This is a genomic window from Acidovorax sp. DW039, assembly GCF_037101375.1.
Taxonomy (GTDB): Bacteria; Pseudomonadota; Gammaproteobacteria; order Burkholderiales; family Burkholderiaceae_C; genus Acidovorax.
The window spans coordinates 2356480-2585477 of the sequence record NZ_AP029019.1 but is presented as its reverse complement, the minus strand read 5'-3'; the positions used below and the strand labels follow the sequence as shown (position 1 = coordinate 2585477).

The 228998-nt window shown below is 61.9% G+C and carries 207 protein-coding genes and 2 tRNA genes (2 of these 209 only partly in view); 116 read left to right on the top strand and 93 right to left on the bottom strand.

Translation table 11 applies throughout. The annotated features are described in order from the left end of the window. The 25 genes from AACH87_RS11500 to AACH87_RS11380 all read left to right on the top strand — a co-directional run. Window positions 1-159, top strand: partial view of a hypothetical protein gene (locus tag AACH87_RS11500; protein WP_338794569.1) — the 3' portion only. Its footprint begins 54 nt before the window's first position; only the last 159 of its 213 coding nucleotides appear in the window; the start codon falls outside the window, past its left edge; it ends in the stop codon at window positions 157-159. A gap of 9 nt (window positions 160-168) precedes the next feature. Beyond that, the gene (locus tag AACH87_RS11495) at window positions 169-420 is read left to right on the top strand and encodes a hypothetical protein (RefSeq protein WP_338794568.1); all 252 of its coding nucleotides are present in this window, start codon (window positions 169-171) and stop codon (window positions 418-420) included. Between the two features lie 10 nt (window positions 421-430). After that, complete coding sequence (locus tag AACH87_RS11490; RefSeq protein ID WP_338794567.1) at window positions 431-958, top strand: host-nuclease inhibitor Gam family protein; 528 nt, start codon at window positions 431-433, stop codon at window positions 956-958. A gap of 2 nt (window positions 959-960) precedes the next feature. Next, entirely contained in the window at window positions 961-1179 is a 219-nt protein-coding gene (locus tag AACH87_RS11485) for a hypothetical protein (protein ID WP_338794566.1), read from the top strand. A 324-nt stretch (window positions 1180-1503) separates the two neighbouring features. Beyond that, the gene (locus AACH87_RS11480) at window positions 1504-1749 is read left to right on the top strand and encodes a hypothetical protein (RefSeq protein ID WP_338794564.1); all 246 of its coding nucleotides are present in this window, start codon (window positions 1504-1506) and stop codon (window positions 1747-1749) included. 3 nt (window positions 1750-1752) lie between these two features. Continuing rightward, window positions 1753-2193 (top strand): regulatory protein GemA, encoded by a 441-nt coding sequence (locus AACH87_RS11475; RefSeq protein ID WP_338794563.1) that lies wholly within the window; start codon window positions 1753-1755, stop codon window positions 2191-2193. Beyond that, complete coding sequence (locus AACH87_RS11470; RefSeq protein ID WP_338794562.1) at window positions 2186-2581, top strand: Mor transcription activator family protein; 396 nt, start codon at window positions 2186-2188, stop codon at window positions 2579-2581. The genes AACH87_RS11475 and AACH87_RS11470 overlap by 8 nt, the downstream gene beginning before the upstream one ends. Before the next feature lie 88 nt (window positions 2582-2669). Then, the gene (locus AACH87_RS11465) at window positions 2670-3851 is read left to right on the top strand and encodes a peptidase (RefSeq protein ID WP_338794561.1); all 1182 of its coding nucleotides are present in this window, start codon (window positions 2670-2672) and stop codon (window positions 3849-3851) included. A 31-nt stretch (window positions 3852-3882) separates the two neighbouring features. Continuing rightward, window positions 3883-4818 (top strand): hypothetical protein, encoded by a 936-nt coding sequence (locus AACH87_RS11460; protein WP_338794560.1) that lies wholly within the window; start codon window positions 3883-3885, stop codon window positions 4816-4818. A gap of 2 nt (window positions 4819-4820) precedes the next feature. After that, complete coding sequence (locus AACH87_RS11455; RefSeq protein ID WP_338794559.1) at window positions 4821-5264, top strand: hypothetical protein; 444 nt, start codon at window positions 4821-4823, stop codon at window positions 5262-5264. A 6-nt stretch (window positions 5265-5270) separates the two neighbouring features. After that, entirely contained in the window at window positions 5271-5597 is a 327-nt protein-coding gene (locus AACH87_RS11450) for a capsid cement protein (RefSeq protein ID WP_338794558.1), read from the top strand. A gap of 10 nt (window positions 5598-5607) precedes the next feature. Then, window positions 5608-6114, top strand: coding sequence for a phage protein Gp36 family protein (locus AACH87_RS11445; RefSeq protein WP_338794556.1), 507 nt, complete (start codon window positions 5608-5610; stop codon window positions 6112-6114). Further along, entirely contained in the window at window positions 6114-6581 is a 468-nt protein-coding gene (locus tag AACH87_RS11440; RefSeq protein WP_338794555.1) for a hypothetical protein, read from the top strand. The genes AACH87_RS11445 and AACH87_RS11440 overlap by 1 nt, the downstream gene beginning before the upstream one ends. Before the next feature lie 9 nt (window positions 6582-6590). After that, complete coding sequence (locus AACH87_RS11435) at window positions 6591-7355, top strand: hypothetical protein (RefSeq protein ID WP_338794554.1); 765 nt, start codon at window positions 6591-6593, stop codon at window positions 7353-7355. An 83-nt stretch (window positions 7356-7438) separates the two neighbouring features. Continuing rightward, window positions 7439-10846 (top strand): tape measure protein, encoded by a 3408-nt coding sequence (locus tag AACH87_RS11430; RefSeq protein WP_338794553.1) that lies wholly within the window; start codon window positions 7439-7441, stop codon window positions 10844-10846. After that, window positions 10843-11241: a hypothetical protein gene (locus AACH87_RS11425; RefSeq protein WP_338794552.1), complete on the top strand. Its 399-nt coding sequence runs from the start codon at window positions 10843-10845 to the stop codon at window positions 11239-11241. The genes AACH87_RS11430 and AACH87_RS11425 overlap by 4 nt, the downstream gene beginning before the upstream one ends. 2 nt (window positions 11242-11243) lie before the next feature. Beyond that, window positions 11244-12893 (top strand): hypothetical protein, encoded by a 1650-nt coding sequence (locus AACH87_RS11420; protein ID WP_338794551.1) that lies wholly within the window; start codon window positions 11244-11246, stop codon window positions 12891-12893. 9 nt (window positions 12894-12902) lie between these two features. Continuing rightward, window positions 12903-14810, top strand: coding sequence for a hypothetical protein (locus AACH87_RS11415; protein WP_338794550.1), 1908 nt, complete (start codon window positions 12903-12905; stop codon window positions 14808-14810). 13 nt (window positions 14811-14823) lie between these two features. Further along, window positions 14824-15984 (top strand): hypothetical protein, encoded by a 1161-nt coding sequence (locus tag AACH87_RS11410; RefSeq protein ID WP_338794549.1) that lies wholly within the window; start codon window positions 14824-14826, stop codon window positions 15982-15984. Then, window positions 15984-16979: a LamG-like jellyroll fold domain-containing protein gene (locus tag AACH87_RS11405; protein ID WP_338794548.1), complete on the top strand. Its 996-nt coding sequence runs from the start codon at window positions 15984-15986 to the stop codon at window positions 16977-16979. The genes AACH87_RS11410 and AACH87_RS11405 overlap by 1 nt, the downstream gene beginning before the upstream one ends. Further along, window positions 16976-17407 carry a hypothetical protein gene (locus AACH87_RS11400; RefSeq protein WP_338794547.1) on the top strand — a complete coding sequence of 144 codons (432 nt, stop codon included), beginning with the start codon at window positions 16976-16978 and terminating at the stop codon, window positions 17405-17407. Before AACH87_RS11405 ends, AACH87_RS11400 begins: the two co-directional genes overlap by 4 nt. Beyond that, entirely contained in the window at window positions 17404-19290 is a 1887-nt protein-coding gene (locus tag AACH87_RS11395; RefSeq protein WP_338794546.1) for a hypothetical protein, read from the top strand. The genes AACH87_RS11400 and AACH87_RS11395 overlap by 4 nt, the downstream gene beginning before the upstream one ends. Beyond that, window positions 19283-19504: a hypothetical protein gene (locus AACH87_RS11390; RefSeq protein WP_338794545.1), complete on the top strand. Its 222-nt coding sequence runs from the start codon at window positions 19283-19285 to the stop codon at window positions 19502-19504. The genes AACH87_RS11395 and AACH87_RS11390 overlap by 8 nt, the downstream gene beginning before the upstream one ends. A gap of 146 nt (window positions 19505-19650) precedes the next feature. Next, the gene (locus tag AACH87_RS11385) at window positions 19651-19842 is read left to right on the top strand and encodes a Com family DNA-binding transcriptional regulator (RefSeq protein WP_338794544.1); all 192 of its coding nucleotides are present in this window, start codon (window positions 19651-19653) and stop codon (window positions 19840-19842) included. Next, complete coding sequence (locus tag AACH87_RS11380; protein ID WP_338794543.1) at window positions 19811-20599, top strand: DNA adenine methylase; 789 nt, start codon at window positions 19811-19813, stop codon at window positions 20597-20599. The genes AACH87_RS11385 and AACH87_RS11380 overlap by 32 nt, the downstream gene beginning before the upstream one ends. Before the next feature lie 280 nt (window positions 20600-20879). Here the strand turns inward: AACH87_RS11380 and chrA are convergent, their stop codons facing one another. After that, window positions 20880-22166: a chromate efflux transporter gene (chrA, locus tag AACH87_RS11375; protein ID WP_338794542.1), complete on the bottom strand. Its 1287-nt coding sequence runs from the start codon at window positions 22164-22166 to the stop codon at window positions 20880-20882. Between the two features lie 217 nt (window positions 22167-22383). Here chrA and AACH87_RS11370 point away from each other — a divergent pair, with 217 nt between their 5' ends. Both AACH87_RS11370 and AACH87_RS11365 read left to right on the top strand, forming a co-directional pair. After that, window positions 22384-23370, top strand: coding sequence for a tripartite tricarboxylate transporter substrate binding protein (locus AACH87_RS11370; RefSeq protein WP_338794541.1), 987 nt, complete (start codon window positions 22384-22386; stop codon window positions 23368-23370). Window positions 23371-23570: 200 nt separating this feature from the next. Continuing rightward, on the top strand, window positions 23571-23864 hold the full coding sequence (locus AACH87_RS11365) for a helix-turn-helix transcriptional regulator (RefSeq protein WP_338794540.1): 294 nt from the start codon (window positions 23571-23573) through the stop codon (window positions 23862-23864). A 64-nt stretch (window positions 23865-23928) separates the two neighbouring features. Here the strand turns inward: AACH87_RS11365 and AACH87_RS11360 are convergent, their stop codons facing one another. The 3 genes from AACH87_RS11360 to AACH87_RS11350 all read right to left on the bottom strand — a co-directional run bounded on the left by AACH87_RS11360 (window position 23929) and on the right by AACH87_RS11350 (window position 28489). Continuing rightward, entirely contained in the window at window positions 23929-25920 is a 1992-nt protein-coding gene (locus AACH87_RS11360) for a tetratricopeptide repeat protein (protein WP_338794539.1), read from the bottom strand. 264 nt (window positions 25921-26184) lie between these two features. After that, window positions 26185-27483 carry a M20/M25/M40 family metallo-hydrolase gene (locus tag AACH87_RS11355; RefSeq protein ID WP_338794538.1) on the bottom strand — a complete coding sequence of 433 codons (1299 nt, stop codon included), beginning with the start codon at window positions 27481-27483 and terminating at the stop codon, window positions 26185-26187. 85 nt (window positions 27484-27568) lie between these two features. Further along, the gene (locus AACH87_RS11350) at window positions 27569-28489 is read right to left on the bottom strand and encodes a LysR family transcriptional regulator (RefSeq protein ID WP_338794537.1); all 921 of its coding nucleotides are present in this window, start codon (window positions 28487-28489) and stop codon (window positions 27569-27571) included. Window positions 28490-28587: 98 nt separating this feature from the next. Between AACH87_RS11350 and AACH87_RS11345 the strand changes: the two genes are divergently transcribed. The 12 genes from AACH87_RS11345 (at window position 28588) to AACH87_RS11290 (ending at window position 40021) form a co-directional block, all read left to right on the top strand. Further along, a complete protein-coding gene (locus tag AACH87_RS11345) occupies window positions 28588-28995 on the top strand; it encodes a nuclear transport factor 2 family protein (RefSeq protein ID WP_338794536.1) in 408 nt (135 codons plus the stop codon). A 163-nt stretch (window positions 28996-29158) separates the two neighbouring features. After that, window positions 29159-29695 (top strand): MarR family winged helix-turn-helix transcriptional regulator, encoded by a 537-nt coding sequence (locus AACH87_RS11340; RefSeq protein WP_338794535.1) that lies wholly within the window; start codon window positions 29159-29161, stop codon window positions 29693-29695. Between the two features lie 38 nt (window positions 29696-29733). Continuing rightward, complete coding sequence (locus tag AACH87_RS11335; protein ID WP_338794534.1) at window positions 29734-31275, top strand: efflux transporter outer membrane subunit; 1542 nt, start codon at window positions 29734-29736, stop codon at window positions 31273-31275. Between the two features lie 51 nt (window positions 31276-31326). Next, a complete protein-coding gene (locus AACH87_RS11330; RefSeq protein ID WP_338794532.1) occupies window positions 31327-32655 on the top strand; it encodes an HlyD family efflux transporter periplasmic adaptor subunit in 1329 nt (442 codons plus the stop codon). Between the two features lie 12 nt (window positions 32656-32667). Next, window positions 32668-34332 carry a DHA2 family efflux MFS transporter permease subunit gene (locus AACH87_RS11325; protein WP_338794531.1) on the top strand — a complete coding sequence of 555 codons (1665 nt, stop codon included), beginning with the start codon at window positions 32668-32670 and terminating at the stop codon, window positions 34330-34332. Window positions 34333-34529: 197 nt separating this feature from the next. After that, the gene (locus AACH87_RS11320) at window positions 34530-34895 is read left to right on the top strand and encodes a DUF2946 family protein (protein WP_338794530.1); all 366 of its coding nucleotides are present in this window, start codon (window positions 34530-34532) and stop codon (window positions 34893-34895) included. Between the two features lie 132 nt (window positions 34896-35027). Next, complete coding sequence (locus AACH87_RS11315; protein ID WP_338794529.1) at window positions 35028-35393, top strand: hypothetical protein; 366 nt, start codon at window positions 35028-35030, stop codon at window positions 35391-35393. 10 nt (window positions 35394-35403) lie between these two features. Beyond that, on the top strand, window positions 35404-35823 hold the full coding sequence (locus AACH87_RS11310; protein WP_338794528.1) for a DUF2946 family protein: 420 nt from the start codon (window positions 35404-35406) through the stop codon (window positions 35821-35823). A 165-nt stretch (window positions 35824-35988) separates the two neighbouring features. Further along, window positions 35989-36942, top strand: a complete 954-nt coding sequence (locus AACH87_RS11305; RefSeq protein WP_338794527.1) for an MbnP family copper-binding protein — start codon at window positions 35989-35991, stop codon at window positions 36940-36942. Window positions 36943-36944: 2 nt separating this feature from the next. Beyond that, window positions 36945-38153, top strand: a complete 1209-nt coding sequence (locus AACH87_RS11300) for an MbnH family di-heme enzyme (protein ID WP_338794526.1) — start codon at window positions 36945-36947, stop codon at window positions 38151-38153. Continuing rightward, complete coding sequence (locus tag AACH87_RS11295) at window positions 38154-39434, top strand: hypothetical protein (RefSeq protein ID WP_338794525.1); 1281 nt, start codon at window positions 38154-38156, stop codon at window positions 39432-39434. Further along, window positions 39434-40021, top strand: a complete 588-nt coding sequence (locus tag AACH87_RS11290; RefSeq protein ID WP_338794524.1) for a copper chaperone PCu(A)C — start codon at window positions 39434-39436, stop codon at window positions 40019-40021. The genes AACH87_RS11295 and AACH87_RS11290 overlap by 1 nt, the downstream gene beginning before the upstream one ends. A 299-nt stretch (window positions 40022-40320) precedes the next feature. On the opposite strand, the gene AACH87_RS11285 is transcribed toward AACH87_RS11290, so the two are convergent. Both AACH87_RS11285 and map read right to left on the bottom strand, forming a co-directional pair. Next, window positions 40321-40878, bottom strand: coding sequence for an EF-hand domain-containing protein (locus AACH87_RS11285; protein WP_338794522.1), 558 nt, complete (start codon window positions 40876-40878; stop codon window positions 40321-40323). A 191-nt stretch (window positions 40879-41069) separates the two neighbouring features. Further along, on the bottom strand, window positions 41070-41837 hold the full coding sequence (gene map / locus AACH87_RS11280; RefSeq protein ID WP_338794521.1) for a type I methionyl aminopeptidase: 768 nt from the start codon (window positions 41835-41837) through the stop codon (window positions 41070-41072). A 237-nt stretch (window positions 41838-42074) separates the two neighbouring features. Between map and AACH87_RS11275 the strand changes: the two genes are divergently transcribed. After that, window positions 42075-42233: a DUF3309 domain-containing protein gene (locus AACH87_RS11275; RefSeq protein WP_338794520.1), complete on the top strand. Its 159-nt coding sequence runs from the start codon at window positions 42075-42077 to the stop codon at window positions 42231-42233. A 49-nt stretch (window positions 42234-42282) separates the two neighbouring features. Here the strand turns inward: AACH87_RS11275 and AACH87_RS11270 are convergent, their stop codons facing one another. Next, window positions 42283-43182: a LysR family transcriptional regulator gene (locus AACH87_RS11270; RefSeq protein WP_338794519.1), complete on the bottom strand. Its 900-nt coding sequence runs from the start codon at window positions 43180-43182 to the stop codon at window positions 42283-42285. A gap of 1741 nt (window positions 43183-44923) precedes the next feature. Here AACH87_RS11270 and AACH87_RS11265 point away from each other — a divergent pair. The 16 genes from AACH87_RS11265 to AACH87_RS11190 all read left to right on the top strand — a co-directional run bounded on the left by AACH87_RS11265 (window position 44924) and on the right by AACH87_RS11190 (window position 66117). Continuing rightward, complete coding sequence (locus AACH87_RS11265; protein WP_338794518.1) at window positions 44924-45781, top strand: aspartyl/asparaginyl beta-hydroxylase domain-containing protein; 858 nt, start codon at window positions 44924-44926, stop codon at window positions 45779-45781. Next, window positions 45769-46803: a sulfotransferase family protein gene (locus tag AACH87_RS11260; protein WP_338794517.1), complete on the top strand. Its 1035-nt coding sequence runs from the start codon at window positions 45769-45771 to the stop codon at window positions 46801-46803. Before AACH87_RS11265 ends, AACH87_RS11260 begins: the two co-directional genes overlap by 13 nt. Beyond that, a complete protein-coding gene (locus tag AACH87_RS11255) occupies window positions 46800-47993 on the top strand; it encodes a hypothetical protein (protein WP_338794516.1) in 1194 nt (397 codons plus the stop codon). The genes AACH87_RS11260 and AACH87_RS11255 overlap by 4 nt, the downstream gene beginning before the upstream one ends. 12 nt (window positions 47994-48005) lie before the next feature. Next, window positions 48006-48551, top strand: coding sequence for a tail fiber protein (locus tag AACH87_RS11250; protein ID WP_338794515.1), 546 nt, complete (start codon window positions 48006-48008; stop codon window positions 48549-48551). A 216-nt stretch (window positions 48552-48767) separates the two neighbouring features. Further along, window positions 48768-50291: a CoA-acylating methylmalonate-semialdehyde dehydrogenase gene (locus AACH87_RS11245; RefSeq protein ID WP_338794514.1), complete on the top strand. Its 1524-nt coding sequence runs from the start codon at window positions 48768-48770 to the stop codon at window positions 50289-50291. Window positions 50292-50488: 197 nt separating this feature from the next. Next, entirely contained in the window at window positions 50489-50866 is a 378-nt protein-coding gene (locus AACH87_RS11240) for a lysozyme inhibitor LprI family protein (protein ID WP_338794512.1), read from the top strand. 53 nt (window positions 50867-50919) lie between these two features. Then, window positions 50920-52086 carry an acyl-CoA dehydrogenase family protein gene (locus AACH87_RS11235; RefSeq protein ID WP_338794511.1) on the top strand — a complete coding sequence of 389 codons (1167 nt, stop codon included), beginning with the start codon at window positions 50920-50922 and terminating at the stop codon, window positions 52084-52086. 315 nt (window positions 52087-52401) lie between these two features. After that, a complete protein-coding gene (locus tag AACH87_RS11230) occupies window positions 52402-52890 on the top strand; it encodes a TfoX/Sxy family protein (protein WP_338794509.1) in 489 nt (162 codons plus the stop codon). A 91-nt stretch (window positions 52891-52981) separates the two neighbouring features. Then, window positions 52982-53887 carry a 3-hydroxyisobutyrate dehydrogenase gene (gene mmsB, locus AACH87_RS11225; RefSeq protein ID WP_338798932.1) on the top strand — a complete coding sequence of 302 codons (906 nt, stop codon included), beginning with the start codon at window positions 52982-52984 and terminating at the stop codon, window positions 53885-53887. Between the two features lie 333 nt (window positions 53888-54220). Further along, window positions 54221-58081 carry an IPTL-CTERM sorting domain-containing protein gene (locus AACH87_RS11220; protein WP_338794508.1) on the top strand — a complete coding sequence of 1287 codons (3861 nt, stop codon included), beginning with the start codon at window positions 54221-54223 and terminating at the stop codon, window positions 58079-58081. A gap of 125 nt (window positions 58082-58206) precedes the next feature. Beyond that, entirely contained in the window at window positions 58207-58614 is a 408-nt protein-coding gene (locus AACH87_RS11215; protein WP_338794507.1) for a DUF2946 family protein, read from the top strand. 194 nt (window positions 58615-58808) lie between these two features. Beyond that, the gene (locus tag AACH87_RS11210; RefSeq protein ID WP_338794506.1) at window positions 58809-60992 is read left to right on the top strand and encodes a TonB-dependent receptor; all 2184 of its coding nucleotides are present in this window, start codon (window positions 58809-58811) and stop codon (window positions 60990-60992) included. Between the two features lie 217 nt (window positions 60993-61209). Continuing rightward, complete coding sequence (locus AACH87_RS11205; RefSeq protein ID WP_338794505.1) at window positions 61210-62814, top strand: ABC transporter substrate-binding protein; 1605 nt, start codon at window positions 61210-61212, stop codon at window positions 62812-62814. Then, window positions 62811-63779 carry an ABC transporter permease gene (locus AACH87_RS11200; RefSeq protein WP_338794504.1) on the top strand — a complete coding sequence of 323 codons (969 nt, stop codon included), beginning with the start codon at window positions 62811-62813 and terminating at the stop codon, window positions 63777-63779. The genes AACH87_RS11205 and AACH87_RS11200 overlap by 4 nt, the downstream gene beginning before the upstream one ends. Continuing rightward, on the top strand, window positions 63776-64675 hold the full coding sequence (locus AACH87_RS11195) for an ABC transporter permease (RefSeq protein WP_338794503.1): 900 nt from the start codon (window positions 63776-63778) through the stop codon (window positions 64673-64675). The genes AACH87_RS11200 and AACH87_RS11195 overlap by 4 nt, the downstream gene beginning before the upstream one ends. Further along, window positions 64672-66117, top strand: a complete 1446-nt coding sequence (locus AACH87_RS11190; RefSeq protein WP_338794502.1) for an ATP-binding cassette domain-containing protein — start codon at window positions 64672-64674, stop codon at window positions 66115-66117. The genes AACH87_RS11195 and AACH87_RS11190 overlap by 4 nt, the downstream gene beginning before the upstream one ends. A gap of 152 nt (window positions 66118-66269) precedes the next feature. On the opposite strand, the gene icd is transcribed toward AACH87_RS11190, so the two are convergent. After that, window positions 66270-67529, bottom strand: coding sequence for an NADP-dependent isocitrate dehydrogenase (icd, locus tag AACH87_RS11185; protein ID WP_338794500.1), 1260 nt, complete (start codon window positions 67527-67529; stop codon window positions 66270-66272). A 305-nt stretch (window positions 67530-67834) separates the two neighbouring features. Here icd and AACH87_RS11180 point away from each other — a divergent pair, with 305 nt between their 5' ends. Continuing rightward, window positions 67835-68311, top strand: coding sequence for a DUF192 domain-containing protein (locus AACH87_RS11180; protein WP_338794499.1), 477 nt, complete (start codon window positions 67835-67837; stop codon window positions 68309-68311). Window positions 68312-68399: 88 nt separating this feature from the next. Here the strand turns inward: AACH87_RS11180 and AACH87_RS11175 are convergent, their stop codons facing one another. Then, window positions 68400-68981 (bottom strand): Fe-Mn family superoxide dismutase, encoded by a 582-nt coding sequence (locus AACH87_RS11175; RefSeq protein ID WP_338794498.1) that lies wholly within the window; start codon window positions 68979-68981, stop codon window positions 68400-68402. A gap of 184 nt (window positions 68982-69165) precedes the next feature. Continuing rightward, window positions 69166-70506, bottom strand: a complete 1341-nt coding sequence (gene xseA / locus AACH87_RS11170) for an exodeoxyribonuclease VII large subunit (protein ID WP_338794497.1) — start codon at window positions 70504-70506, stop codon at window positions 69166-69168. 352 nt (window positions 70507-70858) lie between these two features. Here xseA and AACH87_RS11165 point away from each other — a divergent pair, with 352 nt between their 5' ends. The 6 genes from AACH87_RS11165 (at window position 70859) to adk (ending at window position 74890) form a co-directional block, all read left to right on the top strand. After that, entirely contained in the window at window positions 70859-71491 is a 633-nt protein-coding gene (locus AACH87_RS11165) for a MotA/TolQ/ExbB proton channel family protein (protein WP_338794496.1), read from the top strand. A gap of 21 nt (window positions 71492-71512) precedes the next feature. Beyond that, a complete protein-coding gene (locus tag AACH87_RS11160) occupies window positions 71513-71947 on the top strand; it encodes a biopolymer transporter ExbD (protein ID WP_338794495.1) in 435 nt (144 codons plus the stop codon). A 5-nt stretch (window positions 71948-71952) separates the two neighbouring features. Continuing rightward, on the top strand, window positions 71953-73056 hold the full coding sequence (gene lpxK, locus AACH87_RS11155) for a tetraacyldisaccharide 4'-kinase (RefSeq protein WP_338794493.1): 1104 nt from the start codon (window positions 71953-71955) through the stop codon (window positions 73054-73056). Window positions 73057-73062: 6 nt separating this feature from the next. Next, window positions 73063-73245: a Trm112 family protein gene (locus AACH87_RS11150; RefSeq protein ID WP_338794492.1), complete on the top strand. Its 183-nt coding sequence runs from the start codon at window positions 73063-73065 to the stop codon at window positions 73243-73245. A 23-nt stretch (window positions 73246-73268) separates the two neighbouring features. After that, entirely contained in the window at window positions 73269-74078 is an 810-nt protein-coding gene (gene kdsB / locus AACH87_RS11145) for a 3-deoxy-manno-octulosonate cytidylyltransferase (RefSeq protein WP_338798931.1), read from the top strand. Between the two features lie 155 nt (window positions 74079-74233). Beyond that, entirely contained in the window at window positions 74234-74890 is a 657-nt protein-coding gene (gene adk, locus AACH87_RS11140; RefSeq protein WP_338794491.1) for an adenylate kinase, read from the top strand. Between the two features lie 141 nt (window positions 74891-75031). Here adk and AACH87_RS11135 read toward each other — a convergent pair whose 3' ends face one another. Continuing rightward, the gene (locus AACH87_RS11135) at window positions 75032-75988 is read right to left on the bottom strand and encodes an asparaginase (protein WP_338794490.1); all 957 of its coding nucleotides are present in this window, start codon (window positions 75986-75988) and stop codon (window positions 75032-75034) included. 88 nt (window positions 75989-76076) lie between these two features. Here AACH87_RS11135 and lexA point away from each other — a divergent pair, with 88 nt between their 5' ends. Both lexA and AACH87_RS11125 read left to right on the top strand, forming a co-directional pair. Continuing rightward, window positions 76077-76751, top strand: a complete 675-nt coding sequence (gene lexA / locus AACH87_RS11130) for a transcriptional repressor LexA (RefSeq protein WP_338798930.1) — start codon at window positions 76077-76079, stop codon at window positions 76749-76751. 767 nt (window positions 76752-77518) lie between these two features. Beyond that, window positions 77519-78526, top strand: coding sequence for a D-2-hydroxyacid dehydrogenase family protein (locus tag AACH87_RS11125; RefSeq protein ID WP_338794489.1), 1008 nt, complete (start codon window positions 77519-77521; stop codon window positions 78524-78526). 125 nt (window positions 78527-78651) lie between these two features. On the opposite strand, the gene AACH87_RS11120 is transcribed toward AACH87_RS11125, so the two are convergent. The 4 genes from AACH87_RS11120 to AACH87_RS11105 form a co-directional block, all read right to left on the bottom strand. After that, window positions 78652-79782 carry a branched-chain amino acid ABC transporter substrate-binding protein gene (locus tag AACH87_RS11120; RefSeq protein WP_338794488.1) on the bottom strand — a complete coding sequence of 377 codons (1131 nt, stop codon included), beginning with the start codon at window positions 79780-79782 and terminating at the stop codon, window positions 78652-78654. Window positions 79783-79913: 131 nt separating this feature from the next. Continuing rightward, window positions 79914-80114, bottom strand: a complete 201-nt coding sequence (locus tag AACH87_RS11115) for a hypothetical protein (protein WP_338794486.1) — start codon at window positions 80112-80114, stop codon at window positions 79914-79916. 352 nt (window positions 80115-80466) lie between these two features. Further along, a complete protein-coding gene (locus tag AACH87_RS11110) occupies window positions 80467-80901 on the bottom strand; it encodes a DNA polymerase III subunit chi (RefSeq protein ID WP_338794485.1) in 435 nt (144 codons plus the stop codon). Further along, window positions 80898-82436, bottom strand: coding sequence for a leucyl aminopeptidase (locus AACH87_RS11105; RefSeq protein ID WP_338794484.1), 1539 nt, complete (start codon window positions 82434-82436; stop codon window positions 80898-80900). The genes AACH87_RS11110 and AACH87_RS11105 overlap by 4 nt, the downstream gene beginning before the upstream one ends. Before the next feature lie 23 nt (window positions 82437-82459). Here AACH87_RS11105 and lptF point away from each other — a divergent pair, with 23 nt between their 5' ends. The 11 genes from lptF (at window position 82460) to AACH87_RS11050 (ending at window position 95940) form a co-directional block, all read left to right on the top strand. Further along, complete coding sequence (lptF, locus tag AACH87_RS11100) at window positions 82460-83554, top strand: LPS export ABC transporter permease LptF (RefSeq protein WP_338794483.1); 1095 nt, start codon at window positions 82460-82462, stop codon at window positions 83552-83554. Further along, the gene (gene lptG, locus AACH87_RS11095; RefSeq protein ID WP_338794482.1) at window positions 83551-84663 is read left to right on the top strand and encodes an LPS export ABC transporter permease LptG; all 1113 of its coding nucleotides are present in this window, start codon (window positions 83551-83553) and stop codon (window positions 84661-84663) included. The genes lptF and lptG overlap by 4 nt, the downstream gene beginning before the upstream one ends. A gap of 115 nt (window positions 84664-84778) precedes the next feature. Then, complete coding sequence (locus AACH87_RS11090) at window positions 84779-85156, top strand: CbiX/SirB N-terminal domain-containing protein (protein WP_338794481.1); 378 nt, start codon at window positions 84779-84781, stop codon at window positions 85154-85156. Window positions 85157-85265: 109 nt separating this feature from the next. Further along, window positions 85266-86207 (top strand): CysB family HTH-type transcriptional regulator, encoded by a 942-nt coding sequence (locus AACH87_RS11085; RefSeq protein WP_338794480.1) that lies wholly within the window; start codon window positions 85266-85268, stop codon window positions 86205-86207. A 94-nt stretch (window positions 86208-86301) separates the two neighbouring features. Next, window positions 86302-87474, top strand: coding sequence for a pyridoxal phosphate-dependent aminotransferase (locus AACH87_RS11080; RefSeq protein ID WP_338794479.1), 1173 nt, complete (start codon window positions 86302-86304; stop codon window positions 87472-87474). 300 nt (window positions 87475-87774) lie between these two features. Next, window positions 87775-87870 (top strand): K(+)-transporting ATPase subunit F, encoded by a 96-nt coding sequence (gene kdpF / locus AACH87_RS11075; RefSeq protein WP_044394814.1) that lies wholly within the window; start codon window positions 87775-87777, stop codon window positions 87868-87870. Beyond that, window positions 87867-89660 carry a potassium-transporting ATPase subunit KdpA gene (gene kdpA, locus AACH87_RS11070; RefSeq protein WP_338794477.1) on the top strand — a complete coding sequence of 598 codons (1794 nt, stop codon included), beginning with the start codon at window positions 87867-87869 and terminating at the stop codon, window positions 89658-89660. Before kdpF ends, kdpA begins: the two co-directional genes overlap by 4 nt. 21 nt (window positions 89661-89681) lie before the next feature. Beyond that, entirely contained in the window at window positions 89682-91748 is a 2067-nt protein-coding gene (gene kdpB / locus AACH87_RS11065; RefSeq protein ID WP_338794476.1) for a potassium-transporting ATPase subunit KdpB, read from the top strand. Between the two features lie 51 nt (window positions 91749-91799). Then, window positions 91800-92417: a potassium-transporting ATPase subunit KdpC gene (gene kdpC / locus AACH87_RS11060; RefSeq protein WP_338794475.1), complete on the top strand. Its 618-nt coding sequence runs from the start codon at window positions 91800-91802 to the stop codon at window positions 92415-92417. Between the two features lie 67 nt (window positions 92418-92484). Beyond that, complete coding sequence (locus tag AACH87_RS11055; protein WP_338794474.1) at window positions 92485-95211, top strand: sensor histidine kinase KdpD; 2727 nt, start codon at window positions 92485-92487, stop codon at window positions 95209-95211. 21 nt (window positions 95212-95232) lie between these two features. Next, window positions 95233-95940, top strand: a complete 708-nt coding sequence (locus AACH87_RS11050) for a response regulator (protein WP_338794473.1) — start codon at window positions 95233-95235, stop codon at window positions 95938-95940. Window positions 95941-95952: 12 nt separating this feature from the next. Here AACH87_RS11050 and rng read toward each other — a convergent pair whose 3' ends face one another. The 7 genes from rng to AACH87_RS11015 form a co-directional block, all read right to left on the bottom strand. Further along, entirely contained in the window at window positions 95953-97443 is a 1491-nt protein-coding gene (gene rng, locus AACH87_RS11045; RefSeq protein ID WP_338798929.1) for a ribonuclease G, read from the bottom strand. Between the two features lie 46 nt (window positions 97444-97489). Continuing rightward, the gene (locus AACH87_RS11040; protein WP_338794472.1) at window positions 97490-98116 is read right to left on the bottom strand and encodes a Maf family protein; all 627 of its coding nucleotides are present in this window, start codon (window positions 98114-98116) and stop codon (window positions 97490-97492) included. Between the two features lie 162 nt (window positions 98117-98278). Next, the gene (rlmH, locus tag AACH87_RS11035) at window positions 98279-98746 is read right to left on the bottom strand and encodes a 23S rRNA (pseudouridine(1915)-N(3))-methyltransferase RlmH (protein WP_066690244.1); all 468 of its coding nucleotides are present in this window, start codon (window positions 98744-98746) and stop codon (window positions 98279-98281) included. A 66-nt stretch (window positions 98747-98812) separates the two neighbouring features. After that, a complete protein-coding gene (gene rsfS, locus AACH87_RS11030) occupies window positions 98813-99628 on the bottom strand; it encodes a ribosome silencing factor (protein ID WP_338794470.1) in 816 nt (271 codons plus the stop codon). A gap of 271 nt (window positions 99629-99899) precedes the next feature. Next, window positions 99900-100841 carry an oxygen-dependent coproporphyrinogen oxidase gene (hemF, locus tag AACH87_RS11025; RefSeq protein WP_338794469.1) on the bottom strand — a complete coding sequence of 314 codons (942 nt, stop codon included), beginning with the start codon at window positions 100839-100841 and terminating at the stop codon, window positions 99900-99902. A 10-nt stretch (window positions 100842-100851) separates the two neighbouring features. Continuing rightward, window positions 100852-102150: a phosphoribosylamine--glycine ligase gene (gene purD / locus AACH87_RS11020; RefSeq protein WP_338794468.1), complete on the bottom strand. Its 1299-nt coding sequence runs from the start codon at window positions 102148-102150 to the stop codon at window positions 100852-100854. Between the two features lie 86 nt (window positions 102151-102236). Continuing rightward, window positions 102237-102956 carry a YebC/PmpR family DNA-binding transcriptional regulator gene (locus AACH87_RS11015; protein WP_338794467.1) on the bottom strand — a complete coding sequence of 240 codons (720 nt, stop codon included), beginning with the start codon at window positions 102954-102956 and terminating at the stop codon, window positions 102237-102239. A 147-nt stretch (window positions 102957-103103) separates the two neighbouring features. Here AACH87_RS11015 and AACH87_RS11010 point away from each other — a divergent pair, with 147 nt between their 5' ends. The 3 genes from AACH87_RS11010 to AACH87_RS11000 all read left to right on the top strand — a co-directional run bounded on the left by AACH87_RS11010 (window position 103104) and on the right by AACH87_RS11000 (window position 106784). Then, window positions 103104-104630 carry a helicase HerA-like domain-containing protein gene (locus AACH87_RS11010; RefSeq protein ID WP_338794466.1) on the top strand — a complete coding sequence of 509 codons (1527 nt, stop codon included), beginning with the start codon at window positions 103104-103106 and terminating at the stop codon, window positions 104628-104630. Window positions 104631-104800: 170 nt separating this feature from the next. Further along, on the top strand, window positions 104801-105625 hold the full coding sequence (locus AACH87_RS11005) for a hypothetical protein (RefSeq protein ID WP_338794465.1): 825 nt from the start codon (window positions 104801-104803) through the stop codon (window positions 105623-105625). Window positions 105626-105917: 292 nt separating this feature from the next. Continuing rightward, on the top strand, window positions 105918-106784 hold the full coding sequence (locus AACH87_RS11000) for an enoyl-CoA hydratase-related protein (RefSeq protein WP_338794464.1): 867 nt from the start codon (window positions 105918-105920) through the stop codon (window positions 106782-106784). Between the two features lie 81 nt (window positions 106785-106865). Here the strand turns inward: AACH87_RS11000 and AACH87_RS10995 are convergent, their stop codons facing one another. From AACH87_RS10995 to uvrB, 12 genes are all read right to left on the bottom strand, one after another. Beyond that, window positions 106866-107909: a histone deacetylase family protein gene (locus AACH87_RS10995; protein WP_338798928.1), complete on the bottom strand. Its 1044-nt coding sequence runs from the start codon at window positions 107907-107909 to the stop codon at window positions 106866-106868. Between the two features lie 171 nt (window positions 107910-108080). Beyond that, window positions 108081-108155 (bottom strand) — tRNA-Val (locus AACH87_RS10990). Between the two features lie 43 nt (window positions 108156-108198). Then, window positions 108199-108273: transfer RNA gene (locus AACH87_RS10985), tRNA-Val, on the bottom strand. 31 nt (window positions 108274-108304) lie between these two features. Beyond that, window positions 108305-109021 carry a DNA polymerase III subunit epsilon gene (gene dnaQ / locus AACH87_RS10980; protein ID WP_338794463.1) on the bottom strand — a complete coding sequence of 239 codons (717 nt, stop codon included), beginning with the start codon at window positions 109019-109021 and terminating at the stop codon, window positions 108305-108307. Continuing rightward, the gene (gene fdx, locus AACH87_RS10975) at window positions 109021-109359 is read right to left on the bottom strand and encodes an ISC system 2Fe-2S type ferredoxin (protein WP_338794462.1); all 339 of its coding nucleotides are present in this window, start codon (window positions 109357-109359) and stop codon (window positions 109021-109023) included. Before fdx ends, dnaQ begins: the two co-directional genes overlap by 1 nt. Before the next feature lie 28 nt (window positions 109360-109387). After that, window positions 109388-111259 carry a Fe-S protein assembly chaperone HscA gene (gene hscA, locus AACH87_RS10970; protein ID WP_338794461.1) on the bottom strand — a complete coding sequence of 624 codons (1872 nt, stop codon included), beginning with the start codon at window positions 111257-111259 and terminating at the stop codon, window positions 109388-109390. A gap of 68 nt (window positions 111260-111327) precedes the next feature. Next, entirely contained in the window at window positions 111328-111846 is a 519-nt protein-coding gene (gene hscB, locus AACH87_RS10965; RefSeq protein ID WP_338794460.1) for a Fe-S protein assembly co-chaperone HscB, read from the bottom strand. Between the two features lie 120 nt (window positions 111847-111966). Continuing rightward, window positions 111967-112290 carry an iron-sulfur cluster assembly protein IscA gene (gene iscA / locus AACH87_RS10960; RefSeq protein WP_338794459.1) on the bottom strand — a complete coding sequence of 108 codons (324 nt, stop codon included), beginning with the start codon at window positions 112288-112290 and terminating at the stop codon, window positions 111967-111969. Between the two features lie 4 nt (window positions 112291-112294). Further along, window positions 112295-112690, bottom strand: a complete 396-nt coding sequence (gene iscU / locus AACH87_RS10955) for a Fe-S cluster assembly scaffold IscU (RefSeq protein ID WP_338794458.1) — start codon at window positions 112688-112690, stop codon at window positions 112295-112297. Window positions 112691-112722: 32 nt separating this feature from the next. Continuing rightward, complete coding sequence (locus tag AACH87_RS10950; RefSeq protein ID WP_338794457.1) at window positions 112723-113937, bottom strand: IscS subfamily cysteine desulfurase; 1215 nt, start codon at window positions 113935-113937, stop codon at window positions 112723-112725. 111 nt (window positions 113938-114048) lie between these two features. Then, window positions 114049-114585, bottom strand: a complete 537-nt coding sequence (gene iscR / locus AACH87_RS10945; protein ID WP_338794456.1) for a Fe-S cluster assembly transcriptional regulator IscR — start codon at window positions 114583-114585, stop codon at window positions 114049-114051. Window positions 114586-114834: 249 nt separating this feature from the next. After that, window positions 114835-116925: an excinuclease ABC subunit UvrB gene (uvrB, locus tag AACH87_RS10940; protein WP_338794455.1), complete on the bottom strand. Its 2091-nt coding sequence runs from the start codon at window positions 116923-116925 to the stop codon at window positions 114835-114837. Window positions 116926-117030: 105 nt separating this feature from the next. Here uvrB and AACH87_RS10935 point away from each other — a divergent pair, with 105 nt between their 5' ends. After that, complete coding sequence (locus tag AACH87_RS10935; RefSeq protein ID WP_338794454.1) at window positions 117031-118239, top strand: amino acid aminotransferase; 1209 nt, start codon at window positions 117031-117033, stop codon at window positions 118237-118239. 109 nt (window positions 118240-118348) lie between these two features. On the opposite strand, the gene ygiD is transcribed toward AACH87_RS10935, so the two are convergent. Then, a complete protein-coding gene (ygiD, locus tag AACH87_RS10930; protein WP_338794453.1) occupies window positions 118349-119209 on the bottom strand; it encodes a 4,5-DOPA dioxygenase extradiol in 861 nt (286 codons plus the stop codon). A 167-nt stretch (window positions 119210-119376) separates the two neighbouring features. On the opposite strand from ygiD, the gene AACH87_RS10925 reads away from it, so the two are divergent. Then, a complete protein-coding gene (locus AACH87_RS10925; RefSeq protein WP_338798927.1) occupies window positions 119377-120267 on the top strand; it encodes a CoA transferase in 891 nt (296 codons plus the stop codon). Window positions 120268-120400: 133 nt separating this feature from the next. Next, window positions 120401-120868: a hypothetical protein gene (locus AACH87_RS10920; RefSeq protein WP_338794452.1), complete on the top strand. Its 468-nt coding sequence runs from the start codon at window positions 120401-120403 to the stop codon at window positions 120866-120868. A gap of 65 nt (window positions 120869-120933) precedes the next feature. On the opposite strand, the gene AACH87_RS10915 is transcribed toward AACH87_RS10920, so the two are convergent. Next, window positions 120934-123372 (bottom strand): YgiQ family radical SAM protein, encoded by a 2439-nt coding sequence (locus AACH87_RS10915; protein ID WP_338794451.1) that lies wholly within the window; start codon window positions 123370-123372, stop codon window positions 120934-120936. 159 nt (window positions 123373-123531) lie between these two features. Next, window positions 123532-123750, bottom strand: coding sequence for a hypothetical protein (locus AACH87_RS10910; RefSeq protein WP_338794450.1), 219 nt, complete (start codon window positions 123748-123750; stop codon window positions 123532-123534). A 177-nt stretch (window positions 123751-123927) separates the two neighbouring features. Between AACH87_RS10910 and AACH87_RS10905 the strand changes: the two genes are divergently transcribed. Then, window positions 123928-124530: a YigZ family protein gene (locus AACH87_RS10905; RefSeq protein WP_338794449.1), complete on the top strand. Its 603-nt coding sequence runs from the start codon at window positions 123928-123930 to the stop codon at window positions 124528-124530. A gap of 174 nt (window positions 124531-124704) precedes the next feature. Then, window positions 124705-124920, top strand: coding sequence for a YjfB family protein (locus AACH87_RS10900; protein WP_338794448.1), 216 nt, complete (start codon window positions 124705-124707; stop codon window positions 124918-124920). 38 nt (window positions 124921-124958) lie between these two features. Here the strand turns inward: AACH87_RS10900 and AACH87_RS10895 are convergent, their stop codons facing one another. The 4 genes from AACH87_RS10895 to AACH87_RS10880 form a co-directional block, all read right to left on the bottom strand. After that, on the bottom strand, window positions 124959-126179 hold the full coding sequence (locus tag AACH87_RS10895) for an FAD-dependent oxidoreductase (RefSeq protein ID WP_338794447.1): 1221 nt from the start codon (window positions 126177-126179) through the stop codon (window positions 124959-124961). 9 nt (window positions 126180-126188) lie between these two features. Next, a complete protein-coding gene (locus tag AACH87_RS10890) occupies window positions 126189-127745 on the bottom strand; it encodes an amidase family protein (protein WP_338794446.1) in 1557 nt (518 codons plus the stop codon). A gap of 70 nt (window positions 127746-127815) precedes the next feature. Next, entirely contained in the window at window positions 127816-128796 is a 981-nt protein-coding gene (locus AACH87_RS10885; RefSeq protein WP_338794445.1) for a tripartite tricarboxylate transporter substrate binding protein, read from the bottom strand. A gap of 46 nt (window positions 128797-128842) precedes the next feature. Further along, a complete protein-coding gene (locus AACH87_RS10880; protein WP_338794444.1) occupies window positions 128843-130201 on the bottom strand; it encodes a D-serine ammonia-lyase in 1359 nt (452 codons plus the stop codon). A 145-nt stretch (window positions 130202-130346) separates the two neighbouring features. Between AACH87_RS10880 and AACH87_RS10875 the strand changes: the two genes are divergently transcribed. The 4 genes from AACH87_RS10875 to AACH87_RS10860 all read left to right on the top strand — a co-directional run bounded on the left by AACH87_RS10875 (window position 130347) and on the right by AACH87_RS10860 (window position 133265). Beyond that, complete coding sequence (locus tag AACH87_RS10875) at window positions 130347-131306, top strand: LysR substrate-binding domain-containing protein (protein ID WP_338794443.1); 960 nt, start codon at window positions 130347-130349, stop codon at window positions 131304-131306. A 134-nt stretch (window positions 131307-131440) separates the two neighbouring features. Beyond that, window positions 131441-131725 carry a DUF6150 family protein gene (locus AACH87_RS10870; protein ID WP_338794442.1) on the top strand — a complete coding sequence of 95 codons (285 nt, stop codon included), beginning with the start codon at window positions 131441-131443 and terminating at the stop codon, window positions 131723-131725. A gap of 341 nt (window positions 131726-132066) precedes the next feature. After that, complete coding sequence (locus tag AACH87_RS10865; protein ID WP_338794441.1) at window positions 132067-132663, top strand: chromate transporter; 597 nt, start codon at window positions 132067-132069, stop codon at window positions 132661-132663. Continuing rightward, window positions 132660-133265, top strand: coding sequence for a chromate transporter (locus tag AACH87_RS10860; RefSeq protein WP_338794440.1), 606 nt, complete (start codon window positions 132660-132662; stop codon window positions 133263-133265). The genes AACH87_RS10865 and AACH87_RS10860 overlap by 4 nt, the downstream gene beginning before the upstream one ends. Window positions 133266-133345: 80 nt before the next feature. Here AACH87_RS10860 and AACH87_RS10855 read toward each other — a convergent pair whose 3' ends face one another. From AACH87_RS10855 to AACH87_RS10845, 3 genes are all read right to left on the bottom strand, one after another. Then, on the bottom strand, window positions 133346-134512 hold the full coding sequence (locus AACH87_RS10855) for an ABC transporter substrate-binding protein (RefSeq protein WP_338794439.1): 1167 nt from the start codon (window positions 134510-134512) through the stop codon (window positions 133346-133348). Between the two features lie 142 nt (window positions 134513-134654). Further along, window positions 134655-135404, bottom strand: a complete 750-nt coding sequence (gene rlmB, locus AACH87_RS10850; RefSeq protein ID WP_338794438.1) for a 23S rRNA (guanosine(2251)-2'-O)-methyltransferase RlmB — start codon at window positions 135402-135404, stop codon at window positions 134655-134657. A gap of 155 nt (window positions 135405-135559) precedes the next feature. Further along, window positions 135560-136255, bottom strand: a complete 696-nt coding sequence (locus AACH87_RS10845; protein WP_338794437.1) for an ABC transporter ATP-binding protein — start codon at window positions 136253-136255, stop codon at window positions 135560-135562. Between the two features lie 72 nt (window positions 136256-136327). On the opposite strand from AACH87_RS10845, the gene AACH87_RS10840 reads away from it, so the two are divergent. Beyond that, complete coding sequence (locus tag AACH87_RS10840; protein WP_338794436.1) at window positions 136328-136948, top strand: arylesterase; 621 nt, start codon at window positions 136328-136330, stop codon at window positions 136946-136948. Between the two features lie 40 nt (window positions 136949-136988). On the opposite strand, the gene AACH87_RS10835 is transcribed toward AACH87_RS10840, so the two are convergent. The 4 genes from AACH87_RS10835 to AACH87_RS10820 form a co-directional block, all read right to left on the bottom strand. After that, the gene (locus AACH87_RS10835) at window positions 136989-137171 is read right to left on the bottom strand and encodes a hypothetical protein (RefSeq protein ID WP_338794435.1); all 183 of its coding nucleotides are present in this window, start codon (window positions 137169-137171) and stop codon (window positions 136989-136991) included. Window positions 137172-137366: 195 nt separating this feature from the next. Further along, window positions 137367-138182 carry a DUF2189 domain-containing protein gene (locus AACH87_RS10830; RefSeq protein ID WP_338794434.1) on the bottom strand — a complete coding sequence of 272 codons (816 nt, stop codon included), beginning with the start codon at window positions 138180-138182 and terminating at the stop codon, window positions 137367-137369. A gap of 159 nt (window positions 138183-138341) precedes the next feature. After that, window positions 138342-139583 (bottom strand): PLP-dependent transferase, encoded by a 1242-nt coding sequence (locus AACH87_RS10825; RefSeq protein WP_338794433.1) that lies wholly within the window; start codon window positions 139581-139583, stop codon window positions 138342-138344. 61 nt (window positions 139584-139644) lie between these two features. Continuing rightward, complete coding sequence (locus AACH87_RS10820; protein WP_338794432.1) at window positions 139645-140181, bottom strand: BON domain-containing protein; 537 nt, start codon at window positions 140179-140181, stop codon at window positions 139645-139647. 139 nt (window positions 140182-140320) lie between these two features. Between AACH87_RS10820 and AACH87_RS10815 the strand changes: the two genes are divergently transcribed. The 4 genes from AACH87_RS10815 (at window position 140321) to AACH87_RS10800 (ending at window position 144663) form a co-directional block, all read left to right on the top strand. After that, window positions 140321-142015 carry a SulP family inorganic anion transporter gene (locus AACH87_RS10815; RefSeq protein WP_338794431.1) on the top strand — a complete coding sequence of 565 codons (1695 nt, stop codon included), beginning with the start codon at window positions 140321-140323 and terminating at the stop codon, window positions 142013-142015. A gap of 68 nt (window positions 142016-142083) precedes the next feature. Beyond that, on the top strand, window positions 142084-142860 hold the full coding sequence (locus AACH87_RS10810) for a GGDEF domain-containing protein (RefSeq protein WP_338794430.1): 777 nt from the start codon (window positions 142084-142086) through the stop codon (window positions 142858-142860). Window positions 142861-142870: 10 nt separating this feature from the next. After that, window positions 142871-143713: a MinD/ParA family protein gene (locus tag AACH87_RS10805; RefSeq protein WP_338794429.1), complete on the top strand. Its 843-nt coding sequence runs from the start codon at window positions 142871-142873 to the stop codon at window positions 143711-143713. 170 nt (window positions 143714-143883) lie between these two features. After that, entirely contained in the window at window positions 143884-144663 is a 780-nt protein-coding gene (locus AACH87_RS10800) for a sulfurtransferase (RefSeq protein WP_338794428.1), read from the top strand. A gap of 49 nt (window positions 144664-144712) precedes the next feature. Here AACH87_RS10800 and AACH87_RS10795 read toward each other — a convergent pair whose 3' ends face one another. From AACH87_RS10795 to AACH87_RS10785, 3 genes are all read right to left on the bottom strand, one after another. Continuing rightward, the gene (locus AACH87_RS10795; protein WP_338794427.1) at window positions 144713-145600 is read right to left on the bottom strand and encodes a pirin family protein; all 888 of its coding nucleotides are present in this window, start codon (window positions 145598-145600) and stop codon (window positions 144713-144715) included. A gap of 101 nt (window positions 145601-145701) precedes the next feature. Beyond that, complete coding sequence (locus AACH87_RS10790) at window positions 145702-146256, bottom strand: flavodoxin family protein (protein WP_338794426.1); 555 nt, start codon at window positions 146254-146256, stop codon at window positions 145702-145704. A 99-nt stretch (window positions 146257-146355) separates the two neighbouring features. Further along, the gene (locus tag AACH87_RS10785; protein ID WP_338794425.1) at window positions 146356-147057 is read right to left on the bottom strand and encodes a pirin family protein; all 702 of its coding nucleotides are present in this window, start codon (window positions 147055-147057) and stop codon (window positions 146356-146358) included. A gap of 105 nt (window positions 147058-147162) precedes the next feature. Here AACH87_RS10785 and AACH87_RS10780 point away from each other — a divergent pair, with 105 nt between their 5' ends. The 6 genes from AACH87_RS10780 to AACH87_RS10755 all read left to right on the top strand — a co-directional run bounded on the left by AACH87_RS10780 (window position 147163) and on the right by AACH87_RS10755 (window position 153520). Beyond that, the gene (locus tag AACH87_RS10780) at window positions 147163-148101 is read left to right on the top strand and encodes a LysR family transcriptional regulator (RefSeq protein ID WP_338794424.1); all 939 of its coding nucleotides are present in this window, start codon (window positions 147163-147165) and stop codon (window positions 148099-148101) included. A gap of 86 nt (window positions 148102-148187) precedes the next feature. Then, a complete protein-coding gene (locus AACH87_RS10775) occupies window positions 148188-149321 on the top strand; it encodes an FAD-dependent oxidoreductase (RefSeq protein ID WP_338794423.1) in 1134 nt (377 codons plus the stop codon). A 10-nt stretch (window positions 149322-149331) separates the two neighbouring features. Then, window positions 149332-150342: a tRNA glutamyl-Q(34) synthetase GluQRS gene (gene gluQRS, locus AACH87_RS10770; RefSeq protein WP_338794422.1), complete on the top strand. Its 1011-nt coding sequence runs from the start codon at window positions 149332-149334 to the stop codon at window positions 150340-150342. Window positions 150343-150404: 62 nt separating this feature from the next. After that, window positions 150405-151091, top strand: coding sequence for a tRNA (guanosine(46)-N7)-methyltransferase TrmB (gene trmB / locus AACH87_RS10765; RefSeq protein WP_338798926.1), 687 nt, complete (start codon window positions 150405-150407; stop codon window positions 151089-151091). A gap of 35 nt (window positions 151092-151126) precedes the next feature. Then, a complete protein-coding gene (locus AACH87_RS10760; RefSeq protein ID WP_338794421.1) occupies window positions 151127-152176 on the top strand; it encodes a GGDEF domain-containing protein in 1050 nt (349 codons plus the stop codon). Window positions 152177-152290: 114 nt separating this feature from the next. Beyond that, on the top strand, window positions 152291-153520 hold the full coding sequence (locus AACH87_RS10755; protein WP_338794420.1) for a nucleoside recognition domain-containing protein: 1230 nt from the start codon (window positions 152291-152293) through the stop codon (window positions 153518-153520). 89 nt (window positions 153521-153609) lie between these two features. On the opposite strand, the gene AACH87_RS10750 is transcribed toward AACH87_RS10755, so the two are convergent. The 3 genes from AACH87_RS10750 to AACH87_RS10740 form a co-directional block, all read right to left on the bottom strand. Beyond that, the gene (locus tag AACH87_RS10750; protein WP_338798925.1) at window positions 153610-154452 is read right to left on the bottom strand and encodes a ZIP family metal transporter; all 843 of its coding nucleotides are present in this window, start codon (window positions 154450-154452) and stop codon (window positions 153610-153612) included. Between the two features lie 244 nt (window positions 154453-154696). Further along, window positions 154697-155338, bottom strand: coding sequence for a superoxide dismutase (locus AACH87_RS10745; RefSeq protein WP_338794419.1), 642 nt, complete (start codon window positions 155336-155338; stop codon window positions 154697-154699). 192 nt (window positions 155339-155530) lie between these two features. After that, window positions 155531-156025: a hypothetical protein gene (locus tag AACH87_RS10740; protein ID WP_338794418.1), complete on the bottom strand. Its 495-nt coding sequence runs from the start codon at window positions 156023-156025 to the stop codon at window positions 155531-155533. Window positions 156026-156401: 376 nt separating this feature from the next. Between AACH87_RS10740 and AACH87_RS10735 the strand changes: the two genes are divergently transcribed. Beyond that, window positions 156402-156710: a hypothetical protein gene (locus AACH87_RS10735; protein ID WP_338794417.1), complete on the top strand. Its 309-nt coding sequence runs from the start codon at window positions 156402-156404 to the stop codon at window positions 156708-156710. Between the two features lie 33 nt (window positions 156711-156743). Beyond that, window positions 156744-157016, top strand: a complete 273-nt coding sequence (locus AACH87_RS10730) for a YrhB domain-containing protein (protein ID WP_338794416.1) — start codon at window positions 156744-156746, stop codon at window positions 157014-157016. A 175-nt stretch (window positions 157017-157191) separates the two neighbouring features. On the opposite strand, the gene AACH87_RS10725 is transcribed toward AACH87_RS10730, so the two are convergent. The 3 genes from AACH87_RS10725 to sbcB form a co-directional block, all read right to left on the bottom strand. Further along, window positions 157192-158505, bottom strand: coding sequence for a protein kinase (locus AACH87_RS10725; RefSeq protein ID WP_338798806.1), 1314 nt, complete (start codon window positions 158503-158505; stop codon window positions 157192-157194). Between the two features lie 9 nt (window positions 158506-158514). Beyond that, the gene (locus AACH87_RS10720; RefSeq protein ID WP_338798805.1) at window positions 158515-159759 is read right to left on the bottom strand and encodes a cystathionine gamma-synthase family protein; all 1245 of its coding nucleotides are present in this window, start codon (window positions 159757-159759) and stop codon (window positions 158515-158517) included. Window positions 159760-159867: 108 nt separating this feature from the next. Then, window positions 159868-161313: an exodeoxyribonuclease I gene (gene sbcB / locus AACH87_RS10715; RefSeq protein ID WP_338798804.1), complete on the bottom strand. Its 1446-nt coding sequence runs from the start codon at window positions 161311-161313 to the stop codon at window positions 159868-159870. 305 nt (window positions 161314-161618) lie between these two features. On the opposite strand from sbcB, the gene AACH87_RS10710 reads away from it, so the two are divergent. Then, a complete protein-coding gene (locus tag AACH87_RS10710; protein WP_338798803.1) occupies window positions 161619-163052 on the top strand; it encodes a lytic murein transglycosylase in 1434 nt (477 codons plus the stop codon). A gap of 196 nt (window positions 163053-163248) precedes the next feature. Here AACH87_RS10710 and AACH87_RS10705 read toward each other — a convergent pair whose 3' ends face one another. The 4 genes from AACH87_RS10705 to AACH87_RS10690 all read right to left on the bottom strand — a co-directional run bounded on the left by AACH87_RS10705 (window position 163249) and on the right by AACH87_RS10690 (window position 168197). Then, window positions 163249-164598, bottom strand: a complete 1350-nt coding sequence (locus tag AACH87_RS10705) for a sigma-54 dependent transcriptional regulator (protein ID WP_338798802.1) — start codon at window positions 164596-164598, stop codon at window positions 163249-163251. Further along, complete coding sequence (locus tag AACH87_RS10700; RefSeq protein ID WP_338798801.1) at window positions 164591-166468, bottom strand: ATP-binding protein; 1878 nt, start codon at window positions 166466-166468, stop codon at window positions 164591-164593. The genes AACH87_RS10705 and AACH87_RS10700 overlap by 8 nt, the downstream gene beginning before the upstream one ends. Window positions 166469-166669: 201 nt before the next feature. Then, entirely contained in the window at window positions 166670-167989 is a 1320-nt protein-coding gene (locus AACH87_RS10695) for a dicarboxylate/amino acid:cation symporter (protein WP_338798800.1), read from the bottom strand. Between the two features lie 82 nt (window positions 167990-168071). Continuing rightward, entirely contained in the window at window positions 168072-168197 is a 126-nt protein-coding gene (locus AACH87_RS10690) for a hypothetical protein (RefSeq protein WP_338798799.1), read from the bottom strand. 55 nt (window positions 168198-168252) lie between these two features. Between AACH87_RS10690 and AACH87_RS10685 the strand changes: the two genes are divergently transcribed. Beyond that, complete coding sequence (locus AACH87_RS10685; RefSeq protein ID WP_338798798.1) at window positions 168253-168381, top strand: hypothetical protein; 129 nt, start codon at window positions 168253-168255, stop codon at window positions 168379-168381. Window positions 168382-168472: 91 nt separating this feature from the next. On the opposite strand, the gene clpA is transcribed toward AACH87_RS10685, so the two are convergent. From clpA to dnaE, 3 genes are all read right to left on the bottom strand, one after another. Continuing rightward, a complete protein-coding gene (gene clpA, locus AACH87_RS10680; protein ID WP_338798797.1) occupies window positions 168473-170818 on the bottom strand; it encodes an ATP-dependent Clp protease ATP-binding subunit ClpA in 2346 nt (781 codons plus the stop codon). A 57-nt stretch (window positions 170819-170875) separates the two neighbouring features. Next, window positions 170876-171244, bottom strand: coding sequence for an ATP-dependent Clp protease adapter ClpS (clpS, locus tag AACH87_RS10675; RefSeq protein ID WP_338798796.1), 369 nt, complete (start codon window positions 171242-171244; stop codon window positions 170876-170878). A 99-nt stretch (window positions 171245-171343) separates the two neighbouring features. Beyond that, window positions 171344-174880: a DNA polymerase III subunit alpha gene (gene dnaE / locus AACH87_RS10670; protein ID WP_338798795.1), complete on the bottom strand. Its 3537-nt coding sequence runs from the start codon at window positions 174878-174880 to the stop codon at window positions 171344-171346. 173 nt (window positions 174881-175053) lie between these two features. On the opposite strand from dnaE, the gene AACH87_RS10665 reads away from it, so the two are divergent. Then, window positions 175054-175851 (top strand): outer membrane protein assembly factor BamD, encoded by a 798-nt coding sequence (locus AACH87_RS10665; protein WP_338798793.1) that lies wholly within the window; start codon window positions 175054-175056, stop codon window positions 175849-175851. Here the strand turns inward: AACH87_RS10665 and AACH87_RS10660 are convergent. Next, on the bottom strand, window positions 175814-177877 hold the full coding sequence (locus AACH87_RS10660; protein WP_338798792.1) for an ATP-dependent DNA helicase: 2064 nt from the start codon (window positions 177875-177877) through the stop codon (window positions 175814-175816). The two genes, AACH87_RS10665 and AACH87_RS10660, sit on opposite strands and share 38 nt — an antisense overlap. Before the next feature lie 215 nt (window positions 177878-178092). Between AACH87_RS10660 and AACH87_RS10655 the strand changes: the two genes are divergently transcribed. After that, window positions 178093-178893, top strand: a complete 801-nt coding sequence (locus AACH87_RS10655; protein WP_338798791.1) for a protein phosphatase 2C domain-containing protein — start codon at window positions 178093-178095, stop codon at window positions 178891-178893. 105 nt (window positions 178894-178998) lie between these two features. Here the strand turns inward: AACH87_RS10655 and AACH87_RS10650 are convergent, their stop codons facing one another. The 5 genes from AACH87_RS10650 to AACH87_RS10630 all read right to left on the bottom strand — a co-directional run bounded on the left by AACH87_RS10650 (window position 178999) and on the right by AACH87_RS10630 (window position 186661). Then, window positions 178999-179712: a hypothetical protein gene (locus AACH87_RS10650; protein ID WP_338798790.1), complete on the bottom strand. Its 714-nt coding sequence runs from the start codon at window positions 179710-179712 to the stop codon at window positions 178999-179001. A gap of 11 nt (window positions 179713-179723) precedes the next feature. Further along, window positions 179724-180821: a cell division protein ZapE gene (gene zapE / locus AACH87_RS10645; protein WP_338798789.1), complete on the bottom strand. Its 1098-nt coding sequence runs from the start codon at window positions 180819-180821 to the stop codon at window positions 179724-179726. Window positions 180822-180938: 117 nt separating this feature from the next. Next, window positions 180939-182366, bottom strand: coding sequence for a dihydrolipoyl dehydrogenase (gene lpdA / locus AACH87_RS10640; protein ID WP_338798788.1), 1428 nt, complete (start codon window positions 182364-182366; stop codon window positions 180939-180941). A 104-nt stretch (window positions 182367-182470) separates the two neighbouring features. Then, window positions 182471-183736: a 2-oxoglutarate dehydrogenase complex dihydrolipoyllysine-residue succinyltransferase gene (gene odhB, locus AACH87_RS10635; RefSeq protein WP_338798787.1), complete on the bottom strand. Its 1266-nt coding sequence runs from the start codon at window positions 183734-183736 to the stop codon at window positions 182471-182473. Window positions 183737-183784: 48 nt separating this feature from the next. Then, window positions 183785-186661 (bottom strand): 2-oxoglutarate dehydrogenase E1 component, encoded by a 2877-nt coding sequence (locus AACH87_RS10630; protein WP_338798786.1) that lies wholly within the window; start codon window positions 186659-186661, stop codon window positions 183785-183787. Between the two features lie 247 nt (window positions 186662-186908). Here AACH87_RS10630 and AACH87_RS10625 point away from each other — a divergent pair, with 247 nt between their 5' ends. Continuing rightward, window positions 186909-187979 carry an AI-2E family transporter gene (locus AACH87_RS10625; RefSeq protein WP_338798785.1) on the top strand — a complete coding sequence of 357 codons (1071 nt, stop codon included), beginning with the start codon at window positions 186909-186911 and terminating at the stop codon, window positions 187977-187979. A 37-nt stretch (window positions 187980-188016) separates the two neighbouring features. On the opposite strand, the gene AACH87_RS10620 is transcribed toward AACH87_RS10625, so the two are convergent. Further along, window positions 188017-188430, bottom strand: a complete 414-nt coding sequence (locus AACH87_RS10620) for a hypothetical protein (RefSeq protein ID WP_338798924.1) — start codon at window positions 188428-188430, stop codon at window positions 188017-188019. 208 nt (window positions 188431-188638) lie between these two features. On the opposite strand from AACH87_RS10620, the gene AACH87_RS10615 reads away from it, so the two are divergent. Beyond that, window positions 188639-189010 carry a PilZ domain-containing protein gene (locus AACH87_RS10615; RefSeq protein WP_338798783.1) on the top strand — a complete coding sequence of 124 codons (372 nt, stop codon included), beginning with the start codon at window positions 188639-188641 and terminating at the stop codon, window positions 189008-189010. Window positions 189011-189037: 27 nt separating this feature from the next. Here AACH87_RS10615 and AACH87_RS10610 read toward each other — a convergent pair whose 3' ends face one another. Then, complete coding sequence (locus AACH87_RS10610; RefSeq protein WP_338798782.1) at window positions 189038-190750, bottom strand: long-chain fatty acid--CoA ligase; 1713 nt, start codon at window positions 190748-190750, stop codon at window positions 189038-189040. Between the two features lie 290 nt (window positions 190751-191040). Then, on the bottom strand, window positions 191041-191511 hold the full coding sequence (locus AACH87_RS10605) for a CBS domain-containing protein (protein WP_338798781.1): 471 nt from the start codon (window positions 191509-191511) through the stop codon (window positions 191041-191043). Between the two features lie 256 nt (window positions 191512-191767). On the opposite strand from AACH87_RS10605, the gene AACH87_RS10600 reads away from it, so the two are divergent. Continuing rightward, window positions 191768-191980, top strand: coding sequence for a hypothetical protein (locus AACH87_RS10600; protein WP_338798779.1), 213 nt, complete (start codon window positions 191768-191770; stop codon window positions 191978-191980). Window positions 191981-192025: 45 nt separating this feature from the next. Here AACH87_RS10600 and hrpA read toward each other — a convergent pair whose 3' ends face one another. Beyond that, window positions 192026-196069, bottom strand: coding sequence for an ATP-dependent RNA helicase HrpA (hrpA, locus tag AACH87_RS10595; RefSeq protein WP_338798778.1), 4044 nt, complete (start codon window positions 196067-196069; stop codon window positions 192026-192028). 334 nt (window positions 196070-196403) lie between these two features. Between hrpA and AACH87_RS10590 the strand changes: the two genes are divergently transcribed. Further along, window positions 196404-196649, top strand: coding sequence for a hypothetical protein (locus AACH87_RS10590; RefSeq protein ID WP_338798777.1), 246 nt, complete (start codon window positions 196404-196406; stop codon window positions 196647-196649). 186 nt (window positions 196650-196835) lie between these two features. Beyond that, window positions 196836-198182, top strand: coding sequence for an amino-acid N-acetyltransferase (argA, locus tag AACH87_RS10585; protein WP_338798776.1), 1347 nt, complete (start codon window positions 196836-196838; stop codon window positions 198180-198182). A 33-nt stretch (window positions 198183-198215) separates the two neighbouring features. Here argA and bla read toward each other — a convergent pair whose 3' ends face one another. Then, window positions 198216-199130, bottom strand: a complete 915-nt coding sequence (bla, locus tag AACH87_RS10580; protein ID WP_338798775.1) for a class A beta-lactamase — start codon at window positions 199128-199130, stop codon at window positions 198216-198218. A 137-nt stretch (window positions 199131-199267) separates the two neighbouring features. On the opposite strand from bla, the gene AACH87_RS10575 reads away from it, so the two are divergent. After that, entirely contained in the window at window positions 199268-200152 is an 885-nt protein-coding gene (locus AACH87_RS10575) for a LysR family transcriptional regulator (RefSeq protein WP_338798774.1), read from the top strand. Between the two features lie 108 nt (window positions 200153-200260). Here AACH87_RS10575 and AACH87_RS10570 read toward each other — a convergent pair whose 3' ends face one another. The 4 genes from AACH87_RS10570 to AACH87_RS10555 are packed head-to-tail and all read right to left on the bottom strand — an operon-like array spanning window position 200261 to window position 206780. After that, window positions 200261-200887, bottom strand: a complete 627-nt coding sequence (locus AACH87_RS10570; protein ID WP_338798773.1) for a TetR family transcriptional regulator — start codon at window positions 200885-200887, stop codon at window positions 200261-200263. Window positions 200888-200902: 15 nt separating this feature from the next. Beyond that, window positions 200903-202333 (bottom strand): AdeC/AdeK/OprM family multidrug efflux complex outer membrane factor, encoded by a 1431-nt coding sequence (gene adeC / locus AACH87_RS10565; protein WP_338798772.1) that lies wholly within the window; start codon window positions 202331-202333, stop codon window positions 200903-200905. 7 nt (window positions 202334-202340) lie between these two features. After that, window positions 202341-205502: an efflux RND transporter permease subunit gene (locus tag AACH87_RS10560; RefSeq protein WP_338798771.1), complete on the bottom strand. Its 3162-nt coding sequence runs from the start codon at window positions 205500-205502 to the stop codon at window positions 202341-202343. 21 nt (window positions 205503-205523) lie between these two features. Continuing rightward, complete coding sequence (locus AACH87_RS10555; protein ID WP_338798770.1) at window positions 205524-206780, bottom strand: efflux RND transporter periplasmic adaptor subunit; 1257 nt, start codon at window positions 206778-206780, stop codon at window positions 205524-205526. Window positions 206781-206936: 156 nt separating this feature from the next. On the opposite strand from AACH87_RS10555, the gene AACH87_RS10550 reads away from it, so the two are divergent. After that, window positions 206937-207611 (top strand): TetR/AcrR family transcriptional regulator, encoded by a 675-nt coding sequence (locus AACH87_RS10550; protein ID WP_338798769.1) that lies wholly within the window; start codon window positions 206937-206939, stop codon window positions 207609-207611. An 85-nt stretch (window positions 207612-207696) separates the two neighbouring features. Here AACH87_RS10550 and AACH87_RS10545 read toward each other — a convergent pair whose 3' ends face one another. Next, window positions 207697-209301: an HD domain-containing phosphohydrolase gene (locus AACH87_RS10545; protein ID WP_338798923.1), complete on the bottom strand. Its 1605-nt coding sequence runs from the start codon at window positions 209299-209301 to the stop codon at window positions 207697-207699. Between the two features lie 152 nt (window positions 209302-209453). Between AACH87_RS10545 and AACH87_RS10540 the strand changes: the two genes are divergently transcribed. Beyond that, entirely contained in the window at window positions 209454-210446 is a 993-nt protein-coding gene (locus tag AACH87_RS10540; protein WP_338798768.1) for a rhodanese-related sulfurtransferase, read from the top strand. Continuing rightward, a complete protein-coding gene (locus AACH87_RS10535) occupies window positions 210443-211108 on the top strand; it encodes a glutathione S-transferase (protein WP_338798767.1) in 666 nt (221 codons plus the stop codon). The genes AACH87_RS10540 and AACH87_RS10535 overlap by 4 nt, the downstream gene beginning before the upstream one ends. Before the next feature lie 127 nt (window positions 211109-211235). Here the strand turns inward: AACH87_RS10535 and AACH87_RS10530 are convergent, their stop codons facing one another. From AACH87_RS10530 to AACH87_RS10485, 10 genes are all read right to left on the bottom strand, one after another. Then, on the bottom strand, window positions 211236-211766 hold the full coding sequence (locus tag AACH87_RS10530) for a disulfide bond formation protein B (RefSeq protein WP_338798765.1): 531 nt from the start codon (window positions 211764-211766) through the stop codon (window positions 211236-211238). A gap of 99 nt (window positions 211767-211865) precedes the next feature. Then, window positions 211866-212990 (bottom strand): sulfate ABC transporter ATP-binding protein, encoded by a 1125-nt coding sequence (locus tag AACH87_RS10525; protein WP_338798764.1) that lies wholly within the window; start codon window positions 212988-212990, stop codon window positions 211866-211868. 25 nt (window positions 212991-213015) lie between these two features. Continuing rightward, the gene (gene cysW, locus AACH87_RS10520) at window positions 213016-213921 is read right to left on the bottom strand and encodes a sulfate ABC transporter permease subunit CysW (protein ID WP_338798763.1); all 906 of its coding nucleotides are present in this window, start codon (window positions 213919-213921) and stop codon (window positions 213016-213018) included. Further along, the gene (gene cysT / locus AACH87_RS10515) at window positions 213918-214787 is read right to left on the bottom strand and encodes a sulfate ABC transporter permease subunit CysT (protein WP_338798762.1); all 870 of its coding nucleotides are present in this window, start codon (window positions 214785-214787) and stop codon (window positions 213918-213920) included. Before cysT ends, cysW begins: the two co-directional genes overlap by 4 nt. Before the next feature lie 27 nt (window positions 214788-214814). Further along, window positions 214815-215822 (bottom strand): sulfate ABC transporter substrate-binding protein, encoded by a 1008-nt coding sequence (locus tag AACH87_RS10510; RefSeq protein ID WP_338798761.1) that lies wholly within the window; start codon window positions 215820-215822, stop codon window positions 214815-214817. 249 nt (window positions 215823-216071) lie between these two features. Continuing rightward, on the bottom strand, window positions 216072-216659 hold the full coding sequence (locus tag AACH87_RS10505) for an alpha/beta hydrolase (protein WP_338798760.1): 588 nt from the start codon (window positions 216657-216659) through the stop codon (window positions 216072-216074). Window positions 216660-216743: 84 nt separating this feature from the next. Beyond that, a complete protein-coding gene (locus tag AACH87_RS10500) occupies window positions 216744-217385 on the bottom strand; it encodes a peroxiredoxin (RefSeq protein ID WP_338798759.1) in 642 nt (213 codons plus the stop codon). 241 nt (window positions 217386-217626) lie between these two features. After that, window positions 217627-219447, bottom strand: a complete 1821-nt coding sequence (locus AACH87_RS10495; RefSeq protein WP_338798758.1) for a methyl-accepting chemotaxis protein — start codon at window positions 219445-219447, stop codon at window positions 217627-217629. Between the two features lie 237 nt (window positions 219448-219684). After that, on the bottom strand, window positions 219685-220584 hold the full coding sequence (locus tag AACH87_RS10490) for an HDOD domain-containing protein (RefSeq protein ID WP_338798756.1): 900 nt from the start codon (window positions 220582-220584) through the stop codon (window positions 219685-219687). 163 nt (window positions 220585-220747) lie between these two features. Then, window positions 220748-221689, bottom strand: a complete 942-nt coding sequence (locus AACH87_RS10485; RefSeq protein WP_338798755.1) for a LysR substrate-binding domain-containing protein — start codon at window positions 221687-221689, stop codon at window positions 220748-220750. A gap of 179 nt (window positions 221690-221868) precedes the next feature. Here AACH87_RS10485 and AACH87_RS10480 point away from each other — a divergent pair, with 179 nt between their 5' ends. Next, window positions 221869-222480, top strand: a complete 612-nt coding sequence (locus AACH87_RS10480; protein ID WP_338798754.1) for an FMN-dependent NADH-azoreductase — start codon at window positions 221869-221871, stop codon at window positions 222478-222480. A 146-nt stretch (window positions 222481-222626) separates the two neighbouring features. Here AACH87_RS10480 and AACH87_RS10475 read toward each other — a convergent pair whose 3' ends face one another. The 3 genes from AACH87_RS10475 to AACH87_RS10465 form a co-directional block, all read right to left on the bottom strand. After that, window positions 222627-224891, bottom strand: coding sequence for an EAL domain-containing protein (locus AACH87_RS10475; RefSeq protein WP_338798753.1), 2265 nt, complete (start codon window positions 224889-224891; stop codon window positions 222627-222629). Between the two features lie 225 nt (window positions 224892-225116). After that, window positions 225117-225914 (bottom strand): MetQ/NlpA family ABC transporter substrate-binding protein, encoded by a 798-nt coding sequence (locus AACH87_RS10470; protein WP_338798752.1) that lies wholly within the window; start codon window positions 225912-225914, stop codon window positions 225117-225119. A 100-nt stretch (window positions 225915-226014) separates the two neighbouring features. Continuing rightward, window positions 226015-227106, bottom strand: a complete 1092-nt coding sequence (locus AACH87_RS10465) for a DUF6817 domain-containing protein (protein ID WP_338798751.1) — start codon at window positions 227104-227106, stop codon at window positions 226015-226017. Between the two features lie 385 nt (window positions 227107-227491). Between AACH87_RS10465 and ybaL the strand changes: the two genes are divergently transcribed. Next, window positions 227492-228998 carry the 5' portion of a YbaL family putative K(+) efflux transporter gene (gene ybaL, locus AACH87_RS10460; RefSeq protein ID WP_338798750.1) on the top strand. The gene runs 233 nt beyond the window's last position, so the window shows 1507 of its 1740 coding nt (coding positions 1-1507); its start codon is at window positions 227492-227494; its stop codon lies beyond the right edge, outside the window.

The following is a 228998-nucleotide window of genomic DNA, read 5'->3' as shown; positions in this document are numbered from 1 at the left end:
AACAAGCCGAAGAAGGCATCCGCGCCACTGCCAAACCTGGCTCTGCCTCCGCAGATCAACGTGATGCATGGCCCTGTGTACCGGCCTGAGCCTTCGCCGGTCCTTCGGCCTGGTGCGCTGGACTATCAGCGTATCGCCAGCCGTGGCTACCGCTGCTGAGGAGGCCCTATGGATAAAGGTCTCGTCACCATGACCCAAGAGGAGATGCTCGATCGCACTGAACAACTGTCCCTTCGTATCCAGGAGTTTGTCAGTCAGCAGTCGGAGCTTGTCGATATCGCCCTCAATTCGATGCTGAGTGCCTACCTTACTGCTGCCCTCAAAACAGGTCGCCTGCATGAAGTACCGCCTGTATTGCTCAAGGCAGTTGAAGCCATCGCCCTGGGCCAGATCGGCCCCATGGCAGTCACCAAACACTGATAGGTTATCCATGACAACCGCACTTGAAACCATTACCAAAGCTGCAGAGGTGCATTCGCAGGCCCGTTCGTTGTTGAGCGAGCGAGTGACGGCCCTGCGAGATGCCCAAGCGGCCTTGAATCGCGAGCATTTGCCCTCTATCAAACGAGCGCTCGCCAAGGCTGCAGAGACCGAGGCCAGGCTCCGAGCCCTTGTTGAGCAGCACCCCGAGTGCTTCTCAAGGCCAAAGACACAAGTCCTGTCGGGCATCAAGGTCGGTTATGCGAAGGCCAAAGGTTCTCTCAGCTTTGACGACGCCGACTCGGTTGTCGCGCGAATCAAGAAGCACTTTCCCGACCAGGTGGATGTGCTGATTCGCACCAGGGAGGAGCCTGTCAAGGACGCACTGTCCAACATGAGCGCTACCGACCTGAAAAAGATCGGTGTCAAGGTATTGGATTCGGGCGACAAATGCGTCGTCAAACCCGTGGACTCCGAAGTTGACAAGATGGTGGATGCCCTCCTGAAGGCGGCTACCAGCGAGGCCGAGGAGGCTTGAGCATGGGCAGCATCCAGTCCCGCCAGGCTGCGATTGGCTACAAAACCGCCAACCAGCGCCCGAGCTGCCGTAACTGCAAGCATGGCGCGGAGGTGTTTGCCGACCATGCTGCCCCTACTGAGGGGCCGCGCTGGGAGTGTGGTCGGTATGACTTCCGGGTGACGGCCACAGCCATCTGCGACCGGCATGAGCCACAGGCAGCAGTTCGGCACTCTGACTGAATTTTCACGCACAACCGACCACCTTGGGGTGCGATAGGTCGGTGTGGCAAGCGGTGTGTGCCACGGCCTTCCACGGGTCTCAACTGCCGCAGGAATCGAGTGCCACCGTGCTGATGTGCCACTGCATCACCACGAGACCTCCTCCCCGAAAGGGGCTGGCGCGGCGACTCCCGGTTTCCGGTGTCCGAGAACACCGGGTCTTTGCATCACTCCGAAAGCAGCGGGAACGGGCATAGACCCGTCCCAATTCGTCCCAAAAGAATCAGCCGGGGCATTGGTGCCTATCAGGCGCACAGGGCCTTAAACGCCGCAGGATAAAAAACCATGAATTTCGTCACTCTGTTCATTTCTTCCCTTGCATCGTTGTTCGGTATGGTCGGGGCATTGCTGCTGGCTCTGCCCTCGTTTCCAGGCTTGGGATTCGGTGCCTTCGTTGTCAGCAATGTGGGCTGGCTCACCGTAAGTGCTTGGCAGCGTCAGTGGGCGCTGCACGTCCAGCAATGGGTATTTCTCTTCTGCAGCCTGCTGGGGCTGTGGAACTGGTGGCTCGGTCCTGCTCTGCTGGGGTGAACCATGGCAAACCACATCGCCGCCATCCATGTGCTGAAGTCGAAGCTCCAACTGTCGGACAGCGACTATCGCGTGTTGATCAAGGGCATCACGAAGAAGGAAAGCACAAAGGATATGAGCGACAGCGAGCGTCAGCGGGTGCGCGGCCACATGCAGGCCCTGGCCGAGCGCATGGGAGTCGTCAAGGCCGGTCAGCGACGCCCTGCAGCTCGCAGCTTTGCAGCCGCTAAATCAGAAGCCAGCCCAAAGGAGCGCAAGGTCTGGGCTCTATGGAACCAGCTTGGCCGCGACGGTGTGCTGCGCAACACCAGCGCTACTGCCCTGAACGCATGGGTGGAGCGCACTGTGCACGTCAGTGCCCTGCGCTTTGCCAACAGCGCCCAGCTCGACACGTTGATTGAAGCCTTGAAGGTCTGGCAACAGCGGGGGGCTGCAGATGCTTGAATGGCAGCAGCTGGCCCCGCTGCACCAGCAGCTGGACGAGAACTACCCAGAGAACCTGCGCACCATCGCAGAGTGGTTGTTCGTCCAGCTCGTGGAAGATGAAGAGACAGCTCCGACGCCAGAGCGCCTCTACAAACTGGCCACGCTGGCGTTACGCCAGACCGAGCGACTGAGCGCCGAAGAAGGGGGGCGCAACTTCTACCTCGGCAAGGGTTTGCGTTATCGTGCAAGCCTGCGCGACCGCGAGATGTACGAGCGGTTCTCAGGCCGCAACTACAACGAGCTGGCGCGCGAATACCACCTCACTCCTACACGCGTCCGCCAGATCATGGACGCTATGACCCAGGACGATCTCAGCCGCCGCCAGGGTCGGCTGAACCTCGAATAAACCTGCCTCACGCGCGCGAGGCAGCGTCATAAAAACGTTCAAACGCTTGATTTAGGCAAGAGACCCACGCCGCGCGACAGTGCGGTCCATGCCACAAGTTTCCTCTTCCCCAAAGCCTCTGCACATCTTCAAGCCTGGTCAGTGGACCACGGCTGCTGGCGAGGTAATCGAGTTCAGCCAGGCCGACCTGGAAGCCACGGCAAAGGCATACGACCCCAAAAAGGGCAAGGCCCCGCTGGTCATCGGTCATCCCAAGATTGATGACCCCGCCATGGGTTGGGCCGCTCAGCTCACCGTCAATGAGCGCGGCTTGTTCGCTACCCCCATCAAAGTGGACCCCGCCTTTGCTGAAAGCGTGCGAGATGGGCGCTACGAAAAAATTTCAGCCAAGTTCTACCGCCCCACCGACGCCAACAACCCCGTGCCTGGTGTCTGGTATCTGCGCCACATAGGCTTCCTCGGCGCGCATCCCCCAGGCGTCAAGGGCCTGGACGACCCAGAGTTCTCTGAAGCCGACGACGGCTGTGTGTGCTTTCGCGAGGGGGTCGAGTTTGGCGAATGGGACGCCATGACGACGGCAAACATTCTGCGCTCCATCCGCGAATGGATCGTGAGCAAGTTCGGTCTGGAGGAAGCAGACCGGGTGATTCCCAACTACGACGTGCGCGCTCTTGAGCTGGGCGCGGCTGAAGACATCAACGCTGCTCGCGAGGCGGCATCTCTTCCTGCTGCCTTTGCAGAGGACAACACCCAAGTTTCACCACCACAGGAGTCCAACGTGACCGAAGAAGAAGCCGCGCGTTTACGCGCTGAAAACGAAGCTAACAAGCGGCAGCTCCAGGAGCTGCGGGACGCTGAAGCCAGGCGTATTGCTCAGGCCGTCCATGCTGAAAACGTCGCCTTTGCCGAATCCATGGCAACGGACGCGCGCATTCCTGCCGCTGCCACTGCGCAGGTGGCAGCGATTGGTACGCAGCTGCAGACCGTAGCGGATGTCGAGTTTGGTGAGGGCGATCAGAAAAAGCCTTTGCACCAGGTCTTCCGCGAATTCATCCAGGCGCTACCCCGCCAGGTGGAGTTTGGCGAGCAGGCCACCCGCGATCGCGCTGCCTCTGGCATCCATGGCGACAGCGGCACCGAGACGCCCGTGGAGTTTGCCGAAGGCGCTGACCCTGATCGCGTGGCCCAGGACAAGCGCATCCGCGCCTACGCAGCGACCAACAAGGTCGACTACGCCACCGCAGCTCACGCAGTGATGCGCAGCAAGTAATTCCAACCCATACCCACCAGGAGAAGTACCCATGGGACGTTTGAGCAAACTGCGTGTTGTGGACCCGGTCCTCAGTGCGCTCGCACTGGGCTACAGCAACGCCGAATTCATCGGCGACCAGCTGCTGCCCTTCGTAACGCTGGACAAAGAAGGCGGCAAGATTCCACGCTTCGGCAAGGACGTGTTCCGGCTGTATGCGACCGAGCGCGCACTGCGTGCCAAGTCCAACCGGATCAACCCGGATGACGTCGACGGCATCGACATCAGCCTGGACGAGCACGATCTGGAATACCCGATCGACTACCGCGAAGACGCTGAAGCAGCCTTCCCGTTGCAAGCCCACGCTACCAACCGTGTGGTGGAAGGCATCCGCTTGCGACACGAAGCGATGGTGGCCTCCATTACGCAGAACCCGGCCAACTACCCCGCAGGCAACAAGATCGCCCTATCCGGCAGTTCAGTCTTCACCGACCCCAGCAGCGACCCTGAAGGCGTGGTGGACGAAGCGAAAGCAGCTGTGCGCAACAAGATCGTCAAAGAGCCCAACACTATGGCGATCGGCTACAAGGCCTGGCGTGCACTCAAACGCCACCCCAAGCTCAAGGCGATCCTGAGCGACACCCGTTCCCGCCTGGTGCAGATCGCTGATCTGCGCGAGATTTTCGAGATCGAAAACATCGTGGTGGGCAAAGGCATCTATTCGACAGACAACGGTGTCGTCACCGACCTGTGGGGCGGAAACCTGGTGCTGGCTTACGTGCCAAAGGCTGCGCCCGCTGCAGCTGGTGACGCCCCGGTGCGTTCGCCCTATGAGCCCAGCTTTGGCTACACCTTGCGCAAGAAGGGCAACCCGGTTGTGGACACCCGCACCGAGGACGGCAAGCTGGAAATCATCCGCAACACAGACATCTTCCGGCCCTACATGCTGGGTGCTGAAGCTGGCTATTTGGTACAGGGAGCCGCTTGATCATGGCAAAGAACCAACCCAAGGACAAAGGCAATGACAAGCCCGGCACCACAGCGGGCCAGCTCGACGCCAGCAATACGCCTGGCGCTGATGGTGCCGCCACCACAGCTCCTCAGTCGGTGGCCTCGGAGACCAGCCAGACGGACGTGGAAGCGCAGAAGGCCTCTGCTCAAACGCCGAAAGATGGCTCTGAAGCTGGCTCGGCATTAACAGCCGCCGAAAGCAGCAACCCTGCCGCCAACGCTGTCAGTGAGGCAGAGATCACTGCCATCGCTCAGGTGCAGCAGGCTGCGCCTGACGACGCAGGGCACTACACGGTGCGCACAGTACCCATTCGCCATGACGGCAAGTTCTACGACGTAGGCCAGTCCATTGTGCTCACGCCCGAGCAGGCTGAGCGCCTGGGTCACCTCGTCGCAACGGCTCCCCAAACTACCCAGGAGTAAGCAGACATGCTGACTGAAAAAATCCTGATGGCGACGACCATCCTGGCCACAGGCCCCTTGTCCCGCTTCCGGTTTGCAAACTTCGCAGGTGCTACTGCAGGGGCAACTGATGCTGCTCTCGGTGTGCCCGTGACCTCGTTTGATGCCGGTGAGCAGGCTTCCGTTGCGACCCATGGCGAGATCCTGGTCGAGGCCGGTGGGGCAGTAGCAGCCGGTGCACAAGTGCAGAGCGATGCCAATGGCCGTGCGATCACTTTGGCCGCTGGTGTGGCTGCAGGCCGCGCTCGCGATGCAGCTGGCGCAGCTGGCGAAATCATCCGCGTGTTGCGCTGAGTAGGTCGCCGTGTCTGCATACGCCACATTGACCGACCTGGTGAACGCTGCCACGGATGGCTGGCGGGAGCTGGCACAGCGGGGTGCGCCTGACGCCGCGCTCGATGCCCAGCTCCTGGCCACCATTTCGGCAGCGGGCGATACCAGCGCCTGGTCAGCGGAGGATGTTGCAGTCGCGACGGCTGCTCTGGCGCGGCTGCAGGACGCTCTCAGCCGTGCCAGCAAGCACGCTGACACGTACCTGTTTCCCCGTTACCGCGCACAGATGCCGCTGGCAGCCGACCTGGTGCAGGGCAGCAGTCTTCCTGCAGCGGTGGCCGCGATCGCGCTCAAGCGGCTGTATGGCGCATATGTGCCTGAAGAGTTGCGCCGTGGTGCGGCCTGGGCGGACCAGTATCTGGTTGACTTGAACAAGGGGGTCGTCAGCCTGGGTGGTGCCGATACCGAGGTCTCGCAGCCAGCGGGGCACATGGTGACGCGTGCGCCTAGCTCGGCCTTCGATTGGGGGGGCTATTGATGACCGCCGCACACCGCAACAACTTTCTCGCGCCCGAGCCATTCATCGTGGCCCGGCTTCAGGAATGCCTCGCCGACATGCGTCCTCAAGTCCATGTGCTCACGGCGGCTGATCTTGCCCTTGTGAAAGAAGAGAACCAGCCGACTCCTGCGGTGCATGTGATCTGGAACGGCTTTCGGGTGCTGAACTCCCGAGCGGACGGTCAAGTGTCCAACCTGGAGCACACCTGGCTGATCGTCTCCACGGTGCGGAACGTCCGCACCCTCAAGACAGGTGAGGCTGCCAGAGCTGAGGCCGGGGAACTTGCCGCCAGAGCTGGTGCTGCACTGATGGGCTTTCGCCCGCCCAACGTCGCGGGGCCTATGCGCCTGGGACCTGGTCCGGGGGCCGGTCATGTATCGGGCTTCGTTTATGTACCGCTCGCCTTCCAGGTGGAAACGGTCTTTACCTCTGCAAATCTTTTATAGGAACCAGCTATGCCAGTCGATGTGATCAAGCAAATTTACAAGCCCACCATGACGGTGGGACAGGTGTACGCCCGTGCCTACGGGACACTGGCTCAGCCAATGCCTGTCGGCAACGTGCTGGAGCTTTCCGTGGAGCACTCTGAAGACGTTCAGACGCAGGAGGATATGACGACGCTGGGCGGTGGCACCCATGCCGAAGTGCGGCGCGTCAAGGAAGTCAAGATGAAAGCCAAGCTGGCCGATCTGAATGTGGTCAACCTGGCTCGGTCTGTCCTCGGCACGGTGGAAGCCATTGGGGCTGGTGCCGCCACGGATGAGCCCTTTGTGGCTACGCTGGGTGGTCTGCTGCCACTCACCCACATCAGCCCCACTGCTGTGGCTGTCAAGAAAGGGGCTACAGCCGGAGCAGCCACACCTGTGCCCATGGCTGGCAACTACGAGGTGCGCCCCGAAGGTGTGTTCGTGCTGGCTGATGCAAAAGACATCACCGAAAGCGACAAGCTGTGGATCAGCTACAGCTATGGGGCATACGCCGCGATCGAGGCGCTCACGACCAAGGCGGTGGAGCTGCAGCTCATCTTCGGCGGCCTGAACGAAGCCGACAACGGCAAGCCAGTGGTGGTGGACATCTTCCGCGCTTCGCAGGGCGTAACGAAGGCGCTGACATTGGTGGGCAAGGGCTTTAACTCGCTCGATGTCGAGGGAACGGTCCTTATGGACCCCACCAAGACGGGCGCAGGGATCAGCAAGTACTACCGCACCCGCATGAGCTAAGCAGCCGCAACGGCTGAGGGCCGCCTGCCGCTCCACCAGGCGGTGCGCGGCCCTTTTCTTTACCCATACCCACCTCGTGCATCATGGCCAATGACAACCAGATCGACTTCACGGTTCGCCTGAAAAGAGAAGGCATCGACCAGCTCGCAGGCGACCTGAAGAACATTGAAGGCAATACCCAGGAACTCGCCCAGGCTGCTACTGCTGCTGGCTCTGGTGTCGACCGCCTGGACTCTGCCAGCAAAGATGCCGGAAAGGCTGTGTCTGGCTTAGGTGACAGTGCCGAGCAAGCCAAAGGCGACGTCAACCAGCTGACGGAAGCTGAGAAGAACGCTGCCAGCAGCCTCAAAAGCACCGCGCAGGCCGCAACCACTGCAGGGGCCGAGCTGGGCGACCTGGCGAAGGCGGTCGACGAAAAGACCAGGGCCATCAAGGCTGGCTTGCAAGCCGAGCAGTCGGAAATCGAGCTACAGCGCCAGCACCTGGCTGCGACACAGGCTGAGCAACAGGCACGCCTCAAAGCAGCGCAGGCTCAGGGCGATGAAGCTGCGGCATCCCGTGCGCTGACTGCGCTGCGCCAGTCTGAGGCCGACCAGCTGGCCCTTATTGCCCGTGCCAAACGTGCTGAAGCGACCGCTGTGGATGCAGCGACTGCCGCCAAACGTGAAGAACTGTCCGCGCTCGGCCCATTGACTGCAGCAACGGCAAAGGAGCTGCAGGCGTCCGAGAACTACGCCAAGTCCCTGCGCGTACAGGCTGCTGCAGCCGACCAGGCAGCACAACGCACCCGCGACATGGGCTCAGCTCAGAAGAACGCGGCAAATACCACTGACCAGCTCAGCAACCGGGTGAGCAACCTGTCCCAATTGCTGGGCCAGATGGCTGGCGCATTGGGCGCTGCCTTCACCTTCCGCGAACTGGTGACCGCTGCAGCCCAGATGGAGCAGCTGCAAAGCGGCCTGACTGCAGTCACGGGAGACGCGGCGAAAGCTGCAAAAGAGCTTGAATTTGTGCGAACTGTGGCCGTTCGCATTGGTGCCGATGTCACCGAGGTAGGCAAGGCGTTTCTCAGCCTGGCTGCATCTACCAAGGGCACAGCCGTAGAGGGTGAACCAACGCGCCAGGTGTTCGAAGCTGTGGCCACGGCCATGGGCAAGGCAGGCAAGAGTAGCGCGGAGACCACCAATGCGCTCCAGGCCTTGTCGCAAATGGCTAGCAAGGGGGTCGTGCAGGCGGAAGAGCTGCGCGGCCAGCTCGGCGAGGCTCTGCCTGGCGCTTTGAACGCTGCAGCCAAGGGCATGGGCATCACAACCGCTGAGCTGATGAAGCTAGTGGAAGAAGGGAAGATCGCGGCCAGTGATCTGTTCCCTGCGCTTACCAAGGGGCTGAAGGAAATCTATGGCAGTGCGCCCGAGGCTCAGACCCTGAGCCAAGAGTTCACCAACGTCAAGAACACCTTCACTGAGATGGCCGACAACATCGGCAAGTCGGGTGGGCTGTCAGCCGTGAAGACAGCCGCCGAGCTTGCTCAGGGGGCAATCGTTCTGCTGGACATGTCCCTCGTCGGCATGGGTAAGACGATCGGCACCATCGCTGCAGCCGTTGCCAACTGGGATTTCTCAGGCGTAAAGACCGCATTCGATGAGATCGAGAAGGAAGCTCAGGACAAGCTGCTTCGGGCGGCATCTCACAACGAGGTGCTGCGCTCGGCAATCAAGGCCAGTGGCGATCAGGCGCTTATTACAGCCCTTGCTACTCAGGATCTGGCGGCCAAAACTGAGCAAGCCGGAACTGCGGCTGCGAACGGCTCCAACAACTTCATCAAGCTGCAAAACGGCTACAGGTTGGTTCTTGAATCCATTCGTGAGCAGATTGCGGAGCAAGAAAAGAGCCTTGTAGCTCGCGAAGCTGAAGGCAAGGCTGCAGTCGCGTTGGCCTCAGCATTCGGCACTGAGACCGAACAGCGTGCAGCCGTGGCTGCTGCTGCTGCAAAGGTCGCTGCAGAGCAGCAGAAGCTTGCAGCCCTCAAGCTGGCCGAACTGCAGACCATGAAGGAGGAACTCAAGTCATTGCAGGCCGAAGTTGCCCAGATGGCTGTGGTGGACGACGCGAGAAAGAAGCAGATCACCGACCTAGAGAAACAAATTGGCCTTCGTCAGCAGGATGCGGATAAGGCTGTGGCTCAGGCCCGCTCAGGCCGCCTTGCCGCTGAACAAGCCAAGGCCGAGGCAGAGGCATACAAGGACAACAGCGCGCGCCTGGGTGAGTTGCGTGACGCATACGAGCGCACCAAGGCCAAGCTGGAGGAAGTACGCGCTGCCAGAGCTGCAGGCAAGGCTACTGCTGAAGATGTGACAAAGGCAGAGCTGGAGGCCGGTAAGGCTGCACTGGTGTACCGCGATGCATTGCAGGACCAGATGCGGGCGATCGAGGCTAAGCGGAACCTGCAGCTCACCGACCTGGACGTCCAGGCCGCAACCATTCGGCTTGCGATGGAGCAGCAACAGCGCATCTATGAGGTCGCCAAGGCGCGCGGGGATGAGCGCGGTGCCATTGCCGCTCAAAACGAGATCCGCAGACTGGAGATCGAGCTGCTCAACCTGACAGCACAAGCGAAGCGGATTGAAGCCGAGGCCGCGATCGCCAGCGCCCAGGCAAAAAAGGCTGAGCTGATCGCCGCTGGTGAATACAACGGTGCAAAAAAGCTTGAAATCGAGGCGGCCCTGAAAGCTGCGGAGGTGAAGCGTCTTGAGGGTGACATCGCAGAAACCACGGCCAACAAGCTGCGGGATCTCTCCAATGTGCAAGGTCAGCTCAAAGGCTCAACCGATAACACCACCAACTCGATCCAGCAGCAGACCACGGCACTGAACCGCCTGGCCAACACTGCCGGAGGGCCATTTGCACCTGGTCGGCGCAGTTCAAAGGGCGAGGAGCTGGGGGCCGGTGTCGAAGAAGTTGGCAGCAGTGGGAACCAATTCCGTAACCGTGAGGGCATGACCAGCGATGCCAAAGGCAATGTGCAGCAGCAGTTCGTCTGGACGCAGTCCTCGATCGTGGACTACCTCAAGAGTGCAGGCCTGGAGGAAGCAGTTGCTGTAAGCCTGTCCAAGCAGTTCCTCAACAGTCAAGGCGGTGTGGACTACGAAGCATCAGCCGCTCAGAAGCAATGGGCAGGGAAGTTCGGCACGCTTGCTGAGGCTCTAGGAAAAATGGCGGAGTACTACAAGTACAACGACAGCGGAAAAAGTGAAGCTGCCGCCATTCTTCAATACGAGAACAGCAAAAACACCAAGCCCAAGGCGTCGACGTCAGGCTCCACGTCCACCAGCAGCGGTAGCACAAGTGCCGCTACCGGCGGGAACACTTATGTTTCCAACATTACGCTGAACGGCACCAAGACTACCGTCAAGTTTGCAGACGCTGAATCCCAATCTGCGACTGAGCGTTTGCTGCGTGATCTGACAACGGGCAAAGGGGTCGTTCAATGATCACGCTGACCTACCAAACCACAGAGCTGGAGCTTTCTGACCGGCTGGTCTGGACCGATGAGTATTCCTGGAGCCCGGTGGTATCTGAGAACCGCTGGGGGACTGAAGGCTCGCTGATCGTCCACACCGGGAAGCGCAAAGCAGGCCGTCCCATCACCTTGGATGGCCGTGCATCCAACGCTTGGATAACTCGCGCTACCTGCGACCAGCTTTATGCCTGGGCATCCATCAGCGGTGCCGAGTTCAGTCTGCTGGTGCGAGGTGTCGCCCGGACCGTGGTTTTTGATGCCACCCAAGGTGCGGCCTTCCAGGCCGAGCCGATCTGGAGGCTTCAGGACGGGGAGCACAAGCCCGAGCTGCTCTACACGCCATTTTTCAAATTCATGGAGGTATGAAGATGCCGCTACTTGCCGGTGATATTTTGTTTGCGCGCTCGGTGAGCATGAACGACGCGCCAGAGTCGGGCGGCCCGCCATCGGCCCAGCTGCTGACCAGCGGGCGGTCGAATGAGATCTTCCCTGATATCAGCGAAGAGACCCGCACGGTTGGCCGGGTGGAGATTTACCAGATCTTCGGCGTGCTGCGAAACACTGATACGACTCCGTTCATGGGGTCGAATGTGATCCTCGCTGAGCCGCCTGCTGACCCGAATGTGAGCATCGTGATGCTCACGTTGAAAGACCCATTTGCGACCCGTGCCCAGATCGCGAAGCGCATTGAAAGCGGCATGTCGGCAGGATCGGAGTGGGCGGGCTACTTGCTCGAAGCCGCATACAGCACTATGAAGTCCATGCAGGTCCTGCAGAGGCCGGGTATGAAACCGCCCTCTATCGGCAAGACATACGTCCTCGTCTACAACGAAGGCCTGGCGGGTGAGCGGCGGGCTCGCGTTCGGATCAAGGCTCTGACTACGGAGACGCGCACATTCACCGAAATCATCAACAACGTGCTCGTCGACTTTGAAGCCCAGGTCACAACCTGTGAGCTATTTGACGGCCTGCCTGCGGACTTTCCGGGATCGCCACCTAGTCGCACTTACGCGCGGCAGGCTAACAAAACGATCATCAGGGAGACGATCTACTCTGACTCGGGTCTGTTCTACAGCGCCTCTCGCCTCACTGCTGCAACCCAGATCAATGACAACTGGCTGCAGCTCTCAAGCGTCTATGTCCGTGTGGTGCCCAACAGCCGCACCACCGTGGCATCGGTGGACCAGCGCCCAGGCGCACGGCAAACGCTGGTGCTTGCGACCTCTCCGCGTCGTGTAGAGGTCGGCATCACGCCACACTCTCGGCGCATCCGCATCGCAGAGGAAAACGCGGGCGCGATCTTTGTCGAGCAGCTCACGCCGCTCCCAGAAGCCGGGACCACAACTGTAGAGTACTGGGCACTCGGCCAGCGGTACGTATTGGTGGATGACGGAACGGGACGCCTGGAGGGTGCGGGCAGCGGGGTTGTGAGTCTGTTCACTGGCTCGCTGACCTTCACGTTGCGGCAAATTCCCGATATCGGCAGCTCGATCAATATCAGCTTCGGTAGCCGCATCGCCTACACAGACCGCTCAAACCAAGGTGCGAGCGTGCGAGCGCCTGAGTTCGCTTTCACGATCGACGCCGATGCTGTGACAGATCAAGTGGTGCCTGGTTCTCTGCAGCTGAAGTACCTCAGCGGCGGCGTCGTTCGCACTGTCACTGACAACGGCTCCGGCCAGCTCGCTGGAGCTGCCTCGGGCCGGATTGACTATCCAAGCCGCCTTGTATTGCTGCGCCCCACCGTCATGCCCGACGCTGGAGCGCAGTTCGAAATTGATTGTGATCTGCGTTCTGTCGTGCAGGAGACCTTTACCGGCCTTGCGCCGGACTCTGCTGGGTATGTGAATTTCACGCTCGCGCAGCAGCCCGCTACCAAGTCTCTCCAGCTTCGCTGGACCACGGCGCGCACGGTCAGCAATACAAGCGGCGGAACGCTCAGCACGACGACCGCGACGAAGACCAGCGACGTTACCTACACCGGCGCATACCTGCCGATCACACAACAGCAAGGATAAGGAACAGCCATGGAAGGCAACGCAATGCGACTGGCCCAAGTCGCCATAGTTTCATCGGCTTCGAACAGTGCAACCTTGACGGAAGAGTCCAGCTCGACCACCGATGGGCGCATCGTCGTCACTCGCACCGCGTCCGACGATGGTGCGGGCAATCTCGGAGGCGGTACCGGTACCGTGGCTTACACAGCCAAAACGGTCAATCTACGCGCGGTATCCCTCGACCGTAGCACGACCAATTACCGCAGCGACCATGAGAGCGCTGCGGAGTTTGAGAAGACCGGCCAGCCACCCAGCAGTAACAGCGCAAAGGGCGGCTCATACGGGACTACGAGCGTCGGGGAAGAAATGATCGGCACGCTGATCGCCACCTATGCAACCGGCCCCGGCGTGCCCGTGCACAAGACCATGTCATTCACGCCGCCGCCCGTGGTAATCGACCTGGCCCCGCTCACCACCGACCGTGCAATCCCTGGATCAGTGCAGTTTCGCTGGATGGGGCAGATCTACTCCGACTACGAGGGGCAGATCTATCGGGGCCGCACCGACACGAATCCCGGCATCGCCAGTGGCAGGATCGATTACGAGGCCTGCCTGGCACTCATGACCGATTACGTGGTCGGCGGTACTGGCCCAACAGACTTTCAGCTCCTGAGCTTGTGGACTACCAAAAACCAGTGGAGCGCAGCCTCCGTCTTCTTCAATACAGACGCGGCCCCAGTCCAAGCGGGCGCGGGTGGTTTTGTCCTCACCGCCACTGATCTAAAGGGCGACACCCTCACATCGTCGGTCGATGGCCAGGGCAATATCACCGGCCCGCACATGCGCGGTCGGATCGAGTTTTCTCGGGGTAGCGTGGAGCTGCAGTTCGGCGACTTCGTGCCTGATGTGGAACTCACGCTTGCCCAGAAGCTGGAGTGGTGGTACTCATCTGCAGACGTGGGCGCTGTGCAGCCAGGCAGGATCTGGCGGCCCTGGCCAGTGGACCCGACGACGATCCGCTACAGCGCAGTGACCTATATCTATCTGCCGGTGGATGTGTCGCTGATGGGTTTGGACCCGGCTGCCTTGCCCTCGGATGGCTTGGTGCCCTTTGTGCGACCCGGTGACCTGGCTGTGATCGGTGTCACCCATGGCGGTGCATCGGCGTTCGCGCCTGCGGTTGGAATGGTTTACGACCTAGGCCACCAGCGCCTTTCATTTGTGCAAGTCCTCGGCACCACTGGGGCAGAGATACACACCGGCTACACGGTGGATCTCGATGCGGGGAAAGTCACTTTCACGGATCTGACCGGCTACCCGCCAGAGGTGCGCGTGATCGCGCGCACTGAAGTCTACCGCCAGGTCGCTGAAGTGCGTATCGACGGCAAAGTGCGCCTCACGCAGCCCATTGGCTATGGATTTCCTGAGGGCGCTGTGTTCTCCACCGCCCTGCGCTTCGGTGATCGCTTCGCTCGCGTGCCTCGTGTGTACGACCAGGCATCTTGGAACGGAGTGTCCTGGTTCGATGGCGTGGATCCCGCAATCGGGGAAGCCCCAGGCACCTACAACGTCAAGGACAACCCCATTGCCGTCAACAACCGGGGCGCGATCACAGAGCGCTGGGCGCTGCGCATTCGCAGTGATCGCATCACCTTTGACCTGTTCGGGCAGCACCTGGGGCAGATCGCCAGCGGCTCCATCAATGAGGACTTCAGCCCCATGAACGCGGCGGCGGGTGCGCCGTACATGACCGTCAAGGCAGCGGGCTGGGGTTCATCTTGGGCGGCGGGCAACGTGTTGTTCATCGACACGGTGGGGGCTGAGGCTGCTGTGGATCTGATCCGCTGCGTTCAGCCTGGCGCTGCTGCTGGCATCGAAGACAAGAGCTTTTTTGTCCAACGTGGCGACATTGGCCGCCCCCCTGAGAGCGGTCTGTAAGAGAGGAATCAACATGATCTATCCATTCGACTACACCATGCCCAACGCTCTGCAGCTCACTGGAGTAGCTGGGGCGCTGAGCAACATCCTCAAGACATATTTGGTCACCGGTGCTGGCGCGGGCACGGTGTCCTCGCTGACGGTGGCTGGTGGCATTGCGACCGCTACTTATGCGTCCGGCCATCCTTTCAAAGCGACCGCTACAGCCCAATTCACCGGGGCGGTGCCCGCTGCGCTCAATGGCCTCAAAACCGTTATTTCTGCGACGGCCAACAGCATCACCTATGCCGCTCCTGACGTGCCAGACGGTGCGGCAACCGGGGCTATCACCAGCAAGCTCGCAAGCCCAGGCTGGGCTGAGATGTTTTCCGGTACCGCGAACCTGCTCGCGCTCAAGCCGGGTGTGCCAGAGGCCACCGGGTCGGTGCTGCGGGTTGATGACACAGGTACGCTCAACGCGCGCGTGCGAGCTTTCGAGTCTCTGGCGGACATCAACAATGGCACGGGTCCAGTGCCGTTGGATTCGCAAGTCAGTGGCGGCCTGTGGTGGCCGAAGAGCAATACTGCAGGGGCCACCATCCGCCCCTGGTGGCTGGTTGCTGATGAGCGTGGCTTCTATCTGGCGGTGGCTCCACTCGCAGGGGACCGGCTCACGCTGCTCTACTGCGGCGACCTCGCAAGCGAAAAGAGCGGGGATGCTTGGTCCTTCATGCTCACCGGCAACCAGAGCGATCAGACTGGCGTAGCCACGGTGCCAGAAGGCTGTGTGGGCTACAGCCACCGCAACGCTCGTGGCGGTGCTTACGTGATGCGGGCTCACACCGGCCTCGGTGGCTCGCTCGGCGTTGGCCGAGTTGGTGCGGGTCACAACGGCTTGACAAGCGATGTATACAGCGGCTCCGCTGGCTATTCGTTCGCCGCTTACCCCAACGGCCCAAATAACGGTCTGCTGGTCAACAATGTCGAGATCTGGGGCTTGGGCCTGCGCGGCACGCTCCCTGGCCTGTATCACATCCGCAACTCAATCGCAGCAGAGTTTGGGGCAGGCGTTGTGATCGATGGCACCGATGATCTGGCGGGCCGCAAACTGCTGGTGCTGCGTGTCGCACCGCCTGCTGGATCTATTGCCAGCGGCGTGGTGGCGCTGGATATCACTGGGCCTTGGGTGCGCTGATGGCTGTGCCTTCGTTCAACTTCGGAGCTGGGGACTGGGAAATTGAGTTCTGGCTCAAGGTGCGCGGCACGGAGAGCAGCTACGGCTCTATCGTCGCCAATGGCATCTCGTCGTTCATCCCAGGAGCACGCTTCGTGATGGTCTACGGAACTGGCGACCCCCGTGCTGGCCGTCTTGCGGTGGGCGGCAGCGATGCGGCGCGTGGGTCTGGCGTCTATGAGGCGGACGGCAATCCTGTCGTCGTGTCCGCATCGCTCCTACCAATCAACGAGTGGATTCATGTCGCGGTGAACAAGACCGGCACGGCTATGCGGATCTGGCTCGGTGGGCAGCTTTCGGGCACCGGCAGCAGCTCTGCTGCGTGGGACTTCACGATCTCCGGGTTACTGCTGGGGCGCAATGGCTGGGATGGCGGGGCCTCCCGTCTGAATGCGGTCGTTGCGGATATGAAAGTCCGCACGGTGCCTGTGCGCACCGCTGCATTCACGCCGCCTCTTGTGCCCGATGGGTGGGCCGTGTTGCTGGGCGAATCTGTGACGATCGCCCCCGGAAACCCCTCCATTGATGCGGTGACCAGCGGAGGCACGCTGGCGGCTGCTTTGGGCGTGGCTTCCTATGGGGCGGGTACGCCAGCTCGCGCCAGGTTGAGCGCTGTCGCTCTGGCTGCTGCTGCGTCATCCTCGGCACCCGTGATGCGTGCAACCGTAGGGCTGCTGGCCCGCGATACTGAGTTCGGTGGCAGTGGACGCTTGTGGGGCACCACAAAGACAGAGATCAGCCCTGGCGTTTTCGTGCCCACAAAAGCGCGAGTCTCAGTCCTGCGCCAGCGCGATATGCAGCTGGCCCGCCAAGTCTGGAGCGACCCCGCAACTGGGGCCTGGGAAGTGCGCGGCCTCGATACATCGCAGACCTTTTTAGAGGTGGCTCAGCATGTAACCGGGGAAAAGCAGGCTGTGGCTGCTGATCAAACAACGCCCGTGGAGGTGAGCTCATGAGCGCGACTTGGGAGGCCAGCATCGCGCTGCGCCTGGCTCATCTTCAGGCGTCGATCGCGCGGGCCGACCAGGGCAGCGCACCCAGTGCGGTGTGCATCTACAGCACCAACCGACCAGGCCCAGGCCAGCCGCATACGGACACGCCCCAAGCCGTAATCACCTTGGCAAAGCCCTGCGCTGCGCTCATCGGTGGTGCCTTGGTCTGGATTGCCGCAGATCCAGCCGGGGCGATGGTGATGCAGGGCGGACTGCCGCGTTGGGCGGAGTGGCTGGCTGGTGATGGCACGCTGCTGGCCCGCTGCAATGTCACTGATATGGACCACGACGGCGGCCTGCGTGTCGTGGGCGGTGCCACACCGCCTGGCGAAACCTCGCCGATGCTTTACGCAGGTGGACTTGTGCAGATCGGGGTCGTGGCGCTGACATGACAGACCTGGTCTTTGTCCGCGCCGCAAGCCCTGTCCAGGGCGGTCCTATCGATCTGGTCTTTGGTGCCAGCTCGGGACCGGCCATACCGTCCGTTCAGATCGAGGGCGGTGGTGAGATCTCTGGCTTGCGTGGTTCGGCACAGGTGCGGGCTGTGGTGCGGGCTTCCAGTGGGGGCCAAATCTCAGGCCTGTTCGGGGCTGCCGAGGCGCGGTGGGATGCCAACGTCAGTCGCTCCACAAGAGCGGAGCTGGTTACGGCTTGGCAAGAGGCAAAGCCCATGGCGAGAGGCTTGTCCGTGGGGTGGCAGGAGGCTGCGCCTGCGCGGGGTGCTGTGGTGGCTCGCTGGCAAGAAGCTGAGGCTTTGCGCGCTGCTGTGGGTGTGCGGTGGCAAGAGTCTGAGCGCCTGCGCGCTGGGGTTGCTGCGGTGTGGAAGGAAGCCCGTGGCCTGCGCGCTGGGGTGGGCGTGGCATGGGAAGAGGCAGAGCACCTGCGCGCTGCTGTGGGTGTGCGGTGGCAAGAGGCAAGCCCACTGCGTGGCGCGTTGGCTGCTCACTGGCAAGAGACCGAGCGGTTGCGCGCTGCTGTGGGCGTGCGATGGCAGGAGGGTATCGGGATGCGTGCGGCCCTGCGCACGGGGCATGGCGATGCCCTGGCGGTGCGCGTTGCGCTGCAAGCAGTGTGGCAGGAAGCCATGCGGCCACCGGCAGGGGTGAGCGCTGTTGTGGTGCCAGGGACACCGCCCTGCTACAAGCCCGGTCCACCAGTTGAGCTGGTGTTCCGTGCTGAGCGGGTCGGTGGTTTGCCGATCAATTTGGTTTTCAGGTGCTTTGGCAGCGTAGCGCCCCCAGCGGGTGTGATCGTTCTGCCGCGTAGGAGCTATATCGTGATTAATTCCGTCGAGATCCGGCGAGCCGACTCCCCTCAGAGTGATCCTTTGCCGAGTGAGAGCTTTTCGATGCAGCTGGACCGCAAGTCCTGGACATGGTCGTTCAATGCAACTTTCCATAAGGCTGCATACGATGCAGTTGCGCTGGGACCCAACGGAGAACCAGTCGAGCTGGAGGTGAAGGTCAACGGCGTGCCGTTCCGAATGATTGGGGAGCGAACGGGGCCGAGTCGCCGCCTGGCGGAAGGGCTAATCCGGGTTTCGGGCCGTGGCAGGTCCGCAGTGCTTGCGGAGCCAAATAGCCCAGTCATGACATTTAAGAGCGCTCTTACGCGCACCGCCAACCAGCTCATGACGGATGTGCTGACGGTGAACGGTGTTGGCATCGGTTGGTCGGTCGACTTCGGTCTGAGCGATTGGCTGGTGCCTGGTGGTGCCTGGTTGCACCAGGGGACTCACATTACAGCGCTATCCGCGATCGCTGCTGCTGCTGGTGGCTATCTGCAGCCGCACAACACTGACCAGGTCATTCGTGTATTGCCTGCCTGGCCACGTCCCTGGTGGGAATGGAGCCAATTGGTGCCGGATATCGACTTGCCTGCTGGCCTGAGCGAGATTGACGATACAGAGATCATCGATCGGCCACTTTACAACCGCATCTTCGTAGCTGGGGAATCGTTCGGAGTGACCGCAGATCTGACCCGATCGGGAACAGGCGGCGGGCTTTTGAAGCAGCCTATGGTGATGGATCGTCTGATCACCGGCTTGGATGTTGCCAAACAGCGAGCACGAGCAGAGCTGTCCGAATCCGGGCGAGCGCTGATGCACAAGATGACGCTTCCGGTGTTGCCCCAAACCGGGGTGATCAAGCCTGGCGTCGTGCTGCGCTACTACGACCACGCCAGCAACCAGAGAACCGGAATCGTTAGGTCCACCAGCGTGGCCATGCAATTTCCTGTGCTGACTCAATCACTGGAGGTGGAAAGCCATGCCTAACCTTTTTGCTGAGTTCAAGGCTTTGATGGAACCTGGCCGGGTTCAAGTCGGCGAGGTCATCTCGTATGTAGGCGGAGTTGCGACGGTGACTCTACCGGGCGGTGGACAGATCAGCGCCCGTGGCCAAGCAAACGTGGGAGGTAAGTTCTTTGTGCAGGAGGGCGTGATCCAAGGTCCAGCGCCCAACCTCCCGATCGTCGTAGACGAGATCTAAAAAAAGACGGGCGATCCAGTCAGGTGCGGGAACACCTGGCCAGACCCCGAACATGCAGAAGAGCCCTGCAAGCCCGGCAAGGCCCGCCACCCTGTACAGAGTGCGGCGAGTCTAGCGGAGTTTTAGTAATACGAAACAAGCTTGCAATGGAAGAAATACGCTGCGGAACCTGTGCCAGAAAGTTGGCTGAGGGCGTCTATGCCCTGCTTATAGTTAAGTGCCCGCGTTGTGGGACTTTGAATCATTTGAGGGCCAAGAGCCCCCCATCAGAGCGCCAGGGAGCGCCAAATCCTGAAGGATTTATCCATGGCTCCCATCATTCCCTGGATCGGCGGTAAGCGCCGTCTCGTTGATCTGCTCCTGAGTAGGTTCCCGCCCCATAGCTGCTATGTCGAAGTGTTTGCAGGGGGTGCGGCAGTGTTCTTTGCGCGGCACCCGGCTGACGTTGAGGTGATAAACGACGTCAACGGCGACCTGGTCAACCTCTATCGCGTTGTGACTCATCACCTTGAGGAATTCGTCAGGCAGTTCAAATGGGCTCTCACCAGCCGCCAGGTGTTCAAGTGGCTGCAGGAAACTCGACCTGAGACTCTCACCGACGTACAGCGGGCGGCCAGGTTCTTTTACCTTCAGCAGCAAAGCTTCGGCGGCAAGGTCGCTGGGCAGACCTTCGGCACGGCGACCACCGCACCGGCAATCAACCTGTTGAGGATTGAGGAAAACCTCTCCGCAGCTCACATGCGGTTGGCTGCTGGGGCCTACATCGAGAATCTGGACTGGGCCGCGTGTATCGACCGATATGACAGGCCGCATACGCTGTTTTACCTTGACCCGCCATATTGGGAGACCGAAGGCTACGGCGTCCCATTCCCATGGGAACAGTATGAATTGATGGCGGCAAAGCTGAAGGCCATCAAAGGAAAGGCCGTTCTCAGCATCAATGACCACCCCGCCATTCGTGAATGCTTCGCTGATTTCTCAATGGAGGCACTCACGCTGGACTACACAGTGGGGGGAGCTGCAAATCGGGTAGAGCGAGGTGAGCTGGTGATCTACAGCTGGGATCGGGAGGCTGAACCTGCTGGACTTTTCTGAGCTGCAATTCTCTTTAGTGGCACGAAAGTACACTCGTGCCCATTTATCGCAGCGTTGCGGCTTCAAATATCGCGGCGCGCTTCAGCTGCAGCCAGATGGCAGTTCAAAAATCGAACAGCTCAGGCGCGTTAAATACTACCATTTTGATAGCTGCTTGCGCTTGTTGGACGGGCGCTACAGGCATTTTTGTCGATTGGTTGTTTGCCTCAGATACCCCCTATCCGTTCGGGCTGAGCTCGTCGAAGCCGGGGGCACAGGCGCTGCGGTGCGTGCACGGTATTCAATGAAAGCCGTACCAACCCCATGCCGCCAAGGCCGTGACCAGCACCACCACCCAGGGCGGAAGCCGCCACCACAGCAGCGCTGCCAGCGCCATGCCTGCCAGCACCACGTCTGCCGCACTGTGCAGGGCGCTGGTGGCCACGGGCTGGTACAGGGCGGCCAGCAGCAGGCCCACCACGGCGGTATTCACCCCGGCCAGCACACCGCGCGCCCAGGGCCGCTGGCGCAACTGGGCCCACAAAGGCAGCGCGCCAGCCACCAGCAGAAATGCGGGTAAAAAGATACCCACCGTGCACAGCAACGCCAGCCCGGCACCCGCCCAGCCGGGTGCCATGGCCCCGCCCAAAAAGGCCGCAAAGGTGAACAGCGGACCGGGCACGGCCTGCGTGGCACCATAGCCTGCCAAAAACGCATCGGCAGACACCCAGCCGGGCCCCACCACGGCGGACTGGAGCAGGGGCAGCACCACATGCCCGCCGCCAAACACCAGGGCTCCGGCGCGGTAGAAGGCGTCCAGCACAGAGACGGCAAAGGCACCGGCAGACAGGGTTGCGCATTGCCCAGCGATCCAGGGCAAGGCCAGCAGCAAGATGGCAAACAAGCCCAGCAACGCCAGCCCGGTGCGGTGACCGTGCGGAATGTGCCAGGCATCGTCTGCCCCGGCAGGTTGTGCTGGTGCTATAGCCCTAACACGGCCTAACCCCCTGCCCCACACCCACCAGCCCACCACGCCCGCAAGCACCATGGCCACCATCTGCCCTGCCACCCCCGGTTGCCAGAGCGTGAGCGCACAGGCCGCCAGCATGAGCGCAGCGCGCCCGGCACTGGCGCACAGGCTACGGGCCATGCCCCACACCGCCTGCGCCACCACGGCCACGGCCACCACTTTGAGCCCTTGCACCAACCCGGCAGGCATGCCCGCCCCCCAGGACGAAAAACCAAGCCCCAGCAAGGCCAGGGCCACCGCAGACGGCAAGGTAAAGCCCAGCCACGCTGCCGCCGCCCCCGCCCAGCCCGCACGCATTAACCCCAGCGCCATGCCCACCTGGCTGCTGGCCGGTCCGGGCAAAAACTGGCACAGCGCGACCAGGTCGGCATAGCTGTGCTCGCTAAGCCAGCGGCGGCGCACCACCAGTTCGTCCCGAAAGTAGCCCAGGTGGGCCACAGGCCCGCCAAAGGAAGTCAGCCCCAGCCGCAGAAACACCCAGAAAACTGCCCACGCGCTGTCGGTGGCGGCGTTGAGAGAACCGGGCTCGGGGTGCGCAGGCGGGGCTGATCGGGACATGGGAGCAACAGGCGGGGCGTGGACGGGACGAAGGCAGCACTCTGCCACACCCGTGGTGCGTTTCGATGACGCTGGGTGATTGAGTCATACGACAACCTATTGCCTCGTAGAGGATGGAGATGCGAGGAGTGGACTAACTATGGTATCCCCTTAGTGCATATTCTTGCGATAGTTGTACGATGACGCACAACATCAGCAGATCAGGAAGGAGACTCCCATGCCCCTCTACCGTCGCACCGCCCTTTTGGCGGGCATTGCCGCGCTGGCAACCGCCACCTCTGCGACCAGCGCCTTCGCCCAAAACGCTGCCGAATGGCCCACCAAGACGCTGCGTATCGTGGTGCCCTACCCACCCGGTGGCAGCTCGGACATCATTGCGCGCTCTATCAGCCAGGCGTTGTCCGAATCGCTCAAGCAGAGCGTGATCGTGGAGAACAAGGCGGGGGCCAATGGCAACCTGGGGGCGGATTTTGTGGCCAAGGCCGACCCTGATGGCTACACCGTGTTGCTGTGCGATGTGGGGGCCCTGGCGATCAGCCCTTCCGTCTACACCAAGCTGGCGTTTGACCCCTCCAAGGACCTGCGTGGCGTGACCATGCTGGCTTACTCGCCCCACCTGCTGGTGGTGCACCCTTCGGTGCCCGTGAACAACCTGAAGGAACTGGTGGCGTATTCCAAGAAAAACGACCTGAACTTTGCGGTGACTGCCACCGGCAGTGCCCCCCACCTGGCCGGTGTGGCGCTGGAGCGCGCCAGCGGTGCGCGCTGGCAGTACATCCCTTACAAGGGCGGCGTTACCGCCATTCAGGACACCGTGGCAGGCCAGACCCAGGTGCTGATGAACGGCATGCTGGCCACCCTGCCCCAGGTGCAAAACGGCAAGCTCAAGGTGCTGGGCGTGTCCAAGTCCACGCGCATGCCTTTGCTGGGTGATGTGCCCACCATTGCCGAGCAAGGGGTGCCCGGCTATGAATCAGGCACATGGCAAGGTGTGCTGGTGCCACGCGGCACGCCCGAGGCCGTGGTGCAGAAGCTGAACAAGGCGCTGATCACCGCCATTCGCTCGCCCGAGATCCGCTCACGCCTGGCGGGCCAGGGGGCTGAGGTGGTGACCATGACCCCTGCCGAGCAGGACCAGTTTTTTGTGAAGGAGCGCGCCCGCTGGGCCAGCGTGGTGACTGCCGCCAAGATCAAACTGGACTGAACGCCCGGCAGGCTTGGCAGGCGTGCTGGGCTGGGTTCAGCACCCGTCTGCCATTGCCAAAACCCAAGAGGGCCCAGGGCCCTCTTTGCATTGGCGGAGTGCATGCGAGGAAGGTCAGGCATTGCCAGAACTCTTGTGAATAATGGGGGCATTCTCTTGCCCCGTTGGGGCGAGTTCACCTCCCCTTCATCGCCCCGCTTATGAACCAGCCCGCACCTGCTCCTCTGGCACTTCACATGCCTGCGCCCAGCGCCAGCGAACTCAAGGCGGCCCGCGTGGCGGCGGGTTTGAGCCAGGTGCAGGCGGCAGAGCTGATGGGTTACCCCGTGCAACAGGGCAGCCGCGGCGGACTGCAGTCGCGCACCTGGCAGGCGCTGGAGAGTGAGAGTGACGAACGCACGATGCAGGGGCCTGTGTTTGCCATGTTTTTGCTGCTGACGGGGCAGCACCCTGCGCTGGTGCTGCAACCCAAGCCCGCTACGCAGGCGGCGTGAGAACCACCAGCGCAAGGGCGCTGACGGCAGCGCGGCGCACTGTCAGGGTGTTTTCAAAAACACCTCAGTCGCGCTGCCGCAGGGCTTTGAACAGCATCATCACGCACACGGCCATGCCCGCAATGGGCACGGCAGCCAGCACGGCCACCACCGCTCGCTGAAGGGGTGCCCAGTCAAAATCCCGCGCGGTGCGCCATGCGCCCAGGGCCCCAATCAGGCCGAAGAACATCAGGCCCGCGCGAAAGCTGGCCCCCGGCTTGAAAAACGCAATGACCAGAACGATGTTGATGGCCCCCACCATCAGCGCCAGATGCCCCAGGTGCATGGAAACGCCCGAGCTGCGACCATGGCCCACCGGTTCCTCATCGTCGTCTTCCTCCTGCTGCCTGGAAGGCTTGCGGTGGGATGCGCTGGCCTGCGGCCCCCGCACGGTTCCTGATGCTGGGCTGGTAGCTGTAGCGACACCGGCAGCCGAGGCCGCACCCGCTGCACTGCCCACCTGCGCCAAGGCACCCTGTGGTGCGCCCACTGCGGGCGCAAGGCCTTTTTCCTGCAGCACCGCACGCAGTCGGCCCGGTGTGCGCAATGCCGTCATCAAGGCACGCACGGGCCCTTGCTCCTGGGGCGTGATCCGAAGGTCGTCCACCCGAATGGTGGCCCCCTGGGTGTTGGACAGCATGAACAGGGCCTTGGACATCAGCACATCTTTGGGGCCACCCTTGCCCACTTCGATGAAGGTACCCAGGTTGTAGATGGCGTCCGCATGCCCGGCTTCTGCCGCCTGGGCATACCAGGCACGGGCTTGCGTCAGGTTGACGGGGCCGCCGTCCCTGCCGTGCTGGTCGGCAACGCCCAGGTAATAGGCCGCGTGGGGGTTGCCTTCGCGGGCGAACCAGCCAACAAAGTCCCGCATGATGGAGCCTGTCCACACCTGCGGCGCCGTGGTGGCATTGGATGAAGGTTTGGCCTCCATGGGCGCAAGGCTGAGCCCGCCGGGCGATTGCGCCTTTTGTGCGCGCTGCTGTTTCTCGTCTGCTTGCTTGCGCTGTTGCTCAGCTGCGGCCTTCCACTTGGCTGCGGCTTGCGGGTCCACCGGGCCACCCCATCCACGCTCGTGCATCAGGGCCAAAAGGCGTTTGGCGGGCTCATGGTCCCATTCGGCGGCGCGCTGGCACCAATAGCGGGCACTTTCAAAGTTGGGTTCTTCCCAGCCAATTACCGATTCCAGCGCGTGCTGAAAGGCGGCTACCTCATGCCCCTGCCCCGCTGCCAGCTTCAGGCCGGGAGATGCCTCGATGCGTTTGCGGGTGAACAGCATCATCTGTTCGGTGCGCGCAAAGGCGTCGTCCACCGCTTTGCGTTCGGCATCCACCACCTGCAGCCGTTGCTCTGCGTTGGCGGCCTTGAGTTGTTCCAGCAAGGCTTGCGCGCGCGCCTTGGCTTCGGGCGGAAAACGCTCGAAAAACGCTTGTGCGTCCGCCTGGGTTTCCTTGTTGTAAGCACCGATCAGCTGCAGTGCTGCGGCCAGATCAAAATGCCTGCGCTGCCCCAGAATGCCAAAGCGCAGGGCCCGGCCCAGCACGTAAATGGCATGCGGGTTGCCGCGTGCCGCCCACCGGCGGTACTCGGCCCACGCGGCAGCGTCGTCACCTGCCTGACGGGCCCGTTCGGCCTGGCGAACTTGCAGATCAGGCTCTTCCGGCACATCGCCATTGCCTAGGTAATGCACGCCACTTTGGGGGTCGTAAAGATTCAGCCCCAGCCGGGTTGCCTGCTCCCAGGCCCAGTCAAAGCCCTGGTCCCAATGCTCTGAGCGGGTGTTGATGCCAAAGCCCAGTGTGGGAAAGGTGGTGACACCGTCTTCACTGCCGTCCAGCCACACGTCCATGGCTTCTGGAAAGCGTTCGTGCAGGGCCTTGCCCCAGGCCAGAAATTTGGGGTTCTGCGCGGTCTCGGGTCCACTTTCGACCCGCTCAAACTGCGCATCGGCCTCGGCCTTGCTGGTGGGCCAGGGCCACTCTGCGGGCTTTTCCCACAACTGAAGTACGTAACTCACGGCCCTCCCAGGTGCTTTTAGTTGGCTTGTGGCGCGGGATTCTAGGGGGCAAGGCCGGTGCGATGGCACGGCTTCCATGCCGCCCTATCGCGATGAAAAATGATGAAAACAAGCCCTAGCACTTACTATATAAGCGCAAGCAGCTATCATTTTTGAAGCAAATTCCTGCGTGCTTGCCTGGCGGCGCTGTCCCAGAAACAACAAAGCCCCGACCACGGCGCGTGGTTGGGGCTGTGGCGTGCGAGGCGTAAGAGCCCGCTCAGATCACTTCAGCACACCGCGGGAGATGTCCATCACCATGCGCGTGGCAAGGTACAGGCGCGGCACGATGGTGTTGAGCTGCACGTACTCTGCATCGTTGGAGTGCGCGCCGTAGCCAGACAACCCCATGCCCTCCACCACAGCGCCCTTGGTCTTGAGAGCTGCGAAGGCGGCGTCCGTGCCGCCGCCCGTGGCCTTTTCCACCACGTTCAGCGACATGCCCAGTTCCTGGTAGATGACCTTGCCATACCCTGCCACGCGGCGAGAGGCCTCGTTGGCTTCCAGCGGCGGGCGGCGCACTTCAAACTTCACATCCACCTTGGAGGCTGGCAGGAGCCTGGTTTTCACTTTCTCCTGCAGGTTTTTCTCCAGGCCATCGAAATCGGCTACACGCAAAGCGCGGGCATCGGCCTGGGCAGTGGCTTCGGCAGGAATGACGTTGCGATTGGTGCCTGCCTTGGAGACGGTCCAGTTCAGCTTGAGTCCCTCGTCGGTCTTCGAGAGGTCCTTCATCTGCAGCAACTGGTGAGAGAGTTCATACAGGGCGTTCACCCCGTCCTCAGGCTTGGCCCCGGCATGCGATGCCTTGCCCTGCACGGTGAGGTAGGCAGCGCCAATGCCGCTGGTGGCCAGGCGCAGGCTGCCGTCGGTGCCGCCGCCTTCAAACGAAAACACTGCGTCCTGATCTGCAGCCACACGGGTGATGGTGCTGCGCCAGCCTGGGGAGCTGATTTCCTCGTCGCCATTGATCAGCACGGTGAGGGTGCCGTATTCCTTGAAATTGAGCTTTTGCAGCAAGGCCACCGTATGCAGGATCAGCGCCACGCCCTGCTTGTCGTCGGCAATGCCCAAACCGTAGGCCTTGTCGCCCTCAATGCGGAAAGGCTGGCCCTTGAGCATGCCCTTGAGGTAAACCGTGTCCATGTGCGCAATCAGCATGATCTTCTTGGTGCCCGAGCCCTTGAAAACGGCCTGCACCGCAGGGCCCACCTTCTCGGGCGTGTCGTCCAGGCGGTAAATGTCGCTGGTCTGCAGCACCTCCACCGTTCCACCCAGTTGCTTGAGCTGGCTGGCAATGCGGTCAGCAATCTGGTTCAGGCCTTCAATGTCTTTGCTGCCCGACTCGATATGGACCAGGTCTCGCAGGGTGTCGAGCAGCGGTTGCTGCTCTTTCTGGGCCAGAGCATGGACTTCTGCCACGGGAGCGGCGTGCACGGCCGAGGCAAAGGAAAAAGCAAATGCCAGCGAGAGCGATGCGATCAATGGGCGAACAAGTGGACGGGCGGAGGGCAAACGTTGCATGGGGAGAGGCCTCAAGGTAGGGAGTGGAAATGCCATTATGGTTTCTTGCAATGCTCGTTGCAAAAAATATGCCGAATGAAAAATTTCAGCCAACAGGCGGCGGGTCGTCTCTCGGCTCATCATGAGCCTTGGTCACGGATCGCAGTGCAGCCAACACGGATGCCGGCATGGTGGGCCCCGAATGGCGCAGGGTGAACAAACCCATGCTGTAAAGCGGCAGCGACTCGTTCAGCCGCAATGCTCGCAGCTGGCCCGCTGCCGATCCGAGAAGGGACGGATGCGGCACCACGGCGAGCAGGTCGGTCTGCGCCACCAGCTGCGCCATGCTGGCAAAGTCGGCACAACGCACCACCGTGCGAGGTGGTGGCAGGCCGCGCACCTGATGCGCCTCAGCCAGCACATCCACTGGGCCGCTCACCGCCGAGCCCACGCAAGCCCAGTCGGCCCCTTGCAGTTGGGCAAGGGAGTTTGCAGCCGCCAGCGGGTGCCGCTTGCGCGCATAGATCTGGGGGTTCAGGCGATAGAGCTCCTGCACCGTAAGGTCCGGGTGATCAAAGTGGCGGGGGCGCGGGGCAATGACGGCGTGCCACTGGCCCTGCAGCAGGGCGGCCAGCAATTCACCTTCATGGCCAGTCGCCATCTCCAGGGTGCGGCTGCGGTCTGGCTGGCACCAGCCAGAGTAAAGAGCAGGGCCACACACCAGCGCGGCAGACGCGGTCAGCCCCACGCGCAGCACCGTGGTGTCGGGCTGCACCGCTATGGGCTGGGGCCCCAGTGCCGACATCTGTGCATGCAGGTGGGCTGCCTGCAACGCCAGCTTGCGGCCCAGTGGCGTGGGGATGTAGCGGCGCCCTTCGCGCAGCAGCAAGGGCTCGTTCCACTGGCTTTGCAACACCTTCATGCCATGGCTCACTGCGGGTTGAGACACGCCACACGCATGCGCAGCCTGGGCGAAAGACCCGTGCTCCACCACCGCCTGAAGGTACTGCAGGTAGCGCAAATACATAAACAGCTTTTATGAGTTGGCAGCCATTGTGGCTTGAATGCGAGAGCACGGGCACGGATGCTCGGGGTTCCCTTTCACTTTCAGACTCAGGAGCCCAGATGACTTCGCGCCCCATAGAAACCGTCAAAACCTATCTGCATCACCTGCACACCAGCAACACCGAGGGCCTGATTGCCTGTTTTGAGGAAGACGGCCAGGTGCTCTCCCCTTTTCTGGGCCACATGCGTGCGGGCGACTTCTTTCGCAAACTGGCACAGGCTTCCGGCGCCAGCGTGATCACGGTGCTCGACCTTTTTGAATCCGTGCAGTCGGCGGCCCCAGGCCCCACCCGCGTGGCGGCGTACTTTCGTTACGACTGGACTTTGAACGACGGCCGGGAGGTGACCTTTACCTGTGTGGACGTGTTCAGCTTTGATGCGGGAAGCCACCGCATCCGCGAGATGAACATCCTGTACGACACGCATCCGCTGCGCGAACAGGTGGGGGACAAATACGCACCCGATTGATTTGCGATCTTCAAAGTTCAATGGCGGGCCTGACCTGCCCCAGCCGTGGCGCTCACAAAGCGCTGGGTGAAGGCGTCAGCGCACCTCGCCAATTCCCCTCAAGCGTCTACGGTCTTTTTTGAATGCCCAGACAATAATTGTCTAGTCAATTATTGTCTGGGCCATGACTTCTTCGTCCTCTCCCGAGCCCTCTGCCGTTTTCTACAGCGCAGAGCAGCTCTACCACCCCGACCATCTGCAGCCTGAGAACAGCATTGGGTACCTGATGCGCAAGGTCATGTCGTCGGTGCGCACCCAGGCCGATGCGCAGCTCTCTGTGCATGAGCTGACCTACGCGCAGTGGCTGCCGCTGTTCAAGATCGCCCTGGCCGGACAAGCCACCGTGGCCTATCTGGCGCGTGAGCTGGAGACAGACCCCGCCTCCATGACGCGCTCGCTCGACCGCATGGAAGCCAAGGGCCTGCTGGTGCGCGAGCGCTCCACGGTAGACCGCCGTGTGGTGCATGTGAAGCTGACACCCGAGGGGCAACGCACCGCAGCGCTGGTGCCGCCTGTGCTGGCCGATGTGCTCAACGGCCACCTCAAGGGGTTCAGCCGTGAAGAGTGGCAACTCTTCCTGAGCATGCTGCGCCGCATGCTGGCCAACGGAGAAGCCATGCGCCAGCAAACCCCGCCAGAAGACAGCAACCCGCAGGAGTGATCCCCCTGCCCTATCGCCTCCCAAGACCGGAGATTTCCATGACCGCTTACCAACAAGCCTCTTTCAACCCAACCGCTGCTGCAGCGGTGTCCACCCGCTCCGCCGTGGCGGCGCATCTGGTGGTGTCTGCCATTGCCTTGGCTGCGGCCCTGCTGCTGGTGGGCTGCGCCAGCCCAGGCGCTGCCCACACACCGCTTGCGCAAACTAGCCCCGCCGCCGCAGGCCTGAAAGCCACCACCACCGAAACCGTGGCACCGGCCCAGTGGTGGAAGACCTTGGGCGATGAACAGCTCAACACGCTGGTGGACACGGCCTTGCAAGGCAGCCCCAGCCTGGCAGTGAGCCGCGCACGGGTGGAGCAGGCCATTGCCCTGAGCCAGGTGCGAGAAGCCGCCAACGGCCCCCAGGTGGCGTTGAGTGCAGATGCCAGCCGGCAACGCTACAGCGCTAACGGCCTGGTGCCTGCGCCGGTGGCTGGCAACGTGTACAACAGCGGCACGGTGCAAACCACGCTGAGCTGGTCGCCCGACTTCTTCGGCCAGCATGCGGCTGAACTGCAGGCCGCCCTGGGCCAGGCCCGTGCTGCGCAGGCCGATGCCGCCGCCGCCGCCAACACCTTGGCCATGCAGGTGGGGCGCAGCTATGTAGGGCTGGCACGGCTGGTGGCCCAGCGCGACGTGGCCGTGCGTGCTCTGGAGCAGCGCGAAGAGCAGCGCCGCCTGACGCAAGAACGCACCGCAGCCGGGCTGGACAGCCAGGTAGAGCTGACCCAGGCCCAGGGTGCCGTGCCCGATGCACGCACGCAAATTGAGGCGCTGGACGAACAAATCACCCTGGCGCGACGCCAGCTGGCCGTGCTGACAGGCCAGGCCCCGGACGCCCTGCCCCAGCTGACCCCGCGCATGGAGCTGCTGCAATCTGCCTCTGTGCCGCAGGAACTGGGCGCCGACCTGCTGGGCCGCCGCCCCGATGTGGTGGCCGCCCGCTGGCGTGTGGAAGCCGCCACCCAGGGTGTGAAGAGTGCGCGCACCGAGTTCTATCCCAACATCAACATCGGCGCGTTCATCGGCCTCAACTCTCTGGGGCTGGACAAACTGTTCAACGGCAGCTCGCGCCAGATGGGCGTGACGCCCGCCCTGCGCTTGCCCATTTTTGACGGTGGCCGCCTGCGCGCCCAGCTGGGTGGCCGTGAGGCAGAGCTGGACGCAGCCATCGCCCAGTACAACGGCGCAGTGCTGGATGCCGTGAAGGAAGCAGGCGATGCCATGGCGTCCATCCAGTCACTCGCACGCCAGCAGGCCCTGCAGGACGATGCCGTGGCCAGCGCCGAAAAAGCCTACCGCTTTGCGCAAGACCGCTACCGCGCAGGGCTGGGCAGCTACCTGGTGGTGCTCAGCACCGAAAGCCAGGTGCTGGCCCAGCGCCGCCTGGCAGTAGACCTGCGTGCGCGCCAGCTCGACACCCGTCTGGTGCTGATGAAGGCGCTGGGCGGCGGCTGGACCGACAACACAGACACGCTGCAAACAGCCGCCGCTGGCACCGCCACCACCCAAGCAGTCATCACCGCAGCCGCCCACTGATCCACTGATCGCGTCACTGCCTGACCCCCACCATTCCTGAAAGAACACATCATGAGCGAACCTCTCACCTCTCAAGAAGCCAACACTGCCCGCCGCCGGGGCCTCACCCTCATCGCCGCTGCCGTGGCCATCGCCGCCCTCGGCTGGGGTGGCTGGCACTGGGCCAACGGCCGCCATGTGGAAACGACCGACAACGCCTACGTGGCGGGCAATGTGGTGCAGATCACGCCGCAGATCGGCGGCACCGTGGTTTCCATTGGCGCGGACGATACCGACTACGTGAAGGCAGGCCAGTTGCTCGTCAAGCTGGACCCGGCCGACGCCCGCGTGGCTCTGGAGCAGGCAGAAGCCCAGCTTGCGCAAACCGTGCGTGAAGTGCGCACGCTGTTTGCCAACAACTCCACCCTCAAGGCCCAGGTGAGCCTGCGCAGCGCCGACCTGGGCCGTGCCCAGGCCGACGCAGCCCGCATGCAGGAAGACGTGAACCGCCGCGCCCCGCTGATGGCCAGCGGTGCCGTGGGCAAGGAAGAATTCCAGCACGCCAATGCCCAGCTGGCTGCTGCCAAGAGCACCGTGGCCGCCGCCCAGGCCGCCGTTGTGGCGGCGCAAGAGCAACTGGCCGCCAGCCAGACCCAGACCGAAGGCACATCGGTGGAGCAGCACCCCAACGTGCAGCGCGCCGCAGCCCGTGTGCGCGAGGCGTATCTGGCCGTGCAGCGCGCCCAGCTGATCGCCCCGCTGGATGGGCATGTAGCCAAGCGTGGTGTGCAGGTGGGCCAGCGCGTGCAGGCCGGTGCCCCGCTGATGACGCTGGTGCCCCTGCATGACCTGTGGGTGGACGCCAATTTCAAGGAAAGCCAGCTGCAAAACCTGCGCATCGGCCAGCCTGCAGAGCTGGAAGCCGATGTATACGGCACCAAGGTCGTCTACCACGGCACCGTCACAGGCCTGGGCGCTGGCACGGGCGCGGCCTTTGCACTGCTGCCCGCCCAGAACGCCACAGGCAACTGGATCAAGGTGGTGCAGCGCGTGCCCGTGCGCATTGCGCTGGACCCGAAGGAAGTGGCCGAGCACCCGCTGCGCGTGGGCCTGTCGATGGATGTGAAGGTGGACACGGCCGACCAGAGCGGCAAGACCCTGGCCGACACCCTGCGCACCACCCCCGTGGCCGCCACCGCTGTGTTCGATGAGCAGTTCAAGGCCGCTGACGACGAAGTGGCCCACATCATTGCCGCCAACCTGGGGCGCAAGGCACTGGCCTCCGCACCGTCAGCAGCCGCTTCAGGCAACAAGAGCCATGCACAGGCCGCTGCTCCCCAAGCGCAAAAGCATGCATCTGCCCCCACCCAACCCGCAGTGCAAGCCCCTGTGGTGCAGTAAGCGGGGCACCACATGACCACCGCCAATCCTTCGGCTGACGCAGTGCCTTCGGGCACCGGTCCTGCCACGGCCAGTGCTGCGCCTTCGGCACCTTCAGCAACGCCCGCGCCTTCTGCCCCACCGGGGTCGCCCGCCGCCTACCCACCGCTGCAGGGCACGGCCCTTCTGCTGGGCACCTTGTCCCTGTCGCTGGCCACGTTCATGAACGTGTTGGATTCGTCCATCGCCAACGTCTCCATCCCCGCCATTGCGGGTGACCTGGGCGTCAGCCCCAACCAGGGCACCTGGGTCATCACCAGCTTTGGGGTGGCCAACGCCATCTCGGTGCCGCTCACGGGCTGGCTCACCCAGCGCTTTGGTGCGGTGCGCCTGTTCACCATGAGCGTGCTGCTCTTTGTGCTTACCTCGTGGCTGTGCGGGTTTGCCTGGTCGCTGGAGGCACTGGTGTTCTTCCGCGTGCTGCAGGGCCTGGTCGCCGGGCCGATGATTCCGCTGAGCCAAACCCTGCTGCTGGCCAGCTACCCGCGCGCGCTGGCGGGCACGGCCCTGGCGCTCTGGGGGGTGACGACGCTGGTCGCGCCCGTGGTGGGGCCGCTTTTGGGTGGGTGGATCACCGACAACATCTCCTGGCCGTGGATCTTCTACATCAACGTGCCAGTGGGCCTGCTGGCGGGTCTGCTCACCTGGGGCATCTACCGCAAGCGCGAAACACCCATCCGCAAGCTGCCGATCGACACCGTGGGCCTGACCCTGCTGGTGCTGTGGGTAGGCGCGCTGCAGCTCATGCTGGACAAGGGCAAGGAGCTGGACTGGTTTGCCTCAGGCGAGATCATCACCATGGCCGTCATTGCCGTGGTGGCGTTTGCCGTGTTCCTGGTGTGGGAGCTGACCGAGAAGCACCCGGTGGTGGACCTCAAGCTCTTCAAGGGCCGCAACTTCACTTTTGGTGCGCTGGCGCTGTCGGTGGCCTATGCCCTGTTCTTCGGGAACGTGGTGCTGCTGCCCCTGTGGCTGCAGCAGTGGATGGGCTACACCGCCACCACCGCAGGCATGGCGCTGGCACCCGTGGGCGTGTTTGCCATTTTGCTGACCCCGCTGGTGGGCAAGAAGGTGAGCCAGTGGGACCCCCGCCGCATGGCTACGGGCGCGTTCATCGTGTTCAGTACGGTGCTGTGGATGCGTTCGCAGTTCACGGTGCAGACGGACTTCATCCACATCCTGATCCCTACGCTGTTGCAGGGTGCGGCCATGGCGTTCTTCTTCATTCCGCTCACCACCATCACGCTGGCGGGTATTGCGCCAGAGCGCATTCCGGCAGCAGCGGGCCTGTCCAACTTTGTGCGCATCACAGCGGGGGCCATGGGTACGTCGATTTCCACCACGCTGTGGGAAAGCCGCGCAGCACTGCACCACGCCCACCTTACCGAAGGGCTGATTCAGGGCCAGGGGGTGTTTGCACAGACGCTGGACGGCCTGATGGCCTCGGGCCTCACGCAAATGCAGGCGCTGGCGCAGATCAACCGGCTGATTGATCAGCAGGCCTTCACCCGCGCTGCTGATGACATCTTCATCGGCTCCGCAGGCCTGTTCCTCACGCTGATCGGCCTGATCTGGCTGACCAAACGGCCCGCCAGGGCAGGCGGCGCGGGGTCTGATGCAGCGGCTGGCGCGCATTGAAGGCCCGCTGAGGCTTGAAGAAAAAAGGCTTGTAGCGCTTATCAATAAAGCGCTACAAGCTATATTTTTAATAGCACAAAACCCCTTGAGGCAGATGGCACCTCGATAAGGACAAAACGCCTCACCTCGGCCAACTTGGGGTAAGCCTTGGGTTCGGCTTGTCGCTGCCAGTACTTTTAGCGACGATAATTCTGCGCATGCAACGCCTGCGCACATCCACTCTGCTGGCCCGCCTGGTTCTGGCGTGGTTGATGCTCACCCTGGGTGTTGCCGTTGCGTCCCCCCTGGTTCATCCACAAGCCATGGAGCTGGTTTGCACCACCGCCGGTGCGACCAAGCTGGTCGTGCTGAACGATGATGGCGGCCAGGCTGCGCCGCAAAACCACCATGCGCTGGACTGCCCTCTGTGCCTTCAGTTCAGCGCGCCACCGTCCATCAGCGTGACGGCCATCACCCACCCTCAGCCGCTGGCGCATGCACTGCGCCCAGTGGTTGCAGCCACCCTGGCCGCTTTGGTGGGGGCCCCGCTGCCCCCGCGCGGCCCACCTCTCGTCCTGTCCTGATCTAAGAACCTGTTCAAGGGCGCGCATACCTGCGTCTGCAGCACTTGGCTGCGGCGTACTGTGCGGCGCTTTCCCGGAGGTCACCCGCTGCCTTATGCAACAGTTCTGTGCCCGCCATCAGCGTGTGCATGCATGCGTGCCATCGGCTCGTTCTTGGAGCGGCCAGCACCTTGGGCCTGCCGCATGGCGGTGAGCCCCCTGCCCTTCGCGGCGCTTGCGCAAGTGTTTGCGCAGCCCCGTTGCCTTGTATTTCATGACATCGACGACATGGACACCTACACCCCACGCCAACCGCAGCAGCTCCCCGCCTTGCCACTGCACAGTGGTCGCTTCATCGCCGCATTTGCTCTGGCCCATGTGGCCGCGCTGGGCATGGCCTACGCCGCAGCGGCACTGCAGGCCCAATCGCATGGCATGGCAGCCCCCGGCTCTCAGGCCATTCACCACCTGGGCCGCATGACGCTGGTGCCGTTGCAGCAAAGCCCTTCGCGCAAGTAACCGCATCCCCGTGCAGCACCACCTCGCGCGCAAACTGGCCCGCTGGCTGATCGCCTGCATGGTGCTGGCCTGCCTGCACTCGGCCCTGGCTGCTGCCTTGCTGCTGGGCCGAGGCAGCCAGGGTGACGTACAGATGGTGGAGGTCTGCACCAGCCAGGGCGTGCGCTGGGTGGGCATGCAAAGTACCCAGACGCCCGCACAGGCCAGCGCAGACGCCGACGATGCCCAAGGCATGACCGCCGATGGCTCGGTGCATTGCCCGCTGTGCCGCTTTGCGCTGGATGCCTCCCCCGATCTGCTGCGCAGTGACTTGCGCTTTGCCCAGCCTGGGTACCGCACGGAACAGCCGCCGGAGCCACCAGCCCAGCGCAGCACAGCCGCCTGCATCGTGCTCACCGCGCCGCCCCGCGCGCCACCCGCCCGGCTTTGATGCGCCCACGCCTTGCCGTAGCCCAGTCGGGGCGCGCGCAGGCTTCCTCCGGGTGTGATTTCCTTTTTTAGCGCAAGGCCGCCTGCTTGGCCCTGCAAGCCTTTTTGTGCCGCACGCTCGCGCCTGCCACAGGCGGGGTGACGGCCGCCTTTTGAAACATTTGCAATGACCTATTCCAACCACACATCCTCTTTCTCGTTTCTGCGCAAGCCCATCGCACTGGCTGCTGCCTTGGCACTTCCCATCGCCTTGGTGGCCTGCGGTGGCGGCGGCGGTGGTGGCGATGCCCTAGCACCCGTGCCCACAGGCCCGCAAAGCATCACCATCGACTTTGCCGCCAAGGCTGGCACGCAAGACGTGAAATGCGGCACCGCCATCACCGGCCTGGGCACAGGCAAGGTGTCGGCCCAACTGCACGATTTGCGCTTTTACGTAAGCAATGTGGCCCTGGTCAACGACAAGGGGGAGTCCGTGCCCATAACACTGGACGTGAATGAATGGCAAAACAAGGAGGTCGTGCTGATCGACCTGGAAGACGCCTCGGGCGCATGTGCCGACGCTGGCACCAAGGCCATGAACCCGCAGATCAAAGGCACGGTACCCGCAGGCACCTACACAGGCGTCAAGCTCACGGTGGGCGTACCCGCCAGCCTGAACCACACCGACTACGCCGTGGCTACCAAACCCATGGATGTGCAGGCCCTGGCCTGGTCGTGGCAGGCGGGGCGCAAGTTTGCGCAGATTGAGGTCAACCCCGCCGGTGGCGTGGTGCGCCCATCGCCTGCCGCGCCGGGCACCACGTTCTATACGCACCTGGGCTCCACAGGCTGCACCGGCAACCCGGTCACGGGCGAGACCGTGACCTGCGCACGCCCCAACCGCATGGACTTTGGTTTTGCCAGCTTCAACAGCAACACACAAAAAGTGGTGCTTGACCTGGCCGCCCTGTACACCGGCACCAACCTCAATGCAGACCTGGGCGGTGCGGCTGGCTGTATGTCGGGCGCAACAGACCCCGAATGCGACGCCATCTACAAGGTGCTGGCCCTGGACCTGACCACGGGCAAGCCCATCAACGGCGGCAGTGGCCAAACCCTGTTCCGCGTGGAGGGCAAATAAGCATGACACACCCCCATTCGCTGGTGCAAATGCGGCGGATGGCAGCCCAGGCCGCAGGCCTGGTCGGTCTGCTGGGGGCCCTGGCCCTGGGCGGATGTGGCGGGGGGAGCACCTCCGTCAGCGACAGCTCTGGCTCCAGCACCAACTGGGCCTGGGCGCTGCCATCGTTCTTCCCCACCCCAAAGGTGCCTGACACCAACCCCATCACCGAAGCCAAGGTAGACCTGGGGCGCTTCCTGTTCTACGACCGCCGCCTCTCGGGCAACGGCACGCAGGCCTGTGCCAGCTGCCATATCCAGTCCAAGGCGTTCACTGATGGCCTTGCCACAGCCATTGGTTCCACCGGCCAGCACCACCCGCGCAACTCGCAGGGGCTGGCCAACGTGGCCTACAACGCCACGCTCACCTGGGCCAACCCCTCGCTGGTGACGTTAGAAAAGCAGATGGAAACGCCTCTCTTTGGCACCGACCCCATCGAGATGGGCGTGAACGATGGCAACAAGGATGCCATCCTGGCGCGGCTGGCGGGCGACGCCACCTACAAGGACAAGTTTGCCAAGGCCTACCCTGGCCAAAGCGCGCCCATTACCTGGGGCAACGCCATCCACGCCATCGCATCCTTTCAGCGCACCATCCTCTCGGGCAACAGCCCGTACGACAAGTACCTGCAAGGCAAGGCCACGCTGCCCCCTGCGGCAGAGCGCGGCATGAACCTGTTCTTTGGCGAAAAGGCCGAGTGCTTTCACTGCCACAGCAGCTTCAACTTCAACGACCAGACGGTGCACGCGGGCAGCCGCATTGTGGAGACGCCGTTTCACAACACGGGCCTGTACAACATCGGCGGCACCGGGGCCTTCCCTGAGCCCAACCGGGGCGTGTATGAGCTGACGCAGTTGGTCAAAGACATGGGCAAGTTCCGCGCGCCCAGCCTGCGCAATGTGGAGGTCACCGGCCCCTACATGCACGACGGCAGCATCGCCACGCTGGAGGAAGTGCTGGACTTCTACGCCGCAGGCGGGCGCAACATCACCTCAGGCCCACATGCGGGGGATGGCCGTGCCAACCCCTACAAAAACGACTTTATCAACCAGATCAACCTCACTGCCCAAGAGCGCGCCGACATCGTTGCCTTCCTCAAGTCGCTGACAGACCAGGATCTGCTCACCAACCCCAAGCTGTCCGACCCGTTCGCGACGGCAGGAGCGAAATAGATGACTCCCCTGCTTTCTCCACTGCGCCCCAGGCGCAAGCCGCTGCGCTGGCACGCCTGCGCAGCAGCAGCGGCCAGCCTGTGCGCGCTATCGCTGCAACCCGTGCTGGCCCACGATGGCAGCGATGCCAGCATTCCGCCCACGCCAGGCCTGCAGATCAACGCCGCTGCCGCTGTGGGCTATCAGCACGCTGATCAGCCCGTGCCCGCCCCGCGCCTGACTGGCGTGCTGGGCCTGGGCGATACGCCCACAGACCAGCGTGGCTGGGCGCTGGAGCATGGCACGCTGGGCGCGGGCGTGCGTTTCACGCCGCTGCTGGGTGCCAACGTCACCTTTGGCAAACATGACAACGAGCGTGCCCACACCGAAGCCGCCTGGCTGGAGGCCCGGCCCTCGGCAGACTCAGACTTCACCCTGGGCGCGGGGCGCAACCGCATGCCGCTGGGCCCGGTGCTTGGCAACGCTGGCCACCTGGACCGTTTTGGGCAGATGCCCCTCATCAAGCGCGCAGCCTTCAATGGCGACTGGATTGAGGACGGCGTGAACCTTGCCTGGCGGCCGCACCTGGAGGGCGCATTCGAGTGGCTGCAGGGCGTGGACGCCGGTCTGTGGCGCGCGCGCCGCTTTCCGGGCAGCGAAAACGCAGCCTGGGCACCCACCGTGCGTGCCCGCGCCGCCGGGCCCATGGGCAGCCGCTGGGGAGATTGGGAGGCCGATGCCTTCTACAGCCGCCTGGAACCCCAAGGGCGCGGTGCCTACGTGCAGCGCAGCAACAGCGGCCACATCCACACCGCCCCCCAGTGCAGCACCAGCCTGCGCGACATCACCTGCTTTGACGGCACGGTAGACCTGCTGGGTGCCAGCGCCAGCTGGGCCACGCCCTGGCGCGGCGTGCGGCTCACCGCCGCAGGTGTGCTGCGCCACGAGCGCGGCAGCCTTTACTCGCAAAACGGCGACACCCGCTACACGGGCCGCACCCGGGGCGGCTGGCTGGAAGCGCTGTGGCAACCCACCGCACACTGGGAGATGGCAGCACGCCAGGAATGGCTGCGCAGCAGCAACGCCGTGAGCGGCCCTGGTGCGGCACTGGTCGCTGCCGACGCCAACCTGCTGCCCAACCAGCCCTCCCGCCGCTTCACGGCCATGCTGGGCTGGCGGCCCCATGCAGACTGGCTGCTGGCGCTGGAGGCCGGGCGCGAGCGCATCGCGGGCCAGGGCAATACCGTGGTAGCGCTGCGCGTGGTCTACACGCCTGGGCCTTTGCTGCAAAGGAGCTGGTGATGCATCCACACCCTCTGCATGCACCGGCCTGCACCGCTTCGGGCAACAAGCACGTGCACCTTGGCGGGGCCAGCATGGGCCGCCGCAGCACCCTGAGCGGGATGGTCGCGCTGGCCGCATTGGCCGCGCTGGCACTGTGCACGGCCACGGCAGTGCAGGCGCACGACTTTCGGGTGGGCAGCCTGGTCATAGACCACCCCTACGCCACGCCGTCGCTGGCAGGCACGCCCAACGGCGCGGCCTATCTGCGCGGCATTCGCAACCGTGGCAACGCCCCTGACCGCCTGCTGCGCGCCCACACGGCGGTGGCCGAGCGCGTGGAGCTGCACTCCATGGCCGCCGAAGGCAATGTCATGCGCATGCGCGAAGTGCCCGCCATCGACCTGCCCGCAGGCCAGGAAGTGCAGCTACGCCACGGCCAGCGCTACCACCTGATGCTGGTGAACCTGCGCCAGCCCCTGGTGGCAGGTGATCGGTTTGACCTGACGTTGGGGTTTGAAAAGGCGGGGGAGATCACCGTCAAGGTGTGGGTGCAGCAGCCGCGCGCGGGGGCTGCACCCGCACCGCACGAAAGCCATCAGCACTGAAGGCTTCTGCTAGCCCAACCGACTGAAAGCCCTTTTCCGCGCCCACAGCGCGCAGCCGCAGTTTCCGCCCGCCAGCCAAGGGCCGTTGCCACCACCACCCGCATGCCATGGGCACCTCCTCGCCATGCGGGTGGAGCGAAGGTGACACGGCCCTGGCGGGCGGCTTTTTGCCGGGTGAATCGATCTGTCAGACTCCGCTACAAGCCGAAGAAAAATCAGTCAAATTGGCCGATAGCGCCGCAGATAAAGCGCAAGCAGCTATCAAAGCAATAGCAATCAGCGCAAGGCTGGATGCTGCATCAGGCCTTGCGCACGCCCTGGCTGGCCGTCGCAAACGCTGCGGTCAGGGTCAAAAACTCCTTGCCCCCCACGGTGCCATCGCGGTTGCCCGCCTGGTCCATCACCTGCATCAGGCTTTGCGACAACGCCGAGCCCGATTCCGTGCCCTGGGTGTTGGCCAGCCCTTTCAAAAACTCATCCTGCGAGATCGAGCCGTCCTTGTTGGCGTCCAGACCGGCCGTGATTTGCTCTTTCTGCGCCTCGGTCGCGCCAAACTGTGTGAGCAGGGACTGGAAATCTTCCTTGGACACTGCCTTGCCAGAACTGTTGGCGGTGCCTGCAGTGCTTGCCAGCGTGGTGCTGGCGGCGGCTGCCTTCTGCGCCGCATTGCCTGCGGCACCTGCCAGGGGCTGTGCCTCGGCACTGAGCTTGAGCACCGAGGCCGGGCCTGCGTTGGTAGAGCTGGACGATGAGGACTGCGCAGAAGCAGTAGAAGCAGCGGCAGACGACGACCGGTTGGACGTCGCATTGAAAATGAATGAGGCCACCGAGGCCAAGCCGGAAACGAGAGGGGTCATTGCCTTGCACTCCTTTGGCTCGCAACGAAGTGCCCTGCCCGGTGGCAGGACGCATTGCGTGCCCATGGTGCAAGGGTAGACGGCTTGCTGCGATCCCATATCGCGGATAACACGGCAGAAAACCGGCCAATCCTGGCTGTATGGGGCAAATCACCGCAGCCCCACGGGGGCCAAAAAGTAAAAGCCAGGGCTCAAGGCCAGGGTGTCAGGATCTCGTACCCCGTCTCCGTGACCGCCACCATGTGTTCCCACTGGGCAGACAGCGACCGGTCGCGCGTCACCACCGTCCAGCCATCGGCCAGCTCCTTGGTTTCGCGCTTGCCAGCGTTGATCATGGGCTCGATGGTGAACACCATGCCCGGCTCCAGCACCAGCCCCTGGCCGCGCTGGCCGTAGTGCAGCACCTGCGGCTCTTCGTGGTAAGTCTTGCCAATGCCGTGGCCGCAATACTCGCGCACCACACTGAAGCGCTCACGGTGCGCCACGGTCTGTATGGCATAGCCCACATCGCCCAGCGTAGCGCCGGGTTTGACCTGTGCAATGCCTGCCAGCATGGCTTCGAGCGTGGTGTCTACTAGTCGGCGGGCCTGCGGGTTCACCTCGCCCACCAGATACATGCGGCTGGTATCGCCGTACCAGCCGTCCTTGATGACGGCCACGTCAATGTTCAGGATGTCCCCATCGCGCAGCACCTGGCTGGGCGACGGAATGCCGTGGCACACCACATGGTTGGAGGACGTGCAGATCGTCTTCGGAAACCCGAGGTACCCCACATTGGCGGGCACGGCCTTTTGCACGTTGACGATGTAGTCATGGCACAGGCGGTCCAGCGCCTCGGTGGTGACGCCGGGGCGCACATGCTCCGCAATCATGTGCAGCACATCGGCCGCCAGGCGGCCAGCAGCGCGGGCCATGGCAATGTCTGCGGGGGATTTGATGAGGTGGGGCTTCTTCAGCACAGGTCGTGGGCGCGCTCCACAGCGCGCCTCGGAAAAGGAAAGCTGGCAATGGTATGCGCTTGTTGGTGTGGAGGGCAATGCGCGGGCCAGCGCCCCTGGGGTCCGAATGCAACTCGCCGTTGCAAGCCCCTGCTCAAACTGTCGGAAATCTCCCACCCTTGCGCGCGCGGCACACCTGCAAACCAGTGCGTTCCGCCCTCCAACAATCCAACCACCGCAACACAACCATGGACTGTCATGTCGCTCTCACTTCTTCTCCTCATCATCCTGATTCTCATCCTGGTCGGCGCTCTGCCCACCTGGGGCCACAGCCGTTCATGGGGTTACGGGCCCAGCGGCGGCATTGGGCTGGTGGTGCTGATTCTGGTCATCCTGATGCTGATGGGGCGGATATAAAGCCCTGTACATCAAGCCATCAAACCGTTTGGGCTGATGGCGAGGCTGCTCAACGGGCTGCGGCAGGCAGCAGCAGTGCCTTCTGCGCCGCAGCCGTCTCGCGCAAAAAGCCCCAGGTGGCCTGCATGCGCGCCAAGTGCTTGGCCTCGGCGGGCATGCTCATCCAGAAGGTGCGGGTGAATTCCGCATGGCCGGGCAACACGCGGCTCAGCACCGGGTCGCGGTCTGCCAAAAACGCGGGCAGCACCGCCAGCCCTGCCCCGGCGCGCACCGCCTCGTACTGCGCCGTGATGCTGGTGCTGCGAAACGCAAAGCGCTCCGGCTTGTGCAGCGCATCCAGAAACTGCAGTTCCTTCGTGAACAGCAGGTCGTCCACATAGCTCACAAAAGCGTGGTGGCGCAGGTCTTCTGGCGTGCTCACCAGGGGCTTGCGGGCCAGATATTCGCGCTGGCCGTACAGGTACAGCCGGTAATCCGTCAACCGGCTCACCACCACCGATCCCCGCGTGGGCCGCTCTAGCGAAATCACGATATCCGCCTCGCGCCGCGACAGGTGCAGCATGCGCGGCAAGGCCAGCAGGTCAATCGACAGGTGCGGGTGCTTTTGCGTGAGCCGCGCCAGGTGCGGGGCCAGGATCAGCGTGCCAAATCCCTCCGTTGCCCCCACCCGCACTAGGCCAGACGGCCCATCGTGCGCCGTGGGTGCGGCCTGCTCCACGCCCAGCACGGCAGATTCCATGGCTTCCACCGCTGGCAGCAGTACACGCCCGGCTTCGGTCAGCCGGTGGCCCCCGGCCTCGCGTGCAAACAGGGCCGCGCCCATCTGCTTTTCCAGCGTCTGGATGCGGCGCGATACGGTGGTGTGCTCCACTCCCAAGCGCCGGGCGGCCCCAGCCAAAGTACCGTTGCGTGCCAGCTCCAAGTAAAAACGGAAATGATCCCAATCCATAGCTGGAGATTGTGAGTCAAGTACTAAATACCCTGAAATCGATAACTATCGATGGATGCATGGAAAAGCATTATTGAACACTGCAAAAGGGAAATTGTTTTCTTGCACTTTGAGGTTTTTCATGCACACTCGTGCGCTTGAACGCTTCCATCTTTAACAAAAATCAAAGCCTTCCTTGTTTTATGGGATCGGCAACACCTGTCATGAAGTTCTACGCTAAGTGTGTGCAATTGGTTTTGGGTTTAGTGATTGCCAACTCAGCAGCCGCACAATGGGATGTGCCTGCTGGCTCCACTTTTGATTTGGGTGGAGGCTCTATCAACTTGGCGTGCCTTCCTGTCAATGTGGGCGGCACATACAACCTTGGCAACGGTCAAGCCACAGGAGCTGGCGGTCTTCAGGTTCAGGCTGGCGGAGTTTTCAATGCCCAGGGGCAGCTGCAATTGGGGGGAGACTTTGCCAACCAAGGCGCATTCAATGCGGGAACTGGCACCGTGATCATGGATGGCAGCTGTACAGCCGCTAGCACTGTTTCAATTAGTGGGCAAGCCACCTTCAGCAATCTCACACTGTCTTCCACCTCCGGACAGACTTACATGTTCCAGGCAGGGGCAGATATTCTTGTGACAGGTACTCTTACCGTACAAGGGCTACCTGGCCAGCCGGTGCAACTTTCATCGGCCAATGGGTCTCCAGTCGTTATCAGGCTCGCGCCTGGTGCCCAAATCGTGCAGACCAACGCCACACTGACCCAGGTGCACTTGGGAGCACTGCCTGTGGTGACCACCAGCATTCCAACCTTGGGGCATGCAGCCACAGTCCTGCTCAGCCTTTTGCTTCTGGGACTGGCCCATCGGCAACGCAAGTACCGGCGATACCAAAATCATACAAACCATCGAACATCCGTCCTTAAATTTCTCTACATGACAATGAACATCCTATTTTTTGCATCCACCCGCTGGGCACGCTGGGCATGTTTGGTGTTACTCACCGCCTCAGCCCCCGTCATGGCGGCAGATGTCACCATCGCGCCTCCTCCAGGCGGTGGCTTCGTCATCAAAGATTCGGTGAACAATGCAGAGCGTTTTCGTGTTCAGGGCACTGGCGAAGTGGCCATGCCAGCCTTATCAGGTACACCAGCAACCAATGCAGACTTGCTGTGTTTTGATGCTGCTAGTGGTCGATTGGGGCGCTGTGCTTCCGGTGTAGGAACGGGTGCACAGGGGCCTGCAGGGCCTCAGGGGCCTGTAGGCGCTACAGGTCCACAAGGTACGATCGGTCCAGCTGGCCCCCAAGGTCCTGCAGGTCCCCAAGGCCCGGTCGGCGCTACAGGCCCGGCAGGTCCTCAGGGAGCTACAGGTCCAGCAGGGCCTGTAGGAAACACAGGTCCAGTGGGCCCTGTGGGGCCTACAGGCCCCACAGGGCCTCAAGGGCCAGCCGGTACCCTGTCTGCCAATATCTCTCTCATCACAGCTTCAGCGACCGGCTCTGGCCCCAACCCCGACTCTTGCACGGTCAATGCCTGTTGCAACGCGGGCGCCAGTGTCATTGGTGGCGGCCACGGCGGTGGCTCTGGTAAGTCGGGTATCGATGCGGACGGAGTGTATGTAGCCTTGAGCGCGCCAGACCAAGGTGCCGCCTGTGGGACAGGAAGGCAAGGCTGGAGCGTTCGCATTTTGAATTCTTTCCGAGGCGTTGCGGCATCGTGCAATGCATATGCACTCTGCATCCAATGACGAGCATGCATTCAACAGCATCGCCTGCCGAATTGCACTGCAGCCAGCCTCAAGGTTTGCAGGTTCAAGGTATGAGAACAGCGCGCTTGCCTTGGCGGTTTGATACAAGGGCCGCGCTGCAGGAAGTGCAGGCCTTGCCAGAATCCCTGTGGCAAAACCACTTCAACCAGGGCTTTCACGATGGCGGCTGGCAGGCGCTAGCGTTGAGATTTGCTGCTGCAGCGCCTGTAGATATCGTTCCGGTTGATGTACCAGTATCTGCATACGCTGACTCTCCGGTTCTCGAGCAATGCCCTGAATTGCGCGCCATGCTGGACACAATGGCATTGCCATGGAAATCGGTACGCCTGATGCGCCTGCTCCCTTCTGGCGAAATCAAGGAACACACAGACGCCGGTGTTTGCGCTGCCAATGGTGAAGCACGGCTTCACGTGCCCCTGCAAACAGACGAACAAGTCTTCTTTCACGTCGATGGAGACCGCATTCCTTTGCGCGCTGGAGAATGTTGGTACGTGGACGTTTCTCGCCCCCACCGGGTGCGCAATCGTGGTCAACAAGCTCGTATCCACCTAGTTGCAGACGCATTGGTGGACATGCGACTGTATGAAGCCTTTTGTACCAGCGATGCAGGCGAGCCATTGCCCGAGGGACAAGACCCTTGGCAGCATTTTTTGCGGTTCAAAACGTTTGTGGAAGCAGATGCGGAACTGACGCAGCAGCTCTATGAAATCGTAAAAATGGATGAATTTGTGTCCGAATCGCTGCGCATCGGCCGGGCAGCTGGTTTTTATTTTGAAGCGTCAGACGTTGAGTCTGCAATCAAGGCTGGGCGCCGTTCCTGGGTAGAGCAATGGATCATGTGAACTTCAGTGGCTGGCGACCAATTCGTTTTTACATCGCCAACGGACAGGTGATGGTGGACTGGGTGCGCATGCTCGACAAACCGCTGCGCGAGCCGTTTTTCCATAACGACATCCAGAGCCAGATGCAGCGTCCTTTCCACTTGGCATTCAGACGGCAGACGCCGCTCAGCGATCTACTGGCATGGCATGAGCAATCTCCGGGGCTAGACCCTTCACTCGTCATCTTCCATGTGTCGCGCTGCGGCTCCACACTCATCACGCAGGCGTTGGCAGAGAGCCCACACCATCTGCAATTGTCCGAGCCAGCCCCTGTAGATTTCATGCTGCGCCAGGCCTTACCTAGCGGGTTAATCGATAAAAAACAAGTTGTGCAAGCACTGCGCGCATGGACAAGTGCCTGGGCACAGCGTTGCGACAGCACCAGCCCACAGCTCGAATCCATGAGCATCAAACTTGATGCGTGGAACACGGACAAAGCCTCGCTGGTGGCCGAAGCCTGGCCTGACGCACGCTGGTTGTTCCTCACCCGGGAACCGCTGTCAGTGCTGGTGTCGCAAATGCGAGAGCGTGCGTTCTTCCTGGTGCCAGGCACGCTGGGTGCCTGCCTGGATGATCTGAGCATCCAAGAACTGGCCGCCATGCCTCCTGAGCTGTATTGCGCACGGGTGCTTGGTGGCATCTATGCGGCGATGGCTCGGGACTTTGTACTCACACGATCGCTGCTGCTTGATCACGCCGATTTGCCGGGTGCCATTGAAACCCAGGTGCTCTCCCATATGAGCTGGAAGGTCTCAGCAACCGACCAGGAGCGCATGCGCGAACGGGTCACACGGCATGGCAAGCACCCCCACCAAGCCTACGTTTCGGACACAGAAGCCAAGCACAGCATGGCGAACGATCATCTTCAATCATTGAGCGAGCAATGGATTGTCCCCCACTACCAGAGGCTGCAAGAATTGCTAAAGCGACAACGCTCTGGCCTTCTACCGCGCCCCAGTCACCTTGAGGAAGCTCTTCCATGATTGCGCCCCTACATCGGCGTCACTTTATGGCTACGGCCAGTGCGGCAGTTGCCACAAGCACTGCTCTATCGCCAGCAGTACATGCTGCTGTCAACGCAGCACATGCCCCATGTCACATTCTTGGCATTGCCCCCTCATCGCAAAAGTTGCCGCAACTGGCAAGCGACTACCAACGTGGCGTGGAGCTGGGTTTGGCGTTAGCTAACGCACCGCAAGTCAAATTAACCTGGCTGTCTGCCGGCCCGCTGCCAGCAGCGCCCGCCAGAGCAGTCGAGGCCGCCCTCCGACATTGGCCAATCGATGCGGTGATGGGATGGATTCCCCCCTTGCTCGAGAAAAAACTGTCAGCAATCACAGTCAAGGCAGGTGTGCCTCTGTGGATCAGTGACAGTGGTGCCGACATCACCCCCACCACAGAACACCACCCTTTGCGGGTCCGCCACAGCTTGGAGCTGTGTGCTATGGCCTCCGCGCTGGCAGACAAGGTGCATGCGCAGTGCGGCCCCCGCGCATTTCTTTCTATGGGCTGGCATGAGTCTGGGTATGACTTCGTTCAGACCTTCCAGCACCGTTGGCGCTCACTGGGCGGACAAGTCGTGGGGCGTCACGTCGCCGGGTTGCCGGAGCAATCGCAGGAGTTTGATGGTCTGAAACAGGCCATTGCTTTCCAACAACCAGACGTGGTGGTCGCCTTGTTTTCTGGCTCTCAATCACATAGATTCACCCAATGGTGGCAGGCACAATCCGCCCTGGCACGCATCGAATTGGCAGGATTTCCATGGCTTTCTGACGGTATCCCGAACACTCGGATGTGGACGGTGGCAAGCTGGCCTAGCGCAGACACGGCCGATTCAGCCTGGAGGGCTCACTTCGAGAAAGCAGGCCTTGCCTGGACCCCCGGCGCGCTGCTGGGAGCAGAGGCTGGCGCCAGCCTTGGTTCCGCATTGGCGGCCCCGAGTAACAATGCACGCGATCTTTGGGCATCCCTACGGGCGTCGCCATTATCCGGACCTAGAGGAGAACGCCTGTGGGCAACCGCGGCCAGTGACAGCATTGGTACGCTATGGGTAACTGCTGAGCCGCGCAATTTCCGCCATTCCACAGCTTGGCTTCAGTGCCAAGCCTATCCTTCCCTTTCTGCTTCAGCCGCAGCACACAGCGGCTGGACTACAGGCTATTTTTTGACTTGAGAGGAGATCACAATGTCTTCAGCATTCATTGGTGAAATCAGAATGTTTGGTGGTAATTTTGCCCCCAGGAATTGGATGTTTTGCCATGGCCAGATTCTCGCCATCAGCCAAAACCAAGCACTGTTTGCCCTTATTGGCACCATTTATGGCGGCAACGGTACAACCACCTTTGCACTGCCGGACTTGCGCGGCAGAGTCCCCGTGGGCATGGGCCAGGGACCTGGACTCCCTAATGTGACTCAAGGGGAAGTCAGCGGAACCCCAACTCTGACACTCACAACCAACAACTTGCCTGCACATACCCACGTAGTCAGCGGCAATGTCCCTGCATCTTCCAGCATGGGCACGCTAACCAGTCCTGGCGCTGGCGCAATCCCCGCTGCGTCCAACCAGCGCAATGCACAGTATGCTGCCAGCGGCAATGCAGACACGTCCCTGCCCCTATCAAACTTGACTGTAAGTGCCTCGGGGAACAACACACCTATTTCTCTCATGCAACCTTACTTGGGAATGAACTACATCATTTGCTTGAACGGCATCTTCCCATCGAGAAACTGAGCAACTCCACAGCGTAGCAGCAAAGTTAGAAGAGGGTAAACGGCAACGTTTACCCTCTTTTTTTCGCGCACTCTTTCCGTTCCTCAAAAGCTACTTATGTGCAAATACGCACATGAAAAATGCATTTTTTAAATTTTAATGCACACGGATGCACGGGTAATATGCACTGCTGAGCCTGCACCTCGCAGGCGCTTGGCAACACCCGGAGACACACCCATGAACGCACCCACCACCCAGGCCGTGCTGGCCCCCACCGTCAAGCTGCTCATTGGCGGCCAGTTTGTCGAATCCAAAACCACCCAGTGGCGCAACGTGGTGAACCCCGCCACGCAAGAGGTGCTGGCCCGCGTGCCGTTTGCCACGCCTGAGGAAATCAATGCCGCCGTGGCATCGGGCAAAGAGGCGTTCAAGACCTGGAAGAAAACCCCCATCGGCACCCGCGCCCGCATCTTTTTGAAGCTGCAGCAACTCATCCGCGAAAACATGGCCGAGCTGGCTGCGCTGCTGACGGCCGAACAAGGCAAGACCCTGCCGGATGCCGAAGGCGATGTGTTCCGTGGCCTGGAGGTGGTGGAACACGCCGCCGGCATTGGCAACCTGCAACTGGGCGAGCTGGCCAACAACGTGGCCGGTGGCGTAGACACCTACACCGTGATGCAACCCCTGGGCGTGTGCGCGGGCATCACGCCCTTCAACTTCCCGGCCATGATTCCGCTGTGGATGTTCCCCATGGCCATTGCCACGGGCAACACCTTTGTGCTCAAGCCGTCTGAGCAAGACCCCATGGTCACCATGCGCCTGTGCGAGCTGGCGCTGCAAGCGGGCATCCCGCCCGGCGTGCTGAACGTGGTGCATGGCGGTGAAGACGCCGTGAACGCCATTTGCGATCACCCCGATATCAAGGCCATCAGCTTCGTCGGCTCCACCAAGGTGGGCACGCATGTCTACAACCGCGCCAGCCTCAACGGCAAGCGCGTGCAATGCATGATGGGCGCCAAAAACCACGCCATCGTCGCCCCCGATGCCAACAAGGAACAAACCCTGAACGCCCTGGCCGGTGCCGCCTTTGGCGCGGCAGGCCAGCGCTGCATGGCGCTGTCGGTTGTCATTCTGGTGGGCGAATCGCAGAAGTGGATTCCAGACCTGGTGGCCAAGGCCAAGACCCTCAAGGTGAGCGGTGGCACAGAAAAAGGCACCGACGTAGGCCCGCTGATCTCGTGCGCCGCCCGCGACCGCGTGGTGAGCCTGATCGAGCGCGGCATTGCCGACGGTGCCACCCTGGAGCTGGACGGCCGCAACCCGAGCGTGCCCGGCTACGAAAACGGCAACTTCGTGGGCCCCACCATCTTCAGCGGCGTAAAGCCCGGCATGGCCATCTACGACCAGGAGATCTTCGGCCCCGTGCTGTGCCTGGCGGCCGCCGACACGCTGGACGAAGCCATCGAGTTCATCAACGCCAACCCCAACGGCAACGGCACCGCCATCTTCACGCAAAGCGGCGCGGCGGCGCGCAAGTTTCAGGAAGAGATCGACGTGGGCCAGGTCGGCATCAACGTGCCAATCCCAGTGCCCGTGCCCATCTTCTCGTTCACCGGCTCGCGTGCCTCTAAGCTGGGCGACTTGGGGCCCTACGGCAAGCAGGTCGTGATGTTCTACACCCAGACCAAAACCGTGACGGCGCGCTGGTTTGACGACAGCACGGTGAGCCAGGGTGTGAACACCACGATTAGTTTGAAGTGACATCCCCCTGAGGCGCTGCGCGCCTTCCCCCTTCTCTCGCGCTTTGCGCGGGAAGGGGGACACCACCCGTGCCTGAACCTCTGGATGGCGGCCCTTGCACGGTGGCACTGGCCTCGCGCCGCGCCGGTTTCGGCGGTAGCGGGCGGTGGTAAAAGCAGGGCATGCAAACTTATCTGACAACGATACGAGGATGGTCCATGGTCTTCGGTACTGCGTGCGTGATGCTGATGGGCGCCCAAGCGCACGCCCAGGCTGGTGCCGCCTGCAGACCCACGGGCACCGTGGCCGAGGTCAATGCCTGCACGGTGCAAGACTTTCAGGCGGCAGACACCACCATCCAGATCCTCTACGAAGACGTGATGCGCGCCCTCTCGGCCCACGAACGCCCGCAACTGCGGCAAGAACATTCCGCCTGGGTGCGCGAGCGCACGGTGCAATGCAAGCGCGAGACGCAAGCCACCGAAACCCAGCCCGAAGGCCCGCGTCTGTACCACCAATGCCTCACGCGCAAAACACAAGAGCGCCGCAAAGGCCTGATGCGCTGGCTGAGCAACGACAGCCCAGCCAAGCCCTGAAGCCTTGACGCCCCATTCACCCAAAGCCCCACAACAAGACAAGAGACAACGCCATGGACTTTGAGCTGACCGAAGAACAACGCGCCTTTGCCCAAACCGCCCGCGACTTTGCCCTGGCCGAGCTGGCCCCGCACGCGGCCGAGTGGGATGCCGAAGGCATCTTCCCCAAAGAAGCGATAGCCAAAGCAGGCGAGCTGGGCTTTTGCGGCCTGTACGCCCCAGAAAACGCTGGCGGCCTCGCCCTGCCCCGCCTGGACGCCACACTGGTCTTTGAAGAAATGGCGGCCGTCGACCCCAGCACCACCGCCTTCATCACCATCCACAACATGGCCACCTGGATGCTGGGCACCTGGGCGCAGCCCGCCGTGCGTGACCACTGGGGCCCGCTGCTCACCACCGGGCAAAAGCTGGCCAGCTACTGCCTGACCGAACCCGGCGCGGGCTCAGATGCCGCCTCGCTCAAAACCCGGGCCGAGTTGGTGGGCAGTGAATACGTCATCAACGGCAGCAAGGCCTTCATCAGCGGCGCGGGCAGCACCGATGTGCTGGTGCTCATGGCGCGCACGGGCGATGCGCAATCTGGCGCCAGCGGCATCAGCGCCTTTGCCGTGCCTGCCGACACGCCCGGCATCACCTACGGCAAAAAAGAACACAAGATGGGCTGGAACAGCCAGCCCACCCGCACCATCAGCTTTGACAACGTGCGCATCCCTGCCAACCACCTGCTGGGGCAAGAAGGCGAAGGCTTCAAGATTGCCATGAAGGGGCTGGACGGCGGGCGCATCAACATCGCCACCTGCTCCGTCGGCGCTGCCCAGGGCGCACTCACCCAGGCGCAGCAATACATGCAAGACCGCAAGCAGTTTGGCAAAAGCATTGCCAGCTTCCAGGCCCTGCAGTTCAAGCTGGCCGACATGGCCACGGACCTCGTCGCCGCTCGCCAAATGGTGCGCCTGGCCGCCAGCAAGCTCGACGCCGGGGCCCGCGACGCCACCACCTACTGCGCCATGGCCAAACGCTTTGCCACCGATGCAGGCTTTAACGTGGTGAACGAAGCCCTGCAACTGCACGGTGGCTACGGCTACATCCGCGAATACCCGCTAGAGCGCCTGCTGCGCGACGCCCGCGTGCACCAGATTCTGGAAGGCACCAACGAAATCATGCGCGTCATCATCGCCCGCCGCATGCTGGATGGGGACGCGCCGGAGGTGATTCGGTAATACCCCACAAAATTAGACACATGACCAAACCGCTTGTTCGATACAAACCACTGCCCCGCTTCGAAGAAACCTCCTTGTCCCAATGTCCAGCATGTCAATCGGAGAATCTGCAAGCGGGACACATCAACATGGGCGAAGGCGGCGGTGAATTTATCCCAGCCGGCTACAAGTGGAAGTTCTTCAGATCGTCTTATGGCGTCCCGATTCATTCATGCAAATTTCAAATGTGCAATGACTGCGGTTTGCTTTTCCGGCACGAAGACCCGCGTGCGCTTCGGTACTACATAGACCGTAACGCAAAGACCTGAACAAACCATGCCCGCCCGCCCCCTCAGCGACGAAACCCTGCACCTCATCGACGCCCTGCGCACGGCCCTGGCACAGCGCAGCGATGTGGACGAGCGCACCATGTTTGGCTGCTACTGCTTCTTTGTGGATGGCAAGCTGTGCGTGGGCGTGAAGGGTGAAGAACTGCTGGTGCGCCTTCCGCCTGATCGGCATGGCGAGTTTCAAGAGATGCAGAACACCCGCGAACTCTCGCCTGGCGGGGGCATGCAAGGCTACTTTTGGGTGGAACCCAACGGCTATGCCACTCGCGCGCAGTGGCGCTTTTGGCTGGACGAAGCACTGGCCTACAACCCGCATGCCAAGGCATCGCCGCGCCGCAAGCCCGCTGCATCCAAAACAGTGGCGAGTACAGCGTCCAAGGCAACGGCCAAAAAGACAGCCACCATGCCGAAGGGGCCATCAGGAAAAGCGGCCAAAGCAGGCAAACGGCACAGCATCTTTGACGAGGACGGCTGATGCTCTGCGTTAAGAACCAAATCAGCCCTTGGCGCTTATCCATCAAGCGCAAGCAGCTACCAATTCAATAGCAAATCATCTTTCACCTCAGATCGACCACAGGAGACAACACATGAAAATCGCATTCATCGGCCTTGGCAACATGGGCGGCCCCATGGCACACAACCTGCACAAGGCGGGCCACGAAGTGCGCGCGTTTGATCTCTCCCAACCCGCCCGCGACAAGCTGGCCGCGGACGGCGTGCCCATCGCCGCCGACGCCAAGGCTGCTGTGCAGGGGGCCGAGGTGGTCATCAGCATGCTGCCCGCCAGCCAGCATGTGGAAGGCTTGTTTTTAGGCGCGGGCGACCTGCTGGCCCAGTTGCCCGCAGGCACGCTGGTGATTGACTGCTCCACCATCGCAGCCGCCACCTCCCGCAAAGTGGCTGAGGCCGCCCAAGCCAAAGGCGTGGCCTTTATCGACGCGCCCGTGTCCGGCGGCACCGGCGGGGCCATCGCAGGCACGCTCACCTTCATGGTGGGCGGCGATGCAGCCGACCTGGAACGCGCCCGCCCCGTGCTCGAAAAAATGGGGGCCAACATCTTCCACGCAGGCGCCGTGGGCGCAGGCCAGACGGCCAAGATCTGCAACAACATGCTGCTGGGCATCTTGATGGCAGGCACCAGCGAGGCCATTGCCCTGGGCGTGGCCAACGGCCTCGACCCCAAGGTGCTTAGCGAAATCATGCGCCGCAGCTCGGGCGGCAACTGGGCGCTGGAGAAGTACAACCCCTTCCCTGGCGTGATGGAAACCGCGCCCGCCAGCAAAGGCTATGCGGGCGGGTTTGGTACGGACCTGATGCTCAAGGATTTAGGCTTGGCGCAAGAGAACGCAATGGCGGTGAAGGCGGCCACGCCGCTGGGGGGCATGGCTCGCAATTTGTATGCGGCGCACAGCTTGGCGGGGCATGGGGGGCTGGATTTTTCCAGCATTATTAAGATGGTGCTAAAGAGCTAATTAGGTGCTCTTTTAAAAAGCGCCAGCAGCTGCGGGCGCTTTTTAATATCGCCGAAGAAAATTAGTCAAAACGCCTCAGGCAAAGACTGACTGTCAAATGGCGTCGCGCAGTCCAGCGGCCCTGGATCCTTCACAGTTCCTGTCCAGTGAGTTGTTTTGTGTGAGTCTTGACGTGAGGAGCAGTTCAATCCCGCTTCCAGGATTGGTTTCAGTGCAAACGCTACAAAATTTAAGGTGTCATCTCCCGGCACAGGACAATCGCGTACAAAAATCTGGACAACTTGCTTACTCTGTCGTTCAATCTGTGAGATTGTTTGAGTATGTTATTTTGAATTGGTTAGTAGCATCATCAAGCATGAAAAAATACCAGTTCATAGTTCACCTGCAACTCTGCGCAAGACGTCCAAAAATATTATGACTAAAAGATTGAAAATTCTAATGAGATCAAAACAAAATATAACACTGGATTATATTTATAGATCTTTAATTTTTCCTCATTTTAACAAAAAACCCCTATCTCTCGGATTTTTGAGATTATTATTTTTTGTAATTTCAATTCTCTCGAGTGCGCAAAATGCATTCGCGGTCAATCCCGATCCAGGGTGCTCATTTGGCTTCAGTGCAACAAAAACTGGGATAACTTCTTACAGTCTAACTGGCTCAACTTTAACCAGTTGCGATCCAACCGGCGCTGGGTATTTTGAAGATGCTCTTGGCAACAAAACTGCTGGCTCTCCGATCACCACATCTAGCGGTGCAGAAGTTTTTATTAACGACGCCAACCCAGCACACTGGACGCTGGACTATTATCCAGTCGGAAATTATATCGGAAACGATACGCTAATTTTCTATACTTATAATCCTAGCATCTCTAACTTCCAAATAAACACCGCGACTATCCAAGTACGGTCGTCAATAACCTACTCTCCCTCTAATCCATCATCCGCAACAGTAGGTGTAGTCTATAACCAGTCCATTGCCACGCCAGTGAGTGGAGGAACTGTTCCTTATACATACTCGCTAGCTTCAGGCAGCCTGCCCACTGGGATCACATTGTTGAGTAATGGCACTCTCTCCGGTACTCCGACGGCAGGAGGCGTATTTAATTTTGTCGCCAAAGTAACTGACAGCAGTGCAAGCCCAGGGCCCGACAACACCACGAGTGGGATGCTCTCCCTTAATGTGTCCGCTCCCACGATTGCATATGCACCTGCTAGCCCTGCCGGAGCAACTGTTGGTGTTGCTTATAGCCAGTCTATAGCCGGCGCAAGTGGCGGTACAAGTCCATATACGTACACAAGGACTAGTGGTAGTTTGCCTCCAGGCATCACATTGGCGAGCAACGGCCTTCTGTCAGGCACTCCGACTGCTGGTGGTTCTTATAGCTTTGTGGTCACGGCGACGGACAGTACGAGCGGCACGGGCCCGTACAGTCAGTCCAGCTCTTTGCTCACCATGACTGTTGCCGCACCATCGCTTACTTACGCTCCGTCTAGTCCAACTGCGGGCTCCGTTGCCACGGCTTACAGCCAGTCTTTGGCGGGGGCAGGCGGCGGTACTGCGCCTTACACCTATGCTGTCACAGCTGGCAGTTTACCTGCTGGCCTATCACTGGCGAGCAACGGCACCCTTTCAGGGACCCCGACAGCAGGCGGCATATTCAATTTCACTGTTACCGCGACCGACAGCAGCACTGGTACTGGGCCATATAGCAGCAGTTCTTCATTGTCACTGACGATTGCTGCAGCGACAGTCACCTATGCACCACCCAGCCCCACATCCGGTACCGCAGCGGTGCCGTACAGTCAGTCGCTGTCCGGTGCAAGCGGTGGCACAGCGCCGTATGGCTACGCCATTACCTCCGGTAGTTTGCCAGCTGGCTTGAGTCTGGCGAGCAACGGGACACTGGCGGGCACCCCGACCTCAACCGGAAATTTCAGCTTTGTCGTGACTGCAACAGACAGTAGTACTGGCACAGGCCCATACACTCGCAGCAGTAGTTTGTTGGCTCTGACAATCGGCGCACCCACAATTTCGCTTGCTCCGGCATCTTTAACTGCGGCTACCGTTGGTGTTTCTACCAGTCAGACCATCACTGCCAGCAGTGGCACGGGTCCCTACACCTATGCCGTGACGGCGGGCGTGCTACCTGCTGGCGTGACACTTTCCTCTTCGGGAGTGCTGTTTGGGACGCCTACCGCTGGCGGTACATATAACTTCACCGTGACTGGGACTGACAGTACAACTGGTACTGGCAGCCCCTTCACCGGTAGTCGCGCATACACACTCGTTGTGAATGCGCCAACAATCAGTGTTTCGCCAGCGTCGCTCGGCGCAGTATCGGCGGGGGCAGCTTTCAATGGGAGTATCTCTGCGGGCGGTGGAATCAGTGCTTACAGCTATGCAGTCACCGCTGGCAGTTTACCGCCCGGTATCAGCCTTAGTTCTTCAGGGGTGCTAAGCGGCGCGGCAACCACTGTGGGGAGCTACAACTTCACCGTTACAGCGACGGACAGTTCAACAGGATCTGGCCCTTATACAGGCAGCCGCGCCTACAGCTGGACGGTGAACGTTCCTAATTTGACGATCAGCCCGGTGTCAGGTAGCAATCTGTCTGGCTCGGCGCTGACTGCCTATAGCCAAACCTTTACCACCAACGGAGGTAATAGTCCGTATGCCTACGGAATATCAATTAACTCCGGATCCATTCCGACGGGTTTATCTTTTTCAACAAGTACTGGGGTGCTCTCTGGAACACCGACCTCCAGCGGTACCGTCAATTTCACAGTCACAGTTACTGATTCCACTTCTGGAGCGGGTGCGCCCTTTTCGGCATCTGCGACGTATAACCTTACCATCGGCGCTCCCACAGTTGTGGTGGGTCCCTCTGGCGGCCTGCCCAATCCGGTGATCAGTGCTGCATATAGCCAAATCTTTACTGCCAGCGGTGCGACAACGCCTTATTCATATATAGTCTCCGCAGGTGCATTACCTGCTGGTTTAACGCTGTCTACTGGTGGAGCGCTTTCGGGTGTGCCGACGGCCACTGGAACATTTAACTTCACTGTGCAAGCCACCGATGCAAACAGTTTCGCCGGCACCAGAGCGTACTCAGTGACAATCGCTGCACCATCTCTCGCACTTACGCCTGCTTCCCTTCCCAATGGCAATGTGGGAACGTCCTATGCGCAGTCAGTCACTGCCAGTGGAGGTACGGCACCTTATAGTTTTGCAATAACTTCAGGAAACTTACCTGCCGGTCTTACGCTTGATACATCCAACGGGACGATCTCAGGCACTCCCTCTTCGGTAAATACCCACAATTTCACCCTCACAGTCACCGATAGCACTACGGGTACAGGGGCGCCTTTCACAGCGAGTAGGGCTTATTCCCTCGCAATTGCGCCCAGTGTTAACGCCAATCTATCAGCGTTAGTACTTTCTAATGGTGCGCTCAGTCCGACTTTTGCTCCCACCACTCTGGGATACACGGCTCAGGTGGCAAATGGTGTAACGACACTCATCGTTACACCAACTACGGCAGATACGGGTGCTACGGCCACGGTTAATGGAACCACTGCGTCAACACCGATTTCATTGGCAGTGGGTGCAAATGCTATCGCAGTAACTGTTACTGCTCCTGATGGCGTAACCATCAAGACATATACCGTCATGGTTACCCGCGCAGGCTTGCAAACTGCAACAGGTTTGGGCACAACGTTAAGTATTGCAAATCCCAGCACTGCCTGCACCCTAACGAATACGCAGTTCACCCCTAGAGCTGGGCTTCCTGGGCCGCAGCAGTCCACGCTGCCTGCTGGTTATGCCTACCTCTACCCTGCTGTAGATTTCAAGGCGGAACAGTGCTCATCGGGTAGTGATTTGCAAGTTACATTCACCTTTTCTGGTGTCATACCAAGCAATGCAGTTTTGCTGAAATATGATGCGACAACCAATCCACCTTGGCAATCCTTCACGCCCAGCTCTATTGCTGGAAATCAGGTCACTTACACGATTCATGATGGCGGACCGTTAGATGGCGACAAAGCGGTTAATGGAGAGTTCGTTGACCCCGTGATTCTAGGAGTGCCTGCAGTTTCAGCGCAGAGTATTCCAACGCTAGATCGCTGGGCATTGTTAATGCTGGCATGCGCCATGTTGGCTATGGCTGGGTGGCGCCTTCGCCATCGATAGGTCGAATCCATTCTGGGGCTGGTCAGTGTCGTGAGGCACTAGTCGCGATAACCGGTGACCGTTGGCTTGTTTGCTGATGAGCAACGAATTATTCAGCGTGGACTAGGTATGATTCGCATCCCCTCATGCTGCGCCGCACCATCCCCGCCCTGCACCTTCACATCCTGCTTCTGCTGGCCGCGTTGTTCAACGCCCTGGCAGGTGTGCCCCTGCACGAGGCGCGGCATATACGCGAGGCGGTGCGCAGCGTGCAAAAGGCCTCGGCCACTGTTATTGGCGTAGAGGCTGATGCCGCTAACGAAGCTCGCATCGATGCAGCCAGTGGCGAGCAAGACAAGGAAGACACACACGTCACCTGCGCCTGGTGCCTCACGCATGCGCTGGATGCGGGGCTAGCCCATGCAGCGGCCAGCCCGCAGCCACCGCCCACAGAACCCCGCATGGCCCTGCCGCAAGGCGTGGCCACCTTCACGGCCCAGCAGGTGCGCTGGCCGTTTGCCGCCAGAGACCCACCGCCAGCCCAGCGGGCCTGACACGGTTCAGGCCCCAGCCAGCTTGCGCCCTTTGAACACGATCTGGGGCGCATCCCCCTTTTTTGCAGCCATGCATTCACCCCGCCGGGGTGCGTGCGGGCGTGCGGCTGTTTGCGCACCCGATCCATTCGCGGATGGTGCCCTGCCCCACGGCCCTCTGGCTTTTGCATTCATTGCTTTTGGACTGGTTTGCCATGCGTTCTTCTTTGGTTTCTTTTTCTCGCCCTTCTACCCCTGCCTCGCTACCGCGCCCCACGTTGACTGCGTTGGCTGTGGCTGCCCTGGTGGCATCTGCCCCCGCCGCCTGGGCCGCAGAGGGCGATGTGATCACCCCACCCACCCTGTCGGCCGTGGATGTGGTGGGCCGCAGTGCCTCTGGCACCTATTACGCTGACGAGGCCGAGGGGGCCAAGACCAGCTTGCCGCTGCGCGAGCTGCCGCAGTCGGTGCGCGTGATGTCGCGCCAGACGCTGGACGACCTGGGCGCGACGCGGCTGGACGATGTGCTGGACTATGTGGGCGGGGTCTCGCGCCAAAACAACTTTGGCGGGCTGTGGGACAACGTGGCGATTCGGGGCCTGCCGGGCAACGAAAACACGGGCATGGCGACGCTGCTCAACGGGTTTTCGTCCAACCGGGGCTTTAACGCGCCGCGTGACCTGGCGGGCGTGGAGCGCATTGAGTTTTTGAAAGGCCCTGCCGCTGCGCTGTATGGCAGCAGCGAGCCTGGCGGCACGCTCAACATCGTGAGCAAAAAGCCGCTGTGGAAGGCGGCGCGTTCGGTGGAGGCCTACGCAGGCAGCCACGGCCTGGGCCGTGCGGCGCTGGACACGACAGGCCCCATCTCTGACAACCTGGCCTACCGCCTGAACGTGGCGGTGGAGGACAAGGGCAGCTTTCGCGACCAGGTGAGCGCGCAGCGCCAAGTGGTGGCCCCGGCTTTTACCTGGAAGCTCTCGCCCAACACAGTGCTGGAATACACATCGGAATACCTGCGTCACGCCACGCCGCTGGACCGGGGCGTGGTAGCCGTCAACAACCAACTGGGCGCAGTGCCTGTGAGCCGCTTTTTGGGCGAGCCCGCCGACGGCGATGTGACAGTGACCAACCAGACGCACCAACTGGTGTTGTCGCACGAATGGAATGCCGACTGGCGCAGCCGCACGGGCTTGTCGTACCGAGAGACGGGGTTGAAGGGCTATTCGACCGAGGCCAGCGCCTTGCAGGCCGATGGCCGCACCCTGCGACGCCAGCGCCGTTACCGCGACTTTCAGTCGGACGACGTAGCGCTGCAAGCCGAGCTGCAGGGCACCGTGCGCGCAAGCGGGCTGGAGCAAGAGGTGCTGGTGGGGCTGGAGAGCTACCGCTTTCACATGGATTCGCTGATGCTGCGGGCCAACCCCAGCGCCAGCGCGCCCTACGCCATCGACATCTTCAACCCCGTGTACGGCCAGGCGCAGCCCACGCCGGGCCGCAACACCGACACGTATGAAAAGCAGCGCAACACCGCGCTTTATGTGCAAGACACCGTGAAGCTGGGCGAGCAGTGGCGCGTGATGGCCGGGCTGCGGGCCGACAACTACGACCAGAGCCTGCAAAACCGCCTGAACGCGACCACCACCGTGCAAACCCCATCGGCCGTGTCGCCCCGCCTGGGCGTGAGCTGGCTGCCCAGCGCGGGGTGGACGGTGTATGCCAACGCAGGCAAGTCCTTCCGCCCCAACACGGGCAGCGATGTGGCGGGCAATGCTTTTGACCCTGAAAGAGCCCGCGCCTTTGAGCTGGGTGCCAAGTGGGAAAGCCCCGACCAGCGCCTGGGCGCGACGGCAGCGCTGTTTGACATCACCAAGCGCAACGTGCTGACCAGCGACCCGCAGAATTCCGGCTTCTCGGTGGCTGCGGGCGAAGTGCGCAGCCGGGGGCTGGAACTGGATGTGGCAGGCCGCCTGACGGCGAACTGGCGACTGAACGCTAGCCTGGTGTTCAACGATGTGGAAATCACCCGCGACAACACGCTGGAAGTGGGCGGCAGGCTGCTGAACGTGCCCAAGGTGAACGGCAGCGTGCTGGCCGTGTACGAAAACGCCTTGGCCAACGGCCAGCGCTATGGCGTGGGCGGCGGCGTGACCTACATGGGCAAGCGCCTGGGCCAGGCCCGCACGCAGGCCGAAGCCAATGCAGGCACCGCCGCGTTTGACCTGCCCAGCTACACCACGGCCAAGCTGCTGGCGTATTGGCGGCTGAGCCCTGCGGTGAACCTGACTGTGGACGTGGACAACCTGTTTGACAAGGTGCACTACACCAGCTCGTACAGCCGCGTGTGGGTGACGCCAGGGGCGTTGCGCACCGTGACGGTGGGGCTGCAGGCCAAGTTCTGATGCAGGCGCGGATTCTGAAACACGGCATTCCCACCATGCCTGTGCGTTCTCACCCACCCGTTCGGGCTGAGCCTGTTGAGGCAAGGGCATTGCCTTTGCAGGCCCTTCGACCAGCTCAGGGCGAACGGGTGGGGATGCATAGCGAGAGACAAGGACGCGCTGCCCAAGCGCTGCCCGCCTCCACCCCCATCCCTCCAACACCACATAGGAGATTGATTTGAAACACGGCTTCAAGCCTGCCGAAACTCCACCGGGCTGCACCCGCCGCGCCGCGCTGCACACAGCCAGCGCGTGCCTTGCGTCTGGCGCAGCCCCCTGGGCGCTGGCCCAGGATAGTGCGGCCACGGCCCCCGCCACATTGCAAATCGTAGGCCCGTGGGAATTCACCAGCCTGGCCCCGGCCAGCAGTGGCTACATGCTGCTGAACCTGCAGGTGTGCGAAACCCTGCTGGGTGCAGATGACCATGGCCGCCCCCAGCCCGCGCTGGCGCAGCGGTGGAAGGTGTCTGCCGATGGGCTGGCCTGGCACTTCACGCTGCGGCCCGGTGCGCGGTTTCATGATGGCAGCCGCGCAACGGCGGCCGTGGTGGTGCAAAGCCTGCAGCGCGCCCAAAAGGCCCCGGCCCTGCTCAGCAACGCGCCCATTGCGTCCATCACAGCAGAGGGCGACGGCGAGGTGCTGATCCGCCTGAGCCGCCCGCACAACGCGCTGGCGGCGCAACTGGCGCACTACAGCACGCTGGTGCTGGCCCCCGGCAGCTTTGGCGCAGACGGCAAGGTGCAGCGCATCATCGGCACCGGCCCCTACCGTATAGCCAAGCTGGTGCCGCCGCAGCAGGTGGAGACCGAGGCATTTGACGACTATGACCGCCCCACATCCACACCCGCCCCGGCGGTGCGCAGCGTGGCCTACATGGCCGTCACACGGGCCGAGACCCGGGCGCTGATGGTGGAAGGCAGCCAGGCCCATCTGGCCTATGGGCTGGACCCGGCCAGCCTGCGGCGGCTGCGCCGCCACGCCAAGGTGGGCATCACATCCGTCACGCTGCCGCGCACGGTGATCGTCAAGCTCAATGCCACGCTGCCCGGCCTGCAAGACGTGCGGGTGCGCCAGGCGCTGAGCCTGAGCATTGACCGCGCAGGCATTGCGCATGCGCTGATGGGCGATGAAGCCCTGGCCGCCACGCAGTTGCTTCCCCCCACCCTAGCCGACTGGCATAACCCCGCCCTGCCCCCGCTGCGCCACGACCCGGAAGCCGCTCAGCGCCTGTTGCGCGAAGCAGGCTGGCAGCGCCACAGCGACGGCCTGCGCGGGCCGGATGGGCAGCCGCTGGTGCTGAACATTCGCACCTTTTTAGACCGGCCCGAGCTACCACTGATTGCCACGGCGCTGCAAGAGCAATGGCGGCTGGCGGGCATTGCCGTCAAGGTGCTGATCGGCAACTCGGGCGACATCCCCCTGGGCCACCGCGACGGCACGCTGCAACTGGCCCTGGCCGCGCGCAACTACGCCAATGTGCCCGACCCTGCGGGCACGCTATCGGGCGACTTTTCTGCCAAGGGCGGCGACTGGGGCGCGATGGGCTGGCACAGCGATGCCGTGGTGCAGGCGCTGGCCCAGCTCATGCGCAGCACGCCCGATGCGCGCGGCGCCCAGGCGCTGCGCGCCACCGTCACGCAAACGCTGCAAGACGAGCTGCCCGTCATCCCCATCGCGTGGTACCGCCACCACGTGGCCGTGAACCGCCGCCTGCAAGGCGTATCGCTGGACCCGCTGGAGCGCAGCTACCGATTGACCGACATGCACTGGAGCAACGCATGAACCTTTCCCTTCGCAACCCCTGGCTGCACATGCTGGGGCGGCGCGGCCTGCAGGTGGTGGCGCTGGCGCTCATCATCGGCACGTTGTGCTTTTTCATGGTGCGCGCACTGCCGGGCGACCTGGCCATGCGCGTAGCCGCCAGCCGCTACGGGCTGGATTTGGTCAGCGGCGCGGCGGCCGACGCGGTGCGTGCCGAGCTGGGCTTGAACCAGAGCGCCCTGCAAGGCCTGCTGGGCTGGTGGCGCGACATGGCGACGCTGAACCTGGGCCAGTCGCTCGTCACCCAGCGCCCGGTGTGGGTGGAAGTGGCCCACCACCTGGGCGCCACGCTGCGCCTGTCTGCGGCCGCGCTGGCGGTGGCCCTGGCCGTGGGCCTGCCCCTGGGGCTGTGGGCCGGGCTGCGCCCCGGTAGCTGGGCCAACCGCGCCAGTTGGGCGCTGGCCGTGGTGCTGCGCGGCACGCCGCCGTTTTTGCTGTCGGTGCTGCTGATGCTGCTGGTGGCGGTGCAGTGGGGCTTTTTGCCCGTGGCGGGCGATGACGAAAGCGCCAGCCTGGTGCTGCCCGCCCTGGCGCTGGGCCTGGGCCTGGGGGCCGGGCTGGCCCGCGTGACGCGCAGTGCCATGCAAGAGGTGGCCCAGTCACCCGCGTTTGAATTTGCGCGCACCAAGGGGCTGACCGACATGCAAGCCATGCTGCGCCACGGCCTGCGCGCTGCGGCCGTGCCCGTAGTGGCCTACCTGGGCGTGCAAACGCTGTTTTTGGTGGAAGGCGCGCTGGTGGTAGAGACTCTGTTTGCCTGGCCCGGCATTGGCCATGCGCTGGTGCACGCCATCTTTGGACGGGACATTCCGGTGGTGCAAGGCACGGCGCTGGCCATGGCGCTGATGTTTGTGCTGTTCAACCTGCTGCTGGATGCAGCCTGCGTGGCGCTGGACCCACGCCAACAAAGAAAGGTGGCGGCATGAGCGCGCAAGAGATGGCTTTGACACCCACCACCCCGGCGACGAACCCCACCACAACCACAACGCCCGGCGCAGCACCGGCACCCGTGCCGTATCTGGCGCTGTCTGCCCCCCGCTGGTCGTGGCAGCAACGCACGGGGCTGGTGCTGATGGGCCTGCTGGCCCTGTGGGCGCTGCTGGGCCCCTGGCTGGTGGATGCCAGCCCGATTGAGCAGAACCTGCGCAACCAGCTGGCCCACCCTGGCACGGAGCACTGGCTGGGCACCGATGTGCTGGGCCGCTCGTGGCTGGCGCGGCTGGCGCATGCCACGCAGCTATCGCTGGGCATGGCGGTGCTGGCGGCGCTGAGTGCGGCGGTGCCCGGCACCCTGCTGGGCGTGCTGGCCGCGTGGCGCGGCGGGCGGGTGGAGCGCACGCTGGTCATGTTGGCCGATGCGGTGCTGGCCATCCCCGGCCTGCTGCTGGTGCTGCTGATTGCGGCGCTGGCCCCCGGCCAGTTGTGGGCGCTGTATGTGGGCATGGCCACTGCCATGTGGGTGGAATACTTTCGCGTGTGCCGGGCCATGGCGCGGCCCGTGCTGGTGGGTGATGCGGTGCAGGCATCGCGCCTGCTGGGCTTTGGCCGCGCCTATGTGCTGCGCCGCCACCTGCTGCCCGCGCTGGCCCCCACGCTGGGCACACTGCTGGCCTTTACCACCGCGCAGGCCGTGCTGGCGCTGGCGGCTCTGGGCTTTGTGGGCGTGGGCGCGCAGGCCCCCACCGCCGAGCTGGGCCTGATGATCACCGAGGCCATGCCTTATTACGAAGAAGCGCCGTGGCTGATTGCTGCCCCCACCGCCGTGCTGCTGTGGCTGGTGGCCGCCATGATGCTCATCCAACCTGAGCGGGAGGCCGCATGACCTATACGACTTCTCCAACTACCGCCTCCGCCACAGCCTTGCTGACGGTGGACGACCTGGCCATCCATGTGGGTGGCCGCGCGCTGCTGCAAGGCATTTCCTTCAAGCTGCATGCAGGCGAGGCGCTGAGCCTGGTGGGCGAAAGCGGCGCGGGCAAGTCGCTGCTGGCCCAGGCCATCATGGGCAACCTGCCGCCTGCGCTGCGGGCCAGTGGTGCCATCACCATCGACGGCATCACCACCCGCGCCGAAGACGCCGCCAGCCGCCGCGCCCTGTGGGGCCGCAAGCTGGCCCTGCTGCCGCAGGAGCCCACCGTGGCTCTGAACCCGCTGCAGCGCGTGGCCCCGCAACTGGCCGAGGTCTACACCCTGCTGCACAGCCAGCCCCAGGGCGAGGCCGCAGCCCGCGCACAGCAAGAGCTGGCCCGCGCCGGGCTGGACCAGGCCACGGCGCATTACCCCTGGCAGCTTTCAGGCGGCATGGCACAGCGGGCGGTGGCCGCCATCACCCTGGCAGGCGGCGCGCCGGTGCTGATGGTGGACGAACCCACCAAGGGCCTGGACAACCATTGGCGCGACCGCACGGTGGAGGTGTTCCGCAGCGTGCTGCAGGCGGGCGGTTGCCTGCTGGCCATCACGCACGACATGGCGGTGGCGCAGGCGCTGGGCGGCCAGGTCATCGTGCTGCGGCATGGGCAGGCGGTGGAGCAAGGGGCCATTGGCAAGGTGGCGGCGCAGCCCCAGCACCCCTTCACCCGCCAGCTCATGGATGCCGACCCGGCCCGCTGGCTGCCGTTTGCGGCACCGCAGGCGGGCGAGCCGGTGGTGGATGCACGGGGCATTTCCAAAACCTATGGCGCACAGCAGCTGTTTGCGCCCATGGACCTGCAAATCCGCAGCGGCGAGCGCGTGGCCGTGCAAGGCCCCAGCGGCACGGGCAAAAGCACGCTGGGCAATGTGCTGCTGGGCCTGCTGCCGCCCGACACGGGCAGCGTGGCACGCGGTGCAGGCCTGCGCCCGCATGCGTTCCAAAAGCTGTACCAAGACCCGGTGGGCTCGTTTGCGCCGCACATCAGCCTGGCCCAGTCGCTGCGCGATGCCGCCCGGCTGCACCGCTGCGACTGGAAGGCGGTGCAACGGCGGCTGGAGCAGTTGCGCGTGCCCGAGAGCCTGCTGGAGCGCAAGCCCGAACAAGTCTCCGGCGGCGAGCTGCAGCGCATTGCCCTGGCCCGCGTGCTGGTGGCACAACCCGCCCTGCTGTTTGCCGACGAGCCCACATCGCGCCTGGACCCGATCACGCAGCAAGAGGCCATCCAGATTTTGCTGAGCGCCACGCAGGAGACTGGGGCCGCGCTGATGCTGGTGACGCACGACGAGCACCTGGCGGCTGCAGTGGCTACGCGGCGGATTGGGCTGAAAGCGGGGGTAACGGCTGGCCGCTGATTGCTATCAATAAGATAGCTTCTTGCGCTTATCCATCAAGCGCTAGAGGGCAAAAAGACAAAAACCTCCTGCAATCTCAGATTGCAGGAGGTTTTTTGCTGGGGCACCTGCTGTGCGGCGGCAGACTCTGTTCAAGCCAGCTGCCCTGCACCTCACATCTGGTCGATCATCACCTGACCAAAGCCCGAGCAGCTCACCTGCGTGGCACCGTCCATCAGGCGGGCAAAGTCGTAGGTCACCTTCTTGCTGCCAATGGCTTTTTCCAGCGAGGTGAGGATCAGGTCGGCCGCTTCCTTCCAACCCATGTGGCGCAGCATCATCTCGGCCGAGAGGATCTCGGAGCCGGGGTTCACATAGTCCTTGCCCGCGTACTTGGGTGCGGTGCCGTGGGTGGCTTCAAAGCAGGCCACCGAGTCGGACATGTTGGCACCCGGCGCAATGCCGATGCCGCCCACCTGCGCAGCCAGCGCGTCAGAGATGTAGTCGCCGTTGAGGTTGAGTGTGGCCACCACCGAGTACTCGGCGGGGCGCAGCAAGATCTGCTGCAGGAAGGCGTCGGCAATGCTGTCCTTGATGGTGATTTCCTTGCCCGTCTTGGGGTTCGCAAACTTGCACCATGGGCCGCCGTCGATCAGCTCGGCACCAAATTCCTTCTGCGCCAGGGCGTAGGCCCAGTCGCGGAAGCTGCCTTCGGTGTACTTCATGATGTTGCCCTTGTGCACGATGGTCACGTTGGGCTTGTTGTTGTCAATGGCGTACTGGATCGCCTTGCGAATCAGACGCTCGGTGCCCTCGCGCGAGACGGGCTTGACGCCGATGCCCGAGGTGTTGGGGAAGCGGATCTTGGTGGAGCCCAGCTCGTTCTGCAAAAACGCGATGAGCTTTTTGGCCTTGTCAGATTCGGCGGGGAATTCAATGCCTGCGTAGATGTCTTCCGAGTTCTCGCGGAAGATGACCATGTTGGTCTTTTCAGGCTCTTTCAGCGGAGAAGGCACGCCCTTGAAGTACTGCACGGGGCGCAGGCACACGTACAGATCCAGCTCCTGGCGCAAGGCCACGTTCAGCGAGCGGATGCCGCCGCCCACGGGCGTGGTGAGGGGCCCCTTGATGGACACCACATAGTCGCGCACCGCCTTCAGAGTTTCGTCGGGCAGCCAGACATCAGGGCCGTAAATGCGGGTGGCCTTCTCGCCAGCAAACACTTCCATCCACTGGATCTTGCGCTGGCCGCCGTACGACTTGGCCACAGCCGCATCCACCACCTTGATCATCACGGGCGTGATGTCACGGCCCACGCCATCGCCTTCAATGAAAGGGATGATGGGCTGGTCGGGCACGTTCAGCGACATGTCGGCGTTGACGGTGATCTTCTGCCCCTCGGCAGGAACCTGGATGTGCTGGAAAGCGGTCATGTACGGAGGTCTCCGGTGAGGGCTGAGTCGGGCTCAGCCAAGAATTGAGAGGGTGCCACCTGCGCGGCCCATTTTTCATTTTAGGCCCGTTCTCAGGGCCCCTCGGCAGGCCACGGGCGCTATGTGCCGCCCTGTGTCGCCTTGCGGAACCTGTGGCGCCTGCACCGCTCCAAGCCCCGGCACGGTGTGTTGGTTTGCGGCTTCGTCCCAGTGACCTCAACTTGGATCAAAATGCCCTGCATGCTGCGCAACGAACCGTCGCTGCACCCTGTCCTCTACGCCAACTGCCCGAATCCAAAGACCCCATGCCAAGTCCTTCGCTCTCCCCCTCCCGGCTGCTGATCGCAGGCCTGATCACCCTGGCCGCAGCCCTGCCAGCCAGCGCCCAGAACCAGCCCCAGATGAATCTGCAGCGCGTGGAAATCACCGCGGGCATGCATCGCATTGACGCCCAGGTGGCCGTTGCCCCGCAAGAGCGGCAGACTGGCCTGATGCACCGCAAGGAAATGCCCGTGCATGAGGGCATGCTGTTTGTGTTTGAGCAGCCCGCCACGCAGTGCTTTTGGATGAAAAATACGCTGCTGCCCTTGACGGCGGCCTTTGTGGCCGATGACGGCACCATCGTGAACCTGGCCGACATGAAACCGCAGACCGAGGACTCGCACTGCTCGGCCAAACCAGTGCGTTATGTGCTGGAGATGAACCAGGGCTGGTTTGCCCAGAAGGGCATCAAGGCGGGCAGCAAGCTCACCAGTGCCGTACTCTTCAAGCCTTCGAAATAGGAGCCAGGCTGAGCTGAATCGGCTCTGACGCCGCCCCATAAAAAAACGGCCTTTCGGCCGTTTTTTCGTACCAGGGATGCGGCTGGTATCAGGCGAAGTTGGCTTCGGCAAACTTCCAGTTGACCAGCTTGTCCAGGAAGGTTTCCACGAACTTGGGACGCAGGTTGCGGTAGTCGATGTAGTAGGCGTGTTCCCACACGTCCACCGTCAGCAGGGCCTTGTCGGCAGTGGTCAGGGGCGTGCCAGCGGCGCCGGTGTTGACGATGTCGACGCTGCCGTCGGCCTTCTTCACCAGCCAGGTCCAGCCGGAGCCAAAGTTGCCCACGGCGCTCTTGACGAAGGCTTCCTTGAACGCGGCGTAGGAGCCGAACTTGGCGTTGATGGCGTCGGCCAGGGCGCCTGTGGGCTCGCCGCCGCCGTTGGGAGTCATGCAGTTCCAGAAGAAGGTGTGGTTCCAGATCTGGGCTGCGTTGTTGTAGATGCCGCCGGAAGACTTCTTCACGATGTCTTCGAGGGACATGGATTCGAACTCAGTGCCCTTTTGCAGATTGTTCAGGTTGACCACATAGGCGTTGTGGTGCTTGCCATGGTGAAACTCCAGGGTTTCCTTGCTGTAGTGAGGGGCCAGGGCGTCGATGGCGTAAGGCAGCTGGGGAAGTGTATGTTCCATGGTGTGGGTTCCTCGTGGTTTGCAATGCGTGAAAGCGGGCGCGGCATGGCTGGCAGGCCGCAACCGAGCGAGTGCGCAATTTGAAGCGACGTGGCATTGTAGGAAGATCAATAGCCTTGTGCAGAGAAGTGGCGAAATCGCAGGCGAGGATGTGCTGCATACCCTCGCCGCACCAACTCCACATTTACAGAAGGCGGGGTTGATCTACTGTCACATCCAGCACCCCGTCGGCCAGCGTGGCCCGCAGCGCATCGCCGGGGCGTGCCTGGCGCACGCCCGTCACGGCATGGCCCTGGGTATCGGTCAGCAGGGCATAGCCGCGCTGCAGCACAAGGTGGGGGTTGAGCAGCTCCAGCTGCATCCCCAAGCGCTCAAGCTGGTCGCGTTGCTGGCGTAGCTGCCGGGCCACGGCTTGAGGCAAATCGGCCTCCAGTGCTTGATTCTTGTGCGCAAGGCGCTGCAAATTCAATAGCATTCCGTGCCGCAGCCGCTGGCTGTATTGGGACAGCCTCAGTTGCTCGCGCGCCGCCAGACCGGAGGGGCGCCCCAGCCGCTGCGCTGCCTGGTCAAGCCGCTGGTGGCGCAGGTCGAGCTGGCGCTGCACGGCGGCTTCGAGCCGGTCCGCCAGCAGGTCGAGCGCACCCAGCCACACTTCGCGCGGCTGCGACACCAGCTCGGCTGCGGCGGTGGGTGTGGGGGCGCGCAGATCGGCGCAGAAGTCGGCAATGGTGAAGTCGGTTTCATGCCCCACCCCGCTGATGAGCGGCACCGGGCTTTGCACAATGGTGCGGGCCAGCTGCTCGTCATTGAATGCCCAGAGGTCTTCCATGGAGCCTCCGCCGCGCACCAGCAGGATCACGTCGACAGGGTGCTTAGTGCCTTGCGCGCCTTGTGACTCTGCCGGGGCTTGCTCCCCGCCCGCCTGCGCCAGGGCATACATCTGCCGCAGTGCAGCCACCATGGAGGCCGGGGCTGCAGCCCCTTGCACCAGCGCGGGGATCAGTACCACCGGAATATGCGGCACCCGGCGGCGCAGCGCGGTGACGACGTCGTGCAATGCAGCCGCTCCGGGTGAGGTGACCAGGCCAATACGGCGCGGCTGCAGCGGCAAGGGGCGCTTGCGGCGGGCATCAAACAGGCCCTCGGCCTCCAGTTGCGCCTTGAGGCGAAGGAACTGCTCAAACAGGGCTCCCTGTCCGGCCCGCTGCATGCTCTCCACGATGAACTGCAGGTCACCTCGCGCTTCGTACACCCCCAACTTGCCACGCACCTCGACCAGCTCGCCATCTCTGGGCGAAAAGTCAAGCAGCCCGGCAGCGCGGCGAAACATGGCGCAACGCAACTGGCCGTTGGGGTCCTTGATCGAGAAATAGCAATGCCCGCTGGATGCGCGAGAGAAGCCCGTAATCTCACCGCGCACCGCGACAGGATTGAACCGAGCTTCCAAGGTGTCAGCAATGGCGCGGCACAGCGCCCCGACTTCCCATACGCGCGGCGTGGCGACTGAGGACAGGAGATCAGACATCAGCAGCGGCGGGCTTTGCGCGCCCGCTGATCAGCGCACTATTCCACAGCAGACGGGACGCACCCGCGGGGCGGTAAATAGAGCCCGCAATGCGCCGGAGATGTTGGCAGTACGTATAAGTCATTGATTTTAAACAAAATTTTGCTGTGCAAATTTTCAGCATTCTGTTCCGGCCCGCGTCACAGGCTGGTTTGCGGCACCTGTACCAGGGCTTACCCACAAAGTTATCCACAGTTTCTGTGGGTGTGTGGAAGAGGTTTCCTGCAGGCTTTTTCGGTAACGGTTTGTGACTCAAAATGGTCAGCAGGCTGGGCCATAATTGCAGATTGCCTACATCTGAGCGGAGAGAGAATTGCTGTCCATCATACAAGCCGCAGGCTGGCCCATCTGGCCTCTCATCGCCTGTTCCATTCTGGCTCTGGCCCTCATTGGCGAGCGTTTTGTATCCCTCAAAACAGCCCGTATCGCCCCCCCAAAATTGCTGGATGAAGCCATTACGGTGTCGTCCCGCTCCCTCCCCACCCCCGATGTGGTGAACCAGCTGGCCCAAAGCTCTGCCCTGGGTGAGGTGCTGGCGTCGGGTCTACGCGCCCTGAACAACAACCCCCAGTGCAGCGAAGCAGACTTGCGCGCCACCATGGAGGGCACGGGTCGCGCAGTGGCCCATCGCCTCGAAAAGTACCTGAGCGCCCTGGGCACCATTGCTTCTGCAGCCCCTCTGTTGGGCCTGTTGGGCACCGTGATCGGCATGATCGAAATCTTTGGCTCACAAGGCGGAAGCAGCGGTGCCATAGGCGGCGGCAACCCTGCCCAGCTGGCACACGGCATTTCCATCGCGCTGTACAACACGGCCTTCGGTCTGATTGTGGCCATTCCGGCATTGATCTTCTGGCGCTATTTCCGTGGCCGTGTGGATGCTTATCTGCTCACGCTGGAACTGGCCTCTGAGCAGTTTGTGCGCCACATCCTGCGTCATCGCAAGTAAACCGCCGGGCCGACTATGCCTATGAACTTCCGCCCCTGCGCGAAGGATGAGCCCGAGATCAATCTGATCCCGTTCATTGATGTGTTGCTGGTCATTCTCATCTTTTTGATGTTGACCACCACCTACAGCAAGTTCACCGAACTGAAACTGACCCTGCCGGTGGCCGATGCGGAGCAACAACGCGACCGCCCCAAGGAAGTCATCGTGGCGGTGGCTTCTGACGGCCGCTACGCCATCAACAAGAACGGCGTCGAAGGCAAAAGCGTGGACGCAGTCGCGCAAGCCTTGCGCGGTGCTGCCACTGCAGGCAACGACAGCGTCGTCATCATCAGTGCCGATGCCATGGCACCTCATCAATCGGTGGTGACGGTGATGGAGGCGGCGCGCCGTGTGGGCCTTACCCAAATTACCTTCGCCACCCAATCCACGGCCGGAGCCCGGGGCAGCAACCGCTGAGCGGCATGCTTCGGACTGCAGTGCCCTCCCCGACCCCGGAGTCTGGACAAGGGGGTTCCAAGCCAGCGAACGCATCTGGCAAAGGCTGGCCCCGATTCTGGCTACGACGAGATCCTGCAAGCTGGGCGCTGTGGCCCTTATCGATGGTCTACGGCGGCCTCGTCAGGGTTCGCTCCATGCTCTACGACATCGGTCTGCTGCATTCAGGGCATCCGGGGCGTCCCGTTATCGTGATCGGGAATGTGGTGGCTGGAGGTTCGGGCAAAACCCCCATCGTGATGGCGCTGGTCAGGCACCTGCAAGCGCTGGGGTGGCACCCCGGAGTGATCTCCCGCGGTTACGGGCGCACCAGCCAAGGCTGTGTGCTGGTGGATGCGACCTCCCGCCCGGTCGACGTGGGCGATGAGCCTTTGCTGATTGCCCGCCAATGCGGCGTGCCGGTGTGTGTGTCCCGCAATCGGCTCGAGGCGGCGCAGCAACTCCTGAAGCATGACCCCGTCACAGATGTACTGATTGCCGACGATGGCCTGCAGCACCGGGCATTGCAACGTGACCTGGAGGTGTGCGTCTTCAATGCGCACGGGGCAGGAAACGGCTTCCTGCTACCTGCCGGGCCTCTGCGCGAACCGTGGCCGCGCTCCGTGGACTGGGTGCTGCACACCGGGACCCCTCCTGCTGTCGGCACATCCATGCCTTCGTATCCCGTACAGCGGCAGCTGGCATCCCACGCCCTTACTTCCACAGGAGAGAAGGTGGCATTGGATGCACTGCGCGGACACCCCCTGCATGCGGTGGCCGCGATTGGACAGCCCGGTGCATTTTTCAGCATGCTGGAGCAAGCTGGCCTGTCGTTAGGCCACAAGGAAGCGCTTCCGGATCACTATGATTTTGATAGCTGGTTGCGCTCAACTGATGAGCGCTTGCGCCTGATTTGCACAGAAAAAGACGCGGTCAAAATATGGAAGACGCATCCCGATGCATTGGCTGTACCGCTCGAAATCACCCTTGCCCCAGACTTTGTGGGGGATGTGGATGCTCGGCTGAGAGCCATTGCAGCGCCGCTATCATCCCCGGACCTACCGGGCTATGCCCCTTCCCGCACTGAATAAACCGCCATGGACCCCAAACTGCTTGAACTGCTGGTCTGCCCAGTCACCAAAGGCCCGCTGACATTTGACAGGGAACATCAGGAGCTTGTGTCGCGCAGCGCCCGGCTTGCCTACCCTGTGCGCGATGGCATCCCTATCCTGCTGGAGAACGAAGCCCGCACCCTGACGGATGAGGAGCTGGAGGCGTGAGTTCGCAAGGTGCAAGCGGTGTGATGCACGCTGGCAAGACGGTATTTACGGTTCTTATTCCCGCCCGGCTGGCCTCTTCTAGGCTGCCCAACAAGCCCCTTGCGGATATCGCCGGTTTACCGATGGTGGTGCGTGTTGCGCGGCGCGCCCAGTTGAGCGGTGCGAAACAAGTGGTGGTGGCTGCCGACCATGAACTGATCTTGCAGGCCTGCCAGGAACATGGCGTTCAGGCAGTGTTGACCGATGTCCACCATGCCAGTGGGAGTGACCGTCTTGCTCAGGCCTGCGAATTGCTGAACCTGGAGGGTGACGATGTGGTCGTCAACGTGCAAGGCGATGAGCCGCTGATGGACCCCGCGTTGATCGATGCAGTGGCCGACTTGCTGGCAGCGCACACTTCCGCGAGCATGGGTACTGCAGCCCACCCTATTGTTTCTCGTGAAGACTATCTGAACCCGAATGTGGTGAAGGTCGTGCTGGACGCGCAAGGCATGGCGCACTACTTCAGTCGCGCCCCCATTCCATGGTCGCGCGACCAGGCCCATGTGGCCTGGTGGGAGCATGCACAGGGAAGCAATGCGGCATCTGTGCCAGGGTTTGCTCCGTTACGGCATGTGGGCATCTACAGCTACCGGGCTGGCTTCCTGAGAGACTTTCCGCGGCTGCCCCCTGCCCCCACCGAAACCGTGGAGGCCTTGGAGCAACTGCGCGCCTTGTGGCACGGCCACCGCATCTGCGTGCACGTCACGCCGCACGCGCCTGGCCCCGGGGTGGATACGCCTGAAGATCTGCAAAAGGTTCGCGCATTGCTTGGCGCTACGGCCACCGGCTGATCTACGGGAAAACAAGGGAAAAACGCAGGCGCAGCGTAAGGCAAGGCAAAGCTGTCGCGTGCTATCCTTGACCGAAGAGAGAGCACTGGGCCCTGGACGCTCCAATAGGCCCCCGCCAGCAGTGCCGCACGATTTTTAAAACCTTGAGGACCTCCATGAGACTGATTCTGTTGGGCGCGCCCGGCGCCGGAAAGGGCACGCAAGCCACCTTCATCTGCCAGAAGTATGGCATCCCGCAAATCTCGACTGGAGACATGCTCCGCGCTGCCGTGAAGGCCGGTACGCCGCTGGGTCAGCAGGCAGAGGCAGTGATGAAAGCCGGTGCACTGGTCAGTGACGAGCTGATCATCAATCTGGTGAAGGAACGCATCGCCCAGCCCGATTGCGCCAACGGTTTTCTTTTTGATGGCTTCCCCCGCACCATTCCCCAGGCCGACGCCATGAAGGCGGCTGGAGTGAAGCTGGACTATGTGCTGGAAATCGACGTGCCTTTTGAGGCCATTGTCGAGCGCATGAGCGGCCGCCGCTCGCATCCCGCCAGCGGTCGTACTTACCACGTCAAGTTCAACCCGCCCAAGGTAGCGGGCAAAGATGACGTGACCGGTGAAGACCTCATCCAGCGTGACGACGACAAGGAAGAGACCGTCAAGAAGCGCTTGCAGGTTTACAGCGACCAGACGCGCCCCCTGGTGGACTACTACAGCAACTGGGCTCAGCAAGACCCATCGCAGGCTCCTAAATACCGGGCCATCAGCGGCACAGGTAGCGTGGAAGAGATTACGGCGCGAGCGCTGGAAGCTTTGAGCCGCTAAACAAGAGAATCAGAGGCTATTGCCTCACTTGGCAAAAATGCCGCACAGATTTCGGTCTGTGCGGCATTTTGAGTTTTTGGGATTAAGAGACCTGAGTCTTTTGCATCCTCAGGTAACGTATTCAGCGTGACAGCGGAGTTTTCATGCCCCGATCAAGTCAAGCATCAACGAAACCCTCGCCTTGACGGGAGACAGACCAGGGTAGGTAGCGAAGTCACCGGTGTCTCCGACAATACGATGCCCCTGACTGCAGCGGGTGGACTTCACGACTCGAACGCCCGACGCCTTGGCGCGCATCAGCGCCTCCTTGAGCTCCACATGCAGCGAGCCATTGCCTGTGGCTGCAACTACCAAGCCGCGAACACCCGCATGCACCAGGGCATCTACCGCGCGTGCGCTGGCGCCTGCACCACTCACGACGATCTCCACCCACGGCCATTGCTCTGGAGGTGGGAGCTGAGCCACCAGTCCAGCCTGGGGCGCAACATCGTCAGGCTGCGGCGCGGTCCGTGCCCACCGCACTTCCCCCTCTTCCACCCAGCCCAAAGGCCCTATCTCGCCGGAGCTGAATGCGTCCACGCGATAGGGGAAGGCTTTGTGAACGGACTGCGCACCATGGATGACCCCTGCAGCAACCGCCATGACCCCAGCAGACTGAGGGTGCAACACGACCGCAATGGCATCGAGGAGATTCTGGGGGCCATCAGGTGTGAGAGCGCTGGCAGGTCGCATGGCACTGGTCAGCACAATGGGCTTGGTGGTTCGCACTACAGACTGCAAGAACCAGGCTGTTTCTTCCAACGTGTCGGTGCCATGGGTAATCACGACCCCCTGCACGCTGACGTCCTGCATCAGCGAGGCACATCGCAAAGCCAGATCGCGCCAGACGCCGAAGTTCATGTCTTTGCTGTCCAGCTGAGCCACTTGCTCGCACTGCAACTCACAACCCTTGGCGACATTCTCCAGACCAGGAACACCGCTAAGCAACTCGCCCACGCTTACTTCGCCAGCCTTGTAGCCGACGTTATCACCAGCACGCGCAGCCTTTCCGGCGATGGTCCCCCCCGTTCCCAGAACGACTATTTTTTTAACACTCACTTGCACACTCCCAAAAACTGGTGAAAAATACAGCTACTGGATTAAAAAACAGTATCCTTCAAACCTGCAAAGAATTGATCTCGCAGCCATGCTCGACAACCCCAAACTTACGGCACGCCAGCAGCAGATTCTGGACCTGATTCAGACCGCTATCGCCAAGACGGGCGCCCCCCCTACCCGCGCCGAAATTGCAACAGAGCTGGGCTTCAAATCCGCCAACGCGGCAGAAGAGCATCTGCAGGCGCTTGCCCGCAAAGGCGTTATCGAATTGGTCAGTGGGACGTCCCGTGGGATCCGTTTGCGCAATGACACAGTGCGGGCACTCAATGCAGCGCGGGGTCAGCATTTCGATGCACCACTGCGTCAGCTGTCGCAGCTTTTTCTGCCATTGATCGGTCGGGTTGCCGCAGGCTCTCCCATTCTCGCGCAAGAACACGTAGACCAAACCTATTGCGTGGAGTCGAGCCTTTTTCAGCACAAGCCGGATTACCTGTTGAAGGTGCGCGGCATGTCCATGCGGGATGCAGGCATCATGGATGGCGACTTGCTGGCTGTTCAAGCTACGCGAGACGCTCGCAACGGGCAAATCATCGTTGCCCGGCTGGGTGAGGAAGTAACCGTAAAGCGACTCAAACGCACCGCCAAGGGTATCGAACTGCTGCCCGAGAACCCAGACTACCCCGTGATCACGGTGCAGCCGGGTGAGCCTTTTGAGATTGAAGGTTTGGCGGTGGGCCTGATCCGAAACACTTTGCTGATGTAAGAAATTCTGTCTGTTTCTCAGGTGGCGGGCGTTGGGCGGCTTGAGAGGGCTGCCAGCCCTGAGATGCAGCATTATTTGAAATCCTGCCTATGTTCATTCACCGAATTTCGGAGCATTCACATGGGTACTGGGTTTTCAGCCTTGGCGGCAATTTCTTCGCCTTTTAAAGCGTTGGCTCGATGGATCGGGTCTACCGAAACACATACGCTTTCCCAACACCAAGCCTCCAGCCATAGCGCAGGGTGTACTGAAGTAGGCGCGGATTGGTTGGGGTTTGCGGGTTCGGGATCGAAACAGTCGTTTCTCCCAATCAAATCGTCTCTGCCACACCTGCCTTTCGAGAAACACACTCGCGCTCGCGGCGCAGAGAGGTGCTTGCATGGCGAATTCAAATCTGTTGCTAAACAGGGGGCTACTGCCACGAGCAATGCGCCCCTCAGAACCCAATCACATTTACCAAAACCCAGGGTTCTTCGAGTGATCCACTCCGGTCCCCCAGAGAGTGGCAAATTGGTGATTTCAGGACGAATGGCAGATGTTTGTGCAGAGCTGGATCGGCTTGCAAGGCATGAGTGTCCAGCATTCCTGCAATGAAATACGGGCCGCGTTGAACACATGGACCAATCCATGTCGTTTTTCAATTTGTCTCATCTCGCAGGCGTCCCGCTTTCGCAGTAAGGTGCCAGGTGCTACATCACGTTGCATTTAACCGAATGCTCCGGCGGCCCTTCACGCACTGAGCTGTACGGGCAAGGCACAATATCGGTATGAATATTGTGATCCTGGACGACTACCAAGATGCAGTGCGCAAGCTCCATTGCGCCTCTCGGCTGGATGCCTATACCGCCAAGGTGTACACAAACACCATCAAGGGCCTCGGCCAGTTATCTGTGCGACTGAGGGATGCAGACATCATCGTCCTCATCAGGGAGCGTACTCAGATCACCAAGCAGCTCGTCGAGAAGCTTCCTCGACTCAAACTGATCGCACAGACGGGCAAAGTCGGTAGCCATATCGACGTGGCTGCATGTACAGAACGCGGCATCGCCGTGGCAGAAGGCGTTGGCTCGCCCGTAGCTCCGGCTGAGCTCACCTGGGCCTTGGTGATGGCAGCCAGTCGGCGTCTGCCGCAGTACATATCCAACCTGAAGCACGGTGCATGGCAGCAGTCAGGCCTTAAAAATGCGTCCATGCCTCCCAACTTTGGCATTGGCACCGTGCTGCGCGGAAAAACATTGGGCGTGTGGGGTTACGGGCGCATCGGTCAACTCGTCGCAGGCTATGGCAAGGCCTTCGGTATGAATGTGCGCGTCTGGGGACGCGAAGCCTCGCGCGCAAAAGCCCTGACAGACGGCTACCAAGCAGCTACCAATCGCGAAGAGTTCTTCTCCCAATGTGACGTTATTTCGTTGCACCTGCGATTGAATGAAGAGACGCGCAATATCGTCACGCTCGAAGACCTTTCCTGCATGAAGCCGACCTCGCTGCTGGTCAACACTTCCCGTGCGGAACTCATCGAGCCAGACGCACTGATTGCGGCGTTGAATCGGGGGCGTCCTGGGATGGCTGCGGTCGACGTGTTTGAGAGCGAGCCCATCCTGCAAGGTCACGCCCTGTTGCGGCTTGAAAACTGCGTTTGCACCCCCCACATTGGCTATGTGGAGCAGGACAGCTATGAGCTCTATTTCGGTGCAGCTTTCGACAATGTGGTGAATTTCATCAAGGGCACACCGACCAACATTGTGAATCCCGGTGCCTTGCAAGTACGCCGATAGATAGGTTGGCAGCCTCCGGGCGAGCACTTGTCTGCTTGTTTGGCGTGAAGTATTGATAAACACAAAACAAAAGGCCCTCTGCCGTGGAACAGAGGGCCTTTTGCCTGAAGAGACGGAACTGTTGATCAGTTCAGAGGTGTCTTCTTGCCATCCTTGTACACATACAGTGTGATGGCTGGGTTCTTCATTTCACCATTGGGTTCGAACTGGATCGTGGAGGTCACGCCCTTGAAGTTGGACTTCAGCAGTTCGGGTGTGTAGACCTTGGGGTCCACAGAGTTGGCACGCTTCATGGCATCGACCAGCAGGAAAGTCGCGTCATAAGTGTAGGGGCTGTAAACCTGGAACTGGCCAGGGTACTTGGCGTCGTACTTGGTCTTCCAGGCCTTGCCGCCAGGCATCTTGTCCAGCGATGCACCGCCTTCAGCGCACACCACATTGGCCAGAGTCTTGGCGCCTGCGGCCAGCTTGGCGATTTCAGAGGTGCAAACGCCGTCACCGCCGAAGTACTTCACGTTGCCCATGCCCAGCTGCTCCATCTGGCGCAGCATAGGACCAGCTTGTGGGTCCATACCGCCGTAGAAGATCGCATCTGGGTTCTTGGACTTGATGGCAGTCAAGATCGCCATGAAGTCTGTGGCCTTGTCAGTGGTGAACTGTTCGTCCACAACCTTCATGCCCTTGGCGGCTGCAGTCTTCTTGAAAACGTCTGCAACGCCTTGGCCGTACGCAGTGCGGTCGTCAATGATGGCCACGGTCTTCAGCTTCAGGGTGTCTGCAGCATAGAAGGCCAGACCAGCGCCCAGGGCGTTGTCATTCGCGATGATACGGAATGTCGTCTTGTAGCCAGGCTTGGTCAGATTGGGGTTGGTGGCAGCACCGGTAACGTGGGGGATGCCGCAGTCGTTGTAGACCTTGGAAGCAGGAATGGTTGTACCGGAGTTGAGGTGACCGACAACACCAGCAACCTTGGCATCGCACAGCTTTTGTGCAGCTGCAGTGCCCTGCTTTGGATCAGCAGCGTCGTCTTCCGCGACCAGTTCAAACTTGATCTTCTTGCCACCAATGGTGACGCCCTGTGCGTTCAACTCTTCAACGGCCATGCGAGCGCCATTTTCGTTGTCCTTGCCGTAGTGAGCTTGGGCGCCGGAAACAGGAGCCACGTGACCGATCTTGACCACCTGCTCTTGTGCAGAGGCCACACCGGCAACAGCTGCGATAGCAGCAACCACGGTCAGTTTCAACTTCAATTGCATATCAATCTCCAGTAAAGATAAACGCTGAGAATTTTTCTTGTGTCTCAACGCAGTGGAACATATCGCAATTTACAGGCCAACTCATTAGGGAACACGATTAAATGGAGCCGAAACCACAAGGGATTACCCTGTCATTGTTGAGTTGGATCAGTGTCGGTGCTCGCCAGCTCATCTGCCACAGCCTCGTACACAGCTTGCCTCACCACTGACTCGATCTCCTCACGCAACCGCGGCAGCACTGATCGGGTCTGCTCTTGCACCACCGTGGCGATGGCTTCGCGCAGCCTTTTGTCCAGCACCACATCGACACGCTGCATCACGCGGTGCACCATGTACTCTTCAGCCCCTTCAGGAAGGGCCCGTACCTGAGTGTTCGATGGGCGAGTGGCAACAGCAGGAGCTACTGCTGCTGAACGATTCGGCGCGTGTGCCGGAGTTGCCGATGTCTGAGCAACCGCAGGTCGCGGCACCGACGATGCGCCGGAATGTGCGGGGCGCACAGGGACGGCTAGTGCAGGCTGAGCGGGGGTTCTGGAAGGCGCCACCCGCGACGAAATCAGACCGCTTGCACCAGACTGGGCCACTGGTGGCGGAGACGGTTGCGCCGGAATGGGTTCGCGCACCACTTCGGTGAGTGTGGGAACGAAGCGCGGCGGCACTCTAGGAGGTGTGGTCGCCATGTCATCAACCTCCTTTTAAAACCAGATCGTGGCGAATGATCTCGTAGCCACGAGCCGCGTAATGCTTCCAGCGCAGCCGTGCTTGCCCGCGATCAGTTTCATCGTGGGAGCTGACCACCTCCACCAACCGGGAAAAGCGCTCAAATGCGGTGGGAACCTCGAATCCGAGATTCAGCAGCACATCGTGATGGGGTGAGCGACCGAGATCGCTCGCAAGCACGACTGGGGATGCGGTCATGAGATCTTCATCCGCATCGTCCATGCAATGGGCTACAAAGTCTTGAGGTGACAGCGACCAGAGCATGCGATCCAGTTCGGCGAGCATGGGCACAGGCCCATGAATCACCAGCCGGGCACCGGCGCGCAGTGCCTTGCGCGAAAAGCGGCATGCATATGCCAGCTTGTCTGGGGCATTGAAATGGAACGCGATCTCTGTCATGCCTGCTTGGCTGCGGCGCCCGCCTTGGTTGGCTTGGGGGTCTTGCCCCGTGCAGGAGTTGCACGGGTGGCAGCAGCGCGCTTTGCCACGGCAGACAAGCTTGCCTGTGTCAGCAGATACCGCATCAACAAGCCGACAGGACGTCCCGTGGAGCCCTTGGCGGCGCCGCCCTTCCAGGCAGTCCCCGCGATATCGAGGTGGGCCCAGGGCATGTCTGCCACAAACTTCTGCAAGAACTTGGCGGCAGTGATGGAACCACCGGCCCGCCCAGCTACGTTGCCCATGTCTGCAAAATTGCTCTTCAAGCCTTCGGCATATTCATCGTCCAGGGGCATACGCCAGCAAGGGTCCAGCGAAACCTCCCCGGCTTTTTCCAGAGCCGTCGCCAGATCGTCGCGGTTGGCGTAGAGCCCGCTGCGCACCCCGCCCAGCGCGATCACGCAGGCACCGGTAAGGGTGGCGATGTCAATCACCGCAGCGGGCTTGAAACGCGCTGCGTAGGTCAGCGCATCGCACAGCACCAAACGGCCTTCCGCGTCCGTATTCAGTATTTCGATGGTCTGGCCGCTCATGCTGGTGACCACGTCTCCGGGCTTCACAGCACGGCCATCAGGCATGTTTTCACATGCGGGAATCAGCCCCACCACGTTGATGGCAGGTTGCAGTTCGCCAAGCGCCTTGAACACGCCCAACACACTGGCTGCACCGCACATATCAAACTTCATCTCATCCATTTCGCCCGCAGGCTTGATGGAAATGCCGCCCGTGTCAAAGGTGATTCCTTTGCCGACCAAAGCAATCGCTGGCTGATCCTTTGCACCGCCACGGTAGTGCAGTTCGATGAAGCGCAGAGGCTGCTCCGTTCCCTGGGCCACTGCCATGAACGCCCCCATGCCCAACTTGGCCACCTCCGCAGGGCCATGAATCTTGCATTGAATGCGCGGCTGCTTGGCCAAACTTTTGGCTGCGTCGGCCAGCATGGAGGGCGTTGCATGATTGGCTGGGCGGTTGCCCCATTCACGCGCAAACTCCACCCCGGCTACCAGAGCCACACCGGTGTCAAACTCGGACCGAACCTTGGCAACATCAGGCACGCCCACCACACAACGCGACAAAGCACGCGGCTCGGCTTTAGATTTGGTGGTGGTGTAGACGTAGCTCGCTTCAGCAACGGCCTGCACCAGTGCGCTGACGGCAGCGCCTTCCAGTGCGGACACGGATGTGACCACCATCCGCTTGACCTGAGGACCCTTCAGCAGTGCAGACAAGGACAACGCGGCCTGGCGCACCGCACGCGCCGAACCGTCGCCAGCGCCCAACAACACCAGTCTGCGCGCAGAAACCGCAGCGCTGCCATAACTTTGCAGCAGCTTGCCAACCTTGGCACTGAAGTCACCTTGCTTGGTCGCCTGGGCGATCAATTGAGACACAGAATCCTTGCCCGGCTTGGCAGACTCTGTCACCAGCACCGCCAGCAGGTCACATTTCTCGGCCGCAGCGGCCTCCAAATCCAGTTTCTTCAGATCAAAGTTCATAATCGGTGTTTTCCTTCGAGCCAATGTTATTCGATTCATCTATACGCAAGGAGCTGGCACGCAGCTTCGGCGCGACGCTGGTGGTGCTGGTCACCGTGGTCATGACCATGATGCTGATCCGCACGCTCGGCCAGGCCTCACGCGGCAGCGTCAATCCCTCCGACGTCATGCTGGTCATGGGATTCACCGTGCTGGGGCAGCTTCCCATCATTCTGAGTCTGAGCCTGTTCGTGGCGGTGGTCAGCACGCTGTCCAGAATGTACCGTGAGAGCGAAATGGTCATCTGGTTTGCCAGTGGCCGGGGGCTGGTAAGCCTGCTTTCTCCACTACTGAGATTTGCCTGGCCTGTGATGGGCGTGATTGCAGTACTTTCGCTGGCGGTTTGGCCTTGGGCCAATACCCAAATCCAGGAGCTGAAGACGCGCTACGAACAGCGCAGCGATATTGACCGCATCGCCCCCGGAGAATTTCAGGAGTCAGCCAACGGCAGCCGCGTGTTCTTCATCGACAAGGACACTCCAGACAATCAGGCAGGCAACAACATCTTCATCGCCACCACTTCGGGTGACAAGGAAGCCGTGACCAGCGCCCGCAGCGCACGCATGGAAATCCGGGGCGAAGACCGCATTGCCATCCTCATCAACGGCCAGCGTGTGGAATCCACGCGCAACAAGGCGGGACTCAAGGTCAGCGAGTTTGAGGAATACTCCACACGCATCGGCTCAGCCCCGCCCGGTGCAGCCGAGGAAATGGCCGTCAAGACCAAACCCACCCTGGCGTTGATTGCCCAGCCCGTGCCTGTACATCTTGCTGAGCTGGGCTGGCGTCTCGGTCTGGCCTTTGCCGCACTCAATTTTGTGATTCTGGGCTTGGCACTGGCCAGCGCCAACCCACGGGCCGCACGCAGCACCAGCATGGTGCTCGCTCTGTTCGCATTCATCGTGTACTACAACATGATGACTCTGGGTCAAAGCTGGGTGGGTTCCGATCGTGTGGGGCTGGTGGGATTCATGATTGCACTGCACGCGGGCACGCTGGCCATCGGCGCATTGGTGCTGGCCATTCGGCACAACCACTGGACCCCTGCTCGTCTTCTGGCAAAAAGGACTGCGGCATGAATACCCTGCGCAGACTCATTCACAGGGAAGCCGTCTTTGCCGTCATGTTCGTCACGATCGGCTTTCTGGCACTCTTCTTTTTCTTTGACCTGATCGATGAACTGCGGTGGATTGGTCGGGCCGGGTCGGACGGTTACCAGCTCTCGCATGCCTTGCTCTTTGTGGCGCTCAGCATTCCGAGCCACCTCTACGAACTTTTGCCCATCACCGTGCTGATCGGCACCATCTTTGTGATGGCGCGGCTGGCGCAAAGCTCCGAATTCACCATCATGCGCACCAGCGGCATGGGCCCTTGGCTTGCATTGCGCACCTTGCTCAGTTTGGGGTGTTTCTTTGTGCTGGTGACATTTGCCGTAGGCGACTACCTGGCACCTGTGACAGACCGCGCAGCGCAGTTGATCAAGGTCCGCCACCTGGGTAAGCTCAGTGCAGGCGCGACGGGCGCTTGGCTCAAGGAAAAGCAGAACGAACACTCCTTTGCCGTGAACGTGCGCGCCCTGGGGCCAGATGGCGGGCTGCTGGACGTACGCATTTTTGAATTTGATGAGCAAGGCCGGATTGCAGCTCAGACCCACGCCGTGAGCGGGCAGGTCATGAATAACGAGCCCAGCCACTGGGCGCTGCGTGAAGTCCAGCGCAGCGTGTTCTTCCAGCACGGTGCCGAGGAAGCTCGTGTAGAGCACCAGAAGCTGCCCGAATGGCAATGGCCCACCCACATCAGCGCCGACATGATTGCGGCCTCTTTGCTCAAGCCAGACCGCATGAGCACCGTGGACCTTTTCCAGTACATCCGCCACCTCGACAACAACGGTCAGTCAGCCCAGCGCTATGAGATCGAGTTCTGGCGCAAGGTGTTTTATCCGCTCAGCTGCTTGGTGATGGTGGTGCTTGCCTTGCCTTTCGCGTACCTGCATTTCCGCTCTGGCGGCATCGCGGGCTATGTGTTCGGCGGAGTCATGGCGGGCATCAGCTTTTTCCTGCTCAACAACGTGTTCGGCTACGCGGGCAACCTGCAGAACTGGTCGCCCTGGCTGACGGCAGCGGCTCCCGGTCTGATCTACTCGCTCCTGTCATTGGCGGCCTTTGGGTGGCTGGTGCTCAGGCGATAGCGCGAGTACGACCGCGGCAACCCTGCAGCCCTTGCGCCACTGCAGGGCTTTGCAGGGGCCCCTCGCATGATCGCCGGCGGGCGCTTAAGCTCTCGCCCGTTATCTCGCCTTCACCATGACAACACCCTCTTCTGCCGTCGTTCTCTTTGCCCATGGCTCGCGTGACCCGCTGTGGCGCGCCCCTCTGGAAGCCGTGGCCCAATGCATCCGCAAGGAACACCCCAGCAAACCCGTGGCCTGCGCGTATCTGGAGTTGTGCGAGCCTGATTTGCCCAGTGCAGTGCGTGATCTGGTGAACGCTGGAGCCCTGCGCGTGACTGTGGTTCCCATGTTTTTGGGCACAGGCAAACATGCCCGTGAAGACCTGCCACTGCTGGTGCAGCAATTGCGCGTCGACCATCCAGCGGTGGAATTTCATGTGCAGCAAGCCATTGGCGAAGACCCGCGCATGACGGCCTTGATGGCCAATATTGCGTGCGAAGCGCCCCAGTGAGTCGGTCGCCAAGCGCCGGAGGGTAGCTCAGCCACGGGTTGTTCAGCTGCCCGGCCCTTTCTTTAGATGAATGCAGCATAATGATGCAAATCTTTAGCATTCATCAGATATGAACCTGCATCAATTCCGCTTCGTCCAGGAAGCAGCCCGCCGCAACCTCAATCTGACCGAAGCTGCTAAGGCTTTGCACACGTCACAGCCCGGTGTCTCCAAAGCCATCATTGAACTGGAAGAAGAGCTGGGCGTGGACATCTTCGCCCGCCACGGCAAGCGCCTCAAACGCATCACAGAGCCCGGCCAGCATGTGCTCAAGAGCATTGAGGTCATCATGCGTGAAGTGGGCAACCTGAAGCGTATTGGCGAGCAGTTCAGCGCCCAGGACAGCGGCACCCTCAGCATCGCCACTACCCACACCCAGGCCCGTTATGTGCTACCCGTGCCGGTGGCCCGCCTTCGCGAGTCCTACCCCAAGGTCAACATCAGCCTGCACCAGGCCACGCCCCACGAAGTGGCGCGCATGGTGATTGACGAAGTGGCCGAGATCGGCATGGCCACTGAATCGCTGGCAGACTACCCCGAACTCGTCACCCTGCCCTGCTACGAATGGCAGCACGTGCTGGTGGTGCCCATGGGGCACCCGCTGGCGCAAAAGGAACGCATTGGGCTGGACGACCTGGCCCACGAAGCACTCATCACCTACCACCCCTCGTTTACCGGACGCGGCAAGATCGACCATGCCTTTGCCGCACGCAAGCTGCAGCCGCGCATCGTGCTGGAGGCCATTGACTCGGACGTGATCAAGACCTATGTGCGCCTTGGTCTCGGTATCGGCATCGTCGCCGAGATGGCCATGCGCGATGACCCCGTAGGCGACCTCGTGGTACGCCCCGTAGGCCATCTGTTTGGCCAGAGCGTGGCACGCGTTGCCTTCAAGCGCGGGGCCTACCTGCGCAACTTTGTTTACAAATTTGCAGAACTGCTCAGCGACCGACTGAGCCGCGAACTCATCGCCCGTGCCATGACAGGACATGTCAACGATTACGAATTTTGAGTGAAAGCGACCCCACCTGCGCAAATGCATCTGCGCAGGTGCGGCGCTCTCACCGTCTCTCCACGCACATCCAACGCCCCTGAACGCACGCACCATGACGCAATCCACTCCTGCTGCACCCACCCCCGCCTTCCCCAGCAAGCTGCCCCAGGTGGGCACCACCATCTTCACCGTGATGTCAGCCCTGGCCACAGAGCACAAGGCCGTCAATCTGGGGCAAGGCTTTCCAGACTTTGAATGTGCGCCCGAGCTGGTGGATGCCGTGACCCAGGCCATGAAAGCCGGTCACAACCAATATCCGCCCATGCCCGGTGTGCCCGTGCTGCGCGAAGCCGTGGCCCGCAAGATCGAGGCGCTGCACGGCAAGGCCTACAACCCGAACACCGAAATCACCATCACGGCGGGCGCCACGCAGGCCATCATCACCGCCATCCTGGCCATCGTGCACCCGGGCGACGAAGTGATCGTGCTCGACCCCTGCTACGACAGCTATGTGCCCAATATCGAGCTGGCCGGTGGCAAGGCTGTGCGCGTGCCGCTCACGCCCGGCACCTTCCGCCCCGACTTTGCCAAGATCAGCGCGGCCATCACGCCCCGCACCCGTGCCATCCTCATCAACAGCCCGCACAACCCCAGCGCCACCATCTGGACGGCCGAGGAAATGCGCCAGCTCGAAGCCCTGCTCGCCCCTACCGACATCCTGCTCATCAGCGACGAGGTGTATGAACACATGGTGTTTGATGGCGCAGAGCACCAGAGCGCGGCGCGTTTTCCGGGTTTGGCGGCGCGGGCCTTTATCGTGTCCAGCTTTGGCAAGACCTTCCACGTCACGGGCTGGAAAGTCGGCACCGTGGCCGCGCCCGCGCCACTGACGGCCGAGTTCCGCAAGGTCCACCAGTTCAACGTGTTCACCGTGAACACGCCCGTGCAGTACGGTCTGGCGTCCTACCTGCAAAACCCTGCGCCTTACCTGCAACTGCCCGCCTTCTACCAGGCCAAGCGCGACCTGTTCCGCCAGGGCTTGCAAGGCTCGCGCTTCAAGCTGCTGCCCAGCACCGGCAGCTATTTCCAGTGCGTCGATATTTCAGACGTGAGCGATTTGGGCGAAGCCGATTTCTGCCAGTGGCTCACCCGTGAAGTGGGCGTGGCGGCCATTCCCCTCTCGGCTTTCTACGCCGATGGGTTTGACCAGCGCGTGGTGCGCTTTTGCTTTGCCAAAAAAGACGAAACCCTGCGCGCCGCGCTGGAGCGCCTGCGCAAGCTCTGATTTCCCCACTACATATAAAAATTGGCTGCGGCGCTTATGAATCAAGCGCAGGCAGCTATCATTTTTGATGCACCTGATTTCGGTATCACCTGAAACCCAGCCTGTCTTGATGCTTTCTTGATACCGGCTTTGCACCTCTTAAACCCATCTTGATGCGAGCATTCCTAGCATCGGTCCATGTCTCAAGGAGAAGCACATGGACTGGGTTTTTATGGCAATCGGCGGCGCGCTGTGGCTCGCCGCTTATGGCTTAGCCAAAGGCTGCGTACGGCTGCAACAGCAGGCGCAAGGGGGGCGGTCATGACCAGCGGCTGGATGATTCTGGCGGCCGTTCTGGCTGCGGGCCTCTTGGTGTACCTGGTCGCGGTGCTGCTGCGGCCGGAGGACTTTTCATGAGCACCGGTGCCTGGCTGCAATTGGCAGTGTTTTTGGCACTGCTGCTGGCGCTGGCGTGGCCGCTGGCGCGTTACATCGACACGGTGATGGCGGGTCGCTTTGCCCTGGGGCGACGGCTGGAGGGGCCGCTGTTCCAACTGGCTGGCGTGCGGCCCGATGAGGAAACCGGCTGGCTGCGCTACGCGCTGGGCCTGCTGGTGTTCAACGGCCTGGGCGTGCTGGCGGTGTATGCGCTGCAGCGCTGTCAAGCGGTGCTGCCACTCAACCCGCAGGGCATGGCTGCGGTGGCACCCGAGTCGGCCTTCAACACGGCCATCAGTTTTGTCACCAACACCAACTGGCAAGGCTATGGCGGCGAGAACACCATGAGCTACCTCACGCAGATGTTGGCGCTGACGGTGCAGAACTTTCTGTCTGCCGCGACGGGCCTGGTGGCCGTCGTTGCGCTGTTGCGCGGGTTTGCGCGGCACTCAGCGCAGAGCATTGGCAACGTGTGGGCCGATCTGACCCGCGCCACGCTGTGGGTGCTGCTGCCCCTGTCGCTGGTACTGGCCGTGGTGTTTGCAGGCCAGGGCGTGATCCAGAACCTGTCTCCGTACACCGAAGTACAGACGCTGGAGCCCGTGCGCTACGACGCACCCAAGCTCGATAGCGCGGGTCAACCCGTGCTCGACGCCCAGGGTGCTCCAGTCACCGAGCCCGCCACACAAACCACCCAAACCCTGGCCATGGGCCCCGTGGCCTCGCAGCTGGCCATCAAGATGCTGGGCACCAACGGCGGCGGGTTCTTCAACGCCAACTCGGCCCAACCGTTCGAGAACCCCTCGGCCGCCAGCAACCTGCTGCAGATGCTGGCCATCTTCCTCATTCCCGCCGCGCTGTGCCTGGTGTTTGGCCGCATGGTGGGCGATGAGCGCCAGGGCTGGACGATTCTGGCCACGATGAGTTTGCTGTTTGTGGTGGCCGTGGTAGCAGCCACTGCCTTTGAGCAACAGGGCAACCCGCTGCTCACATCGCTGGGTGTGGACCAGGCTGCCAGCGCCCTGCAGGCGGGCGGCAACATGGAAGGCAAGGAAACGCGCTTCGGCATCGCAACCTCAGCCCTGTTCGCCGTCATTACCACAGCCGCCAGCTGCGGTGCGGTGATTGCCATGCACGACAGCTTCACGCCCCTGGGCGGCATGGTGCCCATGGTGCTGATGCAGATGGGCGAGGTGGTGTTTGGCGGCGTGGGCTCGGGCCTGTACGGCATGCTGGTGTTCGCCATCATGGCTGTTTTCATCGCCGGGCTGATGATTGGCCGCACGCCCGAGTACCTGGGCAAGAAGATCGAGACGCACGAGATGAAGCTCGTTGCCATCGCCATCCTCGTCACTCCCCTGCTGGTGCTGCTGGGCACCGCCGTGGCGGTGATGAGCGAGGCGGGCCGCGCAGGCCTCTCCAACCCCGGCGCGCACGGCTTCAGCCAGGTGCTCTATGCGCTGTCTTCCGCCGCCAACAACAACGGCAGCGCCTTTGCAGGCCTGTCGGCCAACACGCCCTTCTACAACGTGCTGCTGGCCGTGGCCATGTGGCTGGGCCGCTTTGGCGTGATCGTGCCGGTGCTGGCCATGGCCGGATCATTGGCCGCCAAGAAGCGCGCCACCGCCACCGATGGCACCTTGCCCACGCACGGCCCGCTGTTTGTAGCGCTGCTGGCAGGCGTGGTGCTGCTGGTGGGCTTGCTGAACTATGTGCCTGCCCTGGCGCTGGGCCCGGTGGTTGAGCACCTGGTGCTGACCACACGCTAAAGAAATGGCACGGAGATTGTGATGACTCGCAAGACATTGACCCTGTTCGACCCCGCCCTGGTGCGCCCCGCGCTGCTGGAGGCCTTCAAAAAGCTGGACCCGCGCGTGCAATGGCGCAACCCGGTGATGTTTGTGGTGTACGTGGGCAGCGCCTTCACCACCGCGCTGGCCGTAAGCAAGCCCGAGGGCTTCACTGCTGCCGTGGCCCTGTGGCTATGGTTCACCGTGCTGTTCGCCAACTTTGCCGAGGCCATGGCCGAGGGCCGCAGCAAGGCCCAGGCGGCCTCGCTGCGCGGCCTGAAAAAGCAGACCTGGGCGAAAAAGCTCGACGGCCAGTTTGACCGCACCACCCCACGCACCGAAATGACCTGGCTGCCGCTGGAGGCAGCCAATCTGCGCAAGGGCGATGTGGTGCTGGTGGAAGCTGGTGACACCATCCCCGCCGATGGCGAGGTGATCGACGGCGTGGCCTCGGTGGACGAAAGCGCCATCACGGGCGAATCCGCCCCGGTGATCCGCGAATCCGGCGGCGACTTCAGCGCCGTGACCGGCGGCACCCGCGTGCTGTCCGACTGGATCGTGGTGCGCGTAGCCGTGAACCCCGGCGAGACCTTTGTGGACCGCATGATCGCCATGGTGGAGAACGCCAAGCGCCACAAGACCCCCAATGAGATCGCGCTGACCATCCTGCTGGTGGCGCTGACCATCGTGTTCCTGGGCGTAGTGGTCACGCTGCTGCCGTTCTCGCTGTTCAGCGTGCAGGCCAGCGGCGCGGGCGAGCCCGTGAGCCTGGTGGTGCTGGTGGCCCTGTTGGTGTGCCTGATCCCCACCACCATCGCCGGCCTGCTCAGCGCCATTGGCGTGGCAGGCATGAGCCGGATGATGCAGGCCAATGTGATCGCCACCTCGGGCCGCGCAGTGGAGGCGGCAGGCGACGTGGACGTGCTGCTGCTGGACAAGACCGGCACCATCACCTTGGGCAACCGGCAGGCCAGCCAGTTCGTGTCTGCGCCCGGAGTGACCGATGCCGCTTTGGCCGATGCCGCCCAGTTGGCGTCGCTGGCCGACGAAACCCCCGAAGGCCGGAGCATCGTGGTGCTGGCCAAGCAGAAGTTCAACCTGCGCGAACGTGACCTTACCAGCCTGCAGGCCGTGTTTGTGCCCTTCACGGCGCAAACGCGCATGAGTGGCGTGGACTTGCCCGGCCCCCGCCTGCTGCGCAAGGGTGCGGCCGATGCCATCCGCAAGCATGTGGAGGCACTGGGCGGTCGCTTCCCCACAGCCGTGCAGACGGCTGTGGACGATGTATCGCGCCGTGGCAGCACGCCGCTGGTGGTGGCCGATGGCGCCCATGTGCTGGGCGTGGTGGAGCTGAAGGATGTCGTCAAGGGCGGCATCAAAGAGCGCTTTGCCGAGCTGCGCCGCATGGGTATCAAGACCGTGATGGTGACCGGCGATAACCGCCTGACGGCTGCCGCCATTGCCGCCGAGGCGGGTGTGGACGACTTTCTGGCTGAGGCCACGCCCGAAGCCAAGCTGCAGCTCATCCGCAGCTACCAGGCCAATGGCCAGCTGGTGGCCATGACGGGTGATGGCACCAACGATGCCCCCGCCCTCGCCCAGGCCGATGTGGCCGTGGCCATGAACACCGGCACCCAGGCCGCCAAAGAGGCGGGCAACATGGTGGACCTGGACAGCAACCCCACCAAGCTCATCGAGATCGTGGAGACCGGCAAGCAAATGCTGATGACACGCGGCTCACTCACCACCTTCAGCATCGCCAACGACATTGCCAAGTACTTCGCCATCATCCCGGCGGCGTTCGTCACCACCTACCCGCAGTTGTCGGCCCTGAACTTCATGCACCTGGCCAGCCCCTCGTCGGCCATCCTGTCCGCCGTGGTTTTCAACGCACTGATCATCATCTTTTTGATCCCGCTGGCCCTCAAAGGCGTGGCTTACCGCGCCGTGGGCGCCGCCGCGCTGCTGCGCCGCAACCTGGCCATCTACGGGCTGGGGGGCATGGTGGTGCCGTTCATTGGCATCAAGTTGATTGACATGGTGTTGGCCGCAGCCGGGTTGACCTGATCGCAGCCCACTCGCCAACACAGCGCCCTCATCACTGACAAGGAAAAACGTATGCCTATCCGTATCCCCCGCGATGACTTGCCCGCCAGCACCGGCGGCATCTTGCGCCCCGCCCTCACATTGTTCGCCGTGCTGTCCCTCATCACCGGCCTGCTCTATCCGCTGGCCGTGACCGGCGTGGCGCAAACGGCCTTCCCGCACCAGGCCAACGGCAGCTTGATCACCCAGGGTGGCAAGGCGGTAGGCTCCGAGCTGATCGGCCAGTCGTTCACCGAGCCCGGCCACTTCTGGGGCCGCACCTCGGCCACCGCGCCCATGCCCTACAACGCATCGGCCTCGGGTGGCTCCAACCTGGGCCCCACCAACCCGGCGCTGGCCGAAGCGGTCAAAGCCCGCATTGACGCACTGCGCGCTGCCGACCCCAGCAACACCCGCCCCGTGCCCGTGGACTTGGTCACCGCATCGGCCAGCGGGCTCGATCCCCACATCAGCCCCGCAGCCGCCGCCTACCAAACCGAGCGCGTGGCCCGCGCCCGCAGCCTGCCTGTGGCGCAAGTGCAAGCCCTGGTGCAGCAGCACACCGACACCCCTTGGCTCGGCCTGCTGGGCGAGCCGCGTGTGAACGTGCTGGCCTTGAACCTGGCGCTTGATTCGCTACCAAAACCATAGCTGCTTGCGCTTGATAGATAAGCGCTAGAGGTCTATTTGACTCCAAATTGACGAGTACACTGTGCCCATGCAGGATCGCCCCGACCCAGACGCGCTGCTGCAGCGCATCCAGCAAGAGCAGGCCCAGCAGCAGCGCGGGCGGCTCAAGGTGTTCTTTGGCGCCTGCGCGGGGGTGGGCAAGACCTTTGCCATGCTGTCGGCCGCACGTGCTGCGCAGGCGCAAGGCACGCCCGTCACCATCGGCGTGGTCGAGACGCATGGCCGCGCCGACACCGAGGCGCTCACCGCGCACCTGCCCCGCCTGCCGCTGCGCGCCCTGCCCTACAAAGACCGCACCCTGCCCGAATTTGACCTGGACGCCGCCCTGGCCTGGGGCGCGGAGCACCCCGAGGGCCTGGTGCTGCTGGACGAGCTGGCCCACAGCAATGTGGCCGGGTCGCGCCACCCCAAGCGCTGGCAAGACGCCGAAGAGCTGCTGGCCGCAGGCATCGACGTGTGGTCCACCATGAACGTGCAGCACCTGGAGAGCCTGAACGACATCGTGAGCGGCATCACCGGTATCCGCGTGTGGGAGACGGTGCCCGACCAGTTCTTTGACGCCGCCGACGAAGTGGTGGTGGTGGACCTGCCGCCCGACGAGCTGCTGGCGCGCCTCAAAGCTGGCAAGGTCTACCTGCCCCAGCAGGCCGAGCGCGCCGCCGCCAACTTCTTTCGCAAAGGCAACCTGCTGGCCCTGCGCGAGCTGGCGCTGCGCCGCACGGCAGACCGCGTGGACGACGAAATGCGCGCCTACCGCCGCGCCAGTAGTACCACGGCCGAGGCTGTGTGGCCCAACCGCGAGGCCCTGCTGGCCTGCGTGGGCACGGGCGACAACGCCGAAAAAGTGGTGCGCAGCTGCGCCCGCCTGGCCGCCCAGCTCGACCTGCCCTGGCACGCCGTGCATGTGGAAACGCCCGAGCAGCAAGGCCAGTCGGCCACCTTGCACCCTCAGGTGGAACGCACGCTGAAGATCGCCCAGCAACTGGGCGCCGCCGCCTGCGCGGTGCTGCCCGCCGCGCAGCCCGCCCAGGCTTTGGTGCGCTATGCGCGCGAACACAACCTGGTGCGCGTGGTCATGGGGCGCAGCACCCGGCGCTGGCCGTGGCAGACCACGCTGGCCGAGCAGATCGGACAAAGTGCCAGCGACCTGGACCTGCTGCAGGTGGGCACACTGCCTGGCCGTGATGCCGCTACAGACCGGAAAGCCCCCCGCACCAGCACCGCAGCCCCTCGCGCGGCGTTCTGGCCGGGCTATATCGCCGCCGCGCTCGCCTGCTGCGTGGCCGCCGTCATTGCGACGCCGCTGGCCAACGTGCTGGAGCTGACCAACATCGTCATGCTGTTTTTGCTGGTGGTGGTGGGCGTGGCGCTGCGTTTTGGTCGCGGCCCGGCCATCATGGCGGCGTTCCTGGGCGTGGGGTTCTTTGACTTTTTCTTTGTGCCGCCCCGCTTCAACTTTGCGGTGAGCGACGCGCAGTACATCGTCACCTTTGCTGTGATGCTGGTGGTGGCCCTGGTGGTGGGCCAGCTCACCGCCGGGCTCAAGGTTCAGGCCGAAGCCGCCACCGAGCGCGAGCACCGCGTGCGCAGCCTGTACGACATGGCGCGTGACCTGTCTGCCGCCCTGCTGCCCGAGCAGGTGGCCGAGATTGGCGCACGCTTCATCACGGGCGAGTTCAGCGCTGGCAGCACGCTGGTGGTGGCCGACGATGACAACCGCCTGCAGGTGCTGCCCGGAGGCACCGCCCCCGTGGACATGGCCGTGGCGCAATGGGCGTTTGAGCGCGGCGAGCCCGCAGGCCGTGGCACGGACACCTTGCACTCCAGCCCCACGCTGGTGCTGCCGCTCAAGGCGCCCATGCGCATCCGTGGCGTGCTGGTCGTGGCCATGCCGCAAAGCCAAGTGCCGGGCGTGGAACCGCGCCGCCTGCTGCAGACCTGCGCCTCGCTGCTGGCCATTTCGCTCGAACGCATCCACTACATCGACGTGGCGCAAAAGAGCACGGTACAGATCGAGTCCGAACGGCTGCGCAACTCGCTGCTCTCGGCCATCTCGCACGATTTGCGCACCCCGCTGGCCTCGCTGGTTGGGCTGGCCGAATCGCTGGCCATGGTGCAGCCGCCCCTGCCTGCCCATCAACAAGAGCTGACCGGCGCCATCCAGCAATCCGCCCAGCGCATGAGCGCGCTGGTCAACAACCTGCTGGACATGGCCCGCCTGGAGGCCGGGGCCGTGCAGCTCAACAAGGCCTGGCAGCCACTGGAAGAAGTGGTGGGCAGCGCCCTGGCCGCCAGCGCCCCCGCCATCGCCGCGCACCGGGTTGAAGTGACGCTGCCCGACAACCTGCCCCTTCTGCAAATCGACACCGTGCTGATGGAACGTGTGCTGGTCAACCTGCTGGAAAACGCCGCCAAGTACACGCCTGCAGACACCACCCTCCACATCAGCGCGCAGCCCCAAAGCGACGCGGTGGCCCTGACCATCACCGACGAAGGCCCGGGCCTGCCCAAAGGCCGCGAAGAACTGCTGTTTGAAAAGTTCGAGCGCGGCGCCCGCGAAAGCGCCACGCCCGGCGTGGGCCTGGGGCTGGCCATCTGCCGCGCTATCGTGCAGGCGCACGGCGGCAGCATCCGGGGCGATACGATCCACAACGCACAAGGCCAGTCTGCAGGCGCACGCTTTACGCTGCTGCTGCCACGCGGCACCCCGCCCACCGACCTGGGCACCGATGCAGACACCACCAGCGAAGTTTGACCGCGCGGCCCCGCAATCCCCATGACAGACCTGCCCACCCACATCCTCATCGTTGAAGATGAAGCCGACATCCGCCGCTTTGTACGCCTGACGCTGGAGAGCGAAGGCCACACCGTGCACGAGGCCGCCACCCTGCAGCGCGGCCTGATCGAGGCCGGCACCCGCCGCCCTGATCTGGTGGTGCTGGACCTGGGCCTGCCTGATGGCGACGGCGTCGATTTGATCCACGACCTGCGCACCTGGTCGGCCATGCCCATCATCGTGCTCTCGGCCCGCAGCGCAGAGGCCAGCAAGATCGCGGCGCTGGACGCTGGGGCCGATGACTACCTGGTCAAGCCCTTTGGCTCGGGCGAACTGATGGCACGCGTGCGTGCTCAGCTGCGCCGCAGCCAGCGTGCTGGCGTGGCCAGCGCTCAGCCCGTCATTGAGTTCGGGAACATCACGGTGGATTTGTCACGCCGCACGGTGGAGCGGCGCAGCGGGCAAGGCAGCGAGATCCTGCACCTCACCCCCATCGAATACAAGCTGCTCACCCACCTGGCCTCCCAGCCCGACCGGGTCATCACCCACGCCCAGCTCCTCAAGGCCGTGTGGGGCCCCGGCCATGCAGAAGACACGCACTATGTGCGCGTGCACATGGCCAACCTGCGCAAGAAGGTGGAAGACAACGCCTCCATGCCCCGGCATTTGCGAACCGAGGCGGGTATCGGGTACCGGTTTGTGCCGTGAAATGGGCGGTTTCTACAGCAGCACGATGTCGTACTGCTCCTGCCCCATGGAGGTTTCGGCCTGCAAGGAGATGGGCTTCTTGATGAAATCCGATAGACCCGCCAAATGCTGGCTTTCTTCGTCCAGAAACAGCTCCACCACCCGTGGCGACGCCACCACGCGGAACTCGCGCGGGTTGAACTGCCGTGCTTCGCGCAAAATTTCACGCAGGATGTCGTAGCAGACGCTACGCGCAGTCTTCACACTGCCCTTGCCCTGGCACACCTCGCAGGGCTCACACAGCATGTGGGCCAGTGATTCGCGGGTGCGCTTGCGCGTCATCTCCACCAGGCCCAGTTGCGAGAACGTGCCAGACGACATGGTCTTGACCCGATCACGCGCAAGCTGCTTCTTGAACTCCGACAACACGGCCTGCTGGTGGTCTTCGCGGGCCATGTCGATAAAGTCCACGATGATGATGCCGCCCAGGTTGCGCAGGCGCAGCTGGCGCGCAATGGCCTGCGCGGCCTCCAGATTGGTCTTGAAAATGGTGTCGTCAAAATTGCGCGCACCCACGTAGCCACCGGTGTTTACGTCGATGGTCGTGAGGGCCTCAGTCTGGTCCACGATGAGGTAGCCGCCCGATTTCAGATCGACCCGGCGGCCCAAGGCCTTGGCCACCTCTTCGTCGATGGAGTACAGGTCAAAAATCGGCCGCTCGCCCTTGTAGTGCTGCAGCTTGGCAGTGGCGGCAGGCATGAACTCCTGCCCGAAGGCGCGCAGACGCTGGAACTGCTCCATTGAGTCCAGGCGAATGGTCTGGGTGTGGTCGCTGACCAGATCGCGCAGCACGCGCTGCAGCAGATCCAGGTCCTGGTGCAGCAATGAGCCCGCGGGTTGTTTCAGCGATGCCTCCTTGATGCGCGCCCAGGTTTTGCGCAGATAGGCAATGTCTTCGGCCAGCTCGGAGTCTGTCGCATCCTCTCCATTGGTGCGCAGGATGAAGCCGCCGCCACCGCCGGTGGATTTGTCTCCCACCAGCGTCTGCAAGCGTGCGCGCAGCGCATCGCGCTCGGCGGCCGGAATCTTTTGCGATACGCCCACATGGTCGTCCTGCGGCAAAAACACCAGCAGGCGACCGGCAATGCTGATCTGCGTGGACAGCCGCGCGCCCTTGGTGCCAATGGGGTCCTTGATGACCTGCACCATGAGCGACTGGCCCTCGAACACCTGCTTTTCGATGGGGACCTGCGGCTCGGTCTTGCGGGCAACTGCCGGTGGCTCGCCATCAGGCTGGCGATGCCACACATCGGCTACGTGCAAAAAGGCGGCACGCTCTAGGCCAATGTCGATGAACGCGGATTGCATACCCGGCAGCACCCGCGAAACCTTGCCCAGGTACACGTTGCCCACCAGCCCCCGCTCGAGCGTGCGTTCAATGTGCAGCTCCTGCACCGCGCCATGCTCTACCACCGCGACGCGGGTTTCCTGGGGAGACCAGTTGATCAGGATGTCTTGTTGTATGGAAGCTGGCATGGCATCAGGGCGAAAGGTGGATCAGCGCAGAAAGTTAGACAGCAAAACCCAGGCCACGCAGCAGCTGCGCGGTCTCGAACATGGGCAACCCCATGATGCCCGAATAACTGCCGCGCAGCATAGGGATGAACGCTGCCGCCCGCCCTTGCACGCCATAGGCGCCCGCCTTGCCCATGGGCTCTCCGGTCGCGACGTAGGCCTCAATCTGAGCGGAAGTCAGCACGGCAAAGCTCACTTCAGAGACAGAGAGCGCCTGCAAACGCTGTGCGCCTTGCTGCGGGCCTGCCTGCACCGCCACGGCCGTGAGCACGCGGTGCGTCTGCCCCGAAAGCTCAGCCAGCATCTGCCGGGCGTGATCCGCACTCTCGGGCTTGCCGTAGATGATGGAGCCTAATGCCACGGTGGTGTCAGAACACAGAATGGGCGCTGCAGGCAGACCGCGCCGGGCACAGCGCGCCACAGCAGCATCCAGCTTGAGGCCCGTGACGCGCGTCACATAGTCATCGGCGCTCTCGCCCGGCAACACGGCTTCAATGCCTTCGGCGTCCTCTTCAATGTCACCGGGCACGTTGGGCAGCAGCAGTTCGTGTCGCACACCCAGTTGCTCCAGCAGTTGGCGGCGGCGCGGGCTTTGGGAAGCAAGGTAGAGAAAATCAGGCATGGGCAGATTCTGAACGAAAACAGCCGCTAGCGCCTGAGGAATAAGCGCAGGCAGCTACAAAAAGAGAAGCATATTCACACAGAAGACCACTGCCGCAAGTGCAGGCCGTCAAACCCAGTGCCGGGGTTGAAGCAAGCAAGGCTGGCGAAGTCGCTGACGGGTTTACTCGCGGTGGTAAGGATGGCCTGCGTTGACCGACCAGGCCCGGTACAGCTGCTCAATCAGCAGCACCCGCACCATCGCATGCGGCAAGGTCAGATCAGACAGGCGAATGCGTTCATGCGCTGCCTGGCGAAAAGCGGGGTCCAGCCCATCCGGGCCACCAATGACCAGCGCCACATCATCGCCCCCCAACTGCCAGCCCTTGAGCCTGTCTGCCAGCGCTTTGGTGGTGAGGTTGGTGCCCCGCTCGTCCAGCGCCACCACGCGGGTTCCGCGCGGAATCGCGGCCTCAATGCGCTCGCGTTCAGCGGCGTACAAAGTCTCCAGCGTCTTGGAGCCACGGGGTTCGGTTTTGACGGCCTTCAACTCCACCTTGAGTTCTGGTGGAAAGCGCTTGGCGTAATCGTCGTACGCTGTTTGTGCCCAGTCGGGCACCCGCTGGCCCACCGCCACGATAAGCAGCTTCATGCTTCAACCTGGAATGAAAGCCGCCGTGCAGCCCGCCCGCACGGCAGGCCGCCACTGCGGCAGAAATCAACCCTTGCGGGCAGGAGCCTTTTTCACCGCAGGCTTGGATGCCGTTTTGGCGGGTGCCTTTGCAGGCGCTTTGGATACCGCCTTGGCAGGAGCCTTGGGGGCTGCAGCCTTTTTGGCTGCGGGCTTCTTGGCGGCAGAAGGCTTCACGACAACGGTCTTTACAGGAGCCTTTTTGGCGGCAGGTTTCTTGGCAGCGGTTGTTGCCGAGGTGCCTGCCGCTTTGACGGCGGTTTTTGCTGGTGTCTTGGCAGCAGCCTTCTTCGCGGCCGCGGGCTTGGCTGCAGATTTCTCGGCAGTCTTGGCCGCCGTCTTTGCTACAGCCTTGGCAGTGGCCTTGCCCGACTTGGCGGGTGCTGCTGTCTCTGCAGACTTCTTGGCTGCTGGCTTGGTCTTCTTTTCTGCGGCATCACCTGCAGCTTTGACAGGCTTGGCGGCACCGAGCTTGAGACGCACTGGCACTTCACCCCACAGCTCTTCCAGGCGGTAGTACTGGCGGATGGCGGGTTGCATGATGTGCGCAACGGCAGCGCCGCAGTCCACGATGATCCACTCGCCGTTGTCTTCGCCTTCAATCCGTGGCTTGGCAAAACCGGCTTCACGCACGGAATCACGCACGCTGGCCGCAATCGCCTTGGTCTGACGGTTGGAAGTGCCTGTGGCCACGATCACGCGCTCAAACAAGGGCGACAGATGCTCGGTGTTGAACACCTGAATGTCTTGCGCCTTCACATCCTCCAGGCCGTCAACGATGGCTCGCTGGAGCTTGGTCACGTCTTTTTTTGCAGCGGTTTCCGATTTGGTGGAGGTGGTCATCAGGCAGTGAAGTAGAAAGGAATGGAATCAATATAACGCGCAACGCAGCGCACAGCCAGAGGGGCTACGCCGTGGATGTTGCGCATTGGCGCAAAGGCGGGATGGCTTGACGAACCTGTTCAAAAAGGCCCCTGCGCCCTTGAATGAAGCGCTGCCAGCTACTGAAATTATAGCTTTGGGGCTGAGAATGCCCTTGCGCAGCGCTTCTTGGAACGGTTTTCACATGTGGCAACAGCCTGCTGGTCCATTGCTGCAGGCTGGTTCGATGGGCTCAAAGCCAGTCGCGGCGGACCAGGAAGTCCTGCATCAAACGGGCCTCTGGAGACCCGGCCTCGGCACCACGCTGGTACGACCAGGCCACCAGGGGCGGCATGGACAGCAAGATGGATTCGGTGCGACCACCCGACTGAAGACCGAAGTGTGTTCCCCGGTCCCACACCAGGTTGAACTCCACATAGCGTCCCCGCCGATACAGCTGGAACTCCCGTTCACGCTCGCCAAAAGGCGTATCCACGCGCCGCTGGACTATGGGCAGATAGGCCGTCAGGAAGGCGTCTCCTAACGACTGCGTCATCGCCAGGCTTTGTTCAAAGCCGAGTTCGGAGAAATCATCAAAGAACACGCCCCCCACGCCACGCTGCTCGTTGCGGTGCTTGAGGTAGAAGTACTCGTCACACCACTGCTTGAAGCGCGGGTACTTGTCCTCGCCAAAGGGCGCCAGGGCATTGCTGCAGGTGCGGTGGAAATGCACCGCGTCTTCTTCAAAGCCATAGTAAGGCGTAAGGTCCATACCGCCGCCAAACCAGCAGGTCGGCACCTGCCCCGGATGCCCGGCCGCGATCATGCGCACGTTCATGTGCACCGTGGGCACATAGGGGTTGCGCGGGTGGAACACCAGCGACACGCCCATGGCCTCAAACGGCGCTCCCGCCAGCTCAGGCCGGTGCTGCGTGGCCGAAGGGGGTAGCTGAGGGCCGCGCACATGGCTGAACCCACACCCTGCCCGCTCGAACACGCGGCCACCTTCCAGAATCTTGGTGATGCCATCGCCCTGCAGCGGCTCGCCCGCAGGCTTGGACCAGGCATCGGCCAGAAAGCGGGCACCGCCCTCGCCTTCCACCCCCTCCAGGGCGGAGGTGATGCGTGCCTGCAAATCCAGCAGGTAGCCGCGCACACGGGTCGTCACTTCATGAGTGGGGTGAAAGTCCTGCATCAAGCCACCATCAGCTCTTGATGGCGCGGTAGCCAATGTCTGTACGGTACTGCGCGCCGTCAAACTGAATGTTGCGCGCCACCTCGTACACTTTCTGCTGAGCCTGCTTCACGCTGTCTGCCAAGGCTGTCACGCACAGCACCCGGCCGCCCGATACCTGCAGCTCATCCCCTTGGAGGGTGGTGCCTGCGTGGAACACCACGGCATGGTCCAGCGCGGTATCCGCTTCGTTGAACAACGGCACACCGGTGATGACGTCGCCCTTGCGGGGATTTTCAGGGTAGCCGTGCGCAGCCATCACCACACCCAGCGCAGTGCGGCGGTCCCACTGCAGCTCAATCTGGTCCAGCTTGCCATCCACAGCAGCGCCGAGGACGTCCACCAGATCGCTCTTGAGGCGCATCATGATGGGCTGGGTTTCTGGGTCGCCCATGCGGCAGTTGAACTCCAGCGTCTTGGGCTGCCCCTTGGCGTCAATCATCAGGCCTGCGTAGAGGAAGCCGGTGTAAGGGATGCCGTCCTTTTCCATGCCACGCACCGTGGGCAGGATGATCTCGCGCATGGCCCGTGCATGCACATCGGCCGTCACCACCGGTGCGGGGGAATACGCCCCCATGCCGCCCGTGTTGGGGCCTTGGTCACCGTCTTTCAGGCGCTTGTGGTCCTGGCTCGTCGCCAGCGCCAGCACATTCTTGCCATCGCACAGGACGATGAAGGAGGCTTCCTCACCTTCAAGGAACTCTTCAATCACCACACGCGCACCACCATCGTTGTGTTGCACGCCGTATTTGTTGTCCACCAGCATGAAGTCCACGGCGTCGTGCGCTTCCTGCAAAGTCATGGCCACGACCACGCCCTTGCCTGCCGCCAAGCCGTCTGCCTTGATGACAATGGGCGCGCCAAGGCGATCCACAAACTCATGGGCAGCCGCTGGATCAGTGAAGGTGTCGTAGTCTGCCGTGGGAATGCCATGGCGGCGCATGAAGGCCTTGGAGAAGGCCTTGGAGCTTTCCAGTTGGGCTGCTGCCTTGGTCGGGCCAAAAATGCGCAGACCGTTGGCGCGGAACTCGTCCACCACACCGGCTGCCAGGGGGGCCTCAGGCCCGACCACGGTCAGGCTAATCTTCTCGTTCTGAGCCCACAGGCGCAGCTCACGCACATCAGTGATGGCGACGTTTTCGAGCTTGGGGTTCAAGGCTGTGCCACCGTTACCGGGTGCCACATACACCTTGGTCACCTTGGGCGACTGGCTCAGCTTCCAGGCCATTGCGTGTTCACGGCCGCCGCCACCAATCACAAGTACTTTCATAGGAACCTCTAGTGAACCTCTGCCGGGCACGGCACCGCAATGCAGAGGTTCTTAAAAAATCTTCGGGTGCTTTGGAGCGGAGTCGCTTACAGGGCAGCGTTGTGATAGACCTCTTGCGCGTCATCCAGGTCTTCCAGCACATCCAGCAGCTTTTGCATGCGCGCTGCATCTTCACCCGTCAGCTCGATGGTGTTTTCGGCACGCATCGTGACACCGGCTACCTCCGGCGTCAGGCCTGCAGCGTCCAGCGCATTCTTCACCGCTTCAAAATCAGCCGGGCTTGTCAGCACTTCCACCGCGCCATCGTCGTCGGTGATCACGTCGTCTGCACCAGCCTCCAGGGCCACTTCCATCACCTTGTCTTCGCTGGTGCCAGGGGCAAAAATCAGCTGGCCGCAGTGCTTGAACTGAAACACCACGGACCCCTCGGTGCCCATGCTGCCACCATGCTTGCTGAAAGCATGGCGTACCTCGGCAACCGTGCGCACGCGGTTATCGGTCATGGTGTCGATGATGATCGCCGCCCCGCCGATGCCATACCCCTCGTAGCGGATTTCCTCGTAGGTCAGCCCCTCCGCGTTGCCTGTGGCCTTGTCGATGTTGTACTTGATGCGGTCGGCAGGCATGTTGGCTGCCTTGGCCTTTTCCACGGCCAGCCGCAGGCGGGGGTTGGCAGACAGGTCGCCGCCACCGGCGCGGGCTGCCACAGTGATTTCACGAATGATGCGGGTCCAGATCTTGCCGCGTTTTTCATCCTGACGCCCCTTGCGGTGCTGGATATTCGCCCATTTACTGTGTCCTGCCACGAGAAGTCCTTTTGTATTGATTTAATCTAGCCCGCTGATTTTACTTTTTGCACAGAACCTGTCGGACATGCGACATCGCAAGCGACTCACGGCGAGCGACTTCCCCATCCGGCATGCCTTCTTGACTCGTACCCAAGGAAAACCGAAATGGCCGACCCCATGCTGATTGCCAAGCACGCCAAGACCGAATGCCACCTGCTGCCGAGCCTGGCCAACCGACACGGGCTCATCACCGGAGCTACGGGCACCGGCAAGACAGTGACGCTGCAAACACTGGCAGAAAACTTCTCGCGCATCGGTGTGCCTGTGTTCATGGCCGATGTGAAGGGCGACCTCACCGGCGCAAGCCAGCCCGGCAAAGTGGGCGACAAACTCGCTGCCGTGCTCAAGGAGCGAGGGCTCGATCTGCCAACACCGCAGGCCTGCCCGACCACCCTGTGGGACGTGTTTGGCGAGCAAGGCCATCCTGTGCGGGCGACCATCTCCGACATGGGCCCACTGCTGCTGGGGCGCATGCTCAACCTGAACGAAACCCAACTGGGCGTGCTCAACCTGGTGTTCAAGATTGCCGACGACAACGGCCTGCTGTTGCTGGATCTCAAAGACCTGCGGGCCATGCTGCAGTACGTGGGCGACAACGCCAAGGAGTTCACTACCGAATACGGCAACATCAGCTCGGCCAGCGTAGGTGCCATTCAGCGCGGGCTGCTGCAAATTGAGCAGCAAGGTGGCGACAAGTTCTTCGGCGAGCCCATGCTCAACATCCAGGACTTCATGCAGACCGTAGATGGCCATGGCGTCATCAACATCCTGGCAGCAGACAAGCTCATGAACTCGCCACGGCTGTACGCCACCTTTTTGCTGTGGATGCTGTCCGAGCTTTTCGAGCAGCTGCCTGAAATTGGTGACCCAGAGCAGCCCAAGCTCGTCTTTTTCTTTGATGAGGCCCATCTGCTGTTCAACGAGGCACCCAAGGTGCTGATCGAGCGGATTGAGCTGGTAGTGCGCCTGGTGCGCTCCAAGGGCGTGGGCGTGTATTTCGTTACGCAGAACCCGCTCGACATCCCCGACAGCGTGCTGGCCCAGCTGGGCAACCGTGTGCAACATGCGCTGCGCGCCTTCACCCCGCGCGACCAAAAGGCCGTGAAGGCCACGGCCACCACTATGCGGCAAAAGCCGGGTCTGGACATTGAAACTGCCATTACCGAGTTGGCGGTGGGTGAAGCACTCGTCAGCTTTCTGGACGCCAAGGGCCGCCCCTGCGAGACTGAGCGCGTTTTTGTGCTGCCTCCTGCCAGCCAGCTGGGCCCCATCACTCCGCAGCAACGCCAGGCGCTGATGGCGCAGTCACTGGTGGCTGGTGTGTATGAGAAAGCGGTAGACCGCGAGTCTGCTTATGAAATCCTCAAAGGTCGCACGGACACTGCGGCCACCACCACCGCTGGCAGTAACGGCAAGGGTGGCAGCCCCGCTGCAGCCAGCGGTGGCGGCGGGCTGCTTGGCGGCTTGAACGACGTGCTTTTTGGCTCCACAGGCCCACGAGGTGGACGCCGTGATGGGCTGGCCCAAACGATGGCCAAGTCTGCTGTGCGCACGATGGGAACCACGCTGGGCAAAGAAATTCTTCGGGGCGTGCTCGGCAGTATTTTTGGAGGAAGCGGCAAACGCCGCTGAACTCCAGCCAGGGTGCAAGCGCCGATGCAAGGGGCGGCGGCGCAAGATGCTCTTCTGACGGGGAGCATCACCCATTGTTTTGCCGGAAGCCAAAGACATTTATGACAGTCACCAAACCGTCATAAAAATGGCATTCAATGCCCTTACTACAACAACAAAAAGGAGGGACTATGACAAAAACCGAACACGCACTTCTACGCTGGGGGCACCTGCCCCTGAAGGCCACCATCGCCTTATGGCTTATCGCCATCGTTGGCATGTTGATCGGATGGTGGGCACCTCGCTGGACCTGGGTGTTCTACTTTGTGGCCAGTGTTATTGCCCTTGCCCTTGCACAGCAATGGGTGATGGCTGCCAGAGAACGCTACATCCGCGAGGCACCGCTGCCAAGGTTTCTACAGCGCAAACTGGTCTCTATCTACCCCCACCTGAGCCCGAAAGATTGCGAACTGGTGGAGCGCGGGCTGCGGCAGTTCTTTCTGGCCTGTCTGCGCAGTCGGCAGCAGTTTGTGGCCATGCCATCCCAGGCCGTAGACGCGCTCTGGCATGAGTTCATCCTCCACACGCAAGGCTACAAACACTGGTGCGCGCGGGCTCTGGGCTGCTTCCTTCACCACACTCCCGCTGAAGCCCTGGGTTCGCGCAGCAGACACAACGACGGGCTGCGCCGCGCCTGGTATTGGGCATGCAAGGAAGAATCGATTGACCCCAAAGCCCCCAGCCGCCTTCCGCTGCTGTTTGCGCTGGACGCCAAGTTTGCGATCCCCAATGGGTTTCACTACGTACCGGACTGCCGTTTGCTCGGATCCCACAACTCCCCGGGTACGGATGGAGGCTCCCCCTACTGCGGAACCGATTTTGCAGAAGGTGGTTACAGCGGAAGCTCAGGAGATTTCGGCGGCATGGACAGCTCTGGCGGTGGCGACGGGGGGAGCGATGGTGGTGGAGACGGCGGTGGCTGTGGGGGCGGATGCGGTGGAGGAGGCGGAGATTAAGTGCCGCTGATACAGCCCCCGTGGCGTCGTTACTCCGTCTTGTCGTACCGCTGGTACTGCCTGCAACGCAACGCCAAGCCAGGGCCGCTTCGCCGGGTCGTGTAAGCGGCTCCAAAGGCAACAGCACCCTGGATGGCTAACTCCCTGCGTTGCATTTGTCGTTCTCGAGATCGCACGCTTACTTCAAAATTTATAGCGCCTTGCGCTTTATTTTTAAGGCCTGCAGTCCACTTTGACTGTTAGTCACAGAAGTGACGCCGTGCACGACGAGGTCAACCTACAGTTTGTGCCCATGAACACCGACCTCACCTGCTTTACGCTGAGCACATCCGGGCATGTGGCTCATCTGGTTCTGAACCGGGCTGAAACGCTGAACACCATGCACCCGACCTTCTGGCGTGAGCTGGATACGGTTTTGGCTCACCTACACCAGACGGGTGAGGCCCGAGCTCTGGTCATCAGCAGCACGGGCAAGCACTTCAGTGCAGGTATGTCGCTGGAAACCTTCGGCGGTGCAATCACGATGGATGACCAAACCCCTGAGGGTCGCGCCGCCATCTTTGACCTGCTGACCGACATGCAGGCCACCTTTACCCGGCTGGAAAACCTCCGTATCCCGGTCATTGCCGCGATCCACGGTGGCTGTATTGGCGGTGCAGTCGATATGGTGACAGCGGCATGCATCCGCTATGCCACGTCCGATGCCTTCTTCTGCATACAGGAGATCAACATCGGCATGGTGGCCGACGTAGGCACGCTCCAGCGCTTGCCCAAGCTGATACCCCTGGGCGTGGTCAAGGAACTGGCCTACACCGGCCGACGCCTGTCGGCAGCCAAAGCGCTGGCCTATGGCTTGGTCAACGAAGTATTCGAAACCCAGGAAGCGATGCTGACAGCGGCTTTGCAGTGCGCACAGGAGATCGCGAGCAAACCGCCTGTGGCCATCTGGGGCACCAAACAGGCCGTCCACTACGCACGCGACCACTCGGTAGAGGACAGCCTGCGCCAGATGGGCTGGCTGCAAGGCGCCATCTGGAGCAACCAGCATGTGCGCGAGGCAGTGATTGCCATGAAGCAGAAGCGGGAGGGAGAATTCCCTGCACTATCCCCTCTTCAACGATTCAGCGAAGTTTCATCTCTCAACGGAGAGCGGGCGTAAGCGCATTTGCCAGCGGCGCTCAAGCTGGTGATGGAGAACGGCAGGCAAAGGTGACGCATCCCGTCTGGGATGAGTGCCACATCAGCACTGGGAGGACGCGAAAGCGCGCAAGACGTTGACCGCATTGAGCCCGAGCTCTTCTGCTGCGTAGCCACCTTCCAGCACAAAAACAGTGGGTAGCCCCAGCTCCGCCAGAGACGCTCCCAGACGCTCAAAATCAGAAGTCTGCAAGGCGAAGTGAGAGATGGGATCGCCCACAAAGGTATCCAATCCCAAGGAGACCACCAAGCCATCTGGCCGATATTCACGAATGCGCTCACATGCAGCGCCCAGTGCGCCAAACCACGCAGATACCGATGATCCTGCGCGCAGAGGAAGGTTGAGGTTGTAGCCAGCCCCCTCCCCCGCACCAGTCTCGTCCGCATGCCCCAGATAGAACGGGTACTCGGTCAATGGGTCGCCGTGGATGCTAACGAACAGCACATCCGATCGGTCATAGAAAATACTCTGTGTACCGTTGCCGTGGTGGTAGTCCACATCCAGTATGGCAACGCGCTTGGCTCCTTGATCCAGCAACGTCTGCGCAGCCACCGCCGCGTTGTTCAGGAAACAGTAGCCGCCCATGAAGTCGGGGCCAGCATGGTGACCCGGTGGGCGGGTACAGCAAAATGCCGCCGGTGCACCCCGTGCAACACGCATGGCAGCACTGGCAGAGGCATCAGCGCCTGCCTTGGCTGCTTGCCAGGTTCCCGTATCCAGAGGGGTCCCGTTGTCCATCGAGTACAGGCCCAGCTTGGCAACGAAGTTTTCAGGCTCCACATCACTGCGCAGGGTGCGCACTGGCCACACGGAAGGAAATGGCTGCGTCTGAGCGTTGTCCGCACTGAGCGCTACCCACTGCTGCCAAGCAGTAGAAAGAAAGCGGAGATAGCGTTCATCATGAACCTTGCCCAGCACACTACCGGCGTCCACTTCTGGTGGCAGCAGAACATACCCATGGGTCTGCAGAGCTTGCTCTACAAATGCCGCACGTGCAGGCTTTTCAAAGCAGTCGACGCGCTCACCACGAAAAAATTCGTGCTGCGGAGCATGCAGGTGGTGTTGAGGGTTGTGAAAGCAGATCATGAAGCGCCATCCCATGAGAATTCGATAGTGCGAAATGATCGCATGGTGGCATGTGCATGGAAGAGTCCTCCGGTCCAAGGCGGATGAAATGACTGCTCAGCGATCAGTCATCTCATGGTGCCGCAGCCAAAACAAAAAGCGCCCTGCATTGCTGCAAGGCGCTTTGAAATTTGGTGGGTGATACATGGATCGAACATGTGACCCCTGCCGTGTGAAGGCAGTGCTCTACCGCTGAGCTAATCACCCTGAATGAGCCATCCTCAGATTTGGACGACCATCAGACTACAAATGGTGGGTGATACATGGATCGAACATGTGACCCCTGCCGTGTGAAGGCAGTGCTCTACCGCTGAGCTAATCACCCGTTTGCGTCAAGCCTTAGATTATGGCACAAATTAAGCGGCTGGCTGGAATTTTCTCCAAATTGTTTTGCCTCCGCTCGATTTGTCGATCTGCACCATCACCTCTTCATGGGCGGCCAGCTCCTGGTCATTGGCTGCGAGTACCTGCAGTGTGAAACGGCTCAAATCCACTGCCGCCACAACCACCCCATCCGAACTCTCAGAGGTGTCATCCACCATGAGCAAGGCATCCTGGCCCCGCGTCAGGTTGATGTAGACATCTGCCAGCAGCTCTGCATCCAGCAACGCACCGTGCAGGGTCCGGCCAGAGTTGTCGACACCCAGGCGATCACACAGCGCGTCCAGCGAGTTGCGCTTGCCGGGATACATCTCCTTGGCCATGGCCAAGGTATCGGTCACGCTGCTGACATACGACTTGAATGGCTTCAGACCTGCCAGCTCAAGTTCCTTGTTCAGAAACCCTACGTCAAAAGCTGCGTTGTGGATGATGATTTCAGCGCCCTGGATGTATTCCAGAATCTGGGGCAGGACATCCTCAAATTTCGGCTTGTCCTTCAGGAATTCATTCGTGATGCCGTGAACCTTGAGCGCGTCTTCATGGCTGTCACGCCCTGGATTGAAGTACATGTGCAGGTTGTTGCCGGTTAGCTTCCGGTTCAACAGCTCCACACAACCCAGTTCAATGATGCGGTCACCGCCTTCGGCAGAAAGACCCGTGGTTTCCGTATCCAGAACAATCTGACGGGACATCAGTGGTTTTCCTTGGCGTGGTTGATGGTGTATTTCGGGATCTCAATCACAAGGTCCTTCTGTGCCAGGATGGCCTGGCAAGAAAGGCGGGACTGTGGTTCCAGACCCCAGGCACGGTCCAGGAGATCTTCCTCCTCTTCCTCTGCGGCATTGAGCGAGGCCAGCCCTTCGCGCACGATCACATGGCAAGTGGTGCAAGCGCAGCTCATGTCACAGGCGTGCTCGATGTTGATCTGGTTTTCCAGCAAGGCCTCGCATACCGAAGTGCCTGCGGCGGCGGTGATCTGTGCGCCCTCAGGGCAGTATTCTGGGTGGGGCAGGATTTTGATGACGGGCATGGCGTCTCTTTTTGTACTTCAGGGGGAATCAAAGGGATTGCACATTCTTACCGGCCAGTGCTTGCTGGATACCCCGGTTCATGCGCTGCGCAGCGAAAGCTTCTGTTCCCTTTGCAAGGGCCTCGGTCGCGGCCTCAATGGCGACGGCATCGTCCAGGTCGCGCAGTTGGCGCAGAGCCTGCATCAGTGCATCGATAGAGGACCGCTCTGCAGGTGACAACACATCGCCATCGGCATCCAGCGCGCTTTGTGTGGCCAGCAGCATCCGGTCTGCATCCACCCGAGCTTCGACGACTGCACGGGCGCGCATGTCCTGCGCGGCGGTGGCAAAACCATCCTGCAGCATCCGGGCGATCTCATCGTCAGAAAGGCCGTAGGAGGGCTTGACGTCAATACGCGCCTCCACACCACTGCCCAGCTCCTTGGCACTGACCGACAGCAAACCATCTGCGTCGACGGTGAAAGTCACGCGTATGCGCGCGGCCCCTGCGGCCATGGCGGGAATGCCACGCAACTCGAACCGGGCGAGGCTGCGGCAATCCTGCACCAGGTCGCGCTCACCTTGTACGACGTGGATGGCCAGAGCTGTCTGACCGTCCTTGTAGGTGGTGAAATCTTGCGCCTTGGCAGTGGGAATGGTTTCGTTGCGCGACACAATGCGCTCCACCAGCCCGCCCATGGTTTCGATCCCCAGCGACAGGGGGATCACATCCAGCAAAAGCAGGTCACCAGCCGTGTTGTTGCCTGCAAGCTGGTTGGCCTGAATGGCGGCCCCCAAGGCAACAACCTCGTCGGGGTTCAGATTGGTCAAAGGCTCTCGACCAAAAAACTCAGCAACAGCGCGCTGGACCTGCGGCATACGGGTAGACCCACCCACCATCACGACGCCCTGCACATCCTCGCGTGCCAACTGCGCATCGCGTAAAGCCCGGCGCACAGCGGAGATGGAGCGGGCCGTCAGATCCGCAGTGGCCGCGTCAAACTCGGTGCGACTCACATCCAATTCGACTCTACCGCTTTCCAGATCAGCGGAAAATGCTACAACTTCCATAGCAGTCAGAGCTTCTTTACAAGCCCGGGCGGCCATTCGCACCACCGCCTTGTCAGCAGGCGTTTGCGCTACCGCACCTGCCTTCTGCAAGACCCAGTCTGCCAAAGCCGCGTCATAGTCATCGCCGCCCAATGCCGAATCTCCACCAGTGGCAATGACCTCGAACACGCCTTTGGTCAACCGGAGGATGGAAATATCAAAAGTGCCGCCACCCAGGTCGTACACGGCATAAACGCCCTCGCTGGCGTTGTCCAGCCCATAGGCAATGGCCGCAGCAGTAGGTTCGTTGACGAGACGCAGAAGGTTGATGCCTGCAAGCTTGGCCGCATCCTTGGTGGCTTGTCGCTGCGCATCATCAAAATAGGCAGGCACCGTGATCACGGCACCATAAAGGTCGTCGTTAAATGTGTCTTCAGCGCGGTAACGCAGGGTCGCCAAAATCTCTGCGCTAACCTCTACCGGAGACTTCACGCCTGCCACTGTGGAGAGGCTCACCATCCCGGTCGCGCCTTCGCCTGTCGGCGAGACAAATTCGTAGGGCAACTGATCCGCCTTCGCCACATCAGCCAACCCCCGCCCCATGAAGCGCTTGACGGACGCGATGGTGTTGCGCGCATCCAGCGCCTGGGCGGCCACCGCGTCGTAACCAATTTGCCGCCCACCCTGGTCCAGATAGCGCACCACCGATGGCAGCAGGACCCGGCCTTGTGCATCAGGCAGGCATTCGGCGACGCCATTGCGTACAGCAGCAACCAATGAATGCGTCGTCCCCAGATCTATGCCCACCGCAATGCGGCGCTGATGGGGGTCAGGGGACTGTCCGGGTTCGGAAATCTGCAAAAGCGCCATGGAAATCAGATATCTTGATAAAGGAGCCGCGGGCAACAACCGCAGCGGCTCACAAGGGAAATAACCACCTATTGTCCCAGTTGGTCACGCCGACGCTCAATGTCTGCAGCAAATCGCGCAATAAACATGAGGGCTCTCACCTGCTGTGCGGCGGCAGGGTAGTCATGGCGCTCATCCAGCAGCGCCTCACACTGCAACAAACCCTGCTTGCGCGCCCGCATGACTTCATCATCCAGCGCATCGATCGCAGCTTCAGTTGCAGCCTCTTCCAGCGCTTCGCGCCACTCCATCTGCTGCATGAGAAAGGATGGCGGCATAGCCGTGTTGTCTTCAGCCTGGAGGGGGGCCCCACGCAGCTCGCACAGATAGGCAGCGCGTTTGAGAGGGTCCTTCAAGCGCTGGTAGGCCTCATTGATGCGTGCCGACCACTGCATGGCCACGCGCTGTGCAGCAGCTCCTTGAGCGGCAAAGCGGTCTGGGTGCGCTTCGCGCTGCAGGTCCTTCCAGCGTTGGTCCAGCACAGCACGATCTTGGGCAAAAAGAGCTGGCAGCCCAAACAATTCAAAGTCGTCAGATTGAAGATTCATGACCAAGTGCAGTCAGCCCTCGCGAAGAGGCGGAAGACAAATCAATAAAAAACCGCCAGCACTAGCGCGATGGCGGTTTGACAGACATGAGCCCTCTGAACGAAGGCGTAGTCGGATAGCTCAGACGCGGAAGCTTTCTCCACAACCACAGCGATCGCGTTCGTTGGGGTTGTTGAACTTGAAGCCTTCGTTGAGACCTTCGCGCACGAAATCCAGTTCAGTCCCGTCGATATAGGCCAAGCTCTTGGGATCGATCAGCACCTTCACGCCATGATTCTCGAACACGAGATCTTCTGGCTCGGTCTCATCCACATATTCCAGCTTGTAAGCCAAGCCGGAGCACCCCGTCGTCTTTACACCCAGGCGAACACCCAGCCCCTTGCCCCGGCGGGCCAGGTAGCGACTGACGTGCCGTGCGGCGGCTTCGGTGAGAGTAATGGCCATTGCTTCAGGCTGCAGTATTGGCGTGCTTGGCCTTGTAGTCGTTCACCGCCGCCTTGATGGCGTCTTCGGCCAGGATGGAGCAATGAATTTTCACGGGCGGCAGAGCCAGCTCTTCGGCGATCACACTGTTCTTGAGAGCTGCAGCCTCGTCCAGGGTCTTGCCTTTCACCCACTCGGTAACGAGGGATGAAGATGCAATCGCCGAACCACAACCATAGGTCTTGAAACGCGCGTCTTCGATGACGCCAGTCTCAGGGTTCACCTTGATCTGCAGCTTCATCACATCGCCGCAAGCTGGCGCGCCCACCATACCGGTGCCCACCGATTCGTCACCCTTGTCGAAAGAACCCACATTGCGGGGATTTTCGTAATGGTCAACCACTTTGTCTGAATAAGCCATGGCAAGTCCTCTTTGGTCGTTTCAGGGCGCGCTCAGTGAGCAGCCCACTGGATGGTGCTGAGATCCACGCCATCCTTGTACATTTCCCACAATGGGCTGAGTTCACGCAGACGCGCCACGTTCTCGCGGATGGTGGAAATTGCGTAATCGATTTCTTCTTCGGTCGTGAAGCGGCCGATCGTCATGCGAAGGCTGCTGTGGGCCAACTCGTCGCTGCGTCCCAAAGCGCGCAATACGTAGCTGGGCTCCAGGCTGGCAGAGGTGCAAGCGGAGCCGGACGATACAGCCAGGCCCTTGATCCCCATGATGAGCGATTCGCCTTCCACGAAGTTGAAGCTCATGTTCAGGTTCTGGGGCACACGGCGCTCCATGCTGCCGTTGATAAACACCTGCTCAATATCCTTGAGACCGTTGAGCAAGCGTTGCTGCAGCGCATGCGCTTTGGCATTGCTCTCGGCCATTTCTTCCTTGGCAATACGGAAGGCTTCGCCCATACCGACGATCTGGTGCGTAGGCAATGTGCCAGAACGCATTCCACGTTCGTGACCACCACCGTGCATCTGCGCCTCCAGACGGACACGGGGCTTGCGGCGCACAAACAGGGCACCGATACCCTTGGGGCCGTATGTCTTGTGGGCCGTCATGCTCATCAGGTCGATGGGAAGCTTGGCCATGTCGATTTCCACACGGCCTGTGGCTTGCGCTGCATCCACATGGAACAAGATGCCCTTTTCACGGCACATTGCGCCAATGGCGGGGATGTCCTGGATGACACCGATTTCGTTGTTCACGAAAAGGATGCTGATCAGGATGGTGTCAGGCCGAATCGCAGCCTTGAGCACATCCAGGTCCACCAGGCCATCTTCCTTGACGTCGAGGTAAGTGACGTCGAAACCCTGGCGCTCCAACTCACGCATAGTGTCCAGAACGGCCTTGTGTTCCGTCTTGAGCGTGATCAGATGCTTACCCTTGCCCTTGTAGAACTGGGCAGCACCCTTCAAAGCCAGGTTGATGGATTCAGTGGCACCACTGGTCCACACGATTTCGCGAGGGTCTGCGCCAATAAGGTCTGCCACCTGGACGCGGGCTTTCTCCACGGCTTCTTCCGCTTCCCAGCCCCAGGCGTGGCTGCGGGATGCGGCATTGCCGAAATGTTCGCGCAACCAAGGGATCATCGCGTCCACCACGCGTGGGTCCACTGGAGTGGTTGCGCCGTAGTCGAGATAAATGGGGAAATGAGGAGTCATGGCAGTAGCTGGCTCAAAGAGCGTTGATGGCTGGCAGCAAAAACAGCGGGTCGATGAAAACTAAAGAACCGGAGAAAAGCGCCACCCCGTTCACAGGGCAGCGCATCGCAATCAAGACTTGGCGAACGCATTCCCCAGAGCGAAAACGGAATTGGGTGCATTGACACGAATCGGCTTGACCACTGGTGTCGTAGAGATAGCGCGACGCACAACAGGCTTGTCTTCCACCTGAACACCCTTGGCGAGCTGGTCGTCCACCAGCTTTTGCAGGGTGACGGAGTCCAGAAACTCCACCATGCGCTGATTGAGCGATGCCCACAGCTCATGCGTCATGCAACGGCCGGCTTCGCCCAAGCAGTTCTCCTTGCCACCGCATTGCGTGGCGTCGATGGGCTCATCCACGGAAACAATAATGTCCGCCACGGTGATTTCGCCGGCCTTACGGGCCAGCGTATAACCGCCACCAGGACCACGGGTGGATTCGACCAGCTCATGGCGGCGCAGCTTACCGAACAGCTGCTCAAGGTACGAAAGAGAAATCTGCTGGCGCTGGCTGATGGCCGCCAGCGTGACGGGACCGTTGTTCTGGCGCAGGGCCAAATCAATCATGGCTGTGACCGCAAATCGGCCTTTTGTGGTGAGACGCATTGCAAGCTCCTTGTGCTGAGGCTCGTTCGTTAAAGAAACTGCCTGCGCTGGCGAATCATCCGGTCAGCACGGGCACCGTCTCCACCCCTTACTCCGCAGACGCTTTTTCTGCTGCGGAGCCCTTCATCTTGGGCTTTTGTTGTTGAGTATTTTGTAAGAGTATACCACAAATCCCTATTGAATCGCTCAGGTTAAAAAACCAACCAGTCGCAATTTCACCCAACAAGTATCCAACTTCACAAAGACCTTCTAGACAGCGATGGAATCCCCCCCGGGTGCACCAAAGGCGCGGTCTTTGAGTTTGGTCAGCTGATCGCGTACACGGGCGGCCTGCTCGAATTCCAGGTTGCGGGCATGCTCCAGCATCTGCTTTTCAAGGCGCTTGATTTCGCGCGAGATGTCTTTTTCAGACATCTCCTCCACCTGGGCTCGCTGCATGGCTTCTTGCTCCAGCCGCTCAGCGTCTTTACCCGCTTTCTCGCTGTAAACACCGTCAATCAGGTCTCGTACCCTCTTGACAATGCCGCGCGGGGTAATGCCATGCGCCTCGTTGTGCGCAAGCTGCTTGGTGCGCCGCCGCTCCGTCTCATCCATGGCTTTTTTCATGGAATCCGTAATACGGTCAGCGTACAGAATGGCGTGACCATTCAGGTTCCGCGCAGCACGGCCAATCGTCTGGATCAGGCTGCGCTCGGCACGCAAGAAGCCCTCTTTGTCGGCATCCAGAATGGCAACCAGCGAGACTTCCGGAATATCCAACCCCTCCCGCAGCAGGTTGATTCCGACCAGAACGTCGAAGGCACCAAGGCGCAGGTCACGGATGATCTCCACCCGTTCCACGGTGTCCACATCGCTGTGCAGGTAACGCACCTTCACCCCGTTGTCGGTGAGGTAATCGGTCAATTGCTCCGCCATGCGTTTGGTCAAAGTAGTGATCAGCACCCGCTCCTGCCGCTCGACACGGATGCGGATCTCCTGCAGAACATCGTCCACCTGGTGGGTGGCGGGTCGTACTTCGACGATCGGGTCCACCAAGCCGGTCGGGCGAACCACCTGATCCACGATCTGGCCCGAATGCGTTTTTTCATAGTCAGCAGGCGTGGCCGTGACAAAGATGACCTGCCGCATGCGCTGCTCAAACTCTTCAAATTTGAGGGGCCGGTTATCCAATGCAGATGGAAGGCGAAAGCCGTACTCCACCAGCGTTGTCTTGCGCGCACGGTCCCCGTTGTACATGGCTGAGAGCTGGCCAATCATCTGGTGGCTTTCGTCCAGAAACATCAGCGCGTCCTTGGGCATGTAGTCCGTCAGGGTGCTGGGCGGATCGCCGGGGGCTGCGCCCGAAAGGTGCCGCGTGTAGTTTTCGATCCCCTTGCAGTGCCCCACTTCGCTGAGCATCTCCAGATCAAATCTCGTACGCTGCTCCAGCCTCTGCGCCTCCACCAGCTTGCCATCGGCCACCAGTTGCTGCAGCCGCTCGGCCAGCTCCAGCTTGATGGTCTCTACCGCAGCCAGCACCTTGTCGCGCGGGGTCACGTAGTGGCTGCTGGGATATACGGTAAAGCGCGGAATCTTCTGACGAATGCGGCCTGTGAGAGGATCAAACAGCTGCAGGCTCTCCACCTCGTCGTCAAACAACTCGATGCGGATGGCCAGCTCAGAGTGTTCAGCCGGGAAGACATCAATGGTGTCTCCCCGCACCCGGAACTTGCCACGCGAAAAATCGGCCTCGTTGCGCTGGTATTGCATGCGGATGAGCTGGGCGATCACATCCCGCTGACCCAGCTTGTCCCCCACACGCAGGGTCATCACCATGCGGTGATAGCTTTCAGGCTCACCAATGCCGTAGATGGCCGACACCGTGGCAACAATCACCACGTCGCGCCGCTCCATCAGGCTTTTGGTGCATGACAGCCGCATCTGTTCGATGTGCTCATTGATGGCGCTGTCCTTCTCGATGAACAGGTCGCGCTGGGGAACATACGCCTCAGGCTGGTAGTAGTCGTAGTAGCTGACAAAGTACTCCACCGCATTTTTCGGAAAGAACTCCCGAAACTCGCTGTAAAGCTGCGCCGCCAATGTCTTGTTGGGCGCAAAAACGATGGCGGGGCGGCCCATGCGGGCGATCACATTCGCCATCGTGAAGGTTTTGCCAGAGCCGGTCACGCCCAGCAGGGTCTGGAAGGCCTCTCCATCGTTGAGCCCTTCCACCAGCTTGGCAATGGCCTCCGGCTGGTCGCCTGCGGGCGGGTACGGCTGGAACAGCTCGAACGGCGAGTCAGGAAAGCGAACAAACTCGCCCTCTTGCGAGGGCTGCATGGCTTCAGTCAATTCCAGCATGGGTGTCGTCAACGTTTGGTGGGGGCGGGCCGTTAAAATCGGCGGAACCCGGCACAGTACACCAGGCCCGGATTCTTCGCTACTGACAACCTTTCAAGGAACTTCATGTCTCTGTTCACCGCCGTCGAAATGGCCCCTCGCGACCCCATCCTGGGTCTGAACGAACAATTCAACGCAGACACCAACCCCAACAAGGTCAACCTGGGTGTGGGCGTCTATTTCGACGACAACGGCAAGCTGCCCCTGCTGCAATGCGTACAGGCAGCCGAGAAGACCATGATGGAAAAGCCCACTGCCCGTGGCTACCTGCCCATCGACGGTATTGCGGCTTATGACGCAGCCGTCAAAGGCCTGGTGTTCGGCGCAGACTCCGACGTCGTCAAGAGCGGCCGCGTGGCCACTGTGCAAGCCATCGGTGGCACTGGCGGCCTGAAGATCGGTGCCGACTTCCTCAAGAAAATCAGCCCCAACGCCACCGTGCTGATTTCTGACCCCAGCTGGGAAAACCACCGTGCGCTGTTCACCAACGCCGGTTTCACCGTAGACACCTACCCCTACTTCGACCAGAGCGCCAACGGCGGCCTGGGCGGCATCAACTTTGACGGCATGCTGGCCAAGCTGAAGGCTGCTGCCGCAGGCACCATCGTGCTGCTGCACGCCTGCTGCCACAACCCTACCGGTTATGACATCACCCCCGCCCAGTGGGATCAAGTGATTGCCGTAGTGAAGGAACGCAACCTCACCGCCTTCCTGGACATGGCCTACCAGGGCTTTGGCTACGGCATTGCTGAAGACGGCGCCGTGATCGCCAAGTTTGTGGCCGCTGGCCTGAACATCTTCGTGTCCACCAGCTTCTCCAAGAGCTTCAGCCTGTACGGCGAGCGCGTGGGTGCCCTGAGCGTGGTCGGCAGCAGCAAGGAAGAAACCGACCGCGTGCTGAGCCAGCTGAAAATCGCCATCCGCACCAACTACTCCAACCCACCCACACACGGTGGCGCCATTGTGGCCGCCGTGCTGGGCAACCCAGAGCTGCGCGCTCTGTGGGAAAAGGAACTGGGCGAAATGCGCGTGCGCATCAAGGCCATGCGCCAGAAGCTGGTCGATGGCCTGAAGGCCGCGGGCGTGACCAAGGACATGTCCTTCATCACCACGCAGATCGGCATGTTCAGCTACTCCGGCCTGTCCAAGGACCAGATGGTGCGCCTGCGTAGCGAGTTCGGCGTGTACGGCACTGACACGGGCCGCATGTGCGTGGCTGCGCTCAACAGCAAGAACATCGACTACGTCTGCCAGGCCATCGCCAAGGTCATCTGACAGATCAGACTGCTCGATCTACGGATAACAAAAACCGCCCTCGGGCGGTTTTTGTCTTTTGGGCCTCTGGCGCTTATCAGACAAGCGCAAGCAGCTCACTTTTTGATAGCTACCCCCACAGCACCGACCGCATCGAAATCGACGCCGACTGGTAACCCGTGTTGAAAAACCGAGGCATCTCCGTGGGCTGCACAGCGCCTGCTGCGTACAACAGGGGCAAGTAATGCTCGTGCGTGGGATGCGCCTGCTTGGTGACGGCCCCCAGACCCAGAAAGTTCTGCAGCGCATCGAGCTGGCCTTTCTTGATCTGTTCCTGCACCACCGTATCAAACTCTGCAGCCCAATCGTAGGCCTCGTTGGGCGCACTACCTCGGCGGCTGGCGCGCAGGTTGTGCACGACGTTACCGCTGCCCACAATCAAAACGCCCCGGTCCCTGAGTGCAGCCAGTTGGCGACCCAGTGCGTAGTGCTCTGCGGGTGGTCGGCTGTAATCCATGCTCAGCTGCAGCACCGGAATTTGCGCCTTGGGAAACATGGGCTTGAGCACGGACCATGTGCCATGGTCCAGCCCCCACTCGCCCTCATCTACGCTGACCGTGTAACCGGCTGCGGGCGACTTCAACTCCTTGGCCAGGCTCTTTGCCACCGCAGGTGCGCCCGGAGCGGGATATTGCTGGTCAAACAACTCCTGGGGAAAGCCGCCAAAGTCATGGATGGTTTTGGGCTGGGCCATGCCCGTCAACTGCCAGCCACCGCGCGTCATCCAATGGGCCGATATGCACAGGATGAGTTGGGGCTGCACCGACCGCGCCAGCAACTCAGCGCCCATCGCCTGCCAGCTGCGCCGCCAGCTGTTGTCTTCAATGGCATTCATGGGGCTGCCATGGCCCACAAACAGCACCGGCATGCGTGGAGATGGCTTGAGTGCCTGCAGCTGGGGCAGACCGGCGGCGCTGGACAGGGATGTCATGAAAAGTCCTGATGTAGAGGCAAGCCCAGCCAGGGCTGCCAAGGAAGTTCTGCGTTGCATGGGGATGAGCGGGCAGCGAAGGTGGCGTAACAAATTATGTATAACCCGTGAAAGAGACAACCCGGCATGCAAAGTTCCTCGGCATGTCATTCATCTACAGCTCCCCCATGTCCAAAGCCCTACCCCAGCCGCTGCAAGGCGTACGCATTCTCAGCCTGGCATTGAACCTGCCCGGTCCTGCAGCCCTGTTGCGCTGTGCCCGCATGGGCGCCACCTGCACCAAGCTGGAGCCACCTGCGGCGCCAGGGCAGCCCAGTGCCGACCCGATGGCCCTATACAGCCCTGAGGCCTATCGCGCATTGCATCCGGGCATACACATCCTCCAAGCCCACCTGAAAACCGAACCCGGCCAAGCCTTGCTGCACGAGGAGCTGGCCAAAACCGATGTGATCCTCACATCCTTTCGCCCCTCCGCCCTGAGCAAGCTGGGCCTGAGCTGGGATGCACTGCACCCGCGCTACCCCCGACTCTCTCTCGTGCGCATCGTGGGCACAGGCGGAGCCCAGGCCGAAGAACCAGGGCACGACCTGACCTATCTGGCCGACGCAGGGCTGCTGACCAGTACTGAGATGCCTGCCACGCTCTATGCCGACATGGGCGGTGCACTGATGGCCAGCGAAGCGGTGCTACAAGCGCTCTTGGTTCGGGCCCAGACGGATGAAGGCCAGTGCCTGGAAGTCGCCCTGGCAGACGCAGCTGCCTGGCTGGCACAACCGCGCACATGGGGGCTGACGATGCCCGAGGGCGATGTGGGCGGCCAACACGCGGGCTACCGCATTTACCCCTGCGCCGATGGACGTGTGGCGGTGGCGGCCTTGGAACCGCACTTTGCAGCCCGGCTGTGTGCCGCAGCCGCCCTGCCCCCACAGGGCGACGCCGCGACCATGCGCGCGCCTGGCACCCATGCAGCGATAGCTGCCTTTCTGAAACAGCAAACCCGGCAGAACCTGGAGGCCCTTGCCGCAGCGCAGGACATTCCGCTGCATACCCTGCCCTGACATCGTCTCGAGAAACGCGGGCACGTGATCAGGCAGGCGCGCAACCTACAACCGAGAAGCGCTCCAGCCTACAAGCCACCGCCACTGCAGAAGGTTTCAATCGTGCAGTTGTATCCACTGCAGGACCTGATCCATGAAACCCATGATCCTCGACTCCACCATGACCAACCTGGGCGGCGTGTTCTACCCCACGGGCCATGTGTTTGCGCTGTTTCCGGACGAGGACTGTGTGAGGCATGCAGGCACCGCGCTGCAATCTGCAGGACACAAGGGAGAGCTGGCCTATGCCAGCCCGGAAGTCATCCTACAGGACATCGTCCACACCTTGGGTACAGCCGATGCGCCCTTGCCCTCCGTGGGCGCGGAGGGCGACATGGTGCGGCGTATTGCCGACCTGGCAGGCACCGGGCACCACGGTTTGCTGATCGCCATGGACAGCAAAGACACGCCTGAACAAGTAGTGGAGGCCATCACGGCGCAGGGGGCCGCTGCAGCGTTTTACTACCGCACCTTCATCATTGAAGACTTGGTGCCCCAAGCCCCCGCGCAAGCATCCCAATCGGTAGTGGTGGGTTCCCGCGCGGTACAAGACAAAAGTTAGCCGCCGACACAAGCTGGGTCAGTAGCCTTTGCTACTGACCCATTTAGTCTGTGGCCCGCGGGCGCTCAACGCGGCTTGCGTGCGGCCGCCTTGGCGCTTCCCGTCACCCGCGGCGGCAGGCCGGTGTGTTGGGTGAGGATGCGGCCTTTGACGGGTTGATTGCCTTTGCCTGGCTTGGCCGCCACAGCAGCAGGCGCGGGCTTTTGTCCCACAGGCGTAGAGTTCTTGCGGCGCGCGCTCTGGTAGCTGCCGTCCGTCATGGGCTGGAAGGTCGGGATCAGGTGGTGCTTACCATTGCCAATCAGATCCGCACGGCCCATGGTCTTGAGCGCCTCGCGCAGCAGCGGCCAGTTGTTGGGGTCGTGGTAGCGCAAAAAGGCCTTGTGCAGGCGGCGGCGCTTTTCGCCACGCACGATGTCCACGGTTTCCTCTTCCGCATCGCGCATGTGGCGGCGTACCTTGGTCAGGGTGTTGCGGCCCGAGTGGTACATGGCGGTGGCGGTGGCCATGGGGCTAGGGTAAAAGGTCTGCACCTGGTCGGCGCGGAAACCGTTTTTCTTGAGCCAGATGGCGAGGTTCATCATGTCCTCGTCGCTCGTGCCCGGATGGGCGGCGATGAAGTACGGAATGAGGAACTGCTTTTTGCCCGCCTCTTCGCTGAACTTCTCAAACATCTGCTTGAAGCGGTCGTAGCTGCCAATGCCCGGCTTCATCATCTTGGTCAGAGGGCCTTGCTCGGTATGCTCGGGGGCAATCTTCAGGTAGCCGCCCACGTGGTGCTGCACCAGTTCCTTCACGTATTCGGGCGACTTCACGGCCAGGTCGTAACGCAGGCCAGAGCCGATGAGAATCTTCTTGATGCCCTTGAGCCCGCGTGCGCGGCGGTAGATCTTGATCAGCGGCCCATGGTCGGTCGTCAGGTTCTGACAGATGCCAGGGTACACGCAGCTGGGCTTGCGGCAGGCGGCCTCGATCTCGGGGCTGCGGCAACCCAGGCGGTACATGTTGGCCGTGGGGCCGCCCAAATCGGAAATCGTGCCGGTGAAGCCCTTGACCTTGTCGCGGATGTCCTCGATCTCCTGGATGATGGAATCCTCAGACCGGCTCTGGATGATGCGGCCTTCGTGCTCGGTGATGGAGCAGAAGGTGCAGCCGCCAAAGCAGCCGCGCATGATGTTCACGCTGAAGCGGATCATCTCCCAAGCCGGGATCTTGGTCGCGCCGTCGTGGCTGCCGTTTTCGTCGGCGTAGCTGGGGTGGGGGCCACGTGCGTAAGGCAGGTCGAACACATAGTCCATCTCGGCCGTGGTCAGCGGGATGGGCGGTGGGTTGATCCACACATCGCGCGCCGTCACACCCTCACCGTGCGCCTGCACCAGGGCACGGGCGTTACCCGGGTTGGTCTCCAGGTGCAACACGCGGTTGGCGTGGGCGTAGAGCACGGGGTCGCTTTTGACCTGCTCGTAGCTGGGCAGGCGGATGACTGTTTTCTCGCGCGGGGGCATCTTGAGCTTGACCCGCAGCGAAGGGTTGGGCACGAACTGGATGGGCTGGATGGCCGGATTGGGCTCGGCTTTTTGTGCGTCAGCGCGGGCGTTGCCCTGTGCCTCATTTTGGCCTACAGCGCCCGTCCCACAAGCGCTGGCAGCTCCTGAATCAGGAGCATCTTCCTTGCTGCAGGTGCTGCCTTGGGCAGCGGCCTGCTCGCTGGTGGTCATGTAGGGGTTGATGTGTGGCTCCACCACGCCGGGCTCGTCCACGGTGGTGGAATCGATCTCGAACCAGCCCTTGCCACTTTCATCGTCGGGGCGGCGCACAAAGGCGGTGCCGCGCACATCGGTGATTTTTTCGACAGGTTCACGCGCGGCAATGCGATGGGCTACCTCCACCAGGGCACGCTCGGCGTTACCGTACAGCAGCAAGTCGCACTTGGAATCCACCACGATGGAGCGGCGCACCTTGTCGCTCCAGTAGTCGTAATGCGCGATGCGGCGCAGGCTGCCTTCGATGCCGCCCAGGATGATGGGCACGTCCTTGTAGACCTCGCGGCAACGCTGGCTGTAGACGATGGCAGCACGGTCGGGGCGCTTGCCGCCCACGTCGCCAGGGGTGTAGGCATCGTCGCTGCGGATCTTCCGGTCGGCGGTGTACCGGTTGATCATTGAATCCATGTTCCCCGCCGTCACGCCCCAGAACAGGTTGGGCTTGCCCAGCACCTTGAAGGGCTCGGCGCTTTGCCAGTCGGGCTGGGCAATGATGCCCACGCGAAAGCCCTGAGCCTCCAGCGTGCGGCCAATCACGGCCATGCCGAAGCTGGGGTGGTCGACGTAGGCATCGCCTGTGACCAAGATGATGTCGCAACTGTCCCAGCCCAGTTTGTCCATCTCCGCGCGGCTCATTGGCAGGAACGGGGCCGTGCCAAAGCGCTTGGCCCAGTACGGACGGTAGCTGGTCAAGGGCTTTGCGGCGCGCGCAAAAAAGGAAACGTCAACGGGGGCGTTCATGCAATAGGAGATGGCCGCCTCGGGCGCTGGGCGGTCACGGTCATGGTGGGGAGGCCGCGATTTTAAGGGCGCAAGCCCTTTTTTGTTGCATGGGCGGGGTGATGGCCCCTCAAAGCGGGGGTGTGTTCGCCGCCGCAGGGGCCCGGAATGCCCCTCGGCCTACCACTCGCCCACTTCGCGCACACGCTGGGCCAGATCGGGGATGTCATCCGCGCTGGAATCCGTGCGCGCACCCGGCAAGGCTACATCGGCGCAGCCTATCGCCAATGCCTGCGCTGAAGGCGCAGCCGCGGCTGATGGCTGCTGAGAATGCCCTCGCCCGAACGCATGGCTGGTCAAGGCATGGTGCAAGGTATGAACGAAGGGCAAAGTAAACATGGCAGAACTCCTGGGGGCGTTGGGTGCATCACGGCATGCCCTCACTGTGAACTCTTCATTGCGTCTTGCCTATCACCCAAATGGGTGATCCGAGTCATCTGTTGCATGCGCACCATGGGTGATTACCCGTGGGTGCCTCACTCCTGTGATTGCGTTGCGGCGTAAACTCGTTGCCCCATGCCCCACACCTTGGCCACCGCCGCGCACAGCGAACTCATCATCAAGAAAAGCCGTTTCATCGGCTGCGTTCAACCCATGACAGACCGAGCCGCCGCGCAAGCGGTGGTGGACGCCCTGTGGAAGCAGCACCCCGGTGCTGCCCATGTGTGCTGGGCGCTGCTGGCAGGCGGGCAATCCGCCGCTGTGGACGACGGAGAGCCCAGTGGCACGGCCGGGCGGCCCATGCTGGATGTGTTGCGCCACCAGGATCTGGAGGGCGTGCTAGCCACGGTGGTACGGTACTTCGGCGGGGTCAAGCTGGGGGCCGGGGGTTTGGTGCGTGCGTACACCGATTGCATCGCACAAGCCCTGCTGACAGCGCAGAAGGTGCCGTTGCAACGCATGAGCACCCTAGCCTGCAGCGTGCCCTATTCCCTGGAAGGGTGGCTGCGCAGAGAGATCGAAGCGGCAGGCGCAGAGCTGCTGCAGGTGGATCACGGATCGGCTGTCACGCTGCAATGGCGCTTGCCCGAAGCGCAAGCGGCGGCATGCCGCCAGCGCATCAGCGACGGTGGGCAGGGGCGTGTGGGGTGGATGGAGGCAGACCGAGTCGCGTCGTAGCGCGGGCTTCAGATCGCGTCGGGCATCCAGATTTTTCAGAAAAATCGACCTCTAGCGCTTACCCAGCAAGCGCAAGCAGCTACATTTTCAATAGCACCACTCCCAGCGCTGCAAAAAGGCCTCAACCCATCGCCCCAAAATGCCGATAACCAGCAAACCACCGGAGGATTTGCCATGGACCTCGCAATGACCAACAGCATCGTCAGCACCGCTACATCGCTGGCCAGCGCCAAGAATTCGGATGCTGTGAACATCGCAGTACTGAAGAAGGCCCTGGATATTCAGGCGGTATCTGCCAGCACCATGCTCGATGCCATGCAGCAATCCATGCCTCAGCCCGCCTTGGCCACCAGCGGCACGCTGGGCACCCAGGTCAACACCTTTGCCTGACCTGAGCAGCGTCGCTGAGCGCTAAAGCCAGGGCCCCATCAGCGCAGGCGGCTGGGCGCAAGCCCCTCGGGCTGCACGCCTTCACGCACCAGCACTTCATCCAGCGGCTCAGAGCAAATCAGGCGGCGCGCCAGCAGGGAGGCCCCCGCAGCGCTCTGGATACCGTAGCCGCCCTGCCCCGCCATCCAGAAAAAGCCGGGCACATGGTTGTCCCAGCCGATCACCAGATCACCATCGGGCACGAAGGAGCGCAGACCTGCCCAGGTGTGCGATGGCCTGCGGATCTGGAAGGTGGTCATTTCCTCGATGTGGTAGATGCCCGTCGCCACGTCCAGCTCCTCGGGTACCACGTCGTGCGGGTGCGTGGGGTCGGCATTGGCGGGGGAGCCCAGCAGCTGCCCCGCATCGGGCTTGAAGTAGAAGCTTTCGTCAATGCCCACCACGGCGGGCCACGCATGGGCGTCCATACCCTCGGGCACCGCAAAGGTGAAGGCGGTGCGCCTGCGCGGCTCCAGCCCAATGGGAGGAGCGCCCGCCATCTGCCCAATCACATCGGCCCAGGCGCCTGCGGCATTGACGAGGACGCGGCTCTGCAGCGTGCGGCCGTCGGCCAGCGTGACGGTCCATAGGCCCTTGGTATCTGCCTCACCCATTTCACCCGCCTCGTTTGCCCCTGCCCCGGCTGCTTTTTCATCCAGGCGACGCAAGGCAGCCACTTCGGCATGGGTCAGCACCTGGCCACCGCGCTGCCGCAGTCCGCGCAGGTAACCCTGGTGCAGTGCATGCACATCCATGTCGGCAGCATCGGGCTCGCCCATGCCTGCGGCCACCACGTCGGGTTTCAGGCACGGCAGCATCGCTAGCAGCTTGTCTTTTTCCACCCACTCCACATTGGGCGATGCAGCGCGGGCTTCGTCATAGGCCTGGCGCAGCAGGTCCAGCTGCTCGGGCCGCGCCACATAGACCACCCCACGCGGAGAGAGGATGGGGTCTGGCCCGAACTCGGCCGGGGGGTCGTCATAAAACGCCCGGCTGGCGCGCGTGAGCGCCTGAATGTTGGGCGTGCCGTAGGTGGCCATGTACAGCGCGGCCGAGCGCCCCGTGGTGTGATAACCCGGCTGGGATTCGCGCTCCAGCAGGATGACGGAGGGCGCACCTTTCCCGTTCTGCCCCTGCACCAATTGCCAGGCGACCGAAGCGCCCGCTATGCCCGCGCCGATGACGATGTAGTCTGCGATGGAAGAAATGCTGTCTGCCATGCCGGTTCCTCAGACTGCCGACACCTGCGCTGCAGAGGCCGCACGGTCTGCACGCGGCAGGCTGCGCGCATCGCGCGGGTCGGGCGCGCCGGTCACGATGGACGTCAGTGCGGGCTCGGCGCGGGTCTGCACCAACTTGGCCAGATCGGGCCGGGGGCGTGCCAGGCCATCAATGCCCTTGAAGGCTTTCTCCAGCGCATGTCCTACGCCCAGCGTGTGCCGGTCTGCACGGAAGCGTCCCACGATCTGCAAGCCGAAAGGCATGCCCAGATCGTCCAACCCACACGGCAGGCTGAGCGCGGGGTGGGTGGTCAGCGTCGTCACGTAGGTGAGACCCAGCCAGCGGTAGTAGTTGGCCTGCGCCTCGCCGTTGATGTGGCTGGCGTAGAGCTGTGTCCAGGGGAAGGGAGAGACCGGCGTTGTGGGCGCGAGGATCACGTCGTAGTCCTCATACAGCTTCTGGAAGCGCGCAAGGATGCGCGTCTGCTCGGCCTGCGCCCAGGCGCTGTCCAGCAGCGTCATGGCCGCGCCCATTTCGTAATTGGCGCGGGTGTTGGGCCCCAGGCTGGAGGGGTCGCGTTCGTAGGCTTCACGGGTGCTGGCCACAAAAGCCTCGGCGCGCAGCACGTCAAAGCAGCGGTGCACGTCGCCCAGGTCCACGTCGATTGGGTCACAACGGGCAAACAGGTGCTTCATGGCCTGCACCTTGCGGCGGAACACGGCGCGAATGCCATCGTCCACCGCGCAGGCACCAAAGTCTTCGGTGTAGGCCACGCGCAGGCTGCCCAGGTCCACCGACTCAGGGATCAGGAAGCTCATGGGGTCCAGCGGGTAGCTGAGCGGATCACCAGCCGACATACCCGCCGATGCAGCGAGTTGCAGGCAAGCCTCTTCCACCGTGCGCCCCATGGGGCCAACCACCGAGATGGGTGTCCAGCCCAGCAGCTTGCGCGAGCTGGGCACCACGCCCGGAGAGGGCCGAAAACCCACCACGCCGCATTTGGACGCAGGAATGCGCAGCGACCCGCCGGTGTCCGAGCCGGTGCACACCGGCAGCATGTCGCACGCCAGCGCCGCAGCCGACCCGCCGGAGGAACCGCCCGCATTGAGGTTGGGATTGAACGGGTTGCCCGTGGCACCCCACACCGTGTTGCGTGAATTAGCACCGGCTCCCATTTCGGGGATGTTGGTCTTGCCCGTGACAATGGCACCGGCTGCGCGCAGACGGGCCACCAGCACGTTGTCCTGGGTAGGAATGTGGTCCCGATAGATTTCGGAGCCGTAGGTGGTGAGCAGCCCTGCCGTGGCTTCCAGGTCCTTCACCCCCATGGGCAGGCCGTGCAGCAAACCCAAGGGCTCCCCCTTGAGCACCGCCTGCTCTGCAGCTTTGGCCTCCGTCCGCGCCCGGTCATAACAAGTGGCGGTGATGGCGTTGACCGAGGGGTTGACCGCCTCGATGCGTTCAATGCAGGCGTCCAGCAATTCCACAGGAGACACCTCGCGGGTGCCGATGCGGTGGCGCAGTTCGTTGGCGGTCAGCTCGACCAGGGTACTCTTCGTTGTCATTTCGGGCTCGTCTCCATAGGGTTGCCCAAGGGGCAACCGCGATCATTCAGCAGTCATCAATCCGCAGCAATCAATCCGCTGTGATGCTGGCGCGCTGGGCAATGGCACGCATCAAAGGCAGTTCCTTGTCGATCAACTCGGCCAATGCCTTGGATGAGCCATAGGCGGGCTCAAAGCCCATGCCAATGAGCTTGTCACGGGTTTCTGGGTCAGAGACTACCTGAGCCAAGGTCAGCTCCAGACGGGTTTTGACGGCTGGCGGCAAGCCTCGAGGCGCCACCACTGCCAGCCAAGTATCCATCTCCAGGCCGGGGTAGCCGTTCTCTGCCAACGTGGGCACCTTGGGCAACAGGGAGGACCGCTTGGCCGTGGTCACGGCAATGGCCTTGACTTTGCCATCCTTCAGATGCGGCAGCGCGGCTGACACCGTATCGACGGTGAAGGGAATCTGCCCACCGATCAGGTCGGTCATGGCGGGCGCACTGCCCTTGTAGGGAACGTGCTGAATCTTCACACCCGCGGCGTGAAAGAACATCTCGCCCGCGAACTGGGAGGTGGTGCCAGCGCCGAACGAGCCGTAAGAATACTTTTCAGGCGCAGCCTTCAGGGCCGACACAAACTGCTTCACGTCGCTGACCGGCACATCCTTGTTGGCCAGCAGGATCAGCCCAGTGCGGCCGGTGATGCCGATAGGCTCAAAGCTCTTGACCGGGTCATACGGCAGCTTGGGGCGTACGGCCGGGTTGATGGTGAAGGTGGTGCCAGAGCTGATCAGCAGCGTGTAGCCATCCGGTGCGGCCTTGGCCACGTAAGCAGCGCCAATCGTTGTGCCACCACCGCCTTTGTTGTCAATCACCACGTTCTGGCCCAGCTTGTCGCCCAGCTTCTTGGCAATCACACGCCCGAGCACATCGGTGGCTCCACCCGCAGGAAAGGGCACCACCAGCGTGATGGGCTTGGTGGGATAAGCCCCATCCTGTGCCACGGCTGGCAGCACCGCTGCCCCCATGGCACAGATCACGGCGGACAAAAGCAGCTTCTTGCGGTTCATGGCGTTCTCTCCAAAGTCACAAAGGTGGAAACAGGAAACAGGGAAATCAGGTGGCCGACGACTTGGCGGCCAGCAAGGCACGCCCGCGTTCGACAAAGGTTTGGTACTGGGCATCAGGCACCAGCAGGCCGCCTGTGGTCCAGACCAGATGCGTGGCCTGGTGCAGGACAGCGTCCAGCCCGCTGGCTTGCAGCCATGCCTGGCCTGCCGTGGTGCCCGTCAACATGGCGGGCCCGCTGAAGCCCGCGGCTGCCGAGGGCTCAATACGCTCGCCCAGCGTGTCCAGCACCATGACGAGGTGCTCGAACAATGTGGCGTCCTGCACGGTGAAAACGCCTGACAGGAGCGGTTTCATCAATTCGGCAGCGAGCAAAGAGGCCCGGGGAACCGCCAGACCATCTGCCTCTGTGCGGTTGGTCAGGCCCCAGTCGTACACCGACGGATGCCCGCCCAGGTGCGGAGCCTGATCGCTCAGCATCTGCACCATGAAGCAGGGAGACTGCACGGGCTCCGCAAAGAAACAGTGCACATGCGGCCCCAGAAGCTGCCGCAGCCCAAACGCAATCCCCGCAGGCGCGCCGCCCACGCCGCAGGGCAGGTACACCAGCAGCGGGTGCTGCGCATCCACCACCACGCCCTGGGATTGCAACTGCTTTTGCAGATGCAAAGCCGCAGCGCTGTAGCCCAGCAGCAGCGAGAAGGACTGCTCGTCGTCCACAAAGTGGCACAAGGGGTCGGCCGCGGCCTGTTCGCGGCCCGCAGCCACCGCGCGCTCGTAGTCGCCGGTGTGCTCCACCACCTGCACGCCACGCAGCCGCAGCCGCTCTTTCTTCCATTCCTTGGCGTCTGCAGACATGTGCACCGCCGCCTTGAAACCCAGGGCTGAGGCCACCACGCCAATGCTCAAACCCAGGTTGCCCGTGGAGCCCACCGCCACCTGGTAGCGCGCCAGCACTTCGCGCGCTGCGGGTTCTGCCAGCACACGGTAGTCACCCCCTTGGCTGACCAGGCCCTGCTGCAAAGCGACCTGTTCCGCAAATTCCAGCACCTCGTGCATGCCACCACGCGCCTTGATGGAGCCCGCCACGGGCAGGCTGTGGTCGGCTTTGATGAAGAGCTTGCCAGCATCTGCCGGAATGCCCAGTGCAGGCAACAAGGCCGAGGCGGGCATGAGCGCGGATTCGACTACGCCCTGGGTCGCCGACAGCTCGGGAAACACCTGGGCCAGCAAGCCCGCAAAACGCTCCAGCCTATGAGCAGCGGCATGTGTATCAACCAAACTAATGGTTCGACCCAATGCCTGCATGTGCTCGGGTGGATGGGCCTGCCGCGCGGCATTGGTCCATAGCGCGGGCTGGGCATTGCGCAGCCGGGTGGTCAGCAAAACATCGGGGGCGTTGCTCATCGGGGGTGAATATTTCAGTGAGAGGCACAGCGCTGGTGGCGTGCTGCGCCTCTGCTTTTGTCAAGGAATGTTTCCTGACTGCATTTTTGGTTGCGTTGCACTTCCCCACAACGCATTTATAGTGACGCAAGCATTAGTATTAGTAATGGACATTCGTCTCTCCCCTTCCCTTCTTGCATGGCTGCGCAGCTTTGATGCCGCCGCGCGGCACGGCAGCTTTACCAAAGCCGCCGCCGAGTTGTGCATTACCCAAGGTGCCGTGAGCCAGCAGGTCAAGCAACTGGAAGACTGGCTGCGCCGCCCCCTCTTCCTGCGAACCCCTCGGGCACTGGTCACCACCCCAGAAGGCAAATGGCTGGCTGTGGTGCTCAGAGAAAGCTTTGACGCCATAGAAAGCACCCTGGCCCAGATGCGCCAGCCGCCAGAGGCTGCAACGGCCACCCTGAGTTGCTCGCCCTCCTTCGCCATGAGCTGGCTGACCCCACGCTTGGGGGAGTTTTTTCGGCAACACCCTCAGACGGGGCTGCGCGTGTTCGGCGAATTCCACACCCTGGACCGCACCCGGATGGTGCGCGATGGCGTAGAAGCCGCCGTCCGCTTTGACCTGAGCCACTATCCTGACCTGAATGCCACGGTGTTTCTGGATGAATGGCTGGTGCCTGTGGCCAGCCCTGAGTTCATCCAGCAACACCCCGGCATACATACCCCCCAAGACTTGCAAGGCGACTGGCTGTTGCACGACGGTAGCGCCTGGGACGGCGCAGACACGTTTGAGGAATGGCAGCATTGGTTTGCCCAGCAGGGCGTGCCCCCGCCAGCCTGGACGGGCGGACAGCAATTCAACCTGTCGCAACTGGCCCTGGGTGCAGCCTTGGCAGGACAAGGCATTGCGATGGGGCGCGCAGCGCTGGTGTTGCAGGACGTGCGCGCAGGCCGGCTGGTGCCCTTGCTGGGGCGCAGTGTGGCATCACGAGCGGTGTACTCCTTTGTCACCACCCATCACCCCAGCCCCACCATGCAGCAGGTGCGCGACTGGCTTGGCGAGGAGGCCCGCCGCTTCTGCGAAGAGCGTGCCAAGGTGATGCCACCGTTGCTGGTGAAGTGATGGGTGCGGAATGTCTTGATGTCGAGCCGACAAGGCATCGAGATGTAACGCCGGGCTATCCCGCCGGGTTTTACGATCGGTTTTTCGATACCCTCGCCAACCAGTTCAGCCACCACAAGATCAAGGGGAATGAGATGGCACAGATTCTGGTCGTTAAATATGAAAATCAGGCGGACGCCAAGGTGTTTGAGGCCCACTATGAAAGCCAGGCCGATCTGGCAGTGTTTGAAGTGCCCTATGACACACAGGCCAATGGCGACGCACTCTGGTATCAGGTGAACTACGAGAGCCAGGCCACGTTTCGCATCTTCAAGGTGAAGTACGAATCACAGGCCGATCTGCGCATCTTCAAAGTGAAGTATCTGGAGCAGGCAGGATGGCGGGTTCAAGGGCACAAGCTGCAGGGCAAGCTGGGCTGAGCCGGGGCATCCATCCGTACTTCACGCCACATGCAGGCTGGTGGTGAAGCTGCTCAGTAAAGCAGCCCCTTCCTGAGCGATTGTTTTCGGCTTCCTGCCATGACCGGATATCGGCTGGCGGCCCCTTCCGGAATGCGCGCACAGACCTGCCGTCTCGCGATGCCTGCACCGCCATTCAAGCCGCGAGGCGCGGCGTAACATAGCTACCCACCGGCGGGCATGGCAGTGTTGCGCTGGATGTGATGCCGCCCACGTATCTCATCCAGCCAAGCCGTTTGCTATATGATTGATAGCACCTTGCGCTTATCCCGCTTGCGCAAACACCTTTTTTGCTCTCATCCATGGCTGCACCTGACCCTCTGCAAGCGCCTCCCTATCCCGATTCCCGCCCCCGCCCGGCCGACTGCAGGGATCTGTTCTGGTCATTCACCTGGCTGGCCTTGCAAGGCTTTGGTGGCGTGCTGGCCGTTGTGCAGCGTGAACTGGTCGAGAAAAAACGCTGGATGACCAATGAGGAGTTTGTGGAGGACTGGGCCGTGGCCCAGATCATGCCGGGCCCCAATGTGGTGAATCTCTCCATCATGATCGGCGAGCGCTACTTTGGCTGGCGCGGCGCGCTGGCGGCCTTGGCGGGCATGCTCACGTTTCCGCTCATGCTGGTCTTGTCGCTCGCAGTGGTCTACGCACAGTTCGCTGAACACCCTGCAGTGGCAGGTGCCCTCAAGGGCATGGGTGCCGCAGCGGCTGGCCTCATTGCGGGCATGGGCCTCAAGCTGGCGTCCACCCTCAAAAAACATCCCCTGGGCTTGCCCCTGTGCATAGCTCTGGCGGTGCTCACCGTGATAGCAATGGCCGTGCTGCGGCTGCCGCTGGCCTGGACGCTGCCTTCCCTCGGCCTGCTGGCTTGTTTCCTCACCTGGAGAAAGCTTGCCCCATGACGAGCACTCAGCAAGCCTTTGCCGCCTTGAGCGCCCTTGATTGGCTGCACCTCTTCACCTATTACATGTCGCTCTCGCTGCTGGCCGTGGGCGGCGCCATCAGCACGGCACCTGATATGCATCGTTATCTGGTGGAGCAGAACAGCTGGCTGACGGATCCGCAATTCAATGCATCCATCGCAATTGCCCAGGCGGCGCCCGGGCCCAACGTGCTCTTCATTGCCCTGCTGGGCTGGAATGTGGGACTGAATGCAGGTGGGCCAGGGGTGGCGGGTTGGGCCTTAGGGTTGCTGGGCATTGTGGTCTGCATGGTGGGCGTGATGCTGCCAAGCAGCGCCCTCACCTGGTTTGCCACGCGATGGGGGCATCGCAACCGCAACCGTCGCAGCGTTCGAGCCTTCAAGCAGGGCATGGCCCCCGTGGTGATCGGGCTGCTGATTGCGACAGCCTGGGTGATTACACGCGGCCACGGGGCTGAACTCCAGAACTGGCCGTTATGGGTTCTCACGGCTGTGTCTGCTTTGCTGGTGTGGCGAACCAAGTTGCATCTGCTGTGGCTGCTGGGCGCCGGTGCCCTGCTGGGCGGGCTGGGCTTGGTTTAACCCTCACACAGCACCCGCGCGATAAGCCAGCAACCAGGAACACCGGGCCGCACGCTTGAGCGGCCCTGGTGGTCGGCCCGTTAACTGATGCGACGGGCGTTTTCTGCGTAGACAGCCAGGTACAAGGCATCCGACCCTACAAACGGAGCCTTGCCGCCAAAGCCCACACTGAAGTCGCCAAACGACAGCGATTTGATGCTGGCAAGACCCGAGCGGAGCCTATCGCGCGTGGGCTCCTTGCCCGCGTTCTTGAGCCCTTCAATCATCACCTGGGCGTTGAGCCAGCCCTCCAGGCTACTGGTGCTGTTGAAGTGAGCGGGATTGGCGCCTACCGCCTTCATCGTTGACTGGAACTTGCGCACCACCACCGACTTCTGGGAATTGGCATCAGGAAACACCTGAACCAGCGCCAGGCCGCGTGTCGCAGAGGCGAGTTTGGGCAACTCGGACGAAACCACCGCGACCGACAGACCTGCCAGCGGTACACCCTGCGCCTTGGTCCGGAACGCCAGCACAAATGCGGTGTTGGCGGTGCCGGTAGTTGCCAGCAAAACCGCACCGGGGCGGTCTGCTGCCACCTTGTCGGCCAGCTCTGCCGCGTTTTTACCGTCCACAGCCAAGGCGAATTCGCCCGAACGTTCCACCTTGGCGTTGTCGAGCGCAGTGGACATGTCCTTGAGCACTTCCTTGCCGAAGGGGTTGTCCAGATACACCACTGCAATGCGCTTGAGGCCCATCTCCACCACTTGCTTGACCAGGCGCAGCGATTCCTCCCGGTAGCTGGGGCGCAGGAAGAACACATTGCGCTGCTCGGCCGTGCGCAGCGACGTGGCACCGGTCACAGGGCCCACGGTGGGAATACCTTTGGACTCCACCATCGGCAGGATGGCGGCAGTGTTGGCGGTGCCCAGGGGCGAAATCAAAGCAAAGGCAGACTGGGCCTCCAGCATGGCGGTCACGTTCTGGGCCGTACGACTGGGTACGTAGCCGTCGTCTTTGACATCCAGGCGGATTTCCCGTCCGTGGATTCCCCCAGCTGCGTTCACTTCCGCGAATGCGGCCTTCATGCCCGCCACTTGCTCCGACCCGGCAATACCCAGCGGGCCGCTCAGAGCGATGGAGCAACCCAGGGTGAGATGCTTTGCGGAAAGCGCTTCTTCAGCAGCAAAGGAAGAAGATGCCCACGCGGGCAGGCCGACTGCGGCCATGGCCTGGGTGGCGTTCAAGAGAAACTGGCGACGACTCATGTTGTGATAGCCCGGAGATTTGCAAAACCGCGCAGGCTATCAAGGAAAAGCAGAATTCCGAGTCGAATAGGCGACAAATGGCCGCCCGAACAACGCTTTGTCAAATAGGGTCACCCCATCGCCGAGCCGATGGGAGTGCGCCTCAGGCAGAGCGCTGACGCAGCGCCTCGTACAGGCACACGCCGCTGGCCACCGAGACGTTCAGGCTTTCCACCGCGCCCTTCATGGGAATGCTCACCAGCTCATCACAGGTCTTGCGGGTGAGCTGACGCATTCCGTCACCCTCCGCACCCAGCACCAACGCCACCGGGCCTTTCAGATCCACCTGGTAGATGGTCTTGGGGGCATCGTCGCTGGTGCCGATGCACCAGATGTTGCGTTCCTTGAGTTCACCCAAGGTGCGAGCAAGGTTCGTCACCATGAAGTACGGCATGGTTTCTGCCGCACCGCTGGCCACCTTGGCCACTGTGGCATTGATGCCCACGGCATGGTCTTTGGGGGCAATGACCGCATGCGCACCGGCACCATCGGCTACGCGCAGGCAGGCACCCAGGTTGTGCGGGTCGGTCACGCCATCCAGCACCAGAATCAACGGCTGTTCCTGGCCAGAGGCTTCGAGCGTCTCCAGCAACTCGTCCAGGGAGTGGACCTGCTTGACGGGGTCCACCCGTGCGGCCACCCCCTGGTGTCCGTTGCTGCCAGCGAGCTTGGAAATGCGCATTCCATCGGCTTCGATCAAGCGGGCACCGGCCTCTTTGGCCCGCTCCAGAAACTGGCGCATGCGGGCATCGCGGCGAGTGGACTCGTAATAAATCTCGATGATGGATTGCGGCGCGGTCTTCAGACGCACGCCCACGGCATGAAAGCCGAACAGGACTTTGGGGGAGGACATGGGCAGGATTATCGTTGCCGAGCGGGCACTGGGAACGATCCGGTTCTACGGCCAACAGCCTCGTGGACGCACATCGGCAACGGGAAAGCGCTCAATCACTATGTTTTTTATAGCTTGCCGCGCTTTACCTGCGGGCGCAGCAGCCATTTTCACACTCACTCCGGCACTACGCGCCCCGCATCAATGGTGATACGGCGATCGCATTGCGCGGCGATGGATCGGTCATGCGTCACCAGCACCAGAGTCGTGCCTTGCTCGCGGTTGAGTTCAAACATGAGCCGCATGATGGATTCGCCTGTTGCAAAGTCGAGGCTGCCGGTCGGCTCGTCGGCCAGCAGCAACGAGGGTTGCACCACAAAAGCGCGGGCCAGTGCCACACGCTGCTGCTCCCCCCCAGAGAGCACCTTGGGGTAGTGCCCCAGGCGCTGTCCTAGCCCCACGCGCTCCAGCATCTCTGCGGCGGCCTTGCGGGCATCGCGGCGCTCGGCCAGCTCCAGCGGCAGCATCACGTTTTCCAGGGCAGTCATATTGCCCATGAGCTGAAAACTCTGGAACACAAAGCCCACCTTTTGCGCACGCAGGGCAGCACGTGCATCCTCGTCCAGGGCAAACAGATCCTGCCCATCAAGCCGCACGGTACCGCGGGTGGGCGTATCCAGCCCGGCGATGATGGACAGCAAGGTGCTTTTACCGGAACCCGACGCGCCGACAATGGCGGCTGTTTCCCGCGCTGCCAGACGGAAATCAATATCACGCAGAATGTCGAGCGTGCCTGTCGAGTCGGTCACCGACTTGAAAACATGCTCCACCGAGATGATGGGCGTATGGGGCGCGGAGGGAGATTCGGACATGAAAGGTTCTTTGCTTTGATTCGCAATCTGCATCGTCGCCACTTTATCCTCAGCTCTGCAGTCGCTCTCGGCATGGGGGTTTACGCCCCGGCAGTGTGGGCACAAGGCACCGCCAAAACGAGCGCATCCCGCACACCGGCCGTGATACTGGTGCTGGGTGATTCGTTGAGCGCTGAATACGGCTTGGCACGGGGCACCGGGTGGGTGGCGCTGCTTGAAAAACAACTCGCCGCTGACAGGATAGAAGCCAAGGTCGTTAATGCCAGCGTCAGCGGTGAAACCACATCCGGTGGCCGGTCGCGCATCACCGCACTGCTCAAGGCCCATCAGCCAACCCATGTGGTCATCGAGCTGGGTGGCAACGATGCGTTGCGCGGTCTGCCTCTGCAAAACACGCAAGACAACCTGAACTTCATGGCGCAAGCCGCCCAGGACGCAGGAGCAAAAGTCCTGCTGGTAGGCATGCAGGTGCCGCCTAACTACGGCACGGACTACGCAACCAAGTTTGCCGGGGTGTTCGAGACAGTCGCCAAGGCCAGAAAAGCAGCGGTAGTGCCCTTCTTTCTGAAGGGTGTGGCCGATGGACCGGACCCTACACGCATGTTCCAGCCCGACCGCATCCACCCCAAGGCCGAAGCCCATCCACAAATGCTGGCAAATGTGTGGCCTGAGCTAAAAAAGCTGCTCCGCTGAGCCCGACAAAGGCTGGGAACGAACTGAGCAAAAGCTCGAATCAGCCTTGAGGCTGCGCGCCCTCCACGTCGGCACGCGGATCTGCGGCAGCGGTGTCGCTTGGCGTCTCACCTGCATCATCGGTGTGACGTCGCTCAGTTTTTGCGCGCTGCTTGTCCGCTTTCTTTTGTTTTTTGGCGAGCTCACGCTGGCGTTTTTCGTATCCGTAGTTGGGTGTTGCCAAGGTGTGTGCTTTCAGAGTTGGAGGACCACTGTAACAGCCGCAGGGAAGACCCCGCGAATTCCACAAGACCGCGGGTGAGGCTTGGAGCGGCTAACAAAACTCAGCGTAGCAGCCTTGGCTAGGCGTTCCGTCGCAGGCAGTACGCCGGTACGACAAAACGGAACAACGACGCCAAGGGAGTTTTGTGAGCCGCTCTTACGACCTTGCCTCGGCCGAGGAAAGACTGGCGCGAGACTGCACTGCCGCACGATAGGCGTGCCAGCTTGCATGCCCCAGCACCGGCCCCACCAGCACCAGCCCCACACTGCCCAACCACAGGCAAACACCCACCAGCGTGGTGATGAGCGCCCCCCACAAAAGCAGGGTGAGCGGGTTTTCCAGCACCACGCGCATGCTCGTGATCCCTGCGGTCAGGGCGTCGGTATCACGGTCCAGGATCATGGGGATGGACACCACCGAGGTGGAAAAAACCAGCGCGGCAAACACACCGCCCACCACCAGATACACCGCTACAAACGTCCAGTTCTGGGGATTGAAGACAGCCTCCAGCACCCCCGTGGTGGACGGCATGCCTATGTTGAAGAACACGGCAAACACGACCAGTGAAGCTCTGCCCCAGAGCAGTTCCAGCACCACCAGAACCAGCACCAGCATGCCCATGCTGCCCATGTGGCTGTCCCAGCAGGTGAGGGATTCACTCAGCTGGGGGGACAGACCAGCCTCGCGCCTTCGACTGGTGTCGTACAGGCCCATCGCCAGAAAAGGACCCAAAAGCAGACATCCGCTTGCCAAGGACATGGTGTACTCGGGCCGCGTGCGAAACACCCAACCCAGCACAATCGCCATCAGCCAGAAGCAGACCCCGTAAAACACTGCGATGCCCGGCGCTGCACGGGCATCCTGCAGCCCCCGACCAAGCCAGCGGAAAGGGTCCGCCAGCGTAAGGGGCAGCAAAACAATGGGCGCATCGTCCCGGCTGGGCGTGACCTCGGTAGCAGATGTATCTTGCATAGTCGGCGCAACGCAGAGTGTTCAAGGGAGGCCGTACAGCAGTCACCGCCAAAGCTCAATCTCTGTACGAACACCACCACACCCTAAATCAGCCGTGCACCCAACGCCACTGAGGAAACTACCACCCTCATCCATTGGCGAAAAGAGTGCTGCGAGGCGCTATGCCGCAGCCCGCTCCATGGCCTGCAGGGCTTGCTCCAGATCGCGTTGCAGATCCTCCACGGCTTCAAGGCCAATCGCAAACCGTACCAGCGTGCCAGGCTTAAGGTGAGGTGTAGAGCCACCGCGCATGCTGCGCAGGTGGTAAGGCACCACCAGGCTGATAGGCCCACCCCAGCTGTAGCCGAGCTTGAACAGGCGCAAGGCATCACAGAAGGCATCGACATGATTTTGTGTGAAGCGGGCGTCAATCATGACGCTGAACAGCCCGGCAGCCGCGCCCTCCCCGCCATTGTGTGCACCACACAGCGCCTTCCAGTGCGCGTGGCCGGGCGCGTCTTGCAAAGCAGGATGCAGCACCTGCGCAATGGCAGGCTGCTGTTGCAGCCACACGGCCAGCTTTCGCGCGGCCAAGTCATGAGCGCGATAACGCAGGGCAATGCTGGGAAGAGAGCGGAGAATGGCCTCCACGTCATTCATTCCCACGCCCATGCCCAAACGCATGTGGCTGAGCTTGATTTTCATGTGCAAGGGCTCTGAGCGGGTGATGATGCTTCCCATTAGCACGTCACCCCCACCGCTGGGGTACTTGGTCAGCGCATGGGCCGACACATCCACCCCCAACGAGCCATCGCCCAACAGATCAAAAGGCTGGAACGCCAAACCGGCACCCCAGGTGTTGTCGAGCGCCGTCAAAACGCCGCGCTCCTTGCAGATGCGCACCTGCTCGCAAAGGTCAGGGAATTCCATGGTGACCGAACCAGGAGCCTCCAGCCAGACCAGCTTTGTGGCCGGGTTGATACGCTGAGCGAGATCGGAGGGGTTCAGTGGGTCGTAGAAAGCGTGGGTAATTCCGTATCGAGACAACTCGTTGACGGCGAAGTCCTTGCCAGGGCCATAGGCGTTGTCAGGGATGAGCACCTCATCCCCTGCGCGCAGCAGCGCTAAATCCACCGTACTGATCGCAGCAAGACCGCTTGGCACCAATACGCACTGTGCACCGCCCTCCAGCGCGCAAAGGCGTTCCTCCAAAATGAAAGAGGTGGGCGTGCCGTGCAGCCCGTAGGTGTAGCCGGTCTTGTCTTTCCACTCCCGGCCGCGCATGGCCGCCACATCAGGAAAGATGACCGTGGAGGCCTTGAACACCCCCGGCTGGGGTGCCGCAAAGTCTGCGGGCGGCTGGTAAGGGTGATGGATGAGGCTGGTGATGAGTTCAGGAGCGTTGGGATCGGTATTTTTCATGCACCGGATGGTAGCGACCTGAAACGCTGAGCAGGCCGCAGGTTCTCATCACCAGGCGTCCTTAACCAGCTGAGATCACCAGAAGGTTGGTGACGGACGTCACCCCCTTCACGCTCTTCGCAATCTCCTGAGCCCGGTCTTTGGCAGCCAGATTAGGGGCGGGGCCGTTCAAGGTCACCGCGCCACCTTGGGTGTCCACATTGATTTTCACTGCGCTCAGGTCGGGGTCTTTGGCCAGACCCGCGGATACCTGCGCTGTGATGCTGGCGTCGTCGACTTTGTCTCCAGCCGTGGCTGCAGCTTGGCGGGCTGAGGCACTCATATCCTGCGCGGCGGCCTGCGCGCGCTCGGCGCCTTTTTCCATTTGGGTCTCTGCTTTGGCCATCGCAGCTTCGGCCTTCACGCGGGCTTCTGCAGCGGCTTGTTCTGTCTTGTCTATGGCGGAGTCCAGCCTCTGGCCAGCCGTTTGCCCTTCCTCACGCCCACAACCTGCAAGCCCCAGTGCCAGCGCACTGACTGCCAGCACCGCAGCAATGCGAGTGGACTTCTTCGGGGAATGGTTTGGCTCGGCGTGGATTTGCAAACTGTTGCTGCTCATGAAAACCTCCTTGCAGTTAGGACAAGGAAAAATGTAAGCACTGCACGGTCTCGCGCCTGTCAGAACGCCAGTCAGGCTCACGTAGGACAAAACCAAATCAGCGTGGCCCCGTGTACGCGACTGCAGCGACAATTCACCCATGCAACTTTCGTCTCTGCGCTCCTGGCTTCCGTTCCTTGCATGGCCCAAACCCAGTGCGGCCCTGCTTCGAGGGGAGTTCTGGGCAGGCATGACCGTGGGGCTGATGCTGGTGCCGCAGGGCGTTGCCTATGCCGCGCTGGCGGGTATGCCCCTGGTGACCGGGATCTACGCCTCCCTGCTGCCTGCGCTGGTGGCTGTGCTTTTCAGCTCTTCCACACGCTTGGGGGTGGGTCCAACGGCACTCACCAGCTTGCTCATCGGCGCATCGCTGACGGGGCTTGCCGAGCCCGGCAGCGCCCAATGGGTGCAGATGGCCGTGTGGATTTCATTGTTGTGTGGTGCGCTGCAGTGCGTGATGGGGCTGGCCCGGTTTGGCTGGGTGGTCAATCTGGTCACTTCACCCGTGCTCAATGGATTCACGCAGGCAGCAGCCTTGCTGATACTGGCTTCGCAACTGCCCGCATTGACAGGGTTGCGTGCGGACTTCAGCGCCCTTGTCAGCACCCCATCCCTCGGGCTTTTTGATCTTGCCGCTGCGGCTTTTGGTTTCGGCAGCATGGCCGCGCTGATCCTGAGCAAGCGGCTCAGCCCCACTTTTCCCTCCGCCATCATGGTGGTGGGACTGGCAGGGGGCATCAGCTGGGCAACCGGGTATGCCGACGCCGGAGGGGCCGTGGTCGGACATTTACCGCAAGGCTTGCCCACGCTGCACTGGCCCGGGTGGATGCCAGCAGCAGACTTTGCGTCCCTGCTGATGCCGGTGCTGGTGGTGACATTGGTAAGTTTTCTGGAAACCGCATCCAGCGCGAAAGTGGAAAGCCAACGCTCTGGCGAGCGGTGGAACGAAAACCAGGATCTGATCGGGCAAGGGCTTTCCAAGGTGGCAAGCGGTCTGTGCGGCAGTTTTGCCACCAGCGCATCGTTTTCGCGCTCCGCCATCAACCTCTATGCAGGGGCTCAAAGCGGTTGGGCCACGCTGTTTTCGCTGGTTCTGGTACTGGTCGTTTTGCTGTGGCTGACGCCCGCGCTGTATTTTGTGCCGCAATCTGCGTTGGCGGCCATTGTCGTGACGGCAGTTTTCAGCCTGTTCAAGCCCGCCACACTGCTCAGGCTCTGGCGTGTGTCGAGGGTAGAGGCGGTGATTGCTGCAGTCACCTTCGCGCTGACACTGGCAACCGCCCCCCGCATGTACTGGGGCGTGCTGGCCGGGCTGGTCATGAACCTGGCCCACTTTCTGTACCAGCGACTGCACCCCCGCATCATTGAATTGGGGCTCCACCCGGACGGCAGTCTGCGAGACCGCCACCTGTGGAACCTCCCACCTCTGGCCCCCCAGCTTCTGGCGCTGCGCATGGATGCAGAGCTGGATTTTGCTTCGGCCAGTGCACTGGAGCGCCGAGTCATTGAACACCTGAACGCGCACCCGGACACCTTGCATCTGTGCCTGATGGCGCAGCCCATCAATCGCATTGACGTTACAGGCTTGGAAGCCTTTGCGCAATTACACGCATTGATGCTGGCCCGTGGGGGCGTACTGCACATCAGTGGCTTGAAGCTGCCCGTGGAAACCGGACTTCGCAAGGCAGGCCTGCTGCCTGCCGCCGCAGGCCTTTGCACGTACCGCACCGACGCTGACGCGCTTGTGGCCTTGCAGCAACTGGCGCCGCAAGCAACGCCGCAAACGCCTCCCTGATTAGTGACATTTGCCGCCCAAAGGTGCACCCCGCTGCTACACTCGGTCAACTCTTCAAGCATGCATTTGTGTCTGACTCGGCGGCCCCTCACCTCGTAGACCTGCGCGATCTGCGCCTGGATACTGCCCATGCCCTGGTCACACAAGTGGCCGGCAGCAGTCCGGCCCCTGCGCTGGACAGATCTCACCCACGACAGTACCTCCAAGGGCTCATCGATGGCCTTTGTGAGCTATCGCTGAAAGACCCACTCACGGGACTTGCTAACCGGCGTCACTTCCGGGCAGTGCTTGAGCGCGAAATTGACCGGGTCACCCGCTCAGGTGAGGCAGCGCTGCTGTTGATGCTGGACATTGACCATTTCAAAAAGGTGAATGATACCCACGGCCACCTGGCGGGCGATATCGTGCTGCAGTCGGTCGCACGGACACTGAGCGCCTGTGTGAGGCCCATGGACACCCTGGCCCGGTACGGCGGCGAAGAATTCGCAGTGGTACTGCCGGCCTGTCAGGCCGCCTTCGGCAACGTGGTAGCTGAGCGCATTCGGCGCGCTGTGGCCAATACACCCATCAAGATATCGCCTTCCATTGAGCTCAATGTCACGGTCAGCATTGGCGGTGCTTTCGCCCTTCAATGGATTCGTTCGACGACCCTGCTGTGGATTGACCGAGCCGACCATCAGCTGTATCAGGCAAAATCGGCCGGTCGCAACCGCGTGAGCATCGAGGAGCAACCAGACAGCACAGTCAGTGCCGAAGAAAAAAGCTTGTTGTTCGGCCCACTGTACTCGCCGTCGGGCTGGGGCGACCTCCCTCCCCCATTGGATGCAACAGGCAGCGCCTACTGAAAGTTAGATGATGAGCGACGCGCTGTCACCCCAACCCACCACACCCGGTCCAGCCCCTGCGCAGGCCAGCCCTGCCGCGGGCGCACGCATCATTGCAATCACCAGCGGCAAAGGTGGCGTGGGTAAAACCTTTGTGTCTGCCAACCTCGCTGCAGCGCTTACACGCCGCGGCCATCGGGTCCTGGTACTGGATGCTGACCTGGGCCTTGCCAACCTGGATGTGGTGCTCAATCTGCACCCCAAGATCACTTTGCACGATGTGTTCACCGGCAAGGCAACGCTGGAGCAGGCTGTCATCAAAGCCCCCGGTGGCTTTTCTGTTTTGCTGGCGGGCTCGGGCATGGTGGAATATTCACGCCTGACGCCTGAGGTCCGCAACCAGTTCCTCAATGTCATCCAGGCCCTGACTCCACAGTATGACGTGGTGTTGCTGGACACAGGCGCGGGCATTTCGGATGTGGTGCTGTTCTCCATTTCACTGGCTTCAGAAGTATTGATCGTTGCCACGCCAGAGCCCACCTCGCTGACCGACGCATACGCGGCCATCAAGGTTCTGGCCATGCAGCAAAAGCGCCAGCATGTACGCATGGTGATCAATCAGGCTGCACGCCCTGGCGACGGGCGCGCCATTACCAGCCAGTTGCAGCAGGTGCTGGACCGGTTTGTAAGCACGCAGTCAGGCCGCCCCGTCAGGCTGATCCACATGGGTGATATTCCTGCAGACGCCTCCGTGCGCGATGCGGTGATGCGCAGGCAGCTTTTGCTGGTTCACACGCCCGGTTGTCCGGCGGCCCTGGCCATATCGCAACTGGCCAACAAGATCGAGACCGCGCTGCTGACCCCTTCGACCTGAGAAGCCCTTGCGACCGCAGCGGTCGTCTATGTCAGCGCAGTGCTGGCCTTCCGGGCACCGCCAACGCGATGTCCGACTGAAAACCAGCGGTACATTCTCCGTTGGTTGCCAAAGCACCCCATCATGGCTTTATCTCTGGTCTGATGACTGGCGAACGCCCTCTTGCACACATGAATTCCGTTCTCAATATCTCCTGCTACAAGTTTGTGCCTTTGCCTGATGCTGCGCAGTTGAAGGAAACCTTGCTGACGCAAGCGCGAGCGGCGCAGCTCAAAGGCACGATCCTGCTGGCGGAAGAAGGCATCAACTTCTTTCTGGCAGGGCCCGCTGAAGCCGTGCGCGGTTTTGTGGATGCGCTGCGAGAAGACGCGCGGTTTGCCGATCTCGCCCCCAAAGAGAGCTGGTCTGACCACGTGCCGTTTCGCAAGATGCTGGTGAAGGTGAAGCGGGAAATCATCCGTATGGACCACCCCACGATTCGCCCTGCGCAAGGGCGTGCACCGGCGGTTGACCCAGCCACTCTGCGCCGCTGGCTGGAGCAAGGTCATGACGACCACGGAAGAGCAGTCGTCACCCTGGACACCCGCAACGACTTTGAAGTGGACGCAGGGACTTTCGATAACGCCATTGACTGGCGCATCAGCAAGTTCACCGAATTTCCAGACGCGTTACGCGCCCACAAAAGCGAATTGCAGGACAAAACGGTGGTGAGCTTCTGCACGGGAGGTATCCGCTGTGAAAAGGCCGCCATTCTGATGCGCGAAGAAGGCCTGGAGCATGTCTACCAACTCGAGGGCGGTATCCTGAAATACTTCGAGAACACGGATGGCGCGCACTACCACGGCGGTTGCTTCGTGTTTGACGAACGTGTGGTGCTGGAGAACGACCTGTCTGCTCGCACCGCGACCGACACCGCTGCAGCCGCCGCTGAAAACGCTATCAAAAAGTGAGCTGCCTGCGCTTGTTAATCAAGCGCTAGTGGCCTTTTCGAACAGATTCTCAGGCTTTAAAGCGCCGCTCCGGCAAGGGAATGTGCTCGGTCTCCCCAGGCACAGACCCCATGCGTTGAGCATCCCAGTCGCTCGCAGCCTGCACGATGCACTCCTTGCGGGTGGAGACGAAATTCCACCAGATGTGGCGTCTGCTCTTCAGCGCATCGCCACCCAGCAGCATGCAGCGCGCACCTTCAGCGCCTGCGGTCAGCGTCACTTCCTGATCCGTGGGCAGTAGCGCAAACGTATGCAGGGGCACGGTGCCTTCGCCCACCTGTAGCGCAGTATCCACCGCATACACGCCAAGCTCCTCTGCCATGGATTGCGGCAGACGCAACTGCCCGTGCGCGGGCAGATGGATGTCGACATACAGCGCCGGAGCCAGGCTCTGTACCGGAGAGACCTTGCCCCAGGCACTGCCGATCAGCACACGCACCGTGGCATCGCCCGCCTGCAACTGGGGGATGGCATCCGCGGGCGTATGCACAAAATCAGGGGCTGCCTCTTCGTGCTCAGGGGGCAACGCGGCCCACAGCTGAATGCCATGGTTCACGTAGGTGGACTGGGCCAGCGATTCCGGCCGCCGCTCAGAGTGAACAATGCCGCGGCCCGCAGTCATCCAGTTGATGGCTCCGGGTTCGATCTGCTGCAGGGACCCCAGACTGTCGCGGTGCATGATGGCACCGGAGAACAGGTAGGTCACCGTAGCCAGACCGATGTGCGGATGGGGGCGCACATCATGTTGCGACTCTGGCGTGACCGTCACCGGGCCAAAGTGGTCGAAAAACAGAAAAGGCCCCACCGACTGCCGCTCGATCGCAGGCAACAGCCTGCGCACCCTAAAGCCACCGCCCAGGTCTTTTTCGTGGGGCTGGATCATTTGTGGTGCCGTCATTCCTGTCTCCTTGAAGTTACGGGCCTGCTGTTGCAAAGGTGGTGCAAACGCCTGCCGAAGACTCATCGGCAAGGGGCTGCACCATCCAAGAGATCAGCGCATCAGGCCTTCAAGCGTGCCGTGATAGCTGCCACGCGCTTGCCGTACAGCTTGGCAGTGTCAAGGTCGCCTTGGGGAATCTCAGTCACAGACGCATCAGAAGGCGACTGCACCAGCAAGCCGACCGAGCCGCCCAGGTTGTTCACGTCATTGCGGGTTGCGGCCTTGCTGTTGCTGGGAGCCAGGCCCAGGCTCACCCACAGGCCGCCATGCTGCGAGGCCAGGGTTTGCAGATATACCAGGGTGACTTGCTTGTCACCATTGAAGCTGGCGCTGTTGGTAAAGCCACCAAACACCTTGTCTTGCCAAGCGCGCGAGAACCATGCCTTGGACGTGGCATCGGCAAACTTCTTGAACTGCCAGCTGGGCCCGCCCATGTAAGTGGGGGTGCCGAAGATGATGGCGTCTGCCGCGTTCAGCGCATCCCAGCCGCCCTCGGGCAGATTGCCGTCTGCATCAATCGCCAGCAGCTGGGCGCCTGCGCCCTCTGCCACTTGCTGCGCCACGCGCTGGGTATGACCATAGCCGGAGTGATAGACCACAACGATTTGAGACATGAAAACTCCTGTGAGGAAAACGACGGACAAGAAAAAAACTCCAGGCAGAGCCTGAAGCCCGTAATGCGCACCCCATTCATGGCGGGGTACGCGAAAAATTCATGGGGCCAGGTCGAACACGAGTACCTCCGCATTCTTGCCGCCAGAAAGCGTCAGCAGGCTCTCGCCTTCCAGCATGGCCGCATCGCCCTGGCGCAGGCAATGCCCATTGGCCGAGAGCTGCCCACGCACCACATGCACATACCCCTTGCGTTCGGGTGACAGGGGCAGTGTGGCGGATTCCTGTGCGTCCAACAAGCCAGCGTACACAGCGGCATCGGCATGGATCACAACAGAGCCAGCCGCGCCATCAGGCGATGCGATCAGGCGCAGCACCCCGCGCTTTTCATCCTCGGCAAACCGCTTTTGCTCATAGCTGGGGGCAATGCCGCGCGTTTTGGGCTCAATCCAAATCTGCAGAAAATGGGTGGCGCAGGCCGGTGCGTGATTGAACTCGCTGTGCGTGACGCCACTGCCTGCACTCATGCGCTGCACGTCTCCCGCCGGTATGGCTTTGATGTTGCCCAGGCTGTCCTTGTGCGCCAGTGCTCCGCACAGCACGTAGCTGATGATTTCCATGTCCCGGTGAGCATGGGGTGCAAAACCGGTTCCGGCAGCAATGCGGTCTTCGTTGATGACACGCAGGTTGCCAAAGCCCATGAAGCGCGGGTCGTAATAGCCCGCAAAAGAAAAACTGTGGAAGGACTGGAGCCACCCATGATCGGCATATCCACGGTCTTGGGACTTGCGCACGGTCAGCATGAGGGCACTCCTTTCATGCCCATCACTGTAGGTTTGCGCAGTCGTTGCCGGTCACAGCAGGATTGATGGCATCATTCAAAAAGTCTGAACAATCTAAAGCCCACCATGCAAAACGCACGCGATGTTTTGACGCCGGACAGCTTGACCATGCTGGAAGTGATTGCCGATGCGGGCAGCTTTGCTGCGGCTGCACGACAGCTGGGGCTGGTGCCCAGCGCCCTCACCTACCGGGTGCGGCAGATTGAGGATGCGCTGGACGTTCTGCTTTTTGACCGCAGCGCACGCCAGGCCCGCCCCACCGAGGCCGGGTCTGAATTGCTGCGGGAAGGAAAACGCCTGCTGCAGGACATTGATGCCGTGGCCCACCGCGTGCGGCGCGTGGCTACGGGGTGGGAGCCGCAGCTCACGCTGTCTGTCGACGGTGTGATTTCTCCGCACACCATGCTGGAGCTGGTGGAGGCGTTCTACGCCACCTCTCCCCCCACCCGCCTGAAGCTGAGCGACGGCATCATGACCGGCACCCGCGAGGCCCTGACCTCTGGCCGTGCAGATCTGGCCATTGGTGTTGCGGGCGTGGGCACCGACGTTGCCGGCTTGCAGCAGTTGCCACTGGGCGAAGTGTTGTTCATCTACGTGGTGGCTCCTCACCACCCACTGGCAGCCGTGCCCGAACCCATTACCGATGCAGTGATGCTGGGCCACCGGGCGATTGCAGTGGCGGATTCTGCACAGCGAGGCGGCATGACGCTGGGCCTTCTGGGAGGCCAGGACGTGCTGACCGTGGACACCATGCAGGCCAAAATCCAGGCCCAGTTGCGCGGGCTCGGAGGCGGCTTTCTGCCTGAGCCCATGGTGCGTCCCTACCTGGAAGCTGGTCGTCTGGTAGCCAAGCGCGTAGCCCGACCCGAGCGGCGGGTCAACATGTGCTACGCCTGGGGCGGGCCAGGCTTCAGCGCGCCAGGCAGGGCCTTGCAATGGTGGCTGCAGCAGCTCCAAAGCCCGGCCACACGCAAGGCACTGCTGGAAAACCACCATCATTTCTGATGCAAGGCAAACGCGGGCGCGTGTAGAGTGACTGTTATTGGATTTACGCTGTTCACTTCACACTCGCTGCTAACGAAAGGCCATCCATGAGCAAGACCCTCCCCCGCTCCGCCAAGCGTCCCCGAAGCGCTTCATCCCCCGCAGCATCCAGCCCTTCCAAGGCGCAGCCGCAGGCCACCCACGCCAAGCGCCACTTTGCCATCGTGGGTGCAGGCATGGCCGGTATTGCCTGTGCCCGCACGCTGGTGCAGGCCGGGCACGAGGTGACGGTATTTGAGCAGCAGGACAGCGCCGGTGGCCGCACGGCCACGCACGACACAGCCTTTGGCACCTTTGACGCAGGGGCCCAGTACTTCACCGTGCGTGATGCACGCTTTGCGAGGGCCATAGACACCGTTCCAGGCGTGTGCAAGCCCTGGAGTGCGAACAACGTGCGTGTGCTGGATGCCTCTGGCCGGGTCACGTCACCGGGGCTGCTGTCCCGCGAGGCCCATTGGGTTGCCAGCCCTGGCATGCAAACGCTGGTGCAGACCTGGGCCGCACCACTGCAGCAAGCAGGCCGCATCCATTTCAGCACCCGGGTGCAACGGGTAGAGCGCGACGCCATGAACCCCCAAGGCTGGCAACTGCGCACCGAAAGCGCTGGGGGCGCACAGCATGTATACGCGGGGTTCGATGCCGTGCTCTTCAGCCAGCCTGCCATTGCAACGCGTGCGCTGCTGACCAAGTCGGCGCTGGAATGCGCGCTCAACGCCCCGCTGGCGCAAGTGGCCATGGCACCGTGCTGGACCATGATGCTGGCCTACCCCCATGCAGTACGGCCGGGGCTGACCACGCTGGGCCCACACTGGAATGTGGCGCGCAGCACCCACCACCGCATTGCCTGGCTGGCGCGTGAATCGTCCAAGCCCGGCCGCAGCTCGGTGGAGCGCTGGACGGTGCAAGCCAACCCGGCCTGGTCTGCAGAGCACCTGCAAGACGACGAGGCCCGCGTGCAGGCCAAGCTGCTCAAGGCATTTGCAGAGGTGACGGGCCTGCGCGCAGAGCCCGCGCATGTCGCGCTGCACTGTTGGCCCTATGCGCAGACCACCCACGCTTTGGGCCAGAGCCATCTGTGGGATGCCCAGCAGTCTCTGGGGGCCTGCGGTGACTGGTGCCTGGGCCACCGGCTGGAAGACGCGTTCATCTCGGGCTTGGAGCTGGCCCTGGCTGCACGATGAGCCACAACCGATGAGCCACGACAAGGGCAAGCCTCTGCAACCCTCTCCTTCCGTGCCCTCTCCCTCAGGTTACGTGGGGCGCTTTGCACCGTCCCCCACCGGTCCCTTGCACCAAGGCTCTCTGGTGGCGGCTCTGGCCAGCTGGCTGGACGCCAAGGCTGCCAACGGGCTTTGGCTGGTGCGCCTAGAAGACGTGGACACCCCACGCTGCATCCCTGGGGCAGATCAAACCATCCTGCAGCAGCTGGCCACCTGCGGCCTGCACCCCGACCTGCCACCCGTGTGGCAATCAACGCGAGGAGCGCTCTACCAGGAAGCTCTCCGCGCCCTGGTCACCCGCGGTCTGGCATACCCGTGCGCGTGCTCCCGCAAGGAGATAGAGGAAGCGCTGGCGGCCCAGGGCCATGCCCGCGAAAGGCACGCGGGCCTGCCCTACCCCGGCACCTGCAGACACGGTCTGCAAGGACGCAGCCCGCGTGCATGGCGATTTCTGGCTTGCAGCAGGATTCAGATCGAATCAGCCTCTAGCGCCGTTGGTACGGCGCAGGCAGCTACATTTTCCATAGCAAAAAGCATCGTCCACTGGACCGACCGCAAACTCGGCCCCCAGCAACAGGATGTGGATGCGGTGGTGGGCGACTTTGTGCTGAAGCGCGCAGATGGCCTGTGGGCCTACCAACTGGCCGTGGTGGTGGACGACGCCGCCCAAGGCATCACCGATATCGTGCGCGGGGAGGATCTGGCAGACAACACGCCCCGGCAAATCCTGCTGCAGCAGGCGCTGGGCTACCGCACACCGCGCTATCTGCACACGCCGCTGGTACTGGGGACCAATGGCGAAAAACTGTCCAAGCAGAACGGAGCCGCCGCACTGGACCTGAGCAACCCCGTGGAGGCATTGGACCGGGCCGCGCAGATGCTGGGCCTGCCAGCGCTGGAACATCCACACAACATTTGTGTGGGAGATGCCCTGGCGCAATGGGTCAAGGCATGGTCACGAATCTACAATGGCGCATCGTGATCGAACAGAACAATATCTCTCTCGCAGACGAGCCACAGGCTCAGCCCACAGCCGCGCCGGGCATGCCCCCCGCTGGCGTGGCCTTTCCCAAAGCCATCAAAAGCTATGTGCGCCGCGCAGGCCGCACCACCACAGGCCAGGCCAAGGCCTTTGAAGAGCTGGCCCCCCGCTTTGTACTGAACTACCGCCCAGAGCCGCTGGACGCCGCCACGGCCTTTGGCCGCACCGCACCACTGATCCTGGAGATTGGTTTTGGCATGGGTGAGGCCACTGCGCACATTGCACGGGTGCGCCCAGATGACAACTTCCTGTGCTGTGAAGTGCATGAGCCCGGTGTCGGCGCGCTGCTCAAGCGCATTGGCGAGCAAGACATCAGCAACATCCGCATCCTCCAGCACGACGCCGTGGAAGTCATCGACCACATGCTGCAGCCCGGCAGCCTCGATGGCATTCACATCTTTTTTCCTGACCCCTGGCACAAGAAGAGACACAACAAGCGTCGGTTGATCCAGCCACCGTTGGTGGCCAAGCTGGCAGCCCGTCTCAAACCCGGTGGCTACCTGCATTGCGCTACCGACTGGCAGCCTTATGCCGAACAGATGCTGGAAGTGCTGGGACAAGAGCCCCTTCTGGTCAACACGGCACAAGGGTATGCTCCACAACCCGAATACCGCCCGTTGACCAAGTTTGAAAACCGGGGCTTGCGCCTGGGTCATGGGGTGTGGGATATCGTGTTCAAAAGACGCTAGCAATGCCAGACACGGTCGTACGTACTTCCACCACCATGAAGCCCATACTGCAACACCTTGTTGAGATGACCGGCCACCGCGACCATTTGCGGCTGGAGGTATCGGTACTCTCAACCTTGCAAAAGCTCAGCAGCATCAAGGAAGTGCGTGCGCTGGAACTGTTCACCGACCAGGGGGAGCCTCACATCCGCCCCCGCACCTGGGTGCAGGACGGTCAGCTTGTGTCCACCGATTCAGACGCCGCCTCAGACCCCCGCAAGGAAGCGCTAGACCGTTACCCTGAACTTTTTGAGTGCGTGACCAAGCAGGGAGACATCGCCCTGGCCAACCCCCGCCCCGGCAGGCACACGCTGTGGTTGCCGGTGTGGATGCACGAAAAGGTCAACACCTGCCTGGAGATCACGCAGTCGCGCCCCTTCTCGGCCCACAAGCTTGAGGTGCTCAAAGGCGTGTTTCTGGTCTACCAGAACTACCAGAGCCTGCTGGACTACTCCGAGCGCGACGCCCTCACCGGCCTGTTCAACCGCAAGACGTTTGACGAGCAATTCGCGCGCACGGCCTCCCCCGGCCTGAGCAGCAGCCGCCCCAAGAGTGCGGAGTCCATGATTGCCGAGGAAGTCACCGCCGAATCAGAACCGGTGCAGAACTGGCTGGCGGTGGTGGACATCGACCACTTCAAGCAGGTCAACGACCGGTTCGGCCATCTGTATGGCGACGAGGTGCTGATCCTGATTGCCAACATCCTGCGCAGCTCCTTCCGTTCGCATGACCGCATCTTCCGCTTTGGCGGGGAAGAGTTTGTGGTGCTGCTGCGCAATACCACGCTGTCCAAGGCGCACAAGGTGTTCAACCGTTTTCGCGAAACGGTGCAAGAGCACCACTTCCCGCAGGTGGGCAACGTCACGGTGAGCTTGGGGTTTGTGGGCACATCCCGCGGCTCTCCGGTCGAAATCCTCGGTCAGGCCGACCAAGCGCTGTACTACGCCAAGGAAAACGGGCGCAACCAGGTGCGGTTTTACGACGATCTGGTGGCCGCCGGTCATCTGGCCACCAAGGTGGCCAATGACGACGTTGAATTGTTCTAAGAACCTGTTCAAAGAATCTGCTCCCAGCCTCTCCCGCGCACTTGCATGACAGCTCTGCGCGACAGCCCTGCGCCACAAGGCGCAGGCCCCAACTTCCACGCCTGAGACTGCTCCATGCTGAACATCCTGTGGCTGGGCTTCTTTGCCACGGCAGCCGTGGCCGCGCTGGCGCAATGGCTGGTAGCGGGCAACCCCCAGGTTTTTGGGGCGATGGTGGAGTCTCTCTTCGCCATGGCAAAGCTGTCTGTGGAGGTGATGGTGCTGCTGTTTGGCACCCTCACGCTGTGGCTGGGCTTTCTGCGCATTGCCGAAAAGGCGGGCATTGTGGACCTGCTGGCCCGCTTTTTGGCCCCCTTGTTTGCACGGCTGATGCCCGAGGTGCCACGAGGCCACCCCGCCCTGGGGCTGATGACGTTGAACTTTGCAGCCAACGCCCTCGGCCTGGACAACGCGGCCACGCCCATGGGCCTCAAAGCCATGCGGGCGCTGCAAGAGCTGAACCCCGAGCTGCACACCGCCACCAACGCCCAGATACTGTTTCTGGTGCTCAATGCGTCCTCGCTCACGCTGCTGCCTGTCACCATCTTCATGTACCGCATGCAGCAAGGCGCTGCAGACCCCACGCTGGTGTTCCTGCCCATCCTGCTGGCTACGTCGGCCTCCACCATCACCGGCCTGCTCGCCGTAGCCGCAGTGCAAAGGCTGCCCTTGCTCAACCCCGTGGTGCTGGCCTACCTGCTGCCGCTGGCGCTGCTGCTGGGTGGTTTCATGGCGTTTCTCAGCACGCTCAGCGCTGCGGCGCTGGCACAGCTTTCATCGCTGCTGGGCAACCTGACCTTGTTTGGCCTGATCCTGCTGTTTGTGCTGGTGGGCGCATGGCGCAAGGTGCCGGTGTACGAAGCCTTTGTAGAAGGGGCAAAGGAAGGCTTTGAAGTTGCCAAGGGCCTGCTGCCCTATCTGGTGGCCATGCTGTGCGCCGTGGGGGTGCTGCGGGCATCCGGCGCGCTGGGCTATGCGCTGGAGGGGATTCGCTGGTGCGTCAACACACTCGGGGTGGATGCACGGTTTGTGGACGCACTACCCACCGCACTGGTCAAGCCGTTTTCAGGCAGCGCGGCACGCGCCATGCTGATCGAGACCATGCAGACCCAGGGCGTGGACAGCTTTGCGGCGCTGGCAGCAGCCACCATCCAGGGCAGCACCGAAACCACGTTTTATGTGCTGGCGGTGTACTTTGGCGCGGTGGGCATACAGCGTGCACGCCATGCGGTGGGCTGCGCCCTGCTGGCAGAACTGGCGGGGGTGGTGGCCGCCATTGTGGTGTGCTACCAGTTCTTTGGCTGACGCGGCTATCGGCGCCCAGAGCCTTTCTAATAAAAAACGCTCTAGCGCCCACCAATCAAGTGCAGGCTGCTATTTATTCAATAGCAAAATCAACCCAGCGCCGTATCCAGCAGCATCATCAGCACAAAGCCCCACATCAGCCCGCCCGTGGCCCAGGCCTCGTGGCCCTTGCGGTGGGATTCGGGAATGATCTCGTGGCTGATGACAAACAGCATGGCCCCCGCCGCAAAGCCCAGCCCCCAGGGCAACAGGCTGACGGCGTGGCTGATGACCACTGCGCCCAGCACCGCCCCCAAGGGCTCCACCAGGCCTGATGCCATGCCCAGCCCTACGGCCACCGAGCGGCGGTAGCCCGCAGCCAGCAGCGCCACAGCCACCACCAGCCCCTCGGGCACATCCTGTATGGCAATGCCAGTGGCCAGCGCACTGGCGCGCATGGCATCGCCGCCCGCATAGGCCACACCAATGGCCAAACCTTCGGGCAGATTGTGCAAAGCTATGGCAAACACAAACAGCCAGGTGCGCCGCAGGGTGCGCGAGGCCGGCCCCTCCACCCCTTTGATGAAATGCTCGTGGGGCAGCCAGCGCTCCAAAGCCAGCAAGGCAGCAGCGCCCAGGAGAATGGACGCCCCCAGAATGCCGCCCGCGGCCCATCCACCCGCCCCGCCCGCACGGGCGGCCTCCAGGCCAGGAAGGATGAGGGAGAAGGAACACGCAGCCAGCATCACCCCCGCGCCAAAGCCAAACAGCGTGTCCTGCACGCGGGCGGAAAGCTGCTGCGAGAACCATACCGGCACCGCCCCCAGGGCCGTGGCCAGCGCTGCCACCAGCCCGCCCAAAAGGGCATCCCGCACCTGCGGATGGGTCTCCACCCGGTGCCAACCGTGGGCCACCAGCACCAGCGCCCCCAGCAACACAATGCCAAACCCCATGCGTTGCCGCCACCGAATACGTACCGTGGGCAGCCCCATGGCGGTCGCAGCCCCGTCCGCAGCCCGCCCCTGCCCGCCATGCAGCGTTGCACCAGCTTCATAAGGCGTGGCCCGCTCAGGCTGAGCAGGCAAAGCAGGCGCAGAGGAAGCGCCGCCAGAGGGCGCGGAATGAATGGAAGACATTGGCATCCTCTCAGGCAGTCAGCAAATCAGCAGAAATGACAGCGCAGCATGCGGGCACACCTCAGCCCAGCGCCCGTGCCTGCGCCAAGGCCACCGCATAACGGCGGGCCACCTCGGGCCAGTGAATCACGTTGTAGAACGCTGCGATGTAGTCCGGCCGCCGGTTCTGGTAGTGCAGGTAGTAAGCGTGCTCCCATACATCCAGCCCCAGGATGGGGGTGTTGCCCGAGCCAATGCCAGCCATCAAGGGGCTGTCCTGGTTGCCCGTGCTCTCCACAGCCAGCTTGCCTTGCGGCGTCACACTCAGCCACGCCCACCCGCTGCCAAAGCGGGTCAGGGCCGCTTGGGTGAATGCCTTTTTGAAGGCCTCCAGCCCACCCAGCTCGGCATCGATCGCCTGCGCCAGCTCGCCTTGCGGCTGCCCGCCGCCCTGCGGCGACATCACCGCCCAGAACAGCGAGTGGTTGGCATGCCCTCCCCCGTTGTTGCGTACTGCGGCCTGCAGGTTTTCGGGCAGCAAAGGCAGCCGCGCCACCAGCTCGTCAATGGGCAACTCGGCATGGGGCGATCCTTCCAGCGCCGCATTCAGGTTGTTGATGTAGGTCTGGTGATGGCGCGTGTGGTGAATCTCCATGGTGCGCGCATCAATGTGCGGCTCCAGCGCATCGTAGGCATAGGGCAAGGCAGGCAAGGTGTATGGCAAGGGAACATCCTCCGTTGAAAAAAGGGTTGGGAGCTGCGACCGACAGATGCGAACAGAAGCGGCACACCCCCTAAAGCATTTGGAGCGGCGAACAAAACTCAGCGAAGCGGTTCTGGTCAGGCGCTGCGCAGCAGGCAGTACGAGCGGTACGACAAGACGGAACAACAATGCCAGGGGTTGTGTTTGCTGCTCTCAATGAGGCCGCATGGACGGCCAGGGCACATCGGCCTCCACCAGCCGGGTCACTTCTGCATCGGCTGGTGCCCCATAGGCCGCTGCATGGCGCAGCAGCGCCGCCAGGGTTTCGCGGGCATGGCGAGGGGCCGCCTGGCGCAAGGCCGGGGCGCAGGCGGGGTCACCCATCCAGCGCAGCAAGGTGGAATGCGCCGCACACAGCAAGCGCCCTGATTCGGCAGGGTCGCCCGCCTCTTGCGCCAGCTCTGCCAGGTTGAGGTGCGACACCACCCACGCCGCTGCGCAATCGTCTTCACGGCCTAAAGGTGGCTCCAGCGCCATCTCGGTCACCAGCGCCAGGGCTTGGCGCTGACACGCCAACGCCATGCGCGGCTGCTGCAGGTGCATGGCAGAAGCAGCGCGGCGCATCAGCCGCTCCCAGTCATCCAGGGGCGAATGTGCGGGCACCTCTGCCCGATGAGAGAGGGGGATGACTGACGCGCTGAGGTCCATAAAGCAACTCCAGAAAAGGCCCCGCATACGTTGGCCGCAGAGGTGCGGTCATGGGGGTAGAACCTTTTGCGTTGGCAGGAGTGCTGCGTAGTCAGGCCTCCAAATGATAAGCATTCTCATTTGAGATGTCTATCTGTGGTGAAGGGAGTTGAGAAACGCCATCACAGTGGGCGCGATAAATCGGGACTTTCCGGGCTGAAGAGGGGTATATGGAAATGGCCCGTTGCAAAGGCGTTTCAATCCTTGCAATCTCACTAAGCCACCTTGGCTTGAATGCCAGCTCCAGTTGCACGCGCCAACAAGTCAACCCGAGGAGTTCTTAGTCTCTGCTTCTATGAGACAGAATTCGGCCAGAAGCGGACATTTGATTGCACCCATGATGACACCTGAAATCGATGCAGTTATCACGCTTTTCCCCTCGCACGAGGGAGGTAGGCAGCACGCGATCAGTGGTGAGTACCGAGGAGTCCTAAGTCTGTCAGAAGATGAGGCCTATTCCATGAGGATCACAGTTCCCCATCAGGTTGAATTCCGCCCCGGACAAACCATGACGGTCGGCGTTCAATTCCTGTTCCCAGAGATGGCGTTGCCTCGATTCCCTATCGATGCGACGTTTCGAGTGTGGGAGGGCGGCATCGTCGGCCACGGTCGCGTTGTCAGAATTCACGACCGGGTGTCTCCGTGAGACAGTTTCCGGCAAGGAGAGGGACATTCCAAAATGACTATCACCCGTGATGCAGCAACAGCGTTGGCGCGCGAACAGATTGAAAAACTGCAGCGGGATGCAGGCTGTGCTCTATCCATACGGCCGGAACTCACTACGGAAACTCCAAATGGATGGGTGTTCTTCTACAACTCGGAAGAGTTCATTTCTACGCGTGTACCGTCTGCAGCACTCGCGGGCAACGGTCCAATCTTCGTCAATCCTGAAGGCGAAGTTCACCTGCTTGTTGCGCACTTGAGTTGGGAAGAGCAGGTCGTAAACCTTTAGGTCCGCTTGGGGCCCAAAGCGGCTGTACGTTTTTCACCAAAGCAGTCTCAACACCATGCCTTAATGAATGCGAGAACCCAGCCCGCCGACCACAAGCCCTGACTGTCGCCTCATCCGCTTTCACAACCAGCGCGCGCACAAGGCCCAACAGCCCCGCAAGAGCGCCCTGCACTCATCACTCTTCCGGCGAACTCAACTCCCAAGACCCCAACTGCTTGCTGGTGGCAGCCAGCCGCGACACCAGCACCTTGATAAAGGCCTTGTCGAAGCGCGACTGCAGATCAGCAGACGCCTCGCGCAGGGAGGGGTTGCGCACCTTGAGCACCAGCACGTCGGTCTCTGCAGTGGCAGTTGCGCTGCGGATGTTCTGCTCGGGCTGCAGGTAGGTCATCTCACCCAGGGTGACGCCGGGCCCCAGGGTGCTGAGGTGCCAGCCCTCGCGCGTCACGGCCACGCGGCCCTGCACCAGCACGTAGAAGGAATCGCCGGGCTGGCCTTCAAACAAAATGACTTTGCCCTTGGGGGCCCAGCGCCAGCGGCCCAGGCGCATCAGCTCCCACAGGGCGACATCGTGAAAGTCGGTAAAGAACGGCAGCGCGCGCAGCAGGGCAAAGCGCTGGGCTTCGGAGTCTTGCGCCCGGGGTGCGGGCAGCGCGTGCTGAGCAGTGAGCAAGGCGTCGGCAAAGTCGGCCCAGGTGTCGAACCGGTCTTGCGGGCGCTTGGCCAGGGCGCACAGCAACACGGCGTCCAGGTGTTCGGGCAACTCGCTGCGCAGCAGCCTGGGCGGGGTGGGCGCATCGTTGCCAATGCGGTACAGGGTGGAAAAATCGGTTTCCCCATCAAAGGGGCGTCGGCCGGTGAGCAGTTCATACACCACCACGGCCAGCGAAAACATGTCGCTGTGGTGGGTCAGCTCTTGCTCCTGCACCTGTTCGGGCGACATGTACGAGGGCGAGCCCACCAGCCCGGCCAGTTGGGTGGCGTCAGACCGCACCGCCAGCGCTGCGCCAAAGTCGGTGAGCTTGATCTCGCCCTCTGCCGAAAGCAGCACGTTCGCGGGCTTGATGTCCCGGTGCACCAGGCCTTCGCGTTGGGCGTGGTCCAGGGCGTTGCAGCATTTGTAGGCAATGTCCAGCACCTGCGCCACGGGCAACAGGGTGTCGGGTGCGGTGTAGGCAGACAGAGGCCGCCCCTCCACATACTCCAGCACCAGGTAAGGCAGGTCTGCCTGCCCGTCGGCATCGAGCAGGCGCACGATGTTGGGGTGGCGCAAACGGGCTGTGAGCATCACCTCGTTGCGCATGAGCTTGCGGTAGCGCTCTGCTTCGTCGGGCTGACGCAGCAGGTGGGCGTGCAGCTGCTTGATGGCTACCTTGCGGCCCTTGAACGCGTCTACCCCGCGGTAGACCACACCGCTGGCACCACGGCCCAGCTCGGCCTCCACCACATATTTGCCGATATGGCTGGGCAGGGAGGACGGTGCGGCCATGGCGTACGCTCAGCCCTGCAGAGCCTGGGCAAAGTCGGCCTGCAGGTCTTGCAGGTCTTCCAGCCCGACGGAGAGGCGGATCATGCCGTCGCCAATACCCATTTGCGCCCGCACTTCAGGCCCTGCCTCCCAAAAAATGGTGTGGGCGACCGGGATGATGAGCGTGCGCGTGTCCGCCAGGCCGGTGGCGTTTATGGGCAGGCGCAGGCGGTTGCACAGGGGCAGGCACTGGGCGGGGTCTTTCAGCTCAAACGACAGCAGCCATGACCCCACGCGCAAGTGCTTGCGGGCGCGCTCGTACTGCGGGTGGCTTGGCAGCAGCGGGTAGTTGACCTGCGCCACGGCGGGGTGCTGCTGCAGCCACTGGGCCAGGGCCAGGGCGGTGGCGCTGGTGCGTTCCATGCGCAGGGCCAGGGTCTCGGCCCCCACGGCGAGTTGATGGGCACTGTGGGACGAGAGCGTGCCGCCCATGTCACGCAGGCCCTTCTTGCGCACCTGCTGCAGACCCCAGCCCTTGGGGTCGCCCTTGCGGTAGGCCGGGAAGATGTTGGGGTAGCCAGACCAGTCGAACAAGCCGGTATCGGTAATGGCACCGCCCAGCGCATCGCCATGCCCGCCAATGCTTTTGGTAAGCGAGTTCATCACCAGTCCTGCTCCCACGGTGGCGGGGCGGAAGGCGTAGGGCGAGGCCACGGTGTTGTCCACCACGTAGAGCAAGCCCTTGTCGCGGCACAGCGCACCAATGCCTTCCAGGTCCGGAATCTGGGTGCCGGGGTTGGCAATGGTTTCAACAAACACCATGCGTGTGTTGGGGCGCACGGCCGCCTGCACCTGGGCAAGGTCTGTCGCGTCCACGGTGGTCACTTCAATGCCCAGGTCGGCCAGGGTGCCAAACACGCTGTTGGTGTTGCCGAACACAAACTTGCTGGCCACCATGTGATCACCCGCCTTGAGCAGGGTGAGGAACACGGCGCACAACGCAGCCATGCCGGTGGAGAAAGCGATGGTGCCCACGCCGCCTTCCATCTGGGTGATCTTGGACTCCAGCGCCGCGGTGGTGGGGGTGCCCTGGCGGGCGTAGTTGAAGCCGCCCTTGGCGGTGCCCTGGAATACGGCAATCAGGTCCTCCACCTTGTCGTACCCGTACTGCACGGAGGAGTGGATGGGCTGGTGGATAGCACCCTTTTCTGCACCGCCCCAGCGGTCTGCGTGAACGATCTGGGTGGTGAAGTGGAGGTTTGGCGGTGTGGTCATGGGTAACGAGGGCAATCGGTCGGTTCAATGCGTCTGTTCAGGTCGCGTCTTGGTGGCTCTGGCAAAAGGCCCCAGCAGCCATGCCCGTTCAGCATGGTTGGGTGGCGTTCAGCGCTCAGGCGCGATGTGTTCGGCGTAATCGTACAAGGCACCCAGAATGTCCTGGCTGCGCTCGTCTTCGGCGGTTTCGGAAAGCTGGTCAATCTCTGCAAAAAGCTGCTCCACCGTGCGCGCCCCGCCCTGCCCGTCAAACAGGCGGGCTGCGCGGTGTGCTTCCCAGCGTTCCTGCTCCTCGGGAGCAAGGGTGTGCGGAAAGTTGCGCGCCCGGTATCGCCACACCAGCTCAGCCAGGCGCGGGTCGTCAAAGCCGGTGCGGGCTTGGGCCAGTTTTTCGCCGCTCATGCTGCGCAGGTCATTCAGGTAGCGCCGGTCGTTGTTGCCCACAAAGCCGCCGTACAAGTCCTGGTCCACGTCAGCCGCAGGCTCTGCCGGGCGGGCAAACACCGCAGGCCAGATGCCGCTCATGTCGGGCAGGCTGCGTGCGGCCTCGGCGTGTGCAGCGGCCTGGGCCAGGTCAATGCCCCAGCGCTGCGCGACTGCGGGGGTGAGCGTGTTGACGTTGCCCACCACCATGGGCGACTTGTTCAGGTGGATGGTTTTGACCGGCAGGCGCGACACGCCCTCGGGCAAGTCGGCAGTACGGGTGAACATGCGCAGGCGGATGTCGTCCACATTCAGCGTGGCAAGCTCAGAGGGGTCATGGGCCAGGTCCCAGGCAATCAGCTCGTTCTTGTTGGTGGGGTGGCTGGCCAGAGGCCACATCACGGCCAAACAGCCCCGCTCTGCCGGGAACATGCCCGACACATGCAAAAAGGGCCTTGCCGTGATGTTGGTGGCGGGCAGGCGCAGTTCTGCCGCTACGCGGTCTTTTTTGTGCAGAGACAGCGCAAAGTCAAACAGCTTGGGGTTGTGCTGGCGAATGAGGCGTGCCACGGCGATGGTGGCGCGCACGTCGGACAAGGCATCGTGCGCGGCTTCGTGCAGCAGGCCGTTGGCTTTGGACAGGTACTCCAGCTTGAAGCTGGGCGTGCCGTCTTCCTTGCGGGGCCACTGGATGCCGTCGGGCCGCAGGGCGTAGGTCATGCGCACCACGTCCAGCAAATCCCAGCGCCCGCACTGGTTCTGCCATTCACGCGCATAGGGGTCGATGAGGTTGCGCCAGAACATGAAGCGCGTGATCTCATCGTCAAACCGGATGGTGTTGTAGCCCACGCCAATCGTGCCAGGCTGGGCAAACTCGGCCTCAATGCGGTTCGCAAACTCGCGCTCGGGCAAGCCCTTTTCCAGGCACAGTTGGGGCGTGATACCGGTGATGAGGCAGGACTGGGGATCGGGCAGGTAATCGTTGGCGGGCTGGCAGTAGATCATCAACGGATCACCAATCTCGTTGAGTTCGGCATCCGTGCGGATGGCAGCAAACTGCGCGGGGCGGTCCAGCCGAGTGTTGGCACCAAAGGTTTCGTAGTCGTGCCAGAGAAAGGTATGAGATGCCATGAAGGTGCAGTGGGGCGAATGAACCTGGATGGGGGCCGATAGTGGCTGTGAGCTTGCGCAGCTCCCAGCGGCCTCCCCTGCGTGCAGCCGCCAACTGTAACCGCATTTGAGATGATTTTGGCCTGTAGCGCTTATTCAACAAGCGCAAGCAGCTATTAAATAGATAGCAAACAGCCTAAGCGACCATGCATCATGCAAGGCGGGCTTGGGCCGCCCCGGATACAGACAGATGCAGCTTGCAGGCACCCGAGCCCCGACGGAAGGCGGTGCAGCGGCCACAATGTGCCATGCACAGAACTGATGCCATGCACACCCGCGCCTTTTACCCCACGTCCACCGCTTCTCGTTTTTACGCTGCAACCTCTTCTGCAGCGCCTGCTTCCAGACTTGCAGCGCGCGCACCTGCTCGCTGGTGGGTTGGCGTTGCAGCCTTGGCGATCCTGAGTTTGGCAGGGTGTGCGAGTCAACCGCCTACCACTCCCATTGCCTCTCCCACAGCCTCAACAAGCCTGAATTCCAAGGGAACGCCCTCAGCGTCGGCTGCCACACCGGTCACAACACCGGCCAGCGCCCCTGCCCCATCAGCAGCACAAGCCAGTGCACCTGCTGTAGACCACTCTGCAGCCTTTGCCCAATGGCGGGATGCCTTTGCCGCGCAGGCCCTGGCGGCAGGCATCCGCCCGGAGACGGTGCGCAATGTGCTGGGCAGCGCTCAATGGCAGCCCCGCGTGATTGAGCTGGACCAATCCCAGCCCGAATTCAACCGAACACCCTGGGCCTATCTGGACAGTGCCGTGTCGCGCCAGCGCATTGCGCAAGGCCAGGCGCAGATGGAAACCCACCGGATCATTCTGGATGCCGCCACCCAGCGCTACGGGGTGCCCGCCAGCATCATCACGGCGATCTGGGGCATGGAGAGCAACTACGGGGGCAACTTCGGCAGCTTCCGCGCCGTGGATGCGCTGGCCACACTGGCCTATGAAGGCCGCCGCCGAGACTGGGCCCGCAGCGAGTTGCTGGCCGCCCTGCGCATCATTGACCTGGGCGACATTGCACCCGAGGCCATGGTGGGCTCTTGGGCGGGAGCCATGGGGCACACGCAGTTTTTGCCTTCGGTGTTTTTAGCCCACGCGGTCGATGCAGATGGCGATGGACGCCGCGACATCTGGGGCAGCATTCCGGATGTGGTGGCATCCACCGCCCGCTTTGTGGCGGATGAAGGCTGGGTGCGTGGCGAAGTGTGGGGCACCGAGGTGAAGCTGCCTCCCGGCTTTGACCATGCACGGGCCGAACTGACGGTGCGCCAAAGCGCATCGCAGTGGGCGCAGGAAGGCCTGCGCAGCATGGACGGCACACCGCTGCCCGCCCTGGCATCCGCCTCTGTCATAGAACCTGCCGGTGCCCGCGGGCCTGCGTTTTTGGTGGGGCAGAACTTTCGCACCATCCTGCGCTACAACAACTCGACCAGCTACGCGCTGGCAGTGGCGCTGCTGTCTCAGCGCATGGAGGGCGGCCCCGGCGTGGTGGCGGAGTGGCCGCGCGACCTGCAACCCCTGAATAGGGAGCAGACACGGCAACTGCAAGCTGCCCTGAACGCACGCGGTTTTGACACTGGCACGCCCGACGGCGTTGTAGGCCCCGCCACGCGGGCGGGCTTGCGCCGCTACCAGCAGAGCCAGGGGCTGGTGGCCGACGGCTACCCGACGATTGAGCTGCTGGTGGGGCTGCTCAAGCAGTAGTGTGAGGGGTGCGGCAGTTCGCCCGCCGTTTTGCTTTCTCGCATTCGCCTCAGCGTTGCGTAAGGGAGCACTGATGGCGGGGGCACGAATCCACTGAAACCGTTCACGCTGAGCCTGTCGAAGCGCCGCACAGCCCACGCCCCGGCTTCGACGGGCTCAGCCCGAACGGATTGCTCCAGTGCGACGCGATTCCAGCTCAAGAATTTCCCGCACCGCCCAAGCCGTACTTGCGGATCTTGTCGTGCAAGGTAGTCTTGGGCACGGCCAAGGCCTCGGCAGTGCGGGCCAGGCTGCCCCCCTGCTGGCGAAGGGCCTCCGCAATCAGCGTGCGCTCAAAGGCTTCTACAGAAGCCGCCAGCGTCAGCGCAGGTGCCGGGGCGGCCCCAGCATCCGCAAAAGGGGCTGCGCCTGCCGCCACGCCAAGCACCACGCGCTCGGCCACGTTGCGCAGCTCGCGCACATTGCCGGGCCAGTGGTAGGCCAGCAGCTTGTGCAATTCGCTGGCGGGCAGCTCCGGTGCGTTGCGCTGGTGCCGGGCGGCAGCCGCCATGGTGAAGTGTTCAAACAGCAGGGGCACGTCTTCCCTGCGCTCCCGCAGGGGCGGGAGTTCTACCGTCGCCACGCTCAGGCGGTAGTACAGGTCTTCGCGGAACTTGCCTTGTCGGCACAGTTCCAGCAGGTCTACCTTGGTGGCGGCGACCACGCGGCAGTCGAAGGGAATCAAGGTGTTGGAGCCCAGGCGCTCCAGCACACGCTCTTGCAGAACGCGCAGCAGCTTGATTTGCATGGGCAGAGGCATGCTTTCCACTTCGTCGAGAAACAGCGTGCCGCCACTGGCGTATTCCAGCTTGCCAATGCGGCGTTTGCCTGCTCCCGTGAACGCACCGGCCTCGTTGCCAAACATCTCGCTGTCAAACAGCGTATCGGGCAGGCCGCCACAGTTGATGGCGACAAAGTGGCCTTTGCTGCGGGGGCTGGCCTCATGCAGGCAGCGGGCAGCCAGCTCTTTGCCCGTGCCTGTCTCGCCGTGGATCAGTACATCCACCGTGCTCGCCGCCAGGCCTGCCAGCCGCTCGCGCAGCCGCTGCATGTTGGGGGCACGGCCCATGACCAGCCGCTCAATCACATCACGCTGCTCCAGGCGGCTGCGCAGCTGGCGCACTTCCAGCACCAGCCGCCGCTTGTCGAGCGCACGGCGCACCGCGCCTACCAGTTGCTCGGGCGCAAAAGGCTTCTGGATAAAGTCATGGGCCCCATCTTTCATGGCCTGAACTGCCATGCTCACATCGCCGTGGCCTGTGATTAGCACCACAGGCAGCTCCGGATCAACGCGCATGACCTCCTGAAGAAAGCTCAGACCGTCCATTTTGGGCAGGCGGATATCGCTGACGATGACGCCCCGAAAATCACGCTCCACCAGAGGCCATGCCTTTTCTGCGCTGGAAGCGCTCAGGGTGGCCAAGCCTTCGAGCTGCAACGCCTGCTCACAGCCGAGCACGATGTCGGGATCGTCTTCGACGATCAGTACCTTGAAGTTATCAGTCATCTTGCGTGTGCACCTTGGCTGCAGGCAGTGTGAAATGGAAAACGGCACCGCCCTCGGGGTGGTTGCTGCCGCCCAGCGTGCCGCCAGACTCTTGCACAATGCCCGCCGACAAGGCCAACCCCAGGCCCAGGCCCTCGCCCGCCCCCTTGGTGGTGAAAAAAGGCTCAAAAAGATGTGTCTGGGCGTCCGGGCTCAACCCGGGGCCATGGTCTCGTATCTGCACCTGCACACGGTCGTCATGCTGTTCACAGCGTATGTCGACCACCGGGGCGCTTTCGCCCTGCATCGCATCCAGCGCGTTGTTGATGAGGTTGACCAGCACCTGCTCAACGCGGTTTCCATCACACCAGGCGACGGGCTCGGGCTGCGACAGGTCCATCTGCACGAGTGCGCCAGTCTGGCGGATGCGCGGCTCCAGCACCGACAAGGCGTTGGCGAGGGCAGCCCGCATCTCCACCCGCTGAGGTTGCCCGCTGGACTTGCGGGCAAAGCTGCGCAGCTCGCCGGTGATCAACCCCATGCGGTCAGCCAGCTGCGCAATGCGCTCCAGGTTGACTTGCACCGTCTTCAGATCGCCCCGCTCCAGAAAGCGCACGCTGTTGCCCGACAAGGTGCGTAGCGCCGTCAGCGGCTGGTTGAGTTCATGGGCCACCCCTGTGGCCAACTGGCCAATGACGGCCAGCTTGCCCGCCTGCACCAGTTCATTCTGGGCCGCCCGCAGGGTTTCCTCGGCACGGGTCCGCTCCTGCACCTCGGACTGCAAGCGCTCGTTGGTACTGGACAGGTCGGCGGTGCGCTGTTCTACCTTGCGCTCCAGCTCGTCGTGCGCGGCCTGCAGCGCCTCGCGCGCAGCCAGGCGGTCACGCACATGGCGGCGGCGCTCATTGAGCATGAAGGCCAGCAAGGCCAGAAATGCAGCACCAATGGTGGCAATCAACGCGTAGCTCTGCGCGGCCTCATCTGCGCGGGCCAGGTGAGAGAAGACCGTCAACGTCCAGGGCGTGCCCGGCAACGCACGGGACTGGGTGAGAAAACGGCCAGTCACCGGATAGACCGAGGCCATCTCGGTGCCCTCACGGGCCACTCGCACCACCCGAGCGCCCTGGTCCAGATCACTGAGCACACGCATGTCCAGTGGCTTGAGAGCGCGGCGGTTGTATTGCAAGGTTTGGTCAAACGCCTTGCGCGTGCCCTCGTCCAGCGGCTTGAGGGCGGTGAATTTCCAGTCTGGGACCGAGCTGAGAATCACCACGCCGTTCTCGTCGCTCACGATGACAGGGGCCTCTACCGTAGACCAGGATTGCTCCAGTTGATCCAGGCTGACTTTGGTGACTGCAACCCCCACAGTGCGGCTGCCATCCAGCAAGGCAGAAGCCAGGTAATAACCTGGCTCCCCCCGCGTGGTGCCAATGCCAAACAACCGCCCCGCCCCGGTGCTTAGCGCATCGCGAAAGTAGGCGCGGAAGCGCAGGTCTTCCCCCATGAAGCTGTCGGGCCTGCGCCAGTTGCTGGTGGCAACCACCCGGCCATCCAGATTGATGAGGTAGATGGACAGCGTGCCCGCGCGGTCGTTGAGCTGCTCCAGATAAGCATTGACGCCCTCCACATGGCGGCGCGGTACGGAATCTGCCGATGCGGTGAGCAGGTTCACCACGTCTTTCTGCAGCTCCAGCGTGCCCGGCAGAAAGGCAAACTTGCTGATCTCACGCTGCAGGCTCGCCGTATAAAGCTCCAGCCTGTGCAAGCCAGTGGCCTGGATCTGCGCCTGCCCCATGCGCTGCGCCAGCGCGTAAGCGATGAAACCGCTCAGCAATACGGCCCCCAACAGGAGCAGTACGGTCACGCGGCGCAAGGATCGAGGGGAAGGCATGGCAATGGATTTGATGTTAGCAGCGCATGGCTGAGCCTGGACGTGTCTGTGAGCCGTGCAAAGGTCAGCAATCGCTCTCGCATGAAATGGATGCGGCAAACCACTCCGTCCATCTCAAAACAAAAAGGCTGGAGCGAACCAGCCTTCTTGCAGCATTGTGTCAGCCAGACTGCGCATTGCCGCCTGCGCTCAGATGACGCCTTACGCAGCGGGCTGGGCAGCGGGTTGTGCCGCCTCATCGTCGCCAGGCGCGGGAATCATTTCTTCGCGCTCGGCCAGTGCGTCAGGCACGGGGTCCACCGCTCCTTCCCACTTAGCCACCACCGCAGTCGCAATGGCGTTACCCATCACATTGGTCAGGGTACGCCCCATGTCCAGGAAGTGATCGATACCCAGAATCAGCAGCACGCCAGCCTCAGGCAGGTGGAACATCGGCAACACCGCTGCCACCACTACCAGTGACGCACGCGGCACGCCTGCAATACCCTTGCTGGACACCATCAGCACCAGCAGCATGGTGATCTGGGCGGACAAAGGCATGTCAATGCCGTACGCCTGGGCAATGAAGATGGCCGCAAAGGTGGTGTAGATCATGGAGCCGTCGAGGTTGAACGAATAGCCCAGTGGCAGCACAAAGCCTGTCACCTTGGGCTTGATGCCGAACTTCTCCAGCTGCTCCATCAACTTGGGGTACACCGATTCACTGCTCGCGGTAGAGAAGCCAATCAGCATGGGGGTGCGAATGAGCTTGAGCAAGCGAAACACATCACGCCCCAGAACGATGTAGCCCGCAAATATCAGCACGACCCACAGCGCCGCAAGTGCCAGATAGAAGCTGAGCATGAAACGGCCAAACACCCCCAGCATGCCCAGGCCCTGCGTGGTGATGGCACCAGCAACCGCACCGAACACACCTACCGGGGCAAAGCGCATCACATAGTCCGTCACCTTCAGCATGACGTGCACTACCTCGTCCAGTGTGGCGACCAATGTGCGAGCGGCCTGATTGTGCAGATGCCCCAGAGCCAGACCAAAGAACAAAGAAAACACCAGAATCTGCAGGATGGCGTTGTTGGCCATGGACTCCACGATGCTCTTGGGGAACACCTGCGCTATGAAGTCACGCAGATTCAGGGCACCCGTCTTGAGCTGGGTTGAGGCCCCCACTTCGGGCAATGGGATGGTCAGCCCGCTGCCGGGTTGCGTCACGTTGGCGATGACCAGACCCAAAGCCAGCGAAATCAGCGATGCCCCCATGAACCATGCCACGGCGCGCGTGCCAATGCGGCCGACAGTGCGGGAGTCTCCCATGCTGGCCATGCCTGCTGCCAAGGTGGCAAACACCAAGGGCGCGATGATCATCTTGATCATGCGCAGGAAGATGTCGGTGAGCAGGCCGAAATAGCCTGCAATTTCCTTGGCTGCCTCAGGGGTAGGTGCCCACGCGTGGCACGCGTATCCCACAACGACCCCCAAAACCATGGCCACAATGACCATCGTGGTCAGACGATTGAGTTTCATGCGAAGTTCTATGGATGAATGAAAAAAGAAAACCGGTCGCGGCGTTTCCTTGGTCCACAGAACGCCGCACTCCAGCAACAGGCTAGGACAAGGCGGCTACCAGCGCAGCCGCAGGCGCATAAGTAATGAGCTGCGGGTGCGATGCAAGAGGCAGCAAAGACGAAGTGCAGACCACAGCCAGTGATCCACCCTTGACGTGATGAGGCATGGTTTTGTCTCCAATGAAGGTGGCCGCGTCATGCGCGGTCTGCCACTTTCATTGCATGCACCATGCCAAGCTGCAAGCGGGCTGCCATCCGCTGCAAGCTATTGATTTTCAAGAGTTTTCGGCTTTGCGAGAAATCGGCGACATTCGGTTTTCCGAACAAACGCCAGCCATGTCGCACGAATAGCCGGATATCCTGACGTGGGCGGCCAAGTCACCGCCAAAAAAGAAAAGCCGACCCGAAGGTCGGCTTTCAGAGAGCGGGGAACCCTTCTGCCTCAATCGGCAGTGGCTTCCTCAGGCTCGGTAGGCTCTGCCTTGGCAGAACGTTCCTTTTTGGGCAGTGGTTGAATGTCCAGTTTGACCTCTGGTGTTTCCACGCCCTTTTCGTCCGTCTTGACCTCAATATCCACAGTCAAGCGACCACCCTCGGTCAAACGACCAAACAGCAGTTCATCAGCCAGGGCACGGCGGATGGTGTCCTGAATCAGACGCTGCATAGGCCGTGCGCCCATCAGAGGATCGAAGCCCTTCTTCGCCAGGTGCTTGCGCAGCCCATCGGTAAATGTGACCTCCACCTTCTTCTCGGCAAGCTGGGTTTCCAGCTGCAGAAGGAACTTGTCGACCACGCGCAAAATGATCTGCTCATCCAGCGCCTTGAAGTTGACGATGGCATCCAGGCGGTTGCGGAACTCGGGGGTGAACAAGCGCTTGATATCGCCCATTTCATCACCAGCCTGCCGCGGGTTGGTAAACCCGATGGTGGCCTTGTTCATCGTCTCGGCACCCGCATTCGTGGTCATGATGATGAGCACGTTGCGGAAGTCGGCCTTGCGACCGTTGTTGTCTGTCAGCGTGCCATGGTCCATGACCTGCAGCAACACGTTGAAGATGTCGGGATGCGCCTTCTCGATTTCGTCAAGCAGCAGCACCGCATGTGGCTTCTTCGTGATGGCTTCGGTCAACAGACCACCTTGGTCAAAGCCCACGTAGCCGGGAGGCGCACCGATCAGGCGGCTGACGGCATGGCGCTCCATGTACTCGGACATATCGAAGCGAATCAGCTCAATGCCCATGATGTAGGCCAGCTGCTTGGCAGCTTCGGTCTTGCCGACGCCAGTGGGACCACTGAACAGGAACGAGCCGATGGGTTTATCCCCCTTGCCCAAGCCTGAGCGCGCCATCTTGACGGCAGACGCGAGCACTTCCAGCGCCTTGTCCTGGCCAAAAACGACACTCTTGAGGTCGCGTTCCAGGGTCTGCAGCTTGCTGCGGTCGTCGTTGGAAACGTTGGCGGGCGGAATGCGGGCGATCTTTGCAACGATCTCCTCAATCTCGGCCTTGCCAATGGTCTTCTTGCGCTTGCTGGGCACAAGAATGCGCTGGGCGGCACCCGCTTCATCGATGACGTCGATCGCCTTGTCGGGCAGATGGCGGTCATTGATGTACTTGGCGCTCAGCTCGGCGGCGGCCTGCAGTGCGGCTGCCGCGTACTTGACGCTGTGGTGCTCCTCAAAACGGCTCTTGAGGCCCTTGAGGATGTCCACCGTCTCAGCCACCGTAGGCTCCACCACATCCACCTTCTGGAAGCGGCGGGACAGCGCAGCGTCTTTCTCAAAGATGCCACGGTATTCCGTGAAAGTGGTCGCGCCGATGCACTTGAGCTGACCGCTGGAGAGCGCAGGCTTCAAGAGATTGGAGGCATCCAGGGTACCGCCCGATGCAGCCCCCGCACCGATGAGCGTGTGAATCTCATCAATGAACAGGATGGCGTTGGGCTTGTCCTTGAGCGACTTGAGCACGCCCTTGAGGCGTTGCTCGAAATCGCCCCGGTACTTGGTGCCTGCCAGCAGAGCGCCCATGTCCAGCGAATACACCGTGGCTTCAGCCAGGATTTCAGGCACATCGTTTTGCGTGATGCGCCAGGCCAGGCCCTCAGCAATGGCGGTTTTGCCCACCCCAGCCTCACCCACCAGCAGCGGATTGTTCTTGCGCCGACGGCACAGGATCTGGATGGTGCGCTCCACCTCGTAGTGGCGGCCAATCAGCGGATCAATCTTGCCGTCTTTGGCGGCCTGATTGAGGTTCTGGGTGTACTGCTCCAGCGGAGACGCCTTCTCGCTCCGCTCGCCACCACTCTCCTCGCTCTCGGCCTGATTTTCAGCCTTGGCTGGCTCTGGTGGCTCGCCCTTCTTGATGCCGTGGGCGATGAAGTTCACCACGTCTAGGCGTGTCACGCCTTGCTGGTGCAGGTAGTACACAGCGTGCGAGTCTTTTTCGCCAAAAATGGCGACCAGCACATTGGCACCAGTCACTTCCTTCTTGCCGTTGCCCGTGGATTGCACGTGCATGATGGCGCGCTGGATCACCCGCTGGAAACCCAGCGTAGGTTGTGTGTCCACCTCATCGGTTCCGGCGACCTGAGGCGTGTTGTCTTTGATGAAGTTCGCCAGCGACGAACGCAGGTCGTCGATATTGGCAGAACACGCGCGCAGCACCTCCGCTGCGCTGGGGTTATCGAGCAATGCAAGCAACAGATGCTCCACGGTAATGAACTCGTGGCGCTGCTGACGGGCCTCAACAAAGGCCATGTGCAAGCTGACTTCCAGTTCCTGGGCAATCATGTGAACTCCTTTGTGCTTGCGTGGAAGGGATGACTTTAGATCGGGATCAAAAACCTGTTATTCAACAGGCTCACTGACACATTGGAGAGGATGCCCAGCCTTGGAGGCTGCATCGAGCACCTGCTCCACCTTGGTAGCTGCTATGTCGCGGGAATAAACACCGCAGACACCTTTGCCATCCAGGTGGATCTTCAACATGATCTGGGTGGCCTGCTCACGGTCCTTGCTGAAAAACTCCTGCAAGATCACGACGACGAACTCCATGGGTGTGTAGTCATCGTTGAGCATGACCACCTGGTACATCTGCGGCGGCTTGGTCTGCTGAGTGCGTCGTTCGAGAACGACCGAACCGCCATCATCCCGCGCGGGCCGTGATACGGGCTGCGCGGTGGGGGGAGAAGGTGGTTTTGTTGCCATGAAAATCATTCTAGCGACCCGGCAGGCCGGTTGTCGCTAGAGAAATCTGATGATCTGACTCTATTTTTCAAGAGCGTGCGTGGATAAATGTCCAGCAGCACCATCAGCCTAGTCGTAGACCACGGAGGTCGTGCCCGATCCCGCCTGCGCACTCCATGCCGCCAAGGCAGCATCCGTGGGGTAGAACCGGCTGCCCTCGCCCAACTGCAGCTCTGCCACTGCAGGGCCGTGTTCGGATTGGCACTTGACTCCCATGCGCACACGCAGCCCGTGGAAGACATCGCCTTCTTCGAGTTCTTCTCGATGAGGAGGAAATTCGGACACCAGCCGATGAACATCGGGTTGGCGGTCACCCATGAGGATGTGCAGGTACTTGCCAAAGCGACAACGCGCTCCTGCCATATCCCACACCTGCTGCACCTTCACGCGAAGCCCTCCGCTGAAGTGGTCCATCTGCAGGCGCCCCATCACGACCACAAACTCGTCTTCTTTGAGTTGATTGCGGTAGGTGTTCAACAGGGCTTCGTCGGCGGACGCCTCAATCATTCCGGACTTGTCATCCAGCTTGAACAAGCCCAGCTTGCCGCGTTGGCCGTTGATCACCCGGAAATCGCTGATGATGCCGGCGAGCACCTGTGGCTCGCGGCTGTCCATCAACTCATCGATCTGTGTCCGCACAAATTTGCGGACCTCAGCAGACACCTCATCAAACAAATGGCCGGACAGGTAGAAACCTACCGCGGTTTTCTCCTGGGTCAGTCGTTCCTTGATTCCCCAGGGAATCGCATCAACCAGCTCCGGCTCCTGTGTGCTGGAGCCATGGGCGTCGTCTCCCATCATGTCAAACAGACCACCCTGGTTCACGTTGGCCAAGGTGGCCGCGGCGAAGTCGAAGGCTCGGTCGATGGATGCAACCAACGCGGCCCGGTTCATGTTGAGTGAATCAAAAGCGCCCGCCTTGATCAGTGCTTCCACAGTGCGCTTGTTCATGCGCCCTTTGTCCACCCGCACGCAAAAGTCAAACAAGCTCTTGAATGGTCCTTTGGTGGAGCCGCGCGGCCCTTCGCCACGGCCTTCACGCGCCGCCACCATGGCTTCAATCGCCTGTTGACCCGTACCTTTGATCGCCCCCAGGCCGTACCGTATGACCTTGTCGGTCACCGGCTCGAAACGATAGAAGCCACGGTTGATATCGGGCGGCTCGAAGCTCAGGCCGAAGTTTTTGACGGCATCTTCATACAGCACCTTGAGCTTGTCGGTGTCATCCATTTCCACCGTCATGTTGGCGCAGAAGAACTCCGCCGTGTAGTGCACCTTCAGCCAGCCTGTGTGATAGGCCAACAGGGAATAGGCCGCAGCGTGCGACTTGTTGAAGCCGTAGCCCGCAAACTTTTCCATCAGGTCAAAAACCTCGTCGGCCTTGTCCTGATCAATACCCTTCTCCGCGGCGCCCTTGCGGAAGATGGCGCGGTGCTCCGCCATCTCTTCGGCCTTTTTCTTGCCCATGGCTCGGCGCAGCATGTCGGCACCACCAAGACTGTAGCCTCCCAGCACCTGAGCCGTTTGCATCACCTGTTCCTGGTACACCATGATCCCGTAGGTTTCAGCCAGCACGGGCTCGACCAGCGGGTGGGGGTATTCCACAGGTTCCTTGCCGTGTTTGCGGTTCACGAACGTAGGAATCAGGTCCATCGGACCCGGACGGTACAACGCGTTCAGGGCAATCAGGTCCTCCAGACGGCTGGGGCGCGCTTCCTTGAGCATGCCCTGCATGCCACGGCTTTCAAACTGGAACACAGCTTCCGTCTTGCCATCAGAAAAGAGCCTGTAGGTGGGCGCATCGTCCAGGGGGATGTTCTCGAACGCAAAGTTCTCCTGCCCCTTGTGGCGCTTCATGATGAACTCGCGAGCGATTTCCAGGATCGTCAGCGTGGCCAAGCCCAAGAAGTCGAACTTCACGAGGCCGATAGCCTCCACGTCATCCTTGTCGTACTGGCTTACAGCCGACTCACTGCCGGGCTGCTGATAAAGCGGACAAAAATCCGTCAGCTTGCCGGGAGCGATCAACACACCGCCCGCGTGCATGCCAATGTTGCGGGTCATGCCTTCGAGCTTCTGCGCCATCTCGATGACGGTCTTGACGTCTTCCTCCTTGCGTACGCGCTCGTACAGCATGGGTTCCAGCTCCAGGGCGTAGTTGTTTTTGTCCCCTTCCTTCTTCACCTCGGGCGGATAAGCCAAGGTGTAGGACATGCCCGGCTTGCCAGGAACCAGCTTGGAGATGCCATCACAGAACGTGTAGCTCATGTCCATGACGCGGCCCACGTCCCGTATCGCAGCCTTGGCAGCCATGGTGCCGAAGGTCGCGATCTGGCTGACGGCGTTCTTGCCGTACTTGTCCTTCACATAGTCGATCACGCGGTCGCGGTTGGACTGGCAAAAGTCGATATCGAAGTCAGGCATCGAAACCCGCTCGGGGTTCAGAAAGCGCTCGAACAGCAAGTTGTATTGCAACGGGTCCAGGTCCGTGATTTTCAGTGCATACGCCACAAGCGAACCTGCTCCAGACCCCCGTCCAGGCCCGACAGGGCAACCATTGTTCTTGGCCCACTGAATGAAGTCACCCACGATGAGGAAGTACCCGGGGAACCCCATCTTGAGAATGGTGCCCAACTCAAACTCCAGACGCTCCACATAACGGGGGCGCTGCTTCTCACGCTCCGCTTCGTCAGGAAACAGGTGCGCAAGGCGTTCGTCCAGCCCCTGGAATGACGCAAACCGGAAATACTCGTCGATGGGCATTCCGTTGGGCGTCGGAAAATCAGGCAAGCGCGGTTTGCCCAGCACCAAGGTCAGACTACAGCGCTTGGCGATTTCCCCCGTATTCGCAAGCGCAGACGGAACGTCTGCAAACAGGGTCTGCATCTGCTGTGCAGACTTGAAATACTGCTCTCGCGTAAACCGACGCACCCGTTTGGGGTTTGCAAGGATCTCGCCCCCTGCGATACATACGCGGGCCTCATGGGCTTCGAAATCATCGGGCGTGAGGAACTGAATGGGATGGGTGGCAACCACCGGCAAATTCAACCGCGCCGCCAATGGAACAGCCGCTGCTACATGAGCCTCATCATCCACCCGGCCTGCACGTTGGAGTTCTATGTAAAACCGGTGGGTGAATATACGGGCCAGTCGCAGCGCGGTATCTGCAGCGCCTTGCTCATCGCCCTTCAAAAGGGCTTGCCCCACAGGCCCGGCCTGTGCACCAGACAGGGCAATGAGCCCTTCTGAAAGTTCCTCCAGCCATGCCCAGGTACACACGGCAAGGTTCTTGACCACGTTCTTGGTCCAGGCCCTGGCCAGCAACTCTGAGAGATTCAGATAGCCTTGCTTGCTCTGCACCAGCACAAGAACGCGCGAAGGGTCGGCACCCGCTTCACCCTCCAGAAAAATCTCAGCGCCCAACAGGGGCTTCACGCCCTTGCCGCGGCCCTCTTTATAGAACTTGATGGCCCCAAAAAGGTTATTGAGATCGGTGATGGCAAGGGCCGGTTGCCCATCGGCCGCGGCGGCTTTGACCACCTCATCGATACGGGTGGTCCCGTCAACGACGGAGAACTCTGTGTGCAGGCGCAAGTGAACGTACATCCCTCCATTGTAGAAAGGCAGTGCACTCCATCCTCCTCATGTAGCAACGTTCAGCCACCGCAAAGCCGACCATTACAATGGCCTCATTGCCCGCTCCACCGGAGGCCTGCTTTCGCAGACCCGCCCGGGGATGAGCGGAATGCCATGTGTTTATTGCCTGAAAGCTGCCTGCAATGCGTCTTGCCCCTCAGTTTCTCTGCACCGCCCTGCTCGCTTCGCTGGTCCTCGCGGGCTGCTCCAGCACACCTGAAGACAAAACGGCGGGCTGGAGTCCCAACCGCATCCACTCGGAAGCCAAAGATGAAATGAACAGCGGTGCCTATGACAAGGCAGTGCCGCTGCTGGAAAAGCTGGAGGGCCGGGCTGCCGGTACGCCTCTGGCGCAACAGGCTCAACTCGACAAGGCTTACGCCCAGTACAAGGGCGGCGAGAAGGCGCAGGCGATTGCTACGCTGGATCGCTTCATCAAGCTGCATCCCGCCAGCCCCGCGCTGGACTACGCCCTCTACCTCAAGGGCCTTGTCAATTTCAATGACAACCTTGGGCTGTTTTCCTGGATCTCCCGGCAGGATCTGTCCGAACGCGATCAAAAGGCGGCGAAGGATTCCTTTGAATCCTTCAACGAACTGGTCACGCGCTTCCCAGAGTCCCGCTACGCGCTCGATTCCAAGCAGCGCATGACCTACATCGTGAATTCACTGGCGCAGTATGAGGTTCACGTCGCCCGTTACTACTACGAGCGCGGTGCCTATGTAGCCGCCGTGAACAGGGCGCAAATTGCCCTGTCCGACTACAAGGATGTGCCAGCGCTGGAAGAAGCGCTCTACATTCTGATCAAGTCCTACGACGCCTTGGGCATGACGCAGTTGCGGGACGATGCCCAGCGGGTCATGACTGCGTCCTACCCTCAAAGCAGCTACCTGCGCGAGGGCTTCAAGGCCAAGTCGGATCCGTGGTGGAAGTTCTGGTAAGTAGCGCCAGCGCGTTCAAAGCGCTGTGAAATGCCTCTTTGCCCTCCAGCCTTTTCATGGGGGGCAAGGTGGTGAGCAGGCGTTTGCCATACCCCATCCTGATGAGGCGGGTATCTGCAATCACCAAAACACCGCGATCTGATTCGTGCCTTATCAGACGCCCCGCTCCCTGCTTGAGAGCCACGGCAGCCTCCGGTAAAGCGCATTCCATGAAGGGCTTTCCGCCTGATGCCTGTACTTTGGCCGAGCGCGCATCCAGCAACGGGTCACCCGGGGGAGGAAACGGCAATTTGTCGATCACCACCAGTTGCAGGGCCTGGCCGGGCACATCAAAACCTTCCCAAAAACTGGCCGACGCCACCAGTACACAGCCGGAAGCACTGGACTGACCTGCCGCCCTGAAGCGCTCCATCAGCTGTCGCTTGCCGCCCTCGCCTTGCACCAGCACCTCCAGCGATGATCCACGCCGGGTCAACGCCTCTCGCAATGCCTGACCAATGGCGGACAAAGCCTTCAGCGTGGTGGTCAGCACCAGGGTTCGTCCACCCAAGAGTTCCGCGGCCTCAGTAACCAAAGCAGCAACAGCAGGGCCGTGAGCAGGATCAGCAGGAGCTGGAAACTCTTCTGGAACATATAGACCAGCTTGGTCTTCGTAGCGGAACGGGCTGTCCACACGAATGACTTCAGCCCCCTGCAAACCACAGCGCCGGGTAAACCAGGTCAGGGCTTCATCGTGTCCCAGGGTGGCAGATGTAAAAATCCATGATCGACCCGGGCCTTGGGAAGCCACCGGCCAGCCATCCTCATCCACCTGCTCACGAGCCGTCTGCAGCACCTTTGACTGCATGGTGTCAGCAATGTCGAGCGGGGACTCCACCAGCCGCACCGTAGAGCCCGCATCCAGCCAGCGTACGCTGCCATCTTGCGCTGGAGCTTGAAACCGGCTAAGTCGCAGCAGCAATTCCGCACCTCGCTCTGCAAGACGTGACAGGTCAGGCGACACCTGCGCAAAAGCATCCAAGGCGCGTGTCAGATCGGCGCAGCATTGCTCCAGCCTCCCCAGCGCCAGAGGCCACCAGCTCGGGTCGGTACCCTCTGGAACCTCTTGGGTCCATGCTACTTTGGGTCCGCCAGGAGCCTGGGCGAACTGATCGCGCCATTGGCGTACAGCAAGCTGCAAAGCAGAACTCAGCCCCGGCCAGTCAGCAAAACCGCGTGCGTGAGACAGCCCCGCGGTCAAAGCATCTTGGGCAAAATCGGTGAACTGCCCGGAAGTGAGTTGAGCACCAAGGAACTGAACACCCGCATCATTGAGTTGATGGGCTTCATCGAATACGACAACGCGCACGGTAGGCAATAGCTCTGCAACGCCAGATTCGCGCACGGCGATGTCCGCAAAAAAAAGATGGTGGTTCACCACCACCACGTCTGACGCAAGTGCCTTGCGGCGTGCCTGGTTCACATGACAGTCTTTGAACAATGGGCACTGGGAGCCCAGGCAATTGTCACGCGTAGAAGTCACAAGAGGAATGACGGGTGACTGCTCGTCCAGAGTTGCCAGCTCAGCCAAGTCTCCCGCCACGGTGGAATGGGACCACTCCTCCACCTTAGCGAGCAGACGGGCCAACCGTCTGTCCTCCGCCCCAATGCCTTGACGAGCAAGACTCAGCCGATGCATGCACAGATAACTGGAGCGCCCCTTCAGCAACGCCGCCTTGACAGGCACCTGCAGCAACGCAGCCAGTTTCGGGATATCACGCGCAAAAAGTTGGTCCTGCAAGGCCTTGGTAGCTGTGGAGAGCAGAACCCTTTCGCCGCACAACAAGGCAGGAACGAGGTAAGCATAGGTCTTGCCGACCCCTGTTCCTGCCTCTACCACGAGTTCCCCGCCGCGTGCCATGGTCCGGGCCACGGCCGCTGCCATGCGCATCTGCCCCAGTCGGGGTTGATAGGCTGGCTCAGAGCGTGCCAACACTCCCTCTTCCGCAAAAATGGACTCTACAACGGCTTCAAGAGAGTCATTCATGGGGTTCTACAGCATCCAAAGAGTGAGAAAGCAACACGGCATGCAAGCCTCAACCGGGCTGCAAAGTGCGAAACGGACAAGAAAATGACGGGAAACTGGCGGTAAGAGAGCGGGAAGCCAGATGCATGGCAAAAACGCCACAGGCAGGACGATAATACGTGCTCCTCGGCCACCAAATGTCCGGCAGCGTGGCACCACGCTACACAATTCTCAGCATGACCAAAGCGTTCCGCCTCATCGCATCCACCGGCATCCACAAGGGCGACCGGGAATACCAGCAAGATCAGGTTGCGCTGATTGCCCACAGCCGTTACAACGGCTGCGTACTGGGCGTAGTGGCCGATGGCATGGGTGGGCGCAGCGGGGGACGCAAGGCATCTGACCAGGTCATGATGACCGCCAAGCAACTGTTTGAGCGTTATTCACCGGACACAGATGACGCCGCCAGCATGCTCAAGTCCATGGTGGAAGAAGCGCACATCGTCATCCGACTCACTGCCATTTCGGCAGAGCAAGAACCTCACAGCACGATTGCGGCATTCCTCATCAACCCTCGGGGCGACTGCCACTGGGTACATGCGGGCGATTCACGCATTTACCACTTTCAGGGCGGTCGGCTGATTCACCGAACCAGCGACCACTCGTATGTTCAGGCACTGGTGGACCGGGGTGAGCTGACCGAGGCAGAGGCTAACAACCATCCGCACTCCAACATCCTGGTAGGCTGCCTGGGTACCGAGAGCGATCCCCCGGCTACCACGCACTTGATTCCTCAGCTGCGCCCTGGCGATGTACTGATGGCTTGCAGCGACGGGGTGTGGCACTACTTTTCACCCACAGAGCTCGCATCTGTGGTGGAGTCGCTGTCGCCGCGCGAAGCGACGGAATTCCTGATCGAAAAAGCGCGCTCCCGTGCGCGGGGCGGCGGCGACAACCTCTCGCTGGTCATCGTGAAAATTGAGGCGCTGGTGGAAGAGAAGAAGGTTCCCAGTCTCACCAGCATGACCTCCTCCTGAATCGGGCGCTTCGACAGTCACTCCGCATCCGGGCGTTTGCTACAACGCCCCTCTGCTCTACCCGATCAATTGCCGAGCTACGCCCGCGGGGAAACAATCAAACACTCAAGGTGGCGTGGGCAGCGGCGCTGAAGGCTGATGCCCGCTCGCTGCAGCCTCTGCCTTCTCTTTGTCCCGGCGGGCACGTCGCTCCTCAGAGGTTTTCTGGGCTTCCAGTTGCCGTTGACGCGCCTTCTCGGCACGCTCGGCATTCTCTTTGCCGCGAGTAGCCTGGTCGGCCTCTTGTGTGCTGGCTCGCTGGCGTTGCTGGGCGGCCCGCTCGGCTGCTTCGCGATCGCGGGTGGCCTGCGTTTCCGGCGGCTTTTCTTTCGCGCCCGAGCGACCGGCGCCATGAGGAGCCCGGATGGTGGCTGAAGCCGCTGGCATGGGTGAAGACGCGCCCGCAGCCGCAGGGACCGCTGGTGAAGACTGCTTTTCCTCAATGATGCGCAAACGTTCGCGGGCCTTTTCCTTGCGCTCTGCGTCGTTCACCTGCACCTCCTGCGCGCGCAGACGCGTTTCCACTTCGCGCCACTGACTGCGGGCTTCACGCAGGCAGTCCTCTACGGCAAAAAGCTTATAGCAGCGGGCTTCCGCCTGCTTGCGCGACTCCGTGTTGCGCGCACGCTCTCGGGCGATCTCGGCCTTCTGCTCCGCACGCTGGGCCGCGGCAGCACTCCCTTCCCGCTCTTTGGAGGCCTCATCAGAAGCAGCCAGGGCCAACGTACTCAACGAGGCGCAGAGGAATGAAACAGAAAAAACAGTACGGAGCAGGCTCATGGAAGGTCCTTTCATGTCAGGCCGGTATCGACCAGTCTCCGCTCCAAATCCAGAAACTCTTTGGATTGCATTTCGTTGAGACGGGAAACCGTGCGCGGAAACTCGTGCGCCAGCGGACCCTCTGTGTAGAGCTGCTCCGGGGGCACGGCGGCAGACAGGATCAGCTTGACACGGCGGTCATACAGCACATCCACCAACCAGGTAAATCGTCGCGCAGGGGATGCCATGTTCACAGGCATGTAAGGCACGCCAGAGAGCAGAACGGTATGGAACTGCGTCGCAATCTCCAGGTAATCGTTTTGCGACCGCGGGCCACCACACAGCACGCTGAAATCAAACCAGACCACCCCGCCCGCCTTGCGCCGCGCGCGGATCTCGCGAGCCTCAATGTGCAGCACGGGGTCCTCATCATGCACCTCGGCCAGCTGGTTGAATGCCTCATTCATGGCGGCATCAGCCTCTGGCCCCAAGGGGGTGTGGTAGAGCTTCACATGCTCCAGCGTGCGGCGGCGGTAGTCGGTTCCGTTGTCCACGTTGACCACTTCCATGCGCTCGTTCAGCAGCGCAATGGCGGGCAGTATGCGATCCCGGTGCAGGCCGTCCGGGTACAAGCCATTGGGCTCGAAGTTGGAGGTGGTGACAAAGCCCACTCCGTTCTCAAACAGCGCTACCAGTAACCGGTGCAAGATCATCGCATCGGTGATGTCCGCCACATGGAATTCATCAAAGCAGATGAGCTTGTACCGTTTGGAGATGCGGGCACCCAGCACGTCCAGCGGATTCACGGTGCCCTGAAGGGCTGCCAGCTCACGGTGAACTTCACGCATGAATTCATGGAAATGCAACCGCACCTTGCGCTTGATGGGTACTGCGTTGAAAAAGCAGTCCATCAAAAAGCTCTTGCCCCGCCCTACACCGCCATACATGTAGACGCCCTTGGGAATGTCGGGACGGTTCAGCAGCTTCTTGAGCGCGTTGGAGCGCTTTGCCTTGTAGGCAGCCCAGTCGTCAGCACAACGCTGCAAGGCATCCACGGCCCGCAACTGCGCAGGATCACTTTGGAACCCTTTGGCGGCCAGCTCGGCCAGATACGCCTGTTTGACACTCACGGTCTTGATGCCTCAGAAAAGGCGAACCCCCGCATCGGCGAGGGTTCGCTATGAAATCAATAGCTGCTTGCGCTTGATTCTATTGCGCTAGCAGCCATTTTCACTGAAAAACTGATATCAGAAATTCAGTGTGCGCTTGTCCACTGCCAAGGCAGCTTCCTTGGTGGCTTCAGACAGCGATGGGTGCGCGTGGCAAATGCGTGCGATGTCTTCAGCGCTGGCCTTGAACTCCATGGCCACCACGGCTTCAGAGATCAGCTCGGACGCCATGGGGCCCACGATGTGTACACCCAGGATTTCGTCGGTCGTCGCGTCAGCCAGGAACTTGACCATACCCGTGGTGTCGCCCAGCGCGCGCGCGCGGCCATTGGCAAGGAAGGGGAAAGTGCCAGCCTTGTACTTCACACCGTCGGCCTTGAGTTGCTGCTCGGTGCGGCCCACCCACGCAATCTCAGGGCTGGTGTAGATGACCCAAGGGATGGTGTTGAAGTTGACGTGACCGTGCTGGCCAGCAATGCGCTCGGCCACGGCAACGCCCTCTTCTTCGGCCTTGTGCGCGAGCATGGGGCCACGCACCACGTCACCCACGGCCCACACGCCGGGCAGGTTGGTCTTGCAATCGCCGTCCACCACAATGGCACCGCGCTCGTCGAGCTGCAGGCCCACGGCTTCGGTGTTCAGGCCAACGGTGTTGGGCACGCGGCCGATCGAAACGATCAGTTTGTCTGCGTCCAGCGTCTGGGCTTCGCCCTTGGCGTTGGTGTAAGCAATGCTCACACCTGACTTGGCGTTCTTGATGTCGCCAACTTTCACGCCCAGCTCGATCTTCAGGCCCTGCTTGTCGAAAGCCTTTTTGGCTTCCTTGGCAATCTGCTCGTCCACAGCACCCAGGAATGTGGGCAGACCTTCCAGAATGGTTACGTCTGCGCCCAGACGACGCCACACGGAGCCCATTTCCAGACCGATCACGCCGGAGCCAATCAACGCCAGCTTCTTGGGCACAGCACCAATGCGCAGCGCACCGTCGTTGGACAGCACGTTCACTTCGTCAAACGGCACACCGGGCAGCGCCCGGGCGTTGGAGCCGGTCGCCACGATGATCTGGTTACCCACCAGAGTCTCTTCTGCAGCACCAGAAACCTTGATCTCGTAGCCGCCTTCAACAGCTTTGACAAACGAGCCACGGCCGTGGAAGAAGCTGACCTTGTTCTTCTTGAACAGGTACAGGATGCCGTCATTGTTCTGCTTCACCACCGCATCCTTGCGGCCAATCATCTTGGCCACATCGATCTGGATGTCCTTGGCCGAGATTCCGTGATCGGCAAAGTGGTGGTTGGCGTGCTCGAAGTGCTCAGACGATTGCAGCAGTGCCTTGGATGGAATGCAACCCACGTTGGTGCAGGTGCCGCCTGGTGCGGGGCCACCCTTCTCGTTCTTCCATTCGTCGATACAGGCGACGTTCTTGCCCAGCTGGGCGGCACGAATGGCGGCGATATAGCCACCAGGGCCACCACCGATAACGATCACATCAAATTGCTTGCTCATAGGAAATCTCGTTGATTCAGTTGAAGAAAAACCCACCGGTGAGAGGCTCCGCACGCGGATGGGTGCCTCTGCTTCACGGGTGGGTTTCAGGTCTCAGGGTTCGATCAGATGTCGAACAGCAGACGGGCTGGGTCTTCCAGCGCTTCCTTCATGGCGACCAGGCCCAGCACAGCCTCGCGACCGTCGATGATGCGGTGGTCGTAGGACATGGCCAGGTAGTTGATCGGACGGATCACGATCTGGCCGTTCTCCACCACAGCGCGGTCCTTGGTGGCGTGCACGCCCAGGATGGCGGACTGGGGTGGGTTGATGATGGGTGTGGACAGCATGGAGCCGAATGTACCGCCGTTGGAGATGGAGAAAGTACCACCCGTCATTTCTTCAATGCCCAGCTTGCCTTCTGCCGCCTTCTTGCCGAATTCGGCAATCTTCTTCTCGATGTCAGCGAAGCTCATCTGGTCTGCGTTGCGCAGGATGGGCACCACCAGGCCACGGGGCGAGCCCACAGCGATACCGATGTCGAAGTAGCCGTGGTAGACGATGTCGTTGCCATCCACCGAGGCGTTCAGCACTGGGTACTTCTTGAGGGCGTGCACGGCAGCCTTCACGAAGAAGGACATGAAACCCAGCTTGGTGCCATGTTCCTTGGTGAAGCTGTCCTGGAACTTCTTGCGCAGATCCATCACGGGAGCCATGTTCACTTCGTTGAACGTGGTCAGGATGGCGTTGGTGGACTGCGACTGCAGCAGACGCTCGGCCACGCGGGCACGCAGACGGCTCATGGGCACGCGCTGTTCTGGGCGGTCGCCCAGGTTGGGGGCAGCAGGAGCAGCCACTTGGGGCAGCGCCTTGGTGGGTACGCCAGTGGGGATCACGCTAGGCGCTGCGGAGGGCTTGGCACCGCCGGCCACGGCAGCCAGCACATCGCCCTTGGTCACGCGGCCATCCTTGCCGGAGCCAGTCACGTCGCCGACAGACAGGTTGTTGTCGGCCAGCAGCTTGGCGGCTGCGGGCATCGCTACATCGCCCTTGGAGCCACCAGCAGCGGCTGGAGCGGCTGCCACGGCGGCAGCGGGCGCTGCAGCAGCGGCTGCGGGGGCAGCAGCAGGAGCAGCGGCACCGGCCTTGCCTTCGGTGTCGATCTTGGCGATGACCTGGTCAGACACCACGGTGCCACCGTCACCCACCACCAGTTCAGCCAGCACGCCAGCCGAAGGTGCGGGCACTTCCAGCACAACCTTGTCGGTTTCGATTTCGATCAGGATTTCATCCGCAGCAACGGCCTCACCGGCCTTTTTCTTCCAGGTCAGCATGGTGGCTTCCGCCACGGATTCAGACAGCTGAGGGACTTTGACTTCTACGATAGCCATGACTAATTCTTTCAAAGAGGGTTTTGTTCTGTATTCGGGTTTCCGGCCTTACTTGGTCAGGACAAAACCCTTGAGCTTGGCGAAGGCGGCATCGACCAGGGCCTTCTGCTGTTCCTGGTGCAGGTGCGAATAACCCACGGCAGGCGATGCCGAGGCTGCACGACCGGCGTAACCCAGCTTCTGGCCATCGAGCATGTTCTCGTGGATGTTGTGCTGGATGAAGAACCAGGCGCCCTGGTTCTGTGGCTCGTCCTGGCACCACACGATGTCGGTTGCATTGGGGTACTTCTTCAGCTCGGCAGCAAACGCCTTGTGCGGGAAGGGGTACAGCTGCTCCACGCGGATGATGGCCACGTCGTCGGCTTCCTTCTCGGTGCGCTTCTTCACCAGGTCGTAGTACACCTTGCCCGAGCAAGCGATCACGCGCTTGACCTTGGCGGCCTTCTTCTCGATGGCTTCGTCCTGCTCAGGAATCACCGTCTGGAAGCTGCCTTTCGTGAACTCGGTCAGAGGCGAAGTGGCGTCCTTGTTACGCAGCAGCGACTTGGGCGTGAAGATGACCAGCGGCTTGCGCAGGTCACGCACCATCTGGCGACGCAGCACGTGGAAGATCTGGCTGGCCGTAGTGGGCTGCACGATCTGCATGTTGGTGTCGGCGGCCAGCTGCATGAAGCGCTCCAGGCGGGCAGAGCTGTGCTCTGGGCCTTGGCCTTCGTAGCCGTGGGGCAGCATCAAGGTCAAACCATTGGCACGACCCCACTTCACTTCGCCAGAGGCGATGAACTGGTCGATCACCACTTGAGCGCCGTTAGCAAAGTCGCCGAACTGGGCTTCCCAGATCACCAGGGTGTTGGGGTCAGAACCTGCGTAGCCGTATTCAAAGCCCAGCACTGCCTCTTCAGACAGGATGGAGTCGATCACGGTGAACGGAGCTTGGTTTTCAGACACGTTCTGCAGAGGCACATAGGTGCCGGTGTCCCACTTTTCACGCTTTTGGTCGTGAATCACGGCGTGGCGGTGTGTGAACGTGCCACGGCCGCAGTCTTCACCCGACAGGCGCACGGCGTAGCCGCTGGACACCAGCGAAGCGAAAGCCATGTGCTCGCCCATACCCCAGTCCACATTGACGTCACCACGGCCCATGGCTGCGCGGTCGTCGTACACCTTCTTCACCAGCTGGTGCGGTGTCACAGTCTCGGGAATGGTGGTGATCTTCTCGGCCAGACGCTTCCACTCAGTCAGCGGGATGGCGGTGTCGCCAGCGTCGGTCCACTTCTTGCCCAGGAAGGGAGACCAGTCCACAGCGTACTTGCTCTTGAAGTTGGTCAGCACGGGGTCCACGGTGTGCTTGCCAGCGTCCATGGCGGCGCGATAGGCCTTGGCCATGTCGTCGCCCAGCGATTCGCCCAGGCCTTGTGCAGCCAGCTTGTCGGCGTACAGCTTGCGTGTGCCAGGGTGCTGCGCAATCTTCTTGTACATCAGCGGCTGGGTCAGGCTGGGGGTGTCCTGCTCGTTGTGGCCCAGCTTGCGGAAGCAGGTGATGTCCACCACGACGTCCTGACGGAACTCCATACGGAACTCCAGGGCCAGTTGCGTAGCCAGCACCACGGCTTCTGGATCGTCACCGTTGACGTGCAGCACGGGGGCCTCCACCATCTTCACGATGTCCGTGCAATACACGGTGGAGCGCATGTCGCGAGGGTCAGAGGTGGTGAAACCGATCTGGTTGTTGATGATGATGTGAACCGTACCACCGGTGGTGTAGCCACGGGTCTGGGCCAGCGCCAGGGTTTCCTGGTTCACGCCCTGGCCGCCAAAAGCTGCGTCGCCGTGCACCAGCACAGGCAGCACCTGGTCACCACGCTTGTCGCCACGGCGATCCATACGGGCGCGCACAGAACCTTCCACCACGGGGTTGACGATTTCCAGGTGCGAAGGATTGAACGCCAGCGACAGATGCACTGGGCCGCCAGGGGTGGACACATCAGAGCTGAAACCCTGGTGGTACTTCACGTCACCTGCAGGCAGATCTTCAGGGGCTGTGTGGTCGAACTCTGCAAACAGGTCCTTGGGCATCTTGCCCAGGGTGTTGACCAGCACGTTCAGACGGCCACGGTGGGCCATACCGATCACGATTTCCTGCACGCCCTTGGCACCGGCTTGCTGAATCAGCTCGTCCATCGCAGCAATAAAGCTCTCGCCGCCTTCGAGCGAGAATCGCTTTTGACCCACGTACTTGGTGTGCAGGTAACGCTCCAGGCCTTCAGCGGCCGTGAGGCGATCCAGAATCTGGCGTTTCTTTTCCGCACCGAAGGTCGCCTTGGAGCGAATGCCTTCAAGCTTTTGTTGCCACCAGCGCTTTTGCGTCTGGTCAGAGGTGTACATGTACTCGGCACCGATGGTGCCGCAGTAGGTTTCACGCAGCGCGTTCAGCAATTCGCGCAGGGACATCTTGTCCTTGCCGAAAAATGTGTTGCTGGTGTCGAAAACGGTTTCCTGGTCTGCATCAGAGAAGCCGTAGAAGGAAGGCTCCAGCTCAGGAATGTTGGGGCGCTCGGTGCGCTTGAGAGGGTCCAGGTCAGCCCAGCGTTGGCCCACGTTGCGGTAAGCGGCAATCAGTTGCTGAACAGCGGTGCGCTTGCGGCCCATTTCGGCGTCGGCGCTGGCCACCACCACTTTGGTTCCACCGGCCTTGGCGCGTTCGGCGAAGGCATTGACCACGGGCAGATGAGGGACATCCTTGGCGTTGCTGCCATCTACAGCGGGTACGTGCTGCAGCGCATCAAAGTATTCGCGCCATGTGTCAGGCACGCTGCCAGGGTTGGCAAGGTAGTTTTCATACATCTCTTCGACATAGGGCGCATTGCCGCCGAAGAGGTAGGTGTTGCCTTGGTAGGCTTGATAGACGGATGTCGTATCGCTCATGATCCGCTGACCTCCGCTCCCCTTGAGGGAGCATTAGCTGGTTGGTAAACCTTCCGCGACACGGCTGAACCGATTGGCGGATGCGACTGTGGCTGGGGAAGGGCCTAGATTGCGGGCGCCATTGTGCCACTGAACCATGGTTTAACCAAGGTCAAGCACCAATTCGGGCCAGCCCGGACGTAAATGCGAGCGCTGCAGTCGCGTACATTGCGGTTTCCGTGCAAGCATCCACCGTCCATCGGGGCCTATGAACCAACATCCGTTTCAGCAAAAAACCTTTCTGCTTCTGCTCACGCTTGTTACCGTGGGATTCGGGGCAATCCTTTGGCAATTTCACGGGGCCATCTTCTGGGGCATGGTGCTCGCCATTCTGTTCGCCCCACTGCACCGCAAAATGCTTTTGAATATGCCCGGGCGCGAGAATCTGGCGGCACTTTGCACGCTCACGGTGTGCCTGGTGATCGTGATTCTTCCGATGACCTTGATCACTGTCTCGCTGGTTCAAGAGGCCAACGCCATTTATGAGCGACTCAAGTCCGGCCAAATCAACATAGGCGCCTACGTGCAGCAGGTAGTGGCGGCCCTGCCCGCTTGGGCCATCAATCTTTTGGAGCGCCTGAATCTGACCACGCTGGCTCAGGTTCAGCAAAAACTGTCCTCCGTGGCGTCACAGGCCAGCCAGATGATTGCAACCCAGGCTGTGAGCATTGGTCAGAACACGCTGGAATTCATTGTGGGCTTCGGCATCATGCTGTACCTGCTGTTCTTCCTGCTGCGCGACGGACGCAGCCTTGCGCTGCGGATCGGTCAGGCCACGCCGCTGGACAACGAGCACAAGAAACAGTTGGTCAGCAAATTCACCACCGTCATCCGTGCCACCGTCAAAGGCAACATCGTGGTGGCAGCCTCGCAAGGCGCATTGGGGGGGATGATCTTCTGGATTCTGGGCATTCAGGGCCCCGTCCTGTGGGGCGTGCTGATGGCGTTTCTCTCACTGTTGCCCGCTGTGGGTGCCGGCCTGATCTGGGTTCCGGTCGCCATTTACTTCCTGGCGACAGGAGCAGTCTGGCAGGGCGTGGTTTTGACCCTGTTTGGGGTGTTCGTGATCGGCCTGGTGGACAACATCCTGCGCCCCGTACTGGTTGGCAAGGACACCAAGATGCCAGACTACGTGGTGCTGATTTCCACACTGGGCGGCATGGCCATCTTTGGCCTGACGGGATTCGTGATCGGCCCAGTGATCGCCGCCCTCTTCATTGCATGCTGGGACATCGCCGTATCCGCCCCATCCCAAGGGCAGACACCGCCTGCCGCCTGAGGATTCCCTCGGCCCCCCCGGGCAGCAGTGCACTTGCTCAATCTCTGTGGCCGTGGCCTCGTCCGCGGCCCGGATGGTCATCCCAGTCCTCTCGTCCCCGCCCATGCCCAGGTGCACGCCCCTTCGGGCGAGGCGGCTCCTGCACAAAATACACAGGCTGGGCACAAGCGTTGTACCGAGCGCAGTGCTTGCCCCAGTTTTTGGCATGCCCCGGCGGCACATACATGTAGATGGGAGCCCGGTGAACGGCGACAGGGGGGCGCTGGATGATGACCGGTTCCGCATAGATGAGCGGCGGCGGCATGCCGCTTCCAATCTGAATGCGCCCGTAAACACCGGGAACGATCTGCCCATCCACCGTGGCATTGACGTAAGTTTGCGCACCAGCCGTTCCCGCAAAGGCAAAACCCGCGAGTAACGATATTTTTTGCCAGACGCCCTGTTTGAACATATCCATTTCTCCGAATTCATTGTGGTTGCTGGCGTTTTTAACCACTGACGCTCGCCTTGAGAAATGACCCGCCCCTTTTTTTGTAACGACGATGCACATCAAAGGGGTGTCGATAAGAAGCCAAGAGAGTGCCTCCAAAGGGCAACGGACACTAGAGCAAGCAGGGGCTTTCAATTACCATGAACCAACTCAACCGAGGAGCATGCCCATGCCACATGAGCGCCGCCACTACGTGCGTGTGCAGTTTGACGCACCCGCCCTGCTGACCATCGCCACGGCAGCGTTCAGCGTACAGGTGCTGGACTTGTCTCTGAAGGGTGCGCTGGTAACGTTGCCAGAACAGGCCACCGTCCCCCCCGGCATGCCTTGCCAGCTCACCCTTCCCTTGGCAGATACTGGCGATCACATTGCCATGACTGCGGGGATAGCGCATGTGGACGGCAATCACGCAGGCCTGCTGTGCCGCAGCATCGACCTGGACAGCGTCACCCATCTTCGGCGATTGATTGAACTGCAGCTGGGCGACCCCGCCCTTCTGGAGCGGGACCTCGCCGAGCTGATCCAGTCAGCCAGCAACTGAAACCTGGGAGGGCAATACCCCGCCCTGCTAGCCGCCAGAGCCGTGCCCACTGCGGGCGGCTGACTCGCTCTCCTGCAACAGCCGCCACATCACCTTGCCGCTACCACTCTTGGGCAGCGCATCCATGAACTGCACGATGCGCGGAGCCTTGTACACCGCCATGTTTTCGCGGCACCAGTCCATGATTTGCTGCTCGGTCGTATCCTTGTGCGATGCGCGCAGCACCACAACGGCCTTGACGGTCTCTCCGCGATAGCTGTCCTGCGCTGCAATGATGCAGGCCTCCTGAATGGCGGGGTGGCGGAACATCAGCGCCTCGACCTCCGCTGGCCACACCTTGAAGCCGCTCGCGTTGATCATGCGCTTGAGCCGGTCGGTCAGGAAGAAATAGCCGTCCTCATCCATGCGGCCCAGATCTCCTGAACGGAAAAATCGCTTGCCATCCAGCTCCACAAAAGCAGAGGCGGTGGCATCAGGGCGCTTCCAGTAGCCTTCAAACACCTGGGGGCCGTGAATGATGATTTCACCCTGCTCACCCACCGGCACTTCCTGCAGCGTGTCAGGGTCCACCACACGTGCATCCACGCTCATGAAGGGCACTCCCAGGCATTGCTGTTTGGGGTTGTCTGGCGGGTTGGCATGCGATGGAGCGGCCGTCTCGGTCAGGCCATAGCCCTCGGCATACCGCAGCCCATATTGCTCCAGCAGGCGCTGAGCCACGGCCTGGGGCATGGCCGCCCCTCCGCCCCCGATGTAGGCCAGGCTGGAGAGGTCGTAGCTGGCAAAGTGGGGGCTGCCCAGCAGGTCAATCACCATGGTGGGGATGTTGGTCCACGTGGTTACCCGATACCGCGAGATCAGGCGTCCCGCCAGATCGCGGTCCCAGCGGGGCATGATGACCAGCGTAGCGCCGCAGTAAATCGACGTATGCATCACGCTGACCATGCCGGTGATGTGAAACATCGGCACCACGGCCAGCGTCACACTGTCGACCGAGCCGCTGCCCCAAAGGCTGCTGGCCACCGCGTTGTGCATGATGCTCTTGTGCAAATGCATGCAGCCCTTGGGCAGGCCGGTGGTGCCGCTGGTGTAGGGCAGCAAAGCCAAGTCCTGCGGACCCGCCTGCAAAGGAGGCGCAGGCTCAGAGCTTGCCATGCAGTCCAGCCATGCATGGGCTTGCGCCCCGTGCAGTTCAGGCACGGGATGGCGCGTCAACAACCAATCACGCCACGCCTCGGGTGGCGCGTCGGGCCCTCCGACATCGGGGTCAAAAGCATCTGCGAAGTGCGTGATGATCAGATGGCGCAGGCGCAACTCTTCCGGTAGATCGTTGCTCGCCTTGGCCAGCTCAGGTGCTAGGTCTGCCGTGGTAACAGCCACCTTGGTGTCCGGGTCTGTGATGTAGTGCTTCAACTCCTCCGCCCGGTTCATCGGGTTCACCGGCACTACCACCGCATTGGCCCGCAGGATGGCAAAGTGCGCCATCACCAATTGCGGGCAGTTCTGCATGCAAAGCACGACACGATCGCCGCGCTGCACCCCCAGCGCAGCCAGGCGCGCAGCCAGCCGTTCGGCCCCCACGGCCAGTTGGGCATAGGTCAGAGTGCTCCCAAAGAAGACGAGTGCCGCCTTGTCAGGGTAACGCCGGGCATTGGTCGCCAGGTTATCCCACAGCGAAACCGCTGGCATGGTGATCGAATGGGGCAGGCGGCGGGGCCAGAACTTATGGTGCGGACGCATAGGGCAGGCGATCTCCTTTGGTCCTCCAGACTAGTAGCGCAGGGTGGCTGCGGCAATGGGGATGCCCCGCACACCCGTCACCAATGTGACCCGAAGTTTTCCAGTCTGCGGCTCTTGGGAAGGGGTGGAGCCTGCACCGGGGGCGGCGGATTGGTCGATGGATCGCTCCCGGGTGTGGAAACGGGGGGATTCACCGGCAACGAAGGATCGGTTTCCACCGGCGACGGACTGGGCTTGCCGGGATCCTTGCGCGGCCGACCGTCGGGCGAATCTATCTGGTTCACCATGGCTCAGTTCTCCCCGCCACCGGCATTGCCGCTGACCGCCGAGAGGTGCGATCGATCAGGGCGGGAAGGCTCGGAAATATCCCGAACCGCGTCACCCGCCGCAGCCTCGTCGCCATCTGTGGCAATGTCACCCAGCGCGATCATGCCCACCAGACGCTTGTCCCGGTCCACCACCGGTAAGCGCCGAATCTGTTCGCCCCGCATGGTCTGCAGCGCTTTGTCCAAAGGCTCGTCTGCGTAGCAATAGACCGGTTCGGGCGACATGATTTCGCCCAGGTTCGCGTCGGGCCGCTCCTGGGCCACAGAACGCAGCACGATGTCGCGGTCTGTCACCATGCCCACCAGGCGCTGCGCATCGCACACAGGCACCGAACCAATGTCCAGCTCCTTCATGGCCTGCGCCGCGAGCAAGCACGAATCCTGAGGTGAAAGGGTGCGTACGCCCCGTGTCATGACATCGGCAATTTGCTTCATTTCTTACTCCTGGTTGAGAAACCCTGTAACGCGACAGACCCAAGGCCAATGCCCATGCCATGGAGTCACGCCGCTGCGAAACGAACAGTTTCCGGACTGCCTCAACGCAGCTGCGTAGGACACGGCGCTCTGCTCGCCCGCTGCGCATCACAAGCGGGGTAAGACTTCGCCTACGCGCATAACGGTTCAGTTCTTTCCACAACAAGCCAGCAACCGCAGCACCATGCAAACGTCAACACAGCAACGGGAGAGCGATATGGCAAAAGCTGCACAGATTGTGGGAAAAGTAGAGTTCCGCTCGGGCGATGGGCCGATGATGCCCATCCCTGAAGGCCCGGTAGACATCGAAATGAACCCCACCGAGGCGACCCTCAGCTGGGTGGATGGCGATGCGCCGGGCGCAGCCACCCTGCCCATGATGGAGTTCAAACGCTACGTGTCAGAAGGCGCGATCCGGCTGCACAGTTGAAGGACGCCAACACGCCAGAGCCGGTCTGGCAGCGGATCTTTGATATCAGCTGTTGACCTGAGCCCACAGCTTGTCCAGCCGCTTCACGCTCACCGGCTGGGGCGTGCGCAGCTCTTGCGCGAAGAAGCTCACGCGCAGCTCCTCCAGCAGCCAGCGCAGTTCTTGCATGCGCGCATCCACCGCGCCCTTGCGCTCAGCCACCAAGCGCCAGTAGCGCTGCTCTTGCGGGCGCAGCTCGGCCAGCTTGCCAGCGTCGCGTGCGGGGTCGGCGCGGTACTTGTCCAGCCGCAACGTGATGGCCTTGAGGTAGCGCGGGAAGTGCGCCAATTGTGCCCACGGGGCCGCGGCGATGAAGTTCTTGGGCACCAGGCGCAGCAACTGCTGCTGTACATCAGCCGTGGCATCGGGCGCGTTTTTGGTGTCCTTGATCTTGCGGGCGGCAGCGGCGTATTCCGTGAGGATGGTGAACGCCAAACGGGCCACTTCGTTGGCAATCAGCGTCAGGCGCCCCCGCCCTTCGTCCACGCGGCGTTTGAAGTCGGACTCATCGGTCGGCAGCGGGTCGAGCAAAAAGGCCCGGTCCAAGGCCACGTCAATGATCTGGTTGCGCAAGTCTTCTTGCGTACCCAGCGGCATGTAGGCCACAGCCATTTTTTGCAGGTCTGGGATGTTCTTTTCCAGGTACTTGAGTGCATCCTTGATCTGCAGCGCAAACAGGCGGCGCAGGCCTGCGCGGTGCTTGGCGGCCGCAACCTCCGGCTCATCAAACACTTCGATGGTGACGGCATCGCCGCCATCAATCAGCGCCGGAAAGCCCACCAGCGTCTGCCCGCCTTTCTTGATCTCCATAAGCTCGGGCAGCTCACCAAACGTCCAGGTGGTGTAGCGCTGGCCGGCCGGGGCCGTGGGTGCTGAGGATGCAGCAGGCGCTGCCGCCTTTGCTACGTTTTTAGTAGCAGCCTGCGCTTGATTACCGGGCGCTGGAGCCGTTTTTTGCTCTGAACCGCCCTGCCCGCCCAGCTTGAGCCCCGCCAGCGCCTGGAAGGCCCCGCGCGCCTTGGCCCCCCATTCGGCCTTGAGCGCGCCCAGGTTACGGCCATGGCCGAGCTGGCGGCCATGTTCGTCCACCACGCGGAAGTTCATGAACAGATGCGGGCTGAGCATGTCGAGCTTGAAGTCTGCCCGTTTCACGTCGAGCGAGGTCTCGTCGCGCACCTGCTTGAGCAGCGCGTCAGTGAGGCTGCCGGTGCCGAATCGTTCAGGCGCGGTGAACAGCTCGGCCAGCCGCGTGGCGGATTCAGGCAGAGGCACAAAGCGGCTGCGCGGGCGCTGCGGCAGGCTCTTGAGCAGTGCCTGGATCTTGTCCTTGAGCATGCCGGGCACCAGCCATTCGCAGCGCTCCTCGCTCACCTGGTTGAGCACGAACAGCGGCACCGTCACGGTGATGCCGTCGCGCGGGTCGCCGGGCTCGTGCAGGTAGCTGGCGGTGCAGTCCACGCCGCCCAGGCGCACGGTTTTGGGGAAGGCGCTGGTGGTGATGCCCGCGGCCTCGTGGCGCATCAGCTCGTCGCGGGTGAGCCTGAGCAGCTCGGGGTTGGCACGGCTTGCGTCCTTGTACCAGCGCTCGAAGGTCGCGCCGCTGCACACGTCCTGCGGCACCTGCTGGTCGTAGAAGGCGTAGATCAGTTCGTCGTCCACCAGCACGTCCTGGCGGCGGGATTTGTGCTCCAGCTCTTCCACCTTGGCGATCAGCTTCTGGTTGGCGGCCAGGAACGGCAGGCGGGTTTCCCACTCGCCCTGCACCAGCGCCTCGCGCAGGAAGATGTCGCGCGCACCGTGCGGGTCCACCTTGCCAAAGTCCACGCGGCGGCTGTTGTAGATGACGATGCCGTACAGCGTGGCGCGCTCCAGCGCGGTGACCTGGGCAGCCTTCTTCTCCCAGTGCGGGTCCAGCATCTGCTTCTTGAGCAGGTGGCCGCCAATCTGTTCAATCCATTGCGGCTCGATGGCGGCGATGCCCCGGCCGAACAGGCGCGTGGTCTCCACCAATTCGGCCGCCACGATCCAGCGGCCGGGCTTCTTGTTCAGGTGCGCGCCGGGGTGCTTGTAGAACTTGATGCCACGCGCGCCCAGGTACCAGTCATCCTCGTCGCTCTTGCAGCCCACGTTGCCCAGCAGGCCCGCCAGCATCGAGAGGTGAATCTGCTCGTAGCTGGCCGGTTGCGTGTTGATGCGCCAGCCATGCTCCGTCACCACGGTGAGCAGCTGAGTGTGGATGTCGCGCCACTCGCGCAGGCGGCGGATGCTGATGAAGTTCTGCCGCAGTAGCGCCTCGTACTGGCGGTTGCTGAGCTTGTGGGTGGGCGCGGCTTCCGGCGCTGGGGAGGGAGCAGGCCCCGGCGCGGCGGCCCGCTGCCCCACGGGCAAGATGGCTTGCGAAGGCGCTTTTTTGAGCGCCATGGCCTTTTGCGCGCGGGCTGAGGGCAGGCTGGGTGCCCCGCCCCGGGCCTCATTGATCCACTTCCACAGCTTGAGATACCCGCTGAACTCGCTCTTCTCGTCGTCGAACTTGGCGTGCGCCTGGTCGGCCTGCTGCTGCGCCTCCAGCGGCCGGTCGCGCACGTCCTGCACGCTGAGGGCACTGGCAATGACCAGCACTTCGTCCAGCGCTCGGCGCTCGCGCGCCTCCAGAATCATGCGGCCCACGCGCGGGTCCAGCGGCAGCTTGGACAGTTCCACGCCAATGGGCGTCAACTCGTTCGCATCGTCCACTGCGCCCAACTCGCCCAGCAACTGGTAGCCGTCGGCAATCGCGCGGCCCGAAGGTGCTTCGATGAACGGAAACTGCGCCACATCGCCCAGGTGCAGCGACTTCATGCGCAGGATGACGCCTGCCAGCGATGACCGCAGGATTTCCGGGTCGGTAAAGCGCGGGCGACCGTTGAAGTCTGCCTCGTCATACAGGCGAATGCAGATGCCGTTGGCCACGCGGCCGCAGCGGCCCGCACGCTGGTTGGCGGCGGCCTGGCTGATGGGCTCGACCAGCAGCTGCTCCACCTTGCTACGGAAACTATAGCGCTTGACGCGCGCTGTGCCTGCGTCAATCACGTATCGAATGCCTGGCACCGTGAGCGAGGTCTCGGCCACGTTGGTCGCCAGCACGATGCGGCGGCCGGTGTGGCCGTCAAAGATGCGGTCCTGCTCGGCCTGCGACAGGCGCGCAAACAGCGGCAGCACCTCGGCATTGCGCATCACGGGTTGGTGCGACAGGTGTTTGCGCAGATGGTCGGCAGCCTCGCGGATTTCGCGCTCGCCGGGCAAAAAGACCAGGATGTCGCCACCCGCATTGCCCTGCCAGAGTTCGTCCACCCCGTCGGCAATGGCCTCGTTCAGGCCATAGTCACGGCTGTCTTCAAACGGGCGGTAGCGCTGCTCGACCGGGAAGGTGCGGCCGGACACCATGATGACCGGGGCAGGCCCTTTGGCCGATGCGAAATGCTTGGCAAACCGGTCCGCATCAATCGTTGCCGAGGTGACGATGATCTTCAGATCAGGCCTGCGCGGCAGGATCTGGCGCAGGTAGCCCAGCAGAAAGTCGATGTTGAGGCTGCGTTCGTGCGCCTCGTCGATGATGAGGGTGTCGTAGGCCTTGAGCAGCGGGTCGGTCTGCGTCTCTGCGAGCAAGATGCCGTCCGTCATCAGCTTGACGGAGGCATCGCGGCTCAGGCGGTCCTGGAACCGCACCTTGTAGCCCACCACATCGCCCAGTGGGGTTTTCAGCTCTTCAGCAATGCGCTTGGCAACGCTGCTGGCGGCAATACGGCGCGGCTGGGTGTGGCCGATGAGCTGGCCACGCACCTTTCCATCCGGGCCCGGCTTGGCATTGCACTTGCCACGTCCCAAAGCCAGCGCAATCTTGGGCAGCTGCGTGGTTTTGCCGGAGCCCGTTTCGCCGCACACGATGACGACCTGGTGCTGGCTGATCGCGGCCATGATCTCTTCGCGCTTGCCCGATACGGGCAGGGATTCGGGAAACTCCAGCGTGAAGCTGCGGGATGGCTCGGACGGACGCGGTTCAGAAGACGACATGGGGCGCGATTATCGGGCCTGACCATGCAGGATGTGCGTTGCACACCACAGTTTCCAGGCCACAGCAGCCCGCTGGCTTGCCAGAGGCGGTGCGGCCCCGCACAATCGCGCCTTCTTTCAGGCCTGTGCACGCAGCCCTTGCGTCCCCTGAAAAGTTCTGGAGGTCATTCCTATGTCGGTTCATTCATCCATCACCGCCTGACCACAGTCCACCGCCCCGGCTGGACTGTGCATTCACTCAGTTCAGCCAAGGCCGAAGCTCCCGCACTCATCGCGGCGCACCTCAAGCCCTGGCTATTTCGCCGGGGTTTTTTGTTGGTGGAACGCACAACGTATGAGTGCAAAAAAACTGTCTCGGGCCTACGCCCAGGGTGAAATCAAAAAGCTGCGCCGCATGAAGCAGCCCCTGGTGCTGAAGCTCGAACCCTCGGGCCCGCCCCGAAACCCTGTGGCCATTGCCATGGCCCAACGCAGCCTGTCCAGCGCCGCAGGCAAACACATCCGAACCCGCGGAGCCCAGCGCCGTGCGGACAACGTCGCCTTGCGCAAGGCGATCCAGAAGGGTTTTTCTGATGACTGAAAGGTAAAGAAAGTAAAGAAGTCAGCGGCCCGCCCTGCAGGCAAGGTTTTCACGCCTTGCCTGCACCGCAGGCTGCACCAATGGAGCCATCTGGTTCTATGATGCGCACTCTCCATACTTCCTCCAGGCAGCTCTTCATGGGCTGCCTTTTTCTTGAACCCTTCACCGAGGTCTCACGCACCCGCCATGTCCGCTGTCTTCAACTTCACTTTTGTGCCCTGGTTCCGCTCGGTCGCTCCCTATATCCACAAGTTCCGCAATCAGACGTTTGTGATCGGGCTCACGGGTGAAGGCATTGCGGCAGGCAAGCTGCACAACATTGCGCAGGATCTGGCCCTGATCCAGGCCATGGGCGTGCGCATTGTGCTGGTGCACGGTTTCCGACCGCAGGTGAATGAACAGCTGGCCGCCAAGGGGCATGCCGCGAAGTACTCGCACGGCATCCGCATCACCGATTCGGTGGCGCTCGATTGCGCACAGGAGGCCGCAGGGCAGTTGCGCTATGAGATTGAAGCAGCCTTCAGCCAGGGCCTGCCCAACACGCCCATGGCGGGCGCAACGGTGCGGGTGATCTCTGGCAACTTCCTCACCGCGCGGCCCGTGGGCATTGTGGACGGGGTGGATTTTCAGCACTCGGGTCTGGTGCGCAAGGTGGACGTGGCAGGCATCACCCGCACGCTGGACATGGGGGCGCTGGTGCTGCTGTCGCCCTTTGGCTTTTCGCCCACGGGCGAGGCCTTCAACCTGAGCATGGAAGAAGTGGCCACCAGCGTGGCCATTGAGCTGCAGGCCGACAAGCTCATCTTTTTGACCGAGGTGCCCGGCATCCGCATGAAGCCGACCGAGCCCGAGAGCGAAGACAACCCCATCGACACCGAGCTGCCGCTGGCCGCTGCCCAGGCGCTGCTGCGCCAGCTGCCCCAGGCGCAGCAACCCACCGATGTGGGCTTTTACCTGCAGCACTGCGTGAAGGCCTGCAAGGCGGGCGTGGAGCGCAGCCACATCATCCCGTTTGCGCTGGATGGGTCGCTGCTGCTGGAGGTGTACGTGCACGACGGCATCGGCACCATGGTGATTGACGAGAAGCTGGAAGAGCTGCGCGAGGCCACCATTGACGATGTGGGCGGCATCCTGCAGCTCATCGAGCCGTTCGAGAAAGACGGCACCCTCGTCAAGCGCGACCGTACCGAAATTGAGCGCGATATTGAGAGCTACACCGTGATCGAGCACGACGGCGTGATCTTTGGCTGTGCCGCGCTCTACCCCTACCCCGAAGGCAAGACGGCCGAGATGGCCGCCGTGACCGTGTCCCCCCAAAGCCAGGGCACGGGCGATGGGGAAAAGCTGCTCAAGCGCATTGAGCAGCGGGCCCGCGCCATGGGGCTGGAGAGCATTTTTGTGCTGACCACGCGAACCATGCACTGGTTCATCAAGCGCGGCTTCCAGCCCGTGGACCCGGACTGGCTGCCCGATGCCCGCAAGCGCAAATACAACTGGGATCGCCGCAGCCAGGTGCTGGTCAAGAAGCTCTGAAGCTTGCGCAACCTCCTCAGAACCTGCGTGTGATCAAGCCGCCCGTGCCGCCAGCACGGCCCGCGCCACCTCGGCAATGGCGGCATCGCGCTGATCGGGCTTGGCGGCAGAGCGTGTGAGGTAGCAGGTCACCAGCACGGGGGCACCTGCTGCTGGCCACAGCACGCCGATGTCATTGGCCGTGCCGCTACTGCCGGCAGTGCCCGTCTTGTCACCCACCCGCCAGCCGGGCGCGCCTGCGCGCAGGCGCTTGTCGCCTGTGCTGGTTTCCACCAGCCAGCGCTGCAAGGTGGCGCGCGATGCGGGCGTCAACGCATCGCCCAGCACCAGCCGCTGCATGGTCTGCAGCATGGCCAGCGGGGTGGTGGTGTCCCGCTCGTCACCCACGGCGGCTTCGTTCAAAGTGGGCTCGTTGCGGTCCAGCCGGGTGGTACCGTCCCCCACCGAGCGCAGCCACGCCGTAAGGGCTGCAGGGCCGCCATGGCGGGCGAGCAGCACGTTGGCAGCGGTGTTGTCGCTCAGGCTCACGGTGGCCGAGCACAGTTCACCCACCGTGAGCCCGCCCCCTGCCCCGGCCTTGGCACCGCTGACGGGCGAATACTCCACCACCTCGCTCTCTGCGTAATGCACGCGCGCATCCAGCCGCTCGCGCCCTTGGTCTACCAGCGCCAGCATCCAGGCGGCCAGCGGCAGCTTGAACGTGCTGCACATCGCAAAGCGCTCATCCTGCCGCCAGCCCAGCGCCAGGCCGCTGCCAGTGTCCAGCATGGCCACGCCCAGGCGGCCTTGGGCATTTTTCTCGATCTGTGCCAAGGTGTGCTGCCAGCGGCGTGTGGTGTCTGCCGACGCGGCAGATGCTGCAGATGCCACAGGTGCCGCGGCACACGCTGCCAGGGGCAGCAGGCCCGCCATGGCCAGCCCCAAGGAAAACTCTCTTCTTTGCATCATGGTTTCATCCCTTTAAAAGAACGGAGCGAATGATGCCGAGGAACCCCGCACAGCACCAACGGCAATAATTACGGACTGACCCCAGAAAAACTTGGGGCAAATCGACACCGCCTCACCGTTGCCCCAACGCCTGCCCCATGCATCTACCGCTGAACGCCCTGCGTGCCTTTGAAGCCGCCGCCCGGCACCTCAACCTCACGCGGGCCGCGCAAGAGTTGCATGTGACGCAGACGGCGGTGAGCCAGCACATTCGCAACCTGGAGGAACGGGTGGGCCAGCCGCTGTTTCGCCGCCTGCCACGCGGCTTGGCGCTGACTGACGAAGGCCAGGCGCTGCTGCCCGCAGTGGCAGAAGCTTTTGGCAGCCTGCAGCGGGCGCTGGAGCAACTGGCCGACAACCGCCCCCGCGAAGTGCTGACCGTGGGGGTGGTGGGTACTTTTGCGGTGGGCTGGCTTTTGCCCCGGCTCAAGCACTTTCAGGAGAGCTGCCCGTTTGTAGACCTGCGCCTGCTCACCCACAACAACCGCGTAGACATGGCTGGCGAAGGGCTGGACTGTGCGATACGGTTTGGCGATGGGGCCTGGCATGGCACGCATGCGCAGCGCATTCTGGAAGCCCCGCTCTCGCCCATGTGTACGCCCGCCATGGCACATGGGCTGGCACACCCCGCCGATCTGGCCCGGCTGCCGCTGCTGCGCACCTACCGCGCCGAGGAATGGACCGACTGGTTTGCCGCAGCAGGCCAGCCCTGCCCGGTGCTGCGCGGGGCGGTGTTCGATTCGTCGTTGACGCTGGCCGAAGCCGCAGCGCAGGGGGCAGGCGTGGCGCTGCTGCCCGTCAAGCTGTTCACGCGCGAGCTGCAGCAGGGCCGACTGGTGCAGCCCTTTGCGCTGGAGCTGCCACGCGGTGCCTACTGGCTCACGCGACTCCAGTCGCGTGCCCCTACCGCGGCCATGCTGGCATTTCAGCAGTGGCTGCTCAAGCAGGCGACTCCAGGTGCCAGCGGTGCACTACCCGCATAAACTCGGCATGTCCGCAGAGAGTTACAAACAAAAAGAGCCGCTAGCGCTCATGCATAAAGCGCAAGCAGCTCTCTTATTGATAGCAAAAAGAGGAAGGCACGCTACCGCTCAGGCAGCGAGCAGCCCCGCCAGGTGCGACTGCACTGCCTGCGTGCCCACCGCAGCCAGGCCGAAGGCCGCGGGCTGCCGCAGCCACTGGTGCATCAGACCATCCACCAGGGCGAACAGGCCCAGCGCCGCAGTGGCGGGGTCAGCGCCTGAACGCAGGTCACCCTTGGCAGCGCCCTGCGCCAGTGCACTCTGCAGGCATTGCAAACCGGCGCTCCGGTCGGCATCCAGCCGGGCCACCAGCGGGGCTGTGCCTTCCGGCTCGCTGACCTGCCCCAGGATGCGCAGCACCTGCTGCGTGGGCTGAGACCCCTCCAGCCACGCCAGCGGTGCCGTGGCCATGCGTGCCAGCATGTGCCGCAGGGGCATGGCTGGCGTAGCTACCGAAGGCGCTCGCTCCCAGGGTTTGAGCACTTCCCACGGGAGCTGGGTGGTGTCCAGCAGGGCCTCCAGCAGATCAAAGCGATCGCGGAAGTGCCAGTACACCGCCCCTCGCGTCACCCCTGCGCGGTCGGCCACATCCTGCATGGAGCAACGCTGGAAGCCCTGCTCCATGAACACCTCCAGCGCACCGTCCAGAATGCTCTGCCGGGTTTGCAGGGCTTCCTGTCTTGTTCTACGCACCATGGCTTGCCCCCGGTTTCAGGACTGTCCGTCCGTCCAGCCGCCGCCCAGCGCCTTGTACAGGGTGACGCCATTGGTCAGCCGGGACAGCCGGGTGCTGATGAGGGATTGACGGGCGCTGTACCACGAGCGCTGGGCATCCAGCACATCCAGGTAGCTGTCCACACCGCGGTCAAAGCGCGCTTGCGAGAGCTGGAACGCCTCGCCACTGGCCTGCACCAGCGCCGTCTGCGCCTCTAGCTGGTCGCCCACTGCGCTGCGCTGTGCCAGCGCATCGGCCACTTCGCGGAAAGCGGTCTGGATGGCCTTTTCATACTGCGCCAGCGCAATACCCTGGGCAGCCTTGGCACTGTCGAGGTTGGCCTGGTTGGCACCGCCATCAAAAATCGGCAGGCTGATCTGGGGGATGAAGCTCCAGCTGCCCGCTCCGGCCTTGAACAGGCTGGAAAGCTCGTTGCTGCTGGCCCCTGCCGTTGCCGTGAGGCTGATGCGCGGATAGAACGCAGCCCGGGCCACGCCGATGTTGGCCGTGGCGGCCTTGAGCTGGTGCTCGGACTGGAGCAGGTCGGGCCTGCGCAGCAGCAGGTCTGACGGCATGCCCGCTGGCAGCTCGGGCAAGGCGTTCAGCGCATCGCCCATGGCATCGGGTGCCAGCGCATCAGGCACCGGGGTGCCCAGCAGCAGTGCCAGCGCATTGCGGTCTTGCGCAATCTGGCCGGTATAGCGGGCCACGTCCACACGGGCGCTCTCCACGCTGGTCTGCAGTTGGCGCAGCGTCAGGGCCGAAGTCGCCCCCACCTCGTAGCGCCTTTGCGTGAGCTGGTAGCTCTCGTTCTGGGTGCGCAGGGTTTCCTGTGCGATGGCGAGACGCTCCACATCCGCAGCCCAGTTCAGATAGGCCGAGGTCACCTCCGCCACCAGACTGATCTGCGTGCTGCGGCGGGCCTGCTCGGTGGCCAGGTACTGCTCCAGCGCCTGGTTGCTCAGGTTGCGCACGCGGCCAAACAGGTCCAGCTCATAGGCGCTCACGCCCAGGTTGGCGCTGTATTGGTGGCTCGTCACGGCACGGCCTGCGCCCGAAAGGCTGGCCGGGGTGCGGGCCGCCGTTCCGCTACCTGCCGCGTTGACGGTGGGCAGCGTCTGCGCGTCCTGCACGCGGTATTGCGCCCGGGCCTGCTCGATGTTGAGCACCGCCACACGCAGATCGCGGTTGTTGGCCAGGGCCAGCTCAATCAGGTTGCGCAGCTTGGCGTCTGCAAAAAAGCTGCGCCAGTCGATATCGGCGGCAGCGGCCGCACTGGCCGAGCCAGTGGCAGCCTGATCGGCAGAAGCACCTGGATAAGACGCAGGCACCGGAGCGGCGGGCCGCTCGTAGGTGGGAGCCAGATTGGCGCACCCCGCCAGCGCAAGCGCGGCAGCCAGCAAGGACAGATTCAGGAAACGAGGCATTTGCATTTCAATGGCCCTCCGACAAAGCGGGCGTGGCTGCGGGCATGGCATGGCCAGCCTCTGGCTTCTTGCGCCCAAACAGCTTTTGAACAATCACGAAGAACAGCGGCACCATGAAGATGGCCAGCACCGTGCCCGACACCATGCCACCCACCACGGCCGTGCCCAGCGCGTTTTGCGCACCGGCACCCGCGCCCTTGCTCAGCATCAGGGGCAGCACCCCCAGGATGAAGGCGAGCGACGTCATCAGGATGGGGCGCAGCCGCATGCGGGCCGCAGTGATGGCGGAATCCACCAGCGAATGTCCCTGGGCGTACAGCTCCTTGGCAAATTCCACAATCAGGATCGCGTTCTTGGACGCAAGCCCCACCGTGGTGAGCAAGCCCACCTGGAAGTACACGTCGTTCATCTTCCAGGTCAGGATCGCACCCACCAGCGTGCCCAGCACCCCCAGCGGCACCACCAGCAGCACCGAGAACGGAATCGACCAGCTCTCATACAACGCTGCCAGACACAGGAACACCACCAGGAGGGACACGGCATACAGCAGCGTTGCACGACCACCGGCCTCACGCTCCTGGCGCGAGACGCCTGTCCATTCAAAGCCGATGCCCGCAGGCAGCTCAGACGCATGGCGCTCCACCAGATCCAGTGCCTGACCGCTGGACATGGCCCCCGGCAAGGCCATCCCCATGATCTCGACCGAAGGCACACCGTTGTAGCGCTCCAGGCGCGGCGAGCCCATGGTCCAGCTGAAGGTGGAGAAGGCGCTGAACGGAACCATGGTGCCGCTGCTATTGCGCACGTACCACTTGTGGATGTCTTCCGGTGCCATGCGGTGCGGTGCATCCGCCTGCAAAAACACCTTCTTCACGCGACCCTTGTCGATGAAGTCGTTGACATAGCTGCTGCCCCACGCGGCCGACAGGGTGTTGTTGATGTCGCTCATCGACAGGCCCAGCGCGCCTGCCTTGTGTTCGTCAATGTCCAGACGGAACTGGGGCGCGTCTTCCATGCCGTTGGGGCGCACCGCCACCAGGCCGGGCTCCTTCATCAGCGCGCCCAGCAACTGGTTGCGCGCCGCCATCAGGGCCTCATGGCCCAGGTTGGCACGGTCTTGCAGCATCAGGTCAAAGCCGCTGGCGTTGCCCAGCTCAGACACGGCAGGAGGCGCAAACGCAAACACCGAGGCATTGCGGATCTGCGACAGGGCACCCATGGCCTTGTTGGCCACGTTCTGCGCCTTCAGGGCGGCACCGGGGCGCTCGTCCCAGGGCTTGAGCTTGACGAAGGCAAAGCCCGCGTTCTGCCCGCTACCCGCAAAGCTGAAGCCTGCCACGGTGAAGATGGCGTCTACGGCGTCCTTCTGGTCTTCCAGAAAGTGCTTCTGTACTTGCTCCAGCACCTTTTCAGTGTTCTTCTGGGGCGAGCCGGGGGGCAACTGCACCAGGGCAAACAGCGTGCCCTGGTCTTCCTCGGGCAGGAAGCCTGCGGGAATCTTGGTGAACACAAAGCCCACGGCCACCACCAGCACGGCGTAGCCCACCATCCAGCGTCCGCCGCGATTCAGGATGCTCTTGACCACGCCCTGGTAGCCGCGGTTGCTGCGGTCAAACGCGCGGTTGAAGGCACCAAAGAAACCCTTGGTGGCCAGGCCGTGGCCCTTGGGCACGGGCTTGAGCAGCGTGGCGCACAGCGCAGGCGTCAGGATCATCGCCACCAGCACCGACAGCGTCATGGCCGACACGATGGTCACCGTGAACTGGCGGTAGATGACGCCTGTGGAGCCACCGAAGAAGGCCATGGGCACGAACACGGCCGCCAGCACCAGGGCCACACCCACCAGCGCGCCGGTGATCTGCCCCATGGACTTGCGCGTGGCCTCCAGCGGTGAGAGCCCTTCTTCGCTCATCACCCGCTCCACGTTCTCGACCACCACAATGGCATCGTCCACCAGCAACCCGATGGCCAGCACCATGGCCAGCATGGTCAGCGTGTTGAGCGAATAGCCGAATGCGGCCAGCACCCCAAACGTGCCCAGCAACACCACGGGCACGGCGATGGTGGGAATCAGCGTGGCGCGGAAGTTCTGCAGGAACAGGTACATCACCACAAACACCAGCACCACGGCTTCCACCAGGGTCTTGACCACTTCCTGGATGGAGATGCGCACGAAGGGCGTCGTGTCATAGGGCTTGATGACCTTCATGCCGGGCGGGAAGAACTTGCTCAGTTCGGCCAGCTTGGCATCCACCCCCTTGACGGTGTTGAGGGCATTGGCACCGGTGGCCAGCTTGATGGCCAGACCGGCTGCGGGCATGCCGTTGTAGCGCGCCACGGTGGCATAGCTCTCGCCACCCAGTTCAATGCGGGCAACGTCCTTCAGGCGCACGGCAGCGCCGTTGGTCTGGGTGCGCAGCAGAATCTCGGCAAACTCCTCGGCTGTCTTCAGGCGGGTTTGCGCAGTGATGGTGGCGTTGAGCTGCTGCTCGGGCACCGAGGGCAAGCCACCGATCTGGCCTGCAGACACCTGTGCGTTCTGGGCCTGAATGGCTGCCTTCACGTCCAGCGGTGTGAGGTTGTAGCTGTTCAGCTTGCCAGGGTCCATCCAGATGCGCATGGCGTACTGCGACCCGAACAGGGTCGTGTCGCCCACGCCTTCCACGCGGCTGATCGGGTCTTGCACGTTGGCGGCCACGTAGTCGGACAGGTCAGAGCCGTTGAGCTTGCCGTCTTCCGAAACGAACGCCAGCACGTTCAGGAAGTTGTTGGCCGACTTGGTGACCTGCACGCCCTGTTGCTGCACTTCTTGCGGCAGCAGGGGCGTGGCCAGGGCCAGCTTGTTCTGCACCTGCACCTGGGCGGTGTCGGGGTTGGTACCGGTCTCGAACGTGAGGGTGATGGTCACGCTGCCCGACGACTCGCTGGTGGACGAGATGTACGACAGCCGGTCCAGCCCCTTCATCTTCTGCTCGATGACCTGGGTTACGGTGTCTTCCAGCGTCTTGGACGATGCGCCGGGGTACGAAGCCGAGATGGCAATGGCGGGCGGGGCAATGCTGGGGTACTGGGCGATGGGCAGTGTCAGCACTGCCATCACACCGGCCAGCATGGTGATGATGGATAGCACCCACGCGAAGATGGGGCGGTCTATGAAAAAACGGGCCATGGGAATCTCTCGGTGGGATGCTCAATGGGTGCCGGTGCCAGCCGCAGGGGCAGCAGCAACGGAGTTCTGGGCCTTGGCAGGCGCTGCATCAGCCGTCTTTTGCACCGCGGCGCTGCTCTCGCCCTTCTGTGCGGTGGCGGGTGCGTAGGGCTGGGTCTGCACGGGCTGACCGGGGCGGGCCTTTTGCTGGCCTTCCACAGCCACCACTTCACCCGCCTTGAGGCCACCGCTCACCAGCCACTGGTCGCCCACCATGCGGTCGGTGGTCAGCATGCGCTGCTCCAGCTTGCCGCCCTCGCCCACCACGTAGACGTAAGGCTTGCCGGTGCTGTCACGCGCTACCGCAGGCTGGGGCACCAGCAGGGCCTGCTCCAGCACACCTTCCTCCAGCACAGCACGGGCATACATGCCAGGCAGCAGGTCTGCACGGGGGTTGGGGAACTCGGCACGCAGGGTGACGGCACCTGTGGTCTGGTCCACGGTCACGTCAGAGAACTGCAGCTTGCCGGGCTGGGCATACACGCTGCCGTCTTCGAGCACCAGACGCACCTTGGCGGTGCCGCCCTTGAGCTTGCCAGCGTCCATGGAACGCTTGAGTGCCAGCAGCGTGGTTGTGGACTGCGTGACATCCACATAGATCGGATCGAGCTGCTGCACGGTGGCCATGGCACTGGCCTGGTTGGCCGTGACCAGTGCACCGGGGGTGACGGTGGAGCGGCCAATGCGCCCGCTGATGGGCGAGGTGATGCGGGTGTAGTCCAGGTTGATGCGCTGGGTTTGCAGCGCCGCGCGGGCGGAGCTGACCTCGGCTTCGGCCTGCTGCAGCGATGCTGCAGCGTCATCCGCATCCTGCTGGCTCACAGCCTTGATGGCGGCCAGCTCCTTGTAGCGACCCGCCTTCAGGCGCACCGTGACCAGGTTGGCCTCGGCTTTTGCCAGGGTAGCCTGGGCGCTGTCCACGTTGGCGCGGTAGGTGGCGGGGTCAATCTGGTACAGCAGGTCGCCCGCCTTGACATCGCTGCCTTCCTTGAAGCGGCGCTGCAGCACCAGGCCAGTGATCTGGGGGCGCACTTCGGCAATGAGTGCAGGGGCTACGCGGCCGGGCAGCTCGGTGGTCAAGGCCAGCTTTTGGGGTTGCACCGTGACCACGCTGACTTGTGGCGTGCCCTGCCCGCCCGTGGCAGGGGGCTTGGGAGCTTCGCCGCAGGCGGCCAGGACGAGGGCAGAAACGGCCGCCAGTGAGGCTGCAGGCCGGAGAAAAACAGTATGCAGGCGCATGAACAAAGCTCCTTTGCCACACACCCCGGTTGGATGTGCTGACAGGTTGAAAATACCAATTAAATGTACCGAACGGTACGGTATTGACGATTATCAAATTGACACATTCAACTTGTCAAGCAAAAATAGACTCATCAGTACAGTTAAGGAGACACGATGAAGGTTCGGACGGAAGCACGGCGCGAGGCCATCCTGGAAGTCGCGTCCCAGGTGTTCCTTGAATTCGGTTTTGAGCGCGCCTCCATGGCCGAGATCGTTCGCCGCATTGGCGGCTCCAAGTCCACGATCTACGGCTACTACCCTTCCAAGGAAGCACTTTTCCAGGCGGTGACAAAAGCTGCCGGGGAGCAGCATGTGCGCCCAGCCTTCGACGCGCTGGCCGCGCATGACATCAGTGCAGGCGTCTACGAGGTGCTGTGCAGGTTTGCAGAGACCCTGGCGGTATTCATGTGCAGTGAGCAGATCATGGCCACGCACCGCATGGTGCTGGCCGAAGCGGGAAACTCCAACATGGGCGAGCTGTTCTACGAAGCAGGCCCGAAATGCGGCACCACGGACCTGGCCGCATTTTTTGGCCGCGTGATGGACCAAGGCAGCATGCGCAAGGCCGACACGGTGCTGGCGGCGCAACAGTTCATCGCCTTGATGCAGGCAGAAATCCAGCCGCGCTGGTACTACCGCAACCCGCCCCCGCTGACCAAAGCCGAAATCCATGCACGCGCCCACCGCGCGGTGGACACCTTTGCCCGGGCCTACGAGTTGCAGCGCACTGCACCGCAGGAGCCTACCGATACAACAGCGGTGTCTGAGCAGGGCGATGAGTCAGCCTGAGCGCTGCAGAGCCCGGAAGCCTCAAGCCAAAATGGCCTCTAGCGCTTATTGATCAAGCGCAAGCAGCTATTGAATTCATAGCAATTCAAAGATCGCACTGCGCGGGGTCCAGAAACTCCTGCGCATAGCGCAGATGCACCCCCTGCTGCACGAACACGTCAAAGAGGTCGGGGTCGATATGGCCGTTGTCGCACATGCGGCGCATGATGGCCAGGGCCTGCGACAAGGTCATGCCGCTTTTGTAGGGGCGGTCTGCAGCGGTGAGTGCCTCGAACACATCGGCAATGCCCATCATGCGGGCCTGCCATGACATCTGCTCGCGCGTCAGCCCCCGCGGGTAGCCTTTGCCGTCCATGCGCTCGTGATGGCCTCCGGCGTACTCGGGCACATGGCTCAGGTGCCGGGGCCAGGGCAGCGTCTCCAGCATGCGGTTGGTGGCCACGATGTGGTGGTTGATCACGTCACGCTCTGCCTGCGTCAGCGTGCCCGAGCGGATGGTCAGGTTCTCCACCTCGTCGGCGGTCAGAAAGCTGGTCTGCACCCCGGCCGGGCTGCGCCACTGGCGCTGCTGGGCAATGTCGCGCACGCGCTGCTGGTCTTGTGCCGCCATAGCCTCCGCACCCACGTTGCAGCGGCGCAGAAACTCGCGGTCACCGTCCAGGCTGGCCAGTTCTTGCTGCAGGGCGTCTTGCACTTTTTGCTCGGCCGCAGCGTCCACCACGGGGCGCAAGGCAAGCTGCTGACGCAAGGCGGCCAGTTCTGCATCGCGTTTGAGAACCTCGGTGCGGGTATCGATCAGCCCGATGCGGTCATACAGCGTCTGCAGCTTGGTGGCCTTGTCCACCACATGCACGGGCGTGGTGATTTTTCCGCAGTCGTGCAGCAGCCCCGCCATCTTGAGTTCGTAGCGGTCCCGGTCGGTCATGCGGAAATCTGCCAGCGGCCCGTGCTGCGCGGCATGTGCTGCCTCGGCCAGCATCATCGTCAGCGCAGGCACCCGCTGGCAGTGTCCACCGGTGTAGGGCGACTTTTCATCAATGGCCACGTTGATGAGGTTGACGAAGGACTCGAACAGCCGCTCCAGCTGCGTGATCAGCAAGCGGTTGCTCAAGGCAATCGCCGCCTGCGAGGCCAGCGACTCCGCCAGGCTCTGGTCGTCCGCAGAAAACGCCAGCACTTCGCCCGTCTCAGGGTCCAGCGCGTTGATGAGCTGCAGCACCCCGATCAGCTCGCCCTCGTGGTTCTTCATGGGCACCGCCAGGAAGGACTGCGAGCGGTAGCCCATGCGCTCATCAAACGCACGGGTGCCAGAAAAATCAAAACTCTGCTGGCAATAGGCGTCCGCAATGTTCACCGTACGCTGGTGAATGGCCGCAAACGCGGCCACCAGGGTGTCGTTGGGCGCTCCATCCGGCCGGCGCAACGGCAGCAGCGGAAAATCAATTGCATTGCCTGTGGTGCCACCCAGCCGCAGCCCCAGCGAATGCGTGCGCAGCATGGCAAACCGCAGCGCATGACCGTCTTCCGTCACGGTGTAGAGGGTGGAGCCATCGGCCCCGACCAGAGCGCGGGCGGCCTCCAGAATGCTTTCGAGCAAACGGTCAATGTCCTGCTCGCGCGAAAGATCGGCACCAATGCGGTTGAGCTGCTCCAGCCGACGCTGCAGCAGGGTTGACGGGGCATGGCCCATGGTGTGGGGGCCTGGGGGCTGCGAGCTCATGGTCTGTAATGGTGGGGAGGCGCGTGGGGCAATCGCAAACCACGCCATCGTAACGAAATGTGGCCGCTATCATCCCCGTCCTTTCCCGGCCTTTTTTCATCTCTCAGGCCCTCTGCCACAAGATGTCCTTCTCCCCTCCCCGCTTTCTGACTGCAGCGCTCTACCAGTTCGTTGATCTGCCGGACTTTGCAGACCTGCGCGCGCCGCTGCAGGCGCAGTGCGACGCCCATGGGGTGCGCGGCATGCTGCTTTTGGCGCATGAGGGCATCAACGGCACCATTGCCGGAACCCCTGCGGGCGTCCAAGCGGTGCTGGACTGGCTGCGCAGCGACAGCCGCTTTGCGGCCCTGCAACACAAAGAGGCCGCGACAGACCACATGCCGTTCTATCGCATGCGAGTGCGGCTCAAGAAAGAGATCGTCACCCTCGGGGTGCCGGGCCTGAACCCGGCGCGCAATGCGGGCCAGTACGTCAAGCCGCAGGACTGGAATGCGCTGATCACCGACCCGAGTGTGGTCGTGATCGACACACGCAACGACTACGAAGTGGGCATAGGCACTTTTGAGCGGGCCATCAACCCGCACACCCGCAGCTTTGCGGAGTTTCCGGCCTGGGTGGCGCAGCAATCGCAACCCGGCGGCGTGCTGGAAGGTAAGCCCAAGGTGGCCATGTTCTGCACCGGTGGCATACGCTGCGAAAAATCCACCGCCCTGCTCAAATCACAGGGCTTTGACGAGGTGTACCACCTGGAGGGCGGCATCCTCAAGTACCTGGAAACCGTGCCCGAAGAAGACAGCCGCTGGCGGGGTGAATGCTTTGTCTTTGACGAGCGCGTCTCGGTAGGCCACGGGCTGACCCAGGGGAGCTACCAGCTGTGCCGGTCGTGCCGCATGCCCTTGGGAGAGGCCGAATTGGCGCACCCCCACTACGTACGCGGCGTAAGCTGCCCTTACTGCCACGGCACCCGCACCCCAGAGCAAGAACGTGCCCTGGCTGAACGCGAGCGGCAAATGCAGCTGGCCGCACAGCGGGGCCAGGAACATATCGGCGCCCGCCAGCCCGGTAGCACGGCACCTGTGACAACACCTTACTCCGAGCAGGACGAAGCCCCATGACCGCCCTGCCCATCCTCTACTCTTTTCGCCGCTGCCCTTACGCCATGCGCGCACGCCTGGCGCTGGCCGTGAGCGGCCAAGCGTGCGAACTGCGCGAGGTGGTGCTGCGCAACAAGCCCCAGGCGTTGCTACAAGCGTCCCCCAAGGGCACGGTGCCTGTGCTGGTACTGCCCAGCGGCCAGGTGCTAGAACAAAGCCTGGACATCATGCACTGGGCCCTGGCCCTCCATGACCCCGAGCGGTGGCTCCAGCCCAGCCGGGGCACCGTGGCCGACATGCTGGCCCTGGTAGCGCAATGCGATGGCCCTTTCAAACACGCGCTGGACCGATGCAAGTACCCCAGCCGTTACCCCGGTGCCGATGTGGAGGCAGAGCGCACGGCAGCCACGGCCTGGCTTGGCCAACTGAACGACGGCCTAGCCACAACGCCCTACCTGTTTGGCCACCATGCGAGCCTGGCAGACATGGCGATTGCGCCATTTGTTCGGCAGTACGCAGGCATTGACGCAGAGGCATGGGCCGCACAGCCGTGGCCCCATCTGCAAGCGTGGCTGGAACAGTTTCAAGGCAGCGCACTTCTCGCCAGCGTGATGGACAAGTTCCCGCCATGGGAAGAAGGAACAGCGGGGGTGGAGTTTCCGCCGACGCACGCGCCCTCTTGACCGCATCACCGAGCCCATCAGTTCCTGTTCTGCAGACTTCAACGCCCGCAACGGAAAAACCAAAGAAAAACAAAAGGCGCTCATCAGAGCGCCTTTTTCGTCACGGGACTGACAACAACCCGCTGCTTCAGGCAGCAGAGAACCGTGCGGGCTGGCTGCCTTTGAGCCCACGCACCAGCAGTGCCAGAAGCACCAGCCCAAAGCCCACAAAGCAGATGAACGACCAGTTGGCAATGGAGCCGCCCAGAAACGTCCAGTCAATGGCGGTGCAGTCGCCCGAGCCACGGAAGATCATGGGGATGGCGCGGCTGATGGGGTAGTTCTCGATCATGCCGTAGAAGTCACGGCCACAGGTGGCGATCTCGGGGGGGTACCACTGCAGCCAGCTTTGGCGCGCGGCCACAAAGGCACCAAAGCCAGAAGCCACCAGCGCCAGCACACCCCAACACATCCACCAGCCTTTTGAGCCTCTGGCGCTTGCCAGACCTGCGCAGACAGCTACCAAAATAAGAGCATACCGCTGCACGATGCACATGGGGCATGGCTCCAGCCCCACCACATGCTGCAGATACATGCCAAAGGCCAGCATGGCCACGCAGGCAACGCTGATGAGCGCCAGCACACGGCGTGGGGCTTGATCGATCCAGTTCAATACCATCATTCTTGTCCTAGTTGTCTAGTTGTCCTAGTCGTCGTAGCTGCCGCAGAGACTCTGGCAGCCACTCCCGTCCAGAAAGGTCAAGAATGGCTGCAGGCGTCAGATGCCTGCGGCATGGTCCAGAAAAACGCGAGCTCGGCGAGGCGTCACCACCAGAGTTTCCCCTTCCTTGAAACCCTGCTCCCGGAATTGCTGGGCCGGGATCTGCGCCTCAATCAGGGCCTCAGAGCCCGCATTGTCCGCTGGTTTGTGATCGTCGCTGGGAATAAGTTCCAGTCGCGCAATCGGCCCCACCACAATCGCACGGCTGAGCTGGGCCACGATACCGCGTGGGCGGCCTGCAGCATCCAGCCCTGCACCGGGTGCGTAGCGCTCCACATCCAGGTCATGCGGGCGCACATAGGCAAAGGCTTTGGCGTTTTGCGCGCTCTGGTGCTCTGGCGAGTCGATCTGCATCCCCTGCAGGTGCACCAGGCCTTCGTGGGCCCGCCCATGGAACAGGTTCACGTCACCCAGGAAGCCGTACACAAACGGGCTGGCGGGCTGGTCCCACACCTGCTGGGGCGAGCCGCTTTGCTCAATGCGCCCCTGGTTGATGACGACCACGCGATCGGCGACTTCCAGCGCCTCTTCCTGGTCGTGGGTCACAAAGATGCTGGTCACGTGCAGCTCGTCATGCAGGCGGCGCAGCCACCGGCGCAGTTCCTTGCGCACCTTGGCATCAAGCGCACCAAACGGCTCATCCAGCAGCAACACCTTGGGCTCCACCGCCAGGGCACGGGCCAGCGCAATGCGCTGGCGCTGGCCGCCCGAGAGCTGCGATGGGTAGCGATCTGCCAGCCAATCGAGCTGCACCAGCTTGAGCAGGTCGGTCACCTTCTGCTTGATCTGTGCCTCGCTGGGCCGCTCGCCGCGGGGCTTGACGCGCAGGCCGAAGGCAACGTTCTCGAACACCGTCATGTGGCGGAACAGCGCGTAGTGCTGGAACACAAAGCCCACATTGCGGTCTCGCACATGCACATCCGTGGTGTCTTCGCCACTGAAATGGATGGTTCCCACGTCGGCCGTCTCCAGCCCCGCAATGATGCGCAGCAAGGTCGTCTTGCCGCAGCCCGAAGGGCCCAGCAGGGCAATCAGCTCACCCGATGCGATATTGAGGCTGACATCCCGCAGGGCCTGGAAATCGCCAAACTGCTTGCTGACGTTGCGAATTTCAATGCTCATGGTGTTTCTTCCTTTGACGGGCCGTTCAGCGGGCCGCTGCGTCTGCGGGGCGCTCGGGCGGCAGGTCGCTGGCGGCCTTCAGAGCCTGTTCATTGCGGTGTTCTGCAATGGTCTTGATGACCAGCGTGACCAGGGCCAGCAAGGCCAGCAGGGACGCCGCTGCAAATGCAGCCACAGACTGGTATTCGTTGTAGAGAATTTCGACGTGCAGCGGAATGGTGTTGGTCTGCCCACGGATGTGGCCCGACACGACCGAGACCGCGCCAAACTCGCCCATGGCACGGGCGTTGCACAGAATCACGCCATACAGCAGGCCCCATTTGATGTTGGGCAAGGTGACGTACCAGAACGTCTGCCAGCCCGTAGCGCCCAGCACGATGGCCGCCTGCTCCTCATCATTGCCCTGCGCCTGCATCAGCGGGATCAGCTCACGGGCAATGAAGGGAAAGGTGACGAACACGGTGGCCAGCACAATGCCGGGCACGGCAAAGATGATCTTGATGTCGTGCGACTGCAGCCAGGGGCCAAACCAGCCCTGCGCGCCAAACATCAGCACATAGATCAGGCCTGCCACCACCGGAGAAACGGAAAACGGCAAATCCACCAGCGTGGTCAAGAACGCCTTGCCCCTGAACTCGTACTTGGCAATGCACCAGGCCGCCGCCACGCCAAACACCAGGTTCAGCGGCACGGCAATCAGTGCCGTCAGCAAAGTGAGCTTGATGGCGGACCACGCATCAGGCTCGCGCAGGCCTTCCAGGTAGGCACCGAAGCCCTTGCGCAGGGCCTCTGCAAACACTGCGGCCAAGGGCAGCACCAGAAACAGCAGCATGAACGCCAGTGCAATGGTGATCAGCGTATAGCGCACCCAGGGTGCTTCGGTGGTGCCAGCCTGGGCGCGGCGCACGGTACGGGTGTTCACGGCGCTCATGCGGGCGCTCCTGCGTTGCGGCGCTGCCAGGCCTGCAGCGCGTTAATGACGAGCAGCAGGATGAACGAGATCACCAGCATGACGACGGCCACGGCGGTAGCACCGGCATAGTCGTACTGCTCCAGCTTGCCAATGATGATGAGCGGCGTGATTTCAGAAACCATGGGCATGTTGCCTGCGATGAAGATGACCGAGCCGTATTCGCCCACCGCGCGAGCAAACGCCATGGCAAAGCCTGTGAGCAGCGCGGGCGTGATGGACGGCAGGATCACTTTGGTAAAAGTCTGCCAGCGCGTGGCACCGAGGCAGGTGGCGGCTTCTTCCAGCTCTTTCTCCGCGTCTTCCAGCACGGGTTGCACCGTGCGCACCACAAAGGGCAAGCCGATGAAGATCAGTGCAATCACCACCCCGGCAGGCTTGAAGGCCAGCTGAATGCCCATGGGCTCCAGAATGCTGCCCACCCAGCCATTGCCCGCCAACAGCGCCGTCAGAGAGATACCAGCCACCGCGGTAGGTAACGCAAAAGGCAGATCGACCAGGGCGTCCACGATCTTCTTGCCGGGAAACTTGTAGCGCACCAGCACCCAAGCAATCAGCAGGCCAAAAAACAGGTTCACCAGCGCCGCCAGAAAAGATGCGCCAAAGGTCAGCCGGTACGAGGCCAGCACCCGGGGCGCGCTGATGGCCGCCCAGAACTGTTCCCAGGTCAGCGTTGCTGTCTTGAAGATCAGCGCCGACAGTGGAATCAGCACGATGATGCTGAGATAGAAAAGGGTGTAGCCAAGCGAGAGCCCGAAGCCAGGCAGCACGCGCTTGGACGCGCGCCTGCCTGCTGGGGCCGTGGCCACAGCAGTCGCAGTGGTCATGGGATGAGCCTGAAAGTAGCCGGGGCCTTACTTGGCGCTGCCGGGGGTGTAGAGCTTGTCGAACTGACCACCGTCGTTGAAGTGCACCTTCTGGGCTTCCGTCAACGAGCCAAAGTACTTGGCCACCGTGAACTGCTTGATGGGCTTGAAGGTGGCGGCGTACTTCTTGAGCACGGCTTCCGAGCGGGGGCGGATGGCATGCTTGGCAGCAATTTCCTGAGCCTCTTCCGAGTACAGGTAGTCCAGGTAGGCTTTGGCCAATTGGGCAGTGCCCTTCTTGGCAACAGTGCGCTCCACCACGGCAACGGGGTTCTCAGCCACCACGCTGACGGAGGGGTACACGGCATCGACCTTGCCGGCACCAAATTCGCGGTCGATGGAAACGACCTCTGATTCAAACGTGATCAGCACATCGCCCTGGTTGCGCTGCAGGAAGGTGGCCGTCGCATCGCGCCCGCCCTTGGCCAGCACGGGCACGTTCTTGTAGAGCTTGCCCACAAACTCGGCAGCCTGCGCCTCGGTTCCGCCTTTTTCGCGGATGGCACCCCACGCCGCCAGATAGGCGTAACGGCCGTTACCGCCCGTCTTGGGGTTCACCACAATCACTTGCACGCCGGGTTTGATGAGGTCTTCCCAGTCCTTGATGTTCTTGGGGTTGCCGTTACGCACCAGGAACAACATGGTCGACGTGGTGGGGGACGCGTCGTTGGGAAACTTCTTGTTCCAGTCCTTTGCGACCACGCCGTTGTCAGCCAGGAACTGCACGTCGGTGGTGGTGTTCATGGTGACCACATCTGCGGCCAGGCCGTCATTCACGGCGCGGGCCTGGGCGCTGGATCCCGCATGGGATTGGTCCACCTTCACATCCTGCCCGGTCGTTTTCTTGTAGTGCGCAATAAACGCGGCGTTGTAGTCCTTGTAGAACTCACGAGCAACGTCGTACGACACGTTGAGCAGCGTGTTCTGCGCGCATGCGATGCCGCTGACAGTCAGAGCCAAGGAAGCCAGAAGAGTCTTGAGTTTCAAAGAAGTCATGTCGCGTCGCCCAAATAGCTGGATATGCCCGATTGTGAGCACCAGCGCTTTAAAACTCAAAAGAATATATTCTTGTTAATTAATCGACTGTGAGAATATAGAAAATGTACGCTGCATTCATCGGAAGCAGACCGCCCTTGCGCAGCGCGCGCAGAGAGCACACCCGCCCAACAAACCGAAGCAGGTTTTCCATGAAATATGGCTCTAGCGCAATCTGGATCAGCGCAAGCAGCTATGTTTTCAATAGCATCAATCCTGCAAAGCGCTTTGCGGATGCTCTGCCATCTGCCCCACCGCGAAAGCCCCGCCCCCCTCCTGCGTGAGAGATTGCAGCAGGGCAACGCCCAAAGGCCATTCACCGTGTCCGGATTCAATGTTGATGTGCCCCGCGTTTTGCATGCGCACAAATTCACTGCCCCAGGCCCTTGCATAGGCACCCGCCAGGCGAATCGGGCAGTATGGATCGTTGCTGCTGGCCACCAGAATGCTGCGGTACGGTAGGGGCGCATAAGGCACCGGAGCAAAGTCACTGAGCACAGCCCTGCGCTCCGGGTCTGCGGGAGCGACCAGCAAGGCCCCCTTGACGCGCGCAACGGCTTCCTCGCCCATGTGGGTCGTCGCAATGCAACCCAGGCTGTGGGCGACGATGACCACCGGGTGCGGCTGCGCCAGAACAGTCTTTTCCAGCTGTGCCACCCAGGCCGCGCGGGTAGGAGTGATCCAGTCGTCCTGCACCACGCGGCAGGCGTTGGGCAGGCGCTCAGCCCAGATCGATTGCCAGTGGCCGGGGCCAGAATCCCGCCAGCCCGGCACGATGATGATGGAGGTAGATGTCACGGCGTCACTTGTCCCTTCGGTCCGGCCCAAGGTATGGCGGTGGCAGAACTGCGCGTCTGCACTGCCGCCCTTGGGAAGGCATGCTTATTTGTTGGGCTGGGGAGTGATACGCAGGTAGGGGCGCACCGCCTTGAACCCCTTGGGAAAGCGCTGGGCGATCTCGGCAGGGTCCTGCAGGCTGGGCACGATGATCACGTCGTCGCCATCCTTCCAGTTGGCGGGCGTGGCGACCTTGTGGCTGTCGGTCAGCTGCAGGGAGTCAATCACCCGCAGAATTTCATCGAAATTGCGCCCGGTGCTGGCCGGGTAGGTAAAGGTCGTGCGGATCACCTTTTTGGGGTCGATGATAAACACACTGCGCACCGTCACCGTGGTGGATGCGTTGGGGTGGATCATGTCGTACAGATCTGCCACCTTGCGGTCTGCATCTGCCAGGATGGGAAAGTTCACCGTGGTGTTCTGGGTGTCATTGATGTCATGCACCCAGCGCTGGTGGGAATCCACAGGGTCCACGCTCACCGCAATCGGTTTCACACCGCGCTTGGCAAACTCGGAGCCCAAGGCCGCCGTCTTGCCCAGCTCGGTAGTGCACACGGGGGTGAAATCCGCAGGATGGGAAAACAGCACCACCCACGAATTGCCCGCCCACTCATGAAAGCGGATGGGCCCGGCAGTGGAGTCTTGGGTGAAATCAGGGGCGGTATCGCCCAGGCGCAGCGTAGTCATGCATGGCTCCCTTGATAAATGAAGCCTGATTGTGGACAGCCACACTTAAAACCCAAACGAATATATAGGCGTTACTTAATCTCGAAGTTATCTAAAGAAACTTCATCCACCTCTCATCGCCAGCGAAGACGACCCAGACGAAAAAAGGCACGCCGAGGCGTGCCTTTGCTGGTTCAGATGCGAGGTTGAGGCTGTTAAACCGGATGAGCAGGCTCAGCTGCCGCCTCTGCATTCATAGGGCTTAGAAGCTCTCCCACTCATCATCCGCCCCACCGGCTGTCTTGGCACCGGCTGCAGCCTTGGGCGCGCCCCCTGCCGCCGCAGTGTTTGTCGCCCCACCGGGCGCTGGCGCTGCCTTGGCCACTGGTGCCGCCAGGCTGGCCGCTGGCTTGTTGGTTGGAGTCTTGCCCAGCTTGGCTGCTGTCTGGCCAGTTTTGCCTGCCAATGCGCTCTTGGCGCTGTAGGCCGGTGTTGCGGCACGGCTGATGCTCTGCGCAGGGGCTGCGCTGCGGTAGCTGGCGTCTTGTGCGAGCTTGAAGACAGCCACGGCGTTGACGAGTTCTCCAGCCTGACCATTGAGGCTGGCTGCCGCTGCGGCCATTTCTTCCACCAGGGCTGCGTTTTGCTGGGTGGCCTGGTCCATTTGCGTGACGGCTTCTCCCACCTGGCCTACGCCCTGGCTTTGTTCGCTGCTGGCGGCGCTGATCTCGCCCATGATGTCGGTGACGCGGCGGATGGCGGTGACGACTTCGGTCATGGTTTCACCGGCCTTGTCTACCAGGAGGCTGCCTTGCTCTACGCGCTCTACGCTGGCGGTGATGAGGCTCTTGATTTCCTTGGCGGCTTCTGCGCTGCGCTGGGCGAGGCTGCGCACTTCTCCGGCCACCACGGCAAAGCCGCGGCCTTGTTCGCCTGCACGGGCGGCTTCCACTGCGGCGTTCAGCGCCAGGATGTTGGTCTGGAAGGCGATGCCGTCGATGACGGTGATGATGTCGGCAATCTTGTTGCTGCTGGCGTTGATGCCTTTCATGGTCTCCACCACTTCGGCAACGACGGAGCCGCCTTGCTCTGCCACGCTGGAGGCGTTCATGGCCAGCTGGTTGGCGGTGCGGGCGTTGTCGGCGTTTTGCCGCACGGTGGAGCCGAGCTCTTCCATGGAGGCTGCGGTTTCCTGCAGGGCGCTGGCTTGCTGTTCGGTGCGTGCGCTCAGGTCGTTGTTGCCGGAGGCGATCTGGGCGCTGGCGGAGGCGACGCTTTCGGAGTTCTGGCGTACGACGGAGACGGTGCGCACGAGGCTTTGCTGCATGCGGGCCAGGGCGCTCAGCAGCTGGCCGGTTTCGTCTTGCGAGGTGACTTCGATGGGGGCTGTGAGGTCGCCTGCGGCAACCTGGTCTGCGATGACGACTGCGCGATTGAGCGGTGCGGTGATGGAGCGGATGATGGCCAGGGCCAGCGCTATTGCAAGGCCGATGGCCAGAGCCATCGCGATCAGGACGTCGCGTTGCAGGGCATGGAGGGCATCCTCTGCACGACTTCCAGCTTCTGTCGTGCGCTTTGCCTGCAGCTCAATCTGCTCTTTGATGGTGGCCTGATAGGCAATCTGCGCTGGCCGCAACTGCGTTTCCAGATATTTGGAAGCCTCTTCTTTATTACCCTGTTTGATCAGCGCAAGAAACTCATCCGCGTGCTTGATGAAGTCACCTCTTTGCGCGGTCATTTTTTTGAGAATGGCTTTACCCTCGTCTGAAGTCACCAGTTCTTCTAGCTGTTTGTACTGTGCTGTAACAGCCTGCCTGGCTTTGGTTATCACATCATTGGCGCGACCATTGATTTCAGGCGAATCAAAAATGACCAGATTTCGGTACTGGATGGCCTGGCTGCTGACTCCGTCTTCCAGAATTCCTAAAGCCTTGGTAACGGGAATTCGAGTCTTCAACACATCATCAAGCTCGGCCTTCTGGTGAGCGGAACGTATCCAGCTCACACTTCCCAAGACGATCATGAGTAACACCAGAATGCCAAATGCAACTGTCAGTCTTGTCGAAATTTTCAGGTTTTTCATAGGAGCTCAGAGTGGGGAAATCAAAGCAACGGAAACGCAACCAAGCTGTTAAAAATTTATACCGTAAAACCAATATCCCTCAGAACTGATTCGACGCATCCTGGCAACAGAAATCAGGCAAACAAGCCCAGATAATGATGAGAATGGCTCGTAAATAGGACTTATGCGCACGAATGGAAATGCGCCAAAACCCCGACAGAAAATGCTTGCTGGGGCGAGCCCGGTAAGGCAAATGGTTTACAAGGTCACCGCTTCGAACGCGGGATAAAGCTCATCAATCCAGTGATCCAGCTCATCCTGGGATACATGCAGATGATCCATGCACGCCTGCCCATGTTGCGTCCATTCGCGGGTGGGCGCGAGGTTTTCGTGGTGGTTGACCAGAAACTCCGCCAGCAAGCCCAAGGCCACAAGATGGCGCACCGTGGGGTCGAAGCGCTCGTCATGCAGGCATGAAAAATCGTGGTGCAGCCAGATGGCCTGGGCCACTTCGGGAGGCAAGTGCCAGGTGCGGGCCACGATGGCGCCCATGACAGCATGGTCCGTGCGGTGCGCAGCGTTTTCTGTCTGGGTAAAGGTTCGATCCTTGCGGGCCAGGGCCTCTGTCACCGTGCCTGAATATCCACGCACCGCCTTGACCAGGACGGGCATGCCGACATGGCAAAACAGGCCGAAGCTGTAACCCAGTCCCGGGTCGAAGCTGTAGAGCTGGCGCCCGATGTGTTCGCAAGCAATGGCCTTGCGCTGTGAGCTTTCCCAGAAATGCTCAAGCAAGGGGGTTCTCACATGCAAAGCGTTGCGGGTGATGAAGGCAGACAGCAGTTCCACGGCAGGCTGCAGGCCCAGCACCATGAGCGCCATGCCGACGGTCTGGACGGGCTGGGCCAAACCGTACAAAGGGCTGTTGGCAGTGCGGATCACCGCAGCGGCCATGGCCACATCAGAGGAAGCCAGTTGTTCGAGCGCCGCTGAATCCAGCTCAGGCGCGGCGATGATTTCCTGCAAGCGCACCAGCGACTCGGGACACGGTGGAATGACGATCGCGCGCACGCTGGGGTGTGCCCGGGCCTTCTGGATATCTTGGTCGATCAAATGAGAGGTCACGGCGGCTACACGCTCAGGTACCGAAGCGGACATGGAGGCGCTTTCAGGACGGTTTCAATTCGTTGCATTGTGCCGCCAAAAGCGGGACGCTCCCGCATAAAAAGCCCTTCAACAGACGCGGTGTGTCGGATGCGCACCGAAGATGGGTCGCACCCGCGTTGAGAGCGCACGCTCACCGTTACCACAAAGTTAAATACTAGGTTCCTGGCCGGTTTGACGAGTCTGTGCGACGCGGAAGACTGTTGCGCCCAGGCATGGTCTCGCCCAAAAAATCGAGAAACCGGCGTACCGCAGGCGAGAGGCCCCGGCGAGAGGCAAACACCGCGTGCACGATCGCAGGGGGCGGAGCCCAGTCGGGCAACACGCGCACCAGCCTGCGTTCGCGCATCTCGTCCTGGCACATGTAGTCGGGCAACCAGCAAATGCCGGTGCCTGCCAATGCCGCAAGCTTGAGGGTCAGCAGATCGTCAGCCACGTAGCGAGGGGTGTAGTGCACCACCTGGTGCACGCCCCCGGGGCCCAACAGGTTCCACGATGCTTTGCCATCCACCGCCGACATGGCCATGCTGTCCATGCGCGCAAGATCGTCCAAGGTAGCAGGCGTCCCTTGCCGGTTGAGCAAATCGGGGCTGGCCACCAGCACCTGCGTGGCCTGGTCCAGGCGCTTGACGACCATGCTGGCGCTGTCTTCCAGCGAAGGGCGAACCCGCAGTGCTACATCGATCCCCTCCTCCACCACGTTGACGGCGCGATTGCTAACCTGCATCTCCACCCTCACCAAAGGGTGTTGGGCCAAAAAGGTGGGCATCAGCTCGGCCAGAACGGTTTGCGCAAGTGTCACGGGGCAGCTCACCCTCACCGTTCCGCGGGGTTCGGTCTGCACCTGGGCCACGATGTCTTGCGCTGCCTGGGCGGATTCCCGCATGGCTTGGCAATGCCGCAAAAAGGCTTCACCCACTTCTGTGAGAGACAGCTTGCGGGTGGTGCGCTGCAAAAGGCGCACACCGAGGTGAGCTTCCAGATCGGACACCCGGCGCGAAAGACGCGACTTGGGAATGCCCAGCGCGCGCCCGGCCGCCGCAAAGCCGCCGCGCTCCACCACCTCCGCAAAGTACAGCATGTCGTTCAGGTCCTGCATGGTTGTCTCTCTGTTCTCCAACTCTGAGCAAAGGGCCACAGGCCAAAAGGCCAAAAAAAATACACATCGTTCCAATATTGGAACAATCTATCGCGTTTGCGGGTGCTTATCAAATGTTTTGAGCACATCCACAATCTCTCTAACGCGGCAAACGGTATGCCGCCTATCGGAGAACAACCATGCAACTGCTTCACATCGACTCTTCCATCGCCGGCGCCGCCTCTGTTTCTCGCCAACTGACAGCACAGACCGTTGCTGCCTGGAAGGCTGCCCATCCAGACACGCAAGTCACGTACCTGGACCTGGTGGCCAATGCGCCTTCTCACTTCACCATGGATGCCATGGCTCCACGCACCGGCCAGACGGAGGGCCTGAGCGAAAGCCAGCAGCGCGAAAACGCAGTGTCCGAGCAGTTGGTAAGCCAGTTCCTGGCCGCAGATGTGGTGGTGATTGGTGCTCCGTTCTACAACTTCGGCATTCCCACGCAGCTCAAGGCCTGGATTGACCGCATTGCCCAGCCAGGCCGCACGTTCAAGTACGGCGCCAACGGTCCAGAGGGTCTGGCCAAGGGCAAGATCGTGATCGTGGCCTCTGCCCGTGGCGGCGTGTATTCCACCAGCGAAGGTGGCCGCGCTCTGGAGCATCAGGAAAGCTACCTGCAAACCGTGATGGGCTTCTTCGGTGTGACCGATGTGCGCTTTGTGCGCGCCGAAGGCGTGGCCATGGGCCCAGACGCCAAGGCACAGGCCATGGCTGCGGCTACCCAGCACATCAGCACAGCGGCCGCCTGAGGGCAATAAACGCTGCGATCTCGCCAGATCGCAACCCTGCAAAAGCGCAAGGCGCTATGTTTTACATAGCGCCTTGCGCTTTATTCATGGGCGCTACAGCCATTTTTTCCTGCAACTCGCTCAGCAAGTCATTGGAACTGCGCCGATCAGGCCACCAAAGCCTCAGGCCGGTGCAACCAATGTGCCTGCAGTTCCTGCGGCGTCAGTGACTTGGCAAACAGCCAGCCCTGAAAACGGTGGCAGCCCATGGCGGCCAGCAATTCAAACTGTGCCTCGGTCTCTACCCCCTCTGCCACCACCTCCAGCCTGAGCGTGCGTGCCAGGGCGTGCACCGTGGCGCAGATCTCCCGGTCATTCACATCCACGCAGATGTCTTTGACGAAGGCTTTGTCGATCTTCAGCTCGGCCAGTGGCAAGCGCTTGAGCTTGATGAGCGAGGAGTGCCCCGTGCCAAAGTCGTCCATGGAAAGGCCAAAGCCCGCCTGCTTGAGCTCCATAGCTGTGACGTACAGCGATTCCTCCAGCAGTTCAGACTCAGTGATTTCGAGCACGAATTCACCGGGGCTGCGCCCAGCCTCCCTGGTCAACTCCAACAGTGAATTGACAAAACCCGGTTCGCGCAACTGGATGGTGGAGATGTTGATGGAGATGAGAGGCACCTCGTAGCCCGCAGCGCTCCACACGGCCGCCTGACAGCAGGCGCGCTCAAACACCCAGCGCCCCAGCGGAATGATGAGCCCGCTGGCTTCAGCAATCGGCACAAACTCGTCAGGCGGCACCAACCGCCCATCCTTGCGCCAGCGCAGCAGAGCCTCCACGCCCACCAGTTGCCGTTGACGGTCCAGCTGGGGCTGGTATTCAAGACTCAGCTCGTTGCCCTGCAAAGCCAGATGCAAGCGACGGCGCAACTCCTGCCGCTCCTGCGCCTGACGGGTCAGCTCCTCGATGTAGAAACGGTAGGAGCCACGTCCACTGCTCTTGATGTCATGCAACGCGGTGTGCGCATTGCGCACCAGTGTGACGGCGTCCTGGGCATCATCCGGGAACAGGCTGATGCCGATGCTGGCACCGACGAACTGCGGACCTACTCCCGCCAGCTCCCAGGGCTCCATGAACTGATCCACCAGCGATGCAGCCAGCTGCGCAACCTCGTTGCGCGTGTGCGAGCGCGCCAGCAGCACCATGAACTCATCCTCACCCAGCCGCGCCAAAAACCCGCGCCCCTGCAGGTGCTGGGCGATGCGCCGGGCGGCCTCCTGCAAAAGCTTGTCGCCCATGCGGTGGCCATAGGTCTCATTCACGTTATTGAAGTGGTCCAGATCCAGCAGCAGCACGGCTACGCACTGGTCTGACGGGCCTTGCTGCGCCGCCAGCTGAACGGCCTGGTCCAGCGCATCCTCGAAATAGCGGCGGTTGGGCAGCCCGGTCAGCGGGTCAAAGTGCGCAACGCGGTAAAGCTTTTCTTCGTTGTGAAGAATGGCCGCCTCTGCAGCGTGCAGGCGGTCCAGCAGGCTCACCACAATGGCTTGTCGCAGGGCTGTCAGCAGCAGCACCGCCAGGCAGCAGGCCAGAATCAGCGCATGCAGGATTCCGCTGCCCCCCTGCGCCCGGAAGAGGAACCACAGCGTGGCACTGGCCATCACCATGGTGAAGAGAGGCACCCAGTTCATGAGCTGATGACAGCGCTGGCGGTATGCAGGGTTGGTGCTGATGTGCCCACGGAAAAACCGTGTCCCCCAGCCCATGAGCATGGCCGCAAGAGAGAACAAGCCATTCGTCCAGTTGCCCGGGGCGGGCTGGCCTTGCAGCTCCATCACATTCCAATGCATCCAGCTGATGCCGTAACAGACCATACCCGCCAGGATCAGCACCTGACACCAGCGCAAGCGCACCCCCAGGCTGGGCACCGCCAGCACAGCCACGCTGGCAGCGGTCAGAAAACTCACGGGGTATGCCACCAGCACCGCGCCCACCAAAAAGGAACGCAAATCGCCGCTGGGCACATAAATCACCAGCGTCACCGCCAGCAGCGACAACACTGCGCCACCAAAGTCCAAAGAAGAGGCATAGACCCGGTCCCGTGACATGCGCTGGAAGCTCACGCGCATGATGGTCAACGCCCAGACCGGGCCTGCCAGCAGGAAAAGCCCATCGGCTGGGGACGGGAAGGGATTCCAGTCCAGAGCCACTTGCAGGTTCCACACCACCTGACCCAGAAAGATCAGCACCGAGCCAGCCAGCAGCCCGCCCACCAAAAAGCGATCTACAGGCGCTGCCATAACCCAGCCACGCCACGAGAGGAAGACGGCCAATAAAAAAGCCAGCGTCCAGCTGGCATTGTCATAAAACAGTTGGGCGGGCAGATGGCCAGAGACCAATGCGGCAGCGTAGAGCCCAGCGACGAGGCCCATCCAGCACATCACCAGCCATCTCTCTGCCTTGTGCATCGCTCCACTGCCCTCGGGGAAGTTGAAACACGGGTTTACACAAGCTTACATGAAGTGTCTTAACCCCCTCTGACGCCCTTCTTGCGACAGCGTTGGGAGCGCAAAACGCAAAGGAATCTCAGACGAAAAAAAGCGGGCTCAAGAGCCCGCTTCACAAAGTCAGCAAAAGTCGAATCGACAAGGCGAAGTTCAGAACCCAGGAATCACTGCGCCCTTGAACTCCGTCAGGATGAACTTGCGCACTTCTTCCGAGTGGTAGGCCTTGACGAGCTTGCCCACCCAAGGCTTGTCCTTGTCGGCTTCACGGATAGCCAGGATGTTCACGTAAGGGCTCTTGGCGCTTTCCTGGGCAATCGCATCCTTGCCGGGGTTCAGCCCAGCGGACAAGGCAAAGTTGGTGTTGATGGCCGATGCGTCCAGGTCATCCAGTGAGCGGGGCAGCTGCGCTGCGTCCAGCTCCACGAACTTGATCTTCTTGGGGTTGTCGATCACGTCCAGCGGCGTGGCCTTGAGGCCTGCCTCGGGGCGCAGCTTGATCAGGCCCTTGTCCTGCAGCACCAACAACACACGGCCACCATTGGTGGGGTCGTTGGGAATGCCGAACTTGGCACCCTGCTTCAGCTCGTCCAGGCTCTTGACCTTCTTGGAGTAGATACCAATCGGGAAGTTGACGGTGTAGCCGGGCGATACAAACTTGTAGCCACGATCCTTGATCTGCTGGTCCAGGTAAGGCTTGTGCTGGTAGCTGTTGGCGTCCAGGTCACCCGCAGCGAGGGCGGCGTTGGGTTGAACGTAGTCGCTGAACTCCACCACCTGAATCTTCAGGCCGTCTTTCTCGGCAACCTTCTTCACCACTTCAAAAATCTGTGCGTGCGGGCCTCCGGTAACGCCCACCTTGATGGGTTTGTCCTGGGCTGTGGCAGCGGTGGCAAAACCGGCGGCCAGAGCCAGGGCGAGAGCGGATTGCAGCAGGGAACGCTTGTTCACGGAAAACACCTTTCGAATAGAGATGTTTCCGATGGTACGCAAGGCACCTTAAAACTCAAAAGAATAAGTTTTAATTACCTTAGCCACAAATGCACATAATTCAACGGACGTGACGTAGCGCTACGTTGTTCAGCTTGTCTAGGCGCTCAGGCCACGGGCCGCCTTCTGCGGCCTGCAGCAGGATGCGCGTCCAGGCAATCCAGGCATCCCATTGCACGCGCTTGTCCCAAGAGTTGCCCCAGGCACTGAACAGGTGCAACGCGCTGGCAGCCGCGGCCTTTGCATCCTGATGCCGACCAGCAGCCAGGTACAACTGCGCCAGCACCATCTGCGGCTCGCCCACCCAGGGGTTGTGGTGCACGGCGCTTTCCAGCACACCGGTCGCCACATCCAGGTCCACCAGGGGCTGGTCTTGCTGTATGACGGACCAGTAAAGCGATGCCGCCGCGGCCTCATTGGCAGCCGACAGGTACTGGCTGCAGTGCGCAAACACGGGTGGCATGGGCAACAGGTTTTTGAGCCCCGGATGCTGCAGCGCCTTGGCCAGCCCGTTGATCTGGTGCACCATGCGCCCCGTGGGCCGCATCGGCCCAGGCCACAAGGATGCCGCCCAGTGCACAGCCTGAGGACGGTGCTGCACCTGCGGAAAGCGGGAGTAGATGTCGTCCTGCCAGCTGAACCATTGCTCGATGGTGTCGGCCATGCTCACCACGATAAATGCGGCCACTTCGTAGGGTGAAAGGCAGTGCCGCTGCCCATCCTTGTCCAGCCACAGGGAGCCGTCGGCCTCCAGACCATGGGCCAGCACCTTCTGCACAAATTGCGTACGCGACTGCGTGCAGAAAAGGTAGACCAGATGCTCGGCAGACTCCCCCACCAGCTCGCGCAGGCGGGCACGTTCGCTGGCAGGATCAAACTTCACCAGATCCACAAACGCATTGCCATAGACACTGTGCAAAAGCCCAAGCAGGCGCACATCACGCGGCTGCTGCCAGACGGTGAGCGAGCGGGTCACCCCCACCAGATGGTGCCGAAAAGTACCTGCCTTGTGCCAGTCCTGCCCCACATTGCGCGCCAGCACCGTGGGCAAAACGGGGGCCAACTCCGGGTCGTGGCTAAGCCACTCATCGTCCAGCAGCGGTTGCGCGCGGGCGAAAAGCGCTGGGTCCAAAGGGTGGAAGGGAAGATTCATGGCGGACTTGTCTCCTGTGATTGCGGGTGACAGGACCGGCAGATCAGCGCCTGGTTGATAAGCGCCTGGCGGCTTGCCTGCCCCGCTGTTGTAGATCGCGCTATCGTGCCACGGATAGCCTGGCATGCGTCATGCACTTCCCTCATCACCCCATGGGTGCAGCCCCGGATTGGTGCGTCGGTCTCCGTACCTCATACTAAGAGCGGCTCACACAACCCAGCGAAGCGGCCCTGGCTAGGCGTTCCGTCGCAGGCAGTACACGTGGTACGACAAGACGGGACAACAACGCCAGGGGGGTTGTGTTAGCCGCTCTAAGGCTGCGCACTCCCTCGCGCGGCCCGCACCCCATCCACCGACCGCCTGGCTCAGGCAAGGAACCAGCATCATGGATCACAACCTCACACTCATCACCACCATCGCAGCAGGTTTCGGGGGCGCATTGGTGTTTGGATTCATTGCGGAAAAGCTGCGTTTGCCCGCGCTGGTGGGTTATCTGTTTGCAGGCATCCTGATCGGCCCGGCCACACCAGGCTTTGTGGCCGATGTGCACATTGCCTCCCAGCTGTCAGAAATCGGCGTGATGCTGCTGATGTTTGGTGTGGGCCTGCATTTCTCGCTGGGCGACCTGCTCTCGGTGCGCCGCCTGGCCGTGCCCGGCGCGGTGGTGCAGATGACCGTGGCCACCCTGCTGGGCATGGCCATGGCGTGGTGGATGGGCTGGAGCCTGGGCAGCGGGCTGATTTTTGGCCTGTCGCTGTCGTGTGCGAGCACAGTGGTGCTGCTCAAGGCGCTGGAGGCCCGTGGCGTGCTCGAATCCATGAATGGCCGCATTGCAGTGGGCTGGCTGGTAGTGGAAGACCTCGCCTGCGTGCTCGTGCTGGTGCTGATGCCGCCCTTGGCCGGATTGCTGGGCGGATCGGCGCAGCAGCCACCCACGGGCCCGCTGTGGATGACGCTGGGGCAGACCTTCATCCAGGTGGCCGCCTTCATTGCGCTGATGCTGCTGGCAGGCCGCAAGGTGCTGCCCTGGCTTCTGTGGCAGGTGGTCAAGACGGGCTCGCGTGAGCTGTTCACCCTGTCCGTCATCGCTGCGGCCATTGGCATTGCCTACGGAGCCTCGGCGCTGTTCAGCGTGTCTTTTGCCCTGGGGGCATTTTTTGCGGGCACGGTCATGCGCGAATCCGCACTGAGCCACCGCGCCGCGCAGGAATCCCTGCCCTTGCGGGATGCCTTCTCAGTGCTGTTCTTTGTCTCCGTCGGCATGCTGTTTGACCCGATGGTCCTGCTCACGCATCCACTACCCGTATTGGGCGTGGTGGCCATCATCATGCTGGGCAAATCGCTGGCAGCGCTGGCACTGGTGCTGTCGTTTCGCTACCCGCTGCATACGGCGCTCACCGTGGCAGCCAGCCTGGCGCAGATTGGGGAGTTCTCATTCATCCTCGCCGGGCTGGGCGTGGCGCTGGGGCTGCTGCCCGCGCAGGGAATGAGCCTGGTGCTGGCGGGCGCGCTGATCTCCATTGCACTCAACCCCCTGCTTTTTGCAGCCATTGCACCGCTGCAAGGCTGGTTGCTGCGCCGTTCTGAACTGGCACGCACACTGGCCCAGCGTGAAGACCCCTACGCCGAGCTGCCCCTGAGCACCGAGAACAAATATCTGCGCGGGCAGGTGGTGCTGGTCGGTTACGGCCAGGTGGGGCGCAACATTGCGCAGACGTTGCAACGTGAAAACATTCCTTTCGTGGTGGCAGAGCAAAACCGCGAGCTGGTCGAGGCCTTGCGCGCTGAAGGCATGGCCGCTGTATCAGGCAACGCCGCCGAACCCGAGGTACTGATCCAGGCGCACATCGCCAATGCAGCCATGCTGGTGATCGCCATTCCTGACACGCTAC

Excerpts from the sequence above, each read along its gene's own strand:
- AACH87_RS11495 (WP_338794568.1), top strand. The coding sequence starts at position 169 with ATGGATAAAGGTCTCGTCACCATGACCCAAGAGGAGATGCTCGATCGC.
- AACH87_RS11490 (WP_338794567.1), top strand. The coding sequence starts at position 431 with ATGACAACCGCACTTGAAACCATTACCAAAGCTGCAGAGGTGCATTCG.
- AACH87_RS11485 (WP_338794566.1), top strand. The coding sequence starts at position 961 with ATGGGCAGCATCCAGTCCCGCCAGGCTGCGATTGGCTACAAAACCGCC.
- AACH87_RS11480 (WP_338794564.1), top strand. The coding sequence starts at position 1,504 with ATGAATTTCGTCACTCTGTTCATTTCTTCCCTTGCATCGTTGTTCGGT.
- AACH87_RS11475 (WP_338794563.1), top strand. The coding sequence starts at position 1,753 with ATGGCAAACCACATCGCCGCCATCCATGTGCTGAAGTCGAAGCTCCAA.
- AACH87_RS11470 (WP_338794562.1), top strand. The coding sequence starts at position 2,186 with ATGCTTGAATGGCAGCAGCTGGCCCCGCTGCACCAGCAGCTGGACGAG.
- AACH87_RS11465 (WP_338794561.1), top strand. The coding sequence starts at position 2,670 with ATGCCACAAGTTTCCTCTTCCCCAAAGCCTCTGCACATCTTCAAGCCT.
- AACH87_RS11460 (WP_338794560.1), top strand. The coding sequence starts at position 3,883 with ATGGGACGTTTGAGCAAACTGCGTGTTGTGGACCCGGTCCTCAGTGCG.
- AACH87_RS11455 (WP_338794559.1), top strand. The coding sequence starts at position 4,821 with ATGGCAAAGAACCAACCCAAGGACAAAGGCAATGACAAGCCCGGCACC.
- AACH87_RS11450 (WP_338794558.1), top strand. The coding sequence starts at position 5,271 with ATGCTGACTGAAAAAATCCTGATGGCGACGACCATCCTGGCCACAGGC.
- AACH87_RS11440 (WP_338794555.1), top strand. The coding sequence starts at position 6,114 with ATGACCGCCGCACACCGCAACAACTTTCTCGCGCCCGAGCCATTCATC.
- AACH87_RS11435 (WP_338794554.1), top strand. The coding sequence starts at position 6,591 with ATGCCAGTCGATGTGATCAAGCAAATTTACAAGCCCACCATGACGGTG.
- AACH87_RS11430 (WP_338794553.1), top strand. The coding sequence starts at position 7,439 with ATGGCCAATGACAACCAGATCGACTTCACGGTTCGCCTGAAAAGAGAA.
- AACH87_RS11425 (WP_338794552.1), top strand. The coding sequence starts at position 10,843 with ATGATCACGCTGACCTACCAAACCACAGAGCTGGAGCTTTCTGACCGG.
- AACH87_RS11420 (WP_338794551.1), top strand. The coding sequence starts at position 11,244 with ATGCCGCTACTTGCCGGTGATATTTTGTTTGCGCGCTCGGTGAGCATG.
- AACH87_RS11415 (WP_338794550.1), top strand. The coding sequence starts at position 12,903 with ATGGAAGGCAACGCAATGCGACTGGCCCAAGTCGCCATAGTTTCATCG.
- AACH87_RS11410 (WP_338794549.1), top strand. The coding sequence starts at position 14,824 with ATGATCTATCCATTCGACTACACCATGCCCAACGCTCTGCAGCTCACT.
- AACH87_RS11405 (WP_338794548.1), top strand. The coding sequence starts at position 15,984 with ATGGCTGTGCCTTCGTTCAACTTCGGAGCTGGGGACTGGGAAATTGAG.
- AACH87_RS11400 (WP_338794547.1), top strand. The coding sequence starts at position 16,976 with ATGAGCGCGACTTGGGAGGCCAGCATCGCGCTGCGCCTGGCTCATCTT.
- AACH87_RS11395 (WP_338794546.1), top strand. The coding sequence starts at position 17,404 with ATGACAGACCTGGTCTTTGTCCGCGCCGCAAGCCCTGTCCAGGGCGGT.
- AACH87_RS11390 (WP_338794545.1), top strand. The coding sequence starts at position 19,283 with ATGCCTAACCTTTTTGCTGAGTTCAAGGCTTTGATGGAACCTGGCCGG.
- AACH87_RS11385 (WP_338794544.1), top strand. The coding sequence starts at position 19,651 with ATGGAAGAAATACGCTGCGGAACCTGTGCCAGAAAGTTGGCTGAGGGC.
- AACH87_RS11380 (WP_338794543.1), top strand. The coding sequence starts at position 19,811 with ATGGCTCCCATCATTCCCTGGATCGGCGGTAAGCGCCGTCTCGTTGAT.
- chrA (WP_338794542.1), bottom strand. The coding sequence starts at position 22,166 with ATGTCCCGATCAGCCCCGCCTGCGCACCCCGAGCCCGGTTCTCTCAAC.
- AACH87_RS11370 (WP_338794541.1), top strand. The coding sequence starts at position 22,384 with ATGCCCCTCTACCGTCGCACCGCCCTTTTGGCGGGCATTGCCGCGCTG.
- AACH87_RS11365 (WP_338794540.1), top strand. The coding sequence starts at position 23,571 with ATGAACCAGCCCGCACCTGCTCCTCTGGCACTTCACATGCCTGCGCCC.
- AACH87_RS11355 (WP_338794538.1), bottom strand. The coding sequence starts at position 27,483 with ATGCAACGTTTGCCCTCCGCCCGTCCACTTGTTCGCCCATTGATCGCA.
- AACH87_RS11350 (WP_338794537.1), bottom strand. The coding sequence starts at position 28,489 with ATGTATTTGCGCTACCTGCAGTACCTTCAGGCGGTGGTGGAGCACGGG.
- AACH87_RS11345 (WP_338794536.1), top strand. The coding sequence starts at position 28,588 with ATGACTTCGCGCCCCATAGAAACCGTCAAAACCTATCTGCATCACCTG.
- AACH87_RS11340 (WP_338794535.1), top strand. The coding sequence starts at position 29,159 with ATGACTTCTTCGTCCTCTCCCGAGCCCTCTGCCGTTTTCTACAGCGCA.
- AACH87_RS11335 (WP_338794534.1), top strand. The coding sequence starts at position 29,734 with ATGACCGCTTACCAACAAGCCTCTTTCAACCCAACCGCTGCTGCAGCG.
- AACH87_RS11330 (WP_338794532.1), top strand. The coding sequence starts at position 31,327 with ATGAGCGAACCTCTCACCTCTCAAGAAGCCAACACTGCCCGCCGCCGG.
- AACH87_RS11325 (WP_338794531.1), top strand. The coding sequence starts at position 32,668 with ATGACCACCGCCAATCCTTCGGCTGACGCAGTGCCTTCGGGCACCGGT.
- AACH87_RS11320 (WP_338794530.1), top strand. The coding sequence starts at position 34,530 with ATGCAACGCCTGCGCACATCCACTCTGCTGGCCCGCCTGGTTCTGGCG.
- AACH87_RS11315 (WP_338794529.1), top strand. The coding sequence starts at position 35,028 with ATGCGTGCCATCGGCTCGTTCTTGGAGCGGCCAGCACCTTGGGCCTGC.
- AACH87_RS11305 (WP_338794527.1), top strand. The coding sequence starts at position 35,989 with ATGACCTATTCCAACCACACATCCTCTTTCTCGTTTCTGCGCAAGCCC.
- AACH87_RS11300 (WP_338794526.1), top strand. The coding sequence starts at position 36,945 with ATGACACACCCCCATTCGCTGGTGCAAATGCGGCGGATGGCAGCCCAG.
- AACH87_RS11295 (WP_338794525.1), top strand. The coding sequence starts at position 38,154 with ATGACTCCCCTGCTTTCTCCACTGCGCCCCAGGCGCAAGCCGCTGCGC.
- AACH87_RS11290 (WP_338794524.1), top strand. The coding sequence starts at position 39,434 with ATGCATCCACACCCTCTGCATGCACCGGCCTGCACCGCTTCGGGCAAC.
- AACH87_RS11285 (WP_338794522.1), bottom strand. The coding sequence starts at position 40,878 with ATGACCCCTCTCGTTTCCGGCTTGGCCTCGGTGGCCTCATTCATTTTC.
- AACH87_RS11275 (WP_338794520.1), top strand. The coding sequence starts at position 42,075 with ATGTCGCTCTCACTTCTTCTCCTCATCATCCTGATTCTCATCCTGGTC.
- AACH87_RS11270 (WP_338794519.1), bottom strand. The coding sequence starts at position 43,182 with ATGGATTGGGATCATTTCCGTTTTTACTTGGAGCTGGCACGCAACGGT.
- AACH87_RS11265 (WP_338794518.1), top strand. The coding sequence starts at position 44,924 with ATGCATTCAACAGCATCGCCTGCCGAATTGCACTGCAGCCAGCCTCAA.
- AACH87_RS11260 (WP_338794517.1), top strand. The coding sequence starts at position 45,769 with ATGGATCATGTGAACTTCAGTGGCTGGCGACCAATTCGTTTTTACATC.
- AACH87_RS11255 (WP_338794516.1), top strand. The coding sequence starts at position 46,800 with ATGATTGCGCCCCTACATCGGCGTCACTTTATGGCTACGGCCAGTGCG.
- AACH87_RS11250 (WP_338794515.1), top strand. The coding sequence starts at position 48,006 with ATGTCTTCAGCATTCATTGGTGAAATCAGAATGTTTGGTGGTAATTTT.
- AACH87_RS11245 (WP_338794514.1), top strand. The coding sequence starts at position 48,768 with ATGAACGCACCCACCACCCAGGCCGTGCTGGCCCCCACCGTCAAGCTG.
- AACH87_RS11240 (WP_338794512.1), top strand. The coding sequence starts at position 50,489 with ATGGTCTTCGGTACTGCGTGCGTGATGCTGATGGGCGCCCAAGCGCAC.
- AACH87_RS11235 (WP_338794511.1), top strand. The coding sequence starts at position 50,920 with ATGGACTTTGAGCTGACCGAAGAACAACGCGCCTTTGCCCAAACCGCC.
- AACH87_RS11230 (WP_338794509.1), top strand. The coding sequence starts at position 52,402 with ATGCCCGCCCGCCCCCTCAGCGACGAAACCCTGCACCTCATCGACGCC.
- AACH87_RS11215 (WP_338794507.1), top strand. The coding sequence starts at position 58,207 with ATGCTGCGCCGCACCATCCCCGCCCTGCACCTTCACATCCTGCTTCTG.
- AACH87_RS11210 (WP_338794506.1), top strand. The coding sequence starts at position 58,809 with ATGCGTTCTTCTTTGGTTTCTTTTTCTCGCCCTTCTACCCCTGCCTCG.
- AACH87_RS11200 (WP_338794504.1), top strand. The coding sequence starts at position 62,811 with ATGAACCTTTCCCTTCGCAACCCCTGGCTGCACATGCTGGGGCGGCGC.
- AACH87_RS11195 (WP_338794503.1), top strand. The coding sequence starts at position 63,776 with ATGAGCGCGCAAGAGATGGCTTTGACACCCACCACCCCGGCGACGAAC.
- AACH87_RS11190 (WP_338794502.1), top strand. The coding sequence starts at position 64,672 with ATGACCTATACGACTTCTCCAACTACCGCCTCCGCCACAGCCTTGCTG.
- icd (WP_338794500.1), bottom strand. The coding sequence starts at position 67,529 with ATGACCGCTTTCCAGCACATCCAGGTTCCTGCCGAGGGGCAGAAGATC.
- AACH87_RS11180 (WP_338794499.1), top strand. The coding sequence starts at position 67,835 with ATGCCAAGTCCTTCGCTCTCCCCCTCCCGGCTGCTGATCGCAGGCCTG.
- AACH87_RS11175 (WP_338794498.1), bottom strand. The coding sequence starts at position 68,981 with ATGGAACATACACTTCCCCAGCTGCCTTACGCCATCGACGCCCTGGCC.
- xseA (WP_338794497.1), bottom strand. The coding sequence starts at position 70,506 with ATGTCTGATCTCCTGTCCTCAGTCGCCACGCCGCGCGTATGGGAAGTC.
- AACH87_RS11160 (WP_338794495.1), top strand. The coding sequence starts at position 71,513 with ATGAACTTCCGCCCCTGCGCGAAGGATGAGCCCGAGATCAATCTGATC.
- lpxK (WP_338794493.1), top strand. The coding sequence starts at position 71,953 with ATGCTTCGGACTGCAGTGCCCTCCCCGACCCCGGAGTCTGGACAAGGG.
- AACH87_RS11150 (WP_338794492.1), top strand. The coding sequence starts at position 73,063 with ATGGACCCCAAACTGCTTGAACTGCTGGTCTGCCCAGTCACCAAAGGC.
- kdsB (WP_338798931.1), top strand. The coding sequence starts at position 73,269 with ATGCACGCTGGCAAGACGGTATTTACGGTTCTTATTCCCGCCCGGCTG.
- adk (WP_338794491.1), top strand. The coding sequence starts at position 74,234 with ATGAGACTGATTCTGTTGGGCGCGCCCGGCGCCGGAAAGGGCACGCAA.
- lexA (WP_338798930.1), top strand. The coding sequence starts at position 76,077 with ATGCTCGACAACCCCAAACTTACGGCACGCCAGCAGCAGATTCTGGAC.
- AACH87_RS11125 (WP_338794489.1), top strand. The coding sequence starts at position 77,519 with ATGAATATTGTGATCCTGGACGACTACCAAGATGCAGTGCGCAAGCTC.
- AACH87_RS11120 (WP_338794488.1), bottom strand. The coding sequence starts at position 79,782 with ATGCAATTGAAGTTGAAACTGACCGTGGTTGCTGCTATCGCAGCTGTT.
- AACH87_RS11115 (WP_338794486.1), bottom strand. The coding sequence starts at position 80,114 with ATGGTGCACCGCGTGATGCAGCGTGTCGATGTGGTGCTGGACAAAAGG.
- AACH87_RS11110 (WP_338794485.1), bottom strand. The coding sequence starts at position 80,901 with ATGACAGAGATCGCGTTCCATTTCAATGCCCCAGACAAGCTGGCATAT.
- AACH87_RS11105 (WP_338794484.1), bottom strand. The coding sequence starts at position 82,436 with ATGAACTTTGATCTGAAGAAACTGGATTTGGAGGCCGCTGCGGCCGAG.
- lptF (WP_338794483.1), top strand. The coding sequence starts at position 82,460 with ATGTTATTCGATTCATCTATACGCAAGGAGCTGGCACGCAGCTTCGGC.
- lptG (WP_338794482.1), top strand. The coding sequence starts at position 83,551 with ATGAATACCCTGCGCAGACTCATTCACAGGGAAGCCGTCTTTGCCGTC.
- AACH87_RS11090 (WP_338794481.1), top strand. The coding sequence starts at position 84,779 with ATGACAACACCCTCTTCTGCCGTCGTTCTCTTTGCCCATGGCTCGCGT.
- AACH87_RS11085 (WP_338794480.1), top strand. The coding sequence starts at position 85,266 with ATGAACCTGCATCAATTCCGCTTCGTCCAGGAAGCAGCCCGCCGCAAC.
- AACH87_RS11080 (WP_338794479.1), top strand. The coding sequence starts at position 86,302 with ATGACGCAATCCACTCCTGCTGCACCCACCCCCGCCTTCCCCAGCAAG.
- kdpF (WP_044394814.1), top strand. The coding sequence starts at position 87,775 with ATGACCAGCGGCTGGATGATTCTGGCGGCCGTTCTGGCTGCGGGCCTC.
- kdpA (WP_338794477.1), top strand. The coding sequence starts at position 87,867 with ATGAGCACCGGTGCCTGGCTGCAATTGGCAGTGTTTTTGGCACTGCTG.
- kdpB (WP_338794476.1), top strand. The coding sequence starts at position 89,682 with ATGACTCGCAAGACATTGACCCTGTTCGACCCCGCCCTGGTGCGCCCC.
- kdpC (WP_338794475.1), top strand. The coding sequence starts at position 91,800 with ATGCCTATCCGTATCCCCCGCGATGACTTGCCCGCCAGCACCGGCGGC.
- AACH87_RS11055 (WP_338794474.1), top strand. The coding sequence starts at position 92,485 with ATGCAGGATCGCCCCGACCCAGACGCGCTGCTGCAGCGCATCCAGCAA.
- AACH87_RS11050 (WP_338794473.1), top strand. The coding sequence starts at position 95,233 with ATGACAGACCTGCCCACCCACATCCTCATCGTTGAAGATGAAGCCGAC.
- AACH87_RS11040 (WP_338794472.1), bottom strand. The coding sequence starts at position 98,116 with ATGCCTGATTTTCTCTACCTTGCTTCCCAAAGCCCGCGCCGCCGCCAA.
- rlmH (WP_066690244.1), bottom strand. The coding sequence starts at position 98,746 with ATGAAGCTGCTTATCGTGGCGGTGGGCCAGCGGGTGCCCGACTGGGCA.
- rsfS (WP_338794470.1), bottom strand. The coding sequence starts at position 99,628 with ATGACCACCTCCACCAAATCGGAAACCGCTGCAAAAAAAGACGTGACC.
- hemF (WP_338794469.1), bottom strand. The coding sequence starts at position 100,841 with ATGCAGGACTTTCACCCCACTCATGAAGTGACGACCCGTGTGCGCGGC.
- purD (WP_338794468.1), bottom strand. The coding sequence starts at position 102,150 with ATGAAAGTACTTGTGATTGGTGGCGGCGGCCGTGAACACGCAATGGCC.
- AACH87_RS11010 (WP_338794466.1), top strand. The coding sequence starts at position 103,104 with ATGGCCGACCCCATGCTGATTGCCAAGCACGCCAAGACCGAATGCCAC.
- AACH87_RS11005 (WP_338794465.1), top strand. The coding sequence starts at position 104,801 with ATGACAAAAACCGAACACGCACTTCTACGCTGGGGGCACCTGCCCCTG.
- AACH87_RS11000 (WP_338794464.1), top strand. The coding sequence starts at position 105,918 with ATGAACACCGACCTCACCTGCTTTACGCTGAGCACATCCGGGCATGTG.
- AACH87_RS10995 (WP_338798928.1), bottom strand. The coding sequence starts at position 107,909 with ATGATCTGCTTTCACAACCCTCAACACCACCTGCATGCTCCGCAGCAC.
- dnaQ (WP_338794463.1), bottom strand. The coding sequence starts at position 109,021 with ATGTCCCGTCAGATTGTTCTGGATACGGAAACCACGGGTCTTTCTGCC.
- fdx (WP_338794462.1), bottom strand. The coding sequence starts at position 109,359 with ATGCCCGTCATCAAAATCCTGCCCCACCCAGAATACTGCCCTGAGGGC.
- hscA (WP_338794461.1), bottom strand. The coding sequence starts at position 111,259 with ATGGCGCTTTTGCAGATTTCCGAACCCGGACAGTCCCCTGACCCCCAT.
- hscB (WP_338794460.1), bottom strand. The coding sequence starts at position 111,846 with ATGAATCTTCAATCTGACGACTTTGAATTGTTTGGGCTGCCAGCTCTT.
- iscA (WP_338794459.1), bottom strand. The coding sequence starts at position 112,290 with ATGGCCATTACTCTCACCGAAGCCGCCGCACGGCACGTCAGTCGCTAC.
- iscU (WP_338794458.1), bottom strand. The coding sequence starts at position 112,690 with ATGGCTTATTCAGACAAAGTGGTTGACCATTACGAAAATCCCCGCAAT.
- AACH87_RS10950 (WP_338794457.1), bottom strand. The coding sequence starts at position 113,937 with ATGACTCCTCATTTCCCCATTTATCTCGACTACGGCGCAACCACTCCA.
- iscR (WP_338794456.1), bottom strand. The coding sequence starts at position 114,585 with ATGCGTCTCACCACAAAAGGCCGATTTGCGGTCACAGCCATGATTGAT.
- uvrB (WP_338794455.1), bottom strand. The coding sequence starts at position 116,925 with ATGCTGGAATTGACTGAAGCCATGCAGCCCTCGCAAGAGGGCGAGTTT.
- AACH87_RS10935 (WP_338794454.1), top strand. The coding sequence starts at position 117,031 with ATGTCTCTGTTCACCGCCGTCGAAATGGCCCCTCGCGACCCCATCCTG.
- ygiD (WP_338794453.1), bottom strand. The coding sequence starts at position 119,209 with ATGACATCCCTGTCCAGCGCCGCCGGTCTGCCCCAGCTGCAGGCACTC.
- AACH87_RS10925 (WP_338798927.1), top strand. The coding sequence starts at position 119,377 with ATGTCCAAAGCCCTACCCCAGCCGCTGCAAGGCGTACGCATTCTCAGC.
- AACH87_RS10920 (WP_338794452.1), top strand. The coding sequence starts at position 120,401 with ATGAAACCCATGATCCTCGACTCCACCATGACCAACCTGGGCGGCGTG.
- AACH87_RS10915 (WP_338794451.1), bottom strand. The coding sequence starts at position 123,372 with ATGAACGCCCCCGTTGACGTTTCCTTTTTTGCGCGCGCCGCAAAGCCC.
- AACH87_RS10910 (WP_338794450.1), bottom strand. The coding sequence starts at position 123,750 with ATGTTTACTTTGCCCTTCGTTCATACCTTGCACCATGCCTTGACCAGC.
- AACH87_RS10905 (WP_338794449.1), top strand. The coding sequence starts at position 123,928 with ATGCCCCACACCTTGGCCACCGCCGCGCACAGCGAACTCATCATCAAG.
- AACH87_RS10900 (WP_338794448.1), top strand. The coding sequence starts at position 124,705 with ATGGACCTCGCAATGACCAACAGCATCGTCAGCACCGCTACATCGCTG.
- AACH87_RS10895 (WP_338794447.1), bottom strand. The coding sequence starts at position 126,179 with ATGGCAGACAGCATTTCTTCCATCGCAGACTACATCGTCATCGGCGCG.
- AACH87_RS10890 (WP_338794446.1), bottom strand. The coding sequence starts at position 127,745 with ATGACAACGAAGAGTACCCTGGTCGAGCTGACCGCCAACGAACTGCGC.
- AACH87_RS10885 (WP_338794445.1), bottom strand. The coding sequence starts at position 128,796 with ATGAACCGCAAGAAGCTGCTTTTGTCCGCCGTGATCTGTGCCATGGGG.
- AACH87_RS10880 (WP_338794444.1), bottom strand. The coding sequence starts at position 130,201 with ATGAGCAACGCCCCCGATGTTTTGCTGACCACCCGGCTGCGCAATGCC.
- AACH87_RS10875 (WP_338794443.1), top strand. The coding sequence starts at position 130,347 with ATGGACATTCGTCTCTCCCCTTCCCTTCTTGCATGGCTGCGCAGCTTT.
- AACH87_RS10870 (WP_338794442.1), top strand. The coding sequence starts at position 131,441 with ATGGCACAGATTCTGGTCGTTAAATATGAAAATCAGGCGGACGCCAAG.
- AACH87_RS10865 (WP_338794441.1), top strand. The coding sequence starts at position 132,067 with ATGGCTGCACCTGACCCTCTGCAAGCGCCTCCCTATCCCGATTCCCGC.
- AACH87_RS10860 (WP_338794440.1), top strand. The coding sequence starts at position 132,660 with ATGACGAGCACTCAGCAAGCCTTTGCCGCCTTGAGCGCCCTTGATTGG.
- AACH87_RS10855 (WP_338794439.1), bottom strand. The coding sequence starts at position 134,512 with ATGAGTCGTCGCCAGTTTCTCTTGAACGCCACCCAGGCCATGGCCGCA.
- rlmB (WP_338794438.1), bottom strand. The coding sequence starts at position 135,404 with ATGTCCTCCCCCAAAGTCCTGTTCGGCTTTCATGCCGTGGGCGTGCGT.
- AACH87_RS10845 (WP_338794437.1), bottom strand. The coding sequence starts at position 136,255 with ATGTCCGAATCTCCCTCCGCGCCCCATACGCCCATCATCTCGGTGGAG.
- AACH87_RS10840 (WP_338794436.1), top strand. The coding sequence starts at position 136,328 with ATGGGGGTTTACGCCCCGGCAGTGTGGGCACAAGGCACCGCCAAAACG.
- AACH87_RS10830 (WP_338794434.1), bottom strand. The coding sequence starts at position 138,182 with ATGCAAGATACATCTGCTACCGAGGTCACGCCCAGCCGGGACGATGCG.
- AACH87_RS10825 (WP_338794433.1), bottom strand. The coding sequence starts at position 139,583 with ATGAAAAATACCGATCCCAACGCTCCTGAACTCATCACCAGCCTCATC.
- AACH87_RS10820 (WP_338794432.1), bottom strand. The coding sequence starts at position 140,181 with ATGAGCAGCAACAGTTTGCAAATCCACGCCGAGCCAAACCATTCCCCG.
- AACH87_RS10815 (WP_338794431.1), top strand. The coding sequence starts at position 140,321 with ATGCAACTTTCGTCTCTGCGCTCCTGGCTTCCGTTCCTTGCATGGCCC.
- AACH87_RS10805 (WP_338794429.1), top strand. The coding sequence starts at position 142,871 with ATGAGCGACGCGCTGTCACCCCAACCCACCACACCCGGTCCAGCCCCT.
- AACH87_RS10800 (WP_338794428.1), top strand. The coding sequence starts at position 143,884 with ATGAATTCCGTTCTCAATATCTCCTGCTACAAGTTTGTGCCTTTGCCT.
- AACH87_RS10795 (WP_338794427.1), bottom strand. The coding sequence starts at position 145,600 with ATGACGGCACCACAAATGATCCAGCCCCACGAAAAAGACCTGGGCGGT.
- AACH87_RS10790 (WP_338794426.1), bottom strand. The coding sequence starts at position 146,256 with ATGTCTCAAATCGTTGTGGTCTATCACTCCGGCTATGGTCATACCCAG.
- AACH87_RS10785 (WP_338794425.1), bottom strand. The coding sequence starts at position 147,057 with ATGCTGACCGTGCGCAAGTCCCAAGACCGTGGATATGCCGATCATGGG.
- AACH87_RS10780 (WP_338794424.1), top strand. The coding sequence starts at position 147,163 with ATGCAAAACGCACGCGATGTTTTGACGCCGGACAGCTTGACCATGCTG.
- AACH87_RS10775 (WP_338794423.1), top strand. The coding sequence starts at position 148,188 with ATGAGCAAGACCCTCCCCCGCTCCGCCAAGCGTCCCCGAAGCGCTTCA.
- gluQRS (WP_338794422.1), top strand. The coding sequence starts at position 149,332 with ATGAGCCACGACAAGGGCAAGCCTCTGCAACCCTCTCCTTCCGTGCCC.
- trmB (WP_338798926.1), top strand. The coding sequence starts at position 150,405 with ATGCCCCCCGCTGGCGTGGCCTTTCCCAAAGCCATCAAAAGCTATGTG.
- AACH87_RS10760 (WP_338794421.1), top strand. The coding sequence starts at position 151,127 with ATGAAGCCCATACTGCAACACCTTGTTGAGATGACCGGCCACCGCGAC.
- AACH87_RS10755 (WP_338794420.1), top strand. The coding sequence starts at position 152,291 with ATGCTGAACATCCTGTGGCTGGGCTTCTTTGCCACGGCAGCCGTGGCC.
- AACH87_RS10750 (WP_338798925.1), bottom strand. The coding sequence starts at position 154,452 with ATGGGGTTTGGCATTGTGTTGCTGGGGGCGCTGGTGCTGGTGGCCCAC.
- AACH87_RS10740 (WP_338794418.1), bottom strand. The coding sequence starts at position 156,025 with ATGGACCTCAGCGCGTCAGTCATCCCCCTCTCTCATCGGGCAGAGGTG.
- AACH87_RS10735 (WP_338794417.1), top strand. The coding sequence starts at position 156,402 with ATGATGACACCTGAAATCGATGCAGTTATCACGCTTTTCCCCTCGCAC.
- AACH87_RS10730 (WP_338794416.1), top strand. The coding sequence starts at position 156,744 with ATGACTATCACCCGTGATGCAGCAACAGCGTTGGCGCGCGAACAGATT.
- AACH87_RS10725 (WP_338798806.1), bottom strand. The coding sequence starts at position 158,505 with ATGGCCGCACCGTCCTCCCTGCCCAGCCATATCGGCAAATATGTGGTG.
- AACH87_RS10720 (WP_338798805.1), bottom strand. The coding sequence starts at position 159,759 with ATGACCACACCGCCAAACCTCCACTTCACCACCCAGATCGTTCACGCA.
- sbcB (WP_338798804.1), bottom strand. The coding sequence starts at position 161,313 with ATGGCATCTCATACCTTTCTCTGGCACGACTACGAAACCTTTGGTGCC.
- AACH87_RS10710 (WP_338798803.1), top strand. The coding sequence starts at position 161,619 with ATGCACACCCGCGCCTTTTACCCCACGTCCACCGCTTCTCGTTTTTAC.
- AACH87_RS10705 (WP_338798802.1), bottom strand. The coding sequence starts at position 164,598 with ATGACTGATAACTTCAAGGTACTGATCGTCGAAGACGATCCCGACATC.
- AACH87_RS10700 (WP_338798801.1), bottom strand. The coding sequence starts at position 166,468 with ATGCCTTCCCCTCGATCCTTGCGCCGCGTGACCGTACTGCTCCTGTTG.
- AACH87_RS10695 (WP_338798800.1), bottom strand. The coding sequence starts at position 167,989 with ATGAAACTCAATCGTCTGACCACGATGGTCATTGTGGCCATGGTTTTG.
- AACH87_RS10690 (WP_338798799.1), bottom strand. The coding sequence starts at position 168,197 with ATGCCTCATCACGTCAAGGGTGGATCACTGGCTGTGGTCTGCACTTCG.
- AACH87_RS10685 (WP_338798798.1), top strand. The coding sequence starts at position 168,253 with ATGCACCATGCCAAGCTGCAAGCGGGCTGCCATCCGCTGCAAGCTATT.
- clpA (WP_338798797.1), bottom strand. The coding sequence starts at position 170,818 with ATGATTGCCCAGGAACTGGAAGTCAGCTTGCACATGGCCTTTGTTGAG.
- clpS (WP_338798796.1), bottom strand. The coding sequence starts at position 171,244 with ATGATTTTCATGGCAACAAAACCACCTTCTCCCCCCACCGCGCAGCCC.
- dnaE (WP_338798795.1), bottom strand. The coding sequence starts at position 174,880 with ATGTACGTTCACTTGCGCCTGCACACAGAGTTCTCCGTCGTTGACGGG.
- AACH87_RS10665 (WP_338798793.1), top strand. The coding sequence starts at position 175,054 with ATGCGTCTTGCCCCTCAGTTTCTCTGCACCGCCCTGCTCGCTTCGCTG.
- AACH87_RS10660 (WP_338798792.1), bottom strand. The coding sequence starts at position 177,877 with ATGAATGACTCTCTTGAAGCCGTTGTAGAGTCCATTTTTGCGGAAGAG.
- AACH87_RS10655 (WP_338798791.1), top strand. The coding sequence starts at position 178,093 with ATGACCAAAGCGTTCCGCCTCATCGCATCCACCGGCATCCACAAGGGC.
- AACH87_RS10650 (WP_338798790.1), bottom strand. The coding sequence starts at position 179,712 with ATGAGCCTGCTCCGTACTGTTTTTTCTGTTTCATTCCTCTGCGCCTCG.
- lpdA (WP_338798788.1), bottom strand. The coding sequence starts at position 182,366 with ATGAGCAAGCAATTTGATGTGATCGTTATCGGTGGTGGCCCTGGTGGC.
- odhB (WP_338798787.1), bottom strand. The coding sequence starts at position 183,736 with ATGGCTATCGTAGAAGTCAAAGTCCCTCAGCTGTCTGAATCCGTGGCG.
- AACH87_RS10630 (WP_338798786.1), bottom strand. The coding sequence starts at position 186,661 with ATGAGCGATACGACATCCGTCTATCAAGCCTACCAAGGCAACACCTAC.
- AACH87_RS10625 (WP_338798785.1), top strand. The coding sequence starts at position 186,909 with ATGAACCAACATCCGTTTCAGCAAAAAACCTTTCTGCTTCTGCTCACG.
- AACH87_RS10620 (WP_338798924.1), bottom strand. The coding sequence starts at position 188,430 with ATGTTCAAACAGGGCGTCTGGCAAAAAATATCGTTACTCGCGGGTTTT.
- AACH87_RS10615 (WP_338798783.1), top strand. The coding sequence starts at position 188,639 with ATGCCACATGAGCGCCGCCACTACGTGCGTGTGCAGTTTGACGCACCC.
- AACH87_RS10610 (WP_338798782.1), bottom strand. The coding sequence starts at position 190,750 with ATGCGTCCGCACCATAAGTTCTGGCCCCGCCGCCTGCCCCATTCGATC.
- AACH87_RS10605 (WP_338798781.1), bottom strand. The coding sequence starts at position 191,511 with ATGAAGCAAATTGCCGATGTCATGACACGGGGCGTACGCACCCTTTCA.
- AACH87_RS10600 (WP_338798779.1), top strand. The coding sequence starts at position 191,768 with ATGGCAAAAGCTGCACAGATTGTGGGAAAAGTAGAGTTCCGCTCGGGC.
- hrpA (WP_338798778.1), bottom strand. The coding sequence starts at position 196,069 with ATGTCGTCTTCTGAACCGCGTCCGTCCGAGCCATCCCGCAGCTTCACG.
- AACH87_RS10590 (WP_338798777.1), top strand. The coding sequence starts at position 196,404 with ATGAGTGCAAAAAAACTGTCTCGGGCCTACGCCCAGGGTGAAATCAAA.
- argA (WP_338798776.1), top strand. The coding sequence starts at position 196,836 with ATGTCCGCTGTCTTCAACTTCACTTTTGTGCCCTGGTTCCGCTCGGTC.
- bla (WP_338798775.1), bottom strand. The coding sequence starts at position 199,130 with ATGATGCAAAGAAGAGAGTTTTCCTTGGGGCTGGCCATGGCGGGCCTG.
- AACH87_RS10575 (WP_338798774.1), top strand. The coding sequence starts at position 199,268 with ATGCATCTACCGCTGAACGCCCTGCGTGCCTTTGAAGCCGCCGCCCGG.
- AACH87_RS10570 (WP_338798773.1), bottom strand. The coding sequence starts at position 200,887 with ATGGTGCGTAGAACAAGACAGGAAGCCCTGCAAACCCGGCAGAGCATT.
- adeC (WP_338798772.1), bottom strand. The coding sequence starts at position 202,333 with ATGCCTCGTTTCCTGAATCTGTCCTTGCTGGCTGCCGCGCTTGCGCTG.
- AACH87_RS10560 (WP_338798771.1), bottom strand. The coding sequence starts at position 205,502 with ATGGCCCGTTTTTTCATAGACCGCCCCATCTTCGCGTGGGTGCTATCC.
- AACH87_RS10555 (WP_338798770.1), bottom strand. The coding sequence starts at position 206,780 with ATGCGCCTGCATACTGTTTTTCTCCGGCCTGCAGCCTCACTGGCGGCC.
- AACH87_RS10550 (WP_338798769.1), top strand. The coding sequence starts at position 206,937 with ATGAAGGTTCGGACGGAAGCACGGCGCGAGGCCATCCTGGAAGTCGCG.
- AACH87_RS10545 (WP_338798923.1), bottom strand. The coding sequence starts at position 209,301 with ATGGGCCATGCCCCGTCAACCCTGCTGCAGCGTCGGCTGGAGCAGCTC.
- AACH87_RS10540 (WP_338798768.1), top strand. The coding sequence starts at position 209,454 with ATGTCCTTCTCCCCTCCCCGCTTTCTGACTGCAGCGCTCTACCAGTTC.
- AACH87_RS10535 (WP_338798767.1), top strand. The coding sequence starts at position 210,443 with ATGACCGCCCTGCCCATCCTCTACTCTTTTCGCCGCTGCCCTTACGCC.
- AACH87_RS10530 (WP_338798765.1), bottom strand. The coding sequence starts at position 211,766 with ATGGTATTGAACTGGATCGATCAAGCCCCACGCCGTGTGCTGGCGCTC.
- AACH87_RS10525 (WP_338798764.1), bottom strand. The coding sequence starts at position 212,990 with ATGAGCATTGAAATTCGCAACGTCAGCAAGCAGTTTGGCGATTTCCAG.
- cysW (WP_338798763.1), bottom strand. The coding sequence starts at position 213,921 with ATGAGCGCCGTGAACACCCGTACCGTGCGCCGCGCCCAGGCTGGCACC.
- cysT (WP_338798762.1), bottom strand. The coding sequence starts at position 214,787 with ATGACCACTGCGACTGCTGTGGCCACGGCCCCAGCAGGCAGGCGCGCG.
- AACH87_RS10510 (WP_338798761.1), bottom strand. The coding sequence starts at position 215,822 with ATGACTTCTTTGAAACTCAAGACTCTTCTGGCTTCCTTGGCTCTGACT.
- AACH87_RS10500 (WP_338798759.1), bottom strand. The coding sequence starts at position 217,385 with ATGACTACGCTGCGCCTGGGCGATACCGCCCCTGATTTCACCCAAGAC.
- AACH87_RS10495 (WP_338798758.1), bottom strand. The coding sequence starts at position 219,447 with ATGAAAAACCTGAAAATTTCGACAAGACTGACAGTTGCATTTGGCATT.
- AACH87_RS10490 (WP_338798756.1), bottom strand. The coding sequence starts at position 220,584 with ATGTCCGCTTCGGTACCTGAGCGTGTAGCCGCCGTGACCTCTCATTTG.
- AACH87_RS10485 (WP_338798755.1), bottom strand. The coding sequence starts at position 221,689 with ATGCAGGACCTGAACGACATGCTGTACTTTGCGGAGGTGGTGGAGCGC.
- AACH87_RS10480 (WP_338798754.1), top strand. The coding sequence starts at position 221,869 with ATGCAACTGCTTCACATCGACTCTTCCATCGCCGGCGCCGCCTCTGTT.
- AACH87_RS10475 (WP_338798753.1), bottom strand. The coding sequence starts at position 224,891 with ATGGGCCTCGTCGCTGGGCTCTACGCTGCCGCATTGGTCTCTGGCCAT.
- AACH87_RS10465 (WP_338798751.1), bottom strand. The coding sequence starts at position 227,106 with ATGAATCTTCCCTTCCACCCTTTGGACCCAGCGCTTTTCGCCCGCGCG.